This window comes from Streptomyces sp. NBC_01546, from assembly GCF_045208355.1.
In the GTDB taxonomy this organism is placed as follows: Bacteria; Actinomycetota; Actinomycetes; order Streptomycetales; family Streptomycetaceae; genus Streptomyces.
The window spans coordinates 1,350,431-1,581,116 of the sequence record NZ_CP109379.1; the positions used below are offsets into that span (position 1 = coordinate 1,350,431).

Below are 230,686 nucleotides of genomic sequence, written 5' to 3' on the forward strand. Positions count from 1 at the left end.
GGGAGTCGCCCACGGCGACCACCGTCCTTGCGCTCGTGGGCCCCGCCTGTCACCGGGCCCTCTCTCTGCGCGCTGCCGGGACACGGCAGCCACCCCACCTCTTCGAACGTATCCCTCCTCTCCCCGAGCGGCGACCGGACGGCGCTCCCGCGCTGCCGTCACAGAACCGCGATCGGGTTCACGGGTGAGCCGGTGGCCGAGGGGAGCCGGAGCGGCGCGACCACGCACAGGAAGGACCACCGGCCCGCGCGTGCGCACGCCTCGGTCAAGTCCTCGAACTGCAGGTAGTCCATCAGCTGCAGTCCCATGGCGTGCATGGCCAGTACGTGCACGGGAAAGCCGATTCCGGCCACCGCGCTGGGGGCGGTGTCGTGGTTGCCGTCCGCGCCCAGGACGGAGACCCGCCGCTCGGCCAGGAACCGCACGGCCGTGGGATGAAGGCCGGCCCGGGCCCGCGCCGCGTCCCACGCCCCGCTCTCCCGGCGCCGCAGGCGATGCCCCACCCGTACGAACAGCAGGTCCCCCGGCCGGACCCGGACCCCTTGGGCGGCTTCCGCCGCGGTCAGGTCATCGGCGGTCACGTGATCCCCTGGCTCCAGCCAGGGCACGCCCCGCAGCCGTGGAACGTCCAGAAGCACGCCACGGCCGACGATGCCGTCGCTGACGGCCTCGACGGAGAGCTCACGGGCGCCCTCGGGCGTCACGCTGCTCGCCGGCACGCCGTTGTAGAGCTCCCCGTCGAACAGCACGTGGCAGAGCGCGTCGAGATGGCTGTCCGCGTCCCCGTGCACGTTCATCGCGAACCGGTCGCGGGCGAAGTGCAGCCCGGCGGCACCGGTCTCACCGGCAGCGGGGGCGATCATCCGGTGGTGTGCGGGGTCGGGGTTGTCCGGGCCGGGCAGGGTCTCGATGGGCGCGGCCAGGGACACCGTGAGTCCGGAGCGGACCTCGGCGGCGGCGGCCACCACGCGCTCGGGCGTCAAGTGGCAGAGCGCACCGCGCCGGTCGTCTGGGGCGCGCGGGCTCCTCTCGCGCAGCTCCTCGTACAGCGCGCGGAAGGCGTCAGCAGTCATGGGCTGCTGCTGCGGCGGCGTCGAGGGCCCGGTGTCCGGGGTCACCAGGACCCCCACGGGGCCAGGCACCACCGGAAGACGTGGCTGCCGCCCGGTTCCAGGACGGTGAGCGCCGTGCCGCTGCGCAACGCGTCGGCCGGGCAGGACATCGGCTCGATGGCGACGCCGCGCCGGCGCCGCCCGGGCTCCGGCAGCGTGTCCCCGGTGTAGACCTGCACGTACCGGATGCCCTCGATGAGCCGTACGTCGATGCCACGGAGCCCCGAAGGATGCGCCAGCCGTACCGCGCAGTGGCCCGCTGGGTCGCGCTCGAGCTCCGTGTACGCGGTGTCCAGGCGCTGCTCGCCGATGGGCCGGGCGGTGCGGAAGTCGTACGGTGTGCCCTCGACGGGCTCCTCACCGGTCGGCAGGCCGTGCTCGTCGGTGACGAGCCGGTGGCGGGCCGGCACGGTCAGCAGCGCGGTGTCCACCAGGTCGGTGCCCACGGTCAGATAGGGGTGCTGGCCCACGCCGTAAGGCGCGGCCGTGTCCCCCGCGTTGGTGGTGGTGACGGTGGTCTCGAGCCCCTCCCGGCCGAGCCGGTACTCGGCGGCGACCTCCAGCCGGTACGGGTACCCAGGCTGCGGGTAGAGGACGGTGCCCACCGTGACCGCGTCCTCGCTGCGGGCGAGCAGCCGCCACGGCACCCACCTCAGGAGCCCGTGGATGGCGTTGTTGTTCTCCGGTTCGGTCAGCGGGAGTTGCCGGTCCTCTCCGCCGAAGCCGTACCGCCCGCCCTTCACCCGGTTGGGCCAGGGCACGAGAAGCTGACCCCGTCCGCCGGTGATCGGCTCGTCGGCGGCGAACCCGTCGAGGAGCGGCCGCCCGCCCACCTCGTAGTGGCGCAGGGCGCCGCCCAACTCGACCACCACCGCCGCCTGTTCGCCGTGGCGCAGCCGCCACTGTTCTCCTGATGCTGTGGGGGGCATGTGCGGCTCCTCGGTCGGTACGGCGCAGAGCTGGGCGACGACGGCTGCGACAACGGCCTCCGGGGGCTGGTCGATGTCCACCACGCAGGCGTGCTCGTCGGGCTCCGGCTCCTGGAGGTCGGCGAACTGGCTGTCCAGCAGTTGTGCGGGGAAGAAGTGGCCGTGCCTGGACTGCAGCCGGGACCGGATGAGTTGCCGTGAACCGTGCAGATGGACCAGACGTACTTCAGGCCGTCCCCCGGCCAGTTGGTCCCGGTAGGCGCGTTTGAGAGCGGAGCAGGCGACGACAGCGGGTTCCCGCGCTGCGATCCGCCGGCCGATCCATGCCGCGACGGCTGCCAGCCACGGGCGTCGGTCCTCATCGGTCAGGGACTCGCCGGCCGCCATCCTGGCCCGGTTCGCCGGAGTGTGGAAGTCGTCGGCGTCCTGGTACGCCCAGCCGAGCCGGCCGGCCAGCAGCCGTGCCACGGTGGACTTCCCCGACCCCGCCACGCCGGTCACGAGCACCACGGCCGCGGGCACGTTCGCGCCGGGGGCTTCCGGCTGGTGACGCGCCATACGGCCTCCTTCGTGCGGTACCACCTGCCACCTGCCAGTCCCGTCTCCGGCCGGGTACTTCCACTCTCGGTACGCGCGGTCCGCGGCGCACCTCGGCGACCGTACGGGGACTACGGCGGCGACTCAGACGGAGCCGGACGGCTTGGCGGCAGGGGGAGCCGCGGTCTGCGGTTCCGCGGGTTTGCCCACGGGTGGGACGGGGGATCCGGGCGGCAGCAACTGGGTCGTCACGAAGGCCACGACAGCGGCCAGGATCACCACGGGGACCATGGCGACGCTGCCGAGCACCAGGACGACGAGCACGATGCTGCTGACCGGCAGCCGCAAGGCACTGGTCGTCGCGGCCGCCATGCCCGCGGCCATCCCCGGTACGACGCCCAGGCCCGGCAGGGGCGCGAGCAGCACGCCCACGGCACAGCCCAGGAACAGCGACGGAAACACCGGGCCGCCTCGCAGGCTGCCCAGGCACAGGGAGTAGGCCACGCCGGTGCAGAGCAGTACGGCGATCAGGGCCCAGACCCCCCAGGAATGCGGATCGGCGGCCAGCCGGCTCAGCGTCGCCTGGCCGGAAGACGCCACGTCCGCGGGCGACCGGCCGGTGGTGAGCGCGTACACGGCGCCGCAGACGCCGGCGGCCACGGCGCACAGGGTCGTATGGACGACGGGACGCTTCGAGACGAACCGCGCGGTCATCCGACCCCCTCCCATGATCAGGTGAACGGCGCCACCGATGGCCACTGCCATCAGGACCGACCAGATCACGTCCCCGGCATCGAGCCGCGGAGCGGGCACGCCCACCTTCACGGAGAGGCTGTTCGCATTGAATCCGGTCCAGCGGCCGAAGCCGGTGAACACGAGTGAGCCCACCCCGCTCGACAGGAGCGCGGGCAACATGACCGCGAACAGCTGCGGCCCGCCCACCCCGGCCACCTCGATGAGCATCACCCCCGCGATGAGCGGGTTCCCGAAGATCACCGCGACCGCGGCCGCGGCTCCTGCCGCGCCCAGGAGCGCCGTGCTCTTGGCCGTCGCCGGCGCCCGCGCCAGATCCCTGAAGAGCAGGGCCAGGCCGCAGCCGAGCGCGATCAGCGGGGCCTCCGGTCCGAGCGTGGCTCCGAGGGGAAGACTGATCACCGCGGCGAGGATCACGCTGGGCAGAGTCCTGGGCGTGATCCCGCCCATGTGCAGTCCCGCGGCGGGGATGTGGCCGCCGGCGCCGGGCATGCGGGAGGCCACGACCCCGACGGCCGCGCCGGCCACGAGCAGCAGCGGCAGCGGCCACCACCACGGCGGGGCGTCCCACCCCAGCGCCTCCGGCAGATCGCTCCACATCAGGTGCTCCAGCTTGTGGAGTGCGACCAGGAACCAGAACGCCACCAGCGACACCGGAACACCGATGAGGGCGCAGAACACGAGCGCCTTGAGATAGCCGGGGCTGCGCAGCAGTTCACGCAGCCGGTCCGCCTCTTCGGGCTGTGTCCCCCCGCCAGGGCCCGCGGGGCGCGGATCCGCCGCCGTCATCGGACGTGCCCCGTCTCGGTTGTGCACGTCCCTTTCAGGCCGGCTGTGCGGACGACGCCACGAAGGAGTCCGGGCATGGTCGCTCATCTCCCAGGGGGTGCGGGTGGACCGTGGCGGACCGGGTTCGCACGGCCGGAGTCCTCGCCGCCGAGTGGGCGCCGATGCCGTCGCTCATGGCCACTCCTCACGAGCGGTTGCGGTCTGGGCCGTACCCACAGCCCGTTGTCCGGCGCTCGCCACGACACACGGCGACGGACAGACCTCCAGAGCCATTGCAGCATCCGGCCGGAGGCTTCGCATGTCCGGACGGAACCGCATGGCGGGCACCGTCGTGACGGTGGCCCTGCCCGGAGGCGGTGATCTCCAAGACGACGTCCGGCAGTTGGCCGTACTGTCGGACGCACTGCAGACCTACCTGGAAGGCCCATGATGCAGGCAGTGTTATCGGCGGGGCGGATGGTGACCGGGTCCGGTGGGCGGGAGACCACCGACGGTGCCGTGTTCGTCGACAGGGGCGTGATCGCCGCGGCCGGGCCGCGCGCCGCGGTCGAAGCACAGGCCGGTCCGGCCGTTCCCCGGCTGGCCTTCCCGGAAGGCACCCTGCTGCCGGGGCTCATCGACACCCACGTCCACCTCGCGCTCGACGCGGGGCCCGACCCGGTGAAAACCCTCCAGGCCGCCACCGACACCGAGCTGTACCCCGGGATGGCCGAGCGTGCCAGGCGGCTCCTCGCCACGGGGGTGACCACCGTGCGCGACCTCGGTGACCGAGGCGGGCTCGCGGTTCGCCTGCGGGACGAAATCGCGGGTCGGCGGCTCCCCGGGCCACGCATCCTCGCCGCCGGGACGCCGCTGACCGGGCCCGGCGGGCACTGCTGGTTCCTCGGCGGCGAGGTCGAGGGGGCGGAAGCGATCCGGGCCGCGGTCCGCCGTAACGCGGAGAGCGGAGTGGACCTCATCAAGGTGATGGCCACCGGCGGCGGCATCACCAAGGGCGGCCCGCCGGTCTGGCAGGCCCAGTTCACGACGCAGGAGCTGCGGATCGTCGTGGAGGAGGCGAAGCGGTTCGGCCTGCCGGTCGCCGCGCACGCGCACGGCACCGAGGGCATCGCGGCCGCCGTGGCCGCCGGGGTGGACACCATCGAGCACTGCACCTGGATGGGGCGCGACGGATTCGACGTACGGGAAGACCTGGTGGCCGCGATCGCCGCTCAGGGCATCGCAGTCGGCCCGGCGGCCAGCCCCGACTGGCGGGGCTTCGCGGAGCGATTCGGCCGGGAACGGGCCGAGGAGATGTTCGACAGGATCCGGTGGATGGCGCAGCGCGGCGTACGGCTCCTGCCCGGCACCGATGCCGGGGTCTCCCGCGCTGTCTTCGACGACTTCGTCTCCAGCCTGGAGTTCTTCGAACACATCGGGCTGACACCGGCCGAGATCATCGACCTGGCCACGACGGGCGCGGCGCAAGCTCTGGGCATCTCCCACGACACCGGCCGGCTGGCGGCGGGCTACCGCGCCGACGTCCTCGTCGTGGACGGCAACCCGCTCTCCGACCTACGGGCCCTGCGCTCGGTGCGCCTGGTCCTGGCCGGAGGCCACCCACTCGACCCGGAGCTGCGACGACCGTAGGCCGTCCAGGCCGCCATGCCACCAACCGCCCCGCGCGTGCCCGTGAGCCATGGCCCCGCAGGGCCCTGCCCACTGTGTGGACGGTCACCTTGACGACCATCGACACTTAGGCCAGCCTTACCTTCGCTCACTCCTTGCAGGTGTGAGCGCACCGTGAAGCAGATCCCTGGAGCAGCAATGTCCGCCGCCGATGCCACCGCGATCCACCGAAGACCGGGACGGGAAGGAGAACTTCTCCAGCTCCCCTCATGGTGCGGGACCGCAGCGGCATCCCTCGCGGTGTGCCTCGGGTGGGCGGCCGCGACGTGGATCGCCCTGCACTTGCGCGCGGACGTCACCCTTCACACCGCGGCGCTCTTCGTACACCTCGCCTCCCTGATCCTGGGCTTCGGCGCGGTACTCGCCATCGACTACTACGGCGCCCTGTGGCTCATGGGCCGCAAGACCCTCCGTGAGGTTCTCGACTTCACCGCTCCCCTGCACGTACCCGTGTGGGCCGGCCTGGGCGGCCTGCTCTTCAGCGGCGCGTTCCTCCACCCCGATCTCAGTTCACCGCTGACGTGCGTCAAACTCGGCCTCGTCCTGGTGCTCTCACTCAACGGTGTCCAGGCATCCGCCCTGCACCGCCGGCTGGCCGCCGTCGACGGCCCCGTCAGCCGCCCGCTGATGATCCGTGGTGCCGTGACGGCGTCGGTATCGCAAGCCGCCTGGTGGGGCGCGGTCGCCATCGGATTCCTGAACAGCCGGCACTGACTCGACGCCGGGGCACGCAACGGGTGACGAGCCCGCCGTCCGGCCGGCGGGCTCCACCCGATGCGTGCCGTGGGCGTATCAGCCCGTGAACATCTCGACGAGGGACCAGACGGCGAGCGCGAGCATGCACACGCCGCCGATTCGCTGGACGGTCTTGAGGGGGACTCGCTTGGCGATGAACCGGCCGGCCAGCAGGGCAAGGGCGGAGACGGACATGAGGGCTGCGGCCGAGCCGATCGCAGTGGACCACGTGCCGTTGCTGGCAGCGAGGTTGGCCGTGGTGATCTGGGTGAGGTCGCCCCATTCGCTGATGAACACAGCCATGAACGCCGTGGAGTAGACAGGCCAGAATCCGGTCACGGCCTTGCCCCCGGCCTCATCCCCGTCGCCATCTGCGCCTGCTCCGCGCAGCAGCATGAACGCGCCGAAGGCGAAGAGGGCGGCGGAGACGAGCTTGACGATCCAGTCGGGCAGGAGCCCGATCAGGCTGCCCGCCCCGACCGCGATCGCGACGTGCACGACGAAGGCGCTCGATGTGCCGATCCAGACGTAGAGCGGGCGCATCCGTGTGCCCATCGCCAGGGACGCGAACATCGTCTTGTCGGGCAGCTCGGCGAGGAAGATCAGACCGAAGGCGGTGAGGATCGCCAGAGGGTCGAGGTGCATGCCGGGTGGCTTTCTGTGAGAGCCGGGCCCCCGGTCTTCGCGAAGTGCCACAGGCAACCGGAGGACCGCTCGGCCCGGCACGACGGTCGAGCCCGCAGGGCGCGGGCACATCAATGCCTGACCGAAGGTCTCGCCCGCCCGCGCAATGCGCAGGCCCGGCCACCGGGAGCCCGGAGGCTCCAGTGTGTCGACGACCGGTTCGCGGGGCTACTCCCCTTCGCAGCCGTCAAGATTACCCGAAGATGCCAGGAAGTCACCCGCCCGCCCGTCCCGGCCGGGCTACCCCAGCAGCCTCCGCTCGAGGTCACACAGGTCCTTGACGAGGGAGGAGCGCACCTTGCGGGCCATGGCGGGCGCGGCCAGCCGGTAGAAGCCGCCCGCCTCGCCCCGGATGCGGATGCGGCCGGGCGGGATCGGGATCACCCGCTCGGCCGTCACGTCGATCGGCATGATGCGTGCGCCCCTGCTCAGAGGATGAAGAAGGGCTGAGGGGTGCCCGACTCGGCGTACTGCTTGAGGTGGGTCATCAGCTGCTCCCAGGTGCCGGCGGTGTGCGGGAGGTCGGGGTCGCCGGCCGCGAAGCCGGCGTGCCGGAAGTCCACGCGCGTCCCCGACCCGTCAGGGGCGTCGGTCAGCCGCCAGGTGATGACGGTCCCGGACCAGTGCGGCGGGAAGGCGCCGACCGAGGTCCAGACGACCTCCTCCTTGTCCGCGCGGTCCCGGCGGAGCCGGAAGGTCTCGGGGATCTGCGGGAAGTCGAAGAGGAGGACCTCTCCCTCGCGGTTCACGCCTGTGGTCCACCAGCCGGTGAGGCCGTCGTGGGTGTTCAGCGCTTCGTAGACGACGGCACGGTCGGCGCCGATGTCGGTCTGCAGGGTGATCTCGGACATTGCAGCTCCTCTGTGTGTGTACCGGTGTGGGTGTGTACCGGTGTGACCCAACCTTCGCTTTAGTCAACACTAAAATGACTCTGTGCGATGTGGCAAGTTAAAGCGGGCGCTAAAATGACAGCCATGGATGCGGTACGGGCTGTCGCCGAGCCCAGGCGGCGCGAGATTCTGCGGCTGGTCTGGGACGACGAACTGTCGGCGGGCGAGATCGCCGAGCGGTTCGACGTCACCTTCGGTGCGGTCTCCCAACACCTCAAGGTGCTGCGGGACTCCGGCCTGGTTACGCTGCGCCAGGACGGCAAGAAGCGTTTCTACCGAGCGGACCGCGACGGGATGGGGCCGCTCGCCGACTATCTCCAGTCGATGTGGACCAGCAGGCTCGACACCCTGGCCGAGCTGGCCGAGGCCGCCGAGCGGGCCGATCAGTCTGAAGGGACGAGCTCGTGAGCGCAGGCATCGGCGACGGCGTGGTCACGGTCGAGCGGCACATCGCCGCCCGCCCGGAGACGGTGTTCTCCTTCTTCACCGACCGGGACAAGTGGCTGTCCTGGATGGGCATTGACGGCGAGTTCGTCTTCGAACGGGGCGGCGCCTACCGGACGACCGTCACCGGCGAGAACGTCGCCGAAGGCCGCTTCACCGAGATCGACCCGCCCAAGCGGCTGGTCTTCACCTGGGGCTGGGCCCAGGGCAACGTGTCCGTGCCGGCCGGATCGACCACTGTGGAGATCACGCTGGAACCCACGGCGGACGGCACCCTGCTCCGACTCGTCCACAGCGGCCTCCCCTCCCCCGAGGCATGTGCCGCCCACGGAGAGGGCTGGAACCACTACGTCGCCCGGCTCGCCCGGCGCGCCGAGGGCTCGGACCCCGGCCCGGACCTCTGGATGTAGGCCCGCCGCTCGGCCGGCCCCGATGCGGCGGGTCCGTTCAGGGGCAGCTGGACGCAGGGTTGTCGTGGGTGAGCGCGCAGATCATCTGCTCACCGCGCCTGTTGTCGGGGTAGGTCTCGACGAGTTCCGCCGTGAAGTCCTTCCACTGGCGGGCTATGTCCTGGGCGGCGAGCTCGGACGCGCGCTGGAAGTTGCCGTTCCGCGAACGCTCGGAAGCCTCGGTGTCCTTGTTGAGGGTGCCGTTGTGCTTGACGCGTCCGGTGCAGTCGGCGGGCTTGGAACCGGTGGAATCGAAGTCGGGGTAGCAGCCGGTGGCCAGGTCCTCGGGGATCAGGCCGCCGGCTTCCCGGGTCCAGTCGGCGTCGTTCATGGAGCTGTAGCGGCGGATGTCGAGGAACGGCGCGATGGTGGTGCGGTTCAGGCCGGGCGGGTTGGTGGTGCCGATCGGGACGGCGTCGTCGGCCTTGTCGGACCAGTTGCCGTGGGAGTAGAAGTCCTCGATCGGGTGCCAGCCACGGCCGAGCTGTTCCAGGACATTGCACTTGGCGCGTTCCGGCTTCTCGTTCCACGCGCACGGGGCGTCCAAGTCGCTCTGGCCCGCGATGATCCTGCCGTTCGCGTCGACCAACCCGTCGGCGTCGCGCACGGCGCCCCGCAGGCGGGCGACGGAGCCACGGATGCAGGCGAGCAGTTCGGTGGTCGCCTCGTCACGGGTACGGGGGTACGCGGATCCGTACCGCGGGGCGAGGTAGTCGGCGTTGTCGCAGTGCAGGATGCCGAGGTCGAAATAGGCGCCCTGGTCGTTGGCCACGATCGCCCCCTCGCGGGAATCGGCCATCGCCGACAAAGACTTGGGCTCCCAGCTCAGGGCGGCGCGCGTGATCTTCTCATGATTGCCACCGCTGAACGCCCGCGCCGGACCCGGCACCAGCACGACCAGACATGCCCCGCAGGCGAGCGCCGTGGCGGGCAGTCGGCGCAGGACGTACGAGGAGGCGTGCGACACGAGACCTCCAGAGAACACCCGCGGAAGTGCGGTGAACCGGTCCTCCCACCAGCATCGCAGCCGGGAAAATCCCGCGCGAGCCGGGGCACGGAGGGACCCGCATGGCGATGCGCGGCGAGGGAGGTGAGAATGAGCTTGCGACTTACCGGCGCCCGGCAGCGGACCGGCGGTACAGCAGGCGAACTGCCACCCGTTCCGGCACGGCCGTTGGAGGCTCAAGCACAACGGCGGCGTCTCCGGTTTACACCTCGTGCGCCGCCACCTCTGCCTCCTGGTCGATCCTGCCCCGTTCTGCGACATCGAGGTCCGAAAGAGGCAACCGAGCGCCCGCCCAACCGACAGGAGCACGTCCATGAACCACGCGATGGTCGATCTGGCGGTGGACTACCCACTGCTGAACATGTTCTGGACCATGATGATGATCTTCCTCTGGGTCCTCTGGTTCATGCTGCTCTTCCGCGTCATCGGCGATGTCTTCCGCGACGACAGCATGAGCGGCTGGGGCAAGGCGGGATGGACCATCTTCGTCATCCTGGTGCCCTTCCTGGGCGTGTTCGTGTACCTGATCGCCCGCGGGCGAGGAATGGGCGAACGCGAGCTGAAGCGGGCCCAGGACAGCGAGCAGGCGTTCCGCTCCTACGTACGCGAGAGCGCCGGCCCCACCAGCGCTGCCGAGGAGCTGTCCCGGCTCGCCGAGCTCAAGAACCGCGGCGACATCTCGGCCACCGAGTACGAGCAGGCCAAGGCCAAGGTCCTCGCGACCTAGTGCTGTGGCCGGGACGGTTCACCGGGTCACGACGCCCGGCACGGCAAACCTTCCCGGCCACAGCACTAGCGTCGACAGCCCGGCCCTTACCGTCGGCCGGGAACGAGCACGGGTGCGGGGTGCGTGGGCATGGTGCTTGACCTGCTCGTCATCGGCTTGGCGGTCACGCTCTTCCCCTTGCCGATCATGGCCTTCGTACTGGTCGTGTCCGCACCCCGCGGGGTGTGGAAGGGGCTGTCGTTCATCCTCGGCTGGCTGGCGTGCCTCGTGGCCGTCATCGCCATCGTCATGCTCCTCACCGACGGGGAGCCGCCCCCGCCCCGCTCCCCGCCGTCCATCGCGGCACTCGTGGCCACGCTGGTGATCGGTGTGGGCCTGATCGTGTACAGCGAGCACAGGCGCCGCCTGCGACGTACCCGTCCGGCCCCGGACCCCTCCGGGGCCGGACGCCCTCGCCCTTCGGGTTCCGGGACATCGCTGACGTCTCGCACGGACGACGCCACCGGATGGTCGGCGGCCGCACTCGCCGTGCTCCTCCAGCCCTGGGGGATGGTCGGCGCCGCGGCCGCCACCGTCGTGCAGGCCGACCTCTCCCACAGCACCTCCTTCCTGGCGCTCGTGGGGTTCTGCCTACTGGCCAGCTCCACCCTGCTGGGCATGGAGCTGTACATGGTGTTCGCACCGGAGAAGGCCCATCGCGCCCTGACGAACCTGCGCGCATGGCTCGAACGCCACAAGGACCCGGCGATCGTGGTCACCTGTCTCGTCCTCGGAATCTGGCTCGTCGGCAGAAGCCTCTACCAGCTCACCGGATGAACGTGAAGGTGCGGGGCCCCACGGCGGATGCTGCAATGGCTACGGCCGGCCGGGCGCACGGTCAGGCCACCGAATCCGCGCCCGAGGAGTGCTCATGAGTGACGACATCGAAGACATGGGTCCCGTCGACTTCCTGGTCGTCGAGTTCCCGGGCAACCGGATGACGGGCGAGGCGTTCCCGTTGCTGATCGACCTGGTCGACAGGGGCATCGTCCGCATCCTCGACATGCGCTTCGTACGGAAGGACCTCGACGGGAGCGTCGTCGCCGTGGAGATCGCGCAGATGGACGACGGCAGCGGACTCGGTCTGTCCGTCTTCGAAGGTGCCTCGTCCGGCCTGCTCGGCCAGGACGACCTCGACGACGCGGGCAATGCCCTGGAGCCGGGGAACGCGGCCGCGATCCTGGTGTACGAGAACCTGTGGGCAGCCCCGTTCGCCCGGGCCCTGAGGCGCAGTGGTGCGCAAATGGTGGCCAGCGGCCGGATTCCCGTGCAGGCCCTGCTGGCCTCGCTCGACGCCGAGGAAGCCGGGGAGGGCTAGCACGGAACCGGCCAGGACCAGGTCAGGGTCAGGGTCAGGGTCAGGGTCAGGGTCAGGAGCTGAGGATCTTGCTCTTCTGCTCCGCGAACTCCGCCTCGGTCAGGAGTCCCTGCTCCTTCAGCGCTCCGAGTTCCTTGAGCTGATCGATCCGGCTGCTCATGTCGTCGCCCGGCGGGGGCGGCGCGGGAGCCGCGGCGGGCGCGGCCGGGGCGCTCTGCTCGGGGGCGGGAGCTTCCTGCCCGGCCCACCGGCCGGCCTGGCGCCGCGAGACCCGGTTGGAGACCGCCGTAGCCGTACCGGCCACCACTGCCGTGCGCGCGATTCCTCGAAGAAGTCCAGGCACGTCGCTTCTCCTCACTGACGGGGCCCGGGCCGGACAGGGCAGCTGCCGGCCCCTTGCCTACCTCCCAGCATCGCACCGACGCGCAGCTCGCACCCTGCGGGGAACCGGGCCGTGCCACCCGGGCCGTGTCACCCGCCGGGTTTCGCCGGGCGTGACTGGGTCGTCGGGATCCGCTGAGTGAAGAACAACGCGATGAGGGCGGCGAAGGCGAGGATGGCGAGTGCGGCGCGCAGCCCGTCGAGCCTCGCTTCGGCGTTCGCGTCCAGCGCGGCCGAGGCCAGCTCCGGGCTCGTGCCCGCCTCGTCGAGGGCGGTCTGGAGCTGGGCGTCCGACATGAAGGGCACCCCGCTCTCGAGCTTGACGGTCGCCTGGCTCTTGACCTCGGACGGGATGGCCTGGTTCTGCTCGACGGTGGTCACGAACGAGGCCGTGAGCGCGGCGATCATGATCGACCCGGCGAGAGCCGTTCCGATCGAGGCGCCGAGGTTGGTGACGGCGTTCTGGACACCGCCGACCTCCGAGCTCTGTTCGTCCGGCACCGCGGACACGGTGACCGCCCCGAGCTGGGAGGCCAGCGCTCCCATACCGAGCCCGATCAGCAGGAGCGGGACGGTGACGATCTCCGGGCCCGCGTCCGTGTCGAGCGCGGCCATCAGTGCCACCGCGCCCACGAGCAGCGCGAGGACGCCGAGTCGCACCACCCGGCGGGGTGAGGCGTCCGGGAGGAAGCGCGGGATCAGGACCGCGGCGGCCAGCAGGGTCAGGGAGAGCGGCAGGATGTACACACCGGTCTTGACCGCGGACAGGCCGAGTGCGACCGACAGGTACAGCGGGACGACGAAGAACACGCCCATCTGTACGAGGTACTGGAAGAAGAACATCGTCAGGCCGCCGGTGAGCTGCCGGTTCCGCAGCAGCTCCGGGTCCACCAGCGGCTCCTTGTGCCGCTCCACGAGGCGGGCCTCCCACCGCAGGAAGAGCCACAACAGGAACAGGCCCGCCAGCATCAGCCACACGACCAGGGAGATCCCGAGCCAGGCGGGCGCGCCGGGCTTCGGCAGGAACCAGCCCCATTCACTCGAGCGGAGGACGCCGTAGACGAAGATCCCGAGCCCGAGAGCGGAGATCACGGCGCCGACGAGGTCGATGCGCGGGCGCGTCTCGACCGGCGCGTCGGCGACGCGGCGGGAGAGCACCAGGATGCCGAGCACGATCAGGACCTCACCGGCGAAGACCCAGCGCCAGGAGAAGTACGTCGTGGCGATGCCTCCGACGAGCGGCCCGACCGCGATCGCCACGGCTGCCGCGGCGGCGACCAGCCCGTAGGCGGCCGGCCGGCGTTCCGTGGGGAAGTTGCCGGCGACCAGCGCGACGATCGCGGGCAGGATGAGCGCGGCCCCGACCCCCTCGAGGAACGACCAGCCCACCATCAGCACGGTCAGGTTCGGGGCCAGCGCGGTGATCAGGGATCCGCAGCCGTAGATAACGCAGCCGATCAGGAAGGCCCGCTTGCGGCCGATGATCGCGCCGACCTTGCCTCCGGGGATCATGAACATCGCCATCACCAGGGTGTACGCCGTGATGGCGCCCTGGATTCCGGTCACGGTCGTGCCCACGTCCTCGGCCACCGTCGCGATCGACACGTTCATGACGGAGCTGTCGAGCGCCATCAGGAACTGCCCGGACGCGAGTGTCAGCAGGACGACCCGCGACGATGCCGCCCCGGCTGGAGCAGCCGACCCCGCTGGAGTACCCGCGCCGGATGTCATGGGCGCAAGGTTCCCAGTCTCCCCGGCGCACCGGCTGCCGACCCGCCGGGGGTGTCAGCCGGTCGGCACAAGTCCGTCGACACGAGCCGGTCGACACCAGCCGGTCGGCGAAACGTCGAGGAGGGCCGGTGAACGTGCACGTCAGCCCAGGTGCGCCCAGGCTGGGAGCTGTGACGGCGAAATGGAGCGGAGCATGACCAGTGCGGCCGAGCGGGCCGGACGCGGCAAGGCGGCGCGACGACGGGCCGGCCGGGCCTCGCACGGTGAGTGGGCCGAGGCGGCTGACCGGCCCGATCCGGTCGGTGTGCTGGAGCGGCAGGCAGCCGACCGGGTGGTCGAGCTGTTGCCGATCCGCTACGGGCGGATGGCGGCGTCCCCGTTCTCCTTCCTGCGCGGCGCGGCCGCCGTGATGGCCGCGGACCTGGCCGCCCGGCCGAACACCGGGCTGACCGTCCAGCTCTGCGGCGACGCACACCTGCTGAACTTCGGCCTGTTCGCCTCGCCGGAGCGGGCGCTGCTGTTCGACCTCAACGACTTCGACGAGACGCTGCCCGGACCCTTCGAATGGGACGTCAAGAGGCTCGCCGCCAGCACGGCCGTGGCCGCCCGCGACCAGGGACACGGCGACGACCGTGCGTGGCGGACCGCCCTCGCCGCCGCCCAGGCGTACCGGCTGTCCATGCGACGGCTGGCCGAACAGGGCGAACTCGCCGTCTGGTACGAGCGGTTCGACACGGCCGAGGTGATCCCGATGATCCGCGACACCAAGCTGCGAAGCCGGGTCGAGGCGAATCTCGCGCGCGCCCGGCGGCGTACCAGCCTCCAGGCGCTCGCCAAACTGACCGAGACCCGGGACGGCCGCCGGCGCATCATCCACGATCCGCCCCTGGTCGAACCCCTCGAAGAAGCCGAGATGAGGGCCGTCGGCAAGATCTTCAGGAAATACCGCAGCACGCTCCCCGAGGAGCGACGCCTGCTGCTGGACCGCTACCGGCTGGTCGACGCGGCACGCAAGGCCGTCGGCGTCGGGAGCGTCGGCACCCGCTGCTTCATCGTTCTGCTGACCGGCCGCGACGAACGGGACCCGCTCTTCCTCCAGATCAAGGAGGCCGGACGCTCGGTGCTGGAGGACCATCTCCCCGCCGACAGCCATGACCACCACGGTCAGCGAGTGGTCGCGGGACAGAAACTCCTGCAGGCCGCCTCGGACATCTTCCTCGGCTGGATGACCGGGCCGGCCGGGCGCCACTTCTACGGCCGGCAGCTCCGCGACATGAAGGGGGCGGCCCTCGTGGAGACCATGACCCCGGCCATGCTCGGCCAGTACGCCGAACTGTGCGGCACGGCCCTGGCCCGCGCCCACGCCCGCTCCGGAGACCGCATCGCCATCGCCGGATACCTGGGCCGCGCCGACACCTTCGACCGCGCCGTCGCCGACTTCGCGCTCCGCTACGCCGACCAGACCGTCGCCGACCACGCCGCGCTCACCGCCGCCATCACCGACGGGGCCGTCACCGCCGCCCACGGCATCTGAGCGGCGGTCGGGCTCGCGCTCAGTGCAGGTCGGACCGTGCGGGGTGGTCGTCGAGGAAACCGCCCGACTGGTGCTGCCACAGCTTCGCGTAGGCGCCTTCGGAGGCGAGCAGCTCGTGGTGCGTACCCTGCTCGACGATCCGTCCGCGGTCGAGTACGACGAGCCGGTCCATGTGGGCCACCGTGCTGAGCCGGTGCGCCACCACGAGCGCCGTCCGCCCCTCCATGAGGCGCCACAGCGCTTCCTGGACGAGGATCTCGCTCTCGGAGTCCAGGGCGCTGGTCGCCTCGTCGAGCAGCAGGATCGGCGCGTCGCGCAGGATCGCCCTGGCGAGCGCGACCCGCTGGCGCTGTCCGCCGGAGAGTTTGACTCCGCGCTCGCCGACCATGGTGTCGAGGCCGCTCGGCAGGGCCTCCGCGAACTCCGTGACGTGCGCCGCCTCGGCCGCGCGGCGGATCTCGGCCTCGGTGGCGTCCGGCCGGGCGAACGCGATGTTCTCCCGCAGCGTGCGGTGGAACATCGCCGGGTCCTGCGGCACGTAGGCCATCAGGCCGCGCAGGTCGCCCTGGCGCAGCCTGCTGATGTCCTTGCCCCCGATCAGGATCCGGCCCGCGTCGATGTCCGTCATCCGCAGCAGCAGCCGGGTGAGGGTGGTCTTGCCGCCGCCGGACCGCCCCACGAGCCCGATCTTCGCCCCGCTGGGCACGGCCAGGTCCAGTCCCTCGAAGAGCGGGTCCGCGCCCCCGTGGGCGAAGGTCACCTGCTCGAAGCGGATGTCGGCGGCCCGGGTGGGCGGCGGCTCCGGCGAGTCCGGGTCGAGTACGGTCGGCGGCTTCAGCAGCAGCTCCGTGAACTGCGCGGCCTCCGTCATCGAGCTCTCCAGACGACGGTAGATCTGGTTGAACTCGAACATGATCCGTGTGGCGTTGGAGTAGTACGTGAAGGCGACCACGACCGCCTCCACCCCGTTCCCGCCCCCGGCGATGGAGACCGCGAGCAGCAGGCCCAGCGCGTTGGTCAGCACGGACATCGGCGCGACGACCGTGTCGATGCGCAGATTGCCGTAGTCCCACGACCGCAGGGTGAGCCCCCGCGACTGCGCCACCCGGGACCGGTGCTCGGCGGCCTCGCGCTCCTCCGCGGCGAACGCCCTGACCGTGTCCATGTTCATGAGGCTGTCAGAGACGTGTCCCGACACCCGGGCGATCGCCTCCTCGCGCCGGCCGACGAGCACCTGGCGGCGACGGATGAGGGGCAGTACGCACACCGCCGTCACCGCGATCATGGCCAGGAGCGCCACGACGAGCAGCGGTTCGTACTGCCAGAGCACCACCGACCCGAACAGCAACGGCACGAACTTGCCCACGACCGAGAAGGTCAGCGTGTCGACGAACTCCTCGAAGCGGGAGGCGAAGCTCAGGACCCGTTTGGTCAGCGACCCGGCGAAGTTGTCGTGGAAGAACGCGGCGTCCTTCGCGAACAGCTCGTCCATGCCGATCACATACAGGCGCTCGATGCCGAGGGCGTCGAGGCGGTTCAGGCAGTGCAGGCCGAGGCGCCACAGCGCTTCCGAGAGCAGCAGGACACCGGCGAATGCGAGGACGTACGGGAGCATCGAGCCGAGGGTGGGAGCCGCCCCGCCGGCGATGCGGCCGACGAGCTTCGCGACCACCAGCGGGGCGATGTAGGCGATCCCGATGTTGCCCAGGGCCGGCAGCAGCATGGTGGGCACCGTCAGCCACCGAAGCCGCGCCAGCTCCCGTCCGTAGTAGCGAAGTGCGAGGAGCACCGGGCCCTTGCCGGGCCGAACCCCTGGTGATGCGGACGATCCCATGGCAACCCTGTGGTGTCGTGCGGCGGACCCGGAACTGCAGTGTCCCGCGACCGCGCCCGCGCAGTCCAAGCGTTTTCCGTGTGGGCGACGCCCCCGCACGGACGATCGAGCCGTCCGCCCGACCGGCGCCCGGCGGCGGTCACGACCGGCGCCGCCGGGCGCCGGCCGTCACAGCTTGCGGCACAAGAGGGCGTCCGGAGTCTTGCCCTTGGCCCAGGCTCCCGTGAAGGCGATGCCCGCGGCGTACTCGTCCGTTCCGCACTGCCCCTTGTAGTTGCCGTACCCGAACTCGCCTCCCGGGCCTCCGGCCGGCCGATTGTCGCCCCGGTCGAACCAGACGGTGCGGCCGTTCGTCCCGAGGGCCCTGCCCGCCTGGGCGCACAGGACCGCGGAGACCGCCTGGCCCCGCACGCTGTAGCCGATCACGAACTGGCCCGGCCCGCACTGGTACTTGGTGTAGCCGCCGGCCCAATCGCCCTGCTGAACGTGGCGTTCGTCGTTCACGACGGTCGGCGCCGGGCCGGTGGCCGCCAGACCCGCGGCCCCGGAATCGGTGCACAGCCCGCGCCCGTCACGGTGCGCCAGGCCGACGAGCCGCTGTCCGTCGGGGCACGCCCCCTTGCGGGCTCCCCCGTCCCAGTCCCCGAGCGCCCGTGCGCGCGCCGACTGGACCGCATCGGCGTGGTCGAGGTTGAGCATGTCCCAGGTGTCGGTGACGGCGACCTGGCCGCTCTTCTGCGGCGAGGTGACCAGCCGGTTCCAGTCGGTGGAGCGCCAGTCCCCGCCGTCCAGGATGCCGGAACGGCGGCCCGTCGCGTCGTAGTTGAGGATCGACCACGTGCCGTGTCCGGCCCATCCGACCAGGGGCCAGTAGGCGAAATCGGTGTCGTTGGCGATCAGGTAGTCCACGAGATTGCCGAACCAGGCGCGTGCCTGCGGGTTGGTCTCGTCGCTGCCGATGCCGAACTCGCTGATCCACAGGGGTGCGGTGAAGTGGCGGCCGGATTCGGCCGTGACGTAGAACGCCTGGCGTTGCAGGATCGCGAACAGGTCCTCGCGGGAGAGTTCCTGGTAGCGCGGGTCGTGGGTCTCGCCCATGCCGGTCGCGCCGGTGTGGTTCGGCCCGGTGTAGCCGTAGAAGTGCGCCGCGTACACCAGCTTGTTCGAGGCGACGAGGGTGTGCGAGAGGGTGCGTACCGGTTCGAGCGTGGGGCGCCCGTGGGGCAGCCCGTCGGCCGGGATGCCTTGCCAGTTGATCCCTTCGACGATCACCAGCAGGTCGGGGTTGGCCTCCGTGAGGAGCCGGTCGCCGAGCCGCTGGGAGGCGGCCCACCAGTCGTGGTCGTTGCCCCAGTTCCAGTTGGCGTCGTCGGTGACGGTACGGCGGACCTCGTTGTAGAGGTCGGCGCCGACGACGCGCTTGTTGTCCTTGTAGCGGCGGGCGAGGCTGATCCAGTCGTTCTCCCACTGCGCGGTGGACTGGCTGGTGTTCCAGCGTTCGTTGCCGTCCAGACCGCAGCAGAAGCGTGAGGTGATGGTGTGGTTGTTGAGGATCACCGCGAAGCCCTCGGCCGTGGTGGCGGCGATGACGGCGTCGAACACCTGGAGCGGGGTCTTGCCGCGCAGGTTCGGGTTGGCCGCGACCGAGGCATCGGAGACCGGGCGCTGGTCGTGCAGCATCTCGTTCGAGAAGGGCAGCCGGATGCTGTTGATGCCGAGTTCGTGGAATCCGGCGAGGATCCGCGGGATCGGGGCGCGGTCCAGGCCGAGCGGCATCTGGTCGGCCTTCTCGCCGTCGTGGTGGCTGGCCGGGTCGTTGATGTCACCGGAGCCGTTCCACGATCCCTGAGCCCCGTGCCAGTTCGCGGACTTGAGCTTGAAGCGGTTGCCTTCTGCGTCGACGACGTAGCGGCCGCGGGTGCTGAGGGGCGCACGCCAGGAGTCGGACAGGACGGCCGGTGTGCCGGCCGTCACCGCAGTCACCGCGGTCGCGGCCGGCGCGGTCGTCGTGGACGCGGTGGCCTGGGAGGCGCCGAGCGCTCCGAGCAGGAGCGCCGCGGCGAGTACGGCCGGTAGCAGGGGTCTTCTCACAGTGCCCTCCGAGGGCTGGGGGTGGACGTGAGCACGGAGCCGAGGACGGCGACGCCCCGTGGCTCGAGGGCCACGTGGCGGACGTGGGGCCTCTGACCGTCGAGAAGGTCGCGGCGGTCGGCCGGCAGGGTCACCTCACGGGTGTCCTCGGTGTGGTTGAGCAGGATGAGGACGTCGTGATCCGCGCCGCGGCGGATCGTCGCCTGGACGCCGGTGGGCAGTCCGGGCAGAACGGGGGCGACTCCCGCGTCGGCGAGTGAGCGGTCGGTGATGGCCCGCATCGTGAGGGGATCGGGGCGGGTGGCGATGTAGCGGGCCGTTCCCCCGCCGTGGGTGTGCACCGTGACCGCGGGGCGGTCGTCGTCCCAGTCGGGTCCGGCGAAGAGGAGTTCGGCGCGGGCGCCGGTGAGCTTCACGTCCTCGCGCCACAGCGACGCCGGCGGGGGCGCGGGGGCGTCCGCCTCCGGGGCGCGGAGCGGAACCGCCTCAGCGGCCGCGGCCGGCCAGAACTCCTCGACCCGTACGCCCAGTACGTCGTCCAGCGCGTCGGGCCGGCCGCCCGTGTGCACGCGGTCGTGCTCGTCGACGATCCCGGTGAAGAACGAGGCGAGGAGGGATCCCCCGTCCGCCACGAAGGTGCGTATCCGCTCGGCGTTCACGGCCGACAGCAGGTAGTGGCTGGGCAGCACGAGCAGCTTGTACGGCGAGAGGTCCGCGGCGGGATGTACGAGGTCGATGCCGACGCCCGCTTCGAACAGGGGTGAGTAGTGGTCGAGGACGCGGTCGAGGCAGCGCACGCCGTCCGAGGGATGCGAGTCGAGTTCGAGCGCCCACCAGTTGTCCCAGTCGAACAGGATCGCGACCTCGTTGCGGATGCGCGTGCCGGCCAGCTCGGGCACCAGGGCCAGTTCACGCCCCAGCTCACGCACCTCGGCGTGCACCCGGGTGCCGGCCCCCGCGTGCGGGATCATGCCGGAGTGGAACTTCTCCGCGCCGCCGCGGGACTGTCGCCATTGGAAGTACATGACGGCGTCCGCGCCCTGCGCGACGGCCTGCCAGCTCCACAGGCGCATCCGGCCGGGGCTCTTGCCCCCGTTGCGGCCCCGCCAGTTGACGGCGGACGGGGCCTGCTCGGTCAGCAGCCACGGGTTCCCCTCGGCCGCACCGCGCAGGAGGTCGTACGACAGTGCCGCGCCGATGTGTGCCGACCCCCAGTGGGGGTCCGGGTAGCTGTCGAGGGCGAGGACGTCCATCTCGGGTGCCCAGGCATGGACGTCGACCGCCTTGTGTCCGGCGAGGAAGTTCGTGGTCACCGGGGTATCGGGGGTGATCCGGCGCAGCACGTCGCGTTCGAGGGTGAAGCAGGTGCGCAGCGCGTCGCTGCTGAACCGCTTGAAGTCGAGCTGCTGGGAGGGGTTGGGGTAGGTGGGTGCGGTGCGCGGGGGCAGGATCTGGTCGAAGGAGGTGTAGCGCTGCGACCAGAAGTCGGTGGACCACGCGTCGTTGAGGGCGTCGACATCGCCGTACCTGGTAGTCAGCCAGTGCCGGAAATCGGCGGCGGAGGTGTCGCAGAAGCATTCGGCGACGTGGATTCCGTACTCGTTGCCGACGTGCCACAGGCCCAGCGCCGGATGATCGCGGTAGTGCGTGGCGACGGCTTCGACCAGGCGGACGGCCCGGTCGCGGAAGACCGGGCTGGAGGGGCAGAAGTGCTGGCGGCCCCCTGGGGACAGGATGCCGCCGGAGGCGGTGACCGGCAGGATCTCGGGATGCGCGACGGCGAGCCATGGGGGTGGCGACGCGGTCATGGTGGCCAGATCGGCGGTGATGCCGTGGGCGGCCAGGTCGTCCATGACGGTGTCGAAGAAGCCGAAGTCGTAGGCGTCGCGGGCGGGTTCGACGCGGGCCCAGGCGAAGATGGCGAGGTTGACGAGGTTGACACCTGCCTCGTTCATCAGGCGCAGGTCTTCGGCGCGGGTGGCCTTGTCCCACTGTTCGGGGTTGTAGTCGCCGCCGAATCCGAGGCCGCCCAGTCGCGCGCGGAGGGCTCGGGAACGGTCTCGGGAACGGTCTTGTGCCGGAGAGTTCATCTTCCTTACCCCTTCAGGTACTTCGGTCAGATCCGCGGCGGCGCCGCGCTGTCACGCTCCACCAGGGTCGGCATGACCGACACGACGGACGAGTCCGTCGGCGCGGCGCCCTCGATCTGGCTCAGGAGCCGGTGCACGCAGGCCGCACCGACCCGGGAGAGGTCCTGGTCCACGGTGGTCAGCGGCGGGAGGAAGTAGGCGGATTCGGCGATGTTGTCGAACCCGATCACGCTCACGTCCTCCGGAACCGAACGCCCTGCGTCGCGCAGCGCCCGGACCAGCCCGAGCGCCATCTGGTCGTTGGCGGCGAACACCGCGGTGGCCTCCGGCCGGCCGGCGAGTTCCCGGCCTGCCCGGTATCCGCTCTCGGCACTCCAGTCACCGTGGACGGGCGGCGGGACAGGTGCGCCCGCCGCCTGGAGGACACGCTGCCATGCCTCGGCGCGGCGGCGCGCGGGGTGGGAGTCCTGTGGGCCGGCCAGGTGCCACACCGTGGTGTGACCGAGCCCCAGCAGGTGGTTCACGGCGATCTCCGCACCGGCCGCGTGGTCGGTGTGGACGCCGGGGTAGCGGTGGTCGTCGCCGCCGTCGACGACCACGACCGGCAGCCCCAGGGGGATCATCAGCGAACCGGCCAGGATCTGCGCCTCGTTCACGATGACCCCGTCGACCGCATGACCGCTCAGCCTCCGGAACGCTTCGAGCACCGCCTCCTCGGTCTGCGCCTGCGGGACGACCACGTTGACCGAGTACTCGGTGGACTGCACGGCGGAGACGATCGAATCCAGCGTGCGTGCGTTTCCGTGCGCCGTGAGGTCGAAGCTGATGACGCCGATCGTCCGGAACTTGCCGGTGGCCAGCGCCCGGGCCGCGGTGTTGGGGCGGTACCCGAGCATGCGGACGGCCCGGACGACCCGGTCGCGGGTCGCCTCGTCGACGCGGGCGGTCGCGTTGACCACGCGGGAGACGGTCTGCGCCGAGACTCCTGCCATGGCCGCGACATCCGCCATCGACGGGGGCCTGGGCCGGTCCGCAGCCGGGGAACGGGACTTGCGTGGTCGCTGCCCATCCTTCGCCATGGCGCAGTTCCTCTCGCACGGTGCTGCCCGGGCATCTTCCTGACCCGCTTCATGTTTGCGCGAACATGCCGCGTTGGTCAACAGGCTACCGAGCCGCTTCGGCCGACCCGGCAGACTTTCCGCCATCCTTCGCATCCTCGAAATCCCTTGGAATTAAAGGAAACTGACGATGCGACAGATCAGTTGGTCAAAACTCTTGACACTCGCCGAGGGCTGTCGACACACTTCCGAACCGCGCCACCATGTTGGCGCTAACACGCATCGGAGGTCTTACCCGTGAAACGCGGCGCCGTCCGGCGCAACCTCACCGCCCACGCGTTCCTCCTGCCGTTCCTCTGCGTCTTCGTCATCGGGGTCGTCGCCCCGCTGGCGTACTCGGTCAACCTGAGCCTCTATCAGGAACGCATGATCGGCGGGATGGTCTTCACCGGGCTGGACAACTACACCAAGGCGTTCAAGGACAATCTGTTCCATGCCGGCCTCGGCCGCGTCGCACTCTTCTTCGCGATCCAGGTGCCGCTCATGCTCGGCCTCGCGCTGGTGGCCGCGCTCGCGATCGACAGTGGGCGGCTGCGTGCGCCAGGGCTGTTCCGGATCGGCATCTTCGTCCCCTACGCCGTTCCCGGTGTGGTCGCGGCCCTCATGTGGGGCTACCTGTACGGCGACCGCTTCGGCCTGGCCGGCGAGATCGGCGACCTGTTGCACACCGAGGTGCCCGACCTGCTCTCCGAGAGCTGGATGCTCGCGTCGATCGGCAACATCGTCACGTGGTCGTACGTCGGCTACAACATGCTGATCCTCTACGCGGCGCTGCGCTCCATCCCCGGGGAGCTGTACGAGGCGGCCGAGGTCGACGGCGCCGGAGCCGTCCGCAAGGCGTTCAGCATCAAACTGCCGGCCCTGCGCCCCGCCCTGCTGCTGGCCACGACGTTCTCGGTGATCGGCAGCTTCCAGCTCTTCAACGAGCCGAGCGTCCTGCAGTCCCTGGCGCCTGCCGCCGTCTCCACGAACTACACCCCCAACATGTACGCCTACAGCCTCGCCTTCGACGGGCGCCAGTTCAACTACTCGGCCGCCGTCGCGGTGCTGCTCGGCCTGGTGACCGTGATCGTCGCGTACGCGGTCCAGCGTACGACCGCCCGAAGGGAGCGCATGCTGTGACCGCCGCGGCACCCCGCCGGCGCCGTCCGGGCAGGTCCACCGCCTTGACCGTGGCGATGGGCCTGATGCTCGCGTACACACTGATCCCCTTGCTCTGGCTCGCGATCAGCGCGACGAAGTCCAACCAGACCCTGTTCGACTCGCCCGGCCTGTGGTTCGGGGACGGCTTCCACCTGTTCGACAACGTCCGGGACGTCTTCACCTACGACGACGGGATATACCTGCGCTGGTTCGGCAACACCCTGCTCTACGCGGTGGTCGGGGCGGGCGGAGCCTCGGTCATCGCGACGATGGGCGGGTACGCACTGGCCAAGTACGCGTTCGCGGGCCGCCGGGTGCTGTCCGCCCTCGTCATCGGGGCGATCTCGATCCCGGCGTCCGCACTCGCGGTCCCGACGTACCTGCTGTTCAGCGACATGGGCATCGTCAACACACCGTGGGCGGTCCTCCTGCCCTCCCTCGCCAGTCCTTTCGGGCTCTATCTGATGCGGGTGTACGCGTCCGAGGCCGTTCCGGACGCGATGCTGGAGGCCGCACGCATCGACGGAGCCGGAGAACTGCGGATCTTCCTCACCATCTCGCTGCGCCTGCTGGCTCCCGGATTCGTCACGGTGCTGCTGTTCACGCTCGTCGCCACCTGGAACAACTACTTCCTGCCGCTGATCGTGCTCAACGACCCCGAGCTGTTCCCCCTCACGGTGGGGCTGCGCCAGTGGGACTCGCTCGCACAGGGCGGAGCCGGCGCGGGTGCCATACCGATCCTCCCTCTGGTGATCACCGGCAGCCTGCTGGCGATCGTCCCGCTGATCGTCGCGTTCCTCTTCCTCCAGCGGTTCTGGCAGTCGGGGCTGGCCGCCGGCGGCGTCAAGCAGTAGGCCGAGCCCGCCCGTTTCGTACCGAAGAAAGGATTCGACATGAGCAGGTTCCTGCGGCTGTCGGCTCTCACCCGCACCCTCACCGCGGGCACGCTCGCGGCCCTCACCCTCTCCCTCACCGCGTGTGGCGGCGGCTCCGGCACCTCCGACGGTGGCAGGAAGGCCGACCCCGCCGCGGTGCGGGCCGCACTGGACGAGCCCGCCGAGATCACCTTCTGGACCTGGGTCCCGAACATCGACAAGACGGTCGCACTGTTCGAGAAGAAGTACCCGAAGGTCAAGGTCAACCTCGTCAACGCGGGCCGCTCCAAGGACGAGTACACCAAGCTGACCACCACGCTCAAGGCGGGCGAGGGCGCCCCCGACGTCGTGCAGATCGAATACTTCGCACTCCCCCAGTTCGCGATGACCAAATCCCTGGTCAACCTCTCCGACTACGGCTCGGCCGGCCTGAAGGACAAGTTCGCCGACTCGGCCTGGTCCCAGGTGAGCCTCGCGGGCGGGATCTACGGCATACCCCAGGACACCGGGCCGATGGCGATGTTCTACCGCAAGGACATCCTCGACCGGTTCGGTGCGAAGCCGCCGGCCACGTGGGAGGAGTACGGCGCGCTCGCCAAGAAGATCCGCGACACCGATCCGAGCGTCCACATCACGTACGTGGACCCAGGCGACGCGGGCACCTCCAACAGCCTGATCTGGGACTTCGGCGGCAAGCCGTACACCGTGAACGGCGCCACCGACGTCACGGTCGACCTCAAGGACGACGCCGGCGCCAAGGCCTACGCCGACACCTGGGGCCCGCTGATCGAGAACAAGCTGGTGGACTCCACCACGAGCTGGAACGACGAGTGGTGGAAGTCCATGTCCTCCGGGAAGTACGCGACATGGCTGGCCGGCGCGTGGGCGCCCGCGGTACTGGAGCAGAACATCCCGCAGAGCAGGGGCCAGTGGTCGGTCGCCCCCATGCCGGGCGGTGCCAGCGCGGAGAACGGCGGCTCGTCGGTCGCGGTCACCACGCACGCGAAGAACAAGGAGGCGTCGGTCGCCTTCGCCCAGTGGATGGGCTCCGACCCGGAAGCCGTCCGGTCCCTCAACTCCGAGGTCGGCCTGTTCCCCGCGACCAAGGTGCTGCTCGACGACCCCGGCTTCCGCGGCTCCGAGGTGCCGTTCTTCCCCGGCAGCAAGCCGAACGAGATCTTCGCCGACATGTCGAAGGCGGTGCGGCCCGGCTGGCAGTACCTGCCGTTCCAGGTGTACGCGAACAGCGTCTTCAAGGACTCCGTCGGCCAGGCCCTCCAGCCCGGCGGGAACCTGCCCGGCGCGCTGGCCACCTGGCAGGAGCGGGTGAAGACCTATGGGAAGGAACAAGGGTTCACCATCAAGTAGTTCACGGCGGTCCACTTCCAGGAGAAACCCCAGAGGTATGACGACACTCGAACTCGCCCTGCTCGACGGGGAACGCTGGTGGGGCGGAGCGGTCGCCGAAGGGCGGCACATGCCGTTCCCCGACGGCTACGGCTTCGACCTGCGTGACGTGCTCGCCAACCAGGGCATGCCGCTCCTGCTGTCCGACCGCGGCCGCTGGGTGCACAGCGAGCGCACCTTCGCCTTCACGATCTCCGGCGGGCGGCTGACCGCGCACTCGCACGAACCGGACGCGGTCATCGAGTACGGGGAGGGGCACGGCGATCTGCGCGGGGCGTACCGCCACGCGATCACCCGCCACTACCCTCCGTCCAGCACGATGCCGGACCCCCTGCTCTTCGGCGCACCGCAGTACAACCTGTGGATCGAGACGGTTTTCGAGCCGACCCAGGCGAAGGTGCTGGCGTACGCGGAGCGCCTGCTCGCGGAAGGCTTTCCGCCCGGCGTGCTGATGATCGACGACCGGTGGAGCAACGACTACGGGGACTGGACCTTCCATCCCGGCCGCTTCCCCGATCCGGCGGGCATGGTCGCCCGGCTCCACCGGCTCGGCTTCAAGGTGATGCTGTGGCTCGTGCCCTACGTGACCCCGGACTCCCCCACGGCGCGACAGCTGGGCGACCAGGGCCTGCTGATCCGCGACAGCGCTGCCAGTGCGGACGGGCGGGCCAAGGTCGCTTCGTGGTGGAACGGCTGGAGCGCCGGCCTCGATCTGCTCGATCCGCGGGCACGGGCGTGGCTGACCGGCCGCCTGGAAGCCCTGCGGGACGGCATCGGCATCGACGGGTTCAAGTTCGACGGCGGCGACGCGCTCTGGTGGCGCTCGCTGGGGTGCGCGGACCCGGAGGCGTACACCCATGCCTGGAACCGCTTCGGTGCCGACTGGCCGCTCAACGAGTTCCGTGACGCGTGGCGGGCCGCGGGCCTGCCGCTCGCACAGCGCCAGCAGGACAAGTACCACCTGTGGGAGGGGCGCTTCGGGCTGGCGAGCCTGATCCCGAACGCCCTGGCCCAGGCCCTGACGGGCCATGCGTTCACCTGTCCCGACATGATCGGCGGCGGCGAGTTCCGCTTCGTCCCGGGCGAGGACGGCGAGGGCTTCGACGAGGAGCTGTTCGTCCGCTACGCCCAGATCGCCGCGCTGTTCCCCATGATGCAGTTCTCCGCGGCGCCCTGGCGCGTGCTCTCCCCCGAGAACCTCGCCATCGTCCGCGCGGCGGCCCGCCTGCACACTGAGCTCGCGCCGGAGATCCTCGCTCTCGCCGCGCACGCCGCGGCCACGGGCGAACCGGTCCAGCGCCCGCTCGAATGGGCCTTCCCCCACCAGGGCTACGCGGGGGTCACCGACCAGTTCATGCTGGGCGACACCCTGATGGTGGCTCCGGTGGTGGCCAAGGGCGCGGACGGGCGTGCGGTCCTGATCCCGCCGGGCACGTGGCTGGCCGACGACGGCCGGTCGTACGCGGGCCCGGCAACGGTATGGATCGACGCGCCGTTGGCCCGGCTGCCGTATCTGCGGAACACGGCCCCGCCGAAGGGGTGAAGCGCTGCCGGAGCGGAGGCCGCCGCGCCCCTGCTCCGGCAGCCCCGGCTACCGCGTCCCGGGCGCGGGCGCGAGGCGGCGGGCTCCCTCGGCCGGGGTGACGGAGAGGATGCGCGGGAGGCGGTGGCCGGCGGCGCCGAAGGCGGCCGTGACTGACTCGCCCACCGCGCTCTCCCGCCCGGCCTCCACCAGCGCGATGACGGAGCCCCCGAAGCCGCCCCCCGTCATCCGGGCGCCGAGTGCCCCGGCGCCCAGCGCGGCGGTCACGGCGAGGTCGGTCTCCGGGCAGGAGACGCGGTAGTCGTCGCGGAGCGAGGCGTGCCCGGTGGTGAGGATCGGGCCGAGGGCCGCGACATCGCCCTCCCGCAGCCGGGAGACGGCTTCCGTGACCCGGGCGTTCTCGGTCACCACATGGCGGACCAGGGGCGCGAGTTCCGCCGGCAGGGCCTGCAGGGCCCCCGGCAGGTCCCCGGCGGGCAGATCGCGCAGGGCGGGCAGGCCGAGCAGCGCGGCCGCGCGTTCGCAGCCCGCCCGCAGGGCGGCGTACGCCCCGTCGCCGAGGTCGTGGCTGACGCGGGTGTCGATCACCAGCAGCCGCAGACCCTGCCCCTGGAGGTCGAAGGGCACCTGCCGGTGGTGCTCCGGGGTTCGTGCGTCGAGCTGGAGGGCGGCCCCCGCGGTGCAGCAGACGGAGGCCATCTGGTCCATGATTCCGCAGGGAACGCCCGCGAAGGCGTTCTCCGCGCGCTGGGCGATCCGGGCCAGTTCGGGCCCGGGCAGGCCCAGCCCGTACAGCTCGTCGTACGCGACCGCGACCGCGCACTCCAGCGCGGCGGAGGAGGAGAGTCCGGCACCGGTGGGCACCGTGCTGTCGAAGTGGAGGTCAGCGCCCCCGACCGGGTGTCCCGCCTCGGTGAGCGCCCAGACCACGCCGGCCGGGTAGGAGACCCAGCTCGTCACGGTGCCGGGGGCCAGTGCGGCCACCGTCAGGTCGGTGACCCGGCCGTCGCCCTGCGCGCTGTGCAGCCGCAGCCGCCCGTCCGTACGGGCGCGGGCGGCGAGCAGCGTGGTCTGCGGGAGGGCCATCGGGAGGGCGAACCCGTCGTTGTAGTCGGTGTGTTCGCCGATCAGGTTGACCCGGCCCGGAGCCGCCCACACCCCGTCCGGGGGGCCGCCGAAGAGCCGGCCGAAGGTGCCGGCGACCCGGTCCGCCCGGCTGTCGTCGTCCCACTGGTCCGTGTGGTTCACGACCGGGCCTCCCGCAGCTGCCGCGCGGCCGTCTCGGGGGCCACGTCGTTCATGAAGGCTTCCATCCCGGACTCCGTCCCGGCGAGGAACTTGAGCTTGTCCGGGGTCCGGCGGACCGTGAACAGTTCCAGGTGCAGGGCCAGTTCCGCGCCCTCGGTACGGGGGGCCTGGTGCCAGGCCGAGATGTACGGCGCGGGAGCCGCCCGCTCCTCCTGCCCGGGCAGGAGGAACAGCCGGTCGAAGCGGCGCAGCAGGTCGAGGTAGATGCCCGGGAACTCGGCCCGCTCCGCCTCGGTCAGGCAGGTCAGGTCGGGGACGCGGCGGTGCGGATAGAGGTGCACCTCGTACGGCCAGCGGGCGGCGTAGGGCACGAAGGCGGTCCAGTGCTCCCCGGCCGTCACCACCCGCTCGGTGGCGGCACGGGCGCCTGCCAGCAGGTCCTCGAAGAGGTTGCGGCCGGTGGCGGCGCGGTGGGCGGCCGCGGCGGCGGTCATCTTCGCGGTGCGCGGGGTGGCGAAGGGGAAGGCGTAGATCTGGCCGTGCGGGTGGGCGAGGGTCACCCCGATCTCGGCGCCCCGGTTCTCGAAGCAGTACACCTGCTCCACGCCCTCGAGCGCGGAGAGCTCCGCGGTGCGGTCGGTCCACGCATCCAGGACCAGGCGGGCGGCGGCCGGGGTGAGGTCGGCGAAGCGTGCCTCGTGCTCCGGGGTGAAGCACACGACCTCGCAGCGTCCGGCGCCGCCGGCGAGGGAGGGGAAGCGGTTCTCGAAGACGGCCACCTGGTAGTCGGCGGCGGGGATTTCACTGAGCCGGCCGTCCCGGGAGGGGCAGAGCGGACATGCGCCGGCGGGCGGCCGGTAGGTGCGGTCCTGCCGGTGGGAGGCGATCGTGATCCAGTCACCGGTCGCCTCGTCCCGCCGCAGTTCCGGGTGGCTGCGCACGCGGTCCAGCGGGCGCAGGTCGGGCGCATCGCGCGCGGCGCTCTCGTCGGTGTCGAAGTAGATCAGTTCGCGGCCGTCCGCGAGTTTCGCGAGGGTCTTCTTCACCCACCAAGAATAAACATCTCCAAACATTATCCGCCAGGTACAGGCCCGTTTCCCCTCACACTTCAACAGCATGGCCGTGTTATCTTGCTGCCTTCTGACCGGATTCGCCGATACCGGGAGCGTGACCCGTGGCCGAGCAGACTGCCCAACTGGCCCACCAGCGACGCGCGCTCATCCTGGACGCGGTCCGGCGCGACGGCGCGGTCCGGGTGGCGGACCTGGTCGGGCAGCTCGGTGTCTCGGACATGACCATCCGCCGGGACCTGGACGCCCTCGCCCGGCGCGGAGTCGTGGAGAAGGTCTACGGCGGGGCCGTCGCCCCGGCCGGGGCCAGCGGGCACGAGCCCGGATTCGACGAGAAGTCCGATCTGGAGGGGGACGCCAAGGCCGCCATCGCGGACACGGCCGCCACCCTGGTCGAACCGGGCAGCGTGGTCGCGATCTCGGGCGGCACCACCGCGCACGCGGTCGCCGCCCGGCTGCTCGGCGTCCCGCGGCTCACGATCGTCACCAACTCCCTTCCGGTGGCGGAGCTGGTGCGGGCCGCCGGCCGCGATGGCGGGGCCGGGGCCCCCACCCTGCTGCTCACCGGCGGCTCCCCCACCCCCTCGGCCGCGCTGGTCGGCCCGCTCGCCGATCTGGTGATCGGTTCCCTCCACGTGGACCTGCTCGTCCTCGGCGCGCACGGGGTGGCGGAGGAGGCCGGGCTGACCACCCCCAACCTCATGGAGGCCCAGACCAACCGGGCGCTGGTCGCCTCGGCACGGCGGGTCGCCGTCGTGGCCGACCACACCAAATGGGGGGTGGTCGGGCTCAGCGGTTTCGCCGCACTCGATCGGGCCGACTGGTTCGTGACCGACGCGGGCATGCCCGCCCCCGCCCGCGCCGTCCTCACCGAGACGGTGGGTGAACTCCTCGTCGCGGGCGAGGAGCACTGAGCGCCGAGGGCCATGGAGTGGCCCGGCCGGCGCTTAGGCCTCCTCCTCCGCCAGACCGGTGACCTGCTGCACGTGCAGCAGGCTCGGCGTGGCGAGTACCTCGTGCAGCTGCTGGAAGATCCGGCGCGCGGCGACCGCGTTCCAGTCCGCGGGGAGGAGCTCGCCGGGCAGCCCGGGATCGAGGTAGGGCAGTCGGCGCCATTGGGTGAGCATGGGGACGTAGTGGCGGAAGGCCTCGGCTCCGTCGATGTCGCGCTGCTGCTCGAGTCCGGCGGCGACGGGGCCGTACGCATCGGTGAACGTGGCGTACTGCGCCTGGATCGCCGGGAAGTCCCACCACGAGCTGACCGTCTCGGGCAGGTCGCTGAACGCGGCGTAGTCCGCGGCGAACAGATGCACGTAGTCGCTGAGTCCGAGCCGGATCAGCATGTCACGGGCGTCGCCGAGGAGCCGGCCGGGTGCCAGCCACACACCGGGGGCGATGTTGCCGAAGCCGAGCCAGGTCAGCCGGGTGCGCAGCTGGTAGCGGTACGACCGCTCGGACTCCGGTACCGAGAAGACGGCCATCGCCCAGCCGTCGCTCAGCTTGGCCGGTTCCAGGCTGCCGAAGATGCGCCGGTCACCCTCGTCGAACACGGGTCGCGCGCCCGGGCTCAGCCGGTAGCCGGTGGCACCGCGGCGCTCCGGTTCGAGTACGCCCTTCTTCTTGAGCCGGGAGATCGCCGAGCGCGCCGCCGGGCCGTCGACGTCCAGTTCGGACATCAGGGTGATCAGGTCGGCAACCGAGATCCAGCCGCCGAGGCGGCGCAGGAACGCCCCGTAGACCGTGTTGATCAACGAGCTGGGCCTGAGGGGACTGTCCGCCATGATCGCCTTCCGTCGTACGCGGTCGCGATCCTACCGAGCCGGACGGTCGGGGCACCGTCCAGGTCCGGTTGACGGCAGTCCCGGCGTGCGACGGCGGGGCGGCGCGCCGCCTTCATTCCGCGTAGGCGCCGGACAGGAGATGGCCCGCTCCGGGGGCCACCGCCGGAAGGTCCAGGGCGCGCAGCATCTGGTGGGCCGTGCACACGGCCGCCGAGACCACGGGCTTGCCGAGGAGCTGTTCGGCTTCCTCGATGGCGCCCAGCGAGGGCATCTGGACACAGGCGGAGAGCACGAAGGCGTCGGCGTCGCTGTGGTCCAGGGCCTTGGCGAGCCCGGGGAGGCGTGCGGGGTCGTGTGCGGCAACGTCGAGGTTGTTGGGGATCTCCAGTGCCTGGTAGTCGAGCACCTCGATGCCCTCGTGGGTGAGGTAGTCGACGACGGTCTTCGTCAGCGGGCGCATGTACGGGGCGATGAGGGCGATCTTCTTCGCCCCGAGGGTCTGCAGACCCTGGACGAGGGCTCCGGCGCTGGTGACGACGGGGGCGGGGGCGCCGTTCTCCGCGGTACGAAGGTGCAGGCGCTCCTCGGAGGTGCGGTGGTAGCCGAGTCCCATGCTCATGATGGCGACGAGGCAGGCGTAGCCGAGGACGTCCACGTGCGCGTCCGAGAGCTCGACGGCGCACCGGTCGGAGTCGGCGTCCATGGCCTTCAGCTGCTCCGGGGTCACATGGGTCATGCGCATCCGGCTGGAGTGGAAGGTGAAGCGCTCCGGCGCGATGGACTCCCGGGCGCGCAGGATCGCCGGGACCTCGGTCTCCATCGTGACGTTGGAGCTCGGCACGATCTGGCCGATGCGGTAGGTACGGGCGGCGGGGCGGGCGGGATGGGTCATGATCGCTCCTCAGCGGGCGTCGACGACGGGGTTGGTGAGGGTGCCGATGCCTTCGACGGTGGCCTCGACGGTGTCGCCGGGGTGCAGGAACTCGGGCGGGACCATGCCCGCTCCCACTCCCGCGGGCGATCCGGTGGCGATGACGTCTCCGGGTTCGAGGGTGACGCCGGAGGAGATGTCGGCGATGAGACGGGCGATGGGGAAGAGCATGTGGCGGGTGTTCGACTTCTGCTTGGTGACGCCGTTGACGCGCAGCGAGAGGTCGAGGTCCATCGGGTCGGGGATCTCGTCGGCCGTGACGACGGCGGGGCCGAAGGGGGCGTAGGAGTCCTGGCCCTTGGAGAAGAACCACTGGCCGGAGCGGCGCTGGTCGCGGGCGCTGATGTCGTTGACGATGCTGAAGCCGAAGATGTGGTCGTAGGCCTCCTCCTCGCTCACCTTGAAGGCGGTGCGGCCGATGACGACGGCCAGTTCGCACTCCCAGTCCAGCTGCGTGGTCAGGTCCGCGTTGTGCAGGATCGGCTGACCGGGGCCGGTGACGGCCGTGGCGGGCTTGCTGAAGAGCACGGGGCGCGAGGGGCGCTCCTTGTCGGTGTCCAGGCTGCGGCTGGACTCCTCGACGTGCTCGACGTAGTTCAGTCCGACGCCGATGATCTTGCCGGGGCGCAGCGGGGCCCGCAGCGACACCTCGTCGAGCCGGTGCACGGCATCGGCCGGCCACGCCGCGGGCCCGCCGGCCAGCAGGCCGCGCGCGGCGTCCTGGGCGGCCGCACCGGCCTGGATGAACGAGAGCAGGTCCAGCGGCAGTTGTACGCCGGCCAGGCCGGCCAGGGTGGCGAGGTCGACGACGAGGTCGTCGGCCTGTGCCCCGAGGCGAAGGGGCGAATCGTTGAGGGTGTAGGTGACCAGCCGCATGGGTGCTCCTTGCAGGTGAAGGGGAAGGGGAAGAGGGGTGTTGCGGAGGGGTGGGGCGGCGGCGGAACTCAGGTGCTCCACCGCCGCCCCGGACCGGGGCGGTACGGGGCAGGAAGCCGTGGCCGGCCCGGTGCTCCGCCGTACCCGGCGCCGGTGTCAGGGCCGGCGGCGTCGGGTACGGCGGAGCGGTTCAGGCGGTGGGCTGGCGCCCGCCGTTGTCGGTGTACGCCTCTTCGCGGTGGAAGCCGAGCGAGCGCATGACGGGGAAGTCGTTGAAGGAGAACAGGCAGGCGTCCTCGGATTGGTCGAGGTTGTGGTGCTCGTGCCAGGCCCAGGAGGGCACGCAGAACATGTCGCCCTGCTGCCACTCGAAACGCTCTCCGGCGATCACCGAGACCCCGCGTCCCTTGGCGGCGGTGTAGATGACCGACCCGGTGTGTCGGTGGGCCAGGGTGGCCTGGCCGGGCCGCAGGAGCTGCATGTGGGCGCCCATGGTGGGCATGACCGAGCCGCCGGTGACCGGGTTGGTGTACTCCGCGATCACGCCGTCGTACGGGGATCCCTCGGTGGCCTTGGCCAGGCCCAGCAGCGCCTCGTAGGTGGGCTCCCAGGGGAAGGCGAGCAGTGGCGAGTAGGGCCTGGTCCACTTCTCCACGCCGTAGGGCAGGAGGTTCGCGCCGTAGGTCAGCACCGAGGAGTTGATGACCTTTCCGGGGGTCTGGTACAGCTCGGGGTGGACCTCGTAGAACCCGGCGTCGAGTGCGTTGACCAGCGGGATGTCGAGTCCGTCCTGCCAGATGACGGGCGCGTCGTCGGCTTCGTTGCCGTGTTCGTGCCAGGTGCCGTTGGGGGTGATGGCGAAGTCACCGGGGCCCACCTTCAGCTTCTGGCCGTCGACGATGGTCCAGGCGCCCGTGCCCTCGTGGACGAAGCGCAGGGCCGCGGCCTGGTGGCGGTGGGCGGTCATGGCCTCGCCGGGTCCCATGATCTGCAGGCCGGTGTAGAGGAGCCCGACGGCGGCGCTGACGTCCTTGCGGCCGGGGTTGACGAGCATGACCACGCGGCGGCCGGCGTCGTCGGCCTTGACGAGGTCGAGGGCCTTGCGGACCAGGGGCCGCAGTTCGCTGTAGCGCCACAGCACGGGTACGGACTTGGGCTGCGGGTACCAGGGCTCGATGTCGTTGGCGACGGTCCACAGCGCGCCGGCTTCGAGCTGGGCGAGTTCGCCGTAGAACGCGGCGAGTTCAGGGGAGTCGGATACTCGTGCTCGGCCCAGTCGGCTGTCGTCGTACTCGGTGGTCATGCGTCCTCCTTCGTGATGCCGGTGATGCCGGTGATGTCGGTGGAGAGGGGTGCCGGGGTGTGCGCCGGGTCCGTCGCGAAGGTCACCGGGGTGCGGGGGCGGTTGTCGACGTGGAGCTGGAAGACGTCGAAGCGGTTGTAGTGGCCGACGATGTCGTGCATCTGCTTGGGCTGGATGCACCGGGCCAGGTCGATCTCGGCGTAGACGATGCCTTCGTCGTCGACGAGCGGTTCGGTGACCGGGCGGCCGTCGGGGCCGAAGATCCCGGACAGGGCGCTGCGCGGGCGGGTGAACTGTTTGCGCAGCTCCTCGTCGTCCCCGGCGATGGCGTCGACGATCTCCGGGGAGATGGTCGAGCAGGCGACGACGGAGAAGACCTTGCCCTCGAAGCTGTGGGCGGCGGTGCGGACGGCGATGGCCTCGGCCATGTCGTAGTCGGCCGGTGCCACCGGCAGGGCGATGTAGCAGGAGGCATGCACCAGTTCGCCCTGGGCGAGGAGCGTGAAACGGGCGAGGGTGTTGGTGTTCTCGCCGCAGGCCAGGGCCCCCAGCGGGCCGACGGGCGTCTGGTGCACCTTGAGCGAACTGCCGTCCCCGCCGGTCCAGGTGAGCTTCTCGGCCCAGGTGGGCACCAGTTTGCGGTGGACTCCGAGGAGTGCGCCGTCCGGGCCGATGGTGAGCAGGGTGTTGTAGAGGACGCCGAGGCTGTGCGGGCCGCGCTCGTTGACGCCGATGACGAGGACGACGCCGTACTGGCGGGCGGCGGCGCGCAGTTGGTCCACGTACGGGCCGGGGACGTCGATGGCCGAGCGGTAGAGGCGCTCGAACCAGGGCGAGCCCTGGACGGGGTTCATCGTCCAGTTCCAGTACGGGTATCCGGGGACGAACACCTCGGGGAAGACGACCAGTTCGGCGCCGCCCGCCGCCGCCTGCGCGATGAGCTCGATCGCCTTGTCTACGGTCGCCGCCGCGTCCAGGTACACGGGGGCCGCCTGTACGGCCGCGGCGGTGAAGCGTGGCAGATTGTCCATCGGTTCTCCAGGTCTCCAGGTCAGCGGGCGGCCGCGGCAGCGGCAGCGGGGACGTGCGGAACCCAGCGCTGGTGCACGGGGGCGGAAGCCTCGCGGAGCAGCTGGAGGCGGGGCGGAACGCGGTCGGTGCGCGCACCCGGCGGGCGGCCGCTGCCCGCCTTCCAGGAAGCGGGCCACGGCGCGGCCGGGCCGTGGTAACCCTGGGCGGCCGCGGCGTGCAGGGTCCACAGGGGGTCGTGGAGCTGGGCGCGGCCGACGGCGCACAGGTCGGCCCGGCCGGCCAGGATGATCGAGTTCACGTCGTCGTAGGTGGAGATCGCGCCGACGGCGATGGTGGGGACCCCGGTGGCGTTGCGGATCAGGTCGGCGTACGGGGTCTGGTAGCTGCGGCCGTAGCGGGGCCGCTCGTGGGCGACGACCTCACCGGTGGAGACGTCGATCGCGTCGGCGCCGGCCTCGCCCAGGGCGCGGGCGATCTCCACGGCGTCGGCCTCGCTGGTGCCGCCGTCGGCCCAGTCCGCGGCGGACACGCGGACCACGAGGGCCTTGCCCTCGGGCCAGACCGCGCGCACCGCGCGCAGCACTTCCAGGGGGAAGCGCAGCCGGCCGGCGAGGCTCCCGCCGTAGTCGTCCGTCCGCTCATTGGTCAGCGGCGAGAGGAACCCGGACATCAAGTGGCCGTGGCCGTACTGGAGTTCCAGTGCGTCGAATCCGGCGCGGTGGGCGCGTTCGGCCGCGGCGACGAAATCGCGTGCGATCTCGTCCATGTCCTGCCGGGTCGCCTCCCGCGGGACCACGGCACCCTCGGTCCAGGCCAGCGGGGAGGCGGCGACGAGCGGCCACCCGTCGGCTCCGAGCGGGACGGACCTGCCGTCCGAGCGGGGCACGCTGGTCGCGGCGCGGCGGCCGGCGTGGGTGAGCTGGATGCCCAGGCAGGTGTCCGACTGGCCGTGCACGAAGCCGGCGATGCGCCGCCAGGCGGCCTCCTGCTCGTCCGTGTAGAGGCCGGGGCAGCCGGGGGTGGCCCGGCCGTCCGCGCTGACCGCGGTCATTCCGGCGATGACGACGCCGGATCCGCCCAGGGCCTGGGTGCTCAGGTGGACGAGTTCGAAGTCGCCCGGGACCCCCTCGCGCGCGGTGTAGAGCGCGGTCGGTGGTACGAGGACGCGGTTGCGCAGGTGCAGCCCGCCCAGCTGGAACGGGCGGAACATCGGCGGGACGGTGACGGCGGCGCCGGGCCGGGTGACCGTCAGCGGGCTCCCGTCGGAGTGCCAGGAGTCGATCGCGGTGGTGAACTCCTCGTCGCGTACGCGCAGGTTGTCGTAGGTGACGCGGCGGCTGCGGGTGAGGAGGTTGAAGGCGAACTGCGGGGGCTCCTGGGCCGTGTAGCGGCCGACGTTCTCGAACCATTCGAGGCTGGCCTGGGCGGCGCGCTGGGTGGATTCGACGACCGGCCGGCGTTCGGTCTCGTAGGCGGCGAGCGCCGAGGCCACGTCGGGCTGTTCGTGCAGGCAGGCGGCCAGGGCCAGGGAGTCCTCCATGGCGAGCTTGGTGCCGGAGCCGATGGAGAAGTGGGCGGTGTGGGCGGCGTCGCCGAGCAGGACTACGTTGCCGTGGCGCCAGGAGGCGTTGCGGACGGTCGTGAAGCGTATCCACTTCGAGGCGTTGGGGATCAGGCGGTGGCCGTCGAGGTGGCCGGCCAGGATCTCCTCGCACAGCCGCACGCTCGCCTCGTCGCTCTCGCCGCGGGCGAACTCCCGGTCGGCGAGGGCCTCGAAGCCCGCCCGCCGCCAGTCGTCCTCCGCGATCTCCACGATGAAGGTGCTGCGCTTGTCGTCGTACGGGTAGGCGTGGACCTGGATGCTGCCGAAGTCCCGCTTCTCGACGATGAAGGTGAACGCCTCGAAGACGCGGTCGGTGGACAGCCACATGTAGCGGCAGTGGCGCTCGTCCAGGTCCGGGCGGAAGCTCGCGGCATACGTCTCGCGGGCGGTGGAGCGGATTCCGTCCGCGGCGACCACGAGGTCGTAGCCGGCGGAGAGCTCCTCGACGGGCGGGGCCTCGGTGCCGTAGTGCACCCGCACCCCGAGCTCCGCGCAGCGCCTCTGCAGGATCTCCCGCAGCCGGTTGCGGTCCAGGGCGGCGAAGCCGTGGCCGCCGGAGACGTGGACCTCGCCGCCGTAGCGGACGTCGATGTCGCTCCACCGGGCGAACTCAGCGGACATGGCCGCGAACACCGCGGGGTCGGCCTGCGCGATGCCGTCCAGCGTCTCGTCGGAGAAGACGACGCCGAAGCCGAACGCGTCGTCGCGGGCGTTGCGCTCCCAGACCGTGATCTCCCACTCCGGTGAGAGCTGCTGGGCCAGGGCCGCGAAGTACAACCCGCCGGGCCCTCCTCCGATGACTGCTACACGCACGGTGTTCCTCCTAGTGGTTCCGGACAACAGAATATGTTGCAAATTTGGCGAGCGTCAAGAATGCAGCACATCCTGTGTGGTGCGGTGCATCGGATCACGCGAAGAGCTCGGGGGACTGCGGACCGGCCTTGGTGAGGACCTCGCGTACGTCATCGGGCCAGGCCGTGGATCCGGTGGCGCGCGAAGCCGAGTGGGCGATGACCATGCGCCCGCTCGCGGCCGGCTCCTCCCCCTCGCCGTGGACGGTGAAGGCGTAGTGCAGGGAGCTGGTGCCGACCTTGACCACCTTCAGTTCGGTACGGACGGCCTCGCCGAACCACAGCCGGGCCCGGTAGTCGGCCTCGAAGTGGACGCGGGGCGTACTGCCGAAGAGATGGGCCAGGCCGAGCCGGCGCAGCAGGACGGCCTCGGCCGCCTCGACCCAGCGCACCACGGTGGAGTGGTGGTAGTGGCCGGCCGCGTCCGTGTCGGGCCATTCGACGCGCCGCTCGACGACGACGCTGGGCAGGTTCTGCGCGAGGGCCTCGGGGCATCCGGCGGCGCAGCTGTCCGTCGCTGCGGAGACCGCCTGCCGCTCGTTGGAGGTGTCCATGGTCGTGCCTTTCGTGGACTGCTAACTGGTGGTGAGGTGGGCCCGCTTGCGCAGCTCGGCGCGCTGGAGCTTTCCGTTGCTGGTGCGCGGGAGGTCGGTGACGAACTCGACGGCGCGCGGGTACTTGTAGGGCGCGACGCTCCGCTTCACGTGGTCCTGGAGCTCCTTGGCCGTCACCTCGTCGGGCGCGACACCGGGGCGCAGGATCACGTACGCCTTGACGAGCATTCCGCGCTTGGCGTCGGGGGCCCCGACGACTCCGCATTCCTCGACGTAGGGGTGGGTGGCGAGCGCCTTCTCCACCTCGGGACCGGCGATGTTGTACCCGGAGGAGACGATCATGTCGTCACTGCGGGCCACGTACCAGAAGTAGCCGTCGGCATCCCGGATGTAGGTGTCACCGGTGATGTTCCAGCCGTTCCTGACGTACACGGTCTGCCGCGGATCCTCCATGTACCGGCAGCCCGTGGGGCCGGTGACCGCGAGGAGGCCGGGCTGCCCGTCCGGGACGGGCTCGCCCGCCTCGTCGACCACCCGGGCCCGGTATCCCGGGACCGGCCTGCCCGTCGAGCCGGGGCGTATCTCGCCGTCCGAAGCGGAGATGAACACGTGGAGCATCTCGGTGGCGCCGATGCCGTCGATGATGCCCAGTCCGGTGGCGGCGTGGAACTCCTCCCACACGGCCGTCGGCAGCGCTTCTCCGGCGGACACGCAGCGGCGCAGGCCCGCCAGCTGACCCACCGCGCCGGCCGCCATGATCGCCCGGTAGGCGGTGGGCGCCGTGAAGAGCACGGTGACCCCGTGCTCCTCCACGAGGTCGGCCAGCTGCTGCGGGGCGGCCTGCTCGATCAGCAGGGTGGCCGCGCCCGCGTACAGCGGGAAGACCACCAGTCCGCCGAGCCCGAACGTGAAGGCCAGAGGCGGAGTTCCGGTGAAGACGTCGTCCTGGCGGGGCCGCAGCACATGGCGGGAGAAGGTGTCGGCGTTGGCCAGTACGTCCCGGTGGAAGTGCAGGGTCGCCTTCGGCCGTCCGGTCGTTCCCGAGGTGAAGGCGATCAGGGCGACGTCGTCCGCGGCGGTGTCGACAGCGGCGAACCGCCCGTCCTTCGCGGCGCAGCGCGCGACCAGGTCCTCCTCGCCGGGACCGCCGTAGGCCAGCACGGCCGGGCCGGGAGCGGCGGTGGTGGTCGCGGTGGCGGTGAGTTCGTCGAGGTAGCGGTGGTCGCACACGGCGACGGCCGGCCGGCTGATCTCGTTCAGCTCCGCGAGCTCACCGGCGCGCAGCAACGGCATGGTGGTGACGGCGACGCCGCCGGCCTTCAGCACCCCGAACCACGTCGCCACCAGCCAGGGGTTGTTGGGGCCGCGCAGCAGAACGCGGTTGCCGGGGACGAGGCCGAAGTCCTCGGTGAGTACCTGGGCCACCTGATTGGCGCGTTGCAGCAGGTCACCGTATGTCCACCGGTCCGTGGGAGTCAGCAGACAGGGCCGGTCGGCCCCCCAGCGCCCGACGGCGTCGTCGAGCAGCCGCCGTGCGCAGTTGAGCCGGTCCGGATAGTTCAACTCCGGTAGATCGAAGTGCAGTTCGGGCCAGAGGGAGAAGGGCGGGAGCCGATCGCGACAGAACGTATCGACATGAGCAGACGGGGAGAGCTCCATGGGGCGGCACCTCAATCTCGGGGCAGCAGGGAGAGTGGAGCAAGTATCTCGCTAAACTGGCGACCGTCAATGATGCGCGATATTTGATTTTGTTAACAGCGCGTTGCGCAGCCGCTCGCCGATACATGGCGCCGCACCACTGGTGCGATGGAGTTACACGTGTAACATGCTAGGCATCTCGCCGAAGCGTTTCAAGCATTTCGGACAAACGTTACGAAGGACCGGTAAACGTCGGCGGCGATGTCACCGTGCTGCCCGCGAAGGGCGGCTGCCGCATCTCCCTCGGCGCCCCACGCCTTGCCGCGTTCGGGTCGCGAGTCCACCCACGACACACAGATACGGGCCGCCGGCCGTGCCGCGGCCACGAGAGGCTGCCATGTCCGGTATTCGGGTTGCTCCCCCTGCGGCCCCGGCCACTCCCAGACACCGCCGGTCCACACCCGCTCCGCCACGAGCCGGTGTACTCCCCCTGGGAATCTTCCTGCTGCTCGTGACCGTGCTGCTGGGCGTCCTCGTCCGGTCACACCCCGAACGCCCGCCCTTCCAGGGGCTGGACGAGCGCTGGCTGACCTGGATGGCAGGCCCGCACGGCGGCGTCTACGGAGCCGTGGCGGCCGTCCTGAACTGGTTCGGGGGGCCGCTGGGAGTGGTCGTTCCCGTCGGTCTGCTGATCTTCCTGATCGTGCGGAAGCGCTGGTGGTCCGTGGCCTACCTGCTCACCACCTACCTGGTGGGGAGCATGGCCTTCGTGCAGGTCCTCAAACACGTGGTGGACCGGCCCCGTCCGGCGAACCCCCTGGTCCGGGTGGACCACGGCTCGTTCCCTTCGGGTCACGCCGCCGGGGCGGCGCTCCTCGTGGTGATCGTGGGCGCCCTGCTCGTACCGGCGGCGCGACGGCGTGCGTGGTGGATCTCGGGCACGCTGTTCACCGCCGCCATGATGTGGAGCCGGACCTGGCTGCACGCCCACTGGCTCACCGACACGGTGGCCGGCGCCGCGGTCGGCGCCGGCGCCGCCCTGCTGTTCTGGTGGCTGTTCAGAGGGAAACTGGCCCGCGAGAGCGCCGTCTCCCGGGGCCGCCTCAGGAGCTGAGCCGGTGGACCAACTCGGCCTCCACGCCCGGCACCGGCGCCGCCTCACCCTCCTCGATCAGCGCATGGAGGGTGTCGGCGATGACCGCCGCCGACGGCAGGTGCAGGCGGACCGTGGTCAGCGGCGGCTGCTGCAGAGCGGACGGCACGAGGTCGTCACAGCCGACGACGGCGACCTCGTCCGGCACCGCGATGCCCTCGCTGCGCAGTGCGTGCATGAGGAGAGCGGCGTATTCGTCGTTGAAAGCGAACACGCCGTCCAGGCCCAGGTCCGTCCAGCGCGCGGCCAGGGCCGCGGCGGACTCGCGCGTATAGGCGAGTTCCACCGGCTCGACGGTCGCCAGGTGCCGGGCGGCGACCCGCTCGGCGCCGGCCAGCCGCGGCCCGCCGAAGGCGTCCAGGCCGCGCTCTCGCGGCATGACCACGCCGATCCTGCTCCGCCCGCGGGCGATCAGATGCTCTACGGCGACTTCACCGACACGCCCGTGGTCGAACACCACGGTGTGGATTCCTTCCACCGGACGGGCGGCGACGGCGAGCAGTCCGCGCACCCCGGCGCGGCGCAGGATGTCGCCCGCCTCGCCGGTGATCCGGTCACCGTTCATGGCCAGCACCGCGGCGGGCCGCAGTTCCGCCCACGACCGCGCGGCGGTCGCCTCGTCGGGGAAGCGGCCCGTGTGGAGCACCGTCGTGTAGCCGTGGCGGTCGAGTTCGCTCTGCAGATCGTCCACCCAGGTGCTGACCAGGCTGCCGATCGCGGAGACCGACGCGGGGAGCAGTACCAGGTTGCTCCGCCCGGCACGCAGGGAGCGGGCGGCGGCGTGCGGCACGTATCCGAGGTTCCCAGCCGCGGCCAGCACGCGGGCCCGGGTGCCTGCGCTGACCCGGTGGCCCTGGGTGTCGTTCAGGACGAAGGACACGGTGGCACGGGAGACCCCCGCCAGGCGGGCCACGTCGGTGCTCGTGACCGAGACAGCACCGGGCGTTTCTTTCGCCATGACGTCCTTCTTCGCTCGCTTTTCCGGCCCGCCGACCGCTTCACCCCACAAGGTTACACGCGTTACCGACCGGCATCAGACATGCACGGAGGGAATTCGATGGACCAGAACAGTCAGTCACCGCACGAATGCCCAGTTCCGTTTCACGGCGGTCTGGTCCCCCTGCACGGCGGCCTGCCCGACCAGGATCCGGGCCGTTTCTACGAGGGCCTGCGCAGGCACTGGGGGCCGATCGCCCCCGTGGAGCTCGGTCCGGGTGTCGGGGCCTGGCTGGTGATGGGCTACCAGGAGGTGCTCGAGCTCGTGTGGAACGAGCGGGCCTTCTCCAGCGACGCACGCCGCTGGAACTCGATCACCGAGGGGTCCCTGCCCGAGAACTCCCCGCTGCTGGCGGTACTGGGCTGGCGTCCGGCCCTGAACCGCCTCGACGACCAGGCACACCGCCGGCAGCGCCGGGCCGTGACCGAGACCTTGAACGGCATCGACCTGCGCCGGCTGCGCAGCGCGGTCAGGCAGCAGGCCGAGGCGCTGGTGGACGGATGGGCCACGGACCGTACCGCCGATCTCGTCAGCCAGTACGCGCGTCCCCTGGTGTGGTCCGCCTTCAGGATGCTGGTCGGACTACCCCGGTCCGAGGAGCGCAGGCTCGGCGCGCTGCTCGGCTCGATCGCCGGGGGCGCCCACGACGCGGCCCGCGCCGAGGCCGAGCTGACAGGGATGTTGCACCGTCTGGTCGCCGCGAAGCGTGAAGTGCCCGGCCCGGACCTCACGTCATGGCTGCTGGCTCATTCCGCCCCCCTGACCGAGGCCGAGGTGGCCCACGGCCTGGCGGCGGTCCTCCTCTCGGGAGGGGAGAGCACCATCGGGTGGATCAGCGGCACGATGCGCCTGCAGCTGGGCGACGCGCGTCTGGACTCGGCGGTGGCCACCGGTCAGCTGACCGTCCGGGACCTCACCGACCGCGCGCTGTGGGACGGCTCGCCGGTCCCCAACATCGCGGGCCGCTGGGCGCGCAACGATCTCACCTTCGCGGGATGCCGGGTGCGCGCCGGCGACCTGCTCATTCCCTGCCTGGCGGCAGCCAACACCGACCTGCGCGTCCACGGCGCACAAAACCTCGGCAGCCGCGCCCACTTGGCCTGGGGAACCGGCTCCCACGGATGCCCCGCCAAGGACGTGGCCCGGTCGATCGCCGAGACGGCCGTGGACGTCCTGCTGCGTCGCCTTGGGCAGCTCCGCCCCGGCGTTCACGCCATCGCTCCACCCCGGCAGCCGTCCCTGTGGTCCGGCGCCCCGGACGAACTGCCGGTGGTGTTCGCCCCGGTCCGGCCGGTCCGCCCGAACGCCGCGGCCGGCGCGCCCGCGACCTCCACGGTGATGGGAGTACCGGCGAAGCGGAAGGACGAGCGGGCGGCCGACAGCGGCTCGAAGCCGCCGCAGTGGAGCTGGTGGAACTCCATCAACGGCTGGTGAGGCCCCCTCAGGGGTGGCGGCTGCCGGGCCGCGGGGGGGCAGTTGCCGGGTGCGGGTGGCAGCTGCCGGGCCGAGGCGGCTGCCACCCCGCCCCGGGCGCTCCCGCCGCGCACCCGGGGCCGGGCCGCCGCCACCCCCGGCGCGGCGTCCCCCGCAGTTAGATTACACGTGTAACAGCCGGGCAGCAGGACCTTAGAGCCACAGGCGGTCCTCCGCGGCGAGCGCCGCCTCCCGCTCCAGCAGCGGAGCGAAGGCCCGGTGGAGCAGCAGACACACCCCGCCTCCCGCGAGGGCTCCGGCGGCGGTGTCGCTGAGCCACTGCGCGTGCAGCCAGGTCCGGCTCCACATCATGGCCGCGACGTACAGCGCGCCGAACAGCCACCACCAGCGCCGCGTGCGGGGCGAAAAAAGCACGACGCCGATCACCATCACCAGCGTCACAGCCGTGAACACCTGCCCGGACGGGTACGAGCCGTCGTTGACCAGCACCAGCGGATGCGGCGGCCTCGGCCGGTCGACCATTGACTTCAGCGGAAGGACCACCAGCATGTTCGCCACGACCGAGGCCGCGAAGACGAACAGCCCCGACCTCCAGCGCCCGTAGACACACAGGCCACCGGTCAGCGCCAGCGGGAAGACCACCCCCAAGGGGCCGCCCAGCCTGTCGAGGAGGTAGGCGAAATCGGCGGCCGACCCGCTTCCCCCGCCGCCCGTCCACCGCGCCCAGCTGTCGTCGAGCGACTGGAAGAACGGCGGCCGCTCACCTCCGAGCAGCAGACCGATGGACAGGGCCATCAGCGAAAGCGCCGCTCCGGACAGCAGCGCGCCGCGTGGCGCAGGGGCGGGGACGTGATGCCGCGAGGGGAAGGACGGCATCAGGGGCGGACGTCCTGCAGAGGTCGGATCGATCATGTTTGCCTCAATCGTGGTCACCCTCCCGGCGCTTGAACGCAGGAAGGGACGGGACACGGGTGCACCGGTCCGACGGCGAGGATCGAGCGCGACGCGTCTCGCTCTGCGATGCAAGCCGGAGGAATGCGGGGAGGGCGGCGCCGACGGCTTCACCGATGGGCGGCGGTCGGACCGGGGCGGCGACGGGCGGTAGCGTCGCGCCAGCGGGGAGTATCGCGCCTAGCTGACCGTCGCCACGAATGCAACATAACTTTTGGACATCGTGGCCGATCTGGACGGTCGCGGCGAGGCGAACCGCGATTCCAGCCCTAGCCGGGGGCCCGGATCACGTGCTACACAGTGCTCACACACCCGCTAACACGTGTAACTAGACGCGTCCTGGTCCAAGGGCCCGTCCCCGCCGCGCGCCACGCGATCCCGCGGCCCCCTCCCCCTTTTGCTCCCTTTCCCCAGGAGTCGTCATGACTGCCGACGAACTGTCCGAGACGCGCACCCACGAGGAGCTCAAAGCTCCCGGGCAGCGCGGACTCATGTTGCTGCTGTTGCTGGCCAACTCGTCCATGCTGGCCGTCTACATGGGTGTCGGCTCGGTGCTGCTGCCCACGCAGATCGCCGCGATCGACCCGGAGAACAAGGTCGCCGTCCTGGGGGTGATCGGCGGGATCAGCGCGGTCTTCGCGACGGCCTTCAACCCGATCGCCGGCGCTCTGTCCGACCGGTCCGGCCGTCGCAACCCGTGGATCCTGGGCGGCGCCCTGGCTTCCCTGGCCGGGCTGGCCTTCCTCGGCTCCGTCCGGACCGCACTGCTCGCCGGCATTGCCTGGTGCCTGATCCAGGCCACGATGAACGTCTATCAGGCGGCCGTCACCGCCGTCGTACCCGACCGGGTCCCGGCAGCGAAGCGCGGCACCGCCTCCGCGGTGGTCGGGCTGGCACTGCCGATCGGCGGCACCGTCGGCGTGCTGATCGCCTCGCAGACCGTGGGGCACGTGCGTACGGGATACCTGGTCTTCGGCGCCCTGGCCGCCGGTTCGGCGCTGCTGCTGAGCGTGTTCTGCCGAGATGTCCCCCGGTCCGAACCGGCGGCGGCCGTGCCCGTGCGCCAGCAGATCGCGGCATTCCTCTCGGCGCTGGCCAGCCACGACTTCCGGTGGGCCTTCATCGGCCGCGCCCTCATGGTGCTCGGCTACTTCTCGGTGATCGGATACCAGCTGTACATCCTGGACGACCACATCGAGTTGCCGGCCGGTCTCTCCCCGGCCGCCGCGATGGCCGTCCTCACTCCGGTGACGATGGTCGCGATGGCCGTGTCCACGGTGGTCGGCGGTGTGCTGTCCGACCGCTGGAACCGGCGCAAGGTGTTCGTCGGGGTCTCGGCCGCACTGGCCGGGCTCGTCATGGTGGTCCCCGTGATCAGCCCGACCTGGACCGGCATGATCGTCTTCAACGCTCTCAACGGTCTGGCCTTCGGCTGCTTCATGGCCGTCGACACGGCGCTCGTCACCCTGGTCCTCCCCCGGGCCGAGAACGCCGCCCGCGACCTGGGCGTCCTCAACATGGCCAATGCCGGGCCGCAGATCATCGCCCCGTTCATCGCCTCGGCCGTCGTGACCGCCTTCGGCGGATACACCCCGCTCTTCCTGGCCGGCGGCGTGCTCTCACTGCTCGGCGCACTCGCCATCCTGCCGATCCGCACCGTGCGCTGACCCCCTCCCGGGCCGCCTCCCGCACTGCGGCGGCCCGGGCCTCGTCTCCGGCGGGCGAACGCCGAGGGTCGTTCGCCCGCCGGATCCTTTCCCTCGACCGCGGAACCGGCGGCCCCCGTCAGAGGTGCCGGAGGACCGCGGCGGTGAAGTCGGCGGTGGAGGCGGAACCTCCGAGGTCACGCGTCCGCACCGAGGTGGTGGCCAGGACGCGGGCGATGGCGTCGGTGATGTCCGCCGCGGCCCCGGGGTGGCCGAGGTGGTCGAGCATCATGGCGGCGGACCAGATCGCGCCGATCGGATTGGCGATGCCCTGCCCGGCGATGTCGGGTGCAGATCCGTGGACCGGCTCGAACATGGAGGGGTACTCACCCCGCGGGTTGAGGTTGGCGGACGGAGCGATGCCGATGCCGCCGGCCACGGCCGCCGCCAGGTCGCTGAGGATGTCCCCGAAGAGGTTGGACGCGACGACGACGTCGAAGCGGGCGGGGTCGAGGACGAACTTCGCGGCCAGCGCGTCGATGTGCTCCTGGTGCCAGTCGACCGTCGGGTACTCGGCGGAGCGCTCTTCCACCAGCTCGTCCCAGAACGGCATCGTGTGCACGATGCCGTTGGACTTCGTCGCCGACGTGAGGCGGCCGCCGCGCCGTTCGGCGAGGCCGAAGGCGAAGTCGAGGACCCGGGTCACTCCCGCCCGCGTGAACACGGCTTGCTGCACGGCCATTTCATCGGGAAACCCACGGTTCATCCGACCGCCGATCTCGCTGTACTCGCCTTCGGTGTTCTCCCGGACGACCACGAAGTCCACCTCGCCGGGCGTGGCCGCGCGTACGGGGCTGGGCAGGCCGTCGAACACGCGGATCGGGCGGAGGTTGACGTACTGGGCGAAGGCCCGGCGGATCGGGATGAGCAGCCCCCACAGGGACACGTGGTCCGGCACACCCGGGTAGCCGACCGCGCCGAGCAGGATCGCGTCATGACGGCGGAGCTGTTCCAGGCCGTCCTCGGGCATCATCGATCCGAGTCGCAGGTACCGCTCGCAGGACCAGTCGAACTGTTCGTAGGTGAAGGCGATGCCGTGGCGCTGGCCGACGGTGTCGAGTATCTCGCGTGCGGCCGGGAGGACTTCGGTGCCGATGCCGTCACCGGGTATGAGGGCGATGCTGTGGTTCGTCATGCCTCGCATTCCAGCAATCAGGCATCGTCCGGGTCCAACACGTATCTCCGATGTGCCCCATAGGCGGGTCCTATGAGCCGGCTGGACGGCGAACGGCGATGTCCAGGAAGGCGCGGGCAGCCGGTGTCAGCTGCGCGTTGCGGCTGACCATGATGTTGCGCTGCACGGCGGGCGGCTCCAGGTCCAGGACCAGCGCTCCGGCCCGCTCCGACAGGCCTGCCCAGGATTCCGTCACCACGGCCAGCCCTACGCCGCCCAACACCAGGGGCAGGAACGCCATGCGGTGTTCCGTCTCCACGGCGATGCGGACGTCGATGCCCTGTGCTTTCAGGTCGTCGACGTATGCGCGGATTCCGGTCCCCCGCTGCCCGACGATCAGCCGGTGCCCTTCGAGCTGTTCGCGTTGCACCGCCCGGCCGGCCGGGAAGGGGCCGTCCTTCGGGGTGACCAGCACGAGCCGGTGATCTCCCACGTGGTGCGGGACGATGTCGGCACGCGACAGCGGTGACGAGGTGGTCAGCAGCCCGAGTTCACACCCTCCCGTGCGTACCCTCTCGACCACGTCCGCGGGGGTCAGGGCGACGCGCAGGCTGAGGGTCACCGCCGGGTGGCGCTCGGCGAAGCGCTGGACCATGGTGCTGAGGGGTTCGACCGTGGGTGAGGCCATCGCGGCGATCTCCAGGCGCCCCCCGCGCAGTTCACGGACTGCGCCCACGCCGGCCCTGGCCAGCTCCAGGGCGTGCAGGGCTTCGCGGGCCGGCTGGACCAGTGCGGCGCCCGCCTCGGTGAGGACCGCCTTCCTGCCGAGCCGGTGGAAGAGGCCGCTGCCCACGTCGCGCTCCAGCACGTGGATGGCCTGCGACAGGGACGGCTGGGATACGTAGAGTGCCCCGGCCGCGCGGTTGAAGCCGCCGTGGTCCACGATGGCGAGGAAGTACTCCAGCTGCCGGAAGTCCACGGCTCAGCCCCGCCGGCCGTCCGCGACGAACCGTACGCTCCCGTCCCCGCCGCGCTGGAGGACGCCTGCCGTGGGGGCGGGGAAGTGCGTGCCGACGATCAGCGTGCCCGTGTCGGCGTACCGCTCGACGAATGCCCGCCGGGTGGCGGCGGCCAGCGCCGCGTCGGTGTCGGCGAGGCTGGGGACATCGGGTTCGATGAACTGGACCGGGTGGTGCACGAGGTCACCGGTGATCACCGCGCGTTCCGCCCCGGATTCGACCACGACCGCGACCTGTCCCGGGGTGTGCCCGGGAGCGGCTTCCAGGCGCACGCCGTCGCACACCCGGTGATCGGTTTCGACGAAGTCCACGAGACCTCGGTCGAGCAGCGGCCGCATCGTGTCGCGGAGGCCCGCGTCCGCCTCGTCGGCCCGGTGCTCCCATTCCACGCGTGTGACCAGGTGGCGTGCGCGGGGAAAGGTCGGCACCCACTTCCCGTCCACCAGGCGGGTGTTCCACCCGACGTGGTCGAAGTGAAGGTGGGTGCACACCACGGTGTCGATCGATTCCGGAGGGTAGCCGAGGGCGGCGAGGTCCTGGAGCCACGCCGAGTCCAGCATGCTCAGGAACGGCACCGAAGGCCGGGCGTTGCCGACGCACGTGTCCACGAGGATCCTGCGCGTGCCGGTGTCCACGAGCAGCCCGTGCACCGAGATCACGAAGGTGCCGTCCGCCCTGCTGAACTCGGGCGCCGGCCAGGGGTACCGCTTCAGGAGCGCGGTGTCGTCCGTCCGGAGCGCCGCCGTGAGGGGCACGGTGACCTCCGCCTCCAGCACCTTGTGCATCACCGTCGTACCGATGCGCCACGTCGTCATTCGAGCCTCCACTGTATTGATGGATCGAATAATATTGACGGACGCCATAAATACGCAATAAATTGGAGTGGTCCAAGATCCTCGATCCCGGTCTGGAAGGACGCACTGGATGGGTTCCGCTCAAGGCCGCACCGCGCCCGTCGTGAACACGCGATCGGGCCCGGTCCGCGGCGTAGTCGAAGACGACCTGGTCGTGTTCAAGGGCGTGCCGTACGCGGCGCCGCCCGTCGGGCCCCTCCGGTGGCGCCCTGCGCAGCCGCATCAGGGGTGGAGCGGCACGCTCGACGCGACGGCGTACGGCCCCGGTTCGCCGCAAGCCGTCCGCGAGGGCGACCCGATACTCGGCGGCCACGGCTTCCCGCCCTTCGACGAGGACTGTCTGACGCTCAACGTGTGGACGCCCGGCACCGACGACGCCCGCCGTCCCGTCCTGGTCTGGATCCACGGCGGCGCCTTCATCTCCGGGTCCGGGGCGATGCCGAACTACTCCGGCGAGACCTTCGCCCGGGGCGGCGACCTGGTGGTGGTGAACCTCAACTACCGGCTCGGACCGCTCGGCCTCCTCTCCTTCGCCTCGGACGACGGCGCCGAGTGCGGCAACGTCTGGCTCACCGACCAGCTCGCCGCGCTGCGTTGGGTCCAGGACAACATCGCCGCCTTCGGCGGGGATCCCGGCAACGTCACCGTCGCCGGCCAGTCCGCCGGCGCCCTTTCCACCGCGGCACTCGCGGGCCACGGAGGTGACGGCCGGCTGTTCCGCCGAGCCATCCTCCAGAGCGTCCCGCTCGCCATGCCCCTCGCCACGCCTGACGAGTCCCTTGCCCGCACCGCCGCCTATCTGGAGATCGTCGGCGTGAAGGACGTGGACGAACTGCGCACGGTGCCGTGGCCGCGACTGGTCGAGGCCACCGCCGGACTCCTCGCGGCCACCACGCAATGGGGCCACTGGACCGCGCCGTTCATGCCGGTGCTCGACGGCTCGACCGCACCACGGCAGCCCGCCCTGAACCTGCTCGACGGTCCGGGCGCGGACATCGACGTCCTGATCGGCTGGACCAGCGAGGAGTCCGCGTTCACCTTCGCGCTGGGCGAGACGTACGCGTCGGCGACCAGGGAACAGGTGCTCCGCCGGGCACGGGACGGCTTCGGCGACGGCGCGGCAGAAGCGTACGCGGCGTACGAGGCCGCCCGCCCGGGCGCACGGCCGATCGACGTACTCATCGACCTGACCACCGACGAGCTGTTCAGGAAGCCCACCCTGGCGTTCGCGGAAGCGCGGGCGGCGCGGGGCCGCCCGGTCTGGGCGTACGAGTTCGGCTTCCCCACCCCCGCGCACGAGGGCCGCCTGGGTGCCCCGCACTGCCTGGACCTGCCGTTCGTCTTCGACAATTTCGCCGCGTGGTCGCACGCGCCGTTCCTGGCGGGCATGGACACCGGAAGCAGGGACGGCCTCGCCGGCACCATGCACCGGGCATGGATCTCGTTCATACGCAGCGGCGACCCCAACCACCCGGCCATGCCCCGCTGGGACCGCTACGACCAGCAGTCCCGCACCACCATGCGCTTCGACACCGTCACTACGGCCGTTTCACATCATCGATAGCCTGCTCCGTCCAGATGGTCTTCCCGGTACGGGTGAACCGGCTGCCCCAGCGGTCGGCGAGCTGGGCGACGAGGAAGAGGCCGCGCCCGCCTTCGTCCGTCTCCCGGGCGCGGCGCAGGCGTGGCTGGGTGCTACTCGGGTCGGACACCTCGCAGATGAGCTTCTCGTCCCGGATGAGCCGGAGCCCGACCGGGCCGCCGGCGTACCGGATGGCGTTCGTGACGAGTTCACTGGCGACGAGTTCCGTCACGAAGCCGAGGTCCTCCAACTGCCAATCGGACAGCTGGCCCGTCACCAGCTCGCGGGCATGCGCCACGAGGGACAGGTCGGCTTCGAGTTCCCACTCCGCGACCTGATCGGACGAGAGGGCGTGGGTACGGGCGAGCAGCAAGGCGACGTCGTCGGCGGGCTCTTGGGACAGCACGCTGTCGAAGACGCTCTGGCAGATCTCGCCCAGGGGCCGGCTCGAGTCCGCGCCGGCGAGCGATCTCCGCAGTCTCTCCATCCCCTGCTCGATGTCGCCGCCGCGGCTCTCGACGAGCCCGTCCGTGAAGAACGCCAGCATGCTGCCCGGCTGTACGCCGAACTCCGTTACCTCGAACGGCATTCCGCCGACTCCCAGCAGCGGTCCTGGCACCATGCCGACGAAGGCCGGCTCCTCACCGGGTGACAGCAGGGCCGGCGGCGGATGGCCCGCGGTGGCGGCGGAGCACTCTCTCGTCACCGGGTCGTAGACGGCGTACAGGCACGTCGCTCCGAGCACGGCCGTCTCGGAGCGGGATTCGCCGGTCGTCTGTTCGCTGGAGAGACCGAGCACCAGGTCGTCCAGGTGTGTGAGGAGCTCACCCGGATCCAGGTCGACGTCTGCCAGGGTCTGCACTGCGGTCCGCAGCCGCGCCATGGCCGCGGTGGCATCGAGGCCGTGGCCGACGACATCGCCGACGACGAACGCCACGCGCAGCGACGGCAGGGGGATCACGTCGAACCAGTCCCCGCCGACTCCCGCACCGCCGCCCGCCGGCTGGTAGACGCCCACCGTCTCGGCGGCCGTGAACTCCAGGGCCGAGCGCGGCAACAGGCTTCGCTGCAGAGCCTCCGCCGACCGGTGTTCCTTGGTGAAACGGCGAGCGTTGTCCACGCCGAGTGCGGCCCTGGACACGACGTCCTGGAGGAGGGCGGCGTCCTGCTCGCCGAACGCGGCGGGCAGCTGGCTGCGCCAGACCGTCACGCAGCCGAGGATCAGACCTCGTGCGTACAGCGGCACCGCCACGGAGGAGTGCGCCCCGCTGGGGACGAGCAGCGGCAGGCTCTCGGGATCCACGCCGAGCCTCGCGCCGAGACCGGCGATGTCGGACACCAGCACCGGCCGTCCCTCCATGAGGGGACGCATCAAGGCACTGTCCGATACGGGAGGAAGTGCCTCTCCCACCGCCAGGAGGGCCTCCGCGGAGATCTCCGGGCTCTGCGCGGCAGCGGTCCGGCGCAGCCGGACGTCGCCGCTGGCCTTGAGGTGTGCCGGCTCGTCGCCCACCAGCACCGGCTCCGCGAGATCCACGGTCGCCAGGTCCGCGAAGTCGGGGACGAGCAGATCGACGATGGCCTCGGCCATCTCCGTCACGTCCAGGGAGGCGCCGATCGTCGCGGCGGCGGCCTGGGACAGCTCCGTACGGCGTCGCTCCGAGTCGCGCTCGGCAGCCTGCGCCGCGGTTTCGGCCGACGTGACCAGTACCAGCCACGCAGCACCCGACGCGGAATCGCCCTCAGACCGCGTCCGTGTCCGCGTCCCGAGCCGGACCACCGTGAACGCCAGGCCGCCCGCCCTGCCCGACCGGTCCCCGCCGAGCGCTCCCACGAGACGCCCGCCCGGGCCGGCTTCCGCTCCCTTGCTCGGAAGCACCGCCAGCAAGGGAGCGCACAACTCCCCTGGCGAGCACTGCAGCAGCGTCGCAGCCGTCCCGGAACAGGCGATGACCACGCCCTCGTCGTCCAGTACGACGGCTGCCGTGTCCATGACCGACGCCGAGGTCGGGCTCGGGCCGCGATGCTCCGGTTCGCGCATGTCGCCTCCACACGGCGTGACCTTCAGTATCCCGCCCGGGGGCCCACCCGGCGACCGGGCCCCGCACGAGCGTCCGGCAGTCCTGCGTCAGGCCCCCTTCCCGGCCAGAAACCTTCGCAGCCTCGTCAGGGGCCACGTGTTGACGACGTCGTCCTTGGTCAGCCAGCCGCGCTGCGCCGTCGCCACCCCGTAGCGCATGTACGGCAGGTGCGTGGTGGCGTGCGCGTCGGAGTTCACGGCGAACTTCACGCCGTACCGCTTTGCGCGCAGGATGTCCTCGTCGCACAGGTCGAGCCGCTCGGGATGGGCGTTGATCTCCAGCACGGTGCCCGTCCGCGCGCAGGCCTCGAAGACGGCGTCGAAGTCGGCGTCGATGCCCGGGCGCTTGCCGATCCGGCGGGTCGTGGGGTGGCCGATGACAGCGACGTTCGGGTTCTCGCAGGCGCGGACGAGGCGGCGGGTGAGTTCCTGCCTGCTCTGGTTGAAGTGGGAGTGGACGGAGGCCACGCAGATGTCGAAGTCCGCGAGGAACTCGTCGGGCCAGTCCAGGGCGCCGTCCGGGCCGATGTTGAGTTCCGTGCCGTGCAGCAGCCGCATCCGGTGGTGCGCGCCGTCCAGTGCGCGGACCTGCTCGCGCTGGGCGAGGATCTTCTCGCTGGTCATGCGCTGCATGGACAGGTTCGGGGCGTGGTCGGTGACCGCGTAGTACGCGTAGCCGCGGGCGGCAGCGGCGGCGATCATGTCCTCCAGCGGGGCCAGCCCGTCGGTGAGGTCGGTGTGGGTGTGCAGATCGCCGCGGATGTCCTTGTCCGCCAGGAGGTCGGGGAGTTCGCCGCGCAGCCCGGCCGCGATCTCGCCGCGGTCCTCGCGCAGCGTCGGCGGTATCCAGGGCAGCCCGAGCGCGGCGTATACGGCCTCCTCCGTCTCGGAGGTGACGCTCTCGCCGCTCTCGGTGTCGAAGAGCCCGTACTCGGAGAGCTTGAGGCCCTGGCGCACCGCGAGCTCCCGGGTGCGGATGTTGTGGGCCTTGGAGCCGGTGAAGTACTGCAGCCCCGCGCCCCAGGAGGCGGGCGGCAGGACCCGTAGGTCCACCTGGAGGCCGATGGTGGTCCGTACGGAGGTCTTCTTCTCCCCGTGGGCGATGACCTCGGCCGTGTGCGGGTGGGCGGTGAGGGCGTCCATGAAGGGGGCCGACCGGCGGGCGGCCACCAGGATGTCGACATCGCCGATGGTCTCCTTCATCCGGCGCAGGGATCCCGCGTACGCGCACCGGACGCAGCCGCGGATGTCCGACAGTTCGGCGACGAGCTGCTCGGCGACCTCCATGGCCGCGCTGACGAGGATCCGGCCCTCGCCGGCCTTCTGCAGCACCGAGATGCCGTGCAGGATGTTGTCCTCGGTGCGCTCGCCGAAGCCCTTCAGGTCGCGCAGCCGCTCCTGCCGGATGGCGTCGACCAGCTGGTCGACCGAGGTGATGCCCAGTTCCTCGTACAGCAGCATGGCCTTGCGGGGGCCGAGGCCCGGAATCCTGATCAGCTCGCGCACCCCGGCCGGTACGGACGCCCTGGCCTCGTCGACGAAGGGCATGCGGCCGGTGCGCAGGTACTCGAGGATCTTGTCGGCGACCGATCTGCCGACGTTGGGGATCTCGCGCAGGCCCTTGGCGTCGAGGGTCGAGACGTCCTGCGGGTAGCCCCCGACGGCGCGGGCGGCCTTCTCGTAGGCGCGCGCCTTGAAGGCTTCCCCGCCTCGGATCGCGACGAGGTCGGCGTACTCCTGGAGGAGCGCCTCTACCTCGTCGTTGGCTCGGGCCATGTCTCCAGGGTGCCCCCGCGTGCCCCGGGCGGGCACGCGGGACGCCCGCGTGTGGCTAGCCTGGAGACATGGGCGGCGAGCTCGTGACGCTGTTCCTCGCCGGTGACGTGATGCTCGGGCGCGGCGTCGACCAGATCCTTCCGCACCCCGGCGATCCGGGCCTGGCGGAGGCGTACGTCACCGATGCCCGCACGTACGTCGAGCTGGCGGAGGCCGCGAACGGCGCGGTTCCCCGGCGGGCGGCCTTCTCCTGGCCGTGGGGAGAGGCACTGGACCTCCTCGACGCGGCCGCGCCGGATGCCCGGATCCTCAATCTGGAGACCTCGGTCACCCGGAGTGACGACGCCTGGCCCGACAAGGGGGTCCACTACCGGATGCACCCCGCCAACCTGCCCGCTCTGGCCGCCGCCCGGCCCGACGTCTGCGTCCTCGCCAACAACCACGTCCTGGACTACGGCCGCCGCGGGCTGGCCGAGACCCTCGGCTCGCTCGCCGACGCGGGGCTTCGGACGGCGGGGGCCGGACGGGACCTCGCCGAGGCGCGGCGGCCCGCGGTCCTTCCCCTCCCCGGGGGCCGGCGCCTGCTGGTCTTCTCCCTGGGGATGGCCTCCAGTGGTATCCCCAGCAGCTGGGCCGCCACGGCGGAACGCAGCGGGATCGACTTCCTCTACGAGGCCTCGGACGCCGCCGCGGCCGACGTGGCCGGCCGTGTCCGGCGGGCGAAACGGTCCGGCGACCTCGCGGTCGTCTCGATCCACTGGGGTTCCAACTGGGGCCACACCGTCCCGCGCGACCAGATCCGCTTCGCGCACGCGCTCGTCGACGGCGGCGCGGACCTCGTCCACGGGCACTCCTCGCACCATCCGCGCCCGTCCGAGGTGTACCGGGGGCGTCTGGTCCTCTACGGCTGCGGCGACCTGATCGACGACTACGAGGGCATCGGCGGCCACGAGCGGTACCGGGACGATCTGCGCCTGCTGTACCTCGTCTCGCTGGAGCCGGACACCGGGCGGCTCGACCACGCCCGCCTCGTCCCCCTGCAAGCCCACCGAATGCGCCTGCGGAACGCCTCCCGGGAGGACTCCGACTGGCTCCACGCGGTCCTCACCCGCTCCAGCCGGGAATTCGGCACCCGCATCACCCGCGACCCGCGCGGCGACCTCACCGTCCACCCGGGGACCGGATCCCGCCTGCCGCCGGTGGGGGTTCACCCGTAACCGATCGGACACCGGCGGGTTAACAGAGGGGCCTTCGAGAGGCATGTCGATCCGAAGGAAGCGTGCATGGCGCAGGAGCACACGACGTCCCTCCGGCTGCGCCTTCGGTACCGGTTCGACAATCTGGTGGCAGGCGGAACCGCCGCGCTGATCGGCTGGCTCGCCGTGGCCTGCCTTGTCGTGGTGGTCCCGGCGAGCGCGGTGCTCGTGTGGGCGGACCGGTCGACCCCGACGACCCTCTCCGGCCGGCTCACGGCGGTGTGGGTCAGCGTCGGGCAGACGCTCAAGATCGGGGGCGCGGTCGGCTCCCCTCTCTACGTGCTGGCATCGGTGGCGCTCGCCCTGGTCGGCCTGCTGTTCGTGTCGGCGCTGGTCAGTCTGATCACCACCGGCATCAACCGGCGCATCATGTCGCTTCGCCTCGGCCACTCCACCGTGCTGGAAGCGGGGCACACGGTCGTCCTGGGATGGTCCGATCAGATCTTTCCCGTGGCCGGGGAGCTGGTGGCCGCCAACGCGAACCAGCGCCGGTCGGCCATCGCCGTCCTCGCCCCGAAGGACAAGGTGGAGATGGAAGACGAGCTCTCCACCCGTATCGACGACCGGGGCAGGACACGCATCATCTGCCGCAACGGCAGCACCACCGACCCGACGGAGCTGGTCCGGGTGAGTCCGCGGACCGCGAAGGCCGTGCTCGTGCTGCCGCCCGACGGGGCAGCCGGCGACGCCCACGTGGTGAAGACCCTGCTCGCCCTCAACGCGGCCGTCCCCGAGGCCGGCGACGCGGTGGTGGTGGCCGCCGTCCGTGACACCCGCAACCACGTCACCGCCAGGCTGGCCGCCGGGCCGGGCGGACACGTCCTGTGCGTCGACGACATCATCGCCCGGCTCCTCGTGCAGACCGCCCGCCAGCCCGGCCTCTCGCTCGTGTACCAGGAACTGCTGGACTTCGCGGGCGACGAGTTCTACACCGTTCCCGCCGGGGATCTCGCGGGGCGCGCTTTCGGCGAGGCCCTGCTGTCGTTCGCCACGTCCTGCGTGGTCGGCCTGCTGCACGCCGACGGAGGCGTCGCCCTCAACCCGGACCCGGGCGCGACGATCGGCGCGAGCGACCGGATCATCGTCATCTCGCAGGACGACGACACGGCCGTACGGGCGGACGTGGCCTCCTGCGTCGACGAGGACGCGATCGTCACGGCCCGGCCCCGGATCCCCCGGGCCGAACGCCTGCTCCTGCTCGGCTGGAACCGCCGGGCTCCGTACATCGTGGATCAGCTCGACCAGTACGTGAGCCCCGGAAGCGTGCTCGACGTCGTGGCCCTCGACGAGGGTGACGGCGGCGCCTGCACCGCGGCGACCCGGCGCTGTCTCGAAGTGGCCTTCCACGGCGGCGACATCACCGACCCGCGCGTCCTGGCCAAGCTGGACGTGCCGTCGTACGACAGCGTGATCGTCATCGGTGAGGCGGATCCGGTGGCCACGACCGTGTCCGCGCCGCCCACGGACACGGAGGAGTCGCTGGCGGACAACAGGACGCTGGTCACGCTGCTGCACCTGCGGGCCATCGCGGAGGCCGCGCAGCGGGAACTCGTCCTCACCACCGAGATGTCCGACGACGGCAACCGGCTCCTCGCGCCCGCCCGGGAAGGCGCCGACTTCATCGTGAGCGGCCGGCTGATCAGTGTCCTGATGACCCAGATCTCGGAGAGCCGCTACCTCGCCGACGTCTTCGAGGAGCTGTTCGACGCGGAGGGCAGCGAGTTCCACCTCAAACCGGCCGCGGACTACGTCCGGGCCGGTCATGAGGTCTCGTTCGGCACGCTCGTCGAGTCCGCGCGCCGCCGCCGTGAATGCGCCGTCGGCTACCGGCTGCGCGCGCAAACCGCCACGGGCCCCGCCTACGGGCTGAGGATCAACCCCGACAAGCGGGAACGGGTCCGTCTCGGCGAGGGGGACTGGCTGATCGTGCTCGCCGAAAGCTGACGCGGCACGGTCGCACGGCTGCCACGGCCGCAGCCGCCGAACCGGCCGCTCACGGCGCCATGTGGACCTCCAGGGCGGTCCGCACCGCGGATTCCAGGGCTCCCTCGATCCACGCGGGCTTGATGGAGGTGTGGCACCCGCCGAAGTGCAGGTTGCCTTCGGGCTTGCGGACGTGGGGGAACAGCTCGGTGTGCTGGCCGGGCAGCAGCACGGAGGCCTCGCCGTAAGCGTACGGATCGCGCATCCAGGACTGGGTGCGGCCGACTCCGGTGTAGAACACCTCGATCCGCTGCCCGAACACCTCCTGGACCCCGGCCAGGGCGCGCGGGTAGCGCTCCTCGTCGTCCAGGGAGTCCCACTTCAGGGCGTCGTCCGACCAGCTGTAGGAGGCGAGGACCACCCCGCCGGCGCTGCCGTCGACCGGGTAGGAGGGCTGGAACATGAAGCGGTTGGGGTTGTCGGTGGCCGAGCCGCCGCCGATGACGCCGGCCGCCTCGGGCTGGTCGCGGGTGACGAGACGGCAGGCGGCGTAGTGGGCGCGCTGGGCGTCGGAGATGTGCCCCTTGGGCACGGAGGGGTGGGCGCCCAGCAGGCCCCCGGCCTCCGGGGTCTGCGCGATCTGGTACTTGCGGTAGAGGCCGGGCTGTACGGCTTCCAGCTCGCGCTTCCAGTCGGCTTCGTCGAACTCCCACCAGCGGCGGCTGAATTCGAGCAGCACCTTGGTGGCGGCGTCGTAGTGCAGTTCGGTGACAGCGCGCCGCTTGCCGTACGAGAGCGCGGGGGCGACCGGGATGTGGCGCAGTCCGGAGAAGGGGACGGTGATGATCGCGGTGTCGGCGGTGAACGTCTCGCGCCGCACCGGGCTGCCGCCGCGGCCCTCGGAGACGGTGTCGACGGTGACCTTGCCCTCGCCGTGCGTGATCCGGGTGGCGCGGCGGTCGAGCCGTACCAGGTCCTTGACCCGGGCGTAGAGCGCGTCGGCCAGCGTTGCGGTGCCGCCCGGCAGTTCGAAGAAGGCCGTGTCGGGGCTGATCAGCGAGGCTCCGATGAAGCTGTGCACGAAGGCGAGGTGCAGACGGGAGGTGAGGTTCTCGACGGTTCCGATCAGGTCGATGGTCCGCTCGTCGAGTTCCGCCTCCTCGGTCAGGTAGCGATACATCGACATGTGGCCGTAGCGCTGGATGACGCGGGCCCAGCCCTCGACGAGTTCCTTGTCCTTCTTCCCCTCGATCTCCTTGCGTACGGGAGCGAAGGCATTGCGCACGATCTGCGCGGCGGGCACGGACTCGTAGGCCGCCGGGACTCCGAAGGAACGATTGAGCGCCTGCGGGCTGCGGGCGTAGTCCGCCCGGCGTACCCGGATGCCGTTGACGAAGATCCACGTGCGGTAGGCGGGGCGGCCGGCCCCGTCGACGTCGACCAGGTGGAAGCGCCTGCGCTTGAGGCCGAGGCTGTCGATCAGTCCGGTGACCAGCGGGTGGCTGTCGGGGATGCGCATGGCGCCGGCCTCGGCGTACTGCTTGGGGTCCGCGAAGGGTGCGGCGGCCTTCTCGTGGCCGCCGGTACGGAAGGTCTTGATGCGGCCGCCGACCCGGTTGGCGTTGGCCTCGATGACCGTGACCTGGTGCCCGGCCTGGCGCAGGAGGTGGGCGGCGGTGAGCCCGGCGGGGCCGGCGCCGACGACCAGCACCTTCTTGCCGGGGCGGCGGGAGCGGGGCAGTCCGTTCTTCAGGAGGACGTCCGCGTAACGAGGCACCAGGGGCTGGTCGTCATCGTCCCGTACGAGGATGGCCCGGGCGATGGTCAGGCAGGTCTCCCAGTCGGGGCGTGCGGAACCGGACGGTGCCTGCGGGGTCCCGGCGGACGCGGCGGCCACCGACAGCGCACCGGCTCCCGCGACGGCGGCCGCGCCGGCCATGACGGTACGGCGGGAGGGCCGGCGAGCAGGGGACGGTGCGGGCTCGACCGAGGAGTCGGAGCTGGAAGAAGGCTCGATGATCATGCGTCAACTGTCACGGTCCGCAGGCGCCTTGAGCGCCGAAAAGTGCCCGCGCGGGGAACAACCACCCGGACGTGGGGCCCGGTCCACCCGACGCTGACGAACTGGATTTCGTACGGCGGGAACGGACGGACGCCGCCGGCCGTCCCGACCGGTCCGCCGCCGGAGGACCGCAGGTTCGGCATCGGGCAGGCGCGGCAAGATATCAGCCCTTCGGGGGCTTGACCGGATGTTTATCCAATGGTGATGGTCCGCCCGCGTGGGCACCACCCGTGGCACTAGCGTCCCGTGACACCCCGGGAATGCGGGTGTGCAACGCACGGCGCGTGCGGACCCTCCGGCCCCGCTGCCCCTCCCGGCCCACGGACCAAGGAGGCACTGTGCTGTCATTCCGGCGGCGTTCCATCAGCAGGTTTTCGGTCGCCACGAGATACACGATCGGAAGCGGCTTCGTCATCAGCGCGCTTGCCGTCACCCTGATCGCGCTGCTGATCCCCGTGGAGAAGTTCGGCGCCCGGGCCTCTGCCTCGACCGGCCGGCCGGCCGCCGAGGACGACGGCGCCGGGATCATGAGTACGGCGTACGGGCCGTTGACCCCCGCGGACCGGGACTTCGTACGGAAGGTACGACTCGCGGGTCTGTGGGAGCTGCCCGCCGGGCGGCAGGCCCAGCAGCGGGGAACGCGCCCGGCGGTGCGCACGGCCGGGGAGCACCTCGTGGAGGGCCACACCGAGCTGGACCGGCAGGTCATCCAGGTCGGTCAGGCCCTCGGCGTCGACCTGCCCAACCAGCCGTCCGAGCAGCAGCGGGGATGGCTGGGGCAGCTGACCCGCGCCCAAGGGGACGAGTACGAGCGGCTGTTCATCCAGCTGCTGCGCCGAGCGCACGGAAAGGTGTTCGCGCTGCTGGCCCAAGTGCGGGCGCAGACCAGGAACTCCATGGTCCGCGCCCTGGCCACATCCGCCAACACCACGGTCCTGGACCACATCACGGTCCTCGAGGACAGCGGGCTGGTCGACTTCGACGCGCTCAGCGTCCCCGACGGGACCCCGACCCCTGCTCCGTCCGATGTCCGATCGACGAAGTGAAGTGAAGTGATCGCATGAGTGAAAAGGGCCATAAACGCCCCCGGTTGTCGAACAAGCTGCTGGCCTTGGTCTCCGCACTGGTCCTGGGCGGCGGCGGGGTCGCCGTCGTCGCGGGCAACGCGAACGCGGGCCAGGACGGCCGCCGGGACTCGGGCGGCGCGGAGCAGGTGAGCGCCACCATCGACTGCCCCGACGTCGGTGACCGGCTCACCGCCGTACCCGAACAGGCCAAGACCGAGGTCGACGAGGGCCTCGCCCAGCTGGACTCACAGGTGGCCGACGCCTACCGGAAGCTCGCCGCGGGCGAGGAACGGGGAGAGGACCTCGTCGGCGGGCTCAAGCAGCAGCGCGACGAGACCATCGGCCGCATGTCCGACGCGATAGCCCGCTCCGCGGCCCGTCCGGAGGAGCTCAAGTCCATGAGCGCGTGCCAGGTGAAGCAGGCTTCCGCGCAGGACGACGCGTCGGCCGCTGCGGCGGGCGACCCGGCGGCCGACCCGGGCGCCGCCCGGAGCATCGGCGGGAAGGGCGGACCGGCACGGAGCGACTTCGTCGACATCGGCAAGGTACGGCCGAACGTACGCACTCCCGGGGCAGCGGCCGGGGCCTCGACGGGGTCCTTCAGCTCCCAGTGCGGACGCAACGAGAACGGCCACTTCAACCCCGACAACGTGATCGTCGCCCCCGGGGTGTCCAACGGCGCCCACCACATGCACGACTACGTGGGCAACAAGACCACCGACGCCTTCTCCACCAACGACAGCCTCGCCGCCTCCGGCACCACCTGTGGCAACGGCGACCTGTCCACCTACTACTGGCCGGTGCTGCGGCTGCGCGACGGCAAGGCGGAGAAGGACGCGAAGGCGCCCGGCGGCGGTCAGGACGCGAACGTGGGCACGATCCTGCGGCCCAAACAGGTGACGATCAGCTTCAAGGGCAGTCCCGTCGGCAAGGTCAAGGCCATGCCCCGTTTCCTGCGGATCATCACCGGCGACGCCAAGGCCTTCGCCAACGGAACGGCCAATGCCAATGCCTCGTGGAGCTGTACCGGGTTCGAGAACCGCCAGCTGAAGGACAAGTACCCGATCTGCCCCAAGGGCAGCGACGTGGTGCGCACCTTCAACTTCCAGAACTGCTGGGACGGCCGCAACACCGACAGCGCCAACCACCGGACCCATGTGGCCTTCGCGGACCGCAACGGCCGCTGCCCGAAGGGCTTCAGCGCCATTCCGCAGCTGGTGCAGCGCATCACGTACGGGGTCGCGCCGGGGGCGCGGTTCGCCGTGGACAGCTTCCCCGAGCAGCTCCACAAACCGGTGACCGACCACGGTGACTTCATCAACGTGATGCCGAACGGCCTGATGGCCAACGCCGTGGACTGCATCAACAGGGGGCGCACCTGCCGCTGACGCGGCGGCTCCACGAACTCCCGGACGGGGTGCGGCTCCTCCCCCTCGCACCGCGCCCCGCCCGGGACAGGTGTTGGCCCGAAGCCGACTTCGGGCCAACGCCGCACACCTGCGCCCAGCCTGGTCCTGAACCGACGAGGAGTGCCATGTCCGGCTCTCGTGAATCCGCAGACGGTCCGCAGCATCCGGGCGACGGCGGCAAGGCACCGCCCGCCGAGCCCTCCCCGCCCGGCGAGCCCGGCGCGCCCGGCCGGCCCTCCGCGCCGTCCGACGGGGAACTCACCCGGCGGCTCAGGAGGGAGTACCGGTCGGGCACCGCGGACGCGGCCGTGTGCGATCTCCTCTACCGGCGGCACCGGCGGGCCGCCCTCGCGTACGCGCGCACCTGCTGCCGTACCCCGCAGGACGCCGAGGACCTCGTCTCCGAGGCCTTCGCCCGGACCTTGCAGGCCGTCCGCTCCGGCGCGGGGCCCCGGGGCCCGTGGCGCGCGTACCTGCTGGCCGTCGTCCGTCACACGGCCATGCAGTGGAGTGACGGCGACGGAAGGACGCTCCTGACGGCGGACTTCGACACCTGGTGTCAGCAGGCGGCCGCCGGCGGTGATCCGCAGCGCCGGCTGCTGGCCGGCGAGGACCGCAGGCTCCTCGCCCGCTCCTTCCGGGCGCTGCCCGCGCGCTGGCGGGCCGTCCTGTGGCACACCCTGGTCGAGGAGGACTCGCCGCACGAGATCGCCGCGCTGCTGGGCATCACCCCCAGCGCGGTGACCTCGCTGGCCTTCCGGGCCCGCGAGGGGCTGCGCGAGGCGTACCTCCTGGCCCATCTGGACACCGTGGCCGACGGCCGGTGCGGCCACTACAGCCACATGCTCGGTTCGGCGGTCCGGCGCAGCCGTACGCAGCAGCCCCGCGGCCTCGCACGCCATCTGGCGGGGTGCGAGGCCTGCGCACGGGCGTACGAGGAGCTGCTGGACCTCAACTCCACGATGCGCGGGGCGGTGCCCGCCGCCCTGTGACCACCGGCCCGGCCCCGTTCGTACGGGGCCGGGCCGGCTGCTGTTGCTCCTCTCGTCACTCCTCCCCTGTGGTCACAAGCCGTTGACGCGGGCCATCCGTCCGACGACCAGCGGGGTGAAGTCCGCCGTGACCACGCGTGCCGTCCGGCGCCCCACCCGCGAGTGCTGACGCCGTACCTGGGCCATCAGCCGGCGGCTGCGCAGGGCCATCTCCAGTTCGAACCGGGTGCGGGGGTCCCGCAGACCGGGCCCGAACAGCTTCTCCAGCTGACGCATGCGGTACCGCACGGTCTGCGGGTGCACGCTCAGGGCCTTGGCGGCCTCGGGTGCGCCGCCGCCCTCCAGCCAGGCGAGGAGGGTCACCTCCAGCCGTTCGCTCTGGCGCGGGGTCAGATCCGCCAGTGGCCGGAGCCAGCGGGCGGCCAGCGCGTGGGCCAGGGGCTCGTCCTGGAGCAGCAGCAGCGTCGAGAGGTGGTCGTCCACGAAGACGGGGCGGGCGTCCAGACCCGCTCGGGCCGGTGTCAGCGCGAGCAGACGCAGCGCCCAGCGCAGGGAGGACGCGGTGTCCCGGAGCGGTACCGCGTGGCCGACGGCCGCGAACCGGCCGCGCAGGGGGAGTTCGAACGGAGCCCGGGTGTCGGGATCGGGGCTCGGGACCAGCAGGCAGGGGCGGCCCGCGAACATCCCGGCGAGGGCGTCGTCCAGGACGGTCGCCAGCTGCTGTGCCTCCCCGGGCGTGGCCGGCGCGATGGCCCGCACGGCCACCGGGAGGGGCCAGCCGGCCGCCTCGGCGAGATCGGCGAGGGAGGTCCCGGAGGCGGCCCGGTCATCGGTGAGGGCTTTGAAGAGGTCCTGACGCGCCCGGTCGACGGCCGGCCCCAGGTGTTGCCCGCCGTGCCGCCTGTCGTCCTGCCTGTCGTGCTGCCTTCCCTCCACGACCTCCAGGCTCGCGTGCCGGTGCCCCATGTCGAGGTCCGCGGGCATGTCCGCCGTCTGTCGCGGGTGTTGCCGCTGCTCTTGCTCCCGCTGGTGTTCCTGCTGTCGTTCTTGCCGGTGTTCCTGCTGTCGTTCCTGTTCGTGCGCCTGCTCTTGCTCCTGGTCCTTGCCCGATGGGCCGCCGCGGGCATCGCGGTAGCCGAGAACGGTGAGAAGGGCTTCCTCCACCCGCTGCCTGAGCAATTCATCGCCGATGGCATCGTTGTCATCGATAAGGGCGGAAAATTCCGGAATTCCATGCAGAAGCTCCTCCACTATCTCGGCGGCCAGTGCGGGGAGTTCCCGTCGCAGGACGCGGGTCCACTCGCCGCGAGGGCGGGACCAGATGCGGTTCAGAAGTTCGCACATCGTTTCCTCGTTCGTGCCGGGGTGAGGCCTGTCCGGTAGCGGAGGACAAGCCCGCCGAGGTTGCCTCTCGCGCCAACAGCCCTGCCTGACAAGAGAGTTGCGGCCCCTCGTACTCCCTCCTGGAGGGGTCCGGCCACATTCCGTCCCGCGGTTTTGCCGTGATTTTGCCGTCGGGGACGCGTAGACGGCGGGCGGCGCGGTGGCCTGTCGCAACCTCCGCTGGAGGGGAATCTTCCGGGGTTGTTCGATGCGCCGGAGACGCGCTGCGAGAAATTATCACGTTTCGATAAATCCTGTGGAGGCGCCGTGCAGCTCCACGATGCTTCTGCACTCCGGCCCCAAGCTCCTCGGCCGGCGCGGGAGTTTCACAGCGCTGCCGGGCACGAGCGACAACGAACCCCGGGTGCCGAGCGCCAGGTGGAGTGCTCGGGGCCCAGGCGCACAGGAGATCTGGATGCCCCTGTCTCAGCCGTACCTACGCCGCTCGCACCGGGCCCGCCGCAGGAGTCGTCACCCGGCGACGGCCCCGGTCGTCCTCGCGGCCCTCGCCTCCTTCATCGTGGTGGTCCGCGCGGGCGCCCTGACCCATCTGTGGGACTTCCTCGACTTCGGGGCGGGCGTGCTCTCGCTCGTCTCGCTCACCGCCACCGTCCTGTGGGGGCTGGTGGCCACCGACCGGGTGCTGCTCGGGTCGGGCCACCGGCTCCTCGCCCAGGGCGCCCACCGCGGACTGGCCGTGGCCGGCCTGAGCTTCCTGGCCCTGCACATCTGGGTCAAGGTCGCAAAGGCGCAGACGAGCGCGGCCGCCGCGGTCCTGCCGTTCGCGGACGGCGACCGGCCCGTCCTCATCGGACTCGGCACGCTGGCCGGTTACCTCTTCGTGGCCGTCGCGGTCTCCGGCGCGATGCGCAGCGTGTTCGCCACCAAGAGCCGCTCCCTGTGGTGGCGGGCCCTGCACTTCGGCGCCTATCCGGCCTGGGGCGCGTCCCTGGTGCACGGGCTCAAGGCGGGCCGCCCGGGCGGCGCCTGGGTGACGATGGCGTACGCGCTGTGCCTGATCGGTGTCGCCGGGGTGATCGCGTTCCGCGTGAAGTCCCGGGCACGCGGGGCACGTTCCCGCCCGGCTCCCGTCCCCGGGCCGCGCCCGGGCACGGACCGGGACACCGGTACGCGCACCCTCGACGGCCTCGGCACGGGCACCGGCCGCGGCACGCGTCGGCTCGTGTCCAGCGGGCGGCCGCCGCTGCCGCGGACCGGCCCCCGGTCCTACGCCACGGCCGGCCGCAGAACCCGGCTGTACGGCGAGCAGCCGGCCGCCGCAGAGCAGTGGCTGTGACCGGCGAGCCGCGCCCCGGCCTCGGCTGTGTGGGCGCCCCCAGGCTGCTGGCCGGACTCGACCGGACCCCCCGGCTCGACCGCGCCGCCCATCTCGACACCCACGGCACGCTGCCCCGGTTGCGACCGGACGAACTCGTCGGCCTCGCCAACGACATCGACCTGCGGGGCCGCGGCGGAGCGGGCTTCCCGTTCGCGCGGAAACTGCGGGCCGTCACCCGCTCGGCCGGGGGGCGGGACGCTCCCACGGCCGTCGTCGTCAACGGCAGTGAGGGCGAGCCGAGTTGCCTCAAGGACACCGCGCTGCTGCTGCACGCCCCGCATCTGGTGCTCGACGGAGCCCTGCTGGCCGCCGCGGCGCTCGGCGCCGACGACGTCGTGGTGGCCGTCACCCGGGAGGACGTGGAGCAGTCGGTACGGGACGCCGTCGCGGAACGCGGCCCGGCCGGACGCCGGGTGCGCGTGACGCGGCTTCCCGAACGCTTCGTCACCGGGGAGGGAACGGCCCTCATCAGCGGCCTGAACGGCGGAGCGGTGCTGCCGTCCGGGCGGAAGGTGCGGACCAGCGAGCGGGGTCTGGGGGGCGTGCCCACCCTGCTGTCGAACACCGAGACCTTCGCCCAACTCGGCATCGCCGCACGGCTGGGTGCGCCCGAGTACCGCTCCACCGGGCTGCCGGCCGAACCGGGCACCGTCCTGCTGACCGTGGCCGGTTCCACGGTCGTCGAGACCCCGACCGGGGCTTCGCTGGCCTACGTCCTGGAGCTGTGCGGCACCGATCCCGGCCAGGGCGTCCTGGTCGGCGGCTATCACGGCAGATGGCTGGACCCGATGTCCGCACGTTCCGCGCTGGTGTCCCGGCAGTCCCTGGCGGCCTTCGGCGCGGTGCTGGGGGCGGGGGCGGTGCTGCCGCTGCCCGAGGACACCTGCCCGGCCGGCGAGGTCGCGCGGGTGACCCGGTGGATGGCGAAGGAGTCGGCGGGCCAGTGCGGGCCCTGCGTACGGGGGTTGCCCGCGCTGGCCGACGTACTGGACGACGTCGTCCGCGGCGGGGGCGGCGCGGCCCTCGAGACGGTCGAGGCACGCCTGACGGCGGTCCGGGGCCGCGGTGCGTGCAGCCACCCCGACGGCACCTCGCACTTCGTCGCCTCGGCCCTCGCCGCCTTCCCCGACGAGTTCCACGACCATGCCCTGGGCGGCGGGTGCGGCCGGCGGGTGCTGGGAGCGCTGCCGCTGCCGCGCGACGAGAGTCCGGAACGGCTCGTCGTGGACTGGACCCTGTGCAAGGGGCACGGGCTGTGCGTGGACATCCTCCCCGACGTCGTACGGCTCGACGCGGACGGCTACCCGGCCAAGGCGTCCATGCCGGTGCCCGCACGGCTGCGGCCGAAGGCGCTGCGCGCGATCCGGCGCTGTCCGGCGCTCGCGCTGCGCATCCAGGACTGAGCCGGTGCACGTCTCCGGACCCTCCCCCGGTTCAATTCTTGGCGCGATCCGACAAATTCGCAGGGAATTGGGCCTCCCCCGCTCCCGGCCCCGTATCAATTACGGAAGGGACGAACGGAAAAGCTGGACCGGACCTGAAGGAGAGATCGTGAAGAGAATGCGTCGTGAGATATTCGCCGGGTCGGCGGCGGTCGCGGTACTGCTGCTGACTTCCGGATGTGGACTCGCCGAGAAACCGCCGGGAAAGGGAAGTGCGGTACAGCCGGTGGGCGACAGCCAGAAGATCGGATCTCCTTACGGCGCGGACGGCGGGGACGGAGCGTACGGGTCGGGTTCCGGGGCGAATCCCGCCTACGGGGACAGCGGCTCCGGCGCCGCCCCGGCGGGCGCGGCCGGCAAGAACGGTCCGGCCGGGCAGCTGAAGGTGGCCGAGGTCCCGAACCTGGGCGGCGCGGTCACCGACAGTGAAGGCTTCACGCTCTACCGGTTCGACAAGGACACGCCCAAGCCCCCCAAGTCAGCCTGCGAAGGGGACTGCGCCACGGCGTGGCCGGCCGTGGCGGCGGACGACGTCACCGCAGGCGAAGGGATCGACGCGGGCCTGCTCGGCTCGGTCGCCCGGGCCGACGGCACCCGGCAGCTGACCCTGGCGGGCTGGCCCGTGTACCGCTACGCGAAGGACACCAAGGCCGGGGACACGCTCGGTGAGGGCGTCGGCGGAACCTGGCACGTGCTGGGAGCCGACGGAAAGCCGGCCGCCGCCGCGGCCGCCGCCGACAAGAAGGCGCCGGCGCAGGGCGCCGAACTGTCCGTCGCGCAGAATCCCATGCTCGGCGGGATCCTCGCGGACGCGGAGGGCCGCACGCTCTACCGGTTCGACAAGGACAGCGCCTGGCCGATGAAATTCGGCTGCCTCGATGCCTGCCTGGACACGTGGAAGCCGGCCAAGCCGGTGGACAAGTCGAAGGTGTCGGGAATTGCCGCCGAACTGGTCGGCTCCGTGAAGCGTCCCGACGGTTCGGAACAATTGACGATCGATTGCTGGCCGGTCTATTTGTTCACCGGCGACAAGGCGCCCGGAGACATCACCGGGCACAACAAGCAGGGCCTCTGGTTCGCCGTGACCGACAAGGGAAAGAAGGCGAAGGCGGCGCACTAACAGAGGCCCCGGGGTCGTGGTGCCCGGTCCCCTCCCACCTGGGCACCACGACCCCGCCCCCGATCAGCCGGCGAGGAAGAGAGAGTCATGCCGCCGTCAACCGCCCGACCGCACAGTCGTGTTCTCCGTACCGTCGTGGTGACGGTGGCCGCCGCGTTCGCCCTGCTGCCGGCCGGCGGCTGCGCCGGAAGTCCGGCGGCCTCGCACGGCGGCCCGGCCGAGGAGAGCCGGGCACCGTCCACCTCGATCGAGGAGATTGCCGCCGCTGTCGGCTGCACCGCCCAAGTGGACATACAGGCTGAGGAGTTGCGCGAGGGAGGCTGCCAGACCGAACAGGGCGCCTTCCGCATGGTCACCTTCGCGGCCGACGAGGGAATGCGCTCCTGGCTGACCGAGGCCCGGATGTACGGCGGCACCTACCTGGTGGGGAGCCGCTGGGTGGTCACCACCCCGTCGGCGGATGCCCTGACCGCCCTGCGCGGCCGCATCGGCGGCGCCCTCGAGACCGGCTCCGCGCACGAGGGCCATCACTGACCACTCCGGTCGTCGGCCGCGCCGAGCTCGCCGACCGCACCGACTGCGGCGTGTCGGCCAGTTGTCCGGATATCGGCTCATTCGTGAGACGCATATGCCCCGGCCTTCGGGATGATTCGCCCCGCCTCCGCATACAACAAGGTGAGCGGGTAAGCGACTTCACCGAAAGGAACGGCAATCGTGCGCATGAAACGCCTCGCACCGCTGCTCGCCGCCGCCGGACTCATCGCGTCCACCGTCCCCCTGCTGACCGCGACCCAGGTCTCCGCCGCTTCGGCTCCGGAGTACCTGAGCCAGAAGCCCTCCTGGCACCGGTGCAGCCCGGACCAGCCGGCCTCGTACGAGTGCGCCACCCTCAAGGTCCCGCTCGACTACCGGCGTCCCGAGGGCACCACGATCGACCTCGCGATATCCCGGGTGAAGAGCGAGAACCCCGCCAAGCGGCACGGCGTCATGCTCCTCAACCCGGGCGGCCCGGGCGGGCCCGGGCTCGATCTGCCGCTGGCGATGGGCGAGATGATGGCCAAGGACGTACGGGACCAGTACGACCTCATCGGCTTCGATCCGCGCGGCGTCGGCTCCAGCAGCCCGATCACCTGCGGACTCACCGACGCCGAGCAGAACTTCGACCGGCCGTACCGGCCCGAGACCTTCTCCTCCGACGTGACGTGGGCGCGCACGGTCGCCGACAAGTGCCGCGAGAACGCCGGCTCGGTGCTCCCGCACATCACCACCCGCAACACGGCGCGCGACATGGACACGATCCGCGCGGTGCTGGGCGAGCGCAAGGTCTCGTACCTGGGCTACTCGTACGGGACCTACCTCGGCGCGGTGTACTCGCAGATGTTCCCGGAGCGGACCGACCGTTTCGTACTGGACAGCGGTGTGGACCCGAAGATGATCTGGCGCGGCATGATCCAGGTGTGGGCGACCGAGGCCGAGCCCGCCTTCACGCGGTGGACGGGCTGGGCGGCCGAGCGGTCGGCCGAGTACGGGCTCGGCGACAGCCCGAAGGCCGTGTCCGACACCTTCTGGGCGCTGGTGGCACGCGCCGACAAGGAGCCCATCGACTTCGAGGGGCAGAAGATCAACGGAGACCTGATCCGGTCCGCGCGCGGGGTGTTCTTCTACCCGGCGCAGGCCACCCCGCTGGTCGTGGCCCTCAAGGCCGCGGCCGAGGGCAAGCCGCAGCCCGCGGGACCGGACACCGCCGAGCTGAAGCGGCTGCTCACCGGCGACAGGGCGGCCGCGCCCGCCTCGGACAACGGCACCGCCGTCTTCTGGTCCGTGGTGTGCGGGGACACCGGCAGCTGGCCCCGCTACGCCGAGCAGTACGAGCGGGACGCGGCGAAGGACAAGATCAAGTACCCGCTGTACGGGGACTTCGCGTCCAACATCAAGCCGTGCGCCTTCTGGGACCGGCCGGTCGAGTCGGCCACGCCCATGAACAAGAAGGCGAACGTGCTGACGGTGCAGAACGAGTGGGACTCGCAGACTCCGCTGAGCAGCGGCCAGGGCATGCACCGCGCGCTCAAGGGCTCGCGGATGGTGCTGGTGGCCGGCGGTGAGGGCCACGGCGTGTACATGACCGACCCCACGTCCTGCGCCGACGCCCAGGTCAACACGTACCTGACCACGGGCCGGCTGCCCGCCGAGGACGTGACCTGCCAGACCGGGCCGGCCGCGGCCGAGCGGAGCGACTCCGCGACGCCGTCCAAGCCGGCCAAGCCGTCAAAGCCGCTGCCGATCCCGTCCGGCCCCGGGCGGTTCTGACCGCTACCGCTTGAGGGACGCCTCCGCGGCCGCCTTGATGCGGCGGCCGAAGGCGGGGGCGTCCTTGCGGGCGGCGCTCGCGGCGAAGCCGACGAGCAGTTTGCCGAGGCCGTGCCCCTCGAGGGTGTTGAAGATCCGGACCCGGGTGCGGCCGCCGGGGAGGGTCTCGAGGTCGTAGCCGCCCTCCGCGGTGACCAGGTTCCGGCTCTGTTCCGTCCAGCGGATCAGGTGCGGCGGCTCGAAGCCGACGATGCGGAACTCCCGGCCGGTCTTCATCCCGGCGTCCTTGACCGTGCTGCGGAAGACCGTGCCGAGCGCGGTCGGGCCGTCGGGGGTCTTGGTGATCTCCTGGACGCGCGGGCTGAACTCCGGGTCGTTGCGGCCGTCGGCGAGGTAGGCGAAGACCTCGTCGACCGGCCGGTCGATCTCGACGCTCGCCTCGAACTCTCCGGACATGTCTGCTCCTCGCTCCCGGTCCCCCGGCTTCATGATCCCAGACCCCCTTCCCCACCGCACGGCACGTGCTGCTTCCGGGCCGTGGGGCGGGGACGCAGCGGCGTCAGCAGTCCGGCGCCGAACACCAGCAGGCAGAAGGCGCCGGCGGCCACACTGACCGCCGGGACCCCGTGGCGGGCGGCCAGCACCGTGAGCACGGCCGCGCCCACCGGGCCCGAGGCGTTGTGCACCGTCCAGAAGGCGGAGGTGACACGGCCGAGCAGACGGTCGGGGGTCACCTCCTGGCGCAGGGTCATGCTGCAGACCCCGCCCAGGGTCAGCCCGAACATGAATACGGCGGCCAGTGCGGCGATCACCGGCACGCTGCGGCTGACCCCGGTCACCGCCACCGCGACGCCGATCATCGCGACCGAGGCCAGCCAGCAGGGGCCGAAGCCGAAGGTCCGGCGCAGCCGCCCTGCGGTGAGGGCCGCGGTGACGACGCCGGTCCCGCTCACGGCGATCACATAGCCGACGGTGGCGGCGTCCCGGCCCAGATCGTGCTGGACCCGGTAGATCAGCAGGTCGGTGGCGCCCATGGTGACGAAGGTCAGCAGGGTGAGCAGCACCGTCAGCGGGCGCAGGAGGGCATGCGTCCACAGGAAGCGGAATCCGACGACGAACACCTCGCGGAACACCCCCGCGGCCGCCGGTTCGGCACGATCGACGGCGGGCTTGCCGAACGTCACCCAGGCCAGGCTGGCGGCGGAGACGAGGAAGGTGGCGCCGTCCACGGCCAGCGCCCGGTCCGGGCCGGCCGCGGCCGTGAGGAACCCGGCCGCCACGGGCCCGAGGAGGGTACCGACGGCGAAGGTGCCCATCAGCCGCCCGTTGGCGGCGGTGAGGTCCTCGGTGCGCACCAGATGCGGCACGGCGGTCACGTAAGCCACGTCGAACAGCGTCTTCAGTACGGTGGCCAGCGCGGTCAGCACGTACAGCAGCCAGACCCGGGGCCCGGCGGCCCACCACACGACCGGCACCGCGCAGAACAGCACGGCGCGCAGCAGATCGCAGGCGATCATGAGCCTTCGGCGGTCCGCCCGGTCCACCACGTACCCGGCGAACAGCCCCGTGCCGATGCCGGTGATCCCGGAGATGACGGTGATCAGGCCCATCTGCACGATGGACCCGGTCGCGTGGAGGACGAGCAGTGGCAGCGCGAGCAGCGAGATGGACCCGCCGAGGACGGACAGCGCCTGGCCGAGCCAGAAGATGTTGAAGTCCTTGTTCCGCCCCAACGGGCGGCGCTCACAGTGGGTTCCGGCTTCCGCTGAGATGGTCCAGTCCCTTCTGACGTGGCCCGTGACGGTCGGGACGCCGACCCCGGGACGGTAAGGGACGGGATCCCGGACTGTCACTCGCGTTTCCGGCGGTCCGGACGCACGGGTGCTGATCCTCAAGGGCGTGGACAGCTCGGGATGGCAGTTCGCGAGCCACGCCTTCAGCCCCAAGGGCGGTCAGCTCGCCTGCCATCCGCGGGCGGCGCTCACCTTCTACTGGCCGGAACACGGCCGGCAGGTGCGGGTGCGCGGATCCGTCACCCCGGGCTCGGCCCAGGACAACGCGGCCGACTTCCTCGGCCGCTCGGCCACCGCACACGCGGAGGCCCTGCTGGGCCGCCAGAGCCAGTACCTGACGGACCCCGCCGAGCAGGAACACGCCCTCGAGAAGTCCCTGGCCCTGATCGGGCGGGAGCCGTCGCTCGTCGACTCGGCCTGGACGCTCTACACCCTCGCCCCGGCCGAGGTGGAGTTCTGGCAGGCGACCGAGAGCCGCGTCCACACGCGTCTGCGCTACGAACGTTCCCGAGACGGCTGGGAACGCCTTCCCCTCTGGCCCTAGGGACGCCGGCACAACCGGCGTGCCACGGACGACACTTCCCCCTGTTCCTGCTCACGAGGCGAGGTAAGGCCCATGACCACACGCACCCACGACGGCAGCGCCGGCGACGTCGATTACGGCGCCATCGGCTCCGGATACTCCGGCTACCGCCGGCCCGACCCCCGCATAGCCCAGGCCATCGCCGAGGCCCTCCACGATGCCCGCACCGTGCTCAACGTCGGCGCCGGAACCGGATCGTACGAGAGTGCCGCCCGCTCGGTGACCGCCGTCGAACCGTCGGAGTCCATGCGTGCCCGGCGGCCGGCCCGGCTCGCCCGGGCGGTGGACGCCGTGGCCGAGGATCTCCCCTTCGCCGACGGGGAGTTCGACGCCGCCATGGCCCTGTTCAGCGTGCACCAGTGGAGCGACGCAGCGGCGGGCCTGCGCGAGATGCGACGCGTGACGCGTGGCCCCGTCGTCGTCCTGACCTGCGATCCGAAGCTGGTGCGCGACTTCTGGCTCCTCGACCACTGGGACACCCTCCTCCGGGCCCACCGCGATCAGGCCATCGGGCGCCGCAACGCCGACGGGGCCCCGCTGACGGGCGGTGCGGAGACCACCCCGGCCGACCTCGACGCCGCCCGGCCCGACGGCGTCCCCTTCATCGCCACCAACGCCCACATCCGCCTCGCCGCACCCGCCACGACCGGCGGCGCGACCCCCGGCACGTACATCGGACAGGCCCTGTTGGACAGTTGACGCTACCCGACCACGCTGCCACGCTCCGATCCGTCCCCCTCAGGGGATCACCGGGTGGTTGCCGCCCGCTCGCGCCACCAGTCCACGGTCGCCTTGATCTGCTCGTCGAGGGGGGTGGCCCGGACCGCGAACGCCGCCTCGTAAGCGCTCGAATCGACGACGAACGGACGGTCGAACTGGTAGCGAATCTCCTTGAGTTCGCGGATCAGCGGGGAGAAGAGCGAGGCCACGCCCAGCACGGCCGGCGGGATCCTGCGCACCGTGGCCGGACCCGTCCCCGCCTGGGCGGCCAGGCGGTCGACCATCTCCCGGACGGACTGCGCGCGCCCCGTCGGGACGTGCCAGGGCCGTCCCCAGGCCCGCTCCTCGCCGGCGACCTCGACCAGCGCCCTGGCCACGTCGGGGAGATAGGTCCAGCTGTGCGCGGCGTCCGGGTTCCCGAGGGTGGAGACCGGCTTGCCGCGCAGCAGCGGTGGCACGACCCGCGCGGCCAGGTGGCCGCCGTCGGTGACGCCCGGCCCGAAGAAGTCCGAGGCCCGCAACTCGACCGCCCGGATACGGCCCTGCTCGTGCAGTGTCCACGCCTGCTCCCAGGCCGCGGCGCGCACCCGCCCCTTGGGTCCGGTCGCCGCGAGCGGCAGTTCCTCGGTCAGGGGACCGTCCACCGGACCGTAGCCGTAGAGGTTCCCCAGCATGACCAGTACGGCCCCGGTGGCCTCGGCCGCGGTACAGACCGACGCGGCCAGCGGCGGCCATGCGCTCGTCCAGCGGTGGTAGGGCGGCGCGGCGCAGCTGTAGAGCGCGGCCGCGCCCTTCGCGGCTTCGGTCAGCCGCTCCGGGTCCGTCGCGTCCAGCGCGACGTGTTCGATTCCGGCTTCCGGGCTTCGGCCCGACCTGGTGACGACCCTTACCGTATGGCCCTGTTCGGCCAGCAGCCGAGCAGTTGCGGCACCGGCGGGTCCAAATCCGATCACGACATGAAGGCTCACATACGCACACTAGCGCGAGTGATCGCGGGACGGCGGGAGCGGGGAGGTCACTCCCGCTCCCGCCCGCGTGCCCGCGCCGGCCTCAGGCCGTCGCGATCTCCGTACGGACCTGGTGCGCGGCCTCGACGAGGTGCTCCAGGGAGGCCCTGGTCTCGGGCCAGCCGCGGGTCTTCAGACCGCAGTCGGGGTTGACCCACAGCCTTTCGGCCGGGATGGCCTCAAGTCCCTTGCGCAGCAGGGACGCTGCCTCCCCGGCGGAGGGGATGCGCGGGGAGTGGATGTCCCAGACGCCCGGGCCGACCTCGCGTGGATAGTGGGCGCCGGCGAGCTCGTCTGCCACCTGCATGTGGGAGCGGGCGGCCTCCAGGCTGATGACGTCGGCGTCGAGGGCCTCGATGGCCTCGACGATGTCGCCGAACTCGGCGTAGCACATGTGGGTGTGGATCTGGGTGTCCGGACGGACGCCGCCGGTGCTGAGGCGGAAGGACTCGGTCGCCCAGGCCAGGTACGCGGCGTGGTCGGCCGCCCGCAGCGGCAGGGTCTCCCGCAGCGCGGGTTCGTCGACCTGGATCACCGAAGTACCGGCCGCCTCGAGGTCGTTCACCTCGTCGCGCAGGGCGAGCGCGACCTGCCGGGCCGTGTCGCCGAGCGGCTGGTCGTCGCGTACGAAGGACCAGGCGAGCATGGTCACCGGACCGGTCAGCATGCCCTTGACCGGCTTGGCCGTCCGGGCCTGGGCGTACGCGGTCCAGCGCACGGTCATCGGCTCCGGACGGGAGATGTCCCCGGCCAGGACCGGCGGCCGCACGTAGCGCGTGCCGTAGGACTGGACCCAGCCGTGCTGGGTGGCCAGGTAGCCGGTGAGCTGCTCGGCGAAGTACTGGACCATGTCGTTGCGTTCGGGCTCGCCGTGCACGAGGACGTCGAGGCCGGTCTTCTCCTGGAAGGCGATCACCTCGCGGATCTCGGCCTCGATGCGGCTCTCGTAACCGGCCTCGTCGAGCCGTCCGGCGCGCAGGTCGGCGCGGGCGGTGCGCAGTTCGGCGGTCTGCGGGAAGGAGCCGATGGTCGTCGTGGGCAGCAGTGGGAGGCCGAGGCGGGCCCGCTGGGCGTCCACGCGCTGCTCGTAGGGCTGGGAGCGGCGGGCGTCGGCGCCGGTGACGGCCGCGGTCCGGGCCCGTACGGCCGGGTCGCGGGTGATCGCGGAGTTCGCCCGGGCGGCCAGGTCGGCGCGGTTGGCGGCGAGTTCGGCCGCGATGGCACCGGTGCCCCGGGCGAGACCGCGGGCGAGGGTGGAGATCTCGGTGGTCTTCTGGCGGGCGAAGGCCAGCCAGCGGCGGATCTGCGGGTCGATGTCGCGCTCGGCGCCCGCGTCCAGCGGCACGTGGAGGAGGGAGCAGGAGGCGGCGACGTCGACCCGGTCGGCGAGGCCGAGGAGGGTGCCGAGGGTGGCGAGGGACTTCTCGTGGTCGTTGATCCAGATGTTGCGGCCGTTGACCACGCCCGCGACCAGGCGCTTGCCGGGGATTCCGCCCACCGCCGCGAGGTCGTCGAGGTTGGCTGCGGCCCGGTCTGTGAAGTCGAGGGCGAGCCCTTCGACGGGTGCCTTCGCCAGCACCGGCAGGGCCTCGCCGAGCCGGTCGAAGTACGAGGCGACCAGCAGCTTGGGGCGCTCGGGGAGGGCGCCGAGCTCGCGGTAGGCCCGGGCGGCGACGCCGAGCTCGGCCGGGGAGCGGTCCTGGACCAGGGCGGGCTCGTCCAGCTGGACCCATTCGGCTCCGGCCGCGCGCAGATCGGCGAGGACCTCGGCGTACACGGGCAGCAGCCGGTCGAGCAGGGTGATCGGCTGGAAGTCGTCGGCCACTCCGGGGGCGGGCTTGGCCAGCAGGAGGTAGGTGACCGGTCCGACCAGCACGGGGCGGGCCTTGAGCCCGAGGGCCTGGGCCTCCTTCAGCTCGGCGACCTGCCGGGCGGAATCGGTGGTGAAGACGGTGTCGGGCCCCAGTTCCGGCACCAGGTAGTGGTAGTTGGTGTCGAACCACTTGGTCATCTCCAGCGGCGCCACGTCCTGGGTGCCGCGGGCCATGGCGAAGTAGCCGTCGAGCGCGTCCGCGGCGACGGCGGAGCGGTGCCGGGCCGGGACGGCGCCGACCATGACGCTGGTGTCGAGGACGTGGTCGTAGTACGAGAAGTCACCGGTGGGGACCTCGGTGATGCCGGCGCCGGCCAGTTGGCGCCAGTTCGTCCGGCGCAGGCGTGCGGCGGTCTCGTGGAGGGCTTCGGCGCTGACGCGGCCCTTCCAGTAGCCCTCGACGGCCTTCTTCAGTTCCCGGTTCTGCCCCTGACGGGGGTAGCCGTACACGGTGGCTTGTACCGCCGCGGCTGCGGACTCGGTTGTCACGGAACTCTCCTTCGCGAGCGTGTCTCCATGAGTCCCGGTGACGGGACGCGAGGCGCGAAGGGGTGGCCGACCGGACGGTCCGCCGGGCGCGAGGCACCGGTACGGCCGTCCGAGATCTTTACGCCGACCCGCCCACGAGGTCACCGGGATGTCCGCGCACGGCTGTGCGTGCGCGGGCAACGGGCAGGTCTTCGGACTTGCGGGCACGTCTGCCACTCGGGCAGACACCTACTGGCCGTCGCTTCCCAGACCCGTCCGGGCCCAGTGCGTATGACGGCGGTCGTTCCCGCTCACCGCTGCGGGGCAGTCCCGGATTCCCACCGGGTTCCCTCTTACGACGCATCCCGCCTGGCGGACGGGGGCGAACCAGCTGCTGCGGGTCAGCGTAGGCGCAGGTCCTGGAGGATGGGTACATCGGCTCGCATCCCGGACGGTGACGTGGGGCACCGCGAGCCGCTCCCCCGTCAGCGCCGGTCGTACGGGTGGAACCCGCGGCCGCTCTTGCGGCCCAGCAGCCCTGCCTGGACCATCCGCTGGAGCAGCGGGGGCGGAGCGTAGAGCGGCTCCTTGAACTCCTCGTACAGCGACTGCGCGATGGCCGCGACCGTGTCCAGTCCGATCAGGTCGGCGAGCTTGAGCGGACCCATGGGGTGGGCGCAGCCCAGTTCCATGCCCGCGTCGACGTCGGCGGCGGTCGCGAAACCGGACTCGGCCATCCGGATGGCCGAGAGCAGGTAGGGAACCAGCAGGGCGTTAACGACGAACCCGGCCCGGTCCTGTGAGTGGACGGCCGTCTTGCCCAGGGTGTCGCGGGCGAACGCCTCCGCCCTCTCGGTCGTCTCGCGGGTGGTGTGCAGCGAGGAGACGATCTCGACCAGCGGCAGGACGGGTACGGGATTGAAGAAGTGCAGGCCCACCACGCGGTCCGCGCGGCCGGTGGCCATCGCCAGGCGCATCACGGGGATGGCGGAGGTGTTCGTCGCGAGGATCGCCGCAGGGTCCTCGACGATCTTGTCGAGGGCCGTGAAGACCTCTCCCTTCACCTCCGCGTTCTCCACGACGGCCTCGATGACGAGCTGGCGGTCGGCGAGGTCGTCGAGGCTGCCCGAGAAGACGAGCCGGGCCAGGGCGTCCTCGGCGGTGAGCCGGTCCAGTTTGCCCCGCTGGACGGCGCGTTCGAGGGAGACGGCCACGCGTTCGCGGGCGGCGCGGGCCGCGGTGGCATCGGCCTCGCAGACCACCGTGTCGAGGCCGGCGCGGGCGCAGACCTCGGCGATCCCGGCGCCCATCTGGCCGCCGCCGACGATGCCGACCCGGTGGATGGCGGTGCTCATGAGCGTTCCTCTCGACGGGTGACCAGGTGGCGGGCGTACGCATCGGGGGTGAAGAAGGCCGGCAGGTCCCGCTCGAGGGCCGTGCGCTCGAGGACCGCGCGCGCCTCGGCGACCAGAGCGTCCGGCTGCTCCTTGGCGAGCGCGGCGGACTGCGCGGCGAGGATCTCCCGAACGCTCTCGCGGTCGGCCGTGCCGTGGCGAAGCCACTGCCAGAGCTGCACGCGGGCGATCTCCGCGGTGGCGGCGTCCTCCATGAGGCCGTCGAGGGCGACGGCTCCGCTGCCGCGCAGCCAGGCGTCGAAGTACCGCAGGGCGACGGAGACGTTGGCGCGGATGCCTTCGGGAGTGGGCGGACCGCTGGTGCGCCGGACCGACAACAGCTCGGCGGCGGTGACGTGGACGTCCTGCCGCAGGCGCTCGAGCTGGTGCGGGCGCTCTCCGAGCACTCCGTCGAAGACCTCACGGCAGACGGGGACGAGTCCGGGGTGGGCGACCCAGGAGCCGTCGAAGCCGTCCTCGGCCTCGCGCTCCTTGTCGAGCCGGACCTTGGCGTGGGCCGCGGTGTCGGCCTCGGGGTCCTTGCCGGGCACATGGGCGGACATGCCGCCGACGGCGTGGGCGCCGCGCTTGTGGCAGGTACGGACGAGCAGCTGGGTGTACGCCCGCATGAAGGGGGCGGTCATGGTGACCTTGGCCCGGTCGGGCAGCTGGAAGTCGGTGCGGTGGCCGAAGGTCTTGATGAGGCTGAAGAGGTAGTCCCAGCGGCCCGCGTTCAGTCCGGCGCTGTGCTCGCGCAGCTCGTGGAGGATCTCCTCCATCTCGAACGCCGCGGTGATCGTCTCGATCAGGACGGTGGCGCGGACGGTGCCGCGCGGGATGCCGAGGATCTCCTGGGCCATCAGGAAGACGTCGTTCCAGAGGCGGGCCTCGTACCGGTTCTCCAGCTTGGGAAGGTAGAAGTACGGGCCGTGGCCGGCGTCGATCTGCCGCTGGGCGCAGTGGAAGAAGTAGAGGCCGAAGTCGACCAGCGAGGCCGCGACGGGACGGCCGTCGATCTCCAGGTGCTGCTCGGTCAGGTGCCAGCCCCGCGGGCGGACCATGATCGTCGCCAACTGCTCGCCGAGGCGGTACTCCTTGCCCTCGGGCGTGGTGAAGTCGATCCGGCGCTCGATGGCGTCGAGCAGGTTCAGCTGCCCGCCGATGACGTTGTTCCAGGTGGGTGCTGTGGCGTCCTCGAAGTCGGCCATCCACACCCGGGCCCCCGAATTCAGGGCGTTGACGGTCATGCGCCGGTCCGGAGGTCCGGTGATCTCCACCCGGCGGTCGACGAGACCCGGGGCGGGCGGTGCGACGCGCCAGTCGGGGTCGTCGCGGACCGCGGTGGTGGCGCGGGGGAAGTCGAGCGGGTTGCCGGAGACGAGCTGGGCGGTGCGCCGGCGCCGTTCCTTGAGCACCTCCTCGCGGCGGCCGGCGAAGGCCGTGTGGAGCGTGCCGATGAAGTCCAGGGCGGCGGGGGTGAGGATCTCGTCGAAGCGGTGGCCGGGCGCGCCGAGGACGTGGACGCGACCGGCGAGTTCGGTGGTGGGCATACGGGTCTCCTCGGCGGGAGCGGCGGACGGGGGAAGGCCGGCGGGCGGGCGGGGACGGCGGAGCGGTGCTCGCCCCCGCCCGCGGGGCGGGCTCAGTGGAACTGCTCCTCCTCCGTGGAGCCGGCGAGCGCGGTGGTCGAGGAGGCGGGGTTGACGGCGGTGGAGACGAGGTCGAAGTAGCCGGTGCCGACTTCACGCTGGTGCTTCACGGCGGTGAACCCGTGTTCCTGGGCGGCGAATTCGCGCTCCTGAAGGTCCACGTACGCGGTCATGCCGTGCTCCGCGTAGCCGCGGGCGAGGTCGAACATGCCGTGGTTGAGGGAGTGGAAGCCGGCCAGGGTGATGAACTGGAAGCGGTAGCCCATCGCGCCCAGCTCCCGCTGGAACTTGGCGATCTGGTCGTCGTCCAGCGCCGCCTTCCAGTTGAAGGAGGGCGAGCAGTTGTAGGCAAGCATCTGGTCGGGGTACCGCGCGTGGACGGCTTCGGCGAACTCGCGGGCCTGGGCCAGGTCCGGGGTGCCGGTCTCGACCCAGATGAGGTCGGCGTACGGGGCGTAGGCGAGGCCGCGGGCGATCACCGGTGCCATGCCGTTCTCGACGCGGTAGAAGCCCTCGGCGGTGCGCTCGCCGGTGGCGAACCGCGCGTCGCGCTCGTCGACGTCGCTGGTCAGCAGGTTCGCGGCGAGGGCGTCGGTACGGGCGATGATCAGGGTCGGGACGTCGGCGATATCGGCCGCGAGCCGGGCCGCGTTGAGGGTGCGGACGTGCTGGGAGGTGGGCACGAGCACCTTGCCGCCCAGGTGGCCGCACTTCTTCTCGGAGGCGAGCTGGTCCTCGTAGTGGATGCCGGCCGCGCCCGCCGCGATCATCGCCTTGGTCAGCTCGAAGGCGTTGAGCGGGCCGCCGAAACCGGCCTCGGCGTCGGCGACGATCGGCGCCAGCCAGTCGGTCCCCGCGTCCGTCGAACCCGTACCGCCGCCCTCCGCGGTGGCGATCTGGTCGGCGCGCAGCAGCGCGTTGTTGATCCTGCGCACCACCTGCGGCACCGAGTTGACCGGGTACAGGCTCTGGTCGGGGTAGGTGTGCCCGGCCTGGTTGGCGTCGGCGGCGACCTGCCAGCCGGACAGGTAGATCGCCTGGAGTCCGGCCCGGACCTGCTGGACGGCCTGGCCGCCGGTGAGCGCGCCGAGCGCGTGGACGTAGTCCAGCTCGTGCAGCTGCCGCCACAGCCGCTCGGCTCCGCGCCGGGCCAGGGTGTGTTCTTCCCGGACGCTGCCGGAGAGCCGGACCACGTCCTCGGCGCCGTACGTCCGCTCGATGCCCGCCCAGCGGGGGTCGGTCGCCCACCGCTGCTCGAGCTGCTGGGCCGCTGCCGCCGTGTTCGCCTCTGCCATGACCGTCACCGTCTCCCTGAGTCGCTTGTCCGCACTGGCACCACGTGCCGGGCTGGGGGTAGCGGCCGCCATGCCGGTCCCGACTGCCCCGGTTCCACTGGCCGCAGGACCGACTCTGGCAGTGGCACCGAGTGCCAACAAGGAGGGATGGATGCCAAGTTCTGCGAATCTTCGGGAGCGTTTTTGCCAAGTTTGCGAAGGCCGGCGGCGCTCGGATCCCGCGTAGGGTTACGGCTGTTCCGATCACCTGAGGGGGAGCCCGGTGAGCAAGACGTACGCGGGGGCGCGGCTGCGGCGCCTGCGCGAGGAGCGGCGGATGAGCCAGGCCGACCTGGCGCGCGTCCTCGCGATCTCGCCGAGCTACCTCAATCAGATGGAGCACGACTCGCGGCCGCTCACGGTGCCGGTGCTGCTGCGGCTGACCGAGGCGTTCGGCGTCGATCCCGGCTTCTTCTCGGAGCGTGACACCAGCCGGCTGGTGGCCGACCTCCGCGAGGCCCTCGCCACCGAGGTCGCCGGGGCCCGGGTGTCACCGTCCGACCTGGCGGACCTCGCCACCCGGATGCCCGCCGTGGCCCACGTCCTGCTGGACCTCGGCCGGCGCGGCCAGCTGCTGGCCGAGCGGCTCGCCGGGGCCGCGGACGGCCGGGACGGCACGGTGGGGAGCCCGCGCTCACCACACGAGGAGATCCGCGAGTTCTTCTACCGGCGGCAGAACTACCTGCACGAGACCGACCTCGCCGCCGAGGCACTGGCGCGCGAGGTCGGGATCCGCCCGGGGGACGTCGTACGCGCCCTGTCGGCGAGGCTCGGGGACCGCCACGGGGTGCGCCTGGCGGCCGACTCGGACCGGCTGCACCGCTACGACGCCCGCTCCCGCGTCCTGCACGTGTCGAGCCGGCTCCGGCCGGGCCAGCAGGCCTTCCGGATGGCCACCCAAGTGGCGCTGCTGGAGTACGGGGAGGAACTCGACAGGCTGGCGGCGGAGGACTTCCCGCCGGATTCCCCCGCCCACGCCCTGGCCCGGATCGGCATCGCCAACTACTTCGCCGCCGCGCTGATCCTCCCGTACCGGGCCTTTCACACGGCCACCGAGGAGTTCCGCTACGACATCGAGCGGCTCACCGACCACTTCGGTCTCGGATACGAGACCGTCTGCCACCGCCTGAGCACCCTGCAACGCCCCAGGCTGCGCGGGGTGCCCTTCTCCTTCGTCCGGGTGGACCGCGCTGGCAACATGTCCAAGCGGCAGTCCGCGACCGGATTCCACTTCTCCCGCGCGGGCGGCACCTGCCCGCTGTGGAACGTGTACGAGGCCTTCGCCGCGCCCGGCCGCATCCACGTCCAGGCGGCCGCCATGCCCGACGGGCAGCGATACCTCTGGACCGCCCGCGCCGTGACCCGCCACCGCGGCGGCTGGGGCGAACCCGGCAAGACCTTCGCCATCGGTCTCGGCTGCGAGATCCGGCACGCCTCCCGCCTCGTCTACTCCGACGGCCTCGACCTCGGCAAGACCTCCGCCGACACGCCCATCGGCATGGGCTGCCGGCTCTGCGAGAGGCTCGACTGCCCCCAGCGCGCCGTGCCGCCCCTCGGCCGCGCACTGGCCGTCGACGAGAACAGCAGCACCTTCGTGCCGTACCCGGTCGCCGCCGAAAGCGACCGGGCCGCCCCGCCGGTGTAGCAGGCCCCTAGCGGCCGGCGACGGGGGTGTTGCCGGTGACGGTGCCGTCCGAACCGGAGACCGTGACCGCGTGACGGACTCCGTCCGGGCCGAGTACGACGGCCAGCCAGGCGCTGCCGCCGCCCTCCTGAGCGACCACGCGGATGCTCTCCACCTTGCCGCCGTCCACCGCCCCGGCCGCCTTGTCGGCCGCCTGGCCGATGGCCAGCGACGGCAGGGGCGCGGGGGCCGCCTTCGCGGAGCCTCCGGGGCCCGCTTCACCGGCGCGCGGCTTCGGTGCCGCCTCCCGCTGCTCCCGCAGCTCCTTCAGGGCCTTCGGGTCCTTGAGGTTCTTGTGGATCCTCTGGTCGCCGAACGCCCGGTCGCCGTGCTCTCCGCCGCCTTCGGGGCCGCGCTTCATCCCGCCCTTGTGGTCGGCCTCGGCCCAGGCGACGCGCGGTCCGGCCATCCTGTCGTGGTGCTCGTCCACGGCCACCGCCACCGCCACACCGCCGACGATCACCACGGCCGCGCCCAGCGCCGCCCATCGGGCACCCCTGCGCCGGGGTACCAGGCGCCCCAGGTTCACGCGCGTGCGCCCGCCGGTTTCCGGGGCGCTCGCGGGCTGCTCGGGCCGCTTGGGCTGCTCTGGCTGCTCGGACGGCGGGAAAGACTCAGACATACCGGGACTCCTCATGCACAACCGGGCACGGCACCCGGCTCGTTGCAGAGCATGCGGAGCGGATCCTGAAGCCCACCTGAAGCCGGCTGAAGACCTCTTCAGCCGGCCGCGGACCGGGCCTGAGACCCTGGTCGGCATGCGCGTACTGGTGGTGGAGGACGAACGGCGGCTGGCCGTGGCCCTGCAACGGGGACTCCAATCGGAGGGGTTCTCCGTGGATGTGGCCCACGACGGGCCGCAGGGGCTGTGGATGGCAACCGAGCACGACTACGACCTGATCGTGCTCGACATCATGCTGCCCGGCCTGAACGGCTACCGGGTCTGCGCGCGGCTGCGCGCCGCCGGGAACGAATCCGGGATCCTGATGCTCACGGCGAAGGACGGCGAGTACGACGAGGCGGAGGCCCTGGACACCGGCGCCGACGACTTCCTCTCCAAGCCGTTCTCCTACCTCGTCCTGGTCGCCCGGCTGCGCGCGCTGGCCCGGCGCACCGGCCGCCGCGGCCCGCAGATCCTGCGCTTCGGGGACCTGGTGCTGGACCCGGCCCGGCACAGCTGTTCCCGCGGCGACACCGAGATCCGGCTGACGGCCCGGGAGTTCGCGGTGCTGGAGTACCTGGCCCGGCGCCCCGGCGAGGTCGTGCCCAAGCGGGAGATACTCGAACAGGTGTGGGACATGGCCTTCGCCGGCGATCCCAACGTGGTCGAGGTCCACATCAGCGCCGTGCGCCGCAAGATCGACGCGCCGTTCGGCCGCTCCGCGCTGGAGACCGTACGCGGCGCCGGCTACCGGCTGGCGGCCGACGGTGGCTGAGCCCGCACTCCCCCGCCGCCGGTTCCGCCGCCGGCCACACCTGCCACGCCTGCTCCAGTGGTCACCGCTGCGCCGCCTGTGGCCCATGACCGTCCGCGCCCGCGCCACCGTGGGCGCCGTCGTGGTCGTCGCCGCGGCCCTGGCACTGGCCTCCTTCGCCCTCCTCGGACTGCTGGAGGGCAATCTGCTGCGCAACGCCGAGCGCGACGCCGCGCGGCAGGCCGAGACGGTCGCCCGGCTCGCGGCCTCCGGCGATCTCGAGAAGATGCGGCCGACCCTGCACGGCGTCGATTTCGTCCAGGTGGTGAACGCCCGCGGCCGGGTGCTGCGCGCCTCCCCGAACCTCGCCGGGGAACTCTCGCTCGTCCCCGTCAAACCCCTCCGGCCCGGCACGGTCTTCCACACCTGGAAGACCGGCCCGCTCGGCGGCGAGCACCGCCAGCGGGTCGTGCAGGTCACCACGGAGACCCCGCAGGGCATGGTCACCGTCTTCGTGGGGACCTCGCTGCGCGATGTGGACGCGGCCGACGACACCACCGCCGCCGCGCTCGCGGTCGGCGGCCCGCTGCTCCTGGCCACCGTCGCCTTCGTCACCTGGCGGGTCACCGGCCGGGCGCTCGGGCCGGTCGAGGCGATCCGCGCCGAGGTCGCCGAGATCAGCGACCGGGACCTGCACCGCCGGGTCCCCGTACCGCCCACCCGTGACGAGGTCGCCCGCCTGGCGCAGACGATGAACACCACCCTGGACCGGCTGGAGTCCGCCGGAAACCGTCAGCGCCAGTTCATCGCCGACGCCTCCCACGAACTGCGCAGCCCCATCACGGTGCTGCGCACCCAGCTGGAGGTGGCGCTGGCCGTCCGGGACCCGGAACTGTGGCCGGAACTGATCAGCGGCGCGCTCCAGGACATCGAGCGGCTCCAGCAGCTCTCCTCCGACCTCCTGCTGCTCGCCCGCATCGACGCCGCCCAGCCGATGGCGTCGGTCCGGCTGGACCTGGGCTCGGTGGTCCGCGACGCCGTGGAAGCACGGCTCGGGGACCGCGTTCCCGTACGCACCGAGCTGGAAGACGGCGTCCTGGTGGAGGGCAGCGCGCTGTGGCTGGCCCGGGTGGTCACCAACCTGCTCGACAACGCCCAGCGGTTCGCCGGCCGGCGGGTGGACCTCGTGCTGCGCACCACCGGCGGTCCATCCGCGCGGACCGCCGTGCTGGAGGTGGCCGACGACGGCCCGGGGATCCCGCCCGGGGACCGGGAGCGGGTCTTCGAGCGCTTCACCCGTCTCGACGACGCCCGCAGCCGCGACCACGGCGGAGCCGGCCTGGGCCTGGCCATAGCGCGGGACCTGACCGCCCACCACGGCGGCACCCTCACCGCCGAGGACTCTCCGCGGGGGGCCCGGCTGGTGGTCCGGCTGCCGGTGGCGGAAGCAACTCAGCCGAGCAGGGCGTAGACCGTGGAGGCCGTGGCGGACGGCTCCGCGGCGCCCTCGGGGGTCATGGTGATGTCGGCGAAGGCCATCCGCCGGCCGAGTTTGGTGACCCGTACGTGGATCAGGACGTCGGCGCCGGTGACCGGGCGCTGGAAGCTCGTCGACTGCTGGACGGTGGTCATCGGCCCGTACGCGCCGCGCGCGCTGGAGATCGCGATGACGGTGGCGGTGTCGGCGGCCGCCATCAGGGCCTGACCGGAGAGGCCGCCGCCGTCCCGGGCCAGGGCCTGCGACCAGGGCAGCCGCAGGACGGCGTGCCGTTCGCCGGTCTCCTGGACGCTCAGGCCCAGGGCCAGCACCCAGGGGGCGAAGTTGTCGGCGAGGATCTTGTCTGCGTCTGCGGGTGAGAACGTCACCGGGAGATTGTGGCGGCCCGGCCGGACCGCCACAATCCCTTTCGGTCAGACGACGTCAGACGACGTCAGACGACGCCGGACGGCGCCGGACGGCGTCAGAGGGCCGCGGCCAGTTCGGTGCCCTGGCGGATGGCCCGCTTGGCGTCGAGCTCGGCGGCCACGTCGGCGCCGCCGATCAGGTGCGCCTCGACACCGGCCGCGCGCAGCGCCTCGTACAGGTCGCGGCGCGGCTCCTGCCCGGTGCACAGGACGACGGTGTCGGCGGGTACGAGCCGCTGCTCCCCGTCGACGGTGATGTGCAGGCCCTCGTCGTCGATGCGGTCGTACGTCGCCCCCGCGACGGAGACCACCCCGCGGTGCTTGAGCTCCGCCCGGTGGATCCAGCCGGTGGTGGTGCCGAGGCCGGCGCCGACCTTGGTCGCCTTGCGCTGGAGCAGGTGGACCTGGCGCGGCGGCGCGGGGCGTTCGGCGGCGGTGAGCCCGCCGGGGCCGGTGTACGAGGTGTCCACGCCCCAGTGGCGGAAGTAGACGTCGGGGTCCTGGGAGGCGCCCTCGCCGCTGTCGGTGAGGAACTCGGCGACGTCGAAGCCGATGCCGCCGGCGCCGACGACGGCGACGCGCTCGCCGACGGGGGCGCCGTCACGGAGCACGTCGAGGTAATTGACCACGTTGGCGTGGTCCACGCCCTCGATGTCGGGGGTGCGGGGGGTGACTCCGGTGGCGACGACGACCTCGTCGTAGCCCTGGAGGGTCTCCACGTCGGCGCGGGTGTTCAGGCGGACCTCGACACCGCTCTCCACGAGCTGGGTGCCGTAGTAGCGGATGGTCTCCTCGAACTCCTCCTTGCCGGGGATGCGGCGGGCGATGTCGAGCTGGCCGCCGATGTGGCCGGAGGCCTCGAAGAGGGTGACGGCGTGGCCGCGGCCGGCGGCGGAGACCGCGCAGGCGAGTCCGGCCGGGCCGGCGCCGACGACGGCGACGCGCTTCTTGAGCCGGGTGGGGGCGAGGACCAGCTGGGTCTCGTGGCAGGCGCGCGGGTTGACCAGGCAGCTGGTGATCTTGCCGCTGAAGGTGTGGTCGAGGCAGGCCTGGTTGCAGCCGATGCAGGTGTTGATGGTCTCGGAGCGGCCGGCGGCGGCCTTGGCGACGAAATCGGCGTCGGCGAGGAAGGGGCGGGCCAGGGAGACCAGGTCGGCGCGCCCGTCGGCGAGCAGCTCCTCGGCGATCTCGGGGGTGTTGATGCGGTTGCTGGTGACGAGGGGGACGCTCACCGCGCCCATCAGCCGCTTGGTGACCCAGGTGTAGGCACCGCGCGGGACGGAGGTGGCGATGGTGGGGATGCGGGCCTCGTGCCAGCCGATGCCGGTGTTGATGATGGTGGCGCCGGCCGCCTCGATCTCCTTGGCGAGGTGGACGACCTCGTCGAGGGTGGAGCCGCCGGGGATCAGGTCGAGCATGGAGAGGCGGTAGATGAGGATGAAGTCCTCGCCGACGGCCGCGCGGGTCCGGCGGACGATCTCCAGCGGGAAGCGGACGCGGTTCTCGTACGCGCCGCCCCAGCGGTCGGTGCGCTTGTTGGTCGCGGCGGCGATGAACTCGTTGATCAGGTAGCCCTCGGAGCCCATGATCTCGACGCCGTCGTAGCCGGCCAGCTTGGCGAGGCGGGCGGCGCGGACGAAGTCCTCGACGGTCCGCTCGACCTCGATGTCGGTGAGCTCGTTCGGTACGAAGGGGCTGATGGGGGCCTGGAGGGCGCTGGGGGCGACCAGGTCCTTGTGGTAGGCGTACCGGCCGAAGTGGAGGATCTGCATGGCGATCTTCCCGCCCTCGGCGTGCACCGCCTCGGTGATCACCCGGTGCTCGGCGGCCTCGTCCTCGGTGGTGAGGCGGGAGCCTCCCTCGAAGGGGCGGCCGGCGTCGTTCGGGGCTATGCCGCCGGTGACGATCAGGCCCGCGCCGCCGCGGGCGCGCTCGGCGTAGAAGGCGGCGAGGCGCTCGAAGCCGCCCTCGTGCTCTTCGAGACCGGTGTGCATCGAGCCCATGATCACGCGGTTCGGCAGCGTGGTGAATCCGAGGTCCAGCGGGCTCAGCAGGTGCGGGTACCGGCTCTGCGACATGGGGGGCGCCTCCTCGCGCGGGGGTGATGCCCCTGTTGTAGCGAGGGGAGGCCGGTTTTGCAACTAGGTGCAAAACCGGGTGGGGGCCCGGCGGCCCGGGATTCCCGGGCCCGGGGGCCCGGCCGGCCGGAGGCTGTGGCGGAGTTCACGCCGCCGCGGCCTCCGGGCCGGGGCGCGTCAGTGGATGACCCTGAAGCTGCGCCAGGACAGGGTGCGGGGGGCCGTCACGTTGGAGAGGGTCGTGGCCACGTAGATGCCGTCGGCCTTGTCGACCTTGCCGCAGTCCTCCGTCCGGTACAGGACGATGTCGACGAGGGTGTTGTTCTCCACGTGCGTGGCCCCCCTCGGGAGGGCGATCCTGTGACAGCCCGTGACGAGGGTGTTGGAGTAGCTCAGCTCGATCGGCGAGTCGTGGCCGCGGAAGCGGAGCATGCCTACGGTGCTCCGGCCCAGGCCCGAGCAGGCGGTGGCGGCCAGCAGCAGTGCCGCGACCCCCGCGATGGTGCTGATCCGTCGGCTGTGGGACATGGCGCGGTCCTCGTCTGTGCGGTGGTGGCGCTCCTTGACCACAGCTTTGCGCCGCGGAGCGCGGGTGGCTTGCGCTACGCGGCCGACCGGATGAACGCGGTGGAGCCGGGCCCCGACACGGACCCGGCTCCGTAGGGGGTGTCAGGCGCGGTGCAGGCGCACCGTGACGATCTGGAACGGGCGCAGGGTGAGGGCGACCCCGCCGTCCGGGGTGAGGGCACCGACCGCCGAGCCCGCCAGGGGCCGTTCCAGCAGGTCGCTCTCGACCGCCGCCGTGACCGGGAAGCCCGGCGTGAGGGTCGCCCTGGCGCGGCCGCCGCGGGACTCGTAGAGGCGGACGATCACATCGCCGCCGCGGTCCTCGGCGAGCTTGACCGCCTCGACGACCACCGCGTCGTCGTCCACGGTCAGCAGCGGGGCGACCGGGCCCGCACCGGTCACCACCCGCTCCGGCAGGTTCAGCGCGTGGCCCTCGCGGACCGCGTCACCGATCCCCGCGCCGGGCGCGAGCGAGAACCGCAGGGTGTGGGCGCCCTGGTCGGTCTCCGGGTCGGGATAGCGCGGCGCGCGCAGGAGCGAGAGCCGGACCGTGGTGGTCTGGCCGCCGTCGGCCCGCACGTCGCGGGTCACGTCGTGCCCGTACGTGGACTCGTTGAGCAGGGCGATCCCCCAGCCCGGCTCCTCGGCGTGGATCCAGCGGTGGGCGCAGATCTCGAACTTGGCCGCCTCCCACGAGGTGTTGGTGTGGGTGGCCCGGTAGACGTGCCCGAACTGGGTCTCCGACGCGGACCGTTCGGCCTTCACGTCCAGCGGGAACGCCGCCTTGAGGAACTTCTCCGTCTCGTGCCAGTCCACGTCCGTGACGATGTCGAGCGTCTTGGCTCCGGACCGCAGGGTGAGCGACTGGACCGCCGTCGAGGAACCGAAGGAGCGGGTGACCCGGACGGTGACGGACGAGGGGCCGCTCTCGGTGATCTCCATGGCGTCCAGGCCGACCAGGTCGGTGACCTTGTTGCGGTAGAACGCGTCGATGTCCCAGGCGTCCCACATGTTCGGGAAGTCGGGGTGGATCTGGAGCAGGTTCGCCGCGCCGCCCGGGGCGACCGCCTCGCGGTCCGCCTCCAGGTCGTAGGCGGACACGACCAGCCCGCGGCCGTCGATCTCCACCAGCAGCCTGCCGTTGGCCAGGACGTGCCCGCCACCGTGCCGCTCCTCCACGGTGACCGGCTGCCCCGCCTCGGCCGGGACGCCCGCGCCGCCGGCCGGGATGCCGCGCCGGGTGTGCGGGGCGCAGTTGAAGACCAGTTCCCGCCCGCCCTCCCCCGCCAGGGCCGTCTGCGCGGCCAGGGTGATCCCCTGGAGCTCCTCGTGCACCGACCGGTACGTCTCGCGCGCCTCGCGGTGCACCCAGGCGATGGAGGAGCCGGGCAGGATGTCGTGGAACTGGTGCAGCAGCACCGTCTTCCAGATCCGCTCCAGGTCCTCGTACGGGTAGGCGTACCCCGGCACCCGCACCGCGGCGGTGGCCGCCCACAGCTCGGCCTCGCGCAGCAGCGATTCGCTGTGCCGGTTGCCCTGCTTGGTCTTGGCCTGGGAGGTGTAGGTGCCGCGGTGCAGCTCCAGGTAGAGCTCGCCGGCCCAGACGGGCGCGTCCTCGTACTCGGCACGGGCCTTCTCGAAGAAGGCGTCCGGCCGCTCGATCTCGACCCGCGGGGAGCCTTCGAGGTTCCGCTGGCGCCTGGCGCGGGCGAGGTGCTCGCGCGTGGGGCCGCCACCGCCGTCGCCCCATCCGAAGGGCACCAGCGAGCGCGAACCCCGGCCCTTCTCCCGGTAGTTGCGGGCGGCGTGCGCCAGCTGGGCGCCGCCGAGGTCGGAGTTGTAGGTGTCGACGGGCGGGAAGTGGGTGAAGACGCGGGTGCCGTCGATGCCCTCCCACCAGAAGGTGTGGTGGGGGAACTTGTTGACCTGGGACCAGCAGATCTTCTGGGTCAGGAACCAGGTGGAGCCGGAGAGCTTGACGATCTGCGGCATCGCGGCGGTGTAGCCGAAGGAGTCGGGCAGCCAGACGTTGTGGGTCTCGATGCCGAACTCGTCGAGGAAGAACTTCTTGCCGTAGAGGAACTGGCGGGCCATGGCCTCGCCGCCGACCATGTTGGTGTCGGACTCCACCCACATCCCGCCGACCGGCACGAACTGCCCGTCCGCGATCTTCTTCTTGATCCTTTCGAAGAGCTCGGGCCGGTACGTCTTGATCCAGTCGAGCTGCTGGGCCTGCGACATGGCGAAGACGAACTCGGGGTGCTCGTCCATCAGGCTGACCATGTTGGAGGAGGTGCGGGCGACCTTGCGCACCGTCTCGCGCAGCGGCCACAGCCACGCTGAGTCGATGTGGGAGTGGCCCACCGCGCTGATCCGGTGTGCGGAGGCCCGGGCGGGGGCGGCGAGCACGCCCGTCAGGCACGCGCGGGCGGCGGCCGCCGTGCCGGGCACGTCGCCGAGGTCCACGGCGTCCAGCGCCGCGTCGACGGCGCGCAGGATCTCGTACCGCCGGGCGTCGTCGGTGCCGAGCTGCGTCATGAGGTCGTGGAGGACCTCCAGGTCCTGGACCAGTTCCCAGACCTCGGTCTCGAAGACGGTGAGGTCCATCCGGGCGAGGCGGTAGAGGGGCTGGTCGCCGCTGGTCCGCTGGTCGCCCTCGTACGTGGGCGTGTGCTCGACGAGGACCGGGTTGGAGGCGGCCTCGACGTACCACTCGACGCGCTCGCCGCCCTCGGCCCGGTCGGCGACGCGCACCCAGTCGTTGTACGGGTTCAGCCCCTTGATCTCGCTCCCGTCGGCCCGGTGGACCAGTCCCTCGCACTGGAAACCGGGCATCATCCGGTCGAAGCCCAGGTCGAGGACTGCCTCGACCGTACGGCCGGCCCACTCGGCCGGGACGGTGCCGGTGACCTTGAACCAGGTGGTGCCCCAGGCCGGGCCCCACGACGCGCCGGTCGCGCAGGGCTCGTACGTCGCCGCCAGGCCCTGGGCGACGGGGACGGGCTCGCCCGGGGCCTCCCAGCGCGCGACGGTCAGCGGGACCGGGCGGGAGTGGACGGCGGGCTTGATGCGCTCCTTGAGGACCCGGCGGAGGCGGTGTTCGGTGATGCTGCGGTCGTCGTGCATGACGGCTGCTCCAGGAGGGAGAGGGGTCGGAGACGAGAAGGACGGGCGGGCGCGGGGACGGGCGGGCGCAGGGGCGGATCAGGTCTTGACGGCTCCCTCTCCGACGCCCTTGAAGAAGAAACGCTGGAGGGCGAAGAAGAGGAGCATCATCGGGAGGAGCGCGGCCATCGCGCCGGCGGCGATGAGCCGCTGGTCGTTGACGGTGGTGGCGCCCGCCAGGGTCTTCAGCCCGAGCTGGAGGGTGTAGTGGTCGCTGTTGGTGAGGACCAGCAGGGGCCAGAGGAAGTCGTCCCAGGCGCCCATGAAACTGGTGATGCAGACGATGGCCAGGGCCCCCTTGGCGGAGGGGAGGAACACCCGGGTGAAGCGGGTCCATTCGCCCGCGCCGTCCAGGACCGCGGCTTCCTCCACCTCCTTGGGTACGGACAGGAAGGCCGCCCGCATGATCATGATGTTGAGGACGGAGACGGCGCCGGGCAGCCAGACGCCGATGAGGGTGTCCACCAGGCCCATCTCGCGGACCGTGAGGAACATCGAGATCATCACGGACTCGAAGGGGAACATCAGGGTCGCCACCAGCACCGTGAAGACGGCCTTGCGGCCCTTCCAGCCGGGCCGGGAGAGGGCGTAGCCGCCCATCGCCGCGAAGAGCAGGTTCGAGGTGATGGCGAGGACCGCCACGACGAGGGTGTTGCCCACGTACTGGAGCAGCGGGAACGATTCGGCGACCCGGACGTAGTTGTCGAGGGTCGGCTGCGAGGGCAGTACGCCGTCGTACACGTTCTCCGTGCGGCCGCGGATCGAGGTCAGGAACTGCCAGACGATCGGGCCCAGCATGATCACGAGCATCAGGACCAGCGTGGCGTACCGGCCGGCGAGGCCGGTCCAGTGGCGCCTCAACTCTCGTCTCCCTTCGACAGGCGGCGGCCGAGCAGGCTGAAGACCAGGGTCAGGAGGAACAGCAGGATGGAGATGGCGGAGGCGTAGCCGGTCTCGCCGGAGAAGCCGAGGCCGACCTGCCGGATGAGGAAGGGCAGGGTGCGGGCGCCGCCGCCGGGGCCGCCGCTCTCGCCGCCGAGGATGTAGATCTCGGTGAAGACGCGCAGCGCCGAGATGGCGGAGAGGGTGCCGACCAGCAGCATCATCGGCTTCACCTGGGGGATTGTGATGCTGAAGAAGCGGCGGACGGGGCCGGCGCCGTCGAGGGCGGCCGCCTCGTAGAGGGAGGCGGGGACGTTCCCGAGGGCCGCGAGGTAGAAGACCATGTAGTAGCCGAGGCCCTTCCACACGGTCACGATCATCGCGGAGACCAGCAGCATCGTGCTGTCGGTCAGGAACGGGACGGGTTCGGAGACGATCCTCAGCCGCTGGAAGACGGTGTTGACCAGGCCGTCGCTGCGCAGAACCCACTGCCAGATCAGGCCGACGACCACGGCCGAGGCGATCACCGGGGTGTAGAACGCGGAGCGGAAGAAGCCGATGCCGGGGACCTTGGTGAGGACGAGGACGGCGAGGGCCAGCGGCAGCAGGACGAGGCAGGGCACGACGACCGCGAGGTACAGCACGCTGTTGCCGGTCGCGGTCCAGAAGTCGGGGTCGGCGAAGGCGCGGGTGTAGTTGCCGAAGCCGACGAAAGTACCGCCGCGCAGGATCTGGGAGTCCGTGAAGGAGAGGATGACGGTGTTGACGAACGGCCAGAGGCTGAACAGCGTCACCATGAGCAGGCCGGGGGCGAGGAAGAGGTACGGGGTCCACCAGGCGCGGTGGCGCACCCTTGTCCCGGTCCCGGTCCCGGTCCCGGCCACCGTCCCCGTCCCCGTCCCGGCCCTGGTCCCGGTCTCCTTGGCCCTCTTCCCCTGCCCGGCCAGCACGCGGGTCACTTCCGGGCCGCGTCTGCGAGCAGCTTGTTGGCCTCCTCCTGGGCCTTCCTGACCGCCGTACGGGGGTCCTGTTCGCCCTTGATGGCCTTCTGCATCTCGCGTACGACGGCGTCGCCGACCTGACTGGTCCACTGGACGGGGGTGTTGGCGTCGAGCTGGGCGGTCTTCAGCTGCTCGGCGCCGACGGCGCGGGCGAGGGTCTCGGCGTCCTTGCCGTCGCCCTTGTCCGCGAAGTAGGGGTCGGCGAGGCCCTGGGCGTTCGACGGATAGATGGTGGCCTTCTTGGAGAACGCCACCTGGTTGGGGCCGTTGGTGACCCACTTGGCGAACTCGGTCGCCGCGTCGAGGTGCTTGGTGTCCTTCTTGATGCCGAGGGACTGGGCGTAGATGCCGATGTGCCCGAGGGTGCCCGTGACGGCTCCCGCGACCTGGGTGTTCGCGTACACCTGCGGGGCGTTCTGCTTGATGTCCTTGACGAACCCCGGGGAGCCGGGGCCGAAGACGAGCTTCCCGCTGCCGTAGAGCTGGTTGATGTCGTCGGACTTGAGGAGGGACTCCTTGGGCATCGCGCCCTTGGCGTACAGGTCCTTCATCCGCTCCACCCACGCGACGGCCCGGTCGGTGTCGAAGGTGAAACGTTCCCCCTTGGCGTCGAGGACCGGGACGCCCATCTTCTGCCAGTCCCCGGGCAGCCGGCCCTTGGGGTCGGCCATGAAGGCGGCGGTGCGGCCGCCGGAGGTGGCGGCGATCCGCTCGGCGTAGTCGAAGAACTGCTCCACGCTGGCGGGCGGCTTGGCCGGGTCCAGGCCGGCCTTCTCGAAGAGCTCCTTGTTGTACGTGAGGATCTCCGGGGTCACGTACCAGGGGTAGGCGTACACGCCGTCGCCCTTGCCCGGGAGCTTGAACTGCTCCCAGGCGCCCGGCACGTACTCCTTGGCCAGCGCGCCGTCGAGCTTGGCGACGTCGGCGAGCATGCCGCGGTCGCCGAGGAGCTGGAAGGAGTCGGTGGACAGGTTGACCACGTCCGGCAGGGCGCCGGCCTGGGCGTCCGCGACGAGCTTCTCGTTGTAGCCGTCGCCCGGGACGTCCTCCCACTTGACCTTCACGTCGGGGTACTTCGCCTCGAACCCGTCGATCACGCCCTGTACGTACGCCGTGAAGACCGGCTTCAACTGGAGCGTGCGGAAGGTGATCTCACCCGCCACTCTGCCCGTCCTCTCCGCCTCCTTCACCTCCCCCGAGCCGCCGCTTAACCCACACGCGCCGGTCGAGAGGAGGGCGCCGGCCACCAGCGCGGCAACGGCCATACGGGCCAGCTTCGAACAGGTCGGGGCCGAACGGGTCATCGTCGCCGCCTTCGCAGAAGTCCGGCCTCATTGCCGGAGGCGGTGCCCACGGTCGTCCGAAATCAAGACCTCGTCAATGAGGCAGAGGTCCCCGTGGCCGGTGACACCCTGGTCCCGAATGCGGGGACCGGGCCGTGGAGGCCCCGAAAGGCCTCCACGGCGCCCAGGTCGACCTGCACTAATGCGCTTTAGTCCAAAGGCGGTTGACGGTGGTATCGATTCGATAACGAAGCTGACTCTCCGGCAGCATCCGGCGCTTTATGGCCGGTTCACGAGGCTGCGTCACTAATGCGGTTTACTTCATGGGGTACTCGGCCTTCTCCGCGAGCTTGCCGTCCTTGAAGCAGAAGCGGAGCACGGTCTCCTTGCCGTTCTTGGGATCGGCGCTGGATATGTACCAGGAGCAGACGCCGCCCTCGGGCTCGGCCGGGCCGCCGTCCTTGAGGGCGCTCTTGACGAACGAGTCGCCCGACGGGAGCTTGGCGCGGACCTCGCTCTCCGCGTCGCCGGTTTTCACCGCCTCGTAGACCTTGGGGTCGACCAGGGTCTTGTCGGCCACGTCGAGGACCTTCCCCATGCCGAAGACGGCCAGCACGGCGAGGCCGACGCCCAGCACCAGCGCCACCCCGCAGCCGATCAGACAACCCTTGCGCTGTGCCACGCCCGTTCCTCCGTGTGTGTGTCCGTGTCGTTCCGTGTCCGGCGGCGGTCGCCCGGACACTCCGACCTTCGCAAAGGGAGAGGGCTCGGGGCTGTCCTCGAAAGTCGCCGGCTGCCGCGACGATCGTCGTTCGAGGTCGGACCCCTGGCCCCGGGTATACATGGAGGAGATCGACTTTTCGGGCATAACGAGAGGAAATCACCGTGAGTGAGCAGCCCATCGAGCCTCTGATCGTCGTCGGCGTGGACGGTTCGAACCATTCCAAGGAGGCCCTGCGATGGGCGGTGGAGCAGGCCCGGATGGTGGGCGGCCGGGTGCACGCCGTCATGGCCTGGGAGTGGAACCGCAATCCGTTCGCGATCGGCTCGGCGGCCGCCCAGCTCGCCGAGGACGAGGTGGTCACGGCCGAGGAGGCGGCCCGCCGGAAGCTCGCGGACACCGTCGCCACGACCGTCGGGACCTCGCCCGGTGTGCCGGTGTTCCGGCGTGTCGAACAGGGTTCCCCCGCCCAGGTCCTGGTCGACGCGGCGAAGGAGGCGGACCTGACGGTGGTCGGGACCCGCGGGTACGGCGGATTCAAGGGCGCCCTGCTGGGATCGGTGAGCCAGCAGGTGGTGCAGTACGCCGCCAGTACGGTCGTCGTCGTCCGCGAGGGCGCGGACGACGAGGACTGACGGCGCTCGGGCCGCGGGGGTCAGTGCGCCAGGTCGCCGGGGTCCGTGTTGGCCCCGCAGAGGATGACGGCGACCCGCTCGCCCAGCGGCTCCGGCGCGCCGCGCAGGGCCGCCAGGGCGGTGGCCGCGCCCGCCTCGACCACGATCCGGTGCTCCTCCCAGAGCGCGCGCCGGGCGGCCGTGATCGCCGTGTCCGGGACGAGGACCGACCGTACGGACTCGTCCTGCGCGGCGGCCAGCGCGTCCGCCGAGACCCGCGTGGCCCCGAGCGAGTCGGCGGCGACGGAGTCCACGGCGACGTCCACCGGGCGGCCCGCCGCCAGGGCCGCGTTCAGGGCGCGGCAGTTCTCCGGCTCGGCCGCGATCACCCGTACGCCGTGTTCGCGCGCGGCGGTGGCGACCCCGGCGAACAGTCCGCCGCCGCCGACCGCGACGACCACGGCGTCGAGTCCCGGCAGCGCCGCCCGGATCTCCTCGAGCAGGGTTCCGGCGCCCGCGGCGATGAGCGGGTGGTCGTAGGCGTGGCTGCTCAGGGCCCCGCTGTGGGCGGCGAACTCCTCGCAGGCGGCGAGCGCTTCGGCGTACCGGTCGCCGACGAGCCGCACCTCGGCCCCGTACCCCCGCAGCCGTTCCACCTTCACCCGGGGGGCGTTGGCGGGCAGGAACACCGTCGCGGGCACGCCTTGGCCGCGGGCCGCCCAGGCGCAGGCGAGCCCGGCGTTGCCGCCGGAGGCGATGGTGACCCCGGCGGCCGGGAGGGTGCCGGCCCGGTGGTGGGCGGCGAGGAAGTTGTGTGCGCCGCGGGCCTTGAAGGAGCCGGTGTGCTGGAGGTGTTCCAGGGCGTACCAGACCCCGTCGGCCGCGGGAGCGACGGCGACGGGCCGTACCGATCCGGCGATCCGGTCGGCGGCCGCGCGCACGGCGGCGTAGTCGAGCTGCTGTTCCATGGTCGATCTCCCCATCAGGCGGCGGGCCGGGCGGCCTCGATCAGCTGGCGCAGGGCGCCGTAGTACACCTCGTGGTCCGTCAGGGGCGGCAGCACCTCGGCCAGCCCGCCGGAGAGCACGGGGAACCGCGCCGGGTCCAGCGCGGCCAGAGCCGCCCGGGAGGCGGCGGTGGCCCCGGCCGGGTCCCGGTGGTCCACGAAGGCCGCACTGCCCAGGGTGAGCAGGTACATGCGGCGGTAGACGGTCATCGCCTCGGCGGCGGTCATCCCCGCGGCCACGCTGTCGGCGAGGGCGGGCTCGACGAGGCGGGCGAGCAGCTGCCGCCCGAGCCAGGGCCGGCCGCCGCGCAGGACGAGCAGCCCGGGGTGGGCGGTGAGCAGCCGGTACAGCGCGCCGAACCGCTCTTCACAGGCTTCCGCCCAGTCGGTTCCGGCGGGAATGTCGGGCAGCTGCGCGGCCAGGTGCTCGGTGCACAGGTCCAGCAGTCCGGCAAGGTCGGTGCAGCGCCGCTGCACGGTGGCGTGGGAGACGCCGAGCCGGTCGGCGAGGGCGCGGAAGCTCAGGGCGGCCGGCCCTTCCTCGTCGAGGAGGCGCAGGGCGGCGACGGCGATCGCCTCGGGGGTGGCGTGGTCCAGGGCGGCTGATCTCCTCGGCATGAGATACACCGTAACATACGTCGTATCGCAACCGGCTGCGCCACCCCTGTACGCGACCTCTTTGGTGTGACATCGATTGCGGCCATATTGCTGGTCATTGGCGGATATCCGTCGACTTTCGTTGACAGCGGGTAGTCGCCTCGCTGCACTGGGCGCACGACTGCCCGCCCCCACGTCAAGGAGACTCCGTGCCGCCTCGCCTGCGCGCCTCGCTCCCCTGTCTGACCGCGGCCGCCCTGTTCGCCCTGGCGCTCTCCCCCGCCCCCGCGGGAGCCGAGCCCACCGCGACCTCGGACACCCCCCTCGCGCTCACCCCGCCGATGGGCTGGAACAACTGGGCGCACTACATGTGCGACATCGACGAGGCCAAGGTGGTCGCGAACGCCGACGCCCTCGTGTCCACCGGGCTCGCCGCCAAGGGCTACGACACGGTGACCGTCGACGACTGCTGGATGACCAAGAGCCGCGACGCGCAGGGCGCGCTGGTCGTCGACACGGCGAAGTTCCCGCACGGCATGGCCTGGCTCGGCGACCACCTCCACGCCAAGGGCCTGAAGTTCGGCATCTACCAGGACGCCGGCTCGCTGACCTGCGAGAAGTATCCGGGAAGCGGCGCACCCCAGGGCGGTGGAGCGGACCACTACGCGCAGGACGCCCGGCAGTTCGCCTCCTGGAAGGTGGACTACGTCAAGATGGACGGCTGCAACCTGTGGGTGCCCGAGGGCCGGACGAAGGAGCAGGCCTACCGCGACGCGTACAACGCCGTCGCCGCGGCCCTGCGCGCGAGCGGCCGGGACATGGTGCTGTCGGCCTCCGCGCCCGCCTACTTCCAGCAGGGTGAGTGGGGCGGCTCCGACTGGCACAAGGTCCTCGGCTGGGTCGGCGAGACCGGCCAGCTGTGGCGCGAGGGCCGGGACATCACGGTGTACAAGCCCGCCACCCCGACCGCCTCCCGGTGGAGCTCGGTGCTCGGCAACTACGGCTACAACCGCTGGCTGGGCAGGTACGCGGGCCCCGGCAACTGGAACGACCCCGACTTCCTGATCGCGGGCGCTCCCGGGCTGAGCGCGGCCGAAGGCCGCAGCCAGGTCGCCCTGTGGGCCATGATGGCCGCCCCGTTCATCCTGTCCTCCGACGTATCCAAGCTCACCCCGGAGGGCCTCGCCGCCCTCGGGAACACCCGGCTGATCGCACTGGACCAGGACCCGATGGGCCGTCAGGGCGCGGTGGTCTCCTCCAACGCCACCTTCGAGATCCTGGTCCGGCCGCTCGCGAACGGCGACCGGGCGGTGGCCGTGCTCAACCGCTCGGGCAGCGCACGGGACATCAACGTGCCGCTCGACGAGATCGGGCTGCCGTCCTGCACGGCCGACGCGCACGACCTGTGGAGCGGGGAACGCCGGGAGGTCTCCGAGACGCTGACCGGGCGGGTCGGCGCCCACGACACGGGGGTCTGGCGGCTCAGCCCGCGTGGATGCGCCGCCGTGCCGACCGGACAGATCGCCGGTGACGGCGCCAAGTGCGCCGACGGTGCCAACACCACGGGTGTCGGCGCGGTCGTGCTCGGGTCGTGCACCGGAGCCCCCGACCAGCGGTGGGTCCTGGACCACGACGCGAGGCTGCGGCTGGCCGGCGAGTGCCTGTCGGCGGGCGAGGACGGCCTGGTGGAGCTGGCGGACTGCGCGCCCGTCGAGGAGCAGCAGCCCGGCCAGACCTGGGCGCACCGGCGCGACGGGGCCCTCGTCGAGGAGGCGAGCGGCAGGTGCCTGACGGCCCCCGCCGCGGCCGCCACCCGGACGCCCCGGCCGAGCGGCTGCGGCTGGCCCCCTGCGGCGACCACCGGGTCGACCAGGCCTGGGCCCTTCCGGTCTGACGGCGGACGGATGACGCACTCGATGCCACGCGCCGGGCGGCGGCCGGTCCGCCGCCCCCTCGCCCTCGCCGCCCTCCCGGCGGCGCTGCTCGCCCTGCTCTGCGCGGCGCCGGCTCCCGGGGCGACCGCCCCGGGGGACGGATCGCCCGCGCGGGCCGACGTACGAAGCGACGTACGGGCCGACGTACGGACCGACGCGGGGGCCGGTGTGCCCACGCGGGTACGGGCCGTCGCGCCGCGCCGCGGCACCTTCGACACCGCGCCCGCGCGGGCCGCCCTGGAGCGGCTGCTGCCGCGCCACGCCGGGCAGTTCACCCTCGTGCCCGACACGGCGGCCGCCGCCGACGGCTTCACCGTCTCCGGGACGCCCGGCGCGATCACCGTGCGCGGCAGCACCGGAGCCACCCTGCTCACCGGTGTCGGCTGGTACCTCCAGCACGTCGCCGGGGCGGACATCGGCTGGCCCGGCGACAGCATCGGCATGCTCCCCGCCGAACTGCCGGGCGTCCCCGCGCCGGTCACCCGCAGCGCGCTCGTGCCCCACCGGTACGCCCTCAACGACACCGACGACGGGTACTCCGGCCCGTACCGCACCTTCGAGGAGCACCAGCGGCAGATCGACCTGCTCGCCCTGCACGGCATCAACGAGGTGTTCGTACAGGCCGGCGCCGAGTACCCGTACTACCGGGCGCTCCAGGGCTTCGGCTACTCGGCCGAGGAGCTGCGGGAGTGGGTGCCCGGCCCCGGCCACCAGAGCTGGTGGCTGCTGCAGAACCTGAGCGGCTTCGGCGGGCCGGTCTCCGAGCGGCTGATGCGGGAGCGCGCCGAGCTGGGCGGGCGGATCGCGGAGCAGCTGCGCGGGCTCGGCATGACCCCGGTGCTGCCCGGCTACTTCGGCACGGTGCCGCCGGAGTTCGCCGCCCGCAATCCCGGGTCCGCCACCGTGCCGCAGGGCGACTGGGCGGGCTTCGACCGGCCGGACTGGCTGGACCCGGCCTCTGCGGTGTTCGGGAAGCTGGCCGCCGCGTACTACGCCGAGCAGCGCGCGGTGTTCGGGGACAGCACGATGTACCGGATGAGCCCGCTGCACGAGGGCGGCCAGACGGGTTCGGTGGACGTGAAGTCCGCCGCCGGGACCATCCAGGACGCCCTGCACGCCGCCCACCCCGGCGCCCTGTGGGCGGTACTGGGCTGGCAGGACGACCCGACCGCGGAGCTCCTCGCCGGGGTGGACACCTCGAAGCTGCTGATCCTGGACGGCCTGTCGGACCGGTACAACCGCCTGGACCGGGAGGCCCGTTGGGGCGGCGCTCCGTACGCGATGGGCACCATCTACAACTTCGGCGGGCACACCACGATCGGCGCGAACACCTCCGTGTGGATCGAACGGTTCGGGCCCTGGCTCGCCAAGTCCGACAGCGCCCTCACCGGAATCGCCTACCTGCCGGAGGCCACCGGGACCAATCCGGCCGCCTTCGATCTCTTCACCGACCTGGCCTGGGAGCCGGGGACGGTCGACCAGCGGCAGTGGTTCGCCGATTTCGCGGCCCGCCGCTACGGTCGGCCGGACGCCGCGGCCGCAGCGGCCTGGGAGGAGCTGCGCAAGGGGCCGTACAGCACCTCCTCGGGCCTGTGGTCGGAATCGCAGGACAGCCTGTTCACCGCCCGGCCGAGCCTGACCGCGGCGGGAGCGGCGTACTGGAGCCCCAAGTCCATGCGCTATCAGGCCGGTTCGGTCCGGCGGGCGCTGGACCACCTGCTGCGGGTGGATCCGCGGCTGCGCGGCACCAGCGCCTACCGTTTCGACCTGGTGGACACCGCCCGGCAGGCCCTCGCCAATCACTCGCGGGTGCTGCTCCCGAAGATCAAGGCGGCGTACGAGGCCAAGGACCTGACCCGCTTCCGTGAGCTGACCGCCGAATGGCGGGACGGGGAGCGGAAGTTGGACGCGGTCACCGGTTCCGACCCGAACTTCCTGCTCGGCAGCTGGCTCGCCGGGGCGCGCTCGCGGGGCGCCGACGCGGCCGAACAGGACCGGTACGAGTACGACGCGCGCTCGATCCTGAGCGTGTGGGGGCGCCGCAGCACGAGCGAGGGCGGGTTCCTGCACGACTACGCGAACCGTGAATGGAGCGGTCTGATCACGGAGTTGTACGCCAGGCGGTGGGACGCGTACTTCGACTCCCTCGAGGAGGCGCTGGTCCGGCAGACCGCTCCGCGGGCGATCGACTGGCACGCCTTCGAGGAGGAGTGGGCCCGGCGTACCACCCGGCATCCGGACCGGCCGAGCGGGGATCCGTACGCCCTGGCGGCCCAGGTCGCTTCGGCCCTGCCCGCGGCGTCGGTGAACTGACGTACACCACCTCTCGCGGTGACGATCACCTCATACGGTGATCGTCACCCTCTCGTGGGAATCCCGGTACTCGTGCGAGGGAGAACCCGCCCCGTGGCTCGCCCCGCAGGAGCGGCACTCGGTTCACTGGCCCGGAACGATCAGGGGCGGCCGCCGGAACGATCCGGCTGTCGCCCCTTCCGATGCCATGGCGGCAGGACGCGACCGGGAGTACACCGAACATGTCCCAGACCGAACACGAGCAGTCCGCGCAGGAGCGGTCCGAGCGGGAGCGGCCGCAGCAGGAGCGGCCCGCGAACGCCGCCCCGGCCTCCCCGGCCGCCGCACCGCTGGAGCTGCTGACGCTGCTCGCCGCCGGGGTGGCCGATCTGGCCTTCGACCAGCTCCGGCAGACCGCCGACCGGGCCCAGCACGTGATGCGCCGCTCCGATCTGAAAGAGCTGCTCACCGACGGGGTGGTGGAGCTGCGCAAGCGCGGGGAAGTGGCCACCCGCCGCGCGGGCGTGGGCGCCGAGAACTACCTGGAGACCATGGCCCGGCGGGCCGCGGAGCGCGTCGCCGCCGAAGGCCACTCCTGTGCATGACCACACCGGCTTCAAGGAGCGCATCGACGAGGTGCTGGTCCGGCTGGCCGACGAGGAGGAGCAGGCCCTTCTCGGCCTGCACGTCGAACTCTCCCCGCTGTCGGAGCAGTTGCGCCGGTCGCTGGCGCGCGGGAAGCGCATCCGGGCCGCGTTCCTGTACTGGGGGTGGCGGGCGGCGGGCCAGCCGGACTGCGAGGGGGTGATCCGGGCCGCTGCCGCGATGGAGCTCGTGCACGCGGCGGCCTGCACCCATGACGACATCATCGACGACAGCCGGATGCGGCACGGGCAGCTCACCGCACACGCCGCGTTCGCCGCGGCCGGACAGCGTTCCACCGCCCTCGCCATGATCCTCGGCGATCTGCTGATGGGATACGCGGGCCACGTCTTCACCTCCTGCGGGCTGCCCGGGGCCTACCTCGCCCGGACCGTGCCGCTCTGGTCCACCCTGCTCCGAGAGACGATGGCGGGCGAGTTCCTGGAGGTGCTGCGCACCGACGCCAGGGCGGCCCGGGAGCCTCAGGTGGCGGAGTCGCTGGAGGTGGCCCGCTACAAGACGGCCAAGTACACCGTGGAGCGGCCGCTGCACCTGGGCGCCACCCTGGGCGGCGGCAGCCGCGCCCTGCTGGACGCCTTCTCCGCTTACGGGCTCCCGCTCGGCGAGGCCTTCCAGCTGCGCGACGACCTGCTGGGCACGTTCGGCGACCCGGCCACGACCGGCAAGTCGAACCTGGACGACCTACGGGACGCCAAACCCACCGCACTGCTCGCGCTGACGATGGCGGCGGCCGACCCGGACGACCTCCGGCTGCTCGCCAAACTGGTCGGCAACCCCGAGCTGGGCACTGAAGAGGCCGCGTCCGTACGCGAGTTGATGGAACGGTGCGGAGCCCGGCAGCAGGTCGAGGACATGATCCGGGAGCGCATCGTCCGGGCCACCGGCGCGCTGGACACCGTACCGATGCCCGGGGAGGCGCGGTCCGCGCTGCACGACCTGGCGGGCACCGCGGCCGAGCGGTCGCTGTAGCCGCGACCGCCGCCGAGATCACCGCCGAGGTCATCGCCACCGGCCGGCCGATCCCGCACCCGAAGACACGAGAAGGACGACTGAAGTGAACACCACCAAGAGCGCCCCGCCGCACACCCGTTACGACGATGCCGCACTCGACGCCCTGCGCACCCAGGGGGATCCGCTCGCCGACGAGACCGTCGCCGCGATGTTCAGCCGCAAGGAGGTCGGCGACCTCAACACCCTGATGCGGTTCTTCACCACTGCCGGGGACAAGCTGCCCGAGCAGCTCCCGGAGTCCGCGCGCGCCTATTTCGAGGCGACCGCCATGCCCCCGAGCTGGGTGGACTGGGACGTCATGGAGCAGGCCCGGCTGTTCTTCATGGACAACGCGGCCCACATCAACACCGGCCTGTCCTTCGCGGCGATGCCCGCGACCTACGCCATCCCCCGGCTCTCCAGGCTGCTCTCCTCGACGCACTCCCTCGCGTACCCCTCGCGCCGGATGGCCAACACCGGGCAGTTCGTCACCTACCTCATGCAGACCAACTCCTTCGCGGAGGGCAGCAAGTTCATCCCGGCCGCGCAGAAGGTGCGGCTGCTGCACGCGGCGGTCCGCCACCACCTGCGCCACGGCGGCCACTGGGACATCGAGAAGGACGGACTGCCGATCTGCCAGGAGGACATGATCGGGGGTCAGGTCTGCTTCTCGCTGCTGGTGCTCGACGCCATGCACCAGCTCGGCATCCACATGAGCGAGGACGGCGCGGAGGCCTACTTCTACGCCTGGCGGGTCGTGGGCTCCATGCTGGGCTGCGACATGTCGGCCGTACCGGAGAACCTCACCGAGGCCCGCGACTACTGCGACCTCTACCTCCTGCGCAACCTCGGCCCCTCGCCCGAGGGAGTCCGCCTCAACGCCCAGCTGATGCGGATGTACGAGGACGTGGTCCCCGGCACCCTCTTCGACCCGATGGTGCCCGCCACCGTCCGCTACCTGGTCGGCGACACCATCGGCGACTGGCTGGAGATCCCGCGCACCCCCTGGGACACGGCGGCGAAGGCCGTGCCCGTGTTCCTCGGCCTGCTGGAGACGATCGAGGACAGCAGCCCCTACGCCGAGTGGGCGCTCGACAAGGCGGGCTCGCTGCTCTCCGGCCTCGAACTGTCCGCGCTGACCCGGGGCCGGGTGATGCACCACGCCATCCCGGAGGAGCTGAAGGACGAGTACGGGGTGAAGCCGCCGCGCACCGGGCGCTGGGTGCCGCCTGCCCCGGTGCACTGACCCGCGCAGCCGGCCCCGGCCGGGTGCGCGGCGAAGGGCGCGGAGCCAGCGGGGCCGGGTCACACTGGCCCTGTGACAGCAGACCGGAGGCGTCGGCAGTGGCTGCTCGGCGCCCTCAGCGGAATGGTGGCGGCGGCCGCGGGACTGGCCGTGGGCGAGCTCGCCGCGGCGGCCGTCCGGCCCGAGTCCTCCCCGGTGACCTCGATCGGCGCGGTCGTGATCGACGCTACTCCCGCGGCTCTCAAGGAGTGGGCGATCCGGCAGTTCGGCACCGCCGACAAGCTGGTGCTGACCCTCGGCATCCTCGCGGTTCTGGGCGCGCTCGCCGTCGGGGCGGGGGTGCTGGCCCTGCGCCACCTGCCCGCCGGGATGGCCGTCGCGGGCGGCTTCGGCCTGCTGGGGGCGGCGGCCGCGCTCGGCCGGCCGGAGGCGGGCTGGCGGGACGCGCTCCCTTCGCTGGCGGCCGGACTGGCCGCGGCCGGGGTGCTGTGGCTGCTGGTGACCGCCGTACGACGGCCCCGGCCGGCCGGGGCTCCGCCCGGGGCCGCCTGGGCGATGGACCGCCGCGGCTTCGGCCGCCTGGTCGCCGCCACCGTGGCGGTCTCGGCCGGGGCCGCACTCGCCGGGCGGCGCCTCGGCGCCTACGGCTCCGCCGGGGCGACGGCCTCCCGGGCCCGCTTCCGGCTCCCCCGGGCCACCGTGCCGGCGCCGCCGGTGCCCGCCGGCGCCGGCCTCCGGGTGCCCGGGCTCTCCCCCTTCCTCACCCCCAACCAGGACTTCTACCGCGTGGACACCGCCCTGGTGGTGCCGCGCGTGGACGCGGACACCTGGCGGCTGCGCATCCACGGCGAGGGCGTGACCAAGCCGCTCACCCTCGATCTGCGGGAGTTGCTCGCCCGCCCCCTGGTCGAGCACGACATCACCCTCTGCTGTGTGTCCAACGAGGTCGGGGGTCCGTACGCGGGCAACGCCCGCTGGCTCGGCGTACGCCTCGCGGACCTGCTCCGCGAGGCGGGGGTCCGGCCGCCGTCCGCGGGCGGCCCCGCCGACCAGCTGGTGGCGCGCTCGGTGGACGGCATGACGATCGGCACGCCGGTCGAGACCGTCATGGACGGCCGGGACGCGCTGCTGGCCGTCGGGATGAACGGCGAGCCGCTGCCCTTCGCGCACGGATTCCCGGTCCGGATGGTCGTACCGGGGCTGTACGGGTACGTCTCGGCCTGCAAGTGGCTGCGCGAGCTGCGCCTGACCACCTTCGCCGCCTACGACGCCTACTGGGTGCGCCGGTCCTGGGCGGCGCAGGGCCCGGTCAAGACGCAGTCGCGGATCGACACCCCGCGCTCGTTCGCGGCTCTCGTGCCGGGCCGGGTGGCGGTCGCCGGGGTGGCGTGGGCGCAGCACCGGGGCATCGAGCGGGTCCAGGTACGGGTGGACGGCGGCCCCTGGCAGGAGGCGCGGCTCGGGGACTCGGACGGAGTCGACACCTGGCGGCAGTGGGTGTGGCCGTGGGAGGCGACCGCCGGCTCGCACACCCTGGAGGTCCGCGCCACGGACGGGACCGGCGCCGTCCAGACCGGGGAACGCGTCGGGACGCTGCCCGACGGGGCGACCGGCTGGCACGCGGTGACGGTACGCGTCGCGCCCGGCCCGTGACGGCGCCGCCGGTAGATTGACACGACAATCGGGACATCTGCCGCATGTCCTCGCATTCATTTTGCCCCGTCCCGTACGTCAGGAGCCGGCGCCGTGGAGCTGACCAGTACGACGTTCCTCGTCACACTGATCGTCGTCACGGTGCTCGCCGTGCTCGCCGCCCTGCTCCTGTGGAACCGGATCCCGGGGCCGGGGTGGGTGCGGTGGCCGTCGCGGCTGCTGATGATCGGACTGTGCCAGCTCACCGCCATCTGTGTGGTGGCGACCTGGATCAACGGCAGTTACGGGCTCTACTCCTCCTGGGAGGACCTGCTCGGCACCGACGCCGGGCAGGAGGCCGGGGCGATGACCGGCGTGCCGGTGGGCCGGGCGAGGTTCACCCAGAACGGCGACGGCACCCGGACCACCTTCTTCCGCGGCTCCCACTCGAAGCTCGCCGGTCAGGTCGTCGTGTGGACTCCCCCGGAGTACAGCGCCCCGGGCGCGGACCGCACGCGCTTCCCCGTGCTGATGCTGCTGCACGGCTACCCGGGCACGCCGCGCACCTGGATCGACCTCGGGGACATGCCCGGAGCGCTCACACAGATGGTGGAGCTGGGCGCGGCGCACCCCTTCATCCTGGTGATCCCGGAGATCTATCCGGGCGGGGTGAACACCGGCTGCAGCAACACCCCGCAGCGCAAGATCGCCGACTGGCTGGCCAGGGACGTGCCGGACCTGGTCTCGCGGAACTTCCGTACGCTGCCCTCCCCCGCCGGATGGGGGCTGATGGGCGTCTCGACCGGAGCCTTCTGCGCGGCCAAGCTGCCGTTGCAGTACCCGAAGGTCTTCCGGGCGGGAGCGGCCCTGGACCCCGATCCGCTGACCGGCGACCCGGGGGTGCTGACCGACCCGGTCCTGCGGGAGCGCAACAGCCCGATGTGGCTGGTCGAGCATACGAAGAAGGCGGACGTCGGGCTGTTCCTGGCCACCTCGGCGCAGGACAAGGACAGCCCGCCGCAGCAGCTGGAGGCCTTCGCCAAGGCTGCGGCGGGCAGCGGGGTCCGGGTCAAGACCCTCGTCCGTCCGGTCGGCGGCCACAACTTCCAGACGTGGACCGGGATGTACCCGGACGCGCTGGGCTGGCTGAGCACGGAGCTGTCGCCGCCGAGCGCGGGTTAGGCGCCGCGGGTCGGGCGGACAGGGGTCAGGCGGACCGGGTCAGGCGGACCGGCAGTGCCTCGACGCTGTTGCCGATGAAGCTGCGCTGGTGCGGGAGTTCGGCGTCGGGGAGTGCGAGGTCCAGGTCGGGGAAGCGGGTGAAGAGCCGCTCCAGGGCGATGGTGGCCTCCAGGCGGGCGAGCGGGGCGCCGACGCAGTAGTGGGCTCCGTGGCCGAAGGAGAGGCTGCGGGCGGCGGTGGGGCGGGTGATGTCGAAGCGGTCGGCGTCCGGGCCGTGGAAGGCCTCGTCCCGGCCCGCCGCGGTGTAGCCGGCGAGGACGGGGGTGCCCTGCGGGATCACGGTTCCCTCGACGGCCACGTCGCGGGTGGGGTAGCGGAAGGGGAACCAGCTGACCGGGCCGTCCCAGCGCAGGGTCTCGTCCACCACGTCCGACCAGGTGGCCTTCCCGTCGAGGACGAGGGCGAGCTGGTCGCGGTGGGTGCACAGGGCGCGCACCGCGTTGCTGATGAGGTTGAGGGTGGTCTCGTGGCCCGCGACGAGCATCAGCCGCATGGTGCCTATGAGTTCGGCCTCGCTGAGCCGGTCGCCGTCGCTCTCCCGGGCGGCGATCAGGGCACTTGTGAGGTCCTCGCCGGGGCTCGCGCGCCGGGTGGCCGCGATGGTGCCCATCAGCCCGACCAGTTCCCGTACGGCCGCCATCACCTCGGCCGGTGTGGTGTCGGTCGCGATGATCACCGTGTTGGACAGCTGGTGCAGCCGTCCCCGGTGCTCGGGATCCACGCCGAGCAGCTCGCAGATGACGCTCATCGGGAGGGGGAGGGCGAAGTGCGTGCGCAAGTCGGCGGTCCCGTCGGGGGATTCGGCCGCGGCCCGCTCGAGGTCGTCGAGGAGTTCGGCGGTCAGCTCCTCGACGCGCGGCCGCAACCGTTCCACCTGGCGGGCCGTGAAGGCCTTGCCGACCAGCGAGCGGAGGCGTCGGTGGTCGGCGTCGTCGGCGGTGTGCATGCCCTGGGCGTTGGCGAAGACCCGCAGCGGCCAGTCCGGGGGAATGGTGCCGTCGTGCAGGGACGGGAAGTGCCGGGCGTCCTTGGCCACGTCGGGGTGGGCGAGGAACTCCTTCAGCGCCTCGTGCCCCAGTACGACCGCGCCGGGGACCCCGCCGGGCAGTACGACCTCCGCCACGGCGCCCTGGGCGCGCAGCCGGGCGTTGAGGGCGTGCGGGCAGCCGCCGGCGGGGTCGATCACGTACGGGGTGTCCGAGGCGTGCGGGGCGGGTGAGATGGGGGACGACAAGCCGGCTCTCCTGACCTGATGAACGAGACTCGGTCAACAGTGCGGCCTCCGGGGTGAGTTGTACAAGCCCGCCCCGCCGTGTCTCAGAACCAGGTGAGCGTGAGCGCGAAGGCCGTCCCGGCGGTGGCTCCGGTGGAGTCGGTCACGGTGGCGGTGACCTGGAGGGTGCCGCTGCCCCAGGGCTTGCCGGTGATGCGTCCCGTGGCGCTGTCCAGGGTCAGGCCCCAGGGCAGGCCGGTGGCGGCGAAGCGGACGGGGGACTTTCCACCGGAGGCGGAGAGCTGGATGGTGCAGGTCTGGTTCAGCTTGCACGTCCGGGGGCCCGGGTTGGCGAGCTTCAGATCACCGGGGGTGGGGGTCGGGGTCGGCGTCGGCGTCGGCGTCGGCGTCGGCGTCGGAGTGGGGGTCGGTGTCGGCGTGGGCGTGGGCGTGGGGGTTGGCGTCGGGGTACCGCCGCATCCCGGGGTGGCCTCCGGCGGCAGCGGCACCCGCCAGAGCTGGGTGTCGTTCTCCGATCCGACGAGCAGGTTCGCGCAGTCGGCGTACGTCACCGTCTCGCCCTGCGACTGGGCGGGCAGGGCGACATCCGCGAGCTTGACCCCCGAGGTGTCGTACACGGAGGCCGTGTTGGCGCCCAGCGGCCCGCCGCTGCGCAGGGTGTACGAGGCTCCCGTCGGCGAGAACGCCCCGTCGGTGGCGAACACCGGGCCCGGCCGGACCGCGGTGAGGGTGTTGACCTGCCCGGTCACGGGCGGCAGCGGGGCCTGGTACAACTGGCCCGCCGAGCCGATGAGTTTGCTGGCGATGTACAGCCTGCCGGTGACGGGGTCGGCGAGCAGCGATTCGGCGTCGTGTTTGCCGTCGGCGTAGGCGAACCGGTAGGTCACCGGCGAGACCGTGGCGTTGGTGAGCTGCTCGGGCTCGGCGAAGGAGTGCACGGTGATCTCCGCGCGGCCGCTGAAGTTGTCCCCGATGTCGCCGACCAGGATCGTGGGGCCGCCGGAGGCGTCCTTGCCGATCGCCAGGGCCTCCCAGTCGGTGTTGCCGACGCCCGAGACGGTGAGCGTGGCCACGAGCCGGCCGGTGGCGGCGGTGCAGTCGATCGCGAAGACCTGGTTGGTGTTCCCGCTGTCGTTGACGGCGTAGAAGACACCCGGATGGCGGCGGCTCATGGCGAGGCCGCTGAGTTCGGCCAGACCGCCGGGGAGGGTGCACTTCTTCTCCGGCGCGAGGGTGCCGGCGGTCGCCGCGGCGGGCGGGGTGAGGGAGGCGGAGGCAGTGGCACTGGCGCTGGTCATCCAGGCGACGGCGGGCAGGATCGTGGCGAGGACCGCGGTCGCGAGGGCGGCGGTCCGGTGGGGTGCGAGGACTCGGGACATGCACACAATGTGATGGGACGTCAGTCTGTGGCACCAGGCCACATCCCCTCCCGTTCGAGCATCGTTCAATGCCGAACCGGCATGCCTCGGTCAGCGCACCGGCTCCCGTACCGGAGCCTTGTGCCCGGCATGCGCGATGAAGGCGCGGGCAGCGCGGCTCAGGGGCCGCCGGGCGTGCGCGATGCCCACGGGACGCAGCAGGGGCGGAGTGAAGGAACGAATCTCCGCCCGGCTGCCGAAGGCTCTCAACACCACGTCGCGGTACCAGATGAGGGAGCCGCGGCCGTCGGTCACACCCGTCACCCACGCGAGGCGCTCGTCGACCTCCAGGGAGGGTACGGGCCGCACGCCGAGGCAGCTGAACATGGCCTCCATCTCGGTGCGCCGGCCGGTCCCCGGGGTGGGCAGCACCATCGGCAGCCCGTCCAGCATGCGGAACGGCAGCGGGTGGGGCAGCCGGGAGCCGAGGGGCGAGATCAGCACCACCTCGCGCTCCTGGATGAAGTGGGTGGAGAGCTCCTTGTCGATGGGCAGGTCGACGAGGGCCAGCTCGGAGCGCCTTTGGTTCAGTTCCTGGACGACGGCCTCCCGGCTGTCGTGCTGCTGGAGCCGGACGTCCACGGTGGGATGTCTCTCGGTGAAGGCCGCGACCAGGTCGGAGGCCAGGTCGAGGGCCAGGGTGGGCGTGGTGACGAGGGTGAGGGCGGCCCGGGTGTCCTTGCCGTGCGGGGTCCCTATGTCGTCGATGGCCTCCACCGCGTTGAGCACGGTGCGGGCCAGCCGGACGACCCGGGCCCCCTCCGGCGTGAGGTCCACCCCCCTTCCCCGGCGTGCCAGGAGTTCCACGCCCAGATCGCGTTCCATGGCCTGGACGGCCCGGGACAGGGCGGACTGGGCGACGAAGACCGAGGCGGCGGCGCCGGTGATGGACCGGCAGTCGGCGACGGCGACGAGGTAGCGGAGCTGCGCGAGAGTGGGCGTCATGACCGGACGGTAACCGCGTGAGGCTGTACCTGTAAGGGCTCGTCGGGTGAACAACTACCGTGCTGCGGCGTGGCCGTTCATGCACGGTCGGCGGTGAGGCATGCCGGTGCGGCATGTCCGCGGGGACGCGCCGCGGGTGCTCGCGCGGCGGGGCCGGCCCGGCCCGGCGGGAATCACCCCAGGCCACCGGCTCGGCGGGGGCGTGCGGAGGGGCCGCCCGGGGTGCGTGCCGGGTGGTCCGGGCCTGCCGCGGGTGCGAAGCATCGTATTCCGCATGCCTGTTGACAGTGCGGGGCGGCCACCGCACGATGCATCGCGGCGTGAGGGTGTTTGACCACTGTTCAAGCCCGCCCTACCGGTGGCGGGCCGCCCGGCCGATGTGCGAGACCGACGCACCCCCGTTCTCGATTTCTTCCGTTCTTCCGCTCTGTACTGCGCCATGTCACACAGCATTGGAAGAGGAGCGCCCGTGACCCCCCATCCCCCGCAGTCCGCCGCCGCCCGCGATCTGGTCGTCGCGGTGACCCCGTTCGAGGAGCCGCATCCGCGGATCGTGACCGCCGCCGAGCGCGCCGGGGCCCTCGGCCTGCTCGACCTCGGGCGGGACCCGGACGCCGCGCGGCGAGCGTTCGAGGAGCTGGCCCGCAGGCTCGGCGACGGTGGCGGTGGCGGTGGTGGAGGCGGTGGTGGAGGAGGCGGCGGCGGCGGCGGCGGCGAGGGAGGCGAGGGCCGGTACGGGGTGCGGGTTCCCGCGGGCTGCCCGATCGGCCCCGAGGAGCTGCCGTCCGCGGTGGACACCGTGCTGCTCGCCGACCCCGCGTCGCACACCCCGGAGCAGGTGGCCGCCTGGGCCGCGGCGGCCGGCCGGCCCCGGGTGTGGGCCGAGGTCACCAGCCGTGCCGAGGCCGCGCGCGCCGTGGCCGCCGGGGTGGGTGCACTCGTCGCCAAGGGCCACGAGGCCGGTGGCCGGGTGGGCAGGGCCACCACCTTCGTGCTGCTCCAGCAGCTGCTGGCGGATCCGGGGGCCGGGGTACCCGTACGGGCTTACGGCGGGATCGGTCCGCACACGGCGGCCGCGGCCGTCGCGGGCGGGGCGGCGGGCGTGCTGCTCGACGTACAACTCGCCCTGACGGCCGAGGGCGAGGCCGGTCTGCCCGCGGAAGTGATCGCGGCGCTGCGGGCGATGGACGGCTCCGAGACCCGGCTGGCCGACGGACACCGGGTGTTCGCGCGCCCAGACCTGACCGCGCCCGACGGCCCGGTGCCCGCCCTGCTGGGCGCCCGGGACCTCCGGACGCAGCTGCTGCCCGTCGGACAGGACGGCGCCTGCGCCGCCCGGCTGGCCGCGCGCCACCGGACCACCGGCGGGGTGCTCCAGGCGGTCCGGGCGGCCGTCACCGGGCATCTGGCGGCCGTCGTACGGGCCCGGCCGCTCGACCGGCCGCTCCCCGTCGCCCAGGGGCCGATGACCCGGGTGAGCGATCAGGCGGCCTTCGCGGAGGCGGTGGCCGCCGCGGGCGGGGTCCCGTACCTGGCGCTCGCCGTGATGGAGGGCCCGGACGTACGCAGGCTGCTGGCCGAGAGCGCCGAGCGGCTCGGGGAACGCCCGTGGGGCGTGGGCCTGCTCGGCTTCGCCCCGGCCGAGCTGCGCAAGGAGCAGCTGGCGGCCGTGGCCGAGGCACGCCCCCCGTACGCGATCATCGCGGGCGGCACCCCGGCGCAGGCGGCCCCGCTGGAGGCGGCCGGCATCCGGACCCATCTGCACGTGCCCTCGCCGGGGCTGCTGGAGCGGTATCTCGCCGAAGGCGCGCGGCGGTTCGTGTTCGAGGGGCTGGAGTGCGGCGGGCACGTGGGGCCGCGCGCCTCCTTCCCGCTGTGGGAGGAGCAGATCGAGCTGCTGCTGTCCTGCCCCGAACCGGAAGCCCTGGACGTGCTGTTCGCGGGCGGGATCCACGACGGGCGCTCGGCCGCGATGGCGGTCGCGGCCGCCGCCCCGCTGGCCGAACGGGGAGCCCGGGTCGGGGTGCTGATGGGCACCGCGTACCTGTTCACCGAGGAGGCCGTGGCGGCGGGCGCGGTGCTGCCCGGGTTCCAGCGGGCGGCCGTGGAGTGCGCGGACACCGTGCTGCTGCACACCGCGCCCGGACACGCCACCCGGTGCGCGGACACCCCGTACGCCGCGACCTTCGAGGCCACCCGGCAGCGGCTCACGGACAGCGGCACCGAGGCGCGCGCCGTGTGGGAGGAGCTGGAGCGGCTCAACCTGGGGCGGCTGCGGATCGCGGCGAAGGGGCTGCGGCGCGGCGAGGGCGGCTCGGCCCTGGAGGCCGTGGACGCCGAACAGCAGTACACCGACGGGCTGTTCATGCTCGGGCAGGCCGCCACTCTGCGCTCCGGGACCACCACGGTGGCCGCGCTGCACGCGCACGTCACCGAGGGGGCGGGCGAGTTGCTGGAGCGGCGGGCACGGGAGTTCGCCGCGGCCGCCCCCGAGCCGGCCCCGGCCCCGGATCCGCTCGACATCGCCATCGTCGGGATGGCCTGCGCCTACCCGGGCGCCCCCGACCTCGCCGGGTACTGGGCACGGATCCTGGAAGGCGCTGACGCGGTGACCGAGGTGCCTGCCGAGCGCTGGGACCCGGAGCTCTACTACGACCCCGACCCGGCCCGGGCCGGTGAGCGCACCCCCTCCCGCTGGGGCGGCTTCCTCGGCCCGGTGCCGTTCGACGCCCTCGCCCACGGCATCCCGCCCGCCTCCCTGTCCGGGATCGAACCGGTCCAGCTGCTGGCCCTGGAGATCTCGGCGCGGGCCCTCGGCGACGCCGGATACGGCAAGGGCCGGGAGTTCGACCGGACCCGGACCTCCGTGGTCTTCGGCGCGGAGGCCGGTACCGAACTGGCGGGCGCCTACGGGCTGCGCGCCCTGCACCCCGCCTATCTGGGCGACCTGCCGCCCGAGCTTGACGGGCAGCTGCCGCGGCTCACCGAGGACTCCTTCCCCGGGATCCTCGCCAACGTGATCGCGGGCCGGGTCGCCAACCGCCTCGACCTCGGTGGCGCGAACTGCACGGTCGACGCCGCCTGCGCCTCCTCGCTCGCCGCCCTGGACCTGGCCTGCCGCCAACTGCGGGACCTGGACAGCGACATGGTCATCTGCGGCGGCGCGGACGTGCACAACGGCATCAACGACTACCTGATGTTCGCCTCCGTCCGGGCCCTGTCGCCCGGCGGCCGCTGCCGCCCCTTCGACGCGGCGGCCGACGGGATCGCGCTCGGCGAGGGCGTGGGCGCGCTGGTGCTCAAGCGGCTCGCGGACGCTGAGCGGGACGGCGACCGGGTGTACGCCGTGATCAAGGCGGTCGGCGCCTCCAGCGACGGCCGGTCCCTCGGCCTGACCGCGCCCCGGCCGGAAGGGCAGCGGCGGGCGCTGGAACGGGCCTACGCCCGGGCGGGCGTCTCCCCCGGCGAGGTAGGACTGGTCGAGGCGCACGGCACCGGCACGGTGGTCGGCGACAGCACCGAACTGGCCGTGCTGAGCGAGCTGTTCACCGCGCACGGGGCCGCCCCGGGCTCGTGCGCGCTGGGCTCGGTGAAATCGCAGCTCGGGCACACCAAATGCGCGGCCGGGCTGGCCGGGCTGATCAAGGCCGCCCGGGCGGTCCACGCGGGGGTGCGGCCGCCGACCCTGCACATCGACGCGCCGAACCCGGCCTGGCGGGCGGAGACCAGCCCCTTCACCTTCGACGCCGAGGCGCGGCCCTGGGCGGTGCCCCCGGAGCGGCGGATCGCCGGGGTGAGCGCCTTCGGCTTCGGCGGTACCAACTACCACGCTGTGCTGGCCGGTTACGCGGGCGCCGAGGAGCCGCGCCACGGCCTGGAGGAGTGGCCGGCCGAGCTGTTCTGCTTCCGCGGCGAGGACCGGCGGGCGGCGGGCCGGGCGATGGCGCGGCTCGCGGCCCGGCTCGAGGAGAACGACGCGGCCGGGCGGCCGTGGGCCCTGCGCGACCTCGCGGCGGAGGCGGCGGCCACCGGCTCCGGCCCGGTGCACGTCGCGGTCGTCGCCGCCGGCCCGGAGGAGCTGGCGGCCCGGCTGGAGCAGGCCCGGGCGTTCACTGCGGGCCCGGGGGTCCACGTACGGGAGGAGTCGGCCGATCCGGGCCGGGTGGCGTTCCTGTTCCCCGGGCAGGGCAGCCAACGTCCTGGAATGCTCGGCGAGTTGTTCATGGCCTTCCCCGCGCTGCGCGGGCTCCTGGACGCGGCGCCTGCTCCGGTGGTCTCGGCGGTGTTCCCGCCGGCCGCGTTCAGCGCCGAGGGGCGGGCGGCGCAGCGGGCGGCGGTCACCGACACCCGGGTGGCCCAGCCGGCCCTCGGGCTGACGGGGGCGGCGGCGCACCGGCTGCTCGACGGCCTCGGCGTCCGGCCGGACTGCGTGGCCGGGCATTCGTACGGGGAGCTCACCGCACTCTGGGCGGCGGGGGCCTACGACACGCAGAGCCTGCTGCGGCTGAGCGCACGCCGGGCCGAGGCGATCGTGGCCGCCGCCGGGAGCGATCCGGGGTCGATGGCGGCGGTGTCTGCCGCGCCGGAGGAGGTACGGGAGATCGCCGAGCGGGCCGGGTGCGTGGTGGCGAACCACAACGCACCCCGGCAGTGCGTGATCTCGGGGCCGACGGCGGCCGTGTCGGCGGCGGTGGCAGCACTGCGCGAGGCGGGCCTGTCGGCCGAACCCCTGCCCGTGGCCTGTGCGTTCCACAGCGAGGTGGTGGCGGGAGCGGCGACCGCCCTCGCCGGGGAGCTGGCACGGACGGCGGTGTCCGGGCCGGGCATCCCCGTCTGGTCGAACACGACGGCCGCCCCGTATCCGGCCTCCGCCGAAGAGGTACGACGCCTTGCCGCACGCCAGGTCGCGGAGCCGGTCCGGTTCGTGGAGCAGGTGGAGGCGATGTACGCGGCCGGTGTCCGCACCTTCGTGGAGGCGGGGCCCGGCCGGGTCCTGTCGGGTCTGACGGCCCGGATCCTGCGCGAGCGGCCGCACACGGTGGTTCCGCTGGACGTGCCGGGCGAGCACGGCCTGGTCCGGCTGGTCACGGCGTTGGCGGAACTGGCGGTGGCGGGCGTGCCGGTGGCGCCGGAGGCGCTGTTCCGCGGCCGGACCTCCGCCCTGCCCGACCGCGCACCGCGTCGGCCGGGCTGGCTGGTGGACGGCCACCTGGTGCGCACCGCCGACGGCGCACCGGTGGCCGAGGCCTGCGGCCCGCCAGCCGGGTGACCGTGCCTCCGCCGGTGGCGCCCGCTGCCGACCGGCGCGAGGAGGCGGTCCTGGAGTACCTGCGCGGGGCCCGTGAACTGGTCGAGGCACAGCGGGACGTCCTGCTGGGCTACCTGGGCACCGAAAGGACCTCGCCCGCGCGGCCCGTGGCAGCCGGCGGGCCCGCCCCCGGCCTCGCGGCCCCGGCGTCGGCACCCGCAACCGCACCTGCGCCGGCGGTCGGCGGTCCAGCTCCGGCTCCGGCTCCGGCTCCGGCTCCGGCTCCGGCTCCGGCTCCGGCGGGCGCGTCCGCCGCCCGGGCGATCCGCTCCCCGGAGGACGTCATGGAGGCGGTCCTGGAGATCGTCCACACCCGGACCGGATACCCCAGGGACATGCTCGACCCCGGGCTGGACCTGGAGGCGGACCTGTCCATCGACTCCATCAAGCGGGTCGAGATCATCGGCGCCCTGGCCGACCGGATCGGGCTGCCCCAGGACCCGGGCGGGTCCGCCGAGTCCGCGGTCGAGGAGCTGTCCCGGATCAAGACCCTGCGCGGGATCGTGGACTGGGTCACCTCCCACACCGGCACGCCGGAACCGGAGGCGGAGGCGGAACCCGTGGCGGAACCGGTGGCTGAGGAAGCACCGGAAGAGGCTCCGGTACCGGTCGCCCGGCTACGGGTGGACACCGTCCCCGTACCGGCGGCCGCCGGGGACCCGGAGGCCCTTCGCGGTCTGCGGATCGGGGTGGTCGAGGACGGACAGGGGCTCGCCCTCGCGCTCCGCACGGCCTTGCGGACGTCCGGGGCCGAGGCGCACCCGCTCACCGAACCGGGGCCGGGGTTCGACGGGATCGTCGACCTGACCGCCCTGCGGACCGGCGCCGAGCCCGTCCTCCCCCAGGTCTTCCCCGCGCTGCGGCGCGCCCTGACCGGCGGGACGCCCCGGCTGCTGCTCGTCACCGCGCCCGGCACACCCGGAGCCGGTCTGCACGGCTTCGCGCGCAGCACGGCCCTCGAATTCCCCGGCACCCTGATCCGCGCCGTGGACGTCCACCCCAAGGAGGCCGCCGAGCAGGTCGCCGCACAGCTCCTCGCCGAGCTGAGCTGCGACGCGGCCGACGGACCCGCCTCGGTCGGCTACACGGCCGAGGGAACGCGCGTCACCCGCCGCCCGGTGCCCGCTCCGCTCGCCCCGGCCGGGGACGCGCCGCCGCTCGGCCCCGGCTCGGTGGTCCTGCTCACGGGCGGGGCCCGCGGGATCACCGCCCGGACCGCGCTCGCGCTGGCCCGCGCCACCGGATGCCACGTGGAACTGCTCGGCCGAACCCCCGAACCCCCCGCCGAGCCGGACGAGTTCGGGCAGGCCACCGACCGGGTGGCACTGCGCGCCGCGCTGATCGCCACGGGGCTGCGTACGCCCGCCGAGATCGAGGCGGCGGCCTCGCGGATCCTCGCCGAACGCGAGGTACGGGCCACGCTGGCGGCCCTGGCCACGGCCGCGGCCTCCGTCCGCTACCACGCTGCGGACGTCACGGACGAGCGGGCCGTACGGGCCGTGGTGGCCGACGTACGCGCCCGGCACGGGAGGCTGGACGGCATCGTGCACGGCGCCGGGGTGCTGCGCGACGGGCTGCTGCGCGACAAGCAACCGGCGGACTTCACCGAGGTGTTCACCACCAAGGTGGCCGGCGCCCGGCACCTGGCCGCGGCGGCCGCCGAGCACGGTTCGGGGCCCGCACCCCGGTTCCTGGCCCTGTTCGGAAGCGTCGCCGGGGTCTACGGAAACCGCGGCCAGAGCGACTACGGGGCGGCCAACGACGCCCTGGACGGGCTGGCGCACACCTGGGCGGAGAACTTCCCGGGCCGGGTGCTGTCCGTGGACTGGGGCCCCTGGGCGGCGGAGGCGGGCGGGATGGTCACGCCCGAGCTGGAGCGCGCGTACGCCCGGCGCGGCATCCCGCTGATCGCGCCGGACGCGGGTACCGCCGCGTTCCTGGACGAACTGGCGCACGGGAGCGACGTACAGGTGGTCCTGATGGCGGAGGGGGGCCACGGCGATGAGTGAGCAGCGGCGCGGCCCGCGGCCCACCGACGCGGCGATCGTCGGCATGGGAGCGGTGTTCCCCGGGGCCGCCGATCTGGCCGCCTACCGGCGCAATCTCCTCGCAGGCACGGACTCCATCGGCGACGTCCCGCCGGGGCGCTGGGATCCCGAGGTGTACTACGACCCGGCGGGCGCCTCCGGACCGGCGGCGGGCGACCGGTTCTACTGCCGGCGCGGCGGGTTCGTCGACGGCCTCGCCGCCTTCGACCCGACCCGGTTCGGGATCATGCCGGCCGCCGTGGAGGGGGCCGAGCCCGATCAGATGCTGGCGCTGCACGCGACGGCGGAGGCCATCGCGGACGCGGGCGGTGAGGACCGGCTGCCGGCCGACCGCTCCCGGATCGGGGTGGTGCTGGGGCGCGGCGGGTTCATGGGCGTGGCCACCGCCCGGCTGGACCAACGGGTGCGCACGGCACACCAGTTGGCGCAGACCCTGCGCGAGATCGCGCCGGAGCTCGGCGAGCGGCGGATCGCGCAGGTGCGCTCCGCCTTCCAGGAGGCGCTGGGCCCGGAGCGTCCGGACGCCTCGATCGGCCTGGTGCCGAGCTTCACCGCCGCCCGCACGGCGAACCGGCTGGACTTCCGCGGCCCCGCTTACACCCTGGACGCCGCCTGCGCCTCCTCGCTGCTGGCGGTGGACCAGGCGGTGGGGCTGCTGGCGGGCGGGCGCTGCGACGCGGTGGTCGCGGGGGCCGTGCACCACTGCCACATCGCAACGCTGTGGAGCGTGTTCACGCAGCTGCGGGCGCTGAGCCCGAGCGAGCGGATCCGGCCCTTCGACCGGCGGGCCGACGGCACCCTGCTCTCCGAGGGCACCGGGGTGGTGCTGCTGAAGCGGCTGGCGGACGCGGAGCGGGACGGCGACCGCGTGTACGCGGTGATCCGCGGGACGGGGGTGGCGGGGGACGGCCGGGCGGCGAGCCTGATGAGCCCCCTGGTCGCGGGTCAGGTACGGGCCCTGGAGCGGGCCTGGCGGGAGGCCGGGCTGGATCCGCGGGCCCCGGGCGCGCTCGGCTTGCTGGAGGCGCACGGTACGGGGACGCCGGTGGGGGACGCGGCCGAACTCGACACCCTCGCCCAGGTGTTCGGTCCGCCCGTGGAAGGCGGAAGCCGGATCGGCTTCGGTTCCGTGAAGTCGATGCTCGGGCACACCATGCAGGCCTCCGGCATGGCCGGGCTCATCAAGGCCGCCCTCGCCGTGCACGAGGGGGTGCTGCCGCCGACGCTGCACCTGGAGGAGCCGCACCCGGACCTGGTCAGGACGCGGATGCGGCCGGTGACGGCGGCGGAGCCCTGGGAGCGGGGGCCGATGCCCCGGCGGGCCGGGGTCAACGCCTTCGGCTTCGGCGGGATCAACGCGCACGTGGTGCTGGAGGAGGCTCCGGGGGCCGCCCGCCCTGCGGCTCCGGGTCGCCGGTTCCTGCCGGTGGGGGCCTCGGCCGCGCCGGTGGGGGCGCCCGCGCGGGGCGACGTACTCCTGCTGGCGGCGGACAGTGCGGCGGAGCTGTCCGCCCGGCTGGCCGCGGGCACGCCGGTGTCCGGGGGTGACGGGCCCTGCCGGCTCGCGGTGTTCGGGCCGACCCCCCAGCGGCTCGCGCTGGCCGCGAAGGTGGTGGCGCGCGGGCGGGCCTGGCGCGGGCGCGGCGACGTGTGGTTCTCGCCGCAGCCGCTGGGCGGCCGGGTGGCCTTCCTGTTCCCGGGCCTGGAACCGGAGTTCGCGCCCGTGGTCGACGATGTGGCGCAGCGGCTCGGATCGACGCCGCCCCGGCTCACCCGGGGGACGTCGCTGGTGGAACGGGCCGTGGACGCGATCGCCACCGGCCGGTTCTTCGCCCGGGTGCTGCCCGGGCTCGGCATCGAAGCCGATGTGCTGGCGGGTCACAGCCTGGGCGAGTGGGCGGCGATGGTGGCCGCCGGAATGTATCCGCAGGAGGCGGCCGACACCTTCCTGGAGTCGCTGCGGCCGGGCGATCTGCGGGTCCCGGACCTCGTGTACGCGGCGCTGGGCTGTGGCGCGCCGCGGGCGGAGGCGGCCCTGCACGGCCTGGACGGGGTGGTGGTCAGCCACGACAACTGCCCGCACCAGTCGGTGATATGCGGGGATCCGGGCCATGTGGCCGTCGCGATCGCGCGGCTGCGCGGCGAGGGAGTGCTCGGTCAGGAGCTTCCGTTCCGCTCGGGCTTCCACACGCCGATGTGGGAGCCGTACCTCGGCCAGGTCCGCGCCGCCTTCGAACGGCTGCCGCTGCGCGAAGGGACCCTCCCGGTCTGGTCGGCCACCACGTGCGCGCCGTTCCCGCCCGCGCCCGATGACGTACGGGAGCTGGTGGTCCGGCACCTCCTGGAGCCGGTCCGCTTCCGCGAGCTGACGCTGCGCCTGTACGAGGAGGAGGGTGTGCGCAGCTTCGTCACGCTGGGCCCGGGCAGTCTGCCGGGGTTCGTCGAGGACACCCTGCGCGACCGCCCGCACCTGTCGGTGTCCACCTCCTCCCCCCGGCTCCCGGGGCTGGCTGCCCTCGGCCGCACCTGCGCCGCGCTCTGGGCCGAGGGCCACGCACCGCGCTGGGACCTGCTGTCCGCCCCGGAGGAGCCGGCCGCGGCAGCGCCCACCCGGGCGGGGCGGCCGGTGCCCCTGGACCTCGGTTCGCCGCTGGTCCGCCTCGGCGAGGCGGCGCGCACCGCGCTGGGCGGCCTGTCGGCGACGCCGCCGGCCGGGTCCGCGACCGGGTCCGCGACCGGGTCCGCCGCCGAACCCGCGTCCGGCCCCCGGCCGGTCCTGCTGTCCGCCCTGGACGCGGTCCTCGCCGACACCGGCGCGGCCGCCCGGACCGTCACCGAGGCCTGGGCGGCGGGACCCCCGCCGGCGCCGGTGGAGCCGGTGGAGCCCACGGGCACCGAGGTGCTGCGGCTCTCGCTGGCCGAGCTGCCCTACGTACGGGACCACTGCGTGTACCTCCAGCCCGAGGGCTGGCCCGAGGACTCCGACCGGTTCCCCGTCGTGCCCATGACCACCATGCTGGAGCTGGCCGCCGAGGCCGCGCTGCGGCACGCCCCGCCCGGTCTCCACGTCGTCGGCTACGAGGACGTGAGGGCGCTGCGCTGGCTGGCCGTCGAACCGGCCGTCGACGTCGAGGTCACCGTCCGGGGCGACGGGCCCGGCCGGGCCCGCGTCGGCCTCGGCGCGTACGCCTCGGTGGTCGTGCTGCTCGGCGAGCGGTACGGGCAGCCGCCCGCGCCCGACACCACGCCCCTGCGCGATCCGAGGCCGGCCCCCGTCAGCGCCGAGGCCCTCTACCGCGACCGGTGGATGTTCCACGGCCCCCGCTTCGCCGCCGTGCACGAGGTCAAGACCGTAGGCGCGGACGGCATCGAAGGGGTCCTGCGGGCCCTTCCCGATCCCGGAGCGCTGCTCGACGCGGCCGGTCAGATCTTCGGCCACTGGATGCAACTGCGGCTCCCGGTCGACCGGTTGGTGTTCCCCGCCACCGTGGACCGCATCCGCTTCTTCGGCCCCCCGCCGGCCCCGGGGGAGCTGGTCGCCCCGCCGGTTCGGGGCCGACGAGCGGGTCTGGCCGATGAAGTTCACCCCGGAGGTGTGCGGCATCGGCGAACCCCGGCCCGAGGGCTGGTGCCTGGCCCGCCGCCGCTGGACCGATCCCGCCTCGCAGGAGCTGGTGATGCGCCGCTACCTCGGCGCCGCCGAGCGGGCGGCCTACGAGCGGCTCTCGCCGCGCGCCCGGGCGCCCTGGCTGCTGGGCCGGATCGCCGCCAAGGACGCCCTGCGCCGGCTCCTGTGGGACGGCGGGGCCGGACCGGTGTTCCCGGCGGAGGTGCCCATCGGCAACGACCCGGCCGGCCGGCCGCTGGCCGAGGGCCCGCTCACCCGCGGCTTCCGGCTGTCGATCGCCCACAAGGACCGGATCGCGGTCGCCCTCGCGCACCCCGGCCGCGCGGTCGGCATCGACGTGGAACAGGTCACCGCCGACCCGGACGCGCTGGTGCGCATCGCCCTCGGGCCGGAGGAACTCCGGCTCGCCGAACGGCTGGCCGCCCGCGAGGGCACCGGCCTGCCGGCCGCCCTGACCGCCCTGTGGTGCGCCAAGGAGGCCGCCGCCAAGGCCGAGGGCAGCGGGCTCGGCGGCCGGCCCCGGGACTGGCGCGTGGCCGAGGACCCGGACTCCGGCGCGCTGCTGGTGCGCTCCCCCGGCGGGCACCCGTACCCGGTCCGCACCACCCTGCTCCCCACCGATCCGCTCGACCACGTCGTCGCCTGGACCGCCCACGGCTCGGCGGCCCCGTCCCCCGTCCCCTTCCACCTCACGGAGACCCGTCATGGCACCTGACATCCTCGCCGAGATCACCGGAATGCTCGTGGAGATCGTCGGCGACGAGTACCTCCTCGCGGAGGAGGTCACGATGAAGACGACCTTCAACGAGGACCTCGCCCTGGAGAGCGTCGAGTTCGTCGCCCTCGCCGAGCTGCTCCACCACCGCTACGGCGCCGAGGTGGACCTGATGGAGTTCCTGGCTGAGAAGGACATGGACGCCATCCTCGCCATGTCGGTCGGCGAACTCGTCACGCACATAGGCCGGATCACCCATGCCTCCCTCGCCCGCTCGGGGACCGCCCCGGCCTCCTCCGCGGGCTGAGCCGCCATGGCCTTCGTCCTCGCCAACTCGCTGCGCTTCCACGTCCAGCGGCTCCCGGCCACCGCGGAAGCCGCCCGCCCCGACCGGCCAGTCGTGGTCTTCCTGCACGGCCTGGCCGTCGACAACCTGTCCTCCTTCTACTGTCCGCTGGCGGTGCCGGTGGCCCGGGCCGGGCACGAGGCCGTCCTCTACGACCTGCGCGGCCACGGCCGCACCGAGCGCCCGGCCACCGGCTACGACAGCCGCACCGCCGTACGGGACCTCTTCGCGCTGCTCGGCGCGCTGGGTCTCGGGGACCGGCCGGTGCACCTGGTCGGCAACAGCTACGGGGGCACCCTCGCCCTGCACGCGGCGCTGGCCCGGCCCGATCTCGTCACGGGGCTGACCCTCCTCGAGCCCCCGCTCAGCGGGGCCTGGGTGGAGAACATGGTGGACACCCTGTCGGCCGCGGCGCTCGGCCTGGAGGACAGCCCCGTCCCCGCCGAACTGCGCACCCTGCGGCTGCGCAAGGCCGCCAATCTCACGGCGATCGCCGACGACCTGCTCAACCGCACCACCCTCATCGACGACATGGCGGCGGGCCGCACCTTCACCCCTGCCGACTACGCCCGGCTGCGCTGCCCCCTGCTGATCGTGTGCGGCGAGCACTCGGAACTGGTGGCGGGGGCACGGGAGCTGGCCCTGCACGCACCGCACGGTGTGCTGCGGATCCTGCCGGGTCTGGGACACGACGTGCTGAAGGAGACCAGCGGGGCGCTACGGGAAGCCGTGCTGGCGCATCTCGACGCCTCGGCCGGCCTGACGGCGACGGCGACGGCAACGGCGCGGGAGACGCGGGCCGCGCGGGTGGGAGCGCTGGTGCCATGAGGGTGCTGTTCACGGTTCCGCCGCTGGCGGGGCACGTCAATCCGACGGTGGCCGTCGGGGCCGAACTGGCCGCCCGGGGCCACGAGATCGCCTGGACCGGCCCCGCCGGGGCGCTGGCCGGGCTGTTGCCCGCGCGGGCCCGGATCCTGCCGGCAGGCGAGGAGGCGGGCGGCGGCTACACGGCGCTGCACGCCCGCTGGCGCGATCTGCGCGGGGTCGCCGCGCTGCGGTTCCTGTGGGAGGAGGCGCTGGTGCCGCTGGCGCGGGCGATGGTCCCGGGGGTGACCGACGCCGTCCGCGGCTTCGAGCCGGACGTGCTGGTCGCCGACCAGCAGGCCCTGGCCGGGCCGCTGGTCGCCGAGCGGCTCGGGATCCCCTGGGCGACGTCCGCCAGTACGTCGGCGGAACTCACCCGGCCGTTCGCGGACTTCCCGAAGGTCGGGGAGTGGGTCGCGGGGCAGATCCACGGGCTGCTCGGCGAGTTCGGGACGGTGGCCTCCGGTTGGGATCCACGGTTCTCCGAACGGCTGGTCCTGGTCTTCTCCACCCCGGAACTGGTCGGCCCGGCCGAGGAGTTCCCGCCGCACTACGCCTTCGTCGGACCCGCCTTCGGGGCCCGGCCGGCCGCTCCGGGATTCCCCTGGCAGCGGCTGGACCCGGCACGGCGGCGCGTGCTGGTGTCGCTGGGCACCCTCAACCAGGAGGCCGGCGGTCGGTTCTACGGGGCCGTGCTCGGCGCCGCCGAACGCCTCGCCGAGGACGTGCAGCTGGTGCTCGCGGCGCCCCCCGCGCTGATCGGTTCCGCGCCGGGGCACCTGCTGCTCCAGGAGCGCGTTCCGCAGCTGGAACTGCTGCCCCACCTGGACGCGGTGGTCTGCCACGGCGGCCACAACACCGTCTGCGAAGCCCTCGCCTTCGGGCTGCCGCTGGTGGTCGCGCCGATCCGCGACGACCAGCCGATCGTGGCCCGCCAGGTCGTGGACGCCGGGGCCGGGGTGCGGGTGCGGTTCGGCAGGACCCGGGCCGAGGAACTGCGTGACGCGCTCACGGCCGTGCTGGACGAGCCCGGCCACCGCCGGTCCGCCCGGCGGATCCAGGCCTCATTCGCCGCGGCGGGCGGAGCCGCCGCCGCGGCCGACCGGTTGGAGAAGCTGCTATGACGCCACCCCCGATCCCCCGGGTCCCGTGGACCTCGGTGGTGCTGCTGGCCGCGCTCGGTGCGGGCACCGTCCGGGCCGGCCGCCGGCTGCGGGCGGTGCCGGTGCTGCCGGCCGCCCCGCCCTCGGCGGCCGGGGTGCCGCGCGCCGCCGGGTGGCGGCTGCTCACCGCCCGGGGGTCGAGGCCGACGCGGCCACCTTCCTCGCCGCCTGTGCGCACGCCGAGCGGGAGGGGCTGCGGGTCCTGGACCTGCTGCCGGCGGATCTGGCCGCCGAGCGGGCCCTCGGGCTGATGCGCCTGGTCGACCCCGTCCGCTACCGCCGGGACCGGCTCGGCGAGGGGCGCGGCGCCGGGTTCGCCGTACTGGCCGCCGAGGAGGTCCTCGCGCGGGCCGGGGTGGATCCCGACGGGCCGCGCCCCGGCCCGGCGGAACTCCTCGCGCTCACCCGCCGTTTGAAGGAGTACGCCGCCGGGGCCACGGGCCTGGCGATCGCCCCCGCGCTGAGCTGCGGAGCGCCGCGCGAGGCGACCGGGCCCGCGCGCGCCGCCGAACTGCGGGCCCAGGGGCTGCCGCCGGGGGCGCTGGCCGCGGCCCAGCTCGCCGGGCTGGCCCTGCTGGCGGGCGTCGTCGTACGCCAGGGCCGGTGGGGCGCCGCCGCGGCCGGGCTGTACTGGCTGCAGCCGTACCTCGCCCTCGGGGGCCCGGCTCCCCGCTGCGCCCCGCCGATCTGGCCCGGGCCACCGCCGCCCGGCCGGTACGGTCCCTCGGCGCGGCCCTGCGTACGGCCGCCGCGGCCCGCCGGGGCCAGGGCGAGGAGCAGGACTCCGGCCGGGCGGCCGCCGGCTACCGGGCGGACCTGGCCGCGGGGACCGACCGCTTCTTCGAGGTGCGCCGCCCGGACTGCCCCTGGTGCGGGAGCGGGCGGCTCGCCGTCCGAATCCGGGTGCCCGACCTGCTCCAGGGCAAGCCCGGCCGGTTCACGCTGGAACGCTGCGAGGACTGCGGGCACGTCTTCCAGAACCCCCGGCTGAGCCCGGAGGGGCTGGAGTTCTACTACCGCGACTTCTACGACGGGCGGGGCGGCGAGGGCGCGGGCACGGTCTTCGGGCGGCTCGGTGCCGCGTACCGGGGGCGCGCCGAGATGCTCCGCGCGCACGTCGGCGGCAGCGGACCGGAGTCCTGGCTCGATGTGGGCACCGGGCACGGGCACTTCTGCAACGCGGCGCGCGAGGTCTGGCCGCGGACCCGGTTCGACGGGCTGGACATGGGCGACGGGGTCCTGGAGGCCGAGCGCCGCGGCTGGGTTGAGACCGGATACCTGGGCCAGTTCCCGGAGTTCTCCTCGAAGCTGGCGGGCCGGTACGAGGTGGTCAGCATGTACCACTACCTGGAGCACACCCGGGATCCGCTGGCCGAACTGGACGCGGCGGCCGCCGTCCTCGCCCCCGGCGGGTACCTGACCATCGAGGTGCCCGACCCGGAGTCCCGCATGGCCGGCCTCCTCGGACCGGCGTGGCTGCCCTGGTTCCAGCCGCAGCACCAGCACTTGGTCCCGGCCGCGAACCTGCGCGAGGCGCTGGCCGACCGGGGTTTCACCGTCCTCACCGAGGAGCACGGAGCGGCCCATCAGGGCAACGACTTCTTCGGCGCGGTGGCCCTGACCGCCTCGCGGCTGGCCCCGGATCCGGACCGGCCGTGGGGTCCCCCGGCCACGCCCCGCGCACGGGCCCTCGCCGGTGCCGTACGGGTGGCGGCGCTGCCGTGCTTCGCCGGCGCGGCGGTGCTCGACGCCCTGCGGTCGGTGGCCGCCCGGGTCACGGACGGCGGGAACGCCTACCGGATCCTGGCCTGCAAGGACCTCCCGTGACCCGCCCCGCGGGCCCGGCCGGCATCGCCGGACTCCACCTCACCGGATCCGGCCTCGCGGGACCGGCCGTCGCAGGACCGGCCGTCGCAGGGCTCGACATCGCCCGCCGGGCCACCGCCGATCCGCTCTTCCGCCTCGTCGCCTACGCCCTGGAGGCCGCGCACGGCCGCCCCCCGGCCGCCGTGTGGAGCGCCCCGTACGCCTTCCACCTCGGGTCCCCCAGGCTGGTCGCGGCGGCCGGCTGGCCGACGGCCGCCGCCGCGGCCCCGCGCACCGACGGCCTGGTGCGGCTCAGCTCGCTCGGACACCCCGCGGACGGCTGCGACCTGCCGCTGACCCTGTCCGGGCCGCCGCCCGCGGCCCCCGCCTGGGCGGTCCGGCCGTACTCCGTGCTGCGGGCGCTGGCCCGGGCCGGTTTCGGCCGCGGCGGGACGGATCTGCACGTGCAGGGCTCGCTCACGGCGGCCGCCGGGCTGGCGACGGCGGAGGCGGCCGACTGCGCGGTGGCCCTGGCGGTGGCCGACGTCCACACGGAGGCGGGCGAGCTGCCGGACCGCACGCACCTGGCCCGGCTGCTGGCCGCGGCGCTGCCGGACGGGGACGACACGCTGCGCCGGGCGGTGCTCTTCGCCCGGCCCGGCAAGGCCCTGCTGCTGGGCGCGGAGCCCCGGAAGCGGCATCGGTACGTCCCCTTCGACCCGGCGGCGTCCGGGTCGCGCCTGGTACTGGTGGCGGTCCGCGGCGAGGCCGCGGACCGCCCGGCGGAGCTGGCGCGGGCCGTGTCCTGCGCCCGCCGGGCCGGGGCACTGAGCGCCTGGCCGCCCGGCCGGGAGCCGGGGCGCAGTGCGCTGGTGCTGCTGCCCGAGGCACGACTGACGGCGGTGCGGGCCGCGGTCGCGGAGGACTTCCGCGACCGGGAGCGGCCCGTACCGCGCTTCCTGAACATCGCCGTGGCCGGCGCGGCCCGGCGCGAGGAATGACCACCCCAGCCACCCCAGCCCTGTCGACATCGCCGAATCAAGGAGGATCCCCCATGCCCACCCCCTCACCCAGGGCCGACGCGAGACGCCGGGCCCGATGGTCCGCGCTCGTGGCCGGACTCGGCACGCTCGGCCTGCTGGGCGCTTTCACCGTCGCCAACTCCCAGGCGGCGGAGAGCGGTTCCACGACCAAGGCGGTCGCGGCCGCGCTGCCCTCGTACGACCACGTGGTGGTCGTCGTGTACGAGAACAAGCAGTACGGGGAGATCATCGGCAGCGCGAACGCCCCGTACATCAACCAGCTGGCGAACGGCGGCGCGAGCCTGACCGGCATGAAGGCGCTGACCCACCCCAGCCAGCCCAACTACTTCAACCTCTTCTCGGGCGCCACGCAGGGCATCACCGGCGACGGTTGCTACACCCCGCAGTCGATGACGGCGCCCAACCTCGGCCAGGAGCTGATCGCGGCCGGGAAGACCTTCGCCACGTACAACGAGGACCTGCCGAGCGAGGGGTCCACGGCCTGTACGAACGGCCAGTACGCGCAGAAGCACAACCCGTGGTTCGCCTTCAAGAACGTGCCGCTGAACACCGGCAAGACCTGGTCGCAGTTCCCGCAGAACAACTTCGCGGCGCTGCCGAACCTGTCGTTCGTCGTGCCGAACCAGTGCAACGACATGCACTCGTGCTCGGTCGGCACCGGCGACACCTGGACGAAGAACAACATCGACGCCTACGCGCAGTGGGCGAAGGCCAACAACAGCCTGCTGGTGCTGACCTGGGACGAGGACAACTACCTGGGGTCGAACCAGATCGCCACGGTCTTCTACGGCGCGAACGTCAAGACGGGCAAGTACACCACCGCCTTCAACCACCACCATCTGCTGCGGACCTTCGAGGACCTCTTCGGCACGACGCACGCGGGCAACGCGGCCAACGTCCAGCCGATCAGCGAGGTGTTCGGCGGCTCGACGCCCACTCCCACTCCCACCCCCACGCCCACCCCGACACCGACACCGACGCCCACGCCGACCCCCACACCCACCCCGACCCCGACCGCGGGTGACCTGAAGCTGGCCGATCCGGGCCCGCAGACCTGCAAGTTCAACCAGTCCTGCACCATCCAGCTGAGCGCCACCGGCGGCAAGCCCCCGATCCGGTACGCGGCCACCGGCCTGCCCTGGGGCCTGACCGTAGACCCCGGCACCGGCCGGATCAGCGGCAAGCCGTGGGCCGCCGGCGCCCTCCAGATCACGGCCACCGCCACCGACTCCACGGGCGCGACCGTCACCGCCGGGTTCCCGCTCACCGTCAACTGGTTCTAGACACCCTCAGGGAGGCATCCGTGTACCTGTCGACCAGCCGGGCCGCGGACATGGCCGGGGACACCCCGGCCCGGAACGGCCCGCTGCGGGCCGTCCCCGGCACGGTGTTCGCGCTCGGCCTGGTCAGCCTGATCACGGACGTCTCGGCGGAGATGGTCACCGCCGTCCTGCCGCTGTACCTGATGGCCGGACTCGGCATGTCCCCGCTCGCCTTCGGCGCCCTGGACGGACTCCACCAGGGCGCCACGGCGCTGCTGCGCCTCGCGGGCGGCCGGATCGCGGACCGCACGCACCGCCGCAAACTCGTGGCGGGCTTCGGCTACGCGCTCTCCGCCGCGTGCAAGGCGGCCCTGCTCGCCGTCACCACCCCCTGGTCGGTGGCGGCGGTGCTCGCCGCCGACCGGACCGGCAAGGGCCTGCGCACCGCCCCGCGCGACGCGCTGATCTCGCTCTCCTGCCCACCCCAGGACCAGGGCCGCGCCTTCGGGGTGCACCGCGCGCTGGACACGGCGGGCGCACTGCTGGGGCCGCTGGCCGCGTTCGGGGTGCTGTGGGTGGTGGCGGACGGGTACGCGGCCGTGTTCACCGTGAGCTGCTGCATCGCGGTGCTGGGGGTGGTGGTGCTGGTCCTGTTCGTACGGGAGGCCCCCGCGCCCGCCCCGGCCACCAGTACCCCGCCGCCCCCCGTACGCACGCTCGTACGGATCCCCGGCCTTCGGAGGCTGTGCGCGACCGCCGCCCTGCTCGGCCTGTTCACCGTCGGCGACGCCTTCCTCTATCTGCTCCTCCAGCGCCGGCTCGAGCTGCCGGCCGCGTACTTCCCGCTGCTGCCCGTCGGCACGGCGGCGGTGTTCCTGCTGGCCGCGCTGCCCGCGGGCCGGGCCGCCGACCGGCTGGGCCGGCGCCGGGTGTTCCTCGGCGGGCACGTACTGCTGCTCGGCGCCTGTCTGCTGCTGCTGGCCCCGGTACCGGCCGGAGCCCCTCTCGTCCTCGGCGTCCTCTCACTCCTCGGCCTGTTCTACGCGGCCACCGACGGGGTGCTGATGGCGGCGGCCGGGCCGCTGCTCCCGGCCGGACTGCGCACCACCGGCCTCGCTGTGCTCCAGACGGCGCAGGCCCTGGCCCGGTTCGCCGGGTCGCTGCTGTTCGGCGCGGCCTGGACGCTGTGGGGGCCGGGCCCGGCCCTCGGCATGGCGGCCGGGGGGTTGCTGCTGTCGCTGGCGGCGGTCGCCGTGTTCGGCGGGCAGGAGCGGGGTGAGCCGTCATAGGGTCGGGCGCATGGCTGAAGCACAGCGCACACTCGAAGGCAAGGTCGCCCTGGTGGCCGGGGCGACGCGGGGCGCGGGCCGGGGCATCGCGGTCCAGCTGGGCGCGCAGGGCGCGACCGTGTACGTGTCGGGGCGCAGCTCCCGGAACGGACGCTCGGAGTACGACCGCCCGGAGACGATCGAGGAGACGGCCGAGCTGGTGACGGCGGCGGGCGGGCACGGCATCGCGGTGGTGGCCGACCACCTGGTGCCGGGCGAGGTCGAGGCCCTGGTGGGGCGGATCGACGTCGAGCAGGGGCGCCTCGACGTCCTGGTCAACGACATCTGGGGCGGGGAGCGGCTCTTCGAGTGGGACAGCACGGTCTGGGAGCACGATCTGGACAAGGGGCTGCGGCTGCTGCGGCTCGCGGTCGAGACCCATGCGGTCACCAGCCACTTCGCGCTGCCGCTGCTGCTGCGCCGGCCGGGCGGGCTGGTGGTGGAGATGACGGACGGCACCGCCGAGTACAACGCGACCAACTACCGGGTGTCGTTCTTCTACGACATCGCCAAGTCCGCGGTCCTGCGCATGGCGTTCGCGCTGGGGCATGAGGTGGGGCCGCGCGGTGCCACGGCGGTGGCGCTGACCCCGGGCTGGCTGCGCTCGGAGATGATGCTCGACAACTTCGGCGTGACGGAGGAGAACTGGCGGGACGCGCTGGCCAAGGTCCCGCACTTCGCCATCTCCGAGACCCCGTCGTATGTCGGCCGGGCGGTCGCGGCGCTCGCCGCGGACCCGGAGTCGGCGCGCTGGAACGGGCAGTCCCTGTCCAGCGGGCAGCTCGCAGGGGTCTACGGGTTCACGGACCTCGACGGCAGCCGCCCGGACTGCTGGCGGTACATGGTCGAGGTCCAGGACCCGGGCCGCCCGGCGGACACCACCGGCTACCGCTAGGCCCTCGCCAGGACGCCGTACGCATCCCATTCGGGCGTACGCAGGATGCGTACGGCGTTCGCAGGTGCGTTAGGCTGGGGCCATGTCAGCAGACGAGAAGCAGCAGAGCCCCGCCGCGCCCGCCGTCCCCTCCGTCTGGACGCGCCCGCGCCGGCCGAAGGAGCAGCAACCGGCACTCAGCCAGGCCCAGATCGTCGCCGCGGCCGTCAAGCTGCTGGACGCCGAGGGCATCGAGGCCCTGAGCATGCGCAAGCTGGGCACCGGCATGGGCGCCGCCGCCACCTCGCTGTACCGGCACGTGGCCAACAAGGACGAGCTCATCGAGCTGGTCGTGGACGAGGTCTACGGCGAGCTGGAGGTGCCGGAGGCCACGGACCCGGCGGGCTGGCGGGAGTCGGTCTCCCACAGCGGCCACAGCCTGCGCGCGATGACCCTGCGCCACCCGTGGGTGGCCTCGGTGCTCGGCCAGGTCGGCCTCGCCCACCTCGGACCCAACCTGATGCGCATGTCGGAGCGGATGCTCGCGCTCTTCCAGGCGGCCGGGTTCCCGGTGGGCGAGGCGGACCTCGCGATGAAGGCGGTCATCTCCTACGTAGTCGGCGCCACCACCAGCGAGGCCGCGTACCTCTCGCTGCTGGCGCGCAGCGGGCAGAGCGAGCAGGAGTGGCTGGAGAGCCTGCGCCCGGCCGCCGAACAGGCCCTCGCCAGCCACCCGTTGCTCACCGAGGGACAGTCGGCGCGGGAGAGCGGGGACCCGCGCCGGATGCGCGAGGGGAACTTCGACTACGGACTCCAGCGGGTCCTGGACGGCCTGGAGGCCCGGCTCAGCCGAAACTGAGGTCACCGCCGGCGAGCGGCGCGAAGTGCCCCTCCACGTCCGCGTCGGTCACGTCCGCCAGGGCGGGCGGCGACCAGCGCGGATCGCGGTCCTTGTCGACGACCTGGGCCCGGATGCCCTCCACCAGGTCGGGCGAGGCCAGGGCGTTGCACGAGACCCGGAACTCCTGGACCAGCACCTCCTCCAGCGAGCCGAGGGCGGTGGCCCGGCGCAGGGCCGCGAGGGTGACCTTCAGTGCGGTCGGGGACTTGGCCAGGATCGTCTCGGCGGCCTCCTTGGCGGCGGGGTCCCCGTCGGCGAGCAGCCGCTCGACGATCTCCTCGACGGTGCCGGCCGCGTAGCAGTGGTCGATCCAGGGCCGCCGGGCGGCGAGTTCACCGGGCGGGGGCGTGGCGGCGTACCGGGGCAGCACCTCGTGGGCGGGGGCCCCGGCGAGGGCGGCGGTCAGTTCCGGCAGCCGCCCGGCGGGGACGAAGTGGTCGGCGAGTCCGCAGAGCAACGCGTCGGCGGCGCCCACGGCGGCGCCGGTGAGGGCGAGATGGGTGCCGAGCCGGCCGGGCGCGCGGCCGAGCAGCCAGGTCCCGCCGACGTCGGGGACGAAGCCGATGCCGGTCTCGGGCATGGCGACGCGGGAGCGCTCGGTGACGACGCGGACGCCGCCGTGGGCCGAGACGCCGACGCCGCCGCCCATGACGATGCCGTCCATGAGGGCGACGTACGGCTTGGGGTAGCGGGCGATACGGGCGTTGAGGCGGTACTCGTCGCGCCAGAACTCGGCGGAGGCGGTGGTGCCGGCCTTGGCGTCGTCGTGGATGGCCCGGATGTCCCCGCCCGCGCACAGCCCGCGCTCCCCGGCGCCGCGGATCAGGACCTGGTGGACGGCGGGGTCCTCCTCCCAGGCGCCGAGGGCCTCGTCGATGCGCAGGACCATGGGGCGGGTGAGGGCGTTGAGGGCCCTGGGGCGGTTGAGGGTGACCACCGCAGTCCGGCCCTCGACGTGGAACAGGACGGTGTCATCGGCGTTGTCGTCTTCGGTCTTCACGCCGATCAGTATGTCCGCGGCGTAGGGTGGGCCGGTATGCGGAAGATCATCCTCATGTCGGGGGTGTCCCTTGACGGATACATCGAGGGTCCCGAGCGACAGATCGACTGGCACGTCGTCGACGACGAACTGCACCAGCACTTCAACGACGAGCTGCGCTCGATGGGCGGTTTCCTGAGCGGTCGCGTCACGCACGGGCTGATGGCCGACTTCTGGCCGACCGCCGACGCCGACCCGGCGAACGCCGGGCCCGTGGCCGAGTTCGCCGGCATCTGGCGCGACATGCCGAAGTACGTCTACTCGCGCACCCTGCAGCAGGCCGGCTGGAACACCACCATCGTGCGGGACGTCGTACCGGACGAGGTCGCCGCGCTGAAGGCGGCCCCCGGCGGCGACCTGATCCTGAGCGGGGCGGATCTCGCCGCCGCGTTCCTGCGCCACGACCTGGTGGACGCGTACCGGATCTACGTGCATCCGGTGCGGATCGGGCGCGGCAAGCCGCTGTTCCCGCCCGTCGACGGCGGCCCGGTGCCACTGCGCCTGGAGGACACCCGCAGGTTCGGCAACGGCGTCGTGCTGCTGAGCTACGGCCGCCCGTAGGCCGCCCCTGCCGGACGCGTGCGGTCAGTCGCGGGGGCGGGCCCGGTGGGCCTGCCAGGCGGCCAGGGCTTCGGCGCGGGTGCCGTCGGGACGGGCGGCGTGCCAGTCGCGCAGGAAGCGGTTGAACTCGAACTGGGCGCCGACCTCCTGGGGTTCGGCTGCCCGTGCGCGGGTGGCGTGCCAATGGGCCACCGCCTCGGCGAGGGTACGGCCCGCGCCCCGGGCCACGTAATCCCGCATGAAGGCGTCGAAGTGGAATCCCGGACCGATCTCCCGGACGAAGAACTCCCGGAGCAGCTGGCTGCACCGCTGCCCCGGCGGGATCACGGTGGCGCCGTCGACGGGTGCGGCGAGCTGGCGCCCGCTCCGGCGGGCGGCGGCGGCCGCGGGCGCAGCCGGTTCGGGCGGCAGGCCGTCGAGCGCGGCCGCGAGCCGGGCCGTGACGGCGGTCTTCCCGCCCCCGGCCGACAGGCCCATCTCCCGCGCCAGCGCGCTCAGCTCGGCCAGCGTCCAGTACCAGCGGCCCAGCTCCGCCCCGGTCAGCGCCGGGGTCAGGGCAGGCCGGGACTCCCCCTCATTCGCACTCATGTTCCCATTCTAGAGGTATCGATGATCTGTAAGTCCGCCTTGCAGGGTGGACTGATTGTCCGTATTTTCGGGCCGTGTCCCCTGCACCGCCACGGAACTGGCGCGCCGAGCGGATCCGGCCGCAGTCGGTGATGGCCACGGCCGCCGAAGGAGACCCCATGACCGCCGATCCGAACCGTCTCGCCCTCGGCCAGGACACCGCCCTCGTCCTCATCGACCTGCAGACCGGCATCCTGGGCCTGCCGACCGCCAGGCCTTCCGCCGAGATCCTGGGGCAGGGCATCGCGCTCGCCGAGGCGTTCCGCGCCCGCAAGCTGCCCGTGGTCCTGGTCAAGGTCGCCTGGTCGCCCGACAGCGGCGACCTGCCCACCGCCAATGTGGACCGCCCGGGCCCGGCCTCCGCCCCGCCGGCCGCGTTCTCGCAGATCCCGGCCGAGCTCGCCGCGCTCGGGGACGTGGTCGTCACCAAGCGCCACTGGGGTGCCTTCACCGGTACCGAGCTGGACCTCCAGCTGCGCCGGCGCGGCATCCACCGCATCGTCCTGGCCGGCATCTCCACCAGCGCCGGGGTCGAGTCCACCGCCCGTACGGCCTGGGAGCTCAGCTACGACCTGGTATTCGCCGAGGACGCCACCGCCGACCTGGACGCCGACTCCCACGCCCACACCTTCGGCAAGATCTTCCCGCGCATCGGCAAGGTCGCCAGCACCGAAGAGATCATCGCGGCCCTGGATTCCTGACCCCGGCGGGCGCGGCCACCTCCAGCCAGACGCACTTGCCGTCCGGCCCCGGCCGGGAACCCCAGGCGCGGGCCAGCCGGTTCATGATCAACAGTCCGTGCCCGCCGGGCTGCCCGGGCCTCGAACCCGGCCCCGTCCGCACGGGGACCGGCGGCGCCGGGTTCCCGTCGGTCACCTCGATGCGCAGCCGCTCGTCGTCGCAGTCCAGCAGCAGCGCTCCCGGCCCGCCACCGTGCAGGCAGGCGTTGGCCACCACCTCGGACACCAGCAGGAGCACGTCATCGGCCGCGTCCCGGTCCTCCTGGGTGGCGGCCGGAAGCCAGTGCCACGCGGCTAGTGCCCGGCGGGCGAAGTCGCGGCTGCGCGTCACGACATCGGTGGCCCCGTCCAGTACCAGGTACCAGGTCCGGTCGGGTGACCCCCGCTGCTCCATGACGCTCAGACTCCTCAGTGTCGACGTGCCGTAGCCGTACCCACCCACCCTGTGTCCGTGAGGCAGAGGCACTATCCTGGCGAACCACCCGTCCCGCTCAGCGCTTGCGCCACATCGGCGTACACCGGGAAGACCCCGTCGGCGCCGGTGATGTGGAACATGCGGGCGACGGAACCGCGCAGCCCGGTCAGCTCCACGCTGCCGCCGGCCTCCTGCGCCGTGAGCCTGCTGTGCAGCAGCACGTTCAGCCCGGTGGAATCGCAGAAACCCAGCTTCGTCAGGTCCACCAGCAGCCGGCCGCCCTGGGCGACCGCCTCGTCGAGGGCTTCGCGCAGGGGCTGGGCCGTGTCGTGGTCCAGCTCCCCCGCCAGCTCCAGGACGACGGCTCCGTCCACGGTCTGCACCGTGACGGTGAAGCGCTCATTGTCCGCTCCCGGAACCATCCGGCATCACCCTTCCGTCCTGTTCTTGCACCTTCCCAGAAGCCACGCGGATACGCCTCCGCCACCCACGCGCATGATGTGGTCCGAGCGGGGCAGGCGGGGCCTGGTAGCACTCCCGAAAGGATGCCCCTCATGGACAAGGAACAAGCCAAGGCCAAGGGCAAGCAGCTCAAGGGCAAGGCCAAGCAGTCGGCCGGAGACGCCACGGACAACCCGCGCCTGAAGGCCGAGGGCACGGCCGAGAAGATGACCGGCAAGGTCCAGGAGACCGCCGCGAAGGCCGCCGAGCGGATGAAGCGCGACAAGCACTGACGGACCGTTCGGTGCGCGGATCGGTCTCCCGTCCCTTCCCCGTGAACGACCGTGGGGCCGTTTCAGATTTCTCTGAAACGGCCCCACGACCTGCGACTTCGAAAAGTCGGGACGACAGGATTTGAACCTGCGACCCCTTGACCCCCAGTCAAGTGCGCTACCAAGCTGCGCCACGTCCCGATGTGCCTGCGAGTGTCTTTTGACCGGGTTTCCCCTGTCTCGGCGGCACATGCAGAACATTACCCCACGCCGAGGGGTGTGCATGCACCGGTAATCGGCGAGGGCGAAGATGAGGTGGTGAACGCACGGGATCGGGATGTCGAGGGGCGGGCGCGCAGTGCGCGGCCCAGGGACGGGTTGGGGCGGCCGTTGCCGTACGGGGCGGCCGGTGTGGAGCGGCAGCCCGAGGGCGTGGTGCGCTCACCCGGGGAGACGGTGGTGGAGGCGCAGCGGCTGCTGGACGCCGGGATGCCGTTCCACGCGCACGAGGTGTTCGAGGACGCCTGGAAGTCGGGGCCCGAGGAGGCGGCCCCGCTCTGGCGGGGGCTCGCGCAGCTCGCGGTCGGGCTGACGCACTCCGCGCGCGGGAACGCGGTCGGCGGGGCGCGGCTGCTGCGGCGCGGGGCCGCCGGGATCGCGGGGCTGGACGGGCGGCCGTACGGGGTCGACGTGCCGGGCCTGGTCCGGTGGGCCGGGGAGCTGGCCCACCGGGTGGACGGCGGCGCGGCCGTGGACGCCGCCGCCGAGGCGCCGCGGCTAGCCGGCCGGCTGGAGTAGGTCCCAGCGGTTTCCGTACAGGTCCTCGAAGACGGCCACGGAGCCGTACGCCTCGTGGCGCGGCTCCTCGAGGAAGTGGACGCCCTCGGCGGCCATCCGGGCGTGGTCGTGCGCGAAGTCGTCGGTGTAGAGGAAGAAGCCGACGCGGCCGCCGGTCTGGTCGCCGACGCGCAAGCGCTGGGCCTCGTCCTTGGCTCGGGCCAGCAGCAGCGCGGTCTCCTTGGCGCCGGGCGGGCGGACCACGACCCAGCGGGAGCCGTCCGGGCGGGCGGTGTCCTCGGCGAGGTCGAAGCCGAGGGCACGGGTGTAGAAGTCGATCGCCTCGTCGTAGTCGTGGACCAGGAGGGCGGTGAGGGCGATGTGAGAGGGCATGCCCCTATTGTGCGCCGGGCGCTGTCAGGAGGATCACGTCCAGGGCGCGGGGGCCGTGCACACCCTCCACCCGGTCGAGTTCGATGTCGCTGGTCGCGGAGGGGCCCGAGATCCACGTCAGCGGGCGGGTGGGGTCGAGGCGTTCGAGGGCCTGCGGGACCGAGTCGACGACCTGGTCGGGGACCCGGACCACGCAGACGTGGTGGTCGGGGATCAGGGTGATCCGGCGCCGGCCCTGCCCGGGGCCCGCGTCGAGGACGATCGTGCCGGTCTCGGCGACGGCCAGGGCGCAGCCCGTCACGACGCTGTCCACGCCGTCGAGTTCACGGGTGGTCGACGTCTGCCGGTCGGGGACCAGGGTGGCGTCCACGTCCGCCGTCCACCGGACGGGCAGGCCCGCCGGTACGAGCACCTGCCGCGATCCCCGCTCGGCGAGCAGCCGCGCCAGCAGCGGCACGAGCCCGCCCTCGTCGGCGCGATGGACCCGGGCCCGGTATTCGGCGAGGTTCGCCGCGAGCAGGTCCGCGGTCTGTGCCGGGGTGCGGGCCCCATGCACGCGCAGGTAGTCCCGGGGGATGTCCACCTCGGGGCCGCCCGCGGCGGCGCGGCGGATGCGGGCCAGGATGCGGTCCCTGCTGGTCACTGCGGGTTCCCCCGTTCTCGGGTCCACCAGTCGCGGAAGGACTCCGCCGGGACGGCGGGCAGTTCGCGGGTGTCGGTCCAGGCCCGTCCCGGGCCGGGCAGCCGGCGCGGCCGCAGCCGGCGGGCCCGGGCGAGGAGCCGCATCCCCGCACGGAGCGCGCCGGGATGGTCCAGGAGCAGCCGGGCGGCGCGCATGGCGGCCCGTTCGGCGGTGTGGCCGTGCGCGGGGCGGATTGTGACGCGGATGCCGTCCCGGGTCACCGGGCCGCCCTGGGCCACCCGTTCGCGCAGGTGGAGGAGGACCTCGGGGATGTCGATGGCGACGGGGCAGACCTCGTAGCAGGCGCCGCACAGGGTGGATGCGTAGGGCAGCGAGGCGTCGATCTCGCTGCTGGTGCCGCGCAGTTGGGGGCTGAGGATGGCGCCGATGGGGCCCGGGTAGACGGATCCGTAGGCGTGGCCGCCGGCGCGTTCGTAGACGGGGCAGACGTTGAGGCAGGCGGAGCAGCGGATGCAGCGCAGGGCCTGGCGGCCCACCTCGTCGGCGAGGGTGTCGGTGCGGCCGTTGTCGAGGAGGACGAGGTGGAAGGCGGCGGGTCCGTCGCCGTCCGCCCCTCGTGAAGGGCCCAGCCCCGTCCACATCGTGGTGTACGGGTTCATCCGCTCGGCCGTCGAGGAGCGCGGCAGGGTCTGGAGGAAGATCTCCAGGTCCCGGAAGGTCGGGACGACCTTCTCCACGCCGACGACCGAGATCAGCGTCTCGGGCAGGGTCAGGCACATCCGGCCGTTGCCCTCGGACTCGAGGACGACCATGGTGCCGGTCTCGGCGACCATGAAGTTGGCGCCGGACACGGCGACTTTGGCCCGCAGGAACTTCTCGCGCAGGTGCAGCCGGGCCGCCTCCGCGAGTTCGCGCGGGTCGTCACCGAGCGGGTCGGGCGCCGGCCGCCCCCAACGGCCCATCTCCGTACGGAAGATGTCGCGGATCTCGGCGCGGTTGCGGTGGATCGCCGGGACCAGGATGTGCGAGGGCCGGTCGTGACCGAGCTGGACGATGAGTTCGGCGAGGTCGGTCTCGTACGCGGCGATCCCGGCGGCCTCCAGCGCCTCGTTGAGGCCGATCTCCTGGGTGGCCATGGACTTGACCTTGACGACCTCCCGCTCGCCGGTGGCGAGCACCAGGCCGGTCACGATCCGGTTGGCCTCGTCCGCGTCGGCCGCCCAGTGGACCGTGCCGCCCGCGGCGGTCACCGCGGCCTCCAGCTGGAGGAGGTAGCGGTCGAGGTGGCGCAGGGTGTGGTCCTTGACGGCCTTGCCGGCGGCCCGCAGCCGGTCCCAGTCCGCGAGTTCGGCGACCGCGCGGGCCCGTTTGTCGCGGATGGTGTGCGTGGCGTGCCGGAGGTTGGCCCGCAGTACGCCGTCCCGTACTGCCTCGCGGGCCGCCTCGGGGAACGCGGGCATGCCGAGATGCGTGCCGGTCATGACAGGGGCTCCTCCTCGGTCGCGGCCAGGATCTCGGCGAGGTGCACGGCCCGCAGCGGGGTCCCGGCCCGGCGCAGCAGGCCCTCGAGGTGGGCCAGGCAGGAGTTGTCGGCGCCGCACAGCACCTCCGCGCCGGTGGCGGCCGCGCTGCCGGTCTTGTCGGCGCCCATCGCGGCGGACACGTCCGGGTTCTTCACGGCGAAGGTGCCCCCGAAACCGCAGCACTCCTCGGCGCCGGGCAGCTCGACCAGCTCCAGGCCCCTGACGGCGGCCAGCAGCCGGCGCGGCCGGTCTCCGAGCCCGAGGGCGCGCAGGCCGTGGCATGAGGGGTGGTAGGTGACGGTGTGCGGAAAGTACGCGCCGACGTCGGTCACCCCGAGCACGTCGACCAGGAACTCGCTCAGCTCGTATACGCGCGGCGCGAGCGAGTCGGCGGCCTCGGCGAGCGAGGTGCCGCGCCCCTCCCCCGCCGCTTTCCGGCCCATCCGCGGGTAGTGCTCGCGGATCATCGCGGCGCAGGACCCCGAGGGGGTGACCACGTACGGGTACCCGGCGAAGGCCTCGGCCGTGCGCCGCATCAGCGGTTCGGCCTCGTGCCGGTAGCCGGTGTTGTATTGCGGCTGCCCGCAGCAGCTCTGGGCCGCCGGGAAGTCCACGGTGACGCCGAGCCGCTCCAGGAGGCGTACGACGGCGATGCCCGTGCGCGGGTACAGCGCGTCGTTGACGCAGGTGACGAACAGGGCGACGCGCATGACGGGCAGAATAGCGGCGTGAAGAAGTTCTCAGTGATCGGCATAGGCGCGGGCGACCCGGACCACCTGACCCTCCAGGCGGTCAGGGCGATCGGCGCGGCGGACGCATTCCTCATCCTCGAGAAGGGCGAGGAGAAGGCGGATCTGACCGGGCTGCGGCGCGCGATGCTCGACGAGCACGCCCGCCCCGGCCACCGGCTGGTGGAGGGCCGCGACCCGGACCGGGACCGCACCCCGGCCGACTACACCCCGACGGTGGACGGCTGGCGCAGCGCGCGGGCCGAGCTCTTCGAGCGGTTCATCGCGGAGGATCTGGCGGAGGGCGAGACCGGGGCGTTCCTGGTGTGGGGCGACCCCTCGCTGTACGACTCCACGCTCGCGATCCTCGACGAGGTGCTGGAGCGCGGCCGGGTGGCCTTCGAGCACGAGGTGGTGCCGGGCATCAGCAGCGTCTCGGCGCTGCTGGCACGGCACCGGACCAATCTGAACCGCGTGGGCCGCCCGGTCCAGATCACCACCGGGCGGCGGCTGGCCGAGGGCTGGCCGCAGGACGTGGACGACGTGGTGGTGATGCTGGACGCGCGGCACGCCTTCACCGCCCACCTGGACCAGGACCTGTTCATCTACTGGGGGGCCTACGTCGGCACCCCGGACGAGATCCTGGTCCAGGGCAAGCTCGCGGACGTCGCCGGGCGGATCGAGGAGCTGCGCACCGAGGCCCGCACCCGCAAGGGCTGGATCATGGACACCTACCTGCTCAGGCGCGGCTGAGCCCCCTTACGCCAGGAACGCGGGCAGGGCCGCGGCGAGGCGCTCGTACTCCTCGGGGTGGTTGTAGACCTGCCCGCAGACGCGCAGGCCGCCGCCGCCCGGCCGGGGCCAGACCAGGACCCGGATGCGGAGCTTCGCCGCGAGTTCCTCGCGCATGGCCCGGGCGGCGTCCTGGGTCTCGGCGACGCCGGGCGGCAGCAGGACGGAGCGCATCGGGAGGCCCGGGGTGTGCGGGAGGACGGTGAACCCGGGGAGCCGGGCGAGCAGGTCCGCGCCGTAGGCGGCGAGCGCACTGTTGTGGGCCCGTACCTTGGCGGCGTCGAGGCTCTCCAGCAGGCCGAGGCCCTCGGGGGCGGCCAGCCAGCCGGTGTAGTCGGCGGTGGCCCGGTACTCGACCGAGCGGGGGAAGCCGCGGTGGTCCTCCCAGGAGGGCACCAGGGCCCTGACGCGGGCCCGGTGGGCGGGGGCCACGGCGAGGAGCGCGCTGCCGGGCGGGGCGTAGCCCCACTTGTGCAGGTTCCCGAACCAGAAGTCGGCTCCGGCGGCGATCGGCTCGGCCAGCGTGCCGGGGGTGTGGGCGCCGTCGACGACGGTGGTGATCCCGCGCGCGGCGAGGTCCGCGAGGAGCCGGGGGCCGGCGAGGAGGCGGGCGGTCGGCGAGCTGACGTGGTCGAGCAGGGCCACCTTCGTGCGGGGCGTGAGCGCCGCCAGCACGGCCTCGCGCACGGCGTCCTCGTCGGGCAGGCGCGGGTCCAGGGCCACCGTGGTGACGGGCGCGCGGCGGGCGGCCGCGGCGGTCACGGTGCCGTAGCCGTGGTCGGTGACCAGGATCTCGTCGCCGTCGGCGAGCGGGATGGCGTCGAGTGCGAGGTTGGCGCCCTCGGTGGCGTTGGAGATGAAGGCGATGCCCTCGGGGTCCGCCCCGAGCTGGGCCGCGATCCGTTCCCGGGCCCGGGCCAGCCGGTCGGAGACGCCGTTGAAGAAGGCGTCGGGGTCGGCGTGGGCCTCGGCGCGCAGCGCCTCCTGGGCTTCCTGGACGGGGACGGGGACCGCTCCGTAGGAGCCGTGGTTGAGGTGGGTGACGGCCGGGTCCAGCCGGAAGAGGGCGCCGCCGCCGGGGAATGCGGTCGGGGTGGCGGGCTCGGTCACGGGTACCTCCGGGTGGCGGGTGCGGCGGGGCTGCTTCCGGATCATCCAAGGGCGGCGCGCGGCCCGACAAGGCCAATCGCGACACAGTGGCCTGCCCCTGGTTCGCCGCTCCCCTACCGTTCCCGCCCGCTGGTCGCCGCGTAGTACTGGAGGTCCTGGACCTCCACCGTGCCGTCCACCGGGTACGGCAGCCGCACCTCCGCGCCGGCCTTCCCGCCCCGCACCACGGCCGCCGAGGTGGTGCCCGCCTTCAGCGGCAGCAGCTCGGAGTGGACGCCCGCGGGGGCCTCGTGGGTGTCCTTCGCGGATCCGACGGCCGTACGGACGACTCCGGGCCCGGCGAGGAAACTGAGCACCTCCACCGTGTCCCTGGGCGCGGCGGTGCCCTTGCGCGGCGCCATCAGCAGCGACTGGTCGCCCGTCGGGTCGGCGGCCGCGAACTGGGTGCGGGCGGTGAGGTACAGCGTGTCCCGGACGATCTTCGGCCAGCTGCCCGTCTTGAACCGGGTGAGGTAGTAGGAGGTCAGATCCAGATAGGCGTACCCGTTGTGCAGGGAGGGCGCGAACTGGCTGCCCTCCGAGTAGTCGTTCCAGGTGGTGAGCTGGACCCAGTCGGCCCCGTCCTCGATGGCGTGCGTCCAGGTGGAGCGCAGGGTGGCGGTGTTGCCGGCCTCGTCGTAGATGCCCTGGTTGGGGCGGGCGTCCTGGACCGAGACGGGCTGCATCCAGATCTTGCCCAGGCCGTGCGCCCGCCGGACGTCGCGGGTGTTGCTCTCCTGGCCGACGTAACTGCGGCTGCCCCACTCGGAGAAGCCGTGGCTGATGGGGGCGAACGCGTCGCTGTGGGCGCCGAAGTCGAGGAACAGCGGGACGAAGGCGGTGCGGACGCCGTGTCTGGACCGCAGGATCTCCAGGGCCTCGGTCCACCACGCGACGCTCTTCTCCTCCGCCTTGAAGGGGGAGACGACGAGCCGGCCGTCGGGGAGCCGGTGGGCGGCAGGGGCGTCGCCGAGCGTGGCGATCGCGTCGGCGAGCACGCCCGGGTCGTCGGTCTTCAGCGAGGTCATGTCGGGCATCAGCATGATCTTGAAGGCCGGGTCGACCGAACGGGCCGCCGCCATCAGCAGGTTGCAGCGGTCCCAGTTCCGGCCGGAGAGGGAGAGCACGTCCAGGGTGAACCCGTCGATGCCCGCCGCGCGGGCCGTGCGCACCTCCTGCTGGAGGTTGGCGTACTCCCAGTCGCCGGTCTTGGGTTCGACGGGCAGCGGCCGGTCGCGGAGCAGGCCGCCGTACTTCCCGTGCTTGCCGCTCTCGCCGTCCGGGTTCAGGTAGTTGCGGGTGTAGTAGTCGCCGTCCGCGCGCGCGTTGTCGAGGGAGAGCGGGTACGGGGTGAAGTAGTGGGCGAACACCAGCTTCTTGCCCGCTTCGCCGGAGCGCAGGGCGGCCGGCTGGGGCATGTCGAAGGGCAGGGCGCCGGCGGGGCGCGCCGCCCCGGTGTCCGTCGCGCCCCCGGGGTTGCCCTTGGCGGCCGCGCCCCCGGTCGGCGGCGGGCTCTCGGCGGGCTGCGGGGCGGCCGGTCCGGGGTCGCCGGGCGACGGGCTGCCGCCGACCGGACCGGCGGACGACGGGACGCTGATGCCCGGGTCCGACCGCCGTGCGCGGAGGTCGCGTTGAAGGGGTCCCAGGCGAGGCCGGCGGCCGCGCACGCCCCGACGAGGAGGAAGGCGGAGAGCAGCAGGGTCAGCAGCGGCCTGCGGCCGCGGAACCCCGATCGGCGCCGGTGCGACACCGGCCGGGCCGCCCGCTCCGGCCGCCGCTGTGCCCGCCGGTCAGCCCGCCGGTCCGCTCTCATCCTGGTCCCTCCCCCGCACATGCCCCCCAGTGGGGGGCTGCACAGCAGTAGAGCCCATGACCGGCTTCCGGACAACCGTTCCCGGTATCGGCCCCGGTCAGGAGCGCGTGGCGGCGATGTCGGCGTTCTCCAGGATTCCGATGGCGTCGGGGACGAGGATCGCCGCCGAGTAGTAGGAGCTGACCAGGTAGGACATGACCGACTTCTGGTCGATGCCCATGCAGCGGACGTTGAGGCCGGGTTCGATCTGCTCCGGGATCGCGGCCGGGCGCAGGCCGATGACGCCTCCGTTGTCCTCTCCGGTGCGCAGGGCCAGGATGGAGCTGGTGTGGCCGCCGACGACGGGGATCTTGCCGCAGGGCAGCACGGGGACGCCGCGCCAGGACGGCACCTGCTTGCCGTGGACCTCCACGGTGTCCAGGGCGAGGCCGCGCTTGTTGCACTCGCGGAAGAAGGCGGCGATGGCCTTGGGGTGCGCGAGGAAGAACTTGGTGCCGCGGCGCATGCTGAGCAGGTCGTCCATGTCGTCGGGGGTGGGCGGGCCGGACCAGGCGCTGATGCGCTGCCCGTAGTCGGCGTTGTGCAGGAGCCCGAAGTCGCGGTTGTTGAGCAGCTCGGACTCCTGTCGTTCGCGCATCGCCTCCACCGTCAGGCGCAGTTGCTGCTCGAACTGGTTCATCGGGTCGTTGTAGAGGTCGGCTACCCGGGTGTGGATCTGCAACACGGTCTGGGCGAGGCTCAGTTCGTACTCGCGCGGCCGCAGTTCGTAGTCGACGAAGGTGGCGGGCAGCAGGGCCTCGCCCGCGTGGCCGGAGGCCAGCTCGATATCGGCCTCGCCGCGCCGGTTGACGGGCCTTCGGCCGTTCTCCACGTACTGGTCCAGGTGGGTGCGCAGGCTCGCCGCGCGGCCGAGCACCTCCTGGAAGGAGCTCCAGCGCAGCACCATGACGGTCCCGGCGGTCGCGGCCCGTACGCCGTACCCCCACCGCGGGTCGGTCTGGCCGAGGGCATCGTCGCCGAGCTGGTCGCCGTCGGCCACGACGCCGAGGAGTTCGGCGCCGCCGTACTTGCCCTCGGCCCGCTTCTCGAAGCGGCCGTGGGCGATGATGAACACCTCGTCGACGGGGGCTCCCGCCTCCACGAGCCCGTCGCCGGCGCGCAGGTCGCGCTTGACGAAGCGCAGGGCCAGTTCCTCCAGGACGGCCGTGTCCTCGTACCCCTTGAGCGTGGGCAGTTCGGTGAGGGTGGGGGCGAGGATGCGTACGTCGTCCGCGCCGGCCTGGACGAACGAGACCCGGCCGCGCCCCACGGCATGGGTCAGGCGGCGGTTGACGCGATAGGTGCCGGCTCCGAGGTCCACCCAGGGCAGCATGCGCAGCAGCCAGCGCGAGCTGATGCCCTGCATCTGGGGAACGGACTTGGTGGTCGTCGCGAGATTGCGGGCCGCGGCGGTGCTCAGGCTCAGCTGCCGGTCGTCGGCGGAGGTCAGGGGTGGCTGCGCCTCTGCGGTCATGCGGGGTTCCTCCCTGCGTCGGTCACGCGGAGCGTGCTGCACGCCCACGGTGGGGCGCCGGGCGGGGCGCGCGGTAGCCGCACCGGCCCGGGCGTCTGTTGAAAATCCCGGCCGGTTGAAGCCCTGCACTCCTGTACGAACGGCCTGGCGCACGGGCTGCCGTACGGACTGCCGTACGGGCTGCCGTACGGGCTGCCGTACGGGCTGCCGTACGGGCTTTCAACGCCGCCGGATCTTCAACAGGTCCGGTGGCCCCGGGGCTACCGGATCCCTGGCCGGCCCGCGCTCCATGGGTGGGTGTGCCGACCCGCAGGAGGATCCATGGACCGCGCCCCCGCCCACGCCCCGGGCCGCCCACGCGTGCCCGCCGCCGATCCGGCGGAGGTCCTGCGCCGGCTGCTCGGCGGCCGCAGCGGCCTGGGCACCTCACCCACGCACACCGATCCCGCCCCGAGCACGCGCAGCGGCACGGGCACGGGCACCGGCACCGCCACCGGCACCGGCACCGGCACCGGCCCGGGAGTCGTCATCCCCCCGCTGTACTGCCCCGACGCCGTCCGGGACGACCCGGCGCTGGCCGATGTCGTCAACGACCGGCTCGTCCTGTGGGCGGCCGAGACCGGGATCTACGCGGGCCGCCTGGACGCGCTGCGCGCCTGCCACTTCGGCCGCCTGATGATGCTCGCGCACCCGGACTGCGACGACCCCGACCGGCTGCTGGCGGCCGCCAAGTGCGGGCTCTCCGAGTGGTCCGTGGACGATCACTGGGCCGACGAGGGCGAGGACGCCGACCCCGGGCTGCTCGGCCTGCGCACGGCGCTCGCGCACGCCGTGGTCGACCCGGTGCGCCTGCCGGCGGGCTACGAGCGGCAGTTCGAGGAGCGGGTGGCGGCCGAGCCGGTGCTGCGCGCCTTCCGTTCCAGCCTCGAGCACCTCGCCGAGTTCGCCTCCCCGACCCAGGTGACCCGCCTGCGCTACCAGCTGGCCGTGATGTTCGTCGGGTACAACCACGAGGCCGAGTGGCGGATGTCCGGCCGTCGGCCGCCGGTCTGGGAGTACCTGGTGCACCGGTACGAGAACGGCTTCTTCCCCTGCATGGTGCTGACCGATCCGGTCGGCGGCTACGAGGTGCCCGCGCCGGAGTTCGCGGACGCCCGGGTCCGGCGTACGTACATGTATGCGGGGGTGGCCACCTGCCTGCTCAACGACCTCTATTCGATGGCCCGGGAGGATGGCGCCGACACCAACCTCCCCAACCTGATCGCGGCCGAGGAGCACTGCTCCCTCCAGGAGGCGGTGAACCGCACGGCGGCGATCCACGACGACGTGATGCGCACGGTCGAGGCGGAGTCGGCGGCCCTGGCCGCTCTCGGCTCACCCGCGTTGGGCCGCTTCCTGGAGGGGGTCTGGAACTGGATGGGCGGAGCGAAGGAGTGGCACGCCACGAGCCCCCGCTACCACGGACCGGCCTGACACTCCCCAGGTTCTGGCACCCTCTAGGTGAGGGCGCAGGCGCGGGCCAGCAGCGCCCGCGCCGTGCGGTTGCCGCGTACCGGCTGGAGGCGGCCGCGCAGCCGCCGCAGGGCGTCGTCGACCCGGGCGGAGTCCAGCTGGGGCACCGCGTCCAGCATCTCGTGCCAGGTGGCACAGGCCCGTTCCACGTGGCCCTGGTTCAGGTGGAGTTCGGCGAGCCGGGCCAGGGTGACGGCGCGCGCCCGCCGCTCTCCCGGCGGCCGGCGGCGCAGTGAGGTGCCGAGCGCGGTGATCGCACCCCGCGCGTCCCCGAGGGCGGCCAGTGCTTCGGCCTGCTGATGGGCGAGCGCGGCGTGGTGGTAGTCGCCGATGGCGGCGCGCTGCCCGTCCGTCCGCTCCAACAGCCGCTCGGCTTCGGCCAGATGGGCCACCGCGGCCCGCCGGTCACCGCAGGCGGCCTCCGCGACGGCCAGCTGCCCGGTGACGAAGGCGGCCTGGAGCGCGGGCAGCCGTCCTGCCTCCCGGGCGGCCGCCTCCGCCAGCTCCCACGCCTGCTTGCGGTGTCCGAGGTGGTGGGCCTGCACGCTCATGGCCCGCAGTACGGGCGCCCAGCACCCGGGATCCCCCGCCTCCTGGCCGAGCCTCAGCCCCGCCCGGTAGTACGCCTGCGCCACGCCCTGCTGGTTGCCGTCGAAGCACAGGAACCCCGCGGTGTACGCGAGCCGCGCCGCGCAGCCCAGCAGCCGGTGCCGTACCGCGGGGGCGGCGCCCGCCCGCAGCCAGGGCGCCACGGTGGTGGCGAGGTAGCGGGTCAGGGCGGGCCGGGCCAGGCCGCTGCCGAACATCATGTCGGCGTTGCGGAAGACCGGCAGGACGGCCTCGGCCGCCTCCACGTGCTCCGGCCCGATCCTCCCCGACGAGCGGGCGGGAGCCCCGGCCGGGCCCGGCGGCGGCCAGCCCGGGGGCCGCCACGCGGAGGAGTAGACGGGGATCTCGCCCAGCAGGGCCAAGGCGTCCGCACCGTGCGGTTCGGTGCCGGGGCGGTCGCGCGCCCGGACCCCGGCGCCGACCCCGGCGGGCCGGGCGAGCCCGGTGTCGGCCGGGCTGATCCGCCGCCCGGTACGGCGGCTCAGCGCCTCGGCGGCGAGGGCGACGACGTGCGCCGGGGGCCGGGTGCCGGCCAGCCAGTGCGATATCGAGGTCCGGTCGTAACGCAGGGTGAGGCCGGCCTCGGCGGCCACGCCGTTGACGGCGCGCGCGAAGTCCTGCCCGCTCCAGCGCGCGTCGGTGAGGAGGGTGCGGAGTCGTCCGTTGGGTTCACGCTTGGCCATCAGAACCGCCCAGCTCGTACACGTGTCCATCCATTCAACGCGGTCGGACATTCAACACGGCGGGGCGGAGACGGATGTACCGGGTGAGGCCGTCCTGCCCCTAACTAAGACGTGTGCGCTCGGCGGCACGCGGTCACACCGCGTGGCCCTGGCGTACGGGAGCACGGCAGATCACACGGAGCGGGATCGTTCCTCCCGGTCACTCCCGCACGCCGCCCCCCGCACCCGAGGCCTCCGTACGGGGCGCTCCACCGCGCCGAGCATCCGCGCAGCTCCCAGGAAGACCGACCGAGAGGAAGGCCCGCCATGTCCGTCGACCCCAGCGCCGAAGCGAGCGCCGAGCACCTGACCGCCGCAGCCCGGCAGAGCCTGAGCACCGAGGCCGCCCGGAATCTGGCCACCACGACCAAGTCAGCCCCGCAGATGCAGGGGATCAGCTCGCGCTGGCTGCTGCGGATCCTGCCGTGGGTGCAGACGGGCGGCGGCACGTACCGGGTCAACCGCACCGTCAGCTACACCCTCGGCGACGGGCGCATCACCTTCGTGAAGACCGGCTCCGAACTGCGGGTCATCCCGGCGATGCTGCGCGAGCTGGGCATGCTCCGGTACTTCCCCGACGACCAGGTGGTCAAGGCCATCGCCGACCGGTTCGTCAAGGAGGAGTTCCGCAAGGGCGACGTGATCGTCCGGCGCGATGAACCCGTCGACAAGATCTACCTCATCGCCCACGGACGCATCGAGCGGCTGAGCGTCGGCGCGTACGGGGACGAGGCCAGCCTGGGCGTGCTCAGCGACGGCGACCACTTCGGCCACCATCCGCTGCCCGACGCCCGCTGGGAGTTCACCGCCCGCGCCCAGACCGACGTGGTGACGATGACCTTCAACCGTGGCGACTGGGACGCGGCCCTGAACAGCTCTGCCGCGCTGCGCCGGCACGCGGAGGCCTATCTGGAGGCGGAGCGCGTCGGCCGCCGGGGCAGCGACGCCGTGGACCTGTCGGCCGGCCACACCGGCGAGGTGATGCTGCCCGGCACGTACGTCGACTACGACCTGAGCCCGCGCGAGTACGAGCTGAGCGTCGCGCAGACCGTGCTGCGCGTGCACTCCCGGGTAGCCGACCTCTACAACCAGCCCATGAACCAGTCCGAGCAGCAACTTCGCCTGACGGTCGAGGCATTGAAGGAGCGTCAGGAGAGTGAGCTGATCAACAACGCGGAGTTCGGGCTGCTGCACAACGCCGACTACGAGCAGCGGATCTACGCCCGCACCGGCCCGCCCACCCCCGACGACATGGACGAACTCCTCAGCCGCCGGCGCGGGTCGCAGTACTTCCTGGCCCATCCGCGCACCATCGCCGCCTTCGGCCGCGAATGCAGCCGGCGCGGCCTGTACCCGGACAGCGTGGACTTCCAGGGCCACCGGCTCCCGTCCTGGCGGGGGGTGCCGCTGCTGCCCTGCAACAAGATCCCGGTGACGCCGGAGCGGACCAGCTCGATCCTGGTCCTGCGTACGGGCGAGGACAACGAAGGGGTCGTCGGGCTGCATCCGGTGGCGCTGCCCGACGAGTACCAGCCTGGCCTGTCCGTCCGCTTCATGAACATCAACGAGCAGGCGATCATCTCCTACCTGGTCACGGCCTACTACTCGGCGGCGATCCTCGTGCCCGACGCCGTCGGGGTGCTGGAGAACGTAGAGATCTCCCGTTTCGACGACTGAGGGGGGCCAGGACATGACCGCTCCGCAGGAGAACGTCTCCCGGCAGCCGTTCGAGCTGCCCGAGTTCTACCTCCCGCATCCCGCCCGGCTCAACCCCCACCTCGAGGAGGCCCGGGCGCACACCCGCGCGTGGGCCGCGGAGCTGGGGATGCTGGAAGGCTCGGGCGTGTGGGGCCCGGCCGACCTCGAGGCGCACGACTACGCGCTGTTGTGCGCCTACACCCACCCCGAGTGCGACGGCCCGATGCTCTCGCTGGTCACCGACTGGTACGTGTGGGTGTTCTTCTTCGACGACTGGTTCCTGGAACGCTTCAAGCGCTCCGGCGACCGGGCGGCCGGGCGGGACGCCCTGGAGCGGCTGGCGCCGTTCATGCCGGCCGACCCGCACGCGCCGGTGCCCGAGCCGGCCAACCCGGTGGAGGCGGGCCTCGCCGACCTGTGGCGGCGTACGGTGCCCGGCCACTCGGCGGACTGGATCGGACGCTTCACCGTCAGCACCCGCAATCTGCTCCACGAGTCGCTGTGGGAGCTCGACAACATCAACATCGGCCGGGTGTCGAACCCGGTGGAGTACGTCGAACAGCGCCGCAAGGTGGGCGGCGCGCCCTGGTCGGCGGGGATCGTCGAGCACGCGGTGGGCGTGGAGGTGCCCCCTTCCGTCTCCGAGGAGCGGGCGCTGCGCGTCCTGCGCGACTGTTTCGCCGACTCGGTGCACTTCAGGAACGACCTGTTCTCCTACGAGCGGGAGATCGGGAAGGAGGGCGAGCTCAGCAACGGGGTGCTGGTCCTGGAGCGGTTCTTCGGCTGCACCACCCAGGAGGCCGCCGACCAGCTGAACAACATGATCACCTCGCGGCTCCAGCAGTTCGAGAGCACCTTCTTCACCGAACTGCCCGTGCTGTTCGCGGAGAAGCGCCTGGACCCGGCCGGGATCCTCGCCGTCCTCACCTACGCCCGCGGCCTCCAGGACTGGCAGTCCGGCGGCCACGAGTGGCACATGCGCTCCAGCCGGTACATGAACACCCGCCCCGGCCGGACCGGCACGGACCTCCCCGGGTGGCTGCGCGGCCCAACAGGGCTGGGGACCACCGGTGCCAACATCAGGGCGCTGCTGGGCCTGACCGGCGGCGCGCGGCGGGTCCGCCGGCACACCAACACCCCGCATCCGGTGGGCCCTTCGGTGATCCCCCAGTTCTACATGCCGCTGCGGAACGAGCTCAGTCCGCACCTGGAAGGCGCCCGGGAGCGGCTCATCGAGTGGAACCGCGAAATGGGCATCCTCGACGAGGGAATCTGGTGGGAGGAGAAGGCGCGGGGCTACGACTTCGCGCTGTGCTCGGCGGGCATCGACCCGGGCTGCACCCCTGAGGCGCTGGACATCAGCGCGGGCTGGCTGAGCTGGGGCACGTACGCCGACGACGTCTATCCCCTGGTTTTCGGAACCGGCCGGAACCTGGCCGCCGCCAAGGTCCAGACGGCCCGGCTGCGCGCCTGCATGCCGCTGGACCTGTCCGCGCCGCCGCCCCCGGCCAATGCCATGGAGCGGGGGCTGGCCGACCTGTGGCGGCGCACGGCCGCGCCGATGGGACCGCGCGGCCGGGAGCTGTTCCGGGAGGCGATGGACCGGGTGCTGGACAGCTGGCACTGGGAGCTGGAGAACCAGGCGGCCAACCGGGTGCCGGACCCCGTCGACTACCTGGAGATGCGCCGGGTGACCTTCGGGTCGCCGATGACGATCGCGCTCGCGCGGATGGCGCACATGGACGTCGTCCCGCAGGAGGTCTACGCGAGTTCGGCCATGCAGTCGCTGGAGGCCTCGGCCTTCGACTACTCGGCCCTGGAGAACGACGTGTTCTCGTACCAGAAGGAGGCCGAGTACGAGGGTGAGCTGCACAACTGCCTGATCGTCGTGGAGAACTTCTTCGACTGCGACTATCCGGCCGCGCTGCGGATCGTGAACGATCTGATGACCGCGCGGATGAAGCAGTTCGAGCACGTGGTGCAGAACGAACTGCCCGTCATGTACGAGGACTTCGGGCTGGACGCGGCGGCCCGCGCGGCCCTGGACCGCAACGCCGAGGAGCTGAAGCGGTGGATGGCCGCCATCCATGTCTGGCACCTCGGGACACGGCGCTACCGGGAGGAGGATCTCGAGCGCCATCACGCGCACCGCCCGGCCGCGGCCGCGGGAGCGGTCGTCCCGAACCCGCCGGCCGGTGGCCGTCGGCTGCCGCCGGCTCCGCACCGCGCGGCGTGGGCCTGACCTGCGGGGCGGCCGGCCCGTCCGCAGGAATACGACATTCCCCTGGTCTCGTGACGCAAGCGGCGCATAATCGTCGTCATGCGGCTGGAAAAACCCTCTTGCCGCGCTTGGTCACGCATGCACTGGGGGGCATCGTGCCGATGAGGGAATCCGGGTCGTCCGGGACACTGCCCGCGACATCCGCAGAGATGTCACGGCTGCTGACCGCCGTCCGGCGGGGGCGCGTACTGACCGTGACGGGGCCGTTCCGCGAGCCTCGGAGCCTGCTGGTGCGGGAGATCGCACGGCGGCTCGCGTCCAACTTCTACGACGGGGTGGCCGTCGTCGACCCGGACCACGCCTTCGGCGTGCGGGATCTGACGGCTGCCCTGGGCTGCGTACCGGGCATGCCCTTCCTGCCGTGCGGTACGGCCAATGCGGCCTCCTGGCTCGCCGAGCGCGACATGCTGCTCGTCCTCGACGGCAGCGACCGGCTCACCCCGGCGGCTCTGGACTGGCTGCGGGACTTACTCCGCCGCGCGCCGGGCCTGCGGCTCCTGGCCGCCGGCCGCCATCCGCTGGCCTTCGAGGAGGAGCGTGTCCACCGGCTCTGACTCCGCGCGGACGTCAGTCCGGCTGCCGGCTGCCGGAGGTCAGTCCAGCTGCCGGCTGAGCTCGCGCCACACCGGTGCCGGACAGCGTCCCTGGGGCCGGGACTTGAGGAACATCCGGTAGTCGACCCGGCGCGGCGGGAGCCCGGCCTCCACCCAGTGGGGGCGGCCGGAGACCTTGTCCCAGCCGTCGTTCGGCATCCGGACGTAATCGGAGCGCCCGTCCTTGTCCTTGCTGGTGATCTGGGCGACCTCCGCATGGTCCGCGTGGGCGGCCAGCACCACGCAGTAGTGGCGCAGCTGCCGCGCGGGATCCTCCCGCAGCGGCACCATCGCCAGCCAGATCTCCCCCGGGGCCGGCCGGTGGACGCGTACGGTGGCGACCGTGCGCGGGCCGCCGCCGCGGGAGGTGTCCCACCAGCGGACGGCGGCGACGAAGCCGAGCGCCACCACCCCGGCGGCCATGCTCTCGGCCGTCGCCCGCACGTTCCACAGGGGCTGGTCCCCGACCTTGCTCTCCGTCCACCACAGCGCAGCGGCGACCAGCGCCAGCAGGGCCGCGGCCCTGGCCGGGACCAGCCACCACACGAACGGCCGGCGCCGGCCGGCGAACAGCGCCAGGACCAGGGCCACCACGACCGGAATGGCGTAGACGATCAGGTACTGCCCGGCCCCCCGCAGCTCCTGCGGCGGCGTCTGCTCCGCCATCAGGTCGGGCAGCGCCAGCGGCACCGCCAGCAGGTACCCCACGGTGGGCAGGACGAACAGGAAGAGAAGCAGCGCGGCGCAGCCGATGCCGCCGCAGGACGTGTCGGAACGACGTGCCACAGAACCCCCCAAAGACAACCGGCGCTGAACGCTAGCGCAGGGCCCACTCCTCGGGCAGCGGTTCCAGGAGATTTCGGGCACGGGCGACCGCGAATACGGGTCCGCCCCGGCCGGGCACGGGGCCGGCCGGGGCGGAGCACGTCACGCGTGGATCACAGGTGTCAGCCGAGGATGGCCAGCGCCTGGTTGAAGGTCGCGGACGGGCGCATGATCGCCGCGGCCTTGGTGGCGTCGGGCTGGTAGTAACCGCCGATGTCGGCCGGGGAGCCCTGCACCGCGATGAGCTCGGCGACGATGGTCTGCTCCTGCTCGCCCAGCGTCTTGGCGAGCGCCTCGAAGGAAGCGGCGAGCTCGGCGTCGTCGGTCTGCCTGGCCAGCTCCTGCGCCCAGTACAGGGCGAGGTAGAAGTGGCTGCCGCGGTTGTCGATGCCGCCCAGCTTGCGGCTCGGCGACTTGTCCTCGTTGAGGAAGGTGCCGGTGGCGCGGTCCAGGGTGTCGGCCAGCACCTGGGCGCGGGCGTTGCCGGTGGTGGTGGCGAGGTGCTCGAAGGAGACGGCCAGCGCGAGGAACTCGCCGAGGGAGTCCCAGCGCAGGTAGTTCTCCTTGACCAGCTGCTGGACGTGCTTCGGGGCGGAGCCGCCGGCGCCGGTCTCGAAGAGGCCGCCGCCGTTCATCAGCGGGACGACCGACAGCATCTTGGCGCTGGTGCCCAGCTCCAGGATCGGGAAGAGGTCGGTCAGGTAGTCGCGCAGCACGTTGCCGGTCACCGAGATGGTGTCCTCGCCGCGGCGGATGCGCTCCAGGGAGAAGGCGGTGGCCTCGACCGGGGAGAGGATCTTGATGGTCAGACCGTCGGTGTCGTGGTCGGCCAGGTACGTCTTCACCTTGGCGATCAGCTGCGCGTCGTGCGCGCGGCCCTCGTCCAGCCAGAAGACGGCCGGGACGCCGGTGGCGCGGGCGCGGGTGACGGCGAGCTTGACCCAGTCCTGGATCGGCGCGTCCTTGGTCTGGCAGGCGCGGAAGATGTCACCGGCGGCGACCTCCTGCTCCAGGACCGTGTTGCCCGCGGCGTCGACGACGCGGACGGTGCCCGCGGTCGCGATCTCGAAGGTCTTGTCGTGGCTGCCGTACTCCTCGGCCTTCTGGGCCATGAGGCCGACGTTCGGCACCGAGCCCATGGTGGACGGGTCGTACGCGCCGTGCGCGCGGCAGTCGTCGACGACGACCTGGTAGACGCCGGCGTAGCTGCTGTCCGGGAGGACGGCGAGGGTGTCGGCCTCGGCGCCGTCCGGGCCCCACATGTGACCGGAGGTGCGGATCATCGCCGGCATCGAGGCGTCGACGATGACGTCGGACGGCACGTGCAGGTTGGTGATGCCCTTGTCCGAGTCGACCATCGCGAGGGCCGGGCCCTCGGCGATCTCGGCGTCGAAGGAGGCCTTGATCGCGTCGCCGTCGGGCAGGGCGCCCAGGCCGTTGAGGATGGTGCCGAGGCCGTCGTTCGGGGACAGGCCGGCGGCGGCCAGGGTCTCGCCGTAGCGGGCGAAGGTCTTCGGGAAGAAGGCGCGGACCACGTGGCCGAAGATGATCGGGTCGGAGACCTTCATCATCGTGGCCTTGAGGTGCACGGAGAACAGGACGTCCTCGGCCTTGGCGCGCTCGATCTGGTCGTTCAGGAAGGTGCGCAGCGCGTCGACGTGCAGGACGGACGCGTCCACGACCTCGCCCGCGAGGACGGGTACGGACTCACGCAGGACGGTGGTGGCGCCGTCGGCCGCGACGTGCTCGATGCGGAGCGTGCCGGCCTCGGCCATGACGGCCGACTTCTCGGTGGAGCGGAAGTCGTTCTCGCCCATGGTGGCGACGTTCGTCTTCGACTCGGAGGACCAGGCGCCCATGCGGTGCGGGTGGGCCTTGGCGTAGTTCTTGACCGAGGCGGGGGCGCGGCGGTCGGAGTTGCCCTCGCGCAGGACCGGGTTGACGGCGCTGCCCTTGATCTTGTCGTAGCGGGCGCGGATTTCGCGCTCCTCGTCGGACTTCGGGTCGTCCGGGTAGTCCGGGAGGGCGTAGCCCTGGCCCTGGAGCTCGGCGACCGCGGCCTTGAGCTGCGGGATCGAGGCCGAGACGTTGGGCAGCTTGATGATGTTCGCTTCGGGGGTCTTCGCCAGCTCGCCCAGCTCGGCGAGGGCGTCGGCGATCCGCTGGCTCTCCTCGAGGTGCTCGGGGAAGCTGGCGATGATCCGACCGGCCAGGGAGATGTCACGGGTCTCGACATTCACACCGGCCGTCGACGCGTATGCCTGGATCACAGGCAGGAACGAATACGTCGCGAGGGCCGGGGCCTCGTCAGTGTGCGTGTAGATGATGGTCGAGTCAGTCACCGGATGCTCCGCTCCACAGTCTGCGTCTCTCGTCTGCAACATTGCTCGACATCAAGATATCTCGTGATCGGCCCGGTCTGGACAGCCCCCTGCCACGAGCCGAGGGAGACGCGAGTCACGTGGGCCCCCGGGGACGGCGAAAGCGCCGCCCGCAGCTGTTTCCAGCCGCGGCGGCGCTCAGGCACTACGGGCTACGGGCCTGGTCAGGCGGCGTAGGCCTTCGGGTCCGCGCCGTACTCGTTCGGCTGCGGCTGACCCGCGGTGGCGGTCAGGACGAGCAGCCAGATGCCGCCGATGACCGGGACGAAGGTGATGAAGTACCACCAGCCGGACTTGCCGAGGTCGTGCAGGCGGCGGACGAGGACCGCCAGGCTCGGCAGGAAGGTGCCGAGCGTGTAGATGACGGTGAGCAGCGGCAGCGTGCCCAGCACGAAGTCGAGGATCACCAGGGCGATGATGATGGCCGACTGGATGAGGGAGAACATCCAGTACTCCTGGCGGCGCGCGCGGCCGGAGAAGTCTGCGTACTTCTTCAGAACGTCGGTGTAGTGGTTCACGGGGTCCCCCCAGAGGACGGAAGTGCGGCCCGTCCTGCTGGAGCAAGCCGGGGCAGAACTTATGCCCCCCTTACACCGGGGTCAAGCCACTTCTCTGGGGCCCAAATTCGGCCACACGGCACGATATCCGGCACCGGATGACCGGTGACCGTGGTGCGGAGCGGCGCCGTGTCCGGGGAAGTCCGGAACATCCCCATCACACGCCTGCTTCGCACCACGGAACCCGTGTTGATCGGTGTCCACATCGTTACCGCACGGCGACGCCGCGGCCCGGCCGCGCTCGCGTCAGCCGATGTGGAAGGAGTCCCCGTACACCTTCCAGTCCAGGGGGGTGTTGAGGTTCAGGTTGCCCTTCTTCAGGAAGACCCGCTGCGCGGTGTCGACGCGACTGGTGTCGCTGTGCGCCTCCTCCTGCTTCATCGCCCAGACCCGGGCGTCGAGGAAGGCGTTGAGCCAGGTGGTCTCGTTGCCGCCCTGGGCCGGGGGCTTGGCCTTGGACAGGGCGCGCTTGCGGATGTTGCGGAAGCTGGTGGAGTCGCCTCCGTCGCCGTGCATGACGATGGCGTCGTAGTACATGAACTGGCCGAGGGTGCCGACCCCGTCGGACTTGCCCTGCTTGACCGCCGGGTTGAAGTAGACCCGGTCGCGCTCGCGGTCCTGGGCCTTCCTGAACTCGGCGTCCTGGGCCGCCTTCGCCCAGTCCCTGGTGAAGTTGGGGTCGAGGCCGGCGTGCGAGTCGGTGCCGTCGACCTCGCGCAGGGCGGGGAGGTACTTCGCGAGGACGTTGCCCGGCTTGACCTGGGCGTAGTACTCGACGAGGTCGAGCATGTCGCCGGTGCCGGAACAGAAGCCGATGATGCCGGCCGTGTAGCCGCGCTCGTCGCCTATGTCCTCGATGTACTTGTACTGCGCCTTCCAGTCCAGCGAGGAGTTCTCCGCGCTGGAGACGATCTTCATGGCGATTTCCTTCTTCGCCGGATCGTCGAGCCCGACGGCGGCCGCCGCCTGCACCTTCGCGGAGGTGGCGCCGGTGTCGACGGCGGTGGCCTGAGCCGCTACCGGAACGGCGAGGAGCGCGCTGCCGAGCAGGGCGCCGATCACCAGTGTCTTGCGATGGGGGGTGAACACAAGGCCTCCATGGGGGAGTTGAGGCGTTCTCGGTTTCGTTAAGAAACTTTACTACCAGACATGACGGCATCTCAAGACCCGGGAGCTCCCCCACTCGGGCCGTCAACTCCCGTTTCGCGTCAGGCCATTCGCCCCGGCTCAGAGCCAGCCGTTGCGCCGGAAGCCCCGGTGGATGACGAAGCAGGCGACCGCCATGACACCGAGCACGAGCGGGTACCCGTACGTCCAGCGCAGCTCGGGCATGTGGTCGAAGTTCATGCCGTAGACCCCGCAGACCATGGTCGGCACGGCGACGATCGCCGCCCACGCCGTGATCTTGCGCATGTCCTCGTTCTGCGCGACCGTCACCTGCGCCAGGTGCGCCTGGAGGATCGAGTCGAGCAGGTTGTCGTAGGCGCCGATCTGCTCGGTGGCCCGGGTCAGGTGGTCGGCCACGTCCCGGAAGTACGCGCGGATCTCCGGCGGGATCACCGGTATCGGCTGAGTCGCCAGCTGCTCGAGCGGACGGCTCAGCGGCGCCACCGCCCGCCGGAGCTCGAGGAGTTCGCGCTTGAGCTGGTAGATCCGGCCGGCGTCGCCGCGCCCGCCCGCCTCGCTGAACACCGCGGTCTCGACGGCGTCTATGTCGTTCTGCACCGCGTCCGTGACGGCCACGTAGTCGTCGACCACGTGGTCGGCCATGGCGTGCAGAACGGCCGCCGGGCCCTTGGCCAGCTGCTCCGGGGACGCCTCCAGCTCCTCGCGGACCGGGCCGAGCGTGCCGCGGCCGCCGTGCCGGATGGTGATGACGAAGTCCTCGCCGGTGAAGGCCATCAGCTCACCCGTCTCCACCACCTCGCTCGTCGAGGTCAGTTCCTCGTGCTCGACGTAGCGCACGGTCTTGAAGACGGAGAACAGCGTGCTGTCGTACCGCTCCACCTTGGGGCGCTGGTGCGCGTTCACCGCGTCCTCGACGGCGAGCGGGTGCAGGCCGAACAGCTCGGCGAGCCCGGCGAGCTCCGACTCCGAAGGTTCGTGCAGGCCGATCCAGACGAAGCCGCAGCCCGTCTTGCGGACCCGGCGCAGCGCCTCCTCCACCTCCGCACAGCCGTCCTGGCGCACGCCGTCCTGGTAGACCACGCAGTTGACCACGGCGCTGCCGAGCGGGGAGCGGGCCGGGTGACTGAGGTCGACGGCCCGCCGGTAGCTGCGGCGCACGACCCGGCGGAGGTTGCTGAACATGGACAACGACGTGCTCCTCTTTCGGCTGATCACCGGCCAGTCTGCCATCGCACCGCGCGGCCGCCGGCGCCCCGGGGGCGGGACGGGGCCGGGACAGGGGCGGTACGGGATGCCATGGGACGGGACCGGCCTCAGATCCGGTCGATGAACACGCTGGTCGACTTCACCCTCGCCGTGGCCCGCGCGCCCACCTCCAGTCCGAGCTCCTCCACCGCCTCCCGCGTGAGCAGCGACACGATGCGGCGCGGCCCGGCCTGGATCTCCACCTGCGCGTCGACCGTGCCCAGCCGCACCCCGGTGACGATCCCCGGGAAGGCGTTGCGCACCGAGGTGTACGGGGCCTCCTCGCCGTCGCCGCTCTCCTGCGCGACCGCCACGCAGAACGCGGCCAGGTCCGGCCCGTCGACCATGCGCCGCGTGCCGTCCCGGCGCGTGGGGAACCGCTCGGCGTCCGCCCAGCGCCGCGCCGTGTCGACGCTCACGCCGAGCAGCCGCGCCGCCTGGCCGATCGTGTAGGACTCCATGGTCCGCAGCTTATGGCGTGCCCGCCGGAGGCTTGCGGAGCGCCTCCCCGGCCGCGTCCGCGACCAGCCGCGCCACCAGTGAGAGCGCCGGCGAGTCCAGCTTCCACTGCTGCCAGTACAGGGGCACGTCCATGGGCCGGCGCGGCGCGAGCAGCACCAGCCGGCCCGTGCGCACCAGGGGCCTGGCCTGCTGCTCCGGCACCAGCCCCCACCCCAGCCCCGCGACCACCGCGTCGCGGAAGCCCTCCGATGTCGGTACGAGGTGCCGCACCGGCCCCGCCCCGCTCGCGGCGTCCCCCGCCCGGGACCCTGCCCGTACTCCGGCCCGTGATCCGCCCCGCGCCCCCGTCAGCGACCGTACGAAGACGTCCTGGAGTTCGTCCTTGCGGTCGAAGACGATCGTCGGCGCCCGCCGCAGATCCCGCTCCAGCGCCCCCGTGAGATGCCGGGCCGCGAAGTCCGGGCTCGCCACCGGCAGGTACCGCGCCAGCCCCAGCATCCGTACGCTGCACCCGGCCACCGGGTCCGGCGAGGAGGTCACCGCCGCCATCACCTGGCCCTCCCGCAGCAGCGCGGTCGTGTGCGACTCGTCCTCGCGGTGCAACTCGACACAGACCGGCGGGTCCTGCGGCACCCGGCTCAGCACCGGCAGGAACCAGGTCGCGAGCGAGTCGGCGTTCACCGCGATCGGCAGCCGCACCGGGCCCATCCCCTCGGCCATCCCCAGCTCGGCCCGCGCGTCCCGCTCCAGCCGGGCCAGCTGCCGGGCGAAACGGATCACCACCTCCCCGGAGTCCGTCGCCCGCACCGGCTTCGTCCGCATCAGCAGTACCCGCCCGGTCCGCTGTTCCAGGGCCTTGACCCGCTGGCTGACCGCGGACGGCGTCACGTGCAGGGCGGCCGCCGCCGCGTCGAAGGTGCCCTCGTCCACCACGGCCAGCAGGGTCCGTACCTGGTCAAGGGGAAGTTCGTCCATCACGAGCGCTAATGCTACGTAAAAATCTTTAGCTGTACTGAACCACCGCCGCTGCCTACGGTCGAAGACATGACACACGGCATCATCACGGCGGCCCTCGCAGGTTTCGGCACCGGACTCTCCCTCATCGTCGCCATCGGCGCCCAGAACGCCTTCGTCCTGCGCCAGGGCGCGCGCCGCCACGCGGTGCTCGCCGTGGTCGCCATCTGTGCCGTGTCCGACGCGCTCCTGATCGCCCTCGGCGTCGCCGGAGTCGGTGCCTTCGTCACCGCCTGGCCCGCCGCCCTGACGGTGGTCGGGCTGGCCGGGGGCGGATTCCTGATCTGCTACGGGGTCCTCGCCGCCCGCCGGGTGCTGCGCCCCGTACCGGGCGCCGCCCTCAGCGCGGAGGGAGCCGCCACCGGGTCCGGCCGCCGGGCCGTACTGACCTGCCTGGCCATGACCTGGCTCAACCCGCACGTCTACCTGGACACCGTCCTGCTCCTCGGCTCCCTCGCCGCCGACCGGGGCGACCTGCGCTGGGCCTTCGGCATCGGAGCCGTTCTGGCCAGCCTGACCTGGTTCGGGACCCTGGGCTACGGCGCCCGCCTGCTGAGCGGCCTGCTGGCCCGCCCCGCCGCGTGGCGGGTGCTGGACGGCCTGGTCGCGGCGACCATGGTGACGATGGGCGGACTGCTGCTGGCCCGCGCCTGACCTCCGCCGTGCCCGCCGACCGACCACTGGAGCCCGCCGTGCCCGACCGCCCCTCCCCCGACGCGGTGCGGGCGTACTACGCCGCCCAGCCCTCCCCGCTCGTGGCCGCCACCGGGATCGTCATGGACACGCACGGGCGGGTCCTCGTACTGACCACCTCGTACAAGGCTGATCTGGAGCTCCCGGGCGGCACCGTCGAGGGCACCGAGACCCCGGAGGAAGGCCTGGCGCGCGAGCTGAAGGAGGAGCTGGACCTCAGCCTGCCGGTCGGCCGGCTGCTCGCGGTGGACTCCCGGCCGCCCGGCGAGCTCGGCCGCTCCCTGGTCGTGCACGTCCACCTCGTCGGCCCGCTGCGGCCGGAGGAGGCCGCCGCGATCTCCTTCCCGGACGGCGAGATCAGCGAGGCGCGCTGGCTCCCTCCGGAGGAGGCCTGCGCGGCCCTGCCCGCCCGGATCGCACCCCGGCTGCGCGCCGCCCTGGCCGCCCTGCACACCGGCTCCCTGGCCCACCTGGCCGACGGCGTGCCCCAGCCCGGCTCCCCCGCGGGCCTGGACCCGGCCGACCGCAACGCCCTGGAACACGCGGGCGCCCTCGACGCCGCCGGTCACCGCGCCAGCCGTCCCAAGGCCACGACCGCGGCGGGCGTGCTGTTCACCGACTCCGGCGGCCGGATCCTGCTGGTGCGCCCCGCGTACGGAAACACCCACCGCTGGCAGCTGCCCGGCGGCGGCATCGACAGCGACCTCGGCGAGACCCCGCGCGCCGCCGCCCGGCGGGAGGTCCGCGAGGAGATCGGCCTCGACCTCGCCCCCGGACGCCTCCTGGCCGTCGACTGGTCCCACAAACCGGGCCGCCTGGCCCGCGTCCGCTTCCTGTACGACGGCGGCGTCCTCGACGCACCCGCCCTGGCCCGCATCCGCCTGGACCCCACCGAACTCCTCGCCTGGCGCACGGCCACCCGCGCGGAGCTCCGCGACCTGGTCAAACCCTCCCTCCGCCGCCGCATCAAGGCCGCCCTCACCGCCCGCACCACGCACACGGGCCCTCTGGAACTCCACGCGGGCCGCCCCGTCGACGGGTGAGCGCGGTGCGCCGGGTCAGGGCCCCAGCGTTGCGGGTGTGGGGCCGTCGGGGCGGACGGTGATGCTGTAGGCGGCCTTGGCCGGGGTGGACCGGAACCGCGGGGTATGGGCGGGCAGCAGGTGCTCGAGGAGAACGGTCGACTCCCGGAGGGCGAACTGCAGGCCCAGGCAGGCCCGGGGGCCGATGCCGAACGGGAGGTAACTCCCCGGGTGGGCGGGGCGTCGTCCGGGGGTGGTGAAGCGCCCCGGATCGAACCGCCCGGGGTCTTCCCAGAGTCCGGGGTCCCGGTGCGTGAGGTAGGGGCAGACCAGCACGTCGGTGCCGGCTTCCACCTCGTATCCGGCGAGGATGTCGTCCTGCGCCGCGCAGCGCGGCAGTATCCAGGCGGACGGGTAGAAGCGCAGCGTTTCGTGGACGAGCGCCTGGACGGCCTGCCGCCGCTGGGCTGAGCCCTCGGCGCCCGCGGCCAGGGCCTGCTCCCTTGCCTGCGGGTTCCGGTCCAGCAGGAGGTAGAGCCAGGTCAGGGTGGTGGCGGTGGTCTCGTGACCGGCGACCAGCAGCGTGACCAGCTCGTCGCGGATCAGCCGGTCGGTGTACTCGGGGCGCGTTCCGGCCGCCTCGAGCAGGACGTGCAGCAGGCCCGGTCCGTCGGGTCCGGCCTCGCCGTCGCGGGCGGCGGCGATGGCGTGGCTCGCCACGGCGTCGATCCTGGCCAGCTCGGCGGCAACGGCCCCTTGGGCGGCGGCGCCGTCGGCGGGCAGGCTGGGCAGCGCGGCCACCACGGCCTGTACGGAGGCCAGTTCACGCTCGGTGCCGGGGTCGAGGCGATGCCCGGTCAGGGACCGCCAGATGGTGTCCAGGGCGAAGCTGCGCATCTCGTCACCGACATCGAAGACCTCCCCGGTGCGGGCGTACCCGGCCCAGCGCGCCGCGGTGGTCCGCGCGGCCTCGGTGATCCGCTGCTCGTAGCGGCGCATTCCCCGGCCGGTGAACTGCGACTGCAGCAGCCGCCGTTGCCGCTGCCAGGCCTCGCCCGTCGCCGCCAGGACCCCGTCGCCGATCAGCACTCGGGCACGGTGCGACCGCTTCACGTACCGGCCGTGCTGCAGCGCGAGCACGTGCTGCACGGCCTGGGGATCGGTGACCAGGACCGTCGGGACGGCCGGGCTCGGACCGAGCCGGAACGCGGCCACGCCGCCGAGCCGTTCGCGTGCCTGGGCGAAGAGGTCGATGAGTTCCCCTCCCCCGGTCCGCCACTGCGCGACGAGGGCGGGATCCAGCTCGGGGACCCGGCGGCCTGCCGGGGACCGGCTCGGGAGGGAACCGGGACGGGCATGGGTGACCACGGGTCTGCTCCTGTTCGGCGGCTGTACACCGGCACGGACCGGGTGCGGGCATCACGCACTGTAGGGGAGCGCGCGCGGTCGGCGACAGCCCGCCTCACCCTCACGGCACCATGGCCCGTCTTTGGCCGAACTCCTGCAAAATCCGACTGCCGTTCGGCTGGTGTACCCGGAACCGTCACGTCAGGCTCCCTCTTCGGCCCCCCGGACGCGTTGTCCTGGGGGCGCTCAACCGCCCCTCAACCCTCAGAGGTCGATCCCGCCATGGCAGAACTCAACCGCCGCCGCTTCCTGCAGCTCGCCGGTGGCGCCACCGCCCTGACGATGCTCAACGACAGCATCGCGCGCGCCGCCGCCATCCCCGCGCAGGGGACCACCGGCACCATCGCCGACGTCGAGCACGTCGTCGTGCTCATGCAGGAGAACCGGTCCTTCGACCACTACTACGGCGCGCTGCGCGGTGTCCGCGGCTTCGGCGACCCGCGCCCGGTGACCCTGCCCAGCGGCAAGTCCGTCTGGCACCAGTCCGACGGCACGAAGGAGACGCTGCCCTTCCGGCCGCCGTCCGAGGACCTCGGCATGGAGTTCCTCCAGGGCCTCAACCACGACTGGGCGGGCGGCCAGAGCGCCTTCAACAAGGGCAAGTACGACAATTGGGTGCCCGCCAAGACGGCCACCACCATGGCCTACCTGACGCGGGACGACATCCCGTTCCACTACGCCCTCGCCGACGCGTTCACCATCTGCGACGCGTACCACTGCTCGTTCATCGGCTCCACCGACCCCAACCGCTACTACCTGTGGTCGGGCCACACCGGCAACGACGGCAAGGGCGGCGGCCCGGTCCTCAACAACGCCGAGGCCGGCTACGACTGGACCACCTACCCCGAGCGGCTCGAGACGGCCGGGGTTTCCTGGAAGGTCTACCAGGACATCGGTGACGGCCTCGACGCCGCCGGCTCCTGGGGCTGGATCAACGACGCCTACCGCGGCAACTACGGCGACAACTCCCTCCTCTACTTCAACAACTACCGCAACGCCCAGCCCGGCAACCCGCTCTTCGACAAGGCCCGCACCGGCACGAACGCCAAGGCCGGCGAGGGCTACTTCGACAAGCTGCGCGCCGACGTGGCCGCCGGCACCCTGCCCCAGGTCTCCTGGATCGCCGCCCCCGAGGCGTTCAGCGAGCACTCCAACTGGCCCTCCAACTACGGCGCCTGGTACATCGCGCAGGTGCTGGACGCCCTCACCTCCAACCCGGACGTGTGGGCGCGTACCGCGCTGTTCATCACCTACGACGAGAACGACGGCTTCTTCGACCACGTCGTCCCGCCGTACGCCCCCGCGAGCGCCGCGCAGGGCCTGTCGACCACGCCCACCGCCCTGGACGTCTTCCCCGGCAAGGCGGGCTACGTCGCCGGACCGTACGGCCTGGGCCCGCGCGTGCCGATGCTCGTGGTCTCCCCGTGGAGCACCGGCGGCTACTCCTGCTCCGAGACCTTCGACCACACCTCCGTCATCCGCTTCATGGAGCAGCGGTTCGGGGTGCACGAGCCCAACATCTCGCCCTGGCGCCGCGCCGTCTGCGGCGACCTCACCTCCGCCTTCGACTTCGGCCGCAAGGACACCAGCGCGGTCGAACTGCCCGACACCGGCGCCTGGGAACCGCAGGACCGTGAGCGCCACCCCGACTTCAGGGCTCCTGCCCCGGCCGTCGGCTCCATGCCGCGTCAGGAGAAGGGCCTGCGTCCCACCCGTCCGCTGAAGTACGCCCCGTACGTGGACGGCGCGGCGCTGACCGACGAGGGCAAGTTCCGGCTGACCTTCAGCGGCGGCCCGGACCTGGGCGCGCAGTTCTACGTCACCTCCGGCAACCGCACCGACGCCCCCTGGACTTACACCACCGAGGCGGGCAAGTCGATCGCGGACGCCTGGAACACCCGCTACTCGGCCGGGGTCACCGACCTGACCGTGCACGGCCCCAACGGCTTCCTGCGCGGCTTCCGCAACCCCGGCACCACCCCCGGCCCCGAGGTCACCGCCCGCCAGAACTCCGCCACCGGGAACCTGGACCTCACCCTCACCAACGCCGGAGCTTCGACCGCCACGCTCACCGTCACCAACGCCTACGGCGGCGGACCGAAGCGCCTCACCGTCGCCAAGGGCGCCACCGTCACCCACAGCGTCCCGCTCAAGAACACGCGCCGCTGGTACGACGTGTCGGTCACCGCATCCGGCGCCCCGGACTTCCTGCGCCGTTTCGCGGGCAAGGTCGAGACGGGCGCGGCCGGCCTGTCGGACCCCGCGATCCTGACGGAGCAGTCCTCCTGACGCCGCGCTGAAACGATCAAGGGGCCGTTCCGGATCACTCCGGAGCGGCCCTTTGGTCTGCTCCTCCCGGATGGAGAGCGCTTCCCTCCGGGTGCGGATACGGCCAATTGGAGGGGCGCGCTCCGACCGCGAGGGCGCCGGTCCTCGAAAAGCGCGCGGAGCCTGCCCTGGACCGCGATCCGGAGGAGTTTTGTGCGCCGGTGTCGCACAACGATCGCTCGGGCGTCACACGGTCGTCACACCGCCATCGTCCCCCCATCGAACTCGGCGGCCTCTGGATGGCCTGATGTCATGCGACTCAATCCCCCACTCCCGTCGCGCCGTTGATCACGTCTCCCCCACCTCACATACTGCGCTGACCGGCGGCGGGCGCCTTTGCGTCCCTGGCTGCCAATGACCACTCGACTTCATCCCAAGCTCCTGGGGGAGACTTGCGCGCACACGTGCACAGAGCACGCGGCTTCGCCGTCGCAGCGGCCACTTCAGTGGCCCTCGTGGCAGGCATGACCGGCCCCGCGGCGGCCATCGCCGCGTCCACGACGACCACGACGGCCACACCGGACACCCCACATTTCGACGGCAACCAGCGGATCCAGCTCATCACGGGCGACCGTGTGGTCGTCGGCGCCAAGGGCCAGATGGTGGGCTTCGAGTCCGCCAAGGGCCGTGAGCGCATACCCGTACAGGTGCAGCGCACCAAGGACCACACGCTGGTGGTGCCCACCGACGCGCAACGCCTCATCGCCGCAGGCAAGTTGGACCAGCGTCTCTTCGACGTCAACGAGCTCACCAACCCGCTGCTGCGCGAGAGCCACCGGGACGGGCTCAAGCTGATCGTGCAGTACGACGAGGGTGCCGGTGCCGCACGGGCCGAGGTGCGTTCCGCCGGTGAAACCGAGCTGCGGCGCACGTTCCCCAGCATCAACGCCGATGCCATCCGTACGTCGCAGGACGACGTGACCAAGGTGTGGGAGGCGCTGACCAACCCGCAGACGAGCGGCATGCGCGCCACCGCCTCCGGCATCGGCAAGGTGTGGCTGGACGGGGTGCGCCGAGCGAGCCTGGACCGCAGCGTCAAGCAGATCGGCGCCGACCAGGCGTGGGAGGCCGGGTACGACGGCAAGGGCGTCAAGATCGCCGTCCTCGACACCGGCGTCGACAAGACCCACGACGACCTCAGGACCCAGGTCGTCGGCGAGAAGAACTTCTCCGCCTCTCCCGACACCGCGGACCGCGTCGGACACGGCACGCACGTCGCCTCGATCGCCGCCGGTACCGGCGCCAAGTCGGGCGGCAGGTACAAGGGTGTCGCCCCCGGCGCCACGGTCATCAGCGGCAAGGTGCTGAACGACAACGGATACGGGGACGACTCCGGCATCATCGCGGGCATGGAGTGGGCCGCCTCCGAGGGCGCGGACGTGATCAACCTCAGCCTCGGCAGCCCGGACTCCCCCGGCGTCGACCCGATGGAGGCGACGGTCGACAGGCTGTCCGCCGAGAAGGGGATCCTGTTCGCCGTCGCGGCGGGCAACGCGGGCGAGGGCGGCGACTCGACGGTGGGCTCGCCGGGCAGCGCGGACGCCGCGCTGACCGTCGGCGCCGTCGACAAGGACGACAAGCTGGCGCCCTTCTCCAGCATCGGCCCGCGCACCGGCGACGGCGCCGTCAAGCCGGACGTGACCGCGCCCGGCGTCGCCATCGCCGCGGCGGCCGCCGCCGGCAGCGCGATCGACATCCGCCCCGGTACACCTCACCCGGCCCCCGGCTACCTGCAGATCGACGGCACCTCCATGGCCACCCCGCACGTGGCGGGCGCGGCGGCGATCCTGAAGCAGCAGCATCCGGGCTGGAAGTCGGCCGAGCTCAAGGGCGTGCTGACCGCGTCCGCCAAGGGCGGCGACTACACCGTCTTCCAGCAGGGCTCGGGCCGCATCCAGGTCGACAGGGCGCTGGCCCAGAGCGTGATCGCCGATCCGGTCTCGCTGAGCTTCGGCGTCGCACAGTGGCCGCACGCCGACGACCAGCCCCTCACCAAGAAGGTCGGTTACCGCAACCTCGGGACCAGCGACGTCACCCTTGACCTGTCGGTGTCCGCGCTGGACCCGGCGGGCAAGCCGGCCCCGGCCGGGTTCTTCGCGCTCGGCGCGACCAAGGTGACCGTGCCCGCCGGCGGCAGGGCCGAAGTCGACCTGACCGCCGACACCAGGATCGGCGACGCGGACGGCACCTACTCGGGCTACGTCACCGCCACCGGCGCGGGCCAGTCCGTACGCACGGCCGCGGCGGCCGTCCGCGAGGCGGAGTCCTACGACCTCACGCTCAGGGCCATCGACCGCGATGGCACCGACGCCCGGAACTTCTCCAGCGACCTGATCGGCTTCGCAGGGCCCGGCAAGGGCTTCCAGGCCCGCATCGACAACGAGCCGGGCACGCACAAGATCCGTGTGCCCAAGGGCTCGTACATGCTCAACACGGCCGTCTACCAGGACCCGTCGGACCTCACCAAGGGCACCGACTGGCTCGCCCAGCCGAAGCTGGACATGTCCGGCGACACCACGGTCATCTCCGACGCGCGCACCGCCAAGCCGGTGGACATCACCGTGCCCGGCCTCGACAAGGCGGACTTCGGCGGGGCGTACTACCAGCGCGCGACCGACACCGGCCATGTCGGCAACGGCTGGGTCCTCAGCGGTTTCACCGGCTTCCGCACCGCCCACATGGGTCCGGCCGTCACCGACGGCTCTCTCCTGCAGACCTGGGACGCGCACTTCCTCAAGGACGCCACCACGCAGTACTCGGTGGCCTTCGGCGGCAAGACGCAGAACGTCGCGACCGGCTACACCAAGCACGTGAAGGCGAACGAGCTGGCGACGCTCAAGGTGGGTGTCGGTGCCTCGGCTCCCGGGAAGACCACTCTCACCTCCCCGTTCGCCCATCTGCCGGGTGCGCCGGAGGGCAACGGGTTCTCGGCGCCGCAGGCGACGCCGGGAACGCGCACCTTCCACGTCTCCGTTGCCGACGGCGTCAAGTGGCTGACCAAGTCCGATCAGCTGGGCGAGCCCGACGAGCGGGGCTACCCGGCCTTCGACGGCGCCTACGAGATGGCCGAGCCGAAGCGCTACGAGGCCGGCAAGACGTACCAGGAGACGTTCAACACCGGCGTCTTCGGCCCGCTTCTGGGCGAGAAGACGGGCGTCTTCCGCACCGCTCCCGACCCGGCCACGGGCGAGCAGCAGCTCGTCGGCGCCCTGCCGCTGTTCGCCGACGGCAAGGGCCACATGGGGTTCTCGGCGTACACCTCGGCCACCTCGACGCTGTACCGCAACGGCGTCAAGGTCGGCGAGAACGACGACCCGCTGAGCGGCGAGAAGCCCTTCACGGTCGACTCCACCGACGCCGAGTACCGGCTGACGACCTCCGTCGAGCGCTCGGCGAAGGTCGCCGCGGCCTCCACCCGCATCGACACCAGCTTCACGTTCCGCTCCAAGCAGGTCGCGGCCACCACGGCGCTGCCGGTGTCCACGGTCCGCTTCGCGGTGCCCGTCGACCTCGCCTCGCGCGCCCCGGGGGGCAAGTCGGTCCAGGTCCCGGTGGCCGTGCAGGGCTCGGCGGCCGGGAAGAACCTCAAGTCGCTCACCGTCTCCGTGAGCTATGACGACGGGAAGACCTGGCAGCGCGTGAAGGTCGAGAACGGCAAGATCTCCGTACGGAACCCGGCGAAGGACAAGGCGATCTCGTTCCTCGCCGATGTCGCGGACAAGCAGGGCAACATGTCGACGCTGACGATCCACAACGCGTACTACGGCAAGTGACGTCGCCCCGGTGACGAATCTCGCGTGACGACGATGTGCTGGAAAGCGTTCAAGGACGCTTTCCAGCACAGTCGTCTTGGGCCCGGGTGGCCGGCTCACAGTGGTGCTGTGTCAGGCGAGGACGTTGACGGCCCGGGCGATGACGAGTCCCAGGATGACCAGGGAGACGATGGCCTGGAGCATCATGGCGATCTTGGCCCAGGGGGCGAGTGGCATGGCGTCGGTAGGGCTCAATGCGGTGGAATTGGTGAACCCGAGGTAGAGGTAGTCGACGTAGCGGGGACGCCAGCGCGAGGCGTTCAGTTCGCCGGGGCTGAGCTGTTGGGGGAAGGCGAGTGCGGGAGTCGGGGGCATGTGGTGGGCCCGGGCGGCCGGCCCGCCGCTGTCGAGTTCGAAGTACAGCAGGGAGAACGCGAGGATGGTGGAGGCCCAGACGCTGCCGCCGGCCAGCAGGAGGGCACTGGCGGAGTTGGTCTCGTTCCCGCCGTGGATGAGATCGTCGATCAGCCGGACCGTTGACCAGATGGCGCCGCACGCCAGCACGGTGACCAGGGCGATCGACGCTGCGCGCAACGCAGCAGAGCGGCGGCTGATCCGAACGGGGTCGCCCGAGATCAGCGCCACCAGGAGCAGCCCTTCGGCGAGGGGAAGCGCCCATCGGGGCCCCAGACGCAAGTCGTCGGGCAGGAGCAGGGTCAGCACCGCGGAAACGATGACGGCTCCGGCCATCGGCCAGCGGGTCTCGTCGTACTCCGCCTGCTGCGGCTCCGGCTCGCGCGGATCGCTCGCAGGGTTCCTATCGGAAGGACTGTGTTCGGTCACGGCCGACTGCTGCCCGGGCTCGGTGGCGGCTCCCCGCTCGCTCGGACTCGAGGCCGGGGATCTTGGACCCCACCGTAGACCGAAGTGAATGGGGCGGCGCGACCGACACACCGGCAGGCCACCGGCCGCCGCTCAGAGCAGCGCCTCCAGCCTGATGGGCAGGTCCGTCAGACGTTTGCCGGTGGCGTTGAACACCGCGTTCCCGATGGCGGCCGGGACGCCCACGATGGTGATCTCCCCCAGCCCCTTGACCCCGATGGGATCCGCCAGGGGGTCCTCGGTGTCGATGAACGCGGCGTCCAGTTCGGGGACGTCGGCGTTGACCGGGACCAGGTAGTCGGCCAGGACCGCGTTGACGATCCGGCCGTCACGGTGGTCCGTGACCGTGCCCTCCAGCAGGGCCATCCCGATCCCGCCCACCATCCCTCCGATGGCCTGGCTGTGGGCCAGTTTGGGGCTGACCACGCGGCCCACGTCGTAGGCCGCGAACATCCGGCGGATCCGGACGAGCCCGAGGAGCGGATCGACCGACACCTCGGCGAAGACGGCGCCGTAGCCGTAACTGGAGATCCTCTCGTCCGTGTCGCCGGGCCCCCATGTGGCGGTGGCCTCCAGGCCGGGCAGACCGGCGCGGCGAAGGATCTCGCGATAGCTGTCGCCGTTCCCCCCGGAGCCGACGACGGTCTCGCCCTCCTCGGGCCGGACGGCGTGTACCGCCCCCCATGCGGTCACGCCGACGACGTACAGGCTGCCGGCCACCTCCCACGAGACCTTCTCCGGCTTGCGCGTGAGGTCACCGGCCTCGACCAGGACCAGCTCGGCCTGGGAGGCCCGCCTCTGGCTGAATCCGATCACCTCGTCGCCGGGCGAGAAACCGGCGACCCCCGCGCCGGCCTCCTCGATGACCCCGGCGAGGTCGCTGCCCTGCCCGGACGGGAACGTCGACGGGAACAGGTCCGCCAACGCCCCCGTGCGGATGACCGCCTCACTGGGGTTGATGCCGGCCGCTTTCACGCGTACGAGGACCTGCCCGTCCCCGGGCACCGGGCGTTCCACCTCGTCGACCCGCAACACGTCGATCCCGCCGAACTCGTCGTACCTGACCGCCTTGGGCATGATCCCTCTCCTTCGGCTTGCTGAAGCTGAAGCTGCCGGCGGCGTGGGCTACGCCCGCCGGAGTTCGAGCACGGGAATGGTGCGGATTCCGGCGGTCTGGCGTGCGTACTCGGCAAAGCCGGGATAACGCCGCGCTTGCTCGGCGTAGATGCGGTCGCGTTCGGCGCCGGCCAGTTCGCGGACGGTCACCTGGTAGGTCTCGGTGCCGCGTTCGACGGTGCCCTCACCGGCGGCGGTCAGGTTGCGGTACCAATCCGGGTTGGTGGGTGCTCCGCCCTTGGATGCGAAGACGTAGACGATGTCCGGCGCGGTGTCGTGCGGGAGGTACATCATCGGGCTGACGTGCTCCTGCCCGCTCTTGCGGCCGCGGTGATGGACGATGACCAGCGGAGCGCCCTCGAAGACCCCGCTGACCCTGCCCTCGTTCGCTCGGAACTCTGCGATGGTCTTCGCGTTCCGGTCGAGTGCTTCGCTCATGTCGAACTCCTGTCAGCCTGTGCCCAGCAGCAACACTTCGGGCACCTCCGTCCCGACGGTGATGCCGCGTCAGCCGAGTGCGCGGTCGAGGTTGAAGGCGGCGCTGATCAGCGAGAGGTGGGTGAAGGCCTGGGGGAAGTTGCCGAGTTGTTCGCCGGTCGGGCCGATCTCCTCGGCGAACAGACCGAGGTGGTTGGCGTAGGTGAGCATCTTCTCGAAAGCGAGCCGGGCCTCCTCCAGCCGGCCCGCGCGGGCCAGTGCCTCCACGTACCAGAAGGAGCAGATCGAGAAGGTGCCCTCGGGGCCGTGCAGGCCGTCGGGGCTGGCGGTCGGGTCGTAGCGATAGACCAGGGAGTCGGAGACCAGGTCGGCGGTGAGGGCGTCCAGGGTGGAGAGCCACTTGGGGTCGGTGGGCGAGATGAACTTGGCCATCGGCATCATCAGCAGCGAGGCGTCCAGCACGTGGTCGTCCAGCCCCTGGACGAACGCCCCTCGCTCGGCCGACCAGCCGCGCCGCATGATCTGCCGGTAGATCGCGTCCCGGGACTCCCGCCAGCGGGGCAGGTCCGCCGGCAGACCGCGGCGGTTCGCCATGCGCATCGCGCGCTCCAGTGCCACCCAGCACATCAGCCGTGAGTACACGTAGTTCCGCCGGCCCGCGCGGGTCTCCCAGATTCCCTCGTCGGGCTGGTCCCAGTGCTCGCACAGCCAGTCCACCACGGCACCGACCTCGTCCCAGCGGTCACTGCTGATCGGCTGCCCCCACTTGTCGTACAGGTAGATCGAGTCGATCAGCGCACCGTAGATGTCCAGCTGGAGCTGGCCGGTGGCGGCGTTGCCGACCCGGACCGGTGCGGAGCCGAGGTAGCCCTCCAGGTGCGACAGCTCGTACTCGGGCAGCTCGCTGCGCCCGTCGATCCCGTACATGATCTGCAACGGGCCGCTCTCCCCCGTGCCCCGCAGGATGCCCCGCTCGGAGAGAAACCCCATGAATGCCTCGGCCTCCGAGGTGAACCCCAGGCGCAGCATCGCGTAGACGCAGAAGGCGGCGTCGCGGACCCAGACGTAACGGTAGTCCCAGTTGCGCTCGCCGCCGATCTGCTCGGGCAGGCTGGTGGTCGGTGCGGCGACGATCGCACCGGTCGGCGCGTAGGTGAGCAGCTTGAGCACGAGAGCGGATCGGTTCACCATCTCCCGCCACCGCCCGTGGTAGCGCGAACCGGCCAGCCAGTGACGCCAGAACCGGACGGTCGCCTCGGCCTGCTCCTGCGCCTCGGCGCGCGGGCACGCCCGGGGCGGGACATCGTCACCGATCTGGTCGAGGGCGAACACGTGGGACTCGCCCTCCAGGAGCTTGAAGTGCGACCACACGTCCAGGCCGTCGCTCTCCAGAGGTGCGGTGGCGTTCAGCGCGAGCGTCAGTGACGGGGATCGGAACACCGCCACGTGGCCTTCGAGGTGCGTGGTGTGCGCTTCGGCGCCGTAGCCGAAGCGTGGGGCGATCCGCGCCCTGAACGGGAGGGTTCCGCGGACGCACATCACCCGCCGGATCAGCCGGTGCCGGGCCGCCTCGCGCGAGTCGTCGACCACGGGCATGAAGTCCTGTATCTCGGCCACGCCGTCCGCCGCGAAGAACCGCGTGATCAGGACGTTCGTGTCGGGGAAGTAGAACTGCCTGGTGCGTGTCTGGACGTCGGCGGCCAGCTCGAACGAGCCGCCCCGGTCGGCGTCGAGGATGGACCCGAAGACGCTGGGCGCGTCGAAGCGCGGGCAGCAGTACCAGTCGATGGTGCCGTTCGTACCGACCAGGGCGGCCGTACGAAGATCGCCGATCAGGCCGTGTTCGGGGATTGGTATGTAGCGGCCGCCGTCGGCCTGCTGGAAACCAGTCGTGTCGAACGCCATGCCGGCCTCCCTGCCGCTGCGGCGGCGCGGGCCTGGAGATGAAGCCTTGGCTTTCATGCTAGACCGCGACTCGATCCGGGGGTCTGGCGGAGCCGTGCGGACAGTGCGGACAGTGCGGACAAGATTCGGCGGCCGGCTCGCTTCAAGTTGCCGGAAGTCCGGTTCAGGCGACCGCTTGACAATGAAGTCAAGCGGTCGCTTGAGTTCTATTGTGAGGCAAGAGAAAACGGACCTTCGCCGCGAGGCCGGTCAGCGAACGCGGGACGATCTGCTGTCGGCTGCTCTCGAGCTGCTCGCACGGCGGGGGCAGGACGGGGTGACCCTCCGCGAGATCACCCAGAACGCCGGAGCCAACGTCGCCGCGGTGAGTTACCACTTCGGATCGCTGAAGGCGCTGTGCGACGTGGCGATCGAGCACGCGCTGGAGCGGTACCTGGACGCGCAGATCCGGGAGCTCGACGCTCTGGCGGGGGACGCGACGCTGAGCGAGTTGGCCGAGGCCTTCGCGCGGCCGATGGTGAGCGCGCTCGTGACCGGGGGGCGGGATCTGGCCGTGATACGGACCGTGGCGCGGGTGGGGATCGATCCGCCCGAGGGGTGGGAGAGGCTGGCCGGGAAGTTCGAGCAGGCCCGACGGCAGGCGGTGCGGGTGCTGGCGGTGCACCTTCCCGAGGTCGACGAGCGGGAGCTCGTCTTCCGCGTCCGCTGTGCGGCCGGGATGCTGAACTGGCTCGCACTGGCGCCCATCGGGGCCGAGCTGGGCGCCGAGCCCGCCGAGCGCGTGGAACGAATGCTCATCCCCGTGGTGGCCGGGGCGTTCCAGGGCACCCGGTAAGCCTCTGACCTGGGCGAATGGGCCACGCACGGCACCGCGCCGGGTTCCGCGCCACGATAATTCAATCGATTGCCTCGGGAGGTTGCGGACGGGCCCGGTACGGCAAGCGCGAGCATCCACCGGGGTCCCGGAACGTTCACCCTCCGGGCACAGCGTTCAAAGCGATGTCCAGGAGCGTCTTGGCGGCCCGCCGGGCATCTGTGAACACCTGCGCGTCGTTGCAGGAGGCTGCCAGCGCATTGGCGCCTTCGAAGACCACGGCGAGCTGCCTGCCAAGGGCCTCCGGGTCGGCCGCTCCGGCCTCTGCGGCTGTGGCCACGAGGCGATCGCGGAAGGCGTGCTTGTGTAGTTGCGCAAGGCGGGCGACCTCCGGGAGTTCTCCGGCGCCCTCGATGACGGCGTTGTGGAAGGGACACCCGCGAACGAGCGCCGACGGATCCCCCTCAAGGGGGTTGAAGATCGCCAGCAGTCGCTGGGCCGGGGAGAGGTCGTCGCGCTCCAGCTCCGCTTCGGCGGCGATGGGCGTCTCAGATTCGAACCGGCGGAGATACTCCTCCACCAGCGCGTTCTTGGTCGGGAAGTGCGCATAGAAGGTGCGGGGCGAGACGTGCGCGGCCTCGATGAGCGCCGCCACCCCGGTGGCGTGGATGCCGCGCGTGTAGAAGAGCTCCTCCGCCGCCCGCAGGATGCGCTCACGCGCACCGCGCCCGCCGCGGACCGCCCCGCTGATTGACGTCGTTGCCCCCATACCCATAAGTATAGCGATCGCTATACCTTGATGAGGTTCAGCGGCCTACGACCCCGCGACCAGCTCCTGCCCGCCCGAGCGCCGATCACGACCCCTGCAGGGCAGGCCTGAAGGGAGACTCCTATGACGCGGTCCTACGCACAGGCGCCCATCACGACGGTGTCTGCCGCCAACGACATCGAGTACGCGTACCGCGAGGTCGGCGAGGGCGGTGTGCCGCTGGTCCTGCTCATGCACTTCCGAGGCAACCTCGACAACTGGGATCCCGCCCTGGTCGACGCCCTGGCCCAGAGCCGGCGCGTCATCGCTTTCGACAACACCGGCGTCGGCCGGTCCAGCGGCAGGACGCCCAGCACGATTGCGCAGATGGCGTTGGACGCCATCGCGTTCACCGACGCCCTGGACCTGGCTCAGGTCGACGTTCTCGGCTTCTCCCTGGGCTCCTTCGTGGCCCAGGAGATCGCGCTGATCCGGCCCTCGCTCGCACGGCGCGTGGTGCTCGCCTCGGCAGCACCGCAGGGTGCGCCCGGTATGCACGGGTGGGCGAAATGGGTCATCGGGGCGGTGGGCGGGCCGGAGATCGTTCCCGCATCGGTGCTCGACGACGCCGAGGCCGCCCTGGCCGCGCACGACACCCCGGCCGACTTCTTCGACGCGATGCTGAAGCGCTACTCGGAACACGTCGGCCCGACCGTCCTCTGGGTCAGCGCACGTGCCCTCTACCTCGCCCGTGAGGACGGCGACCCGGTGCAGAACCTCATCGCAGCCTGGGCGCTGTAAGCCCATCCGAAGCCGCTACCGGCGGCCATCGAGGCCAACTCCGTTGCACCACACAGGAATTGGCTTGCAGATCAGGTTTCGTGTGGAGTGTGCGTGGCGAAATACTTCAACCATGGGCTTATCACCGGTTGCCGGTCATCCTGCTGTCGCTGTCTTCCGAGAGCCCCGAGGCGGGCGGCCCGTCCCGGTGTTGGGCCCACGGGTCGATGCCGAGGCGAAGCGGACCGCGCGCGTACTGGCCGCGGTGCCGACCCATGGCAGACCTGTCGAGCGCACCCTCGCGCTGCGGCAAGCTGCCACGGCCGCCGGTGAGTTGGCGGCCGCGCTGTCGGATCTGGCTCCGGCCGTGGTCGGTGAGGCACTGCCGGCGGAGTCGACCAGTCAGTCGTACTTCCGGGTCCGTGAGGGAGAGCTGTCGGATCAGCAGGCTGCCCTGCACGGCGTCCTGGTCGTCCACCGCGGTCTGGAAGATCTGTGTGATGCTCCGCTGTCGGGTTCCGACCTGGCGCTGGAGGTGGCCGGGATGCGGCAGTCGGTGCTCGATCTCAGTGGCGCAGCGCCCGGCGCAGTCCATGACTCCGTCCCGCCGATTGCCGTCCCGGAGGCCGGTGCGGGATCGTCGTTGGAGAGTGTGTGGAGTGCTCGGTGGCTCATCGGTCACCAGGTCCATGTCCTGTTCAACGTCTGCGCCGCGGTCGCCGTGGCCGACGCCACCGGCCATCTGCGGCACGGCGACGGCGATGCCGCGCTGACGCGGCTGGCCGATGCGACGGCGTATGTGCGCGGCTTCCCGGCGGCGATGACCCACGCCAGTACGATCCCGGCCGACTACTACATGGAGGCGATACGCCACACCATGGCGCCTCCGTCGGTGGACATCCCGTTGAGCGGGCGCCAGCATCGCGGATACAAGCTGTTCCGGGCGGCGATGAAGGACCTGCTGTCCGTGGTGCCCGACTCCTACGAGCACTTGGCGGCCCGCGCCCCGGAGCTGGCCGAGGCACGGGGTGCTCTCCTGGAAGCCGACATCGTGGACGGTGAACGGCACGTCACCCTCGCGTACTCGATGGTGCACCTGCGTCGTTCCATCGCTCAGAAGCCCGAAGGCCCCGACAACGCGGTCGCCGAACTACGGCTGATGCGGCATCGCCGCGCGGCCCAGTACGCCTCGCTGATCCGATTCGGGGACCATTACATCGCCGACGCCGTGGCCGGCCTGCGGCACTCGTGAGTCCGCGCGTCCGCCGCCCACGCCCCCGGCAGGAGACCCCGATGCCCGACACCACCCGAAGCACCGTCCTCGCAGCAGACCGGAAACTGGATCCGGCCGTTGCCGGCGCGTGCGAGCGGCTGGCCCGCACCCTGTGCACCCGCGGGCACGACCAGGTAGACAGCCCCGAGTGGGTGGCAGGGGCCCGGGACGCCTGGGAGGACCTTCCGCTACCGCTGCGCCGTGAGGTGCGCCGGTTCCGAAGGCATTCCGGCCCGCACGGCACCTTGGTGATCGGCGGCCTGCCCGTCGATCAGGCGGCCCTGCCCGCGACACCGACCGTACCCGGCTCGGTCCAGCGCCGGGCCACCATCTCGGCGGCCGTGCTCACCATGGTGGCCTGCGGGCTCGGCGAGCCCCTCGCCTACCTGGCGGAGAAATCCGGCGCCCTCGTGCAGGACGTCGTGCCCGTGCCCGGGCAGGAGACCTTCCACGGCAACGCCGGATCGGTGCCGCTTTCCTTCCACACCGAGAACGGCTTCCACCCCCACCCACCCGACTATGTGATCTTCCTGTGCCTGCGCGCCGACCACGACCGGATCGCGGGCATGCGCGTCGCCGGCATCCGCCAAGCGCTGCCGCTCGTCACCCCAGCCGGCCGCCAGGCCCTGTTCGCACCGGAGTTCATCACCACACCACCACCCTCCTTCGGCCCCGACGCCGCCGCGCCCGAGTCCGATGCCGAGCCCCGACCGGTGCTGTCGGGAGCGGTCGAGGATCCCGACATACGCATGGCACAACTCGTCACCACCCCGCTCACCCCTCGGGCCGCAGCGGCACTGGCCGAATTCGGCCGCGCCTGCGAGGCGACCGCCCGCACTCTGCGCCTGACACCCGGAGACCTCGTCGTCATCGACAACCGCGTCACCGTCCACGGCCGCACCGCCTTCCACCCCCGATACGACGGGGCAGACCGCTGGCTGCAACGCACGTACGTCACCACCGACCTGCGCCGCTCCCGCGACCACCGCCCCCACGACGGCCACATACTCGCCCGCTGACCAGCCACATCGTCCCCGTGTCGCCGCCCCGTCCGCGCTCCTCCACCACCCGCCGGGCCCATGACGTGGCGCATGAAGGCGCCGGACGGGTGGCTGACCGGTTCGGGCGCCGGGCGAGCCGCTGCCGGACCGGTAGAACTGGCCCCCATGACCGACGACGACATCGCTGCTCTCGTACGGACCCGGCGCACCGACCGCGCGTCCTGGTACTCACCGCCGACGTGGGGGCAGGTCACGACGGGCCGCGTTCGAGTGTGGCGTCAGCGGCGGCTCCTGACATACGCCTTCCGCGCCAGGGGGGCCACGTCAGCTCCGTGCAGAGGCACGGACGTCGCACAGCAGCGCCAGCGGCGCGGACACGGGCGTGGTCAGTCGCGTCACCCTTGTTCCAAGTCGGCCCGTCCCCAGTTCGGCCAGCGCGGAAGCGGGAAGGGTGGCGGGGACGCCGATCTCGTCGTGGGGTGCAGCCCTTACAGCCTCAAATGCGCGGGGGTGTCGGCCGCAGGGGGGCCAGGGAAGAAAACTGAAGCCGAGACAGCGTACAGGGGCGCGTCCAGCACGGTGGCCCAGCAGTTGCTGTGCGCCTTCACCTCGCTCAGGGCGGCTTCGCACAGGTTGTGCCACAAATGCCAGCGGTCACCGACTTGCACTGCGTCGGGCAGGGCGCGGCGGATGGCCTCGGCGTAGGTCGCGGAGCCGTCACGGCACACGACCTCGACGCCCGGATGCTCGCGCAGCCATGTCTCCAGGGTGTCGGCCGTGCGGTCGGGCAGCACGTCGATCCGCTCATGGGTCTCGGCGTCGATCACCGCGGTGGCATAGCGGTGCCGCCGGCGCAGAGCGAAATCGTCGACGCCGATCACGCGGGGCACCCGCCCGGCGGGCAACGGAATACGCAACAGGGTGCGCAGTGCCGTGTGACGAGACAGGCCCATCGCGAGTATCGCCAGCAAACGTGCCCCGGCCCGGCCCGCTAACTCCTTGACCACTGCTTTGACGTGCCTGGTCAGACGGGTTGTGCGGCGCTGGTATCGCTCCAGCACTCCGGGCACCTGCTCGCGGAAGGTGTGGCGGCAGCCGCGCGTGGGACACACCAGACGCCGCACCCGCACGCGGACCACCACCCGCCGCCCGTCCACCGACACATCGGCCACCGTCCGCAGGTGATAGCCATGCACACGGCCAGACGGCGCTCCACAACCCGGACACGGCACCGAGTCCGCCGGTGTCCGAGCCCGCACCAGAATCCGCTCGACCCCGTCGGTCACGTCCTCGATGACCAGCGGCGACAGCCCCGAAAACACCACATCTACAAGCTCGTTGACGTTCCGCACGTCATGTCAACGACGAACCAGCACTCTCCGTCACCACCGAATGTGAGCCAGGGCCGTTAACTTTACAGACCCCTCATGTGCTGTGGATGTGCTCTCGTGCGCCCGGGTTCTGGGCGGGCCGGGACGCCAAACGTTCTGCCCAGGGTGGGTCTGCGCCGGGGACGGAGCAGGTGAGGGCGGCGACGCGGGCGGCGAAGGAGCAGGCGTCGGTGGTGCCTTCGAGGGTCAGGGCGTCGAGTCGGCCGCCAAGGTGTCCGAGTGCGGTGAGGCGGTGCAGCAGGCCGGCAGTGAAGGCGTCTCCGGCGCCGACGGTGTCGATGACGTCGACGGTCGGGGCCGGGACGGTGACGCGTGCGCCGTCGAGGGAGGCGAGGGCGCCGCGTCCGCCGAGGGTGATGACGACGAGGCGCGCGCCGGCCGCGTGCCAGGTATCGCAGGCCTGTTCGGGGCTGGCCCCGGGGAGGAGCAAGCTGAGGTCGTCTTCGCTGAGGCGGAGGATGTCGGCCACGGCGCACCAGTGGTGGAGCCGCTGGTGGTAGGCGGCGGGCGGTACGAGGAGTGGGCGGACGTTGGGGTCGATGGACACGGTGGCGTGCTCGCGCGCCTTGGCGAGGTAGTCCTCGATGTGGCTGCCTCCGGGGCGGCGTATCAGCGCCAGGGAGCCGGTGTGCACGGCGACGGTTTCGCCCGGCACGGTGTCGGACAGTTCGTCGGCGGTCCACTGCCAGTCGGCGGCGCCGTCGGCGAAGAAGGAGTAGGTGGCCTGGCGGGTCTCGTCGAGGTCGGCGATGGCCAGGGTGCTGGGCTCGGGGGCGGCCACGCTGCCGCTCAGGTCGACGCCGGAGGCGCTGAGGCGGTTGCGGAAGAGGGTGCCGAAGACGTCGTTGGAGATCCGGGCGAGGAAGCGAGTGGGGGTGCCGAGTCGGGCGAGGGCAACGGCGGTGTTGGCGGGGCCGCCACCGGGCAGGACACGCAGGGCGAGATCGGCGGGGCTGGACAGGGCGGGGTCGGTGAAGGCGTCGGCGACGCACTCGCCGAGGACGGTGACGCTGCTGGTGGGGATGTTCATGGGCTGTCTCTCTGTAAAAGCGCAGTGCGGGGGGGGCTCGGTCGTAGCGTTCGTCCTTGACCTTGCGGATGGACACGCGCCGGACTCAGCCCTTGACCGCAGAGCTGGCCACGCCTTGGACGAACCACCGCTGGAAGAACGCGAAGACGATCAGCACCGGTAGGACCAGCAGGACGCCGAAGGCGAGGATCTGGCCCCAGTCCGGGGGCTGCTGGCCCTGGAAGACGCTCATCTCCAGCGGCAGCGGGCGGACCGACGGGTCGGAGACCATCAGCACCGGCCACAGGAACGAGCCCCACTGGATAAGGAAGGTCAGGATCGCCACTGAGGCGAAGGCCGGCTTGCTCATCGGGACGATGATCGCGAAGAAGGTGCGCCAGGGGCCCGCGCCGTCGATCCGGGCAGCTTCCTCGATGCTCGGTGGGATCGAGCGGAAGAACGTGTGGAACTGATAGACCGAGAAGGCGTTGGCGATGAAGGGGAGCGCCAGGATGTAGAGGGTGTTGCGCTGGTCGTTGAACATGTAGAAGAGCGGGACGGCCACCGACTCGAACGGGACCAACATCAGCAGCAGAATGAGCGTGAAGACGGCTTCTCGTCCACGCCACTTCAGCCGTGACAGCCCGTACGCGGCCATCGAGTTGACGAACAGGCCGCCCGTCACGACCACGAACGCCAGCAGCAGCGAGATGCCCATGAAGCGCCAGAAATAGCCGGTGCTGTCGGAGTTGAGGCTGCTCAGGACGGCGGAGTAGTTGTCGAAGGACAGGTCGGTCGGGAGGAAGCCGGAGAGACCGTTCAGGATCTCGTCGGACGGCTTGAGGCTGCCCAGGAACAGGTAGATCACCGGTAGCACGAAGACGGAGGCCAGCACGCTGAGTACGGCATAGTCCATGAAGCGGCGCAGGGGCGTAGGGGTCGTGCCCATGAGTCAGTCCTCGTTTCCGGGCCGGACGACGCGGCGCTGGATGAGGGTCAGGGCGACGACGATCAGGAAGAAGACGACGGTGATCGCGGACGCCTGGCCGATGTTGTTCTGGTCGAAGGCGGTGGTGACGGCCTGGTACATCACGGTGCGGGTGGCGTCCTCATCCAGACCGCCCCCGCGGACGAGGACGTACACCTGGTCGAAGACCCGGAAGGAGAGCACCGAGGTGAGCATCGCAACGAAGACGAGGGTGGAGTGGATGCCGGGCAGGGTGACGTGGCGGAACTGCTGCCAACGACTGGCGCGGTCGAGTTCGGCGGCCTCGTAGAGCTCACCCGGGATCTGCTGGAGGCCGGCGAGCAGGATGACCATCTGGAAGCCGACGCCCTGCCAGATGGACAGCACGACGATCGAGGCCATGGCGGTGGCGGAGTCGCCGAGCCAGTCGAAGGCGCCCCAATTGCCGAAACTCACCGCGTCCAGCGCGGAGTTGAGCATGCCCTGGTCACTGCGGGCCAGTATGAGTCGCCAGATCACGGCGACCAGCGCCATGGGGAAGACGACCGGCATGAAGAAGAGCGACCGGAACAATCCGATGGCCTTGAGCTTGCGGTTGAGCAGGATCGCCAGGGCCAGTGCCAGGGCCGTCTGCACGGGTACGACGAACACGGCGAAGGTCAGGTTGTTGAGCAGGGCCCGCAGGAACGGGCCGGACAGGTCGGGGTCGGTGAACAGCCTCCGGTATTGCTCCAAGCCGAAGAAGCTGGGCTCCAGCGGGGAGCCGAGGCGGACGTTGTAGAAGGAGAGCACCACGGCGTAGCCGAACGGCACACCGACGAAGACGATCAGTCCGACGACGGCCGGGGCGGACATGAGTAGTCCGTGCAGCCAGTCACGGTTCTTGCGGCCCGGCCGCGCTGATCGCGTCGATCGCGCGGATGTCACGGATGTCACGGATGAGGCCTGCTCCGGGCCGGGCGGCGCGGCGTGCGCGGGTTCCACGGATGTCACGGGAGGGTCCTGTTCCTGGCGGGGTGGGCGCGGCAGCCGCGGCCGCCCGGGCCGATGGGTCCTACGGGATCTTGTAGCCGGCGTTGTCGGAGAAGTCCTGGTCGATGGCGCGGGCGGCCTTTTGCAGAGCGCTCTCGGGGTCGGCGCCACCGTAGATGGAGTTCAGGGCCTCGCTGAACTTCGAGGTGACCAGGGGGTAGCCGGCGGTCACCGGGCGGGTGACGGCGACGCAGGACTTGGTGATGTCCTTGTCGCCGCAGGGCTTGGCGAGCTGGTCGGCGTAGAGCTGGAGCGGGCCGCCCTGCTTGTAGAGCTCGCTCTTGTCGAGCGCGGTCTTGGTGGCGGGCACCGCCCCGTTGGCCGTTGTCATGGCGGTGATGTTGGCGTCGTTCAGGAGGGTGTCCAGGAACGTGCCGGCGGCCTTGGCGTTCTTGCTGTCGGCGCCGATGCCCCAGGCCCAGGAGCCCTGGCCGGTCTTGGGGCCGTTGCCGAAGTCGGGCAGCGGCAGTACGACGAGGTCGTCGCCGAGGGCCTCGCTGTAGGCGGGGTACATCCAGTGGCCGACCCAGCTCAGGGCGACGCGGCCCTTGGCGAAGGCGTTGCCGTCGGTGTTGGGGTCGACATACGTCTTCCAGGACTGGAAGGTCTTCATGGCCGAGATCACGGCCGGGGTGTCGAGGGCGCCTTCCGCCTTGCCGTCCTTGAGGAGGGAACCTCCCGCGGACCAGACGACCGGGGCGAAACCGTAGGTGCCCCACTCGTTGGCGTAGCCGCCGGTCTCCTGGAGGTCGAGGGTCTTGCCGTCGGTGTCCACGGCCTTCAGCGCCCCCAGCGCGGCGGTGAACTCCGTCGCCGTCCAGTCATTGGACAGGCTGGTCGGGTACTTCACCCCGGCCGCGTCGAGCAGCTTCTTGTTGCCGTAGATCCCCAGGCCGGAGTCGAACATGCCCAGGCCGTAGTGCTTGCCGCCGACCTCGCCCTGCGCCTTGCTCGCGTCGGTGGCGTTGTCCATGGTCTTGGTGGAGACGTGCGTGTCGATGGGGGCGAGCTTCTTGTTGTAGACGAAGTTCGCCATGGTCGGGCCGTCGAACTCCATCACGTCCGGCAGCTTGGAGGCGTCGGTGGCCGTGATGGTCTTGGTGTAGTCGGCCTCGGGGATCAGCTTCAAGTCGACCTTGATGTCGCCCTGCGAGGAGTTGAAGGACTTCACCGCGTTCTGCAGCGCACTGGCCTCGTTCTTCTGGCCCTGGTGGGCCCAGACGCTGATGGTGCCCTTGCCGCTTCCGGCCTCGGCGGAGGCATCGGTGCCGCCGCCCGAGCCGCAGGCGGCCAGCGCCACCACGGGGAGAGCGAGGGCCAGGCCCGTACGGACGGTACGGCGGTACTTTCTGTTGGTCGAGCTCATGGTTTGTGCCTCCGTGCTGTGGCGAGGGTTCGAAGTGCGGGGGGAGCTTTCCGGGGCGTGGGGGTGCGGCGCTCGGGGGGTTACCTCGGGCCGCGCAGGCGCGGCGGGGCGGTGGTCTCGCGCAGGACGAGACGGATGGGCATCTGCACCAGCCCCGGCGGCTCGGCGTCGGGTTCGTCCAGTTGCCGCAGCAGCAGCCGGGCGGCCTCGGCGCCCTGGTCGGCAACCGGCTGGGCGACGGTGGTCAGTCCGACCACGTCGGCGAGTTCGTGGTCGTCGAAGCCGACGACGGACACGTCGTCCGGCACCTTCAGCCGGTGGCGGCGCAGGGCGCGCAGTGCGCCCATCGCCATCTCATCCGACTGCGCGAACACGGCAGTCGGCGGGCGGGAGACAGCCAGCAGCTCGGTCATGGCCCGCTCACCGCCCTCGACGGTGTAGTCGCCGTCCGCTTCCAGGGCCGCATCGTGCTCTATCCCCGCATCGGTCAGGACGTCCAGGTAGGCGCTGCGCCTTTCGACGGGGGTGGTCCAGTGCAGCGGCCCACTGGACCCGCTGATCATCCCGATCCGTCGGTGACCGAGGTTCACCAGGTGGCGTACGGCGCTCTCCGTTCCGGCCCGGTCGTCGATGCCGACGACGGTGAAGCCGAGCCGGGCTCCGCCGACCGTGGTGGCCAGCGGCACCCCGAGTGAACGCAGTGCAGCCGACTCCTCCTCGTCAGGGATGAGGAGCGACAGCACGGCGTCCACCCGCTTGCGGACCGGCAGCTTGGTGAAGAAACGCTTGCGTGTCTCCGGCGATCCCAGGTTGTACAGCAGCACGTCGTACCCGGCGGCGCTGAAGACCTGCTCGGCGGCGTCCAGCACGGTGCCGAAGAACCAGCGGCCGACGTACGGGACCACGACCCCGATGGTGAAGGTGCGCCCGCTGGCCAGGCTCGACGCGGAACGCGAGGCGGTGTAGCCGAGCTGGGCGGCGAGGGCCGCGATCTGCGTCCGCACCTCCTCGGACACGCCCGGCCGTCCGCGCAGCGCGCGGGACACGGTGGACGTCGAGACTCCGGCGGCGCGGGCGACATCGGTGATGCTGGCCGTCACGGCGCATTCCCTCCCGTTGGTTTCACGTCGATGTGATCTGCAGGTGACGTGACCGTAAACCCGCCCTCGTTGTTGCGCAAGCGTTTGCGTTCGGATTTACTTGGGCTGATCCTTGAGAGACCTTTTTGTTATCAAGCATCAGCGCATACGTTTGGGCGCTGTGAGCCGACAGGAATGTGCATGCGATACGCCCCGCCCGGCCTCTGCGTGAACGACTTCGCCCTCCTGCGGGACGAGGACGGCACATACGCGGTGCTGCACCTGCAGGGGCCCTGGACAACGGAGTTCGATCATCTGCGGATGGAGACCTCCTACGGCCGGGCAACCTCCACCGACCTGGTCCACTGGCAGCCCCAGGGCACCGCCTTCGGCAACGGCCTGCCCGGCCGCTTCGACCAGCAGGCCGTGTGGACCATGCACCCCATCCGGCACGGCGACGCAATGACGATGTTCTACACCGGCGTCTTCGGTCTCACACCGGGCGGCTGGCCGGTCCAGTCGGTCGGACTGGCGTACTCGGACCGCACGGACGGCACCGGTTGGCGCCGCCATGGCACCAGGCCGGTCGTCGAGGCGGACCCGCGCTGGTACCGCACCAGCGAGAAGATGGCCTGGCGTGACCCGTTCGTCGTACGCGATGACGCGTCGGACGGCTGGGTCATGGTCGTCTGCGCCAGCGACGCCTCCCTCCCGGTGGAGGTCAGCGGCTGTGTCGCCCTGGCCACCTCGGCGGACCTGGAGCACTGGACCGTCCATCCGCCGCTCATCTCCCCCGGTGACGTCGATGAACTGGAATGCCCGGTCCTGGAACGCCTCGACGACGGAAGCTGGCTGCTGCTCGGCTCCATCGGCGCGACCCGCGGCTTCGAGTCGTGGACCGCCCCCAGCCTGCGCGGGCCCTGGACCCGCCGCGGTCCCCTCGGCCCGGCCGGCGCCTACGCCCCGCGCGTCATCGTCGCGCCCGATGGCTCCCGCGTCGTGCTGCACACTACGCCTCGCCGGGTCGGCCTCACTGACTCCGGCGAGACCTGCCGCGGGATGCTCGCCCAGCCCAAGTCCCTTGTCATGTTGGACGGTTCGACGCCCCGCCTGGAATGGTGGCCCGGCCTGGACGTCTGGCTCGGCGAGGAAACGGAGCACCCCGCCCCGCACGCAGTCGGCGACATCGGCCTCACCGGGCCCGTCGACGTTATTCTCCGCACCGATTCCCCGGACGGCAGCCCCGCCCTCGTTGTCGGCTGCGACGGCAAGAACCTCTGGGTCACCGGCCCCGAGGGGACCCGGCTCGGCGAGACCGTCCTGACCGAACCCGCCGCCACGCTGCGCATCCTCACCATTGGCGAGTACGTCGAGGTCTACGCCGACGGCCTCTTCGTCCTGACCACCCTGTGCTACTCCGGGCACCCCGCCCCGTGGACGGCCGCCACCGAAGGCCGCGAACGCACCATCCCTGTCCGCCCGATCCGGCTGCCCGACCCGCACCGCGACGACGCCTCGGCCATCTGGCCAGGCTCCACAACACCCTGACGGGCGACAGCCCACGCCCGTCTGATCGTCACCCGGCACGACCCCGGAAAGGCTCAATCGGGTGTGCGAGGACATCGACCGCCCGCCAGGAACTGGCGAGTCAGCTCGAGCGCTCCACCGGGCGGAGTGCCAAGATCTTCCAGAGGGACACCTTGCTGTCCATGGCGTTGACGCGGGCCTGCGTCATGCCGACGGCAGCCGCGATGCGCGCCTGGCTGGCCCTGCTGTACTGCTGGCCGTGGCGGAACACGGTGCCGATATCGCGGGTGCGGAGGGCTTGGCGGACATCTGCGCGCTCCCATGCCCAGTCAGGCAGAGACGTTGGTACGAGCGGTGTGGTCACGGTCCTCGACGACGACCTCGGCGCCACCGCGCTCGCCGCGCACGGGCCTGGAGCCGATGGTGATCGTCGCCGACGCCGGCTACGGCCAGATCACCGCGTTCTGCCACGGCCTGGCGGAACGCGGGCTGGACTACGTCGTCGCCGTCCGCTCGGACGAGTCCGCGCACCCGCAGGCGGCCGCGCCCAGCGCATCGCCGTGGAGCGGGAACGGCCACCATCCCGCCACCGCCACCCCACCCTCCGCACCACGGCTGGCCACGGCCGGAGTGAGGAGCAGCGCCGGAGTCGCACGCGGCCGGTAAGCCGACAGCGGACCCGTGTCAGGCCATAGCCGCGCCGGTTCCCGCGATCACCTCGGGCCGCAGCAGGGCGGCGAGCCTCTCGGCCGGCAGCAGGCCCCTCTCCAGGACCAGCTCGGCCACACCCCGGCCACTGGCGAGGGCTTCCTTGGCGATGTCGGTGGCGGCCGTGTACCCGATGTGCGGGTTCAGGGCGGTCACCAGGCCGATGGAGTTCTCTACGGTGGCGCGCAGCACCTCGGTGTTGGCGGTGATGCCGGCCACGCAGCGCTCGGCGAGGGTGAGGCAGGCCGCGCGCAGGTGGGTTATGGACTTCGACAGAGAGTGCAGGATGACCGGCTCGAAGGCGTTGAGCTGGAGCTGTCCGGCTTCGGCGGCCATGGTGATGGTGATGTCGTTGCCGATCACCTCGAAGGCGACCTGGTTGACGACCTCCGGGATCACCGGGTTGACCTTGCCGGGCATGATGCTCGAACCCGCCTGCACCGGCGGCAGGTTGATCTCGCCGAAGCCCGCGCGCGGCCCGGAGGACAGCAGGCGCAGGTCGTTGCAGGTCTTGGACAGTTTGACGGCGATGCGCTTGAGTACACCGGACATCTGGACGAACGCGCCGCAGTCCTGGGTGGCTTCGACCAGGTTGGCCGCGGTGACCAGGGGCAGCCCGGTGATGTCGGCAAGGTGGCGGCGGGCCGATTCGGCGTATCCGGCGGGGGCGTTGAGACCCGTGCCGATCGCGGTCGCGCCGAGGTTGATCTCAAGGATCAGCTCGACCGCCTCCGCGAGCCGGCTGCGGTCCTCGTCGAGCATGACGGCGAAGGCGGAGAACTCCTGCCCGAGCGTCATCGGCACGGCGTCCTGCAACTGGGTGCGGCCCATCTTCAGAACGTCGCGGAACTCGACGGCCTTGCGGGCGAACGCGTCCTGGAGGACGGCCATGGTGCCGAGCAGGCCGCGCACCGCGGAGACGGTCGCGATCCGCACGGCGGTCGGGTAGACGTCGTTGGTGGACTGGCCGAGGTTGACGTCCTCGTTGGGGTGCAGGTGCCGGTACTCGCCCCTGGCATGGCCCAGCAGCTCCAGCGCCCGGTTGGCGATGACCTCGTTGGCGTTCATGTTGGTCGAGGTGCCAGCTCCGCCCTGGATGACGTCGACGACGAACTGGTCGTGGAGCTTGCCGCCGCGTATCTCCTGGCAGGCGGCGACGATCGCGGCGGCCTTCGCGGGCTCCAGCAGGCCGAGTTCCTCGTTGGCGAGGGCTGCGGCCTCCTTGACGGCAGCGAGGGCGTCGATCAGGTGCGGGTAGGCGGAGATGGGCATCCCGGTGATGGGGAAGTTCTCGGTGGCGCGCAGGGTGTGGACGCCCCAGTAGGCGTCGGCGGGGACTTCGCGGTCTCCGAGCAGGTCGTGTTCGCTGCGGGTGGCGGCGGTCATGGGTGTGCGGCCCTCTTCCTGAGGTGGGTGGGTCAAGGTGGTGAAAGGGGATGGAGTCAGGCGGTGGCGGGGATGCTGGGCGGGTTCAGCGCCGCCACCGGCTGGATGCCGCCGACGGGCCGGCCGCCGCCGGTCATCGGCTCGCCCTCGAACCCGGCGAGCAGCCGCGGCTCGACTCCCGCCCGGGCGAGGGCTGCGGCCGTCACCGGGATGCGCGCCCGGTCCGCCCCGTCGGCGATCTTCACTGCGACGGCCCGGCCGTCGGGCAGCGCGGCCACCTGGACGCCCTCGAAGCCGTCCTTGGCCAGCAGCCCGGGCACCGCGCGCATCAGCTGGGCCGTGTCTCGCCCTGTGCCGGAGGCCATCTCCGGGTGGACGCGCAGCGCGTCCGCCACCCGGCGCCCGGCGGTGTCCGGACCGGCCGTGGCGATGCGGGCGGCGGCGCGGGCCAGGCCGTGCAGGGACACTGCGAACAGCGGGGCTCCGCAGCCGTCGACGGTGACGTTCGCGATGTGCTGGCCGGTGAGTTCCTCGACGACCTCGGCGATCGCCCTCTGAAGCGGGTGGCCTGGGTCGAGGTAGCTCTCCAGGGGCCAGCCGGCCAGCTTGCACAGGTACAGCATCGCCGCGTGCTTGCCGGAGCAGTTCTGGGCGAGCCGGGAAGGCCCGCGGCCCTCGCGCACCCAGGCATCCCGGACCGCCGGGGCGTACGGCACGTCGGGGACGTTGCGCAGGTCGTCCTCGGTGAGACCGGCCAGTTCGAGGATCAGCCGGGTACCCGCGAGGTGGTGCTCCTCGCCGGAGTGGCTGCCCATCGAGAGGGAGAGCAGGGCGCCGTCGAGCGGCAGCCCGGCCCGCACCATGGCGAGGGCCTGGACCGGCTTGAGGGCTGAGCGCGGGTAGCAGGCGGCCTCGATGTCTCCGATGCTCAACCGGACGTCGCCATTACCGCCGAGGACGACGACGGATCCGTAGTGGACTCCCTCGATCACACCGCCCCGGGTGACGTGGGCGACGGGTGCATGCTGGGGCTCGCGCATCGCGGGCGCGTCCGCGAGGAGACTGCTGCGCATCACTGCCTCGTTCGGTGGTGGGTTGCTGCTGACCGGGGTGGCCGGCGGCAGGCCCGGCCCGGGGGGACGGGCCGCGCCCGCCGCCCGGTTCAGCCCTCGCTCTTCGCGGCGGCGCGCGCCACGCGGCCGCGGACGGCGTACCAGCCGGCGACCAGCGCCGCGGCGATCAGTGGCACGCACAGCACGGTGGTGCGCGCCGCTCCTCCGTCGGCGTACATGAGGACCAGGACGGAGGCGAGGAAGGCCAGTGTCACGAGTTCGGTCCACGGGGACCCGGGCAGGCGGTAGGAGGGACGGGTCAGTTCGCCGTCACGGGTCTTCCGCCAGAAGAGGAGGTGGCAGAGCATGATCATGCCCCAGGTGGCGAGGATGCCGATGGCGGCCAGGTTGAGCACGATCTCGAACGCGTCCGCCGGAACGACGAAGTTGAGCCCGACGCCGAGGACGCACATGCCGCTGGTGAGCAGGATGCCGCCGTAGGGCACCTGGGTGCGGCTCAGCCGGGCGGTGAAGCTCGGGGCGGAGCCGTTGACGGCCATCGAGCGCAGGATGCGGCCGGTGGAGTAGAGGCCGGAGTTGAGCGAGGACATGGCCGCGGTGAGAACGACCAGATTCATCACGTCGCCGGCCGCCGGGATGCCGATGTGGGAGAGCACGGTCACGAACGGGCTCTGGCCGGCGCTGTAGCTGTTCCACGGCATCAGCATCGACAGCAAGACGACCGAGCCGACGTAGAAGAGGCCGACGCGCCACATGATCGAGTTGATCGCCTTCGGCATGATCTCCTCGGGATTCTCGGTCTCACCGGCCGCGACTCCGACCAGCTCGACGGAGGCGTAGGCGAAGACGACGCCCTGGATGATCAGCAGCATGGGCAGCAGGCCGTTGGGGAAGATCCCGCCGTTGTCGGTGATCAGGGACGGACCGGGCACGGCGTCGTCGATGGGGTGCCGGGTCACGAGGAAAAAGATCCCGATGGCCATGAAGACGACCAGCGCGCCGACCTTGACGATGGCGAACCAGAACTCCAGTTCGCCGAAGATCCGCACCGAGATGAGGTTCACGGTGAGGACCACGGCCAGGGCTATGAGCGCGATCACCCACTGCGGGACGTCGGAGAACAGGCGCCAGTAATGGGTGTAGGTGGCGACGGCGGTGATGTCGGCGATGCCGGTGGTCGCCCAGTTGAGGAAGTACATCCAGCCCGCGGTGTACGCGCCCTTCTCCCCGAGGAACTCCCGGGCGTACGAGACGAAGGCGCCGGAGGACGGCCGGTACATGACGAGCTCGCCGAGCGCGCGTACGACGAGGAATGCGAAGATCCCGCAGACGGCGTAGGCGACGAACAGTGAGGGGCCGGCGTCGGCGAGGCGTCCGCCCGCGCCGAGGAAGAGCCCGGTGCCGATCGCACCCCCGATGGCGATCATGTTGACGTGCCGGGGTGTCAAGGACTTGCTGTAGCCGGTGTCCCCGGCGTCCACGTGACGGGTCGTGGGGCGCTTCTCGTCTTTGAGGAACTGCTCGCTCACGCCTCGGGTCTGCCTTCCGTGGAGGTGGCCGCGCGCTGGGGGCGCACGATTTCTGTGAGGGTCGTCTCGACCCGCAGGAGGTGGTGGGACATGGCCTCCACCGCGTCGTGCTCGGAACCGTCGACCAGCGCTTCGAGGATGGCCCGGTGCTCGCAGTTGGACTGCTCGCGCCGGCCGCCCAGTTCGTTGAGGAAGGTCGACTGACGCGCCAGTGCGTCGCGGATCTCCTCGATGACGCGGCGGAAGACGGGGTTGCGGGATGCCTCGGCCACCGCCAGGTGGAAGACGGTGTCCATCGCCACCCACGCGGTGGTGTCGGTCTCCTGCTCCATTCGGTCGAGCAGGTGGCCCAGATGGTCCAGGTCCTCCGGGGTGCGGCGCAGCGCGGCGTACCCGGCGACCGGGATCTCGACGTGCCGGCGCACCTCCAGCAGGTCGCTGGCGACGTAGTCGCCGAAGGTGGGGTCCTCGACCGTGTTCGCCAGGACGAACGTGCCCTTGCCGCTCTTGGAGGCGGTCAGGCCGATGGCTTGGAGGGCTCGGAGCGCCTCCCGCAGCACGGGCCGGCTGACCTCCAGGGTCCGGCACAACTCGGCTTCGGAGGGGAGCTTGTCGCCCACGACGTACTCACCGCGCTCGATGGCGCTGCGCAGGTGGCCGAAGACCGCTTCCATCGCGCTGACGCGCCGCGGGGCCTGGCCACCTGTCTGGCTGTCTGACAGGTTCACGGTGTGATCCTGATGGGTGCGCCGGAGGGTGTCAAGACACCTGTGTCGGGAAAGTCCGGCCCGGCGAGTTTCGTACCGTGCGCACTTTCCGTCCTGCCACCGAAGCCGCCCGATCGGTGTCTGCGGCGGAACCGGCGGCATCCACCAGGGCGTGCACCACCGGCGTGTCGACACCCATCTCCGGATGCCACTGGACGCCCACGGCGAAGCGGTGCCGGGTGCTCTCGATCGCCTCGACGGTGCCGTCCGCCGCACGGGCTGCCACGATGAACCCGGAGCCAAGGCGATCCACGGCCTGATGATGGTGCGTGGCGACCTCGCGGGTCCCCGGCAGGAGGGCGCCGATCCGGGTCCCGGGCGCGGTGGTGACGGTGTGGGCACAGAAGTGGCCCCGGTAGGGGTTGTGGCCGTGATGGCCCACCCTGTCGGGCAGGTGCTGGATGAGGGTGCCTCCGGCGTGTACGTTCATCAGCTGCATACCCCGGCACACTCCGAGCACGGGTATGTCGCGGGCGAGACCAGCGGCCAGTACAGCCTGCTCCCACCGGTCGCGCTCGCGGACCGGCGGCCCCGTGCGCGGGTGGGGCCGGGCGCCGTACAGGGCGGGATCCACGTCCTCGCCTCCCGTCAGGACGATCGCGTCCACACGTGCGACCACATCGGCCGCTGCCGACGGGGCGTCCGGCGGCAGCAGGACGGCCCGGCCGCCCGCGGCCTGGAGACAGCCGGCGTAGGCCGCAGGCAGCACTGCGGCGGGCAGGTCCCACTCGCCCCACCGGGCGTCGGCCAGGTAGGTGGTGAGTCCGATGAGTGGTGGCTGGGGCATACCACTTCCTTTCAGGGCGTGAGGGGTGATCGTCGACGGCCGGGTGCACACCCGCCCCGCCGGACGTCCCCGGCCACCGCGGGCGGCGGCAGAAAAAGCGGACGGGGCGGACGGGGCACTGGCGGAGGGCGCCCCGGCGACAAGGTGGAGGGGCGGTCACGATCCGGGAGCGCGGGCTTGCGTTTTTCTTGCCGCTAGCAAGAATCCTGCTGGCGTTCATCCGCAATCACAAGAAAACACATCTTCGCGACAGATAAGTGAGCCTTAACTCCGTGCACGGACTCGACCCCCGCCTGCTCGCCACCCTCGAAGCCGTCGTGCGGCACGGCTCCTTCAACGCCGCCGCACGCGAGCTCGGCTACAGCGCGCCCGCGGTCTCCCAGCAGATCGCCGAACTCGAACGCCGCGCGGGCCTGAGAGTGCTGGAGCGCCGGCCCGTGCGCGCCACACCGGCCGGCGAAGTCCTTCTCGACGCCGAGCAGGGCGTCCGCAACGCGTTGGCGACGGCATCGGTGGAACTCGACGCCATGCGCGCGGGTACGGCCGGACGGATCCGCCTCGGCGCCTTCGCCTCGGCCGCCACCAGCATCGTTCCGCAAGCGCTGGCCCAACTCCACGCGGCCTACCCCCACGTGCAGGTCAGCCTCAGCCAACTGGAACCCGAGGCCTGCTACAACCGGCTCAAGCGGGGGGACATGGACCTGGCCCTCAGCTACGACTACGACTTCATCCCCGTCCCGCCGCCCCGGATGCTGCGCCGGACGCTGGTCGCACGGGATCCGGTGGTGGCCGTGGTCCCGGCACACCACCGCCTGGCCGACAGGGAGGTCATCGACCTTGCCAGCCTCGCGTCCGAGACCTGGATCGCGGCTCCGGAGGCCGCACTGCGCCTGGAACTGCTTTCCCAGATGGCCAAGACGCCTGGCTTCCAGGCCCGCCTGCAATACGAGGGGGACGACTTCAACACCGTGCTCGGCTTCGTGGCCGCAGGCCTGTGCGTGGCCGTCATGCCGCAACTCGCCCTGCCCCGCGCCAACACCCAGGTCGTGGCCCGCCCCCTGGCCGAGCCGCAGTTGACGCGCTTCATCTACGCCGTCCGCATCGACACCCGGCACGCCCCGCGCGCCGTCCTGGACCTGGAGCAGATGCTCGCCGCGCAAGCGCTGGCCGCGCTCGCATGAGGCTGCGGCGGGCGGCTACCGGAGGCGAACGGAGCGTGAACCCACGTGAAATGCGCCAAGTTGACGGCGGCCGCACGCGCGTAGACCGGGTGGTGACGCCAGGTCTCCCGGCTTGTCCGACTACCGGACGCGGTGGCTGAAAGTTAAACTATTGCGTGGCGGGCGCCCTACGTTTGCGACGGTTGACGTTCCAGCGAGAGGAAACCCCTCATGACCGCCGCCGACAGTGCGCCGCGAACGGCCCGCGTCCTCACCGGCTACCGCCCCGAGGACGGCTTCATGGCCGTGGAGCTGGACCCGCCTCCGGGCGAGTACGTATGGCACGACGAGCACGCCGAGCAGCAGGAGCAGCGCTACGGCCCGGGTGCGGGCTACCACCAGTGGCTGGCAGTGGACGCACGCGACGGCGCCGTATGGTTCGGCGACATCGACTGGCGGGCCCCGTCCGAAGACCTCGGCAGCCAGCTCCCCGGCCTCCCCCGCAGGGCGCTCGGCGACGGAACCGTCCCGGCCTCCGGAATCATGGTGCAGCTGCTCGGCCACCTGACCCATGACGAACAGCGCGGCTGCTCCTGGCGCTTCTTCACCGCTGAGGAACTGCACGCGCTCGCCCTGCGCATACTCCCCGCCGTGCAGCGGCTCGTGGACTCCATCCACCGCATCGGACCGGGCGACGAACTGGAGTGGTCGGCCGAGGCCGCCACCGCCTGGGACGACATCGAGCAGGCCGCGACACACACCTTCGACCCCTCCGGCGATCTCCGCTGGCCCGGGCTGCGCACGACACCGATTCCTGCCTGGCGTGTCGAGGTCGGCGCGTTCCTCGCCATGAACCCCGGTCTGTGCGATCCCTCCTGGGGCCTGGCCACGGACGCGGAACTCGATGCCTACGCCGACTACAGTCCCGAGAGCGGCTACGGCGGTGTACCGGGGCGGATGTGCCGCGCCGCCGACCGGCAGATCGAGGACGGTTTCACTTTCTACGGCCACCGTGCCGCCCTGTACGCCTACCGCGCGCAGGCGTGCGGCGACCGTGTTCCGACAGACGCCCGCGTCTGGCTGGAGACGACAGAGGCGGGTCGGGGCACCTGGGAGGCGGCCAAGCCCCCCGGGGCCACCCTCGCCGACGTCCCCGACTGCGTGCTGGCGGCCTTGGCCGAAGGGTTCCAGAACTCCGCGCACGAGGAGGGTCTGGTCCTGACGGGCCTGGACGCCCATCTGCGCCGGTTGCGCGCCGAGGAACGCTCCGCCGTCGACCAGCAGCTCGTCCGCGAAGCCGAGGAAGCCGAACACCTCGAGAACATGCTCAAGGACTTCCGCGCGGCACGGAACCGCACCGTGACACGGATCCTGGCCTGGTCCGATGGGCGCAGTGACGGGGAAATCGCCCGCCTGGCGTCCATGCCCGACGACTACGTCAGCGACTGGCGGGCCCGCCTGACCGACGAACAGACGACGGCCACACCCGCAACCTGAAGCACGTGCGGCGAAGACAGGGCACCGGCTCCGCAGCCTCACCGCCCGGGCAGCCCGTCGAGCGCCACGGCCGTCCGTAGACCGAGGCGACGGCCCGAGGCCTTGAGCTGGTGCCGCCGGCCCGCTGCGAGTACTGCTGCGCGGGGTAGGCGGAGCCGGACCTGGCCGCTGTACCGGCGAGACGACCGGAGACGGTGCTCGTCGACGGCCTCGGGACCAAACGCACCTGGCCTGCTGCGCCCCGAGCTCCGGCCTCCGGCCGCTGCGATCCGAAGCCGCCATCCTCAGCCGGTGCCTACGACCGGACATCGTGAACCCTTGTGCAGGGCAGCGACGCGGGTGCAGTGGGCGCACGCTCCCCGGCACCCAGCCCGGCGGTTCCAAGCCGCTCACCGAGCGCTAACAAGGGAAAGGCACTGGTCGCGGCGGCCTCGGGAGCGCGGTGGTCGCCTGTGGCCGCACCCTGGAAGCGTCCGAGTCGGCAACCGCCGAGGCGGAGCCGAGTTCGTGCCGGCCTCGCGCTGGGCGGCCGACAGAAACGGCATCACGGCCAGGGACAGAGCGGCGAGCACGATGCCGGGGATGGACCGCTCGGCCTCTCCGGTGTCAGAGAGCGGCAGGACGGCGTCGACGGCGACGTACGTGGCGAGCGCGAAGGACGAGAAGGCGGTGATCCGTAGGATGGTCTTCTCCCGTGCCTCGCGGACAGCCTGGTCGCGGCCGGAGAACTGCCAGGCGACCGCGGCGGCCGAGGAGACGTCCAGCACCTTGCCGCTGCGCACCGAGACCAGCCCGTAGTAGGCACTACCGGCTGGTCTCGGCCCGCGAGTCCTCCTACACGAACAGGAAGTACGGCACGAGGACGGCGGGCACACCGAGCAGCAGACCGGTGGCGCTCCAGCGACGGCGGTGACGCCCGCGGCGCCCGCCGGCTGTGGCGTTCTTCATCGGGAGGTGTTCTCCTTGCACATCACCGTGGATCAGGCAGGTCAACGCTGCAGGGTGAGGACACCCGGCCGGTACGGCAGTCGGTCGTAGGGGCCGCCCGCGTTGGGGGACTTGCCTTGGTAGAGGAACTGCAGGTTGCAGGGGTCGATGCTCATGGTCTGGTCGGGGTTGTTGCGGACCAGGTCGCCGTGGCTGATGTCGTTGGTCCAGGTGGCTCCGCTGTTGGCCTTGCCGGCGAAGGGGTTGCTCTCGCTGGCGGCCTGCGGGGTCCACGAACCGCTCAGGCTGGAGGCCGTGAACGAGCGGAAGTAGCGCTGCTCATTCGCACCCCGAGCCTCAACGATCATGAGGTACTGGTTCTGGCCCTGGACCTTGTAGACCTGCGGCGCCTCGAACAGGTTCTTCGCCGTGTCGCTCATGACCGTCGTGTACGACGAGCCGAAGCTGCCCGGGAAGTTTCCGATCGGCATGCTCGCCCGGTAGATCTTGCCGTTGTCACCGGCGAAGAACAGGTACATGTTCTGGTCGTCGGCGATCAGGGTCTGGTCGATCGGGCCGGTGCCGGAGTCGGGGAGGCTCCCGGTGAACAGCGGCTGCGGCGCGGACCAGCCGTTGGGGTTGGTGGGGTCGCTCGACAAGCGGTAGCTGAAGGGCGACGCACCCCACTGGTACGCCAGCACCCAGATCTTCTTCGGCGCGAAGTAGAACAGCGTGGGCGCCACCGCGTTCTGGTTCATCTTGGTCTGGCCGGCCGACGCCATGTCCGACCAGTTCGTGAAGGGACTGAACGCCATCGAGCCGTACGAGGTTCCCTCTGCGCTCGACGCGTAGACCACGTGCTTGCCGTTGTGCACCACGTGGGTGAAGTCCTTCACCGCGGCCCACCCGTTCGACGGCTGTGCGAGGGCACCCGTCGAACTCCACTTGTACGTAGAGGGAAGAGCGCACGTGCCGCCGCCCGTCCCGGACGGGGCGGTCCACTTCTGGTTGTCGACGGACGCGCAGGAGTACAGCTGGATCTTGGTGCCGTTGGCGGTGGCCGCGCCGACGGCGTCGAGGCACAGCCCGGACTGGACGCCGGTGATCGTGCCGTTGGTGTTGATCTTCCACTGCTGGTTGGCGCCGCCGTTGCAGTCCCAGATGACCACCATTGTGCCGTTGCTGGTGCCCTTGGCCATGGCGTCCAGGCACTTGTTGCCGTAGATCATCAGCTGCTTGCCGGAAGTGTAGGTCCAGCGCTGGTTTGTCTGTCCGTTGCAGTCCGACAGCTGCGCCTGGGTGCCGTTGCCAGTGGTGGAACCGTTGATGTCGATACAACGACCGGAGGGGACGCCCTTGATCTGCCCGGTACCGGTTCCGCCGGGCGTCCCGCCCGGCCCGGTACCGGAGGCGGACTTGAGGGCGTTCATGACGGTGGTGTAGGCGGCCTTGGGGCTGCCGTTGTTGTCGAACAGCAGGGGGCTCTCGCCGCTGCGCCAGGAGTCGCTGTCACGGATGCCCCACACCGTGATGCCGGTGCACCGGGTCACGGACAGGCAGGCGTTGACCGCGTTGGCGTAGTTGGTGGACGACGCCTGGGCGATGTCCAGCTCGGTGATCTGGACGTCCACGCCCAGGGCGGCGAAGGCGGACAAGGTGGTCTGGAAGCTGGACGGCGGGCCGCCGGTCCCGAAGTGGCTCTGGAAGCCGACGCAGTCGATCGGCACGCCGCGGGACTTGAAGTCCCTGACCATGCTGTAGACGCCCTGGGTCTTGGCGTCCGACCAGTTCTCGATGTTGTAGTCGTTGTAGCAGAGCTTGGCCGAGGAGTCGGCCGCCCGGGCGGTGCGGAACGCCTCCTCGATGAAGCCGTTGCCCAGCACGTTCTGGAACACCGAGCTGCGGTGCTGGCCGCTGCCTCCGTCGGCGAAGGCCTCGTTGACCACGTCCCAGGCGTAGATCTTGCCCTTGAAGTGGGTCATCTCGGTGGTGATGTGGTTGTTCATCACGCTGCGCAGCGTGTTCGCGTCGCCGATGGAGCTGACCCAGGACGGGAGCTGCGAGTGCCAGACCGTGGTGTGGCCGCGCATGCGCTGGCCGTGTGCCATGGCGCGGTTGACGATCTGGTCGGCGGGGCCGAAGTTGAAGTTGCCGCGGGACGGTTCGATAGCGTCCCACTTCATCTCGTTCTCCGGGGTGATCATGTTGAACTCCCGGTCCGCTATCGCGGCGTACTTCGAGTCCCCGAGCCTGCCGGCGGCCACAGCGGTGCCGAAGTACCTGCCCGAGGGGGCCGCCTGCGTACCCAGGGCGGCGGCTCCGGCGGAGCTGGGCAGGAGCGTCAGGGCACCAGCCACCAGCGCCGCGGCCGACAGTCCTATCACCGCTGTTCGGCGACGCCGGCCGAGCCGGTGCAGGCCCTTCATGATTCTCCTCGGGGGCCGCGAGTCGCCCTGGGTGCCGTGATCGTGCGCGCATCGGCCGGTACGGCCTGATCCGTCGCGGGTCGGGTGCGGGGCAGGGCGTGGGCCCGTTCCTGCCTGCCGATCGCCCGGGAGGCGTGGGTGTGTCGCGTCATTGGAGCGGCTTTCTTCAGGGGATACGTCAACGGGGAAAGTCGGGGGACCTGCCACGCCGGCCCCTCAAGGTGAGCGGCGGGAAGAGCACCCCACACAATGGAGGCCTCCGAACTGATGGCCTCGTAACAGAAAAGTGGCGCCGCCCGGATGATTGCCCGGTGATGCATCGCGCGGGCGAAAAGCGTTATGCCAAGCCCTGCGTTCCGGTCGTCCTGTGGAAAGGGCGCCGCCCTGATCACCAGCGAGGTGTCATCGGTGGCGGTCGCGGTGATCAGCCTTCAAGCCGGTACGCCGAGTCAGCCGTCGACGAACGCGGACCGAAGCCGGTTTCGGCGCAGCACTCGGCTCGCTGCCAGGTCGAGAACAGCGTGGTGCAGGATCGTGGTGCAGGATCACCAGCTGTCACTGCGCGGGGGGCCACATGCTCAAGGAGCGGTTCTCAAGCCCAGGGCCTTCGCATGATGAAGGAAGCCTGGTCGGCGAAGGCCCGAGTGCCGTCGGAGCCATCGAGCCAGATGCCACCGTCGCGGTAGCGGAGGACGGAACCGGGATAGTTGTGCGCGTGCAAGGTCACCGACCCGGCGACCGCCCCGGGGTGCGGACAGAAGGTGGCGTCCTCACGGAACAGTTCGCTGCCGTCGTTGGTGCTCAGCCGTAGCCGCAGGTCACGATGGCGCAGATAGCGGCCGTCCGCGGCGAGGAAGGTGACGCACCGAGTGTCGGCCAGCCCCCCGACGACCGTGAAGGTGACCCGCTGCCGCGTCTGCGCGCTGCTGGACGCCGAGACTCGGCCGAGCGTCGCGAAGTCGCCGGCATACGTGAGGTACAGGGCGGGCTCGTCCACGGACTCCAGCGACTGTGCGCCCAGCGGAACAGTGCCCGCGACGGCCGACGGACTCACCGGGGACGGTCCGGCCGACGTGATGGTGCTCGACGGGATCGGCGTGGGATTGCCGGCCGTGGGAGCGGCGATGACGCCGGGCACCCGATGCGCCGGTTCGGGCCAGGTCACGTAGGTGGCGGTCCCGGTGACGAGGACCGCGCCGGTGGCGAGGGCCACCAGCGGATGAGCGGTCACCGCGTGGAGTTTGCCGATCAGCAAGCTGTGCAGACTGCCTCCCCCCGTCGCCGTGCCGACGGCGACGGGTGCCGTGGCCAGCCCGGCGGCGCCGGCCGCCGTACCCGACAGCAGGCCCTTGGCGGCCAGCGCGGCGATGAGCCCGGCCGGGACCGCCAGTGGGGCGAGGCTGAAGAGCAGTCGCTCGACCGGAACCCGTTCTGTCTTCGTCGCCGCGCAGACCGGGCATCCGCGGGTGTGCCGCGCGATCCGCTTGCGCCACACCGATGTACGGAGACCGTCCCAGCCGATGAGGGCCTCGTCCAACTGCGGACAGCGCGGGTCGGCCTCCAGCGCGGCGACGATCGTCCGGCTCAGTTCCAGCTGCTCGCGCATGCGTTGCAGGCGCACTCCGACGTGGGCGACCGTGAGCCCCGTCGCGGCGGCGATGTCGTCGCGGCTCAGCGAGCCGGCGCCTTCCTGCCACCACAGCGACAGCAGCACTCGATGGTCCGGGTCGAGCCACCGGCCGGCTTCGACAACCTGACGGCGCTCGTCCGACACATGCAGACGCAGAATCGTCATGTCCCCAGGTTCGGCGCCGGCGTCCGGTATCTGGTGTGCCTCGTCGATGACCGTGCTCCGGCCGGCGAAGGCGCGTTGCCGGTGCCGGTGGGTACTGATCTGGCGGAGCGCGATCGAGACCAGCCAGGACCGGAAGCTCTCCGGAGCACGCAGGGCAGGCAGGTCGCGCACCACGCGCAGCAGGGTTTCCTGGACGACGTCGTCGACGTCGGCATGTCCGCTCAGCGCTCGCCCGACGATGTTGTAGAGCAACGGCAGGTACGCGGCGATCAGCTCCTCGCGCGCCCGATCGTCACCGGCCTGCGCCGCGACAACCAGCCCCGCGTGGTGCGCATCCATGAGCCTCATTCCCACCTCCTTCGACCGCGGCCGGATGTTCGCCGCGAAGGGCGTCAGCTGGTGCGGCTCCGGGTGTATCCGGAAGCCGCCGTCTTGGATCGCGCCGAGAGGCTCCTGGAGGAGGCGATCGGCTTTCGCCGCGAGGCCCCTGACTCCTCGGCCGGAACCTGGCCGGGCCTTACCGTGCCGGGGTGAACCTTCCCCAGACCGCGACGGAGCCGCCCGGGGTCTGCGTGTCGACGCGGTAGCCGTCGTCCGTGGCGTTGCGCACGCCGGTGGCGTGGTTGTACTGGCCGGCGAATTCATGCTGCCCGGTCGGCACGGTACGGCCCGGTTTGAGGACCCAGCGGTAGACCAGCGCTCCGCCGGCCTCCTGAACGGTGACGATGAAGTCTTCACTCGGCAGGGTGCGCCAGTTGCCGGTGTTCTGCACGCCGCCGGTTTGGGCGATGCGCAGTTCCACGGTGAGCGAGGTGAGCGGCTGTGTGGTCTTGAGAGTGAGGTTGCTCTGGGCCCAGTAGACGGTGCTGTGCGGATCCACCGAGCCGTCCGACGACAGGGGCCCGTTCTGAACCCGGCTGCTGGGCAGCGGAGTGGGGCGCGGGCCGACCGGGGCCGTGGTGGTCGGAGTCGGGGCCGGGGCGGCGGGGGTGGTGGGAGCAGAGGGCGTCGGACGGGAAGGAAACGTCGGGGACGGGGTCGCGGGGGTGGTGGCGCTGTCCGACGGTGGCGGAGTGCGGACGATGCCCGCGACCGCGAGACCACCCGTGGCCAGGGTGGCGGTGATGGCGAGGCCTGCGAGGGCGGCCTTGGGCCAGGATCTCGCGATGGACGGTGTGCGGTGACGGACGGTGCCGTCGGCCGCCCCGCGTTCCACGCGGGCCAGCATCCGGGCGCGATCGGGCTGGTGGGCCTCGGCGGCGTCGCGCAGCCGACGGGTGATGTCCTCGTTCACCGGTTCCTCCTCCCCGCCACCAGGTCGCCGACCGCTCGTGTGCCAAGTATCCGTTCCAACTCGGCCATTCCCTTCGAGGTCTGGCTCTTGACCGTACCGACCGATATGCCCAGCGCCGCCGCGGTGTCCTTCTCCGAGAGGTCGAAGGCGTGGCGCAGCACCACGCACGACCGCTTCCGGAACGGCAGCCGGGCGAGCGCCGTACGTACGTCCAGCACGGCCGCCACGTCCGGCCCCGCCACCTGCTCCGGACTGCGGGACCAGAACAGCGCGATCCGGCGCCGCTCGCGCACCGCACTGCGGATCCGTTCCCGCGCCATGTTGGCGACCACGCCGCGAGCGTAGGCGAGCGGGTGGTCAGCCTTGCGAAGCCGGTCCCAGCGCTGCCACAGGGCGACCAGGGCATCCGCAGCAAGGTCGTCGGCCGCGTCCGTCTCGCCGGTCAGGAGATGGGCGAGACGGGCCAGTTCGGCGTAGTGGCGTTCGAAGAAGTCGTGAAACTCCGCGGACGCGTCATGAAGGAGCATCTCCCCCGGTCGCCCTCTCCCTGCTATGTGCGCGTTAACAATCGGCTCGAGCGTAACAGTGCCCATCACTGCGGCCGGACAGTGGCTGACCGCGGGGGCAGAGCCGTGACGGTGGGTGGACGGCACGGTCAATGCCGGGCGAACTGGACGCGGGTCTGTTGCGCGACGTCCGGTTTCAGTGCGATCCCCTCGACGGTCAGTTGTTCTCCGTAAAGGTCGGTGACCCTGATCGCTCCGCCGCATCCGCTGCCGCCGGTGGAGAGGAAGTAGTTGTAGTCGGTGCGGGGCAGTTTCCGCCAGCCGCTGGCGGTCCGGAGTTCGAGCACCGCCACCGGGTTCCGATGCCCGATCACCTGGACGCCGCACCAAGAGCGGCTGGACCCGGTCTTGTACCGGATGGAGAGCGTGTCGGGCGCGGCGGGGCTCAGCAGCGTCCAGGTGATCGGGATCCGGCCGAGTGAGGGGTTCGCGAGCTTGGCGAAGGCCTGTTGGCTGAGGTCGAGTTGCCCCGGTGCGCAGGGCAGGGGGCACTCGTTGACGATCCGCACCGTGATGGAGTTCCCGTTGGCGGCGCGGACCCGCACGTACGCCCCGCACGCTTTGGCCGACTCGTAGTCGGTGTGGTTCATCGCCGCGATCATGAGATCACCGGACGGTCCGTACAGGCAGGCACCATTGCCGTCACCCGCGGCATAGGAAGTCGCGACTCCCTGGTAGCTGACCGAGGGCTTGATCCGTCCCGCCGAAGAGGCTGGCGACTCCGTGCGTGCCGGGCTGGAGGCCGAGGGCGTCGGGACACCGGCGGCTGACGGCGGGGGCGGGCTCGTGACCGTCGGCTGCGTCGATGCGGTCGCGGCGCCGGCCTCTGCTGCCGGCGACCCGGAACTGGACGGTGCGTTCGTTGGGGCAGCCGCTACGGATGCGCCGGTGGGAAGCCCGGCACCGGACCGGCTCCCGGGGAGGAGCGTGAGGGCCAGGCAGGCCAGCGCACCGACTGCCGTCACCGCCAACGGAATGCCGACGGCCGCCCCGCGTCTGCGCCGCGGCCGCGGCGCACCGTGTTTCGTTGTCCTCATGCCCATCCGTTCGGTAGATCGAGTCGACGTCGCACTTATCAGTGGCCGCCGAAGGCGAAAAGGTTGCCGGTCCGGTGCCGATGTCGCCGAGACCGGGGCGATCAGGACACGTCGCCGTACACCACGCCACGGCCGTAGCCGCCCAGGTAGACCCGGCCGTACACGTCCGGGTCGCCGATGATGACGGAGATGACGCTCCCGCCGAACTGGTGCTGGTCGTCGTTGATCCGGACCCAGGTCGAACCGCCGTCGATGGAGCGGAACACCCCGGTTACGCCCTTCAGCGTCCCGCTGAGGTAGAGAGCCTGGTAGGTGGCGCCCGGGGCGGGCTTGCCGAAGCCGACACCGTGCGCCTGCTGCACGCCGGCGAGCTTGTTGAAGCTCGCCCCGCCATTGGTGGAGTGCAGGAGTCCGTTGCCTCCGCCTGTGATCCACAGGTCACCGGCGACGCCCGGGGCCGCCTTGAGCTGTCCGTCACCCAGGCCGGTGGCCCGGGCGGTGAAGCTCTTGCCGCCATCGGCGCTGGCGTACAGGGTGCCGCCCTTGAGGGCGTAGAACGTGTTCGCCGACGAACGGTCGGCCACCACGGCCGAGTCCGCGGGCAGACCGGAGGCGGCCGTCCAGGTCGCACCGCGGTTCGTCGAGCGGAACGGCCTCTGGCCCGCGGGCGTCCAGACGACGGCGGCGCCGTCCGCCGAGACCGCCACGGCCCCGCCGCCCGCTCCGCGCACGGGTTCCCCGGCGAACGGCGTCCAGCCGGCCCCGCCGTCGGTCGAATAGGCGCCGTGCTGCTCGCCACCGAGACCGACCCGGACCACGAACCCCGGCTTCGCCTGGGCGAAGTCGATGCCGGTGGTGTTGGAGAACAGCGGTCCGGAGAGTGCTTTGGCGGGTACCTTGGTCAGGTCCTCGTGCCGGAATCCGCTGACATCGCCGAGCGCACTGATCAGCGGGAGGCCCGGGGGCTTGATCAGCCCGAGGACCGCGGTCTCCTCCAGCCCCTTGGCCGGGACCGTCCAGTGCGTGGCACCCCCCTTGTCCGCCGCGGTCACGTCGTTGCTGCCCCATATCCCCGACCCGGTGCCGTACAGCACGTGCCCGGAGTCGAAGGGGTTGATGGCCAGCGCGCCCATCCAGTGCCCGATGCCCGTGCCCACGTACGGCGCAGCGGAGTTGTCCCGCACCGAGGTCGCGCCGAGCGCCTTCCAGGAGGCGCCGCCGTCGGTCGACCGGTACACCTCGTCCGAGGGCCACCAGCGGTCCAGCGTGGTGACCATCACCGTGGACGGGCGCTGCGGATCGACAGCCAGCCCGGCGAAGCCGTAACCACCGCTGGACGGTGAAATGTTCTTCCAGGCCCCGGTGGACGGCGTGTACTTCCACACGGAACCGGCCGTCACACCGTTCGGGCCCGGGGCATTGGTGTACGTCAGATACAGCGAGCCGTCACCGGACAGCACACCGTGCTGCGGCAGCTGCCCTGTGGGCTGGCCGGACACGGCCTGCCAGCTGCTGCCGCCGTCGGTGGAGCGGTACAGCGAGGTGGTCTTGTCGGCCACCCCGACGTAGATCGTCCGGCTGCCGGCCGGGCCGAAGGTCACGAAGGACAGGCCGACGCCGCTGCTCGCACCGTCCTTGACGGGGAAGGCGGCGACCTGGCTCCAGGTCACGCCGTAGTCGGTGCTGCGCCAGAGCCCGTTCTTGCGGGTGCCCAGGTAGAGCGTGCCGTGGTTGGCGGGGTCCACCACCAGCCGCTCGCCCATGGACCGGCCGTCCTCGTTGCCGCCCAGTTTGAACGGCAGGTCGGTGCGCTGGAACGTCTTGCCCTGGTCGGTGGAGCGGAGGATCGCGCCGTTGCCCGCCCAGTCATTGGTGTAAGTGCCGCTCGCGAGGTACAGGCGGTTCGGGTCGACGGGGTCGGTCGCCAGGCTCTCGATCCCGAGCAGGTTCCAGTCGGATCCACCGATCCAGTCGGTCAACGAGGTCCATTGGGCGGCGGTCGCGTCCCAGCGGTAGGCACCGCCGATGTCGGTCCGGGCGTACAGCAGGTCCTTGCGGGCGGGGTTGAAGACCAGCCCGGTGACGAACCCTCCACCGACGATCTGCGCGTTGTGCCAGGTGTACCTGCCCGAGCCGGCCGCCTTCACCAGCTTCCACTGCTGGTTGGTGCTGCCCCGGTCGGCGTACTGGATGAGCGGCACCCCCTCGCCGGTGGAGCCGCCCCACACGTCCAGCACCATGCCGTTGCTCCGGGAGACGAACTTCACCGCCCCATCGCCCACGTCCTGCATCTTCCACTGCTGCGTGGCGGAACCGTGGTCGGTCTGCTGCTCGACGGCCGCCGCGGACTCCTTGGAAGCGCCGCGCACTCCGAGGACCTTGTGGCTGCTGCGGTTCTCCACCTCGTAGTAGCCGTCCCCCGCCTGCCTCAGCCGCCACTGCTGACTCGCGGCACCTGCCACGCGGCTCGCCTGCCGTATCCAGACGCCGTCCGACGTGTCCGCCCCCGGCACGTCGAGCACCTTGTCGCTGCGGACAGAGGTCAGCGTGTAGTAGGCGTCGGCATCCACCGTCGCGGCGTTCGAATCGGCCTGCACGAACAGCAGGTAGGGGCCGAGGACTCCAGGCACGCCCAGCATCAGGCCGATCGTTATCCCGCGCCGGCGGTGGCGCCCCCGCGTACGCCGCTCACCACCAGCCGCGGCCTTGCGCCGGCTGCGGCCGTCCGCCGTGGGATCCGTCTCGTTCATGGGGGCTACTCCTTGCTTCGGCCCTGCCCCGTACAACCGCTCAGGTCAGCGGTGCGCGGCGGCATGCGGCGGGAGATCGGGCGACCCGTGGGTGTGATCGCCTTCTGGTGTGCCCGTCAGTTGCCGCCGCTCCGGAAAAGGTTGCCGCCCGCCGAAGTCCGGTACCGGGCCACTGAGACCGCGTCGTTCCAGCGTCAGATCGCGGAGGGGGGAGGGCTGTCGCGTCCGTTCAGCAAGCCGGCCGACGTGCGCGGCGGCTCCCGACGGCAGGCTGGGCGAAGAGCTGAGACCTCATCGGAGGGACTTCGCCAGCGTGGTGGCGCCGTTGAGCAGGTGCTCCAGCGGCCTGCGGCGAAAGAAGCGGGACCAGGCCGCGGTGAACACGATGACTGCGCCGGAAATGGCCGGATCTTGGTGCGCTTGGCGTCCGGAGAGGTTCGTCTTCATCCTGCTCCAGCGCCTGATCGCCGGCCGTCGCAAGGTCTGACCGGCTTAAGGCGAGCCCGGCCTTGACAGGCTGATTGTTAGCGCTAACAATCCCCCGACGATGCCCGCGGCATCGCTGCGCCCTCTCGGGGCTCCGTACGAAGGATGTGAAGTGACCGTGACCCCTCCCCCCCAGACCGCGGAGAGCCATGTCGTGGGTGTCGACTTCGGCACTCTCTCCGGCCGGGCCGTGGTGGTCCGCGTCCGCGACGGCGAGGAGGTCGGCTCCGCCGTCCACGTGTAACCGCACGGCGTCATCGAGCGTGAACTCCCCACCACCGGTCAGCCCCTGCCGCCCGACTGGGCCCTCCAGCACCCCGAGGACTGGCGCGAGGTGCTGCGCACCGCCGTCCCCGCCGCAGTGGCCGCGAGTGGCATCGACCCGGCCGCCGTCATCGGCATCGCCACCGACTTCACCGCCTGCACCGTCCTCCCCGTACGGGCCGATGGCACCCCGCTCGCCGAGACCAAGCTGGGCGTTCGCCCGCACGCCTGGCCCAAGCTCTGGAAGCACCACGCGGCCCAGAGCCAGGCCGACCGCATCAACCACCTCGCCCACCTGCGCGCCGAGAAGTGGATCTCCCGCTACGGCGGCAAGATCTCCGCCGAATGGCAGTACGCCAAGGCGCTCCAGGTATCGAGGAGGACCCGGACACCTACGCCGCCACCGAGCGCTGGATCGAGGCTGCTGACTGGATCGTCTGGCAGCTCGCAGGCGTCGAAACCCGCAACACCTGCACGGCGGGATACAAGGGCATCCACCAGGACGGCCACTACCCCAGCGAGGACTACCTCGCCGCCCTGCACCCCGATTTCGCCGACTTCGCGCGCACCCGGCTGGAGCATCCCCTGTCGCCGCTGGGATCCCGGGCCGGCTCCCTCACCGCCGAGGCCGCCGCCTGGACCGGGCTGCCCGAGGGCATCGCCGTCGCCACCGGCAACGTCGACGCCCATGTCGCGGCCCCTGCCGCCCAGGCCGTCGAGAACGGCCAGCTGCTCGCCATCATGGGCACCTCCACCTGCCACGTCGTCAACGGCCCCGCCCTCGCCGACGTCCCCGGAATCTGCGGAGTCGTCGACGGCGGCATCGTGGAGGGCGCCTACGGCTACGAGGCCGGGCAGAGCGCGGTCGGCGACATCTTCGCCTGGTGGCTGCGCCAAGGCGTGCCGACCCACTACCGCACAGAGGCCGAAGCCACCGGCGAGGACCTGCACCAACTGCTGTCCCGCAAGATCGCCGACCAGCCCGTCGGCGGCCACGGCCTGGTCGCCCTCGACTGGATGAACGGAAACCGCTCCACCCTCGTCGACCACCACCTCTCCGGAGTCATCGTCGGCCTCGCCCTCACCACCCGCCCCGAGGAGATCTACCGCGCCCTGCTGGAGGCCACCGCCTTCGGCACCCGCACCATCATCGACACCCTGGAGCAGGGCGGCGTCCCCGTCACGGAGTTCATCGTGACCTGCGGGCTGAAGAAGAACCCCCTGCTCATGCGGATCTACGCCGACGTGCTGCGCCGGCCCGTCTCCCTCGCCGAGTCCGCCCAGGGCCCCGCCCTCGGCTCCGCCATCCACGCCGCCGTCGCCGCCGGCGCGCACCCGGACGTACGCACCGCGGCCGCCGCCATGGGCCGCGAACGCCACGGAGTCCACCAACCAGACACCGCGCACGCCTACGTCTACCGCCACATGCCCGAGGTCGGCGGAGTGGTGCACACCCACTCGACGTACGCGAGCGCCTGGGCCGCGCACGGAGAGGCCGTGCCCTGCGTACTGACCGCCATGGCCGACGAGTTCGGCGCCGAGATCCCCGTCGGCCCCTTCGCGCTCATCGGCGACGACTCCATCGGCCGGGGCATCGTCGAGACCCTCCGGGGCCACCGCTCACCGGCCGTCCTGATGAAGAGCCACGGCGTCTTCACCATCGGCAAGGACGCCAAGGCCGCCGTCAAAGCCGCCGTGATGTGCGAGGACGTCGCCCGCACCGTCCACATCTCCCGCCAGCTCGGCGAACCCCTGCCGATAGCGCAGGACGACATCGACCGCCTCAACCACCGCTACCAGAACGTGTACGGCCAGCAGCCCGCTGCCCGCTAAGGAGACCCACGCCCCCATGAAGGCACAGAAGGCAATCCAGGGCCGCGAAGTCTGGTTCCTGACCGGCAGCCAAGGGCTGTACGGCGACGACACCTTGCGTCAGGTCGCAGAGCAGCCCCGCCGGATCGCCGACGCACTCGGCGACTCCGGCATCCCGGTGAACATCATCTGGAAGCCCGTACTCACCGACGCCGGCGCGATCCGGCGGGTCTGCCTGGACGCCAACGCAGACGACACCTGCATCGGCCTCATCGCCTGGATGCACACCTTCTCCCCGGCGAAAATGTGGATCGCGGGCCTGGACGCCCTGCGCAAGCCGTTGCTCCACCTGCACACCCAGGCCGATGCCGCACTGCCCTGGGCGTCGATCGACATGGACTTCATGAACCTGAACCAAGCGGCCCACGGGGACCGCGAGTTCGGCTATATCCAGTCCCGGCTCAGCGTCGCACGCAAGACCGTCGCCGGACACGTCAGCGACCCCTCGGTCGCTGCCCGGATCGCCTCCTGGGCCCGGGCCGCGGCAGGCCGCTCCGAGCTGCAGAGCCTCAAGCTGGCGCGATTCGGCGACAACATGCGCGACGTCGCCGTGACCGAGGGCGACAAGGTCGAAGCCCAACTCCGCTTCGGCGTCTCGGTCAACACGTACGGCGTCAACGACCTGGTCGCAGCCGTCGACGCCAGCGTGACCGAACTGGTCAAGGAGTACGAGGACACCTACCGCCTCGCGCCCGAACTCCGCGCGGACGGGGACCGGCACGACTCACTGCGCTACGCCGCCCGCATCGAACTCGGCCTGCGCGGATTCCTGACGGACGGCGGCTTCCACGCCTTCACGACGCTGCCGCCGCCACAGCGACCCCAGCGATCCGTTCACCGGGCTCGTCTTCTGCAGACCCGACGGCCGGCCCCTGCGACCCCACACCGTCCTCGACCGGCTCCGGCAACTCTCCAAAGAGGCCGGTGTACCGCGAGTGACCGTTCACGACCTGCGGCACCTGGCCGCCACGATCACCATCACCGCCGGCGTCCCCCTCACCCTCGTCTTCAAGACGCTGCGGCACTCCACCCTCTCGACCACCGCCAACGTCTACAGCCACCTCACCCAACAGGCCGCCCGCGAAGCCGTCGACACCATCGACCACACCCTCACCCGGGCCCAGAAACGAAACGACCGACGGGCCTGGCTGGAACGGCTGCGACCACCACGCGACCACATCCAGCACCTCCACGAAGCCCTCAACCGGCTCCGCCCCCCACCCCGACCGGCTTCCACCCCACCGCCAGCCAACCCCAAAGCGGGCGTGCGACCACACTGCGACCACCAGCATTCCGGGCATGGAAAAGGCCGCCCTCTCATGTGTGAGAGAACGGCCTCCGACCTGCGTTTCCGCATGGTCGGGACGACAGGATTTGAACCTGCGACCCCTTGACCCCCAGTCAAGTGCGCTACCAAGCTGCGCCACGTCCCGATGCCCGCTGACCTGGGGTTTCCCCTGGATGAACGCGCAGGAGAACGATACCGCACTTCGTGGGGTGGTCGCGCGCACCTTTCCGGTCGCGGATCCGGGCCGGGAGCCTCTTGACCTCGATCGCGCTTGAGGTTGCATGATCCACTCATGACGCAGGCAACCGCGGACACGGTGTTCCGCTACGAGGATCTGGGCCGGCTGATCGGCCTCATGACCGGGGCCGAGAAGCACGGGCCCGCCGCCACCTCCACGCTCGACGCGCTGTGGGTGCTCTACGACCGGGTGCTGAGGGTGACGCCCGGGACCGCCGAGGATGCCGGGCGCGACCGGTTCCTGCTGTCCAAGGGGCACGGGCCGATGGCGTACTACGCCGTGCTCGCCGCCAAGGGGTTCTTCCCCGTCGAGTGGCTGCCCGGCTTCGGCTCGTACGAGTCGCCCCTCGGGCACCACCCGGACCGCACCCTGATCCCCGGTGTGGAGATCGGCAGCGGGTCGCTCGGGCACGGGCTGCCGCTCGCCGTCGGCAGCGCGCTGGGGCTGCGCGCCCAGGGGCTGGCCGAGCCGGCGATATGGGTGCTGATCGGGGATGCGGAGCTGGACGAGGGCAGCAACCACGAGGCACTCGCCTACGCGGGCTCCGCCGGGCTGGAGAGGCTGCACACCGTGGTGATCGACAACGACTCCGCGACGCACGGCTGGCCGGGCGGGATCGCGGCCCGGTTCGAGGCCGCCGGCTGGTCCACGGCCACCGTGGACGGGCGGGACCACGCCGCGCTGCACGCCGCCTTCACCGCGCCGCACCCCGGCCGACCGCACGTCGTGGTCGCCCGTGTCGAGAAGAAGCAGTAGAGAAGCAGAAGCAGTAGGGGAGCCGAGATTTACATGGACACCATGCGGGAACGATTCATCTCCGTCACGTCACGCCTGCTCGACGAGGATCCGCGGCTGGCCCTCGTACTCGCCGAGATCAGCATGGACGGGTTCCTCCCCGCCCAGCGGCGCCACCCGGACCGGGTGATCAACGTCGGGATCCGGGAACAGCTGCTCGTCGGCGTCGGCGGCGGCCTTGCCCTCACCGGCATGCGGCCGGTCGTGCACACCTTCGCCAGCTTCCTCGTGGAGCGGCCGTTCGAGCAGGTCAAGCTGGACTTCGGACACCAGGGCACGGGGGGCGTCCTCGTCAGCGCGAGCGCCAGTTACGACTGGCCGGCCGGCGGGTTCACGCACATGGCGCCGGGCGACGTGGCGCTGCTGGACACCCTCGACGGCTGGACCGTCCACGTCCCCGGACACCCCGACGAGGCGGAGGCGCTGCTGCGGCACGCCTACGCCGCCGGGGACGACAAGGTCTACGTCCGGCTCTCCCAGCAGTCGAACGCCGCGCCGCGCCCGGTGGAAGGCCTGCGGTTCCAGACCGTACGGGAGGGACGCGCCGGCGTGGTGGTCGCCGTCGGCCCGCTGCTGGACAACGTCCTCGCGGCGACCGAGGGCCTGGACCTGACCGTGCTGTACGCCCCCACCGTGCGTCCCTTCGACGGGGCGACGCTGCGCGCGGCCGCCTGGAGCGCCGGGAGCGCCGCCACGGCCGATGTGGTCCTCGTCGAGCCGTACCTCGCCGGCACCTCCACGACCGCCGCGAACGACGCCCTGGCCGACACGCCCCACCGGGTGCTGGGCCTGGGCGTGGGCCGCGCCGAGCTGCGCCGCTACGGCACGATCGACGAGCACACCGCGGCCCACGGCCTGGACCCACGGTCCCTGCGCGACCGCATCACCGGCTTCCTGCGTCTGCCGGTGCGATAGCCGGTGGAAACGCGGGCCGCGCCGATGGCAGGCTCGCCCGCATGCCGCCCGGGCCGGCTGCTGGTCCACTGGAACGGGGTGCTGCGCGAGGTGGCGGCGATGCCGGCGGAGGCCTGGAACCGCTCTCGAATCCTGTCCTCGTCATCGCCGCGACGGCGGCGCGGTCTCCGTGCCGCCGTGCGCTCAGCCCTCGCCGGCCTCGCCGCCCACGTCACCCGTGCCCCCGTCGGCCAGTTCCGGATGGGCCGCCGCCAGCCGTTTCGGGGCCGCCTGTATCCAGGAGTCGATCAGGATCGAGCGCAGCTCCGCCCCGTCCTCCACCGCCTCCAGCCGGACCCGCAGCCAGGCGTAGTTGTCGTCGTGGCCCTCGCGTATGAAGAACTTCTCCGGCTCCGCCGCGATCAGCTCGGCCCGGTCCTCCTTGGGGCACTTCACCCCGATCGAGGTGTCGTCATCACCCAGCGCGGCGAAGATCTTTCCGCCCACCCGGAAGGTCGGCATGCCCCAGGCCGGCTTCTCGCTGCTGTCCGGAAGCGACAGCGCGATCGTACGGACGTCCTGCGCGGTGGTGCCCATGCCACGACCCCTCTCCGGCCATCGGTGACCCCTCGTCCACGACCGTAGACCCCGCCACTGACATCCGCCGGGCCGCCGCGTCGCCGCGCCGGGCTACGCCGTCTGCCGCCGGTCCTCCCGGGCATGGAGGAGCTCCACCAGTTCCGCCGCCAGCGACTTCACCTTCGCGAGGCCCTCCGTGCCCCACCGGCGCGGCACCACGTCCACCCCGCACACCGTGCCCAGTACGATCCCCCGCCGGTCCGTCAGCGGCGCGCCCACGTACGAGCGCACTCCGCTCTCGTCCACCACCGCGTTGCCCGCGAAGCGCGCGAAGTCCCGTACGTCCTCGAGCACCAGCGCCCGGCGCCGCACCACCACGTGCGGGCAGTAACCGTGGTCGCGGGCCAGCACCCGCGCCGGGTACGTGCTCGCCGGGGCCTCCGCCGCATGGTGCAGCCCGGCGAAGAACTGCCGTTCCTCGCCGATGAAGTTGACCCCCGCGTACGGCGCGGCCAGCACGTCCGCGACGCGCCGGGCGAAGGCGTCCAGTTCGGCGTCCACCCGCTCGCCCAGGCCCAGTTCCCGCAGCCGGACGGCGCGCGCGGGCGCCTCCCGGTCCACGGGCGTGAGCAGCAGGTGTCCGGTCGATTCGTAGTACGTCATGACGGTTCCCCCGACTCCGAAGACGAAGAGCTGACTGTGGCCGTGCACAGGAGATGACGGACGAGGGCGGCCAGCGTCCCCGTCCCGGAGCTGGTCAGGCGCGCGTCGCACCGTACGACGGGCACCTCGGGCCCCAGCCCCACCGCTTCGCGGACCTCGTCGGGCCCGTAGCGGTGACCGCCGTCGAACTCGTTGACGGCGACGATGAAACCGATCCCGCGCCGCTCGAAGAAGTCCACCGCGGGGAAGCAGTCGTCGAGGCGGCGGGTGTCGGCGAGCACCACCGCCCCGAGCGCGCCGGCGCACAGCTCCTCCCACAGGAACCAGAAGCGGTGCTGCCCGGGCGTCCCGAAGAGGTAGAGCACGTGCCGCTGGTCCAGCGTGATGCGGCCGAAGTCCAGCGCGACCGTCGTGGTGCTCTTGGCCTCGACCCCGTCCAGCGGGTCCGCGGCCTCGCTGAGGTCGCTCAGCAGCTCCTCCGTGCTCAGCGGCTCGATCTCGCTCACCGCGCCCACGAAGGTGGTCTTGCCCGCCCCGAAACCGCCCGCGACCAGGATCTTCAGCGTCGCGGGAGCGGAACCGGGGGCGGGTGCGTCACAGCCGTTTGTGTAGGCCATCGAGCACCGCCCGGAGAAGGGACTGGTCATCGGCGGCGAACGACCCGCCGCCCGGGAACCGCGGCGCCTGCGCCATGACGGCCCCGTGTTCCATCAGATCGGACAAGAGCACCTTCACCACCACCGCGGGCAGCCGCAGTTGCCCGGCCACCTCGGCGACCGTGACCGCCGCGGCGCCCGCGCACAGCCGGAGGGCGAGCGTGTGCTCCGCCCCCATCGGTACGCGCGGCCGCACCCCGGTCGCGGTCACCAGCGAGAGCAGGTCGAGGGCGAAACCCGGCCGGGTCCGCCCGCCACTGGCGGTGTACGGGCGCATCACCCGGCCCGCCGAGTCGTCGAGCCAGGGTGTGTCCCGCCCCTTCGCGTACGCCCCCGTCGCGCGGCCCCTCATCGCTCCGGGTCGGCGACGGGCCGCCGCGGCGGGGCAGCCAGGTACGGCCGCACGCTCTTGACCAGCATCGCCATCTCGTAGCCGAGCACCCCGGCGTCGGCCTCGCGGTCGGCGAGGACCGCCAGGCAGGTACCCGAACCGGCGGCCGACACGAAGACGAGCGCGGTGTCGAGTTCGACGACGACCTGACGGACCTCCGCGCCGTTCCCGAAGCGGGATCCGGCGCTGCGCCCCAGCGAGTAGAGCCCGGAGGCCAGCGCCGCCATGTGGTCGGCGCTGTCGGGGTCCATGCCGTGCACGCAGGTCACCAGGCCGTCGGCGGTGAGCAGCACGGCGCTGCGCGTGTACGGGACGCGTTGCACCAGGCCGCTGAGCAGCCAGTCCAGGTCCGAGAGCCGACCGCCGGTCGTCGTCGCCACTTCGCCGCCCATGGGGGTGCGCTCCTTGCTGAGGTGAGGGGTCGGGGTCATACCTGGTTCTCCGACTGGGCGAGGCCGAAGCCCCGTTGGAAGGCGGCCATCAGGCCCGGGTCGTGTACGGGTTGCTCGGTGTCCGGGGCCCGCCGCGGAGCGGGGGCCTCGCGCAGCTGGGGCGCGAGGTGCTGCTGGGCCCGGCGGCGCGGCAGCTGCGGCCGGTCCGCGGCCTCGGGCTCGGACGGCACGGGCTGGGCTTCGGCCCCGGCCGCCGCCCCGGCCCGAGTGCCGGTCCCGGCCGGGGCTGCGGCTGCGGGCTCAGGCCCGGGCGCCGGCTCGGCCCACCGCTCGGGGAGGGCCGCCGCTGAAGCCGTGGCCCCGTCCCCGGCTCGGGGCGCGGGCAGCGGCACGGCCGCGCCTGCGGGCCGCTGCCCGGGGCCTGGGCCTGGGACGGCGACGGCTTCAGGCCCAGGCCCGGACGCGGGCCAGTGACCGGGCCCGGCCGGCCCCGGGACAGCCCCCGGGGCGGCCGCGGGCCAGTCCTCCGGCAGGGGCTCGGCCGGTTCCGGCCGCGGCAGGTTCACCCGTACGGGCTCCAGCGGCGGCGGTGGCACCGGCGGCATCGGCATCGGCGCCGCCTGCCCGGTCCCCCACGAGGTGGCGCGGGAGCCCCCCGCCGCATCGGCGGCGCTCGGCCCCTCCACGCCCAGCAGCTCCTGCGGCAGCACCAGCACGGCGAGCACCCCGCCGTAGATGTTGGACTTGAGCTCGACGGCGATCCCGTGCCGACGGGCCAGCGCCGAGACGACGAACAGCCCGATCCGCCCGTCCGCCAGCAGATCCCGGACGCTGATCTGGTCGGGGTCGCCGAGCAGGGCGTTCATCCGGCGCTGTTCCTCCGCCGGCATGCCCAGCCCCCGGTCCTCCACCTCCACCGCGATCCCGGCGGTGACCCGTTCGGCGCGCAGCACCACGTCGGTGTCGGGGGCGGAGAACACCGTGGCGTTCTCGACCAGTTCGGCCAGCAGGTGCACCACATCGGCGACGGCATGGCCGCGTACGCTGCCGCCCGCCGGGGGGACGACCTTGACCCGGGTGTACTGCTCGACCTCCGCGACCGAGGAGCGGAGCACCTCGCTCAGGTCGATGGGCCGGGTCCACTGGCGCCGGGAGGCGGCGCCGCCGAGCACGGCGAGGTTCTCGGCGTGGCGGCGGATGCGGGTGGCGAGGTGGTCGACGTGGAAGAGCTCCTTGAGCAGGTCCGGGTCCTCGACCGTGTCCTCCAGCTCGTCCAGCAGCGAGATCTCGCGGTGGACGAGGGACTGCAGGCGGCGCGCGAGGTTGACGAAGACCTCGACCTTCCGCTCGCTGTCGGACGGGGTGGCCGGGCCGGCCAGCCGTACGAGGGTCTCGTGGGCCTGTTCGCGGGCGCCGCGCAGCTCCTGGGAGAGCAGCCAGAACTCGTCCACCCCCGCCGGGTCGGCGCCGGCCGGGGGCCCGGTCGGGCCGCCGCGCACCGGGCGGGGCGGGGCCTCGCCGCGCTCCAGCCGGTCTGCGGCGCCGCGCAGCTCCTGGCGGCCGCGCACGCTGGAACGGCGCAGCGCCTCGCACCGGTCCCGTACGGCCTTGGCGGCGCGCTGGGCGCCGAGCAGGGCAGCGGCGAGGGCTGCGACGAAAAGGAGGGCGCAGCCGGTGAGCACAGGCCAGAGCCGGGCGTCCCGGTCCCCGGCTCCCCCGCCGAGCTGGAGGGTGAAGATGACCGCGGCGGTGCCGCTGAGCCCGGCGGCGAGCGTGGGCAGTACGGCGGCCCGGACCAGCTGGGGGCGTGTCTGCCGGCCGGGACCGGTGACGGCGTGTCTCGACGGGGCGTGGCGGGCGGCGCGGAGTCCGGACATCGGCGTCCTCGGTACGTGGGGCCCGGCCCCCAGCGATCCCGGGGCCCGGTGTTGATCACCGAATACCCACGCTAGACCGCACCGTCCCGCCCCGGACGTCCAGTTGGGGAAGTTCGCGGGGGTGCTTCCCGCTCCCGGTGGAGCGCTCGCACAACCGCCCGAATCCCCCGGGTCGCCTCCGGCGTGGATCCGGCGTGATCCCAACCTGGATCCGGCGTGATCCCGGCGTGGGTCCGCCGTGGATCCGGCGGCCCGAGCCCCGCGGACCTCCGCCGCCACCGGGCCGCCGGGGCTCAGGAACCGACGGCTTCCGGCTCCTCGCGGATCACGCCCGTCGCCCGGGCCGCGGCGACCGCGGCGACGGACACCTCCGGTGCGGCGTGGCCGCCCACCACGAACGGCCGCCACCACGGCTGGTCCGGAAGACCTGCGGTGCCCGGCTCGAAGGGCTGGCCCGGGATCGGCAGGGCGATCGCGGCTCCGACCCCCTCCGCCGCGGTGACGGTTCCCTCGCCCGGCTCGTCCCACGGGTGGGGGGCCAGGTTGAAGGTGCCCCAGTGGATCGGCAGCATCGTGCCGTGCGGGGTGCCGCCCTGGAGGTCGAGGTGGGCGCGCAAGCCCTCCTCGGGCGTCATGTGGATGTCGGGCCAGTACTCGGAGTAGGCGCCGATCTGGATCATCGTGGCGTCGAAGGGCCCGTGCTCGGCGCCGATCTCCTTGAAACCGGGGAAGTAGCCGGTGTCCCCGCTGTGGTAGATCCGGTGCTCGTCCCCCGCGACGACCCAGGAGGCCCACAGGGTGTGCTGCTGGTTGCGCAGCCCGCGTCCGCAGAAGTGCCGGGCGGGGGTCGCGGTGAGCGTGAGCCCGGCGATCTTGGTGGTCTCGTTCCAGTCCAGCTCGCGCAGCCGGTCGGCCGGGACGCCCCAGCGCTCCAGGTGCGCGCCGACTCCCAGCGGGACCGCGAAGAGCGTGTCCGTACCGGCCAGCTCCTTGATCGTCGGCAGGTCGAGGTGGTCGTAGTGGTCGTGCGAGATGACCACGACGTCGACCGGGCCCAGCGAGGCCAGCGGCACGGGCACGGGGTGCAGCCGCTTGGGCCCGGCGAAGGGAAAGGGCGAGCACCGCTCGCCCCACACCGGGTCGAACAGCACGCGTCGCCCGTCGATCTCCGCGAGCACGCTGGAGTGCCCCATCCAGGTGAGCCGCAGTCCGCTCGCGGGCGGTTTCGCCAGCTCCGCGAGGGTCGTCGGGTACACGGGGATCGGCGCGCCGGGGATGCGCCGGACCCGCTGCTCCCGGTGGAAGTAGATCTTGGCGAACTCGGTCATCGACCCCGAGGGCCTGGTCCGGGCCCCGAGCGGGTTCTTGAAGACGCCGTCGGCGAAGTTCGGCGAGCGGTGGATCCGCTCCAGCCGGGCGCCGGACGGGTCCGCGCCGAAGGCTTCGGGCCGCAGGGCACGCAGCCGGGGACGCAGGGGACGGGAGCCGGTCAAGGCGCCTCCTGGGAGGATGGGGGGTCGGGACGGTCGTCGGTCTACGACCATCCCAACGCACACATACCCCCAAGGATTCCGCTTACGGCCCTCGTTTCCCGTCTGTGGCGCTCCCCCCGCCCGTCGCTCCCCTTACAGGGGCAGCAGGTCCGGCCGCTTCGCCTCGACGTGGTCCCCGGAGGACTCGCCGCGCAGCCGCCGCCCGATCCAGGGCACCAGGTGCTCGCGCGCCCACTGGATGTTGTCCCGGGTCACGTCCACCGAGCCGCGCGGCCGCTGCGGCGGCCACGGCTGGTCGGGGTCGGCGGGCACCTCCAGTCCGAGCACCTGCGCGGCGCGCAGTGCCACCCGCGTGTGCCCCTCGGGCGAGAGGTGCAGCCGGTCGGTGTCCCAGGCCCGCCGGTCCTGTACGGACTTCAGCGACCAGAGGTCGAGCACCGGGCAGTCGTAGCGGTCGGCGATGGCGCGCACGTGCGCGCTGTACGTCGCCACCTTGCCCCGGAGGTGCTTGAGGACCGGCACGCCCCGGGTGTCGAAGCCGGTGGTGATCATGACCAGGCCGACGGCCCCGGTGAGGTCGGCGACGGCGGCCTCGAACCGCTCCGCCACGTCGTCGGGGTCGCTGCCGGGCCGGATGATGTCGTTGCCGCCCGCGCAGAAGGTCACGAGGTCCGGGGCGAGCTCCTTGGCCCGCGGGACCTGCTCGGCCACGATCTGGTCGAGGAGCCGGCCGCGCACGGCCAGGTTCGCGTACCGGAAGTCGTGTTCGTCGCGCCGGTCGGCCAGGAGCACGGCGAGCCGGTCCGCCCAGCCGAGATAGGAATCCCCGGGTCCCGGGTCCCCCACGCCCTCGGTGAAGCTGTCCCCGATCGCCGCGTACGAGCCGATGGTCTTGAGTGTCGTCGTCGTCGCTGCCACGAAACGACATCCTTCACCCGAGCACACGACCTACGCCAACGTAAGCAGGGGTTGACGGACCGTGATCTATACCACCCGGGGGATAAGGAATAAGTACACATCAGGCCGGGACCCCCCTCGGGCCCCGGCCTGACGTGTGTTCCTGCTCCGGCGGCGGCTGCCGTCGGTTGCGTCAGATGGTGACGCCCTTCGAGCGGAGGTAGTTCACCGGGCTGATGTCCGAGCCGTAGGACTGGGTCGTACGGATCTCGAAGTGGAGGTGCGGGCCGGTCGAGTTGCCGGTGGAGCCGGAGAGACCGATGCTCTGGCCGGCGGTGACGCTCTGGCCCACCGAGACGGACAGCGAGGAGAGGTGGCCGTACTGGGAGTAGTGGCCGTCAGCGTGCTTGATGATGACCTCGTTGCCGTACGCGCCGGCCCAGCCGGACGAGACCACGGTGCCCGCGCCGACGGCCTTGACGGTGGTGCCGGAGCTGGCGATGAAGTCGACGCCGGTGTGGTAACCCGAGGACCACATCGCGCCCGCGACCTTGTACTGGGTGGATATCCCACCGCTGACCGGGGCCACGAATCCGGCGGCACTGGGGGCCTTCGCCCCGGTGGCCGAGCCGCTGCTCTGCGGCTTCTGCTTCGGCTGCTGGACGGGGGCGGGCGCGTCCTGCTCGCCCGAGGAGCCCTCGTCGGAGGCCGAAGAACCGGTCGAGGACCGCTCGGCGGGGGCCGGAGCCGGGGCCGGGGCCGCCTCGGCCGGGGCCTCGGCCTTCGCGCCGAGGGTCAGCTTCAGGCCCGGGTGGATCAGGGAGGGGTTGGTGCCGACGGCCTCGCGGTTGTCGGCGTACAGCTTCTCCCAGCCGCCCGAGAGGTGCCGCTCCGCGGCGATCTTGGAGAGGTAGTCGCCGGGCACGACCGTGTAGACGGCCGGCGCGGCCTGCACGGCGGCGGCGGGCGCGGCCTGGAGCGAGAGCGGGAGCTGCGGGGCGACGGCGGGGACCGTGGCCGGCGCGGCGGCCGGAGCGACGGCCGCGCTGGCGCCGGCGGCACCCATCAGGGGCAGCGCGAGGGCCGCACCACCGGTGCCGGCAACGGCGAGACCGCGGGAAAGGGAACGGGACTTGGGACGACGGTGCTTACCCTTTGCAGGCATGGCGAATTCCTCTCCGTCGCCGGCGAGGTGAGCTGTCGGGTTCGGACTGGAGATGTCCGGACGCACATGTACGGAACATGAACGACTTCACCCCTAGCCGTCCCGGAAGAAAGATCCGGAACAGCGGCTTACCTGGTTCCCCCGCTCCTGCCGCGCGCGTGAATAGTCGGGTGCGGTTTCCGGGAGGCGGCAGGATTAGGCGGTCCACCCGGATCGGTCGCGAACGTAATCGAATCCGGGCACAGGGAACAAGCCATGAATTCCCCAAAGGAATCACCGCGATGAGGAATCGGCGGAATTCCGGTCACCCTCTGTCCATTCCCCACCGTCAACAACCGCCCCGGCCGGGCCATTCGCCCTTCGCGATCAGGCACTCACGGTCACCGTATGATCTGGCTCACGGGGGCACGTCCGATCTCGCCGCCGGATATGGCAAGTTGGCGCCAAGTGGCTCAATTCGGACAGACGCCCCACGACGAAGCGGAGGAGTTCCTTTGACCCAGCGGATACAGGAGCCGGAACTGTCCGGAGTGCGCAATTTCCGCGATGTGGGCGGATTGCCGACTTTCGACGGACGACAGGTCAGGTCGGGACGACTGTTTCGAAGCGGACATCTCGCACATGCCACCGAAACCGATGCAGAGTTCCTCGCATCGCTCGGGCTCCACACCATCTTCGACTTCCGCAACAACGCCGACCACGCCCTGGAGGGGCCGGACGTCGAGCTGCCCGGCGTGCGGAACGTCAACATCCCGCTCTCGGACCCGGCCGACGGCCGGGAGTTCTGGAAGATGGTCCGCGACGGCGGCCTCGATCAGCTCCGCTCGATCCTGGGGGAAGGCAAGGCCGCGGCCCGGATGTCGAACGCGTACCGCGCGATCATCAGGCACCGCACCGCCGAGCACAGCAGGGTGCTGCACGCCCTCGCCGAGGACAGCGTCCCCGCCCTGCTGCACTGCGCGGCCGGCAAGGACCGGGCGGGCCTGTCGATCGCGGTCGTCCTGCTCGCGCTGGGCGTCGAACGCGAGGCGATCGTGGCGGACTACCTGGAGTCGAACGCCCCGCACCGCCGCTACCGGGTGCGCCGCAGCGGCGAGTCGCAGGAGGCCCGCTCCCCCGAGGTGATGGAGCTCCTCGCCCCGCTCTTCGACGCCCGCGCGGAGTACCTGACCACGGCCTTCGACACCATTGACGAGCAGTGGGGCGGACAGGAGCGGTACCTCGCGGAGGGCCTCGGGCTCACGCCCGAGACCCTCGACCGGCTCCGGGGCCGGCTCCTCGCCTGACACCCGCTCGTCCCACCCCTGCCGGAGCAGGCCGTCAACGGTTGCCGACGGCCTGCTTCACCAGGGTCCTGCCGAACTCCCACATCAGCCCCGAGCCGCCGTGCGCCTCGTCCATGACCTCGCGGAAGGCGCCGACGAACCGGTCGACGTCCCGCTCGTCCACGATCAGCGGCGGGATGAGCTTGATCACCTCCAGGTGGTCCCCGGACACCTGGGTGAGGATCCGGTGCTTCTGCAGCAGCGGCACCACGACCATCTGCGCGAAGAGCCCCTTGCGGGCCGCCTGGAGCATGGTCCACCGGCTGCGCAGCCCCAGCGAGGACGGCCGGCCGAACTCGATGCCGATCATCAGCCCGCGCCCGCGCACCTCGTGCAGCAGCTCGTACTCGTCCACCAGGGCCGCGAGCCGCCCGCGCAGAAGATCGCCCATGGCCCGGGCATTGGCGACGACCGCCTCGTCCTCCATGACCGACAGCACCGCCAGTCCGGCCGCCATCGCCTGGGCGTTGGAGCCGAAGCTCGCGGAGTGCACGAGGACCCGGTCCATGGACGAGTAGACCTTCTTGAAGATCCAGTCCTTGCCCAGGGTCGCGCCGACCGGCACGTAGCCGCCCGAGAGCGCCTTGGCCACGCACACCAGGTCCGGCTCCACGCCCGGCTCGTGCTGGTAGGCGTAGAAGTCCCCGGTCCGTCCGAGGCCGGTCTGCACCTCGTCCGCGATCAGCAGCGCCTTGTGGCGGCGCAGCAGTTCCTGCGCCGCGAGCAGGAACCCGGGCGGGGCGCAGAGCACGCCCTTGCCCTGGACCGGCTCGACGACGAAGGCGGCCACGTCGCCCTTCCGGAGCTCCCGCTCCAGGGCACCCAGATCCCCGAGGGTGATCTTCGTGTCGGGCAGCAGCGGCGCGAAACCGTCCCGGAAGCCGCCCTCCCCGTTCACCGAGAGCGACCCCGTCGTGAGCCCGTGGAAGGCGTGGTCGCAGTAGAGGATCCTGGGCCGTCCGGTGGCGTACCGGGCGAACTTCAGGGCCGTCTCCACCGCCTCGGTGCCGCTGTTGCCGAAGAAGACCCGGTCCAGGTGCGGGCTGTACGAGAGCAACTTCTCGGCCAGCAGCCCGGGCAGCGGCTGGCAGTCGAAGCGGGTGAGGTCGGCGAGCTGGGCGTCCAGGACGTCGTGCAGGGCGCGGCGTACCACCGGGTGGTGGCGGCCCAGGCCCATCACCCCGAACCCGGCCAGCATGTCGAGGTAGTCGTTGCCCTCGGCGTCCCAGAAGTGGGCGCCCTCGGCCCGCTCGTAGACCTTGTCGAAGCCGATGGTGTGCAGCATCCGGGGCAGTTGGTGGTTGAGGTGCCTGGAGTGCAGCTCGTACCGCTCGCCGCCGCGCTCGGCCAGCAGGGCGCCGAGGTCGAAGCCCTTGCCCCGGCCGCCCTCCTCCCGTGGCTCCGCGGTCATGCCGAGCTGTCCCGGTTCCCGCCGATCGTCTCCCGGGCCGCCCGCAGGGACTCCTTGAGGGAGCCCATGGTGGCGAGGACGGCGGTGGGCTCGTAGCCGCAGTGCGCCATGCAGTTCGCGCAGCGCGGGTCTTTGCCGCGGCCGTACTTGCTCCAGTCGGTGTCGTCGATGAGTTCCCGGTACGTCGGCACGTAGCCGTCGCTCATCAGATAGCAGGGGCGCTGCCAGCCGAAGAGGGAGTAATTCGGAATGGCCCAGGCCGTGCAGGGGAAATCGGCCTTTCCTTCCAGGAAGTCCAGGAAGAGCGGCGAGTGATTGAGCCGCCAGCGCCTGCGGTTGCCGCCCGCGAAGGCCTTCCTGAAGAGTTCGCGGGTCTGTTCGACGCCCAGGAAGTGCTCCTGGTCGGGGGCCTTTTCGTAGGCGTAGGCGGGCGAGATCATCATCTCGTCCACCTGGAGGTCGTCATTGAGGTAGTTGAGTACCTCGATGATCGTCTGCGGGGTGTCCGTGTTGAAGAAGGTGGAGTTGGTGGTCACCCGGAACCCGCGCTTCTTCGCCTCCTTGATGGCCGCGACGGCCTCGTCGAAGACGCCTTCCTTGGCCACCGACTCGTCGTGCCGTTCGCGCAGTCCGTCGATGTGCACGGCGAAGGCGAAATAGGGGGACGGGGTGAACTTCTCGATCTTCTTGCGCAGGAGCATCGCGTTGGTGCAGAGGAATACATACTTCCGCTTCGCCACCAACTGACGGACGATCTCGTCGATCTGCGGGTGCATCAAGGGCTCGCCACCCGCGATGGACACCATGGGCGCGCCGGACTCCAGCACGGCGCCGACCGCCTGGGCGACCGGCATGCGCTGCTTGAGCACCCCGGCCGGGTGCTGGATCTTCCCGCACCCCTCACAGGCCAGGTTGCAGGCGTAGAGCGGTTCCAGCTCGACGATCAGCGGGAACTTCTCACGCTTGCGGAGCTTCTGTTCGAGCAAATACGTCCCGACCCTGATGGTCTGGCGCAGCGGCATGGCCATCTGGCTCACCTCCTGGGGAGCAGCAAAGAACGGTGCCAGTCATAAAACGCGGGCAGTACGGCACGCAGTACGCGGAAGGCCGATATTCCACCGCGGACCGTGCCGATACGGACGAGCTCATGCTCCGGAGCGTCCACGATCACCCGGACGGCCGCAACCGGGCGTCCTCCCTCCGAGGGGCAGCGGTCGCCCCGGGTGGCGGCCCACAGGGTGGCCGCGGACTCCATGTCGACCGCGATGGCGCCGGTGGCGCGCAGCTGCGCACGCTCCTGGCCGCGGACGACGTGGTCGGATCCGGTCAGTGTGCCGGTGTGCACGGTCCGGCCGGGGACGGCCCGGGCCAGTGCCTCGGCGAGCAGGGCGGTCCCGGTACAGGTGACCGCCCCGTGCGGGTCGCGGGTCTGGTCGGCGACGACCAGGTCGCCGGGGTGCATGCCGGGGACCAGGCCGGCGCAGAATCCGGTGGCGAGGACGGCGGCCCGCTCCATGCCCGGCCGCTCCAGCGCCCGGGCGACGGACCGCTCGGCCGCGCGCGGGCCCATGCCGGTCCGGAGCAGGGCGTGGTCCCCGCGGCCGGCGCTGCGCAGCGCCGTCTGTTCGATGCGCAGCGCGCAGGCCACCAGCAGGGGGTCGGGGTTCCCGGCCCTGTCCCCCCGGAGGGCGGACATCAGGCTTCCCCGGCGGCCGCGAAGGGTTCCCCGTGCAGGTAGCGGCCGAGTGCCGTGAGCGGGAACACCTGCCGGTACAGGTGGTAGTTGATGGAGAAGTCCCAGGGGAAGCCGGTGCCCGTGAAGTGGGGCTCGTCCCAGGAACCGTCCTCGGCCTGGGTCGCCACCAGGTGGGCGATGCCCCGCTCGACGGCCTTGCCGTCCCGCTCGCCCGCCGACAGCAGGGCCATCAGCGCCCACGCCGTCTGCGAGGGGGTGGAGGCCCCCTTCCCGGCCCATGACCGGTCCTTGTAGGAGCGCTGGTCCTCGCCCCACCCGCCGTCCTCGTTCTGTACGGATTCCAGCCAGCGCACGGCCCGCCGGATCGCGGGATGCGCCGGGGCGATGCCGGCCGCGGTGAGGGCCGGGACCACCGACCCGGTGCCGTAGACGTAGTTGGTGCCCCAGCGGCCGAACCAGGCTCCGTCGGGCTCCTGTTCGGCGAGCAGCCAGGCGATGCCGCGCCGGGTCCGCGCGTCACCCGCCTTGCCCTCGAAGGCGAGCATCTCCACCACGTGGGCGGTGACGTCGGCCGAGGGCGGGTCGATGACCTCGCCGAAGTCGCAGAAGGGCAGCCGGTTCGGGAAGGGGCTGGTGTTGTCGGCGTCGAAGGCGCCCCACGCGCCGTTCTTCGACTGCATGCCCAGGTTCCAGGACACCCCGCGGGCGATGGCCGCCTCGACCCGGGCCGGGTCGGGGTGCTTGACGCGGCGCAGCGCGAGGACGACCTCGGCGGTGTCGTCGATGTCGGGGTAGGTGTCGTTGTGGAACTCGAACGCCCAGCCGCCGGGGGCGAGTCCGGGCCGCCGTACCGCCCAGTCCCCGCTGCGCGCGATCTCCTCGCCGAGCATCCAGTCGGCTGCCTTGACCAGCGCCGGGTGGTCGGGGCGCAGGCCCGCGTCGGCCAGGGCGATCGCGGCGAGGCAGGTGTCCCAGACCGGGGACTGGCATGCCTCGATCATCCGGGCGCCGTCCTCGCGCCACACCGCGAACCGGTCGAGGGATTCCAGGCCGGCGCGCATCACCGGGTGCCCGAGGTCGTATCCGAGCAGGTGCAGGGCGATGACCGAGTACACGGCGGGCGGCTGGATGCCGCCCCAGCAGCCGTCGTTCTCCTGCCGTTCGACGATCCAGCGGGCGCCGGCGGCCATGGCCGCCTTGCGCAGCCGGCGCGGGGCGAACCGGCGGTAGACGTGCAGGGCCTTGTCCATCCGCTGGAAGGCGCCGTCCCAACTGGCCAGCGGGGCAAGCCGTTTGGCGGGGTTCGGCACCCGCGCGTCGGCGTGCAGCTCGTTCAGGGCGAAGGGGGCCGGGCGGACCGGGCGCAGCGCGGAGACGATCGTGAGGGGGACGATGGTCTGGCGGGCCCAGCAGCCGAAGTCGTAGATGTTCAGCGGCACCCAGGGCGGCAGGAACACCAGCTCGGGCGGGAGTTCGGGAAGGTGGTCCCAGTCCCACCAGCCGAAGAGCGCCAGCCAGATGCGGGTGAAGACGCGGGCGGCGGCGATCCCGCCGTGGGCCCGGATCCAGGCCGACGCGCGGGCCATGTGCGGGGCGTCCGGCTCGTCTCCGGCGAGGCGCAGGGCCACGTACGCCTCGATGGTGGCGGAGAGTTCGGGCGGCCCGCCGTGGAAGGTGGCCCAGGTGCCGTCGTCCCGCTGCTCGCCGCGGATGAAGAGGGCGGCGGCGCGGGTGGTGGCCTCGTCCCGGATCCCGAGGAACTGACGCAGCAGCAGGTCCTCGGCGTCCATGGTGACGTTGGTCTCCAGGTCGCCCTTCCACCACCCCTCGGGGTCCTGGCGCGCGAGCAGGTGCCTGGTCGCCCGTGCGGCGGCCTCGTACGCCTCCCCCCGGTGGCCGTCCGGCGGTCCGGTCCGGGCCGCGGTGTCCCGCTCCGCGCTGGGCGGTGGCACCGCCGGGTCCGGGCCCGGTCCGGGCCCGGCTTCGATCCTGCTGCCCGCGCCAGCGCTCTCCGCGCTGCCGTCGGTCGTCGCTGTCATGGCTTCCCCTTCGTGCAGTCTGTCCTCTGCTGTGCTGGGGTCTGCCGTCGGCCGGCGCGCTCCCCCTCAGTCGGGGGTGGCGACGCCGGCCGGCGACTCGCGAGTCATATCCGCTTCCGGGCGGCGTTCACCTCTTGCGGACGACGACGAAGTCGGCGAGGGCCACCAGCTGGTCGCGCACCCGCTGGGGCATGTCGACGTCGTCCAGTGCCTTGATCGCCACCGCGTGCTGGCGGCGCGCCTCGTCGGCGGTCCACTGGCGTCCGCCGGCCGCCTCGATGAGCGCCGCGCGGGCTGCGAACTCCTCCTCCGAGAAGTTCTCGAAGTCGTTGCTCTTGGCGTCGGCGGCGAGCAGCTGGGCGAGTTCCTCACTGGCGGGCCCGTCGGCCGCGAGGGCGGCGACCACCGGCAGGGACTTCTTGCGCTGGCGCAGGTCGCTCCAGGTCTGCTTGCCGGTGGACTCCGGGTCGCCCCAGATGCCGAGCAGGTCGTCCACGGCCTGGAAGGCGAGGCCCAGGTGGTAGCCGTACTCCTCGAGCTTGTCGGCCGTACGGTCGTCCGCGCCGCCGAGGACGGCGCCGATGGAGACCGCGCAGGCGAGCAGGGCGCCCGTCTTGTTGCCCTCCATCTCCAGGCACTCCTCGACGCTGACGCGCTCGCGGTGCTCGTAGGAGATGTCCTGGGCCTGGCCGTCGATGAGCCCCCGGCTGGCGGTGGTCAGGCGGCGGGCCGCGCGGGCCGCCTCGACGGTGCCGAGCTCCAGCAGCACCTCGTAGGCGAGGGCGAAGAGCGCGTCGCCGACCAGGATCGCCAGGGCGGGGCCGTGCACCTTCCACACCGTGTCGCGGTGGCGGCGCTGCTCGTCGCCGTCCATCAGGTCGTCGTGCAGCAGCGAGAAGTTGTGGACGAGCTCGACCGCGACGGCGCCGGGGATGCCGACCTCGGCCGCGGCGCCCGCGGCCTCGGCGGAGAGCAGCGCGAGGGCGGGCCGGACGGCCTTGCCGCCGTCGCCGTCCGCGGGGTTGCCCTGGGCGTCGATCCAGCCGAAGTGGTAGGCGGCGACGGTGTCCATGGGCGCGGCGAGCCGGTCCACGACGGCGCGGAGCGCGGGCGTCGACAGCGTGCGGCCCCGGTCCAGGAGGGCGAGCGTGTCGGCCTTCTCCACTCCCCCGCCGGCTGCGCCCACACTGGCATCCGTGTTCTCGACAGCCGGATTCCCCGGGTTCACTGGCTCTCCTCTGGTTCCTGTACGGGCTGTGCTGGTCGTGCTGGTCGTCGT

Annotated in this window: 192 protein-coding genes, 2 tRNA genes, 8 pseudogenes and 2 riboswitches (2 of these 204 cut by a window edge); of the genes and pseudogenes, 84 read left to right on the forward strand and 118 right to left on the reverse strand. The window is 71.9% G+C overall.

From position 1 onward, the window contains the following. The 4 genes from OHA89_RS06600 to OHA89_RS06615 form a co-directional block, all read right to left on the reverse strand. Positions 1–13, reverse strand: partial view of a GMC oxidoreductase gene (locus OHA89_RS06600; protein ID WP_266613488.1) — the start only. The gene continues 1,568 nt to the left of window position 1, outside the view; only the first 13 of its 1,581 coding nucleotides appear in the window; it begins with the start codon at positions 11–13; its stop codon lies beyond the left edge, outside the window. Between the two features lie 145 nt (positions 14–158). Beyond that, complete coding sequence (locus OHA89_RS06605) at positions 159–1,073, reverse strand: cyclase family protein (RefSeq protein ID WP_266613489.1); 915 nt, start codon at positions 1,071–1,073, stop codon at positions 159–161. A gap of 41 nt (positions 1,074–1,114) precedes the next feature. After that, complete coding sequence (locus OHA89_RS06610) at positions 1,115–2,599, reverse strand: gluconokinase, GntK/IdnK-type (protein ID WP_266613491.1); 1,485 nt, start codon at positions 2,597–2,599, stop codon at positions 1,115–1,117. Positions 2,600–2,722: 123 nt separating this feature from the next. Next, positions 2,723–4,120 (reverse strand): chloride channel protein, encoded by a 1,398-nt coding sequence (locus tag OHA89_RS06615; protein ID WP_266613493.1) that lies wholly within the window; start codon positions 4,118–4,120, stop codon positions 2,723–2,725. Between the two features lie 298 nt (positions 4,121–4,418). Between OHA89_RS06615 and OHA89_RS06620 the strand changes: the two genes are divergently transcribed. The 3 genes from OHA89_RS06620 to OHA89_RS06630 all read left to right on the forward strand — a co-directional run bounded on the left by OHA89_RS06620 (position 4,419) and on the right by OHA89_RS06630 (position 6,502). Beyond that, the gene (locus tag OHA89_RS06620; protein WP_266613509.1) at positions 4,419–4,550 is read left to right on the forward strand and encodes a hypothetical protein; all 132 of its coding nucleotides are present in this window, start codon (positions 4,419–4,421) and stop codon (positions 4,548–4,550) included. Continuing rightward, a complete protein-coding gene (locus OHA89_RS06625; RefSeq protein ID WP_406368418.1) occupies positions 4,550–5,749 on the forward strand; it encodes an amidohydrolase family protein in 1,200 nt (399 codons plus the stop codon). The genes OHA89_RS06620 and OHA89_RS06625 overlap by 1 nt, the downstream gene beginning before the upstream one ends. 177 nt (positions 5,750–5,926) lie before the next feature. Next, positions 5,927–6,502, forward strand: coding sequence for a hypothetical protein (locus OHA89_RS06630; protein WP_266613510.1), 576 nt, complete (start codon positions 5,927–5,929; stop codon positions 6,500–6,502). Between the two features lie 78 nt (positions 6,503–6,580). Here the strand turns inward: OHA89_RS06630 and OHA89_RS06635 are convergent, their stop codons facing one another. From OHA89_RS06635 to OHA89_RS06645, 3 genes are all read right to left on the reverse strand, one after another. Further along, the gene (locus tag OHA89_RS06635) at positions 6,581–7,168 is read right to left on the reverse strand and encodes a TMEM165/GDT1 family protein (protein ID WP_266613512.1); all 588 of its coding nucleotides are present in this window, start codon (positions 7,166–7,168) and stop codon (positions 6,581–6,583) included. Between the two features lie 279 nt (positions 7,169–7,447). After that, a complete protein-coding gene (locus OHA89_RS06640; RefSeq protein ID WP_406365648.1) occupies positions 7,448–7,618 on the reverse strand; it encodes a hypothetical protein in 171 nt (56 codons plus the stop codon). Between the two features lie 17 nt (positions 7,619–7,635). Continuing rightward, positions 7,636–8,058, reverse strand: a complete 423-nt coding sequence (locus OHA89_RS06645) for an SRPBCC domain-containing protein (RefSeq protein WP_257553211.1) — start codon at positions 8,056–8,058, stop codon at positions 7,636–7,638. Positions 8,059–8,181: 123 nt separating this feature from the next. On the opposite strand from OHA89_RS06645, the gene OHA89_RS06650 reads away from it, so the two are divergent. Then, entirely contained in the window at positions 8,182–8,505 is a 324-nt protein-coding gene (locus tag OHA89_RS06650; RefSeq protein WP_406365649.1) for an ArsR/SmtB family transcription factor, read from the forward strand. Beyond that, positions 8,502–8,951 carry an SRPBCC domain-containing protein gene (locus OHA89_RS06655; RefSeq protein WP_266613518.1) on the forward strand — a complete coding sequence of 150 codons (450 nt, stop codon included), beginning with the start codon at positions 8,502–8,504 and terminating at the stop codon, positions 8,949–8,951. Before OHA89_RS06650 ends, OHA89_RS06655 begins: the two co-directional genes overlap by 4 nt. A 37-nt stretch (positions 8,952–8,988) precedes the next feature. Here OHA89_RS06655 and OHA89_RS06660 read toward each other — a convergent pair whose 3' ends face one another. Next, the gene (locus OHA89_RS06660) at positions 8,989–9,957 is read right to left on the reverse strand and encodes a hypothetical protein (protein ID WP_406365651.1); all 969 of its coding nucleotides are present in this window, start codon (positions 9,955–9,957) and stop codon (positions 8,989–8,991) included. 352 nt (positions 9,958–10,309) lie between these two features. On the opposite strand from OHA89_RS06660, the gene OHA89_RS06665 reads away from it, so the two are divergent. The 3 genes from OHA89_RS06665 (at position 10,310) to OHA89_RS06675 (ending at position 12,080) form a co-directional block, all read left to right on the forward strand. Next, positions 10,310–10,723 carry an SHOCT domain-containing protein gene (locus OHA89_RS06665; RefSeq protein ID WP_257553215.1) on the forward strand — a complete coding sequence of 138 codons (414 nt, stop codon included), beginning with the start codon at positions 10,310–10,312 and terminating at the stop codon, positions 10,721–10,723. A gap of 129 nt (positions 10,724–10,852) precedes the next feature. Next, on the forward strand, positions 10,853–11,539 hold the full coding sequence (locus tag OHA89_RS06670; RefSeq protein ID WP_257553216.1) for a GAP family protein: 687 nt from the start codon (positions 10,853–10,855) through the stop codon (positions 11,537–11,539). A 94-nt stretch (positions 11,540–11,633) separates the two neighbouring features. Then, positions 11,634–12,080 (forward strand): DUF6325 family protein, encoded by a 447-nt coding sequence (locus tag OHA89_RS06675; protein ID WP_257553217.1) that lies wholly within the window; start codon positions 11,634–11,636, stop codon positions 12,078–12,080. A 52-nt stretch (positions 12,081–12,132) separates the two neighbouring features. Here the strand turns inward: OHA89_RS06675 and OHA89_RS06680 are convergent, their stop codons facing one another. Then, positions 12,133–12,423, reverse strand: coding sequence for an SHOCT domain-containing protein (locus OHA89_RS06680; RefSeq protein WP_257553218.1), 291 nt, complete (start codon positions 12,421–12,423; stop codon positions 12,133–12,135). Between the two features lie 128 nt (positions 12,424–12,551). After that, a complete protein-coding gene (locus OHA89_RS06685) occupies positions 12,552–14,192 on the reverse strand; it encodes an MFS transporter (protein ID WP_266613523.1) in 1,641 nt (546 codons plus the stop codon). Between the two features lie 193 nt (positions 14,193–14,385). Here OHA89_RS06685 and OHA89_RS06690 point away from each other — a divergent pair, with 193 nt between their 5' ends. Beyond that, a complete protein-coding gene (locus tag OHA89_RS06690) occupies positions 14,386–15,726 on the forward strand; it encodes a DUF2252 domain-containing protein (protein ID WP_266613525.1) in 1,341 nt (446 codons plus the stop codon). Between the two features lie 19 nt (positions 15,727–15,745). Here the strand turns inward: OHA89_RS06690 and OHA89_RS06695 are convergent, their stop codons facing one another. The 4 genes from OHA89_RS06695 to OHA89_RS06710 all read right to left on the reverse strand — a co-directional run bounded on the left by OHA89_RS06695 (position 15,746) and on the right by OHA89_RS06710 (position 22,751). After that, positions 15,746–17,560 (reverse strand): ABC transporter ATP-binding protein, encoded by a 1,815-nt coding sequence (locus OHA89_RS06695; RefSeq protein ID WP_406365653.1) that lies wholly within the window; start codon positions 17,558–17,560, stop codon positions 15,746–15,748. Between the two features lie 168 nt (positions 17,561–17,728). Further along, complete coding sequence (locus tag OHA89_RS06700) at positions 17,729–19,651, reverse strand: glycoside hydrolase family 5 protein (protein ID WP_406365655.1); 1,923 nt, start codon at positions 19,649–19,651, stop codon at positions 17,729–17,731. Continuing rightward, on the reverse strand, positions 19,648–21,741 hold the full coding sequence (locus OHA89_RS06705; protein WP_406365656.1) for a beta-galactosidase: 2,094 nt from the start codon (positions 21,739–21,741) through the stop codon (positions 19,648–19,650). The genes OHA89_RS06700 and OHA89_RS06705 overlap by 4 nt, the downstream gene beginning before the upstream one ends. A 26-nt stretch (positions 21,742–21,767) precedes the next feature. Then, the gene (locus tag OHA89_RS06710; RefSeq protein WP_266613530.1) at positions 21,768–22,751 is read right to left on the reverse strand and encodes a LacI family DNA-binding transcriptional regulator; all 984 of its coding nucleotides are present in this window, start codon (positions 22,749–22,751) and stop codon (positions 21,768–21,770) included. Positions 22,752–23,096: 345 nt separating this feature from the next. Here OHA89_RS06710 and OHA89_RS06715 point away from each other — a divergent pair, with 345 nt between their 5' ends. The 4 genes from OHA89_RS06715 to OHA89_RS06730 are packed head-to-tail and all read left to right on the forward strand — an operon-like array spanning position 23,097 to position 27,827. Next, positions 23,097–23,981 carry a carbohydrate ABC transporter permease gene (locus OHA89_RS06715; RefSeq protein ID WP_266613532.1) on the forward strand — a complete coding sequence of 295 codons (885 nt, stop codon included), beginning with the start codon at positions 23,097–23,099 and terminating at the stop codon, positions 23,979–23,981. Then, positions 23,978–24,856: a carbohydrate ABC transporter permease gene (locus tag OHA89_RS06720; RefSeq protein ID WP_406365657.1), complete on the forward strand. Its 879-nt coding sequence runs from the start codon at positions 23,978–23,980 to the stop codon at positions 24,854–24,856. Before OHA89_RS06715 ends, OHA89_RS06720 begins: the two co-directional genes overlap by 4 nt. Positions 24,857–24,895: 39 nt before the next feature. Next, a complete protein-coding gene (locus tag OHA89_RS06725) occupies positions 24,896–26,245 on the forward strand; it encodes a sugar ABC transporter substrate-binding protein (protein ID WP_266613534.1) in 1,350 nt (449 codons plus the stop codon). A gap of 37 nt (positions 26,246–26,282) precedes the next feature. Then, complete coding sequence (locus OHA89_RS06730; protein WP_406365658.1) at positions 26,283–27,827, forward strand: glycoside hydrolase family 31 protein; 1,545 nt, start codon at positions 26,283–26,285, stop codon at positions 27,825–27,827. 48 nt (positions 27,828–27,875) lie between these two features. On the opposite strand, the gene galK is transcribed toward OHA89_RS06730, so the two are convergent. Both galK and galT read right to left on the reverse strand, forming a co-directional pair. Further along, the gene (galK, locus tag OHA89_RS06735; protein ID WP_406365659.1) at positions 27,876–29,075 is read right to left on the reverse strand and encodes a galactokinase; all 1,200 of its coding nucleotides are present in this window, start codon (positions 29,073–29,075) and stop codon (positions 27,876–27,878) included. Continuing rightward, positions 29,072–30,121 (reverse strand): galactose-1-phosphate uridylyltransferase, encoded by a 1,050-nt coding sequence (gene galT, locus OHA89_RS06740; protein ID WP_266613539.1) that lies wholly within the window; start codon positions 30,119–30,121, stop codon positions 29,072–29,074. The genes galK and galT overlap by 4 nt, the downstream gene beginning before the upstream one ends. A gap of 128 nt (positions 30,122–30,249) precedes the next feature. Between galT and OHA89_RS06745 the strand changes: the two genes are divergently transcribed. Further along, a complete protein-coding gene (locus OHA89_RS06745; RefSeq protein ID WP_266613540.1) occupies positions 30,250–31,059 on the forward strand; it encodes a DeoR/GlpR family DNA-binding transcription regulator in 810 nt (269 codons plus the stop codon). A gap of 33 nt (positions 31,060–31,092) precedes the next feature. Here OHA89_RS06745 and OHA89_RS06750 read toward each other — a convergent pair whose 3' ends face one another. The 8 genes from OHA89_RS06750 to OHA89_RS06785 form a co-directional block, all read right to left on the reverse strand. Then, entirely contained in the window at positions 31,093–31,926 is an 834-nt protein-coding gene (locus OHA89_RS06750) for a PaaX family transcriptional regulator C-terminal domain-containing protein (RefSeq protein WP_257553231.1), read from the reverse strand. A gap of 112 nt (positions 31,927–32,038) precedes the next feature. After that, positions 32,039–32,818 carry an Asp/Glu racemase gene (locus OHA89_RS06755; protein WP_406365660.1) on the reverse strand — a complete coding sequence of 260 codons (780 nt, stop codon included), beginning with the start codon at positions 32,816–32,818 and terminating at the stop codon, positions 32,039–32,041. A gap of 9 nt (positions 32,819–32,827) precedes the next feature. After that, entirely contained in the window at positions 32,828–33,733 is a 906-nt protein-coding gene (locus OHA89_RS06760) for a fumarylacetoacetate hydrolase family protein (protein ID WP_266613542.1), read from the reverse strand. Positions 33,734–33,923: 190 nt separating this feature from the next. After that, positions 33,924–35,036 carry a cupin domain-containing protein gene (locus OHA89_RS06765; RefSeq protein WP_266613544.1) on the reverse strand — a complete coding sequence of 371 codons (1,113 nt, stop codon included), beginning with the start codon at positions 35,034–35,036 and terminating at the stop codon, positions 33,924–33,926. After that, positions 35,033–36,067, reverse strand: a complete 1,035-nt coding sequence (locus tag OHA89_RS06770; RefSeq protein WP_257553233.1) for a carbon-nitrogen hydrolase family protein — start codon at positions 36,065–36,067, stop codon at positions 35,033–35,035. Before OHA89_RS06770 ends, OHA89_RS06765 begins: the two co-directional genes overlap by 4 nt. A gap of 20 nt (positions 36,068–36,087) precedes the next feature. After that, positions 36,088–38,484: a bifunctional salicylyl-CoA 5-hydroxylase/oxidoreductase gene (locus OHA89_RS06775; protein WP_406365662.1), complete on the reverse strand. Its 2,397-nt coding sequence runs from the start codon at positions 38,482–38,484 to the stop codon at positions 36,088–36,090. A gap of 94 nt (positions 38,485–38,578) precedes the next feature. Beyond that, a complete protein-coding gene (locus tag OHA89_RS06780; RefSeq protein WP_215141712.1) occupies positions 38,579–39,076 on the reverse strand; it encodes a thioesterase family protein in 498 nt (165 codons plus the stop codon). A 21-nt stretch (positions 39,077–39,097) separates the two neighbouring features. Continuing rightward, a complete protein-coding gene (locus OHA89_RS06785) occupies positions 39,098–40,735 on the reverse strand; it encodes an AMP-binding protein (protein WP_406365663.1) in 1,638 nt (545 codons plus the stop codon). A gap of 490 nt (positions 40,736–41,225) precedes the next feature. On the opposite strand from OHA89_RS06785, the gene OHA89_RS06790 reads away from it, so the two are divergent. Next, on the forward strand, positions 41,226–41,828 hold the full coding sequence (locus tag OHA89_RS06790) for a phosphatase PAP2 family protein (RefSeq protein WP_257553236.1): 603 nt from the start codon (positions 41,226–41,228) through the stop codon (positions 41,826–41,828). Here the strand turns inward: OHA89_RS06790 and OHA89_RS06795 are convergent. After that, complete coding sequence (locus OHA89_RS06795; RefSeq protein ID WP_266613549.1) at positions 41,818–42,825, reverse strand: LacI family DNA-binding transcriptional regulator; 1,008 nt, start codon at positions 42,823–42,825, stop codon at positions 41,818–41,820. The two genes, OHA89_RS06790 and OHA89_RS06795, sit on opposite strands and share 11 nt — an antisense overlap. Before the next feature lie 99 nt (positions 42,826–42,924). Between OHA89_RS06795 and OHA89_RS06800 the strand changes: the two genes are divergently transcribed. Further along, positions 42,925–44,298 carry a cytochrome P450 gene (locus OHA89_RS06800; protein WP_406365665.1) on the forward strand — a complete coding sequence of 458 codons (1,374 nt, stop codon included), beginning with the start codon at positions 42,925–42,927 and terminating at the stop codon, positions 44,296–44,298. A 192-nt stretch (positions 44,299–44,490) separates the two neighbouring features. Here OHA89_RS06800 and OHA89_RS06805 read toward each other — a convergent pair whose 3' ends face one another. Next, positions 44,491–45,210, reverse strand: coding sequence for a phosphatase PAP2 family protein (locus OHA89_RS06805; protein ID WP_406365666.1), 720 nt, complete (start codon positions 45,208–45,210; stop codon positions 44,491–44,493). A 461-nt stretch (positions 45,211–45,671) separates the two neighbouring features. Here OHA89_RS06805 and OHA89_RS06810 point away from each other — a divergent pair, with 461 nt between their 5' ends. Further along, a complete protein-coding gene (locus OHA89_RS06810; RefSeq protein ID WP_266613555.1) occupies positions 45,672–46,916 on the forward strand; it encodes an MFS transporter in 1,245 nt (414 codons plus the stop codon). Positions 46,917–47,034: 118 nt separating this feature from the next. Here OHA89_RS06810 and OHA89_RS06815 read toward each other — a convergent pair whose 3' ends face one another. The 3 genes from OHA89_RS06815 to OHA89_RS06825 all read right to left on the reverse strand — a co-directional run bounded on the left by OHA89_RS06815 (position 47,035) and on the right by OHA89_RS06825 (position 49,903). Continuing rightward, the gene (locus OHA89_RS06815; protein WP_266613557.1) at positions 47,035–48,090 is read right to left on the reverse strand and encodes a tartrate dehydrogenase; all 1,056 of its coding nucleotides are present in this window, start codon (positions 48,088–48,090) and stop codon (positions 47,035–47,037) included. Between the two features lie 70 nt (positions 48,091–48,160). Then, complete coding sequence (locus tag OHA89_RS06820) at positions 48,161–49,048, reverse strand: LysR family transcriptional regulator (RefSeq protein ID WP_266613559.1); 888 nt, start codon at positions 49,046–49,048, stop codon at positions 48,161–48,163. Between the two features lie 3 nt (positions 49,049–49,051). After that, a complete protein-coding gene (locus OHA89_RS06825; RefSeq protein ID WP_266613560.1) occupies positions 49,052–49,903 on the reverse strand; it encodes an MBL fold metallo-hydrolase in 852 nt (283 codons plus the stop codon). Positions 49,904–50,012: 109 nt separating this feature from the next. On the opposite strand from OHA89_RS06825, the gene OHA89_RS06830 reads away from it, so the two are divergent. Beyond that, complete coding sequence (locus OHA89_RS06830; RefSeq protein ID WP_406365668.1) at positions 50,013–51,506, forward strand: carboxylesterase/lipase family protein; 1,494 nt, start codon at positions 50,013–50,015, stop codon at positions 51,504–51,506. Here OHA89_RS06830 and OHA89_RS06835 read toward each other — a convergent pair. Together OHA89_RS06835 and polX are read right to left on the reverse strand one after the other, a co-directional pair. Next, on the reverse strand, positions 51,481–53,565 hold the full coding sequence (locus OHA89_RS06835) for a SpoIIE family protein phosphatase (protein WP_266613564.1): 2,085 nt from the start codon (positions 53,563–53,565) through the stop codon (positions 51,481–51,483). The two genes, OHA89_RS06830 and OHA89_RS06835, sit on opposite strands and share 26 nt — an antisense overlap. A gap of 87 nt (positions 53,566–53,652) precedes the next feature. Continuing rightward, complete coding sequence (gene polX, locus OHA89_RS06840) at positions 53,653–55,380, reverse strand: DNA polymerase/3'-5' exonuclease PolX (protein ID WP_406365669.1); 1,728 nt, start codon at positions 55,378–55,380, stop codon at positions 53,653–53,655. Positions 55,381–55,448: 68 nt separating this feature from the next. Between polX and OHA89_RS06845 the strand changes: the two genes are divergently transcribed. Both OHA89_RS06845 and OHA89_RS06850 read left to right on the forward strand, forming a co-directional pair. Next, positions 55,449–56,597 (forward strand): CapA family protein, encoded by a 1,149-nt coding sequence (locus OHA89_RS06845; protein ID WP_266613567.1) that lies wholly within the window; start codon positions 55,449–55,451, stop codon positions 56,595–56,597. 66 nt (positions 56,598–56,663) lie between these two features. Beyond that, positions 56,664–58,580 (forward strand): CASTOR/POLLUX-related putative ion channel, encoded by a 1,917-nt coding sequence (locus tag OHA89_RS06850; RefSeq protein ID WP_266613568.1) that lies wholly within the window; start codon positions 56,664–56,666, stop codon positions 58,578–58,580. Positions 58,581–58,629: 49 nt separating this feature from the next. Here the strand turns inward: OHA89_RS06850 and OHA89_RS06855 are convergent, their stop codons facing one another. Beyond that, positions 58,630–60,498: a flavin monoamine oxidase family protein gene (locus OHA89_RS06855; RefSeq protein ID WP_406368420.1), complete on the reverse strand. Its 1,869-nt coding sequence runs from the start codon at positions 60,496–60,498 to the stop codon at positions 58,630–58,632. Positions 60,499–60,959: 461 nt separating this feature from the next. On the opposite strand from OHA89_RS06855, the gene OHA89_RS06860 reads away from it, so the two are divergent. From OHA89_RS06860 to OHA89_RS06870, 3 genes are all read left to right on the forward strand, one after another. Continuing rightward, positions 60,960–61,667, forward strand: a complete 708-nt coding sequence (locus OHA89_RS06860) for a DUF4142 domain-containing protein (protein WP_257553249.1) — start codon at positions 60,960–60,962, stop codon at positions 61,665–61,667. Between the two features lie 14 nt (positions 61,668–61,681). Next, the gene (locus OHA89_RS06865) at positions 61,682–63,076 is read left to right on the forward strand and encodes a DUF1996 domain-containing protein (RefSeq protein WP_406365670.1); all 1,395 of its coding nucleotides are present in this window, start codon (positions 61,682–61,684) and stop codon (positions 63,074–63,076) included. A 146-nt stretch (positions 63,077–63,222) separates the two neighbouring features. Continuing rightward, positions 63,223–64,089, forward strand: coding sequence for an RNA polymerase sigma factor (locus tag OHA89_RS06870; protein ID WP_215141750.1), 867 nt, complete (start codon positions 63,223–63,225; stop codon positions 64,087–64,089). 72 nt (positions 64,090–64,161) lie between these two features. On the opposite strand, the gene OHA89_RS06875 is transcribed toward OHA89_RS06870, so the two are convergent. Beyond that, positions 64,162–65,073, reverse strand: coding sequence for a PucR family transcriptional regulator (locus tag OHA89_RS06875; RefSeq protein WP_406365671.1), 912 nt, complete (start codon positions 65,071–65,073; stop codon positions 64,162–64,164). On the opposite strand from OHA89_RS06875, the gene OHA89_RS06880 reads away from it, so the two are divergent. From OHA89_RS06880 to OHA89_RS06905, 6 genes are all read left to right on the forward strand, one after another. Beyond that, positions 65,047–65,472, forward strand: a complete 426-nt coding sequence (locus tag OHA89_RS06880) for a hypothetical protein (protein ID WP_374199240.1) — start codon at positions 65,047–65,049, stop codon at positions 65,470–65,472. The genes OHA89_RS06875 and OHA89_RS06880 overlap by 27 nt on opposite strands. A 415-nt stretch (positions 65,473–65,887) precedes the next feature. After that, positions 65,888–66,769 carry a hypothetical protein gene (locus OHA89_RS06885; RefSeq protein WP_266613575.1) on the forward strand — a complete coding sequence of 294 codons (882 nt, stop codon included), beginning with the start codon at positions 65,888–65,890 and terminating at the stop codon, positions 66,767–66,769. Next, positions 66,766–68,214 (forward strand): NADH-quinone oxidoreductase subunit NuoF family protein, encoded by a 1,449-nt coding sequence (locus tag OHA89_RS06890; protein ID WP_266942430.1) that lies wholly within the window; start codon positions 66,766–66,768, stop codon positions 68,212–68,214. The genes OHA89_RS06885 and OHA89_RS06890 overlap by 4 nt, the downstream gene beginning before the upstream one ends. Positions 68,215–68,371: 157 nt before the next feature. Then, the gene (locus tag OHA89_RS06895; protein WP_406368422.1) at positions 68,372–69,373 is read left to right on the forward strand and encodes an SCO0930 family lipoprotein; all 1,002 of its coding nucleotides are present in this window, start codon (positions 68,372–68,374) and stop codon (positions 69,371–69,373) included. 87 nt (positions 69,374–69,460) lie between these two features. Further along, a complete protein-coding gene (locus OHA89_RS06900; RefSeq protein ID WP_266613579.1) occupies positions 69,461–69,907 on the forward strand; it encodes a hypothetical protein in 447 nt (148 codons plus the stop codon). A gap of 186 nt (positions 69,908–70,093) precedes the next feature. Then, entirely contained in the window at positions 70,094–71,680 is a 1,587-nt protein-coding gene (locus OHA89_RS06905) for an alpha/beta hydrolase (protein WP_266615303.1), read from the forward strand. Between the two features lie 3 nt (positions 71,681–71,683). Here OHA89_RS06905 and OHA89_RS06910 read toward each other — a convergent pair whose 3' ends face one another. Both OHA89_RS06910 and OHA89_RS06915 read right to left on the reverse strand, forming a co-directional pair. Continuing rightward, a complete protein-coding gene (locus tag OHA89_RS06910) occupies positions 71,684–72,136 on the reverse strand; it encodes an SRPBCC family protein (RefSeq protein ID WP_215141760.1) in 453 nt (150 codons plus the stop codon). Between the two features lie 29 nt (positions 72,137–72,165). Next, positions 72,166–73,413 (reverse strand): MFS transporter, encoded by a 1,248-nt coding sequence (locus OHA89_RS06915; RefSeq protein ID WP_266613583.1) that lies wholly within the window; start codon positions 73,411–73,413, stop codon positions 72,166–72,168. A 136-nt stretch (positions 73,414–73,549) separates the two neighbouring features. Between OHA89_RS06915 and OHA89_RS06920 the strand changes: the two are divergent. The 3 genes and pseudogenes from OHA89_RS06920 to OHA89_RS06930 form a co-directional block, all read left to right on the forward strand. Next, a pseudogene (locus tag OHA89_RS06920) lies at positions 73,550–73,705 on the forward strand (pyridoxamine 5'-phosphate oxidase family protein); the annotation flags it as partial. Beyond that, entirely contained in the window at positions 73,700–74,017 is a 318-nt protein-coding gene (locus OHA89_RS06925) for a pyridoxine 5'-phosphate oxidase C-terminal domain-containing protein (RefSeq protein ID WP_266615304.1), read from the forward strand. The pseudogene OHA89_RS06920 and the gene OHA89_RS06925, both read left to right, overlap by 6 nt. Positions 74,018–74,089: 72 nt before the next feature. Continuing rightward, on the forward strand, positions 74,090–74,755 hold the full coding sequence (locus OHA89_RS06930; RefSeq protein ID WP_406365672.1) for a methyltransferase domain-containing protein: 666 nt from the start codon (positions 74,090–74,092) through the stop codon (positions 74,753–74,755). Positions 74,756–74,802: 47 nt separating this feature from the next. Here OHA89_RS06930 and OHA89_RS06935 read toward each other — a convergent pair whose 3' ends face one another. The 5 genes from OHA89_RS06935 to aceA all read right to left on the reverse strand — a co-directional run bounded on the left by OHA89_RS06935 (position 74,803) and on the right by aceA (position 82,462). Next, positions 74,803–75,744, reverse strand: coding sequence for an NAD-dependent epimerase/dehydratase family protein (locus OHA89_RS06935; RefSeq protein ID WP_266613585.1), 942 nt, complete (start codon positions 75,742–75,744; stop codon positions 74,803–74,805). An 82-nt stretch (positions 75,745–75,826) separates the two neighbouring features. Further along, complete coding sequence (gene metE / locus OHA89_RS06940; protein WP_406365673.1) at positions 75,827–78,145, reverse strand: 5-methyltetrahydropteroyltriglutamate--homocysteine S-methyltransferase; 2,319 nt, start codon at positions 78,143–78,145, stop codon at positions 75,827–75,829. A 185-nt stretch (positions 78,146–78,330) separates the two neighbouring features. Then, positions 78,331–78,480, reverse strand: a riboswitch (cobalamin riboswitch). A gap of 129 nt (positions 78,481–78,609) precedes the next feature. Next, on the reverse strand, positions 78,610–79,479 hold the full coding sequence (locus OHA89_RS06945; RefSeq protein ID WP_266613589.1) for a 3-hydroxybutyryl-CoA dehydrogenase: 870 nt from the start codon (positions 79,477–79,479) through the stop codon (positions 78,610–78,612). Next, complete coding sequence (gene aceB, locus OHA89_RS06950) at positions 79,476–81,068, reverse strand: malate synthase A (protein WP_406365674.1); 1,593 nt, start codon at positions 81,066–81,068, stop codon at positions 79,476–79,478. The genes OHA89_RS06945 and aceB overlap by 4 nt, the downstream gene beginning before the upstream one ends. 92 nt (positions 81,069–81,160) lie before the next feature. Further along, the gene (aceA, locus tag OHA89_RS06955; protein WP_257553261.1) at positions 81,161–82,462 is read right to left on the reverse strand and encodes an isocitrate lyase; all 1,302 of its coding nucleotides are present in this window, start codon (positions 82,460–82,462) and stop codon (positions 81,161–81,163) included. A 262-nt stretch (positions 82,463–82,724) separates the two neighbouring features. On the opposite strand from aceA, the gene OHA89_RS06960 reads away from it, so the two are divergent. Next, the gene (locus OHA89_RS06960; protein WP_406365675.1) at positions 82,725–84,146 is read left to right on the forward strand and encodes a short-chain fatty acyl-CoA regulator family protein; all 1,422 of its coding nucleotides are present in this window, start codon (positions 82,725–82,727) and stop codon (positions 84,144–84,146) included. Between the two features lie 7 nt (positions 84,147–84,153). On the opposite strand, the gene OHA89_RS06965 is transcribed toward OHA89_RS06960, so the two are convergent. Further along, on the reverse strand, positions 84,154–84,807 hold the full coding sequence (locus OHA89_RS06965; RefSeq protein WP_266613592.1) for a hypothetical protein: 654 nt from the start codon (positions 84,805–84,807) through the stop codon (positions 84,154–84,156). Between the two features lie 136 nt (positions 84,808–84,943). Here OHA89_RS06965 and OHA89_RS06970 point away from each other — a divergent pair, with 136 nt between their 5' ends. Both OHA89_RS06970 and OHA89_RS06975 read left to right on the forward strand, forming a co-directional pair. Further along, on the forward strand, positions 84,944–85,621 hold the full coding sequence (locus OHA89_RS06970; protein WP_266613594.1) for a response regulator transcription factor: 678 nt from the start codon (positions 84,944–84,946) through the stop codon (positions 85,619–85,621). Continuing rightward, positions 85,614–87,071 (forward strand): sensor histidine kinase, encoded by a 1,458-nt coding sequence (locus OHA89_RS06975; protein WP_406365676.1) that lies wholly within the window; start codon positions 85,614–85,616, stop codon positions 87,069–87,071. Before OHA89_RS06970 ends, OHA89_RS06975 begins: the two co-directional genes overlap by 8 nt. Here the strand turns inward: OHA89_RS06975 and OHA89_RS06980 are convergent. From OHA89_RS06980 to OHA89_RS07015, 8 genes are all read right to left on the reverse strand, one after another. After that, entirely contained in the window at positions 87,053–87,466 is a 414-nt protein-coding gene (locus OHA89_RS06980) for a PaaI family thioesterase (RefSeq protein ID WP_257553264.1), read from the reverse strand. The two genes, OHA89_RS06975 and OHA89_RS06980, sit on opposite strands and share 19 nt — an antisense overlap. A 95-nt stretch (positions 87,467–87,561) precedes the next feature. After that, on the reverse strand, positions 87,562–89,583 hold the full coding sequence (locus OHA89_RS06985; RefSeq protein WP_266613597.1) for an NADPH-dependent 2,4-dienoyl-CoA reductase: 2,022 nt from the start codon (positions 89,581–89,583) through the stop codon (positions 87,562–87,564). 177 nt (positions 89,584–89,760) lie between these two features. Beyond that, entirely contained in the window at positions 89,761–90,111 is a 351-nt protein-coding gene (locus OHA89_RS06990) for a hypothetical protein (protein WP_266613598.1), read from the reverse strand. 141 nt (positions 90,112–90,252) lie between these two features. After that, positions 90,253–93,276, reverse strand: coding sequence for an alpha-mannosidase (locus tag OHA89_RS06995; protein WP_406365677.1), 3,024 nt, complete (start codon positions 93,274–93,276; stop codon positions 90,253–90,255). 78 nt (positions 93,277–93,354) lie between these two features. Then, entirely contained in the window at positions 93,355–94,176 is an 822-nt protein-coding gene (locus OHA89_RS07000; RefSeq protein ID WP_266613601.1) for a carbohydrate ABC transporter permease, read from the reverse strand. Next, complete coding sequence (locus OHA89_RS07005; RefSeq protein WP_406368425.1) at positions 94,173–94,994, reverse strand: carbohydrate ABC transporter permease; 822 nt, start codon at positions 94,992–94,994, stop codon at positions 94,173–94,175. Before OHA89_RS07005 ends, OHA89_RS07000 begins: the two co-directional genes overlap by 4 nt. A gap of 158 nt (positions 94,995–95,152) precedes the next feature. Further along, positions 95,153–96,502 (reverse strand): ABC transporter substrate-binding protein, encoded by a 1,350-nt coding sequence (locus tag OHA89_RS07010; RefSeq protein ID WP_406365678.1) that lies wholly within the window; start codon positions 96,500–96,502, stop codon positions 95,153–95,155. A 295-nt stretch (positions 96,503–96,797) separates the two neighbouring features. Further along, positions 96,798–97,163: a hypothetical protein gene (locus OHA89_RS07015; RefSeq protein ID WP_266613605.1), complete on the reverse strand. Its 366-nt coding sequence runs from the start codon at positions 97,161–97,163 to the stop codon at positions 96,798–96,800. A gap of 203 nt (positions 97,164–97,366) precedes the next feature. Between OHA89_RS07015 and OHA89_RS07020 the strand changes: the two genes are divergently transcribed. Beyond that, positions 97,367–97,837: a universal stress protein gene (locus OHA89_RS07020; protein ID WP_406365679.1), complete on the forward strand. Its 471-nt coding sequence runs from the start codon at positions 97,367–97,369 to the stop codon at positions 97,835–97,837. 20 nt (positions 97,838–97,857) lie between these two features. Here the strand turns inward: OHA89_RS07020 and OHA89_RS07025 are convergent, their stop codons facing one another. Together OHA89_RS07025 and OHA89_RS07030 are read right to left on the reverse strand one after the other, a co-directional pair. Further along, complete coding sequence (locus OHA89_RS07025; RefSeq protein ID WP_257553271.1) at positions 97,858–98,784, reverse strand: serine/threonine dehydratase; 927 nt, start codon at positions 98,782–98,784, stop codon at positions 97,858–97,860. Between the two features lie 14 nt (positions 98,785–98,798). Further along, complete coding sequence (locus OHA89_RS07030; RefSeq protein WP_406365680.1) at positions 98,799–99,440, reverse strand: TetR/AcrR family transcriptional regulator; 642 nt, start codon at positions 99,438–99,440, stop codon at positions 98,799–98,801. Between the two features lie 188 nt (positions 99,441–99,628). Here OHA89_RS07030 and OHA89_RS07035 point away from each other — a divergent pair, with 188 nt between their 5' ends. The 6 genes from OHA89_RS07035 (at position 99,629) to OHA89_RS07060 (ending at position 109,358) form a co-directional block, all read left to right on the forward strand. After that, entirely contained in the window at positions 99,629–103,666 is a 4,038-nt protein-coding gene (locus tag OHA89_RS07035; protein ID WP_406365681.1) for an alpha-N-acetylglucosaminidase TIM-barrel domain-containing protein, read from the forward strand. A gap of 221 nt (positions 103,667–103,887) precedes the next feature. Then, entirely contained in the window at positions 103,888–104,250 is a 363-nt protein-coding gene (locus OHA89_RS07040) for a hypothetical protein (RefSeq protein WP_266613616.1), read from the forward strand. Continuing rightward, positions 104,243–105,277: a polyprenyl synthetase family protein gene (locus tag OHA89_RS07045; RefSeq protein WP_215141812.1), complete on the forward strand. Its 1,035-nt coding sequence runs from the start codon at positions 104,243–104,245 to the stop codon at positions 105,275–105,277. The genes OHA89_RS07040 and OHA89_RS07045 overlap by 8 nt, the downstream gene beginning before the upstream one ends. A gap of 85 nt (positions 105,278–105,362) precedes the next feature. Further along, a complete protein-coding gene (locus tag OHA89_RS07050; RefSeq protein ID WP_406365683.1) occupies positions 105,363–106,544 on the forward strand; it encodes an oxygenase MpaB family protein in 1,182 nt (393 codons plus the stop codon). A 123-nt stretch (positions 106,545–106,667) separates the two neighbouring features. Continuing rightward, positions 106,668–108,197, forward strand: coding sequence for a molybdopterin-dependent oxidoreductase (locus OHA89_RS07055; RefSeq protein ID WP_406368427.1), 1,530 nt, complete (start codon positions 106,668–106,670; stop codon positions 108,195–108,197). A 93-nt stretch (positions 108,198–108,290) separates the two neighbouring features. Next, the gene (locus OHA89_RS07060) at positions 108,291–109,358 is read left to right on the forward strand and encodes an esterase family protein (RefSeq protein WP_266613619.1); all 1,068 of its coding nucleotides are present in this window, start codon (positions 108,291–108,293) and stop codon (positions 109,356–109,358) included. A 25-nt stretch (positions 109,359–109,383) separates the two neighbouring features. On the opposite strand, the gene OHA89_RS07065 is transcribed toward OHA89_RS07060, so the two are convergent. From OHA89_RS07065 to OHA89_RS07075, 3 genes are all read right to left on the reverse strand, one after another. Then, on the reverse strand, positions 109,384–110,652 hold the full coding sequence (locus tag OHA89_RS07065; RefSeq protein ID WP_406365684.1) for a cytochrome P450: 1,269 nt from the start codon (positions 110,650–110,652) through the stop codon (positions 109,384–109,386). A gap of 83 nt (positions 110,653–110,735) precedes the next feature. After that, positions 110,736–112,031, reverse strand: a complete 1,296-nt coding sequence (locus OHA89_RS07070; protein ID WP_266613621.1) for an Ig domain-containing protein — start codon at positions 112,029–112,031, stop codon at positions 110,736–110,738. Between the two features lie 90 nt (positions 112,032–112,121). Next, the gene (locus OHA89_RS07075; RefSeq protein ID WP_215150461.1) at positions 112,122–113,015 is read right to left on the reverse strand and encodes a LysR family transcriptional regulator; all 894 of its coding nucleotides are present in this window, start codon (positions 113,013–113,015) and stop codon (positions 112,122–112,124) included. Positions 113,016–113,484: 469 nt separating this feature from the next. Between OHA89_RS07075 and OHA89_RS07080 the strand changes: the two genes are divergently transcribed. From OHA89_RS07080 to OHA89_RS07145, 14 genes and pseudogenes are all read left to right on the forward strand, one after another. Then, positions 113,485–118,284 carry a beta-ketoacyl synthase N-terminal-like domain-containing protein gene (locus tag OHA89_RS07080; RefSeq protein WP_406365685.1) on the forward strand — a complete coding sequence of 1,600 codons (4,800 nt, stop codon included), beginning with the start codon at positions 113,485–113,487 and terminating at the stop codon, positions 118,282–118,284. Further along, positions 118,281–120,332, forward strand: a complete 2,052-nt coding sequence (locus tag OHA89_RS07085) for an SDR family NAD(P)-dependent oxidoreductase (RefSeq protein WP_406365686.1) — start codon at positions 118,281–118,283, stop codon at positions 120,330–120,332. The genes OHA89_RS07080 and OHA89_RS07085 overlap by 4 nt, the downstream gene beginning before the upstream one ends. Positions 120,333–120,375: 43 nt before the next feature. Beyond that, a pseudogene (locus OHA89_RS07090) lies at positions 120,376–122,820 on the forward strand (beta-ketoacyl synthase N-terminal-like domain-containing protein); the annotation flags it as partial. A gap of 1,228 nt (positions 122,821–124,048) precedes the next feature. Then, positions 124,049–124,714 (forward strand): 4'-phosphopantetheinyl transferase family protein, encoded by a 666-nt coding sequence (locus tag OHA89_RS07095; RefSeq protein WP_406368429.1) that lies wholly within the window; start codon positions 124,049–124,051, stop codon positions 124,712–124,714. Beyond that, positions 124,704–125,021 (forward strand): acyl carrier protein, encoded by a 318-nt coding sequence (locus OHA89_RS07100; RefSeq protein WP_257553278.1) that lies wholly within the window; start codon positions 124,704–124,706, stop codon positions 125,019–125,021. The genes OHA89_RS07095 and OHA89_RS07100 overlap by 11 nt, the downstream gene beginning before the upstream one ends. Positions 125,022–125,027: 6 nt before the next feature. Beyond that, positions 125,028–125,888: an alpha/beta fold hydrolase gene (locus tag OHA89_RS07105; protein WP_406365687.1), complete on the forward strand. Its 861-nt coding sequence runs from the start codon at positions 125,028–125,030 to the stop codon at positions 125,886–125,888. Beyond that, a complete protein-coding gene (locus OHA89_RS07110) occupies positions 125,885–127,048 on the forward strand; it encodes a glycosyltransferase (protein WP_266613628.1) in 1,164 nt (387 codons plus the stop codon). Before OHA89_RS07105 ends, OHA89_RS07110 begins: the two co-directional genes overlap by 4 nt. Positions 127,049–127,199: 151 nt before the next feature. Continuing rightward, a complete protein-coding gene (locus OHA89_RS07115) occupies positions 127,200–128,078 on the forward strand; it encodes a hypothetical protein (protein WP_406365688.1) in 879 nt (292 codons plus the stop codon). Beyond that, the gene (locus OHA89_RS07120) at positions 127,991–128,914 is read left to right on the forward strand and encodes a class I SAM-dependent methyltransferase (RefSeq protein WP_406365689.1); all 924 of its coding nucleotides are present in this window, start codon (positions 127,991–127,993) and stop codon (positions 128,912–128,914) included. Before OHA89_RS07115 ends, OHA89_RS07120 begins: the two co-directional genes overlap by 88 nt. Then, complete coding sequence (locus OHA89_RS07125; protein ID WP_406365690.1) at positions 128,911–129,894, forward strand: galactokinase; 984 nt, start codon at positions 128,911–128,913, stop codon at positions 129,892–129,894. The genes OHA89_RS07120 and OHA89_RS07125 overlap by 4 nt, the downstream gene beginning before the upstream one ends. Before the next feature lie 53 nt (positions 129,895–129,947). Beyond that, positions 129,948–131,219, forward strand: a complete 1,272-nt coding sequence (locus OHA89_RS07130; RefSeq protein ID WP_406365691.1) for an alkaline phosphatase family protein — start codon at positions 129,948–129,950, stop codon at positions 131,217–131,219. Positions 131,220–131,239: 20 nt separating this feature from the next. Beyond that, complete coding sequence (locus OHA89_RS07135) at positions 131,240–132,487, forward strand: MFS transporter (protein WP_406365692.1); 1,248 nt, start codon at positions 131,240–131,242, stop codon at positions 132,485–132,487. A 10-nt stretch (positions 132,488–132,497) separates the two neighbouring features. After that, positions 132,498–133,421: an SDR family oxidoreductase gene (locus tag OHA89_RS07140; protein WP_266613633.1), complete on the forward strand. Its 924-nt coding sequence runs from the start codon at positions 132,498–132,500 to the stop codon at positions 133,419–133,421. 82 nt (positions 133,422–133,503) lie between these two features. Beyond that, positions 133,504–134,259 carry a TetR/AcrR family transcriptional regulator gene (locus OHA89_RS07145; RefSeq protein WP_406365693.1) on the forward strand — a complete coding sequence of 252 codons (756 nt, stop codon included), beginning with the start codon at positions 133,504–133,506 and terminating at the stop codon, positions 134,257–134,259. Here the strand turns inward: OHA89_RS07145 and OHA89_RS07150 are convergent. Continuing rightward, positions 134,246–135,301 carry an enoyl-CoA hydratase/isomerase family protein gene (locus tag OHA89_RS07150; protein WP_406365694.1) on the reverse strand — a complete coding sequence of 352 codons (1,056 nt, stop codon included), beginning with the start codon at positions 135,299–135,301 and terminating at the stop codon, positions 134,246–134,248. The two genes, OHA89_RS07145 and OHA89_RS07150, sit on opposite strands and share 14 nt — an antisense overlap. Before the next feature lie 36 nt (positions 135,302–135,337). Between OHA89_RS07150 and OHA89_RS07155 the strand changes: the two genes are divergently transcribed. Then, positions 135,338–135,901: a dihydrofolate reductase family protein gene (locus OHA89_RS07155; RefSeq protein WP_406365695.1), complete on the forward strand. Its 564-nt coding sequence runs from the start codon at positions 135,338–135,340 to the stop codon at positions 135,899–135,901. A gap of 24 nt (positions 135,902–135,925) precedes the next feature. Here OHA89_RS07155 and OHA89_RS07160 read toward each other — a convergent pair whose 3' ends face one another. Further along, positions 135,926–136,489, reverse strand: a complete 564-nt coding sequence (locus OHA89_RS07160) for a DUF6434 domain-containing protein (RefSeq protein ID WP_266613640.1) — start codon at positions 136,487–136,489, stop codon at positions 135,926–135,928. 74 nt (positions 136,490–136,563) lie between these two features. Between OHA89_RS07160 and OHA89_RS07165 the strand changes: the two genes are divergently transcribed. Then, on the forward strand, positions 136,564–137,229 hold the full coding sequence (locus OHA89_RS07165) for a hydrolase (protein ID WP_323186075.1): 666 nt from the start codon (positions 136,564–136,566) through the stop codon (positions 137,227–137,229). Here OHA89_RS07165 and OHA89_RS07170 read toward each other — a convergent pair. Then, complete coding sequence (locus OHA89_RS07170; protein ID WP_215148179.1) at positions 137,207–137,662, reverse strand: ATP-binding protein; 456 nt, start codon at positions 137,660–137,662, stop codon at positions 137,207–137,209. The two genes, OHA89_RS07165 and OHA89_RS07170, sit on opposite strands and share 23 nt — an antisense overlap. A 71-nt stretch (positions 137,663–137,733) precedes the next feature. Then, complete coding sequence (locus tag OHA89_RS07175) at positions 137,734–138,105, reverse strand: STAS domain-containing protein (RefSeq protein ID WP_266613643.1); 372 nt, start codon at positions 138,103–138,105, stop codon at positions 137,734–137,736. A gap of 132 nt (positions 138,106–138,237) precedes the next feature. On the opposite strand from OHA89_RS07175, the gene OHA89_RS07180 reads away from it, so the two are divergent. Next, positions 138,238–138,417 carry a CsbD family protein gene (locus tag OHA89_RS07180; RefSeq protein ID WP_374199325.1) on the forward strand — a complete coding sequence of 60 codons (180 nt, stop codon included), beginning with the start codon at positions 138,238–138,240 and terminating at the stop codon, positions 138,415–138,417. Between the two features lie 106 nt (positions 138,418–138,523). Here OHA89_RS07180 and OHA89_RS07185 read toward each other — a convergent pair. Then, a tRNA-Pro gene (locus OHA89_RS07185) sits at positions 138,524–138,597 on the reverse strand. 117 nt (positions 138,598–138,714) lie between these two features. Here OHA89_RS07185 and OHA89_RS07190 point away from each other — a divergent pair. Continuing rightward, entirely contained in the window at positions 138,715–139,194 is a 480-nt protein-coding gene (locus tag OHA89_RS07190; RefSeq protein WP_266613646.1) for a DUF309 domain-containing protein, read from the forward strand. Here OHA89_RS07190 and OHA89_RS07195 read toward each other — a convergent pair. From OHA89_RS07195 to OHA89_RS07210, 4 genes are read right to left on the reverse strand one after another with little or no spacing between them, the layout of a single operon-like run. Next, a complete protein-coding gene (locus OHA89_RS07195; RefSeq protein ID WP_257553291.1) occupies positions 139,174–139,566 on the reverse strand; it encodes a VOC family protein in 393 nt (130 codons plus the stop codon). The genes OHA89_RS07190 and OHA89_RS07195 overlap by 21 nt on opposite strands. 4 nt (positions 139,567–139,570) lie before the next feature. Then, complete coding sequence (locus tag OHA89_RS07200; RefSeq protein ID WP_266613648.1) at positions 139,571–140,209, reverse strand: LUD domain-containing protein; 639 nt, start codon at positions 140,207–140,209, stop codon at positions 139,571–139,573. Continuing rightward, the gene (locus OHA89_RS07205) at positions 140,206–141,690 is read right to left on the reverse strand and encodes a lactate utilization protein B (RefSeq protein WP_406365698.1); all 1,485 of its coding nucleotides are present in this window, start codon (positions 141,688–141,690) and stop codon (positions 140,206–140,208) included. Before OHA89_RS07205 ends, OHA89_RS07200 begins: the two co-directional genes overlap by 4 nt. Then, positions 141,687–142,442 (reverse strand): (Fe-S)-binding protein, encoded by a 756-nt coding sequence (locus tag OHA89_RS07210; protein WP_257553294.1) that lies wholly within the window; start codon positions 142,440–142,442, stop codon positions 141,687–141,689. The genes OHA89_RS07205 and OHA89_RS07210 overlap by 4 nt, the downstream gene beginning before the upstream one ends. An 18-nt stretch (positions 142,443–142,460) precedes the next feature. Between OHA89_RS07210 and cobF the strand changes: the two genes are divergently transcribed. Next, a complete protein-coding gene (gene cobF / locus OHA89_RS07215) occupies positions 142,461–143,213 on the forward strand; it encodes a precorrin-6A synthase (deacetylating) (RefSeq protein WP_257553295.1) in 753 nt (250 codons plus the stop codon). Positions 143,214–143,219: 6 nt separating this feature from the next. On the opposite strand, the gene OHA89_RS07220 is transcribed toward cobF, so the two are convergent. The 3 genes from OHA89_RS07220 to OHA89_RS07230 all read right to left on the reverse strand — a co-directional run bounded on the left by OHA89_RS07220 (position 143,220) and on the right by OHA89_RS07230 (position 147,727). Beyond that, the gene (locus OHA89_RS07220; protein WP_266613650.1) at positions 143,220–144,362 is read right to left on the reverse strand and encodes an aminotransferase class V-fold PLP-dependent enzyme; all 1,143 of its coding nucleotides are present in this window, start codon (positions 144,360–144,362) and stop codon (positions 143,220–143,222) included. Positions 144,363–144,475: 113 nt separating this feature from the next. Beyond that, entirely contained in the window at positions 144,476–146,068 is a 1,593-nt protein-coding gene (locus OHA89_RS07225) for an endo-1,3-alpha-glucanase family glycosylhydrolase (protein ID WP_406365699.1), read from the reverse strand. A gap of 243 nt (positions 146,069–146,311) precedes the next feature. Beyond that, a complete protein-coding gene (locus OHA89_RS07230; RefSeq protein WP_266613653.1) occupies positions 146,312–147,727 on the reverse strand; it encodes a family 2B encapsulin nanocompartment shell protein in 1,416 nt (471 codons plus the stop codon). A 321-nt stretch (positions 147,728–148,048) separates the two neighbouring features. On the opposite strand from OHA89_RS07230, the gene OHA89_RS07235 reads away from it, so the two are divergent. Continuing rightward, complete coding sequence (locus tag OHA89_RS07235; protein ID WP_406365701.1) at positions 148,049–149,200, forward strand: family 2 encapsulin nanocompartment cargo protein terpene cyclase; 1,152 nt, start codon at positions 148,049–148,051, stop codon at positions 149,198–149,200. A 23-nt stretch (positions 149,201–149,223) separates the two neighbouring features. On the opposite strand, the gene OHA89_RS07240 is transcribed toward OHA89_RS07235, so the two are convergent. After that, positions 149,224–150,531 (reverse strand): tetratricopeptide repeat protein, encoded by a 1,308-nt coding sequence (locus OHA89_RS07240; RefSeq protein ID WP_406365703.1) that lies wholly within the window; start codon positions 150,529–150,531, stop codon positions 149,224–149,226. A gap of 306 nt (positions 150,532–150,837) precedes the next feature. Here OHA89_RS07240 and OHA89_RS07245 point away from each other — a divergent pair, with 306 nt between their 5' ends. The 3 genes from OHA89_RS07245 (at position 150,838) to OHA89_RS07255 (ending at position 155,103) form a co-directional block, all read left to right on the forward strand. Beyond that, a complete protein-coding gene (locus tag OHA89_RS07245) occupies positions 150,838–152,247 on the forward strand; it encodes a family 2B encapsulin nanocompartment shell protein (protein WP_257553301.1) in 1,410 nt (469 codons plus the stop codon). Positions 152,248–152,260: 13 nt separating this feature from the next. Then, positions 152,261–154,510 (forward strand): germacradienol/geosmin synthase, encoded by a 2,250-nt coding sequence (locus OHA89_RS07250; protein WP_406365704.1) that lies wholly within the window; start codon positions 152,261–152,263, stop codon positions 154,508–154,510. 188 nt (positions 154,511–154,698) lie between these two features. After that, the gene (locus OHA89_RS07255; RefSeq protein ID WP_406365705.1) at positions 154,699–155,103 is read left to right on the forward strand and encodes a hypothetical protein; all 405 of its coding nucleotides are present in this window, start codon (positions 154,699–154,701) and stop codon (positions 155,101–155,103) included. Between the two features lie 39 nt (positions 155,104–155,142). Here the strand turns inward: OHA89_RS07255 and OHA89_RS07260 are convergent, their stop codons facing one another. The 7 genes from OHA89_RS07260 to OHA89_RS07290 all read right to left on the reverse strand — a co-directional run bounded on the left by OHA89_RS07260 (position 155,143) and on the right by OHA89_RS07290 (position 162,715). Beyond that, positions 155,143–155,928, reverse strand: a complete 786-nt coding sequence (locus tag OHA89_RS07260; protein ID WP_266613662.1) for a hypothetical protein — start codon at positions 155,926–155,928, stop codon at positions 155,143–155,145. Positions 155,929–156,089: 161 nt separating this feature from the next. Beyond that, positions 156,090–158,309: an NADP-dependent isocitrate dehydrogenase gene (locus tag OHA89_RS07265; RefSeq protein ID WP_406365706.1), complete on the reverse strand. Its 2,220-nt coding sequence runs from the start codon at positions 158,307–158,309 to the stop codon at positions 156,090–156,092. 203 nt (positions 158,310–158,512) lie between these two features. After that, the gene (locus OHA89_RS07270; RefSeq protein ID WP_257553305.1) at positions 158,513–158,866 is read right to left on the reverse strand and encodes a DUF805 domain-containing protein; all 354 of its coding nucleotides are present in this window, start codon (positions 158,864–158,866) and stop codon (positions 158,513–158,515) included. Positions 158,867–159,151: 285 nt separating this feature from the next. Beyond that, a complete protein-coding gene (locus OHA89_RS07275) occupies positions 159,152–159,994 on the reverse strand; it encodes a chitosanase (RefSeq protein ID WP_406365708.1) in 843 nt (280 codons plus the stop codon). A gap of 138 nt (positions 159,995–160,132) precedes the next feature. Further along, on the reverse strand, positions 160,133–161,215 hold the full coding sequence (gene corA, locus OHA89_RS07280; protein WP_266613669.1) for a magnesium/cobalt transporter CorA: 1,083 nt from the start codon (positions 161,213–161,215) through the stop codon (positions 160,133–160,135). A 131-nt stretch (positions 161,216–161,346) separates the two neighbouring features. After that, on the reverse strand, positions 161,347–161,739 hold the full coding sequence (locus OHA89_RS07285) for a molybdopterin-binding protein (RefSeq protein ID WP_266613671.1): 393 nt from the start codon (positions 161,737–161,739) through the stop codon (positions 161,347–161,349). A gap of 10 nt (positions 161,740–161,749) precedes the next feature. After that, complete coding sequence (locus OHA89_RS07290; RefSeq protein WP_266615309.1) at positions 161,750–162,715, reverse strand: LysR family transcriptional regulator ArgP; 966 nt, start codon at positions 162,713–162,715, stop codon at positions 161,750–161,752. A gap of 69 nt (positions 162,716–162,784) precedes the next feature. Between OHA89_RS07290 and OHA89_RS07295 the strand changes: the two genes are divergently transcribed. Further along, entirely contained in the window at positions 162,785–163,408 is a 624-nt protein-coding gene (locus OHA89_RS07295; protein ID WP_215146955.1) for a LysE/ArgO family amino acid transporter, read from the forward strand. A gap of 38 nt (positions 163,409–163,446) precedes the next feature. Further along, positions 163,447–164,490 carry an NUDIX domain-containing protein gene (locus OHA89_RS07300; RefSeq protein ID WP_406365709.1) on the forward strand — a complete coding sequence of 348 codons (1,044 nt, stop codon included), beginning with the start codon at positions 163,447–163,449 and terminating at the stop codon, positions 164,488–164,490. A gap of 15 nt (positions 164,491–164,505) precedes the next feature. On the opposite strand, the gene OHA89_RS07305 is transcribed toward OHA89_RS07300, so the two are convergent. Then, entirely contained in the window at positions 164,506–165,837 is a 1,332-nt protein-coding gene (locus OHA89_RS07305) for a cytochrome P450 (protein ID WP_266613674.1), read from the reverse strand. Positions 165,838–166,098: 261 nt separating this feature from the next. On the opposite strand from OHA89_RS07305, the gene OHA89_RS07310 reads away from it, so the two are divergent. After that, positions 166,099–168,165 (forward strand): phosphocholine-specific phospholipase C, encoded by a 2,067-nt coding sequence (locus OHA89_RS07310; RefSeq protein WP_266613675.1) that lies wholly within the window; start codon positions 166,099–166,101, stop codon positions 168,163–168,165. 503 nt (positions 168,166–168,668) lie between these two features. Beyond that, positions 168,669–171,977: a S8 family peptidase gene (locus tag OHA89_RS07315; protein WP_406368431.1), complete on the forward strand. Its 3,309-nt coding sequence runs from the start codon at positions 168,669–168,671 to the stop codon at positions 171,975–171,977. A gap of 111 nt (positions 171,978–172,088) precedes the next feature. Here the strand turns inward: OHA89_RS07315 and OHA89_RS07320 are convergent, their stop codons facing one another. The 5 genes and pseudogenes from OHA89_RS07320 to OHA89_RS07340 all read right to left on the reverse strand — a co-directional run bounded on the left by OHA89_RS07320 (position 172,089) and on the right by OHA89_RS07340 (position 176,297). Then, positions 172,089–172,799: a hypothetical protein gene (locus OHA89_RS07320; RefSeq protein WP_406365711.1), complete on the reverse strand. Its 711-nt coding sequence runs from the start codon at positions 172,797–172,799 to the stop codon at positions 172,089–172,091. A gap of 132 nt (positions 172,800–172,931) precedes the next feature. Then, positions 172,932–173,654: a molybdopterin cofactor-binding domain-containing protein gene (locus tag OHA89_RS07325; RefSeq protein WP_406368433.1), complete on the reverse strand. Its 723-nt coding sequence runs from the start codon at positions 173,652–173,654 to the stop codon at positions 172,932–172,934. Between the two features lie 6 nt (positions 173,655–173,660). After that, positions 173,661–173,915 (reverse strand): annotated as a pseudogene (locus OHA89_RS07330) (alcohol dehydrogenase catalytic domain-containing protein); the annotation flags it as partial. Positions 173,916–173,963: 48 nt separating this feature from the next. Beyond that, the gene (locus OHA89_RS07335) at positions 173,964–174,392 is read right to left on the reverse strand and encodes a nitroreductase family deazaflavin-dependent oxidoreductase (RefSeq protein WP_406365713.1); all 429 of its coding nucleotides are present in this window, start codon (positions 174,390–174,392) and stop codon (positions 173,964–173,966) included. Positions 174,393–174,461: 69 nt separating this feature from the next. Beyond that, entirely contained in the window at positions 174,462–176,297 is a 1,836-nt protein-coding gene (locus tag OHA89_RS07340; RefSeq protein WP_266613680.1) for a glycoside hydrolase family 15 protein, read from the reverse strand. 211 nt (positions 176,298–176,508) lie between these two features. On the opposite strand from OHA89_RS07340, the gene OHA89_RS07345 reads away from it, so the two are divergent. Continuing rightward, complete coding sequence (locus OHA89_RS07345) at positions 176,509–177,132, forward strand: TetR/AcrR family transcriptional regulator (RefSeq protein WP_266613682.1); 624 nt, start codon at positions 176,509–176,511, stop codon at positions 177,130–177,132. A gap of 136 nt (positions 177,133–177,268) precedes the next feature. On the opposite strand, the gene OHA89_RS07350 is transcribed toward OHA89_RS07345, so the two are convergent. Then, on the reverse strand, positions 177,269–177,880 hold the full coding sequence (locus OHA89_RS07350) for a TetR/AcrR family transcriptional regulator (protein WP_266613684.1): 612 nt from the start codon (positions 177,878–177,880) through the stop codon (positions 177,269–177,271). Between the two features lie 123 nt (positions 177,881–178,003). On the opposite strand from OHA89_RS07350, the gene OHA89_RS07355 reads away from it, so the two are divergent. The 3 genes from OHA89_RS07355 to OHA89_RS07365 all read left to right on the forward strand — a co-directional run bounded on the left by OHA89_RS07355 (position 178,004) and on the right by OHA89_RS07365 (position 180,931). Continuing rightward, positions 178,004–178,660 (forward strand): alpha/beta fold hydrolase, encoded by a 657-nt coding sequence (locus OHA89_RS07355; RefSeq protein ID WP_406365714.1) that lies wholly within the window; start codon positions 178,004–178,006, stop codon positions 178,658–178,660. A 313-nt stretch (positions 178,661–178,973) separates the two neighbouring features. After that, on the forward strand, positions 178,974–179,891 hold the full coding sequence (locus OHA89_RS07360) for a hypothetical protein (RefSeq protein WP_406365715.1): 918 nt from the start codon (positions 178,974–178,976) through the stop codon (positions 179,889–179,891). 41 nt (positions 179,892–179,932) lie between these two features. After that, positions 179,933–180,931 (forward strand): TauD/TfdA family dioxygenase, encoded by a 999-nt coding sequence (locus OHA89_RS07365; protein ID WP_406365716.1) that lies wholly within the window; start codon positions 179,933–179,935, stop codon positions 180,929–180,931. A 539-nt stretch (positions 180,932–181,470) separates the two neighbouring features. Here OHA89_RS07365 and OHA89_RS07370 read toward each other — a convergent pair. From OHA89_RS07370 to OHA89_RS07395, 6 genes and pseudogenes are all read right to left on the reverse strand, one after another. Continuing rightward, positions 181,471–182,235 (reverse strand): annotated as a pseudogene (locus OHA89_RS07370) (ISL3 family transposase); the annotation flags it as partial. A 103-nt stretch (positions 182,236–182,338) separates the two neighbouring features. After that, positions 182,339–183,334, reverse strand: coding sequence for a carbohydrate kinase (locus tag OHA89_RS07375; protein ID WP_266613691.1), 996 nt, complete (start codon positions 183,332–183,334; stop codon positions 182,339–182,341). Between the two features lie 85 nt (positions 183,335–183,419). Further along, positions 183,420–184,262, reverse strand: a complete 843-nt coding sequence (locus tag OHA89_RS07380; RefSeq protein ID WP_266613692.1) for a carbohydrate ABC transporter permease — start codon at positions 184,260–184,262, stop codon at positions 183,420–183,422. 3 nt (positions 184,263–184,265) lie between these two features. After that, positions 184,266–185,135: a carbohydrate ABC transporter permease gene (locus OHA89_RS07385; protein ID WP_266613693.1), complete on the reverse strand. Its 870-nt coding sequence runs from the start codon at positions 185,133–185,135 to the stop codon at positions 184,266–184,268. A gap of 199 nt (positions 185,136–185,334) precedes the next feature. Beyond that, positions 185,335–186,678 carry a sugar ABC transporter substrate-binding protein gene (locus tag OHA89_RS07390; protein WP_266613695.1) on the reverse strand — a complete coding sequence of 448 codons (1,344 nt, stop codon included), beginning with the start codon at positions 186,676–186,678 and terminating at the stop codon, positions 185,335–185,337. 80 nt (positions 186,679–186,758) lie between these two features. Next, positions 186,759–187,778 (reverse strand): LacI family DNA-binding transcriptional regulator, encoded by a 1,020-nt coding sequence (locus tag OHA89_RS07395; protein WP_266613697.1) that lies wholly within the window; start codon positions 187,776–187,778, stop codon positions 186,759–186,761. Between the two features lie 180 nt (positions 187,779–187,958). Between OHA89_RS07395 and OHA89_RS07400 the strand changes: the two genes are divergently transcribed. Further along, the gene (locus OHA89_RS07400; RefSeq protein ID WP_052872400.1) at positions 187,959–189,305 is read left to right on the forward strand and encodes a hypothetical protein; all 1,347 of its coding nucleotides are present in this window, start codon (positions 187,959–187,961) and stop codon (positions 189,303–189,305) included. Between the two features lie 100 nt (positions 189,306–189,405). Here the strand turns inward: OHA89_RS07400 and OHA89_RS07405 are convergent, their stop codons facing one another. Next, on the reverse strand, positions 189,406–189,555 hold the full coding sequence (locus OHA89_RS07405) for a hypothetical protein (protein ID WP_257553325.1): 150 nt from the start codon (positions 189,553–189,555) through the stop codon (positions 189,406–189,408). Between the two features lie 50 nt (positions 189,556–189,605). Between OHA89_RS07405 and OHA89_RS07410 the strand changes: the two genes are divergently transcribed. Next, a complete protein-coding gene (locus tag OHA89_RS07410; RefSeq protein ID WP_406365719.1) occupies positions 189,606–189,950 on the forward strand; it encodes a transposase in 345 nt (114 codons plus the stop codon). A gap of 18 nt (positions 189,951–189,968) precedes the next feature. Here the strand turns inward: OHA89_RS07410 and aspA are convergent, their stop codons facing one another. The 5 genes from aspA to OHA89_RS07435 form a co-directional block, all read right to left on the reverse strand. Then, a complete protein-coding gene (gene aspA, locus OHA89_RS07415; protein ID WP_266613699.1) occupies positions 189,969–191,378 on the reverse strand; it encodes an aspartate ammonia-lyase in 1,410 nt (469 codons plus the stop codon). 56 nt (positions 191,379–191,434) lie between these two features. Then, positions 191,435–192,451: an asparaginase gene (locus OHA89_RS07420; RefSeq protein WP_257553327.1), complete on the reverse strand. Its 1,017-nt coding sequence runs from the start codon at positions 192,449–192,451 to the stop codon at positions 191,435–191,437. Positions 192,452–192,540: 89 nt separating this feature from the next. Continuing rightward, positions 192,541–193,980: an amino acid permease gene (locus OHA89_RS07425; protein ID WP_257553328.1), complete on the reverse strand. Its 1,440-nt coding sequence runs from the start codon at positions 193,978–193,980 to the stop codon at positions 192,541–192,543. After that, positions 193,977–194,708: a FadR/GntR family transcriptional regulator gene (locus tag OHA89_RS07430; RefSeq protein ID WP_266613702.1), complete on the reverse strand. Its 732-nt coding sequence runs from the start codon at positions 194,706–194,708 to the stop codon at positions 193,977–193,979. The genes OHA89_RS07425 and OHA89_RS07430 overlap by 4 nt, the downstream gene beginning before the upstream one ends. A gap of 31 nt (positions 194,709–194,739) precedes the next feature. Then, positions 194,740–195,534, reverse strand: coding sequence for a gamma-glutamyl-gamma-aminobutyrate hydrolase family protein (locus OHA89_RS07435; protein ID WP_266613704.1), 795 nt, complete (start codon positions 195,532–195,534; stop codon positions 194,740–194,742). A 272-nt stretch (positions 195,535–195,806) separates the two neighbouring features. Here OHA89_RS07435 and OHA89_RS07440 point away from each other — a divergent pair, with 272 nt between their 5' ends. Then, positions 195,807–196,715, forward strand: a complete 909-nt coding sequence (locus tag OHA89_RS07440) for a LysR family transcriptional regulator (RefSeq protein WP_053788610.1) — start codon at positions 195,807–195,809, stop codon at positions 196,713–196,715. A 210-nt stretch (positions 196,716–196,925) separates the two neighbouring features. Next, entirely contained in the window at positions 196,926–198,191 is a 1,266-nt protein-coding gene (locus OHA89_RS07445) for a hypothetical protein (protein WP_406365723.1), read from the forward strand. Between the two features lie 474 nt (positions 198,192–198,665). Here the strand turns inward: OHA89_RS07445 and OHA89_RS07450 are convergent. The 9 genes and pseudogenes from OHA89_RS07450 to OHA89_RS07490 all read right to left on the reverse strand — a co-directional run. Next, positions 198,666–198,958 (reverse strand): annotated as a pseudogene (locus OHA89_RS07450) (cation transporter); the annotation flags it as partial. Beyond that, a pseudogene (locus OHA89_RS07455) lies at positions 198,941–199,139 on the reverse strand (hypothetical protein); the annotation flags it as partial. The pseudogenes OHA89_RS07450 and OHA89_RS07455, both read right to left, overlap by 18 nt. A gap of 41 nt (positions 199,140–199,180) precedes the next feature. Then, positions 199,181–201,544, reverse strand: coding sequence for a non-reducing end alpha-L-arabinofuranosidase family hydrolase (locus tag OHA89_RS07460; RefSeq protein ID WP_266613709.1), 2,364 nt, complete (start codon positions 201,542–201,544; stop codon positions 199,181–199,183). A 592-nt stretch (positions 201,545–202,136) separates the two neighbouring features. Further along, complete coding sequence (locus OHA89_RS07465) at positions 202,137–203,687, reverse strand: sigma-70 family RNA polymerase sigma factor (RefSeq protein WP_406365725.1); 1,551 nt, start codon at positions 203,685–203,687, stop codon at positions 202,137–202,139. A gap of 169 nt (positions 203,688–203,856) precedes the next feature. Continuing rightward, on the reverse strand, positions 203,857–204,633 hold the full coding sequence (locus OHA89_RS07470; protein ID WP_257553332.1) for a hypothetical protein: 777 nt from the start codon (positions 204,631–204,633) through the stop codon (positions 203,857–203,859). Further along, a complete protein-coding gene (locus tag OHA89_RS07475; RefSeq protein ID WP_257553333.1) occupies positions 204,630–205,160 on the reverse strand; it encodes a SigE family RNA polymerase sigma factor in 531 nt (176 codons plus the stop codon). The genes OHA89_RS07470 and OHA89_RS07475 overlap by 4 nt, the downstream gene beginning before the upstream one ends. Before the next feature lie 128 nt (positions 205,161–205,288). Further along, positions 205,289–206,242 (reverse strand): expansin EXLX1 family cellulose-binding protein, encoded by a 954-nt coding sequence (locus tag OHA89_RS07480; RefSeq protein WP_322975507.1) that lies wholly within the window; start codon positions 206,240–206,242, stop codon positions 205,289–205,291. A gap of 95 nt (positions 206,243–206,337) precedes the next feature. After that, a complete protein-coding gene (locus OHA89_RS07485; RefSeq protein ID WP_406365726.1) occupies positions 206,338–208,986 on the reverse strand; it encodes an RICIN domain-containing protein in 2,649 nt (882 codons plus the stop codon). 291 nt (positions 208,987–209,277) lie between these two features. Further along, positions 209,278–209,433, reverse strand: coding sequence for a hypothetical protein (locus tag OHA89_RS07490; protein WP_406365727.1), 156 nt, complete (start codon positions 209,431–209,433; stop codon positions 209,278–209,280). A gap of 100 nt (positions 209,434–209,533) precedes the next feature. Here OHA89_RS07490 and OHA89_RS07495 point away from each other — a divergent pair. From OHA89_RS07495 to OHA89_RS07510, 4 genes and pseudogenes are all read left to right on the forward strand, one after another. Beyond that, positions 209,534–211,194 (forward strand): annotated as a pseudogene (locus OHA89_RS07495) (ribulokinase); the annotation flags it as partial. Then, complete coding sequence (locus OHA89_RS07500; RefSeq protein WP_406368435.1) at positions 211,183–211,569, forward strand: class II aldolase/adducin family protein; 387 nt, start codon at positions 211,183–211,185, stop codon at positions 211,567–211,569. The pseudogene OHA89_RS07495 and the gene OHA89_RS07500, both read left to right, overlap by 12 nt. Positions 211,570–211,585: 16 nt before the next feature. Next, positions 211,586–212,410, forward strand: a pseudogene (locus tag OHA89_RS07505) (L-arabinose isomerase); the annotation flags it as partial. Between the two features lie 70 nt (positions 212,411–212,480). Then, on the forward strand, positions 212,481–213,002 hold the full coding sequence (locus tag OHA89_RS07510) for a tyrosine-type recombinase/integrase (protein ID WP_406368437.1): 522 nt from the start codon (positions 212,481–212,483) through the stop codon (positions 213,000–213,002). On the opposite strand, the gene OHA89_RS07515 is transcribed toward OHA89_RS07510, so the two are convergent. Beyond that, positions 212,965–213,041 (reverse strand) — tRNA-Pro (locus OHA89_RS07515). The two genes, OHA89_RS07510 and OHA89_RS07515, sit on opposite strands and share 38 nt — an antisense overlap. Positions 213,042–213,188: 147 nt before the next feature. Between OHA89_RS07515 and OHA89_RS07520 the strand changes: the two genes are divergently transcribed. Together OHA89_RS07520 and OHA89_RS07525 are read left to right on the forward strand one after the other, a co-directional pair. Next, positions 213,189–213,890, forward strand: a complete 702-nt coding sequence (locus OHA89_RS07520; RefSeq protein ID WP_266613716.1) for a transketolase — start codon at positions 213,189–213,191, stop codon at positions 213,888–213,890. 33 nt (positions 213,891–213,923) lie between these two features. Next, entirely contained in the window at positions 213,924–214,844 is a 921-nt protein-coding gene (locus OHA89_RS07525) for a transketolase family protein (protein ID WP_266613717.1), read from the forward strand. Between the two features lie 183 nt (positions 214,845–215,027). Here OHA89_RS07525 and OHA89_RS07530 read toward each other — a convergent pair whose 3' ends face one another. From OHA89_RS07530 to OHA89_RS07570, 9 genes are all read right to left on the reverse strand, one after another. Beyond that, complete coding sequence (locus OHA89_RS07530; protein WP_266613719.1) at positions 215,028–215,420, reverse strand: MmcQ/YjbR family DNA-binding protein; 393 nt, start codon at positions 215,418–215,420, stop codon at positions 215,028–215,030. 93 nt (positions 215,421–215,513) lie between these two features. Next, positions 215,514–216,065 (reverse strand): GAF domain-containing protein, encoded by a 552-nt coding sequence (locus OHA89_RS07535; protein ID WP_266613721.1) that lies wholly within the window; start codon positions 216,063–216,065, stop codon positions 215,514–215,516. Beyond that, positions 216,062–216,682: an ATP/GTP-binding protein gene (locus tag OHA89_RS07540; RefSeq protein WP_266613723.1), complete on the reverse strand. Its 621-nt coding sequence runs from the start codon at positions 216,680–216,682 to the stop codon at positions 216,062–216,064. The genes OHA89_RS07535 and OHA89_RS07540 overlap by 4 nt, the downstream gene beginning before the upstream one ends. After that, positions 216,660–217,073: a DUF742 domain-containing protein gene (locus OHA89_RS07545; RefSeq protein ID WP_266613725.1), complete on the reverse strand. Its 414-nt coding sequence runs from the start codon at positions 217,071–217,073 to the stop codon at positions 216,660–216,662. Before OHA89_RS07545 ends, OHA89_RS07540 begins: the two co-directional genes overlap by 23 nt. Next, a complete protein-coding gene (locus OHA89_RS07550; RefSeq protein WP_266615312.1) occupies positions 217,070–217,504 on the reverse strand; it encodes a roadblock/LC7 domain-containing protein in 435 nt (144 codons plus the stop codon). Before OHA89_RS07550 ends, OHA89_RS07545 begins: the two co-directional genes overlap by 4 nt. 35 nt (positions 217,505–217,539) lie before the next feature. After that, positions 217,540–219,381: an ATP-binding protein gene (locus OHA89_RS07555; protein ID WP_406365730.1), complete on the reverse strand. Its 1,842-nt coding sequence runs from the start codon at positions 219,379–219,381 to the stop codon at positions 217,540–217,542. 293 nt (positions 219,382–219,674) lie between these two features. Beyond that, positions 219,675–220,874 (reverse strand): MBL fold metallo-hydrolase, encoded by a 1,200-nt coding sequence (locus OHA89_RS07560; protein WP_266613728.1) that lies wholly within the window; start codon positions 220,872–220,874, stop codon positions 219,675–219,677. 132 nt (positions 220,875–221,006) lie between these two features. Next, positions 221,007–221,792, reverse strand: a complete 786-nt coding sequence (locus OHA89_RS07565; protein ID WP_215144456.1) for an SGNH/GDSL hydrolase family protein — start codon at positions 221,790–221,792, stop codon at positions 221,007–221,009. A 172-nt stretch (positions 221,793–221,964) separates the two neighbouring features. After that, positions 221,965–222,936 carry a LysM peptidoglycan-binding domain-containing M23 family metallopeptidase gene (locus OHA89_RS07570; protein WP_406365733.1) on the reverse strand — a complete coding sequence of 324 codons (972 nt, stop codon included), beginning with the start codon at positions 222,934–222,936 and terminating at the stop codon, positions 221,965–221,967. Positions 222,937–222,940: 4 nt separating this feature from the next. Then, positions 222,941–223,138: riboswitch (cyclic di-AMP (ydaO/yuaA leader) on the reverse strand. A gap of 292 nt (positions 223,139–223,430) precedes the next feature. On the opposite strand from OHA89_RS07570, the gene OHA89_RS07575 reads away from it, so the two are divergent. Beyond that, positions 223,431–224,222: a tyrosine-protein phosphatase gene (locus OHA89_RS07575; protein WP_257553350.1), complete on the forward strand. Its 792-nt coding sequence runs from the start codon at positions 223,431–223,433 to the stop codon at positions 224,220–224,222. 34 nt (positions 224,223–224,256) lie between these two features. Here OHA89_RS07575 and OHA89_RS07580 read toward each other — a convergent pair whose 3' ends face one another. From OHA89_RS07580 to hpnE, 6 genes are all read right to left on the reverse strand, one after another. Continuing rightward, entirely contained in the window at positions 224,257–225,672 is a 1,416-nt protein-coding gene (locus OHA89_RS07580) for an aspartate aminotransferase family protein (protein ID WP_266613730.1), read from the reverse strand. Further along, on the reverse strand, positions 225,669–226,700 hold the full coding sequence (hpnH, locus tag OHA89_RS07585) for an adenosyl-hopene transferase HpnH (protein WP_215144464.1): 1,032 nt from the start codon (positions 226,698–226,700) through the stop codon (positions 225,669–225,671). Before hpnH ends, OHA89_RS07580 begins: the two co-directional genes overlap by 4 nt. Positions 226,701–226,705: 5 nt before the next feature. After that, positions 226,706–227,368 carry a 1-hydroxy-2-methyl-2-butenyl 4-diphosphate reductase gene (locus OHA89_RS07590; protein ID WP_266613731.1) on the reverse strand — a complete coding sequence of 221 codons (663 nt, stop codon included), beginning with the start codon at positions 227,366–227,368 and terminating at the stop codon, positions 226,706–226,708. Continuing rightward, entirely contained in the window at positions 227,368–229,407 is a 2,040-nt protein-coding gene (gene shc / locus OHA89_RS07595; protein WP_406365735.1) for a squalene--hopene cyclase, read from the reverse strand. Before shc ends, OHA89_RS07590 begins: the two co-directional genes overlap by 1 nt. 127 nt (positions 229,408–229,534) lie before the next feature. Then, the gene (locus OHA89_RS07600; protein ID WP_406365737.1) at positions 229,535–230,635 is read right to left on the reverse strand and encodes a polyprenyl synthetase family protein; all 1,101 of its coding nucleotides are present in this window, start codon (positions 230,633–230,635) and stop codon (positions 229,535–229,537) included. 50 nt (positions 230,636–230,685) lie between these two features. Then, a protein-coding gene (hpnE, locus tag OHA89_RS07605) for a hydroxysqualene dehydroxylase HpnE (RefSeq protein WP_266613735.1) crosses the window boundary here: on the reverse strand, position 230,686 shows a 1-nt sliver of it. The gene runs 1,379 nt beyond the window's last position; a 1-nt sliver of its 1,380-nt coding sequence is all that appears in the window; its start codon lies off the right edge, out of view; only part of the stop codon is in view: it crosses the right edge, with 1 base visible at position 230,686.

Coding starts and splice junctions, on each gene's coding strand:
- OHA89_RS06605 (WP_266613489.1), bottom strand. CDS start 1,073: ATGACTGCTGACGCCTTCCGCGCGCTGTACGAGGAGCTGCGCGAGAGG.
- OHA89_RS06610 (WP_266613491.1), bottom strand. CDS start 2,599: ATGGCGCGTCACCAGCCGGAAGCCCCCGGCGCGAACGTGCCCGCGGCC.
- OHA89_RS06615 (WP_266613493.1), bottom strand. CDS start 4,120: ATGACGGCGGCGGATCCGCGCCCCGCGGGCCCTGGCGGGGGGACACAG.
- OHA89_RS06620 (WP_266613509.1), top strand. CDS start 4,419: ATGTCCGGACGGAACCGCATGGCGGGCACCGTCGTGACGGTGGCCCTG.
- OHA89_RS06625 (WP_406368418.1), top strand. CDS start 4,550: ATGCAGGCAGTGTTATCGGCGGGGCGGATGGTGACCGGGTCCGGTGGG.
- OHA89_RS06630 (WP_266613510.1), top strand. CDS start 5,927: ATGTCCGCCGCCGATGCCACCGCGATCCACCGAAGACCGGGACGGGAA.
- OHA89_RS06635 (WP_266613512.1), bottom strand. CDS start 7,168: ATGCACCTCGACCCTCTGGCGATCCTCACCGCCTTCGGTCTGATCTTC.
- OHA89_RS06640 (WP_406365648.1), bottom strand. CDS start 7,618: ATGCCGATCGACGTGACGGCCGAGCGGGTGATCCCGATCCCGCCCGGC.
- OHA89_RS06645 (WP_257553211.1), bottom strand. CDS start 8,058: ATGTCCGAGATCACCCTGCAGACCGACATCGGCGCCGACCGTGCCGTC.
- OHA89_RS06650 (WP_406365649.1), top strand. CDS start 8,182: ATGGATGCGGTACGGGCTGTCGCCGAGCCCAGGCGGCGCGAGATTCTG.
- OHA89_RS06665 (WP_257553215.1), top strand. CDS start 10,310: ATGAACCACGCGATGGTCGATCTGGCGGTGGACTACCCACTGCTGAAC.
- OHA89_RS06670 (WP_257553216.1), top strand. CDS start 10,853: ATGGTGCTTGACCTGCTCGTCATCGGCTTGGCGGTCACGCTCTTCCCC.
- OHA89_RS06675 (WP_257553217.1), top strand. CDS start 11,634: ATGAGTGACGACATCGAAGACATGGGTCCCGTCGACTTCCTGGTCGTC.
- OHA89_RS06685 (WP_266613523.1), bottom strand. CDS start 14,192: ATGACATCCGGCGCGGGTACTCCAGCGGGGTCGGCTGCTCCAGCCGGG.
- OHA89_RS06690 (WP_266613525.1), top strand. CDS start 14,386: ATGACCAGTGCGGCCGAGCGGGCCGGACGCGGCAAGGCGGCGCGACGA.
- OHA89_RS06695 (WP_406365653.1), bottom strand. CDS start 17,560: ATGGGATCGTCCGCATCACCAGGGGTTCGGCCCGGCAAGGGCCCGGTG.
- OHA89_RS06705 (WP_406365656.1), bottom strand. CDS start 21,741: ATGAACTCTCCGGCACAAGACCGTTCCCGAGACCGTTCCCGAGCCCTC.
- OHA89_RS06710 (WP_266613530.1), bottom strand. CDS start 22,751: ATGGCGGATGTCGCGGCCATGGCAGGAGTCTCGGCGCAGACCGTCTCC.
- OHA89_RS06725 (WP_266613534.1), top strand. CDS start 24,896: ATGAGCAGGTTCCTGCGGCTGTCGGCTCTCACCCGCACCCTCACCGCG.
- OHA89_RS06730 (WP_406365658.1), top strand. CDS start 26,283: ATGACGACACTCGAACTCGCCCTGCTCGACGGGGAACGCTGGTGGGGC.
- OHA89_RS06750 (WP_257553231.1), bottom strand. CDS start 31,926: ATGGCGGACAGTCCCCTCAGGCCCAGCTCGTTGATCAACACGGTCTAC.
- OHA89_RS06755 (WP_406365660.1), bottom strand. CDS start 32,818: ATGACCCATCCCGCCCGCCCCGCCGCCCGTACCTACCGCATCGGCCAG.
- OHA89_RS06760 (WP_266613542.1), bottom strand. CDS start 33,733: ATGCGGCTGGTCACCTACACCCTCAACGATTCGCCCCTTCGCCTCGGG.
- OHA89_RS06765 (WP_266613544.1), bottom strand. CDS start 35,036: ATGACCACCGAGTACGACGACAGCCGACTGGGCCGAGCACGAGTATCC.
- OHA89_RS06770 (WP_257553233.1), bottom strand. CDS start 36,067: ATGGACAATCTGCCACGCTTCACCGCCGCGGCCGTACAGGCGGCCCCC.
- OHA89_RS06780 (WP_215141712.1), bottom strand. CDS start 39,076: ATGGACACCTCCAACGAGCGGCAGGCGGTCTCCGCAGCGACGGACAGC.
- OHA89_RS06785 (WP_406365663.1), bottom strand. CDS start 40,735: ATGGAGCTCTCCCCGTCTGCTCATGTCGATACGTTCTGTCGCGATCGG.
- OHA89_RS06795 (WP_266613549.1), bottom strand. CDS start 42,825: ATGGCGAAAGAAACGCCCGGTGCTGTCTCGGTCACGAGCACCGACGTG.
- OHA89_RS06800 (WP_406365665.1), top strand. CDS start 42,925: ATGGACCAGAACAGTCAGTCACCGCACGAATGCCCAGTTCCGTTTCAC.
- OHA89_RS06805 (WP_406365666.1), bottom strand. CDS start 45,210: ATGATCGATCCGACCTCTGCAGGACGTCCGCCCCTGATGCCGTCCTTC.
- OHA89_RS06810 (WP_266613555.1), top strand. CDS start 45,672: ATGACTGCCGACGAACTGTCCGAGACGCGCACCCACGAGGAGCTCAAA.
- OHA89_RS06815 (WP_266613557.1), bottom strand. CDS start 48,090: ATGACGAACCACAGCATCGCCCTCATACCCGGTGACGGCATCGGCACC.
- OHA89_RS06825 (WP_266613560.1), bottom strand. CDS start 49,903: ATGACGACGTGGCGCATCGGTACGACGGTGATGCACAAGGTGCTGGAG.
- OHA89_RS06830 (WP_406365668.1), top strand. CDS start 50,013: ATGGGTTCCGCTCAAGGCCGCACCGCGCCCGTCGTGAACACGCGATCG.
- OHA89_RS06835 (WP_266613564.1), bottom strand. CDS start 53,565: ATGCGCGAACCGGAGCATCGCGGCCCGAGCCCGACCTCGGCGTCGGTC.
- polX (WP_406365669.1), bottom strand. CDS start 55,380: ATGGCCCGAGCCAACGACGAGGTAGAGGCGCTCCTCCAGGAGTACGCC.
- OHA89_RS06845 (WP_266613567.1), top strand. CDS start 55,449: ATGGGCGGCGAGCTCGTGACGCTGTTCCTCGCCGGTGACGTGATGCTC.
- OHA89_RS06850 (WP_266613568.1), top strand. CDS start 56,664: ATGGCGCAGGAGCACACGACGTCCCTCCGGCTGCGCCTTCGGTACCGG.
- OHA89_RS06855 (WP_406368420.1), bottom strand. CDS start 60,498: ATGGCCGGCGCGGCCGCCGTCGCGGGAGCCGGTGCGCTGTCGGTGGCC.
- OHA89_RS06865 (WP_406365670.1), top strand. CDS start 61,682: ATGAGTGAAAAGGGCCATAAACGCCCCCGGTTGTCGAACAAGCTGCTG.
- OHA89_RS06870 (WP_215141750.1), top strand. CDS start 63,223: ATGTCCGGCTCTCGTGAATCCGCAGACGGTCCGCAGCATCCGGGCGAC.
- OHA89_RS06875 (WP_406365671.1), bottom strand. CDS start 65,073: ATGCCCGCGGACCTCGACATGGGGCACCGGCACGCGAGCCTGGAGGTC.
- OHA89_RS06885 (WP_266613575.1), top strand. CDS start 65,888: ATGCCCCTGTCTCAGCCGTACCTACGCCGCTCGCACCGGGCCCGCCGC.
- OHA89_RS06895 (WP_406368422.1), top strand. CDS start 68,372: ATGCGTCGTGAGATATTCGCCGGGTCGGCGGCGGTCGCGGTACTGCTG.
- OHA89_RS06900 (WP_266613579.1), top strand. CDS start 69,461: ATGCCGCCGTCAACCGCCCGACCGCACAGTCGTGTTCTCCGTACCGTC.
- OHA89_RS06905 (WP_266615303.1), top strand. CDS start 70,094: ATGAAACGCCTCGCACCGCTGCTCGCCGCCGCCGGACTCATCGCGTCC.
- OHA89_RS06910 (WP_215141760.1), bottom strand. CDS start 72,136: ATGTCCGGAGAGTTCGAGGCGAGCGTCGAGATCGACCGGCCGGTCGAC.
- OHA89_RS06930 (WP_406365672.1), top strand. CDS start 74,090: ATGACCACACGCACCCACGACGGCAGCGCCGGCGACGTCGATTACGGC.
- OHA89_RS06945 (WP_266613589.1), bottom strand. CDS start 79,479: ATGAGCACCGCCATCCACCGGGTCGGCATCGTCGGCGGCGGCCAGATG.
- aceB (WP_406365674.1), bottom strand. CDS start 81,068: ATGCCCACCACCGAACTCGCCGGTCGCGTCCACGTCCTCGGCGCGCCC.
- aceA (WP_257553261.1), bottom strand. CDS start 82,462: ATGGCAGAGGCGAACACGGCGGCAGCGGCCCAGCAGCTCGAGCAGCGG.
- OHA89_RS06965 (WP_266613592.1), bottom strand. CDS start 84,807: ATGTCTGAGTCTTTCCCGCCGTCCGAGCAGCCAGAGCAGCCCAAGCGG.
- OHA89_RS06970 (WP_266613594.1), top strand. CDS start 84,944: ATGCGCGTACTGGTGGTGGAGGACGAACGGCGGCTGGCCGTGGCCCTG.
- OHA89_RS06985 (WP_266613597.1), bottom strand. CDS start 89,583: ATGTCGCAGAGCCGGTACCCGCACCTGCTGAGCCCGCTGGACCTCGGA.
- OHA89_RS06990 (WP_266613598.1), bottom strand. CDS start 90,111: ATGTCCCACAGCCGACGGATCAGCACCATCGCGGGGGTCGCGGCACTG.
- OHA89_RS06995 (WP_406365677.1), bottom strand. CDS start 93,276: ATGCACGACGACCGCAGCATCACCGAACACCGCCTCCGCCGGGTCCTC.
- OHA89_RS07005 (WP_406368425.1), bottom strand. CDS start 94,994: ATGGTGACGCTGTTCAGCCTCTGGCCGTTCGTCAACACCGTCATCCTC.
- OHA89_RS07010 (WP_406365678.1), bottom strand. CDS start 96,502: ATGACCCGTTCGGCCCCGACCTGTTCGAAGCTGGCCCGTATGGCCGTT.
- OHA89_RS07025 (WP_257553271.1), bottom strand. CDS start 98,784: ATGGAACAGCAGCTCGACTACGCCGCCGTGCGCGCGGCCGCCGACCGG.
- OHA89_RS07030 (WP_406365680.1), bottom strand. CDS start 99,440: ATGCCGAGGAGATCAGCCGCCCTGGACCACGCCACCCCCGAGGCGATC.
- OHA89_RS07040 (WP_266613616.1), top strand. CDS start 103,888: ATGTCCCAGACCGAACACGAGCAGTCCGCGCAGGAGCGGTCCGAGCGG.
- OHA89_RS07055 (WP_406368427.1), top strand. CDS start 106,668: ATGGTGGCGGCGGCCGCGGGACTGGCCGTGGGCGAGCTCGCCGCGGCG.
- OHA89_RS07070 (WP_266613621.1), bottom strand. CDS start 112,031: ATGTCCCGAGTCCTCGCACCCCACCGGACCGCCGCCCTCGCGACCGCG.
- OHA89_RS07075 (WP_215150461.1), bottom strand. CDS start 113,015: ATGACGCCCACTCTCGCGCAGCTCCGCTACCTCGTCGCCGTCGCCGAC.
- OHA89_RS07095 (WP_406368429.1), top strand. CDS start 124,049: ATGCGCCGCTACCTCGGCGCCGCCGAGCGGGCGGCCTACGAGCGGCTC.
- OHA89_RS07100 (WP_257553278.1), top strand. CDS start 124,704: ATGGCACCTGACATCCTCGCCGAGATCACCGGAATGCTCGTGGAGATC.
- OHA89_RS07105 (WP_406365687.1), top strand. CDS start 125,028: ATGGCCTTCGTCCTCGCCAACTCGCTGCGCTTCCACGTCCAGCGGCTC.
- OHA89_RS07110 (WP_266613628.1), top strand. CDS start 125,885: ATGAGGGTGCTGTTCACGGTTCCGCCGCTGGCGGGGCACGTCAATCCG.
- OHA89_RS07130 (WP_406365691.1), top strand. CDS start 129,948: ATGCCCACCCCCTCACCCAGGGCCGACGCGAGACGCCGGGCCCGATGG.
- OHA89_RS07140 (WP_266613633.1), top strand. CDS start 132,498: ATGGCTGAAGCACAGCGCACACTCGAAGGCAAGGTCGCCCTGGTGGCC.
- OHA89_RS07145 (WP_406365693.1), top strand. CDS start 133,504: ATGTCAGCAGACGAGAAGCAGCAGAGCCCCGCCGCGCCCGCCGTCCCC.
- OHA89_RS07155 (WP_406365695.1), top strand. CDS start 135,338: ATGCGGAAGATCATCCTCATGTCGGGGGTGTCCCTTGACGGATACATC.
- OHA89_RS07160 (WP_266613640.1), bottom strand. CDS start 136,489: ATGAGTGCGAATGAGGGGGAGTCCCGGCCTGCCCTGACCCCGGCGCTG.
- OHA89_RS07170 (WP_215148179.1), bottom strand. CDS start 137,662: ATGGAGCAGCGGGGGTCACCCGACCGGACCTGGTACCTGGTACTGGAC.
- OHA89_RS07175 (WP_266613643.1), bottom strand. CDS start 138,105: ATGGTTCCGGGAGCGGACAATGAGCGCTTCACCGTCACGGTGCAGACC.
- OHA89_RS07180 (WP_374199325.1), top strand. CDS start 138,238: ATGGACAAGGAACAAGCCAAGGCCAAGGGCAAGCAGCTCAAGGGCAAG.
- OHA89_RS07195 (WP_257553291.1), bottom strand. CDS start 139,566: ATGCCCTCTCACATCGCCCTCACCGCCCTCCTGGTCCACGACTACGAC.
- OHA89_RS07205 (WP_406365698.1), bottom strand. CDS start 141,690: ATGACCGGCACGCATCTCGGCATGCCCGCGTTCCCCGAGGCGGCCCGC.
- OHA89_RS07210 (WP_257553294.1), bottom strand. CDS start 142,442: ATGCGCGTCGCCCTGTTCGTCACCTGCGTCAACGACGCGCTGTACCCG.
- OHA89_RS07230 (WP_266613653.1), bottom strand. CDS start 147,727: ATGACCGCAGAGGCGCAGCCACCCCTGACCTCCGCCGACGACCGGCAG.
- OHA89_RS07235 (WP_406365701.1), top strand. CDS start 148,049: ATGGACCGCGCCCCCGCCCACGCCCCGGGCCGCCCACGCGTGCCCGCC.
- OHA89_RS07240 (WP_406365703.1), bottom strand. CDS start 150,531: ATGGCCAAGCGTGAACCCAACGGACGACTCCGCACCCTCCTCACCGAC.
- OHA89_RS07245 (WP_257553301.1), top strand. CDS start 150,838: ATGTCCGTCGACCCCAGCGCCGAAGCGAGCGCCGAGCACCTGACCGCC.
- OHA89_RS07250 (WP_406365704.1), top strand. CDS start 152,261: ATGACCGCTCCGCAGGAGAACGTCTCCCGGCAGCCGTTCGAGCTGCCC.
- OHA89_RS07255 (WP_406365705.1), top strand. CDS start 154,699: ATGTCACGGCTGCTGACCGCCGTCCGGCGGGGGCGCGTACTGACCGTG.
- corA (WP_266613669.1), bottom strand. CDS start 161,215: ATGTTCAGCAACCTCCGCCGGGTCGTGCGCCGCAGCTACCGGCGGGCC.
- OHA89_RS07285 (WP_266613671.1), bottom strand. CDS start 161,739: ATGGAGTCCTACACGATCGGCCAGGCGGCGCGGCTGCTCGGCGTGAGC.
- OHA89_RS07290 (WP_266615309.1), bottom strand. CDS start 162,715: ATGGACGAACTTCCCCTTGACCAGGTACGGACCCTGCTGGCCGTGGTG.
- OHA89_RS07295 (WP_215146955.1), top strand. CDS start 162,785: ATGACACACGGCATCATCACGGCGGCCCTCGCAGGTTTCGGCACCGGA.
- OHA89_RS07310 (WP_266613675.1), top strand. CDS start 166,099: ATGGCAGAACTCAACCGCCGCCGCTTCCTGCAGCTCGCCGGTGGCGCC.
- OHA89_RS07315 (WP_406368431.1), top strand. CDS start 168,669: ATGACCGGCCCCGCGGCGGCCATCGCCGCGTCCACGACGACCACGACG.
- OHA89_RS07335 (WP_406365713.1), bottom strand. CDS start 174,392: ATGAGCGAAGCACTCGACCGGAACGCGAAGACCATCGCAGAGTTCCGA.
- OHA89_RS07340 (WP_266613680.1), bottom strand. CDS start 176,297: ATGGCGTTCGACACGACTGGTTTCCAGCAGGCCGACGGCGGCCGCTAC.
- OHA89_RS07350 (WP_266613684.1), bottom strand. CDS start 177,880: ATGGGGGCAACGACGTCAATCAGCGGGGCGGTCCGCGGCGGGCGCGGT.
- OHA89_RS07355 (WP_406365714.1), top strand. CDS start 178,004: ATGACGCGGTCCTACGCACAGGCGCCCATCACGACGGTGTCTGCCGCC.
- OHA89_RS07365 (WP_406365716.1), top strand. CDS start 179,933: ATGCCCGACACCACCCGAAGCACCGTCCTCGCAGCAGACCGGAAACTG.
- OHA89_RS07375 (WP_266613691.1), bottom strand. CDS start 183,334: ATGAACATCCCCACCAGCAGCGTCACCGTCCTCGGCGAGTGCGTCGCC.
- OHA89_RS07380 (WP_266613692.1), bottom strand. CDS start 184,262: ATGGGCACGACCCCTACGCCCCTGCGCCGCTTCATGGACTATGCCGTA.
- OHA89_RS07385 (WP_266613693.1), bottom strand. CDS start 185,135: ATGTCCGCCCCGGCCGTCGTCGGACTGATCGTCTTCGTCGGTGTGCCG.
- OHA89_RS07390 (WP_266613695.1), bottom strand. CDS start 186,678: ATGAGCTCGACCAACAGAAAGTACCGCCGTACCGTCCGTACGGGCCTG.
- OHA89_RS07400 (WP_052872400.1), top strand. CDS start 187,959: ATGCGATACGCCCCGCCCGGCCTCTGCGTGAACGACTTCGCCCTCCTG.
- OHA89_RS07410 (WP_406365719.1), top strand. CDS start 189,606: ATGCCCAGTCAGGCAGAGACGTTGGTACGAGCGGTGTGGTCACGGTCC.
- aspA (WP_266613699.1), bottom strand. CDS start 191,378: ATGACCGCCGCCACCCGCAGCGAACACGACCTGCTCGGAGACCGCGAA.
- OHA89_RS07420 (WP_257553327.1), bottom strand. CDS start 192,451: ATGCGCAGCAGTCTCCTCGCGGACGCGCCCGCGATGCGCGAGCCCCAG.
- OHA89_RS07435 (WP_266613704.1), bottom strand. CDS start 195,534: ATGCCCCAGCCACCACTCATCGGACTCACCACCTACCTGGCCGACGCC.
- OHA89_RS07445 (WP_406365723.1), top strand. CDS start 196,926: ATGACCGCCGCCGACAGTGCGCCGCGAACGGCCCGCGTCCTCACCGGC.
- OHA89_RS07460 (WP_266613709.1), bottom strand. CDS start 201,544: ATGAAGGGCCTGCACCGGCTCGGCCGGCGTCGCCGAACAGCGGTGATA.
- OHA89_RS07465 (WP_406365725.1), bottom strand. CDS start 203,687: ATGAGGCTCATGGATGCGCACCACGCGGGGCTGGTTGTCGCGGCGCAG.
- OHA89_RS07475 (WP_257553333.1), bottom strand. CDS start 205,160: ATGCTCCTTCATGACGCGTCCGCGGAGTTTCACGACTTCTTCGAACGC.
- OHA89_RS07480 (WP_322975507.1), bottom strand. CDS start 206,242: ATGGGCATGAGGACAACGAAACACGGTGCGCCGCGGCCGCGGCGCAGA.
- OHA89_RS07485 (WP_406365726.1), bottom strand. CDS start 208,986: ATGAACGAGACGGATCCCACGGCGGACGGCCGCAGCCGGCGCAAGGCC.
- OHA89_RS07490 (WP_406365727.1), bottom strand. CDS start 209,433: ATGAAGACGAACCTCTCCGGACGCCAAGCGCACCAAGATCCGGCCATT.
- OHA89_RS07520 (WP_266613716.1), top strand. CDS start 213,189: ATGACGCAGGCAACCGCGGACACGGTGTTCCGCTACGAGGATCTGGGC.
- OHA89_RS07525 (WP_266613717.1), top strand. CDS start 213,924: ATGGACACCATGCGGGAACGATTCATCTCCGTCACGTCACGCCTGCTC.
- OHA89_RS07530 (WP_266613719.1), bottom strand. CDS start 215,420: ATGGGCACCACCGCGCAGGACGTCCGTACGATCGCGCTGTCGCTTCCG.
- OHA89_RS07535 (WP_266613721.1), bottom strand. CDS start 216,065: ATGACGTACTACGAATCGACCGGACACCTGCTGCTCACGCCCGTGGAC.
- OHA89_RS07540 (WP_266613723.1), bottom strand. CDS start 216,682: ATGGCCTACACAAACGGCTGTGACGCACCCGCCCCCGGTTCCGCTCCC.
- OHA89_RS07545 (WP_266613725.1), bottom strand. CDS start 217,073: ATGAGGGGCCGCGCGACGGGGGCGTACGCGAAGGGGCGGGACACACCC.
- OHA89_RS07550 (WP_266615312.1), bottom strand. CDS start 217,504: ATGGGCGGCGAAGTGGCGACGACGACCGGCGGTCGGCTCTCGGACCTG.
- OHA89_RS07555 (WP_406365730.1), bottom strand. CDS start 219,381: ATGTCCGGACTCCGCGCCGCCCGCCACGCCCCGTCGAGACACGCCGTC.
- OHA89_RS07570 (WP_406365733.1), bottom strand. CDS start 222,936: ATGCCTGCAAAGGGTAAGCACCGTCGTCCCAAGTCCCGTTCCCTTTCC.
- OHA89_RS07580 (WP_266613730.1), bottom strand. CDS start 225,672: ATGACCGCGGAGCCACGGGAGGAGGGCGGCCGGGGCAAGGGCTTCGAC.
- hpnH (WP_215144464.1), bottom strand. CDS start 226,700: ATGGCCATGCCGCTGCGCCAGACCATCAGGGTCGGGACGTATTTGCTC.
- OHA89_RS07590 (WP_266613731.1), bottom strand. CDS start 227,368: ATGTCCGCCCTCCGGGGGGACAGGGCCGGGAACCCCGACCCCCTGCTG.
- shc (WP_406365735.1), bottom strand. CDS start 229,407: ATGACAGCGACGACCGACGGCAGCGCGGAGAGCGCTGGCGCGGGCAGC.